215 protein-coding genes, 1 tRNA gene and 6 pseudogenes (2 of these 222 running past the window's edge) are annotated in these 224,662 nt (G+C 59.9%); 106 read left to right on the top strand and 116 right to left on the bottom strand.

The features are described 5' to 3' along the window. The 9 genes from thrS to AAIS01_RS02970 form a co-directional block, all read left to right on the top strand. Positions 1-453, top strand: partial view of a threonine--tRNA ligase gene (gene thrS, locus AAIS01_RS02930; protein ID WP_343467729.1) — the final stretch only. The gene continues 1,470 nt to the left of window position 1, outside the view; only the last 453 of its 1,923 coding nucleotides appear in the window; its start codon lies beyond the left edge, outside the window; its stop codon occupies positions 451-453. Beyond that, complete coding sequence (infC, locus tag AAIS01_RS02935) at positions 453-1,004, top strand: translation initiation factor IF-3 (protein WP_214913249.1); 552 nt, start codon at positions 453-455, stop codon at positions 1,002-1,004. Before thrS ends, infC begins: the two co-directional genes overlap by 1 nt. A gap of 60 nt (positions 1,005-1,064) precedes the next feature. Then, positions 1,065-1,259: a 50S ribosomal protein L35 gene (gene rpmI, locus AAIS01_RS02940; protein ID WP_002553160.1), complete on the top strand. Its 195-nt coding sequence runs from the start codon at positions 1,065-1,067 to the stop codon at positions 1,257-1,259. A gap of 30 nt (positions 1,260-1,289) precedes the next feature. Beyond that, the gene (gene rplT, locus AAIS01_RS02945) at positions 1,290-1,646 is read left to right on the top strand and encodes a 50S ribosomal protein L20 (RefSeq protein WP_002553161.1); all 357 of its coding nucleotides are present in this window, start codon (positions 1,290-1,292) and stop codon (positions 1,644-1,646) included. Between the two features lie 109 nt (positions 1,647-1,755). Beyond that, on the top strand, positions 1,756-2,772 hold the full coding sequence (gene pheS, locus AAIS01_RS02950) for a phenylalanine--tRNA ligase subunit alpha (RefSeq protein WP_047229332.1): 1,017 nt from the start codon (positions 1,756-1,758) through the stop codon (positions 2,770-2,772). 36 nt (positions 2,773-2,808) lie between these two features. Continuing rightward, positions 2,809-5,187: a phenylalanine--tRNA ligase subunit beta gene (gene pheT, locus AAIS01_RS02955; RefSeq protein WP_343467730.1), complete on the top strand. Its 2,379-nt coding sequence runs from the start codon at positions 2,809-2,811 to the stop codon at positions 5,185-5,187. A 3-nt stretch (positions 5,188-5,190) separates the two neighbouring features. Then, positions 5,191-5,493: an integration host factor subunit alpha gene (gene ihfA, locus AAIS01_RS02960; protein WP_002553164.1), complete on the top strand. Its 303-nt coding sequence runs from the start codon at positions 5,191-5,193 to the stop codon at positions 5,491-5,493. Next, on the top strand, positions 5,474-5,830 hold the full coding sequence (locus tag AAIS01_RS02965) for a MerR family transcriptional regulator (protein WP_003179985.1): 357 nt from the start codon (positions 5,474-5,476) through the stop codon (positions 5,828-5,830). The genes ihfA and AAIS01_RS02965 overlap by 20 nt, the downstream gene beginning before the upstream one ends. A gap of 89 nt (positions 5,831-5,919) precedes the next feature. Further along, positions 5,920-5,996, top strand: a tRNA-Pro gene (locus tag AAIS01_RS02970). 372 nt (positions 5,997-6,368) lie between these two features. Here the strand turns inward: AAIS01_RS02970 and AAIS01_RS02975 are convergent. Beyond that, the gene (locus tag AAIS01_RS02975) at positions 6,369-7,124 is read right to left on the bottom strand and encodes an alpha/beta fold hydrolase (RefSeq protein WP_431191898.1); all 756 of its coding nucleotides are present in this window, start codon (positions 7,122-7,124) and stop codon (positions 6,369-6,371) included. 879 nt (positions 7,125-8,003) lie between these two features. On the opposite strand from AAIS01_RS02975, the gene gorA (AAIS01_RS02980) reads away from it, so the two are divergent. Together gorA (AAIS01_RS02980) and AAIS01_RS02985 are read left to right on the top strand one after the other, a co-directional pair. Further along, entirely contained in the window at positions 8,004-9,365 is a 1,362-nt protein-coding gene (gorA, locus tag AAIS01_RS02980) for a glutathione-disulfide reductase (RefSeq protein WP_343467733.1), read from the top strand. 57 nt (positions 9,366-9,422) lie between these two features. Next, positions 9,423-10,925, top strand: a complete 1,503-nt coding sequence (locus tag AAIS01_RS02985) for an aldehyde dehydrogenase family protein (RefSeq protein WP_343467734.1) — start codon at positions 9,423-9,425, stop codon at positions 10,923-10,925. A 165-nt stretch (positions 10,926-11,090) separates the two neighbouring features. On the opposite strand, the gene AAIS01_RS02990 is transcribed toward AAIS01_RS02985, so the two are convergent. The 3 genes and pseudogenes from AAIS01_RS02990 to AAIS01_RS03000 all read right to left on the bottom strand — a co-directional run bounded on the left by AAIS01_RS02990 (position 11,091) and on the right by AAIS01_RS03000 (position 12,910). Beyond that, positions 11,091-11,483, bottom strand: coding sequence for a RidA family protein (locus tag AAIS01_RS02990; protein WP_343467735.1), 393 nt, complete (start codon positions 11,481-11,483; stop codon positions 11,091-11,093). A gap of 179 nt (positions 11,484-11,662) precedes the next feature. After that, positions 11,663-11,863 (bottom strand): annotated as a pseudogene (locus AAIS01_RS02995) (transposase); the annotation flags it as partial. A 147-nt stretch (positions 11,864-12,010) separates the two neighbouring features. Next, complete coding sequence (locus tag AAIS01_RS03000; RefSeq protein WP_343467736.1) at positions 12,011-12,910, bottom strand: LysR substrate-binding domain-containing protein; 900 nt, start codon at positions 12,908-12,910, stop codon at positions 12,011-12,013. Positions 12,911-13,196: 286 nt separating this feature from the next. Between AAIS01_RS03000 and AAIS01_RS03005 the strand changes: the two genes are divergently transcribed. From AAIS01_RS03005 to AAIS01_RS03060, 12 genes are all read left to right on the top strand, one after another. After that, positions 13,197-14,165 (top strand): isopenicillin N synthase family dioxygenase, encoded by a 969-nt coding sequence (locus AAIS01_RS03005; RefSeq protein WP_343467737.1) that lies wholly within the window; start codon positions 13,197-13,199, stop codon positions 14,163-14,165. A gap of 2 nt (positions 14,166-14,167) precedes the next feature. Further along, on the top strand, positions 14,168-14,713 hold the full coding sequence (locus AAIS01_RS03010) for a hypothetical protein (RefSeq protein ID WP_343467738.1): 546 nt from the start codon (positions 14,168-14,170) through the stop codon (positions 14,711-14,713). A 299-nt stretch (positions 14,714-15,012) separates the two neighbouring features. Next, positions 15,013-15,447, top strand: a complete 435-nt coding sequence (gene speD / locus AAIS01_RS03015) for an S-adenosylmethionine decarboxylase (RefSeq protein ID WP_343467739.1) — start codon at positions 15,013-15,015, stop codon at positions 15,445-15,447. After that, positions 15,438-16,511: a fatty acid desaturase family protein gene (locus AAIS01_RS03020; protein ID WP_343467740.1), complete on the top strand. Its 1,074-nt coding sequence runs from the start codon at positions 15,438-15,440 to the stop codon at positions 16,509-16,511. Before speD ends, AAIS01_RS03020 begins: the two co-directional genes overlap by 10 nt. Before the next feature lie 446 nt (positions 16,512-16,957). Beyond that, positions 16,958-17,995, top strand: coding sequence for a hypothetical protein (locus AAIS01_RS03025; RefSeq protein ID WP_343467741.1), 1,038 nt, complete (start codon positions 16,958-16,960; stop codon positions 17,993-17,995). Between the two features lie 333 nt (positions 17,996-18,328). Next, the gene (cynR, locus tag AAIS01_RS03030; RefSeq protein ID WP_343467742.1) at positions 18,329-19,213 is read left to right on the top strand and encodes a transcriptional regulator CynR; all 885 of its coding nucleotides are present in this window, start codon (positions 18,329-18,331) and stop codon (positions 19,211-19,213) included. A gap of 137 nt (positions 19,214-19,350) precedes the next feature. Continuing rightward, complete coding sequence (locus AAIS01_RS03035) at positions 19,351-19,980, top strand: glutathione S-transferase family protein (RefSeq protein ID WP_343467743.1); 630 nt, start codon at positions 19,351-19,353, stop codon at positions 19,978-19,980. Positions 19,981-20,177: 197 nt separating this feature from the next. Further along, a complete protein-coding gene (locus AAIS01_RS03040; RefSeq protein WP_343467744.1) occupies positions 20,178-21,098 on the top strand; it encodes a LysR family transcriptional regulator in 921 nt (306 codons plus the stop codon). After that, a complete protein-coding gene (locus AAIS01_RS03045; protein WP_343467745.1) occupies positions 21,098-22,009 on the top strand; it encodes a LysR family transcriptional regulator in 912 nt (303 codons plus the stop codon). Before AAIS01_RS03040 ends, AAIS01_RS03045 begins: the two co-directional genes overlap by 1 nt. Positions 22,010-22,378: 369 nt before the next feature. After that, positions 22,379-23,002: a DJ-1/PfpI family protein gene (locus AAIS01_RS03050; RefSeq protein WP_343467746.1), complete on the top strand. Its 624-nt coding sequence runs from the start codon at positions 22,379-22,381 to the stop codon at positions 23,000-23,002. 41 nt (positions 23,003-23,043) lie between these two features. Next, the gene (locus tag AAIS01_RS03055; protein ID WP_343467747.1) at positions 23,044-23,589 is read left to right on the top strand and encodes an isochorismatase family protein; all 546 of its coding nucleotides are present in this window, start codon (positions 23,044-23,046) and stop codon (positions 23,587-23,589) included. Positions 23,590-23,865: 276 nt separating this feature from the next. Then, the gene (locus AAIS01_RS03060) at positions 23,866-25,938 is read left to right on the top strand and encodes a 2Fe-2S iron-sulfur cluster-binding protein (RefSeq protein WP_343467748.1); all 2,073 of its coding nucleotides are present in this window, start codon (positions 23,866-23,868) and stop codon (positions 25,936-25,938) included. 21 nt (positions 25,939-25,959) lie between these two features. Here the strand turns inward: AAIS01_RS03060 and grxC are convergent, their stop codons facing one another. The 4 genes from grxC to cynS all read right to left on the bottom strand — a co-directional run bounded on the left by grxC (position 25,960) and on the right by cynS (position 27,766). After that, positions 25,960-26,223 carry a glutaredoxin 3 gene (gene grxC, locus AAIS01_RS03065; protein WP_343467750.1) on the bottom strand — a complete coding sequence of 88 codons (264 nt, stop codon included), beginning with the start codon at positions 26,221-26,223 and terminating at the stop codon, positions 25,960-25,962. A gap of 26 nt (positions 26,224-26,249) precedes the next feature. Then, the gene (locus tag AAIS01_RS03070; protein ID WP_343467751.1) at positions 26,250-26,912 is read right to left on the bottom strand and encodes a carbonic anhydrase; all 663 of its coding nucleotides are present in this window, start codon (positions 26,910-26,912) and stop codon (positions 26,250-26,252) included. 36 nt (positions 26,913-26,948) lie between these two features. Further along, positions 26,949-27,197 carry a DUF2790 domain-containing protein gene (locus AAIS01_RS03075; RefSeq protein WP_343467752.1) on the bottom strand — a complete coding sequence of 83 codons (249 nt, stop codon included), beginning with the start codon at positions 27,195-27,197 and terminating at the stop codon, positions 26,949-26,951. Between the two features lie 101 nt (positions 27,198-27,298). After that, complete coding sequence (cynS, locus tag AAIS01_RS03080; RefSeq protein WP_343467753.1) at positions 27,299-27,766, bottom strand: cyanase; 468 nt, start codon at positions 27,764-27,766, stop codon at positions 27,299-27,301. A gap of 149 nt (positions 27,767-27,915) precedes the next feature. On the opposite strand from cynS, the gene AAIS01_RS03085 reads away from it, so the two are divergent. Then, the gene (locus AAIS01_RS03085) at positions 27,916-28,455 is read left to right on the top strand and encodes a cupin domain-containing protein (RefSeq protein ID WP_343467754.1); all 540 of its coding nucleotides are present in this window, start codon (positions 27,916-27,918) and stop codon (positions 28,453-28,455) included. 57 nt (positions 28,456-28,512) lie between these two features. On the opposite strand, the gene AAIS01_RS03090 is transcribed toward AAIS01_RS03085, so the two are convergent. Further along, positions 28,513-29,433, bottom strand: coding sequence for a LysR family transcriptional regulator (locus tag AAIS01_RS03090; protein ID WP_343467755.1), 921 nt, complete (start codon positions 29,431-29,433; stop codon positions 28,513-28,515). Between the two features lie 274 nt (positions 29,434-29,707). Here AAIS01_RS03090 and AAIS01_RS03095 point away from each other — a divergent pair, with 274 nt between their 5' ends. Next, positions 29,708-30,619, top strand: a complete 912-nt coding sequence (locus AAIS01_RS03095; protein WP_343467756.1) for an SDR family NAD(P)-dependent oxidoreductase — start codon at positions 29,708-29,710, stop codon at positions 30,617-30,619. A 100-nt stretch (positions 30,620-30,719) separates the two neighbouring features. On the opposite strand, the gene AAIS01_RS03100 is transcribed toward AAIS01_RS03095, so the two are convergent. After that, positions 30,720-31,595, bottom strand: coding sequence for a LysR family transcriptional regulator (locus AAIS01_RS03100; protein WP_343467757.1), 876 nt, complete (start codon positions 31,593-31,595; stop codon positions 30,720-30,722). A gap of 118 nt (positions 31,596-31,713) precedes the next feature. On the opposite strand from AAIS01_RS03100, the gene AAIS01_RS03105 reads away from it, so the two are divergent. From AAIS01_RS03105 to AAIS01_RS03120, 4 genes are all read left to right on the top strand, one after another. Next, complete coding sequence (locus AAIS01_RS03105) at positions 31,714-33,597, top strand: alpha/beta fold hydrolase (protein WP_343467758.1); 1,884 nt, start codon at positions 31,714-31,716, stop codon at positions 33,595-33,597. A gap of 9 nt (positions 33,598-33,606) precedes the next feature. After that, complete coding sequence (locus AAIS01_RS03110; RefSeq protein ID WP_343467759.1) at positions 33,607-34,092, top strand: nuclear transport factor 2 family protein; 486 nt, start codon at positions 33,607-33,609, stop codon at positions 34,090-34,092. Between the two features lie 202 nt (positions 34,093-34,294). After that, positions 34,295-35,770 (top strand): MFS transporter, encoded by a 1,476-nt coding sequence (locus AAIS01_RS03115; RefSeq protein ID WP_343467760.1) that lies wholly within the window; start codon positions 34,295-34,297, stop codon positions 35,768-35,770. Positions 35,771-35,833: 63 nt separating this feature from the next. After that, the gene (locus AAIS01_RS03120) at positions 35,834-36,592 is read left to right on the top strand and encodes an SDR family NAD(P)-dependent oxidoreductase (RefSeq protein ID WP_343467761.1); all 759 of its coding nucleotides are present in this window, start codon (positions 35,834-35,836) and stop codon (positions 36,590-36,592) included. Positions 36,593-36,776: 184 nt separating this feature from the next. On the opposite strand, the gene AAIS01_RS03125 is transcribed toward AAIS01_RS03120, so the two are convergent. The 5 genes from AAIS01_RS03125 to AAIS01_RS03140 all read right to left on the bottom strand — a co-directional run bounded on the left by AAIS01_RS03125 (position 36,777) and on the right by AAIS01_RS03140 (position 41,372). After that, entirely contained in the window at positions 36,777-38,357 is a 1,581-nt protein-coding gene (locus AAIS01_RS03125) for a lactate dehydrogenase (protein WP_343467762.1), read from the bottom strand. A 210-nt stretch (positions 38,358-38,567) separates the two neighbouring features. Further along, positions 38,568-38,654 carry a small membrane protein YohP gene (locus AAIS01_RS25795; protein ID WP_442793071.1) on the bottom strand — a complete coding sequence of 29 codons (87 nt, stop codon included), beginning with the start codon at positions 38,652-38,654 and terminating at the stop codon, positions 38,568-38,570. A gap of 81 nt (positions 38,655-38,735) precedes the next feature. Next, entirely contained in the window at positions 38,736-38,999 is a 264-nt protein-coding gene (locus tag AAIS01_RS03130) for a hypothetical protein (protein WP_343467763.1), read from the bottom strand. A 288-nt stretch (positions 39,000-39,287) separates the two neighbouring features. Next, complete coding sequence (locus tag AAIS01_RS03135) at positions 39,288-39,971, bottom strand: response regulator (protein WP_343467764.1); 684 nt, start codon at positions 39,969-39,971, stop codon at positions 39,288-39,290. Between the two features lie 3 nt (positions 39,972-39,974). Continuing rightward, positions 39,975-41,372, bottom strand: a complete 1,398-nt coding sequence (locus tag AAIS01_RS03140) for an ATP-binding protein (RefSeq protein WP_343467765.1) — start codon at positions 41,370-41,372, stop codon at positions 39,975-39,977. Positions 41,373-41,484: 112 nt separating this feature from the next. On the opposite strand from AAIS01_RS03140, the gene AAIS01_RS03145 reads away from it, so the two are divergent. From AAIS01_RS03145 to AAIS01_RS03155, 3 genes are read left to right on the top strand one after another with little or no spacing between them, the layout of a single operon-like run. Further along, positions 41,485-42,678: an efflux RND transporter periplasmic adaptor subunit gene (locus tag AAIS01_RS03145; protein ID WP_343467766.1), complete on the top strand. Its 1,194-nt coding sequence runs from the start codon at positions 41,485-41,487 to the stop codon at positions 42,676-42,678. A gap of 2 nt (positions 42,679-42,680) precedes the next feature. Next, entirely contained in the window at positions 42,681-45,827 is a 3,147-nt protein-coding gene (locus AAIS01_RS03150) for an efflux RND transporter permease subunit (protein WP_343467767.1), read from the top strand. After that, complete coding sequence (locus tag AAIS01_RS03155; RefSeq protein WP_343467768.1) at positions 45,824-47,221, top strand: efflux transporter outer membrane subunit; 1,398 nt, start codon at positions 45,824-45,826, stop codon at positions 47,219-47,221. The genes AAIS01_RS03150 and AAIS01_RS03155 overlap by 4 nt, the downstream gene beginning before the upstream one ends. Before the next feature lie 52 nt (positions 47,222-47,273). On the opposite strand, the gene AAIS01_RS03160 is transcribed toward AAIS01_RS03155, so the two are convergent. Both AAIS01_RS03160 and AAIS01_RS03165 read right to left on the bottom strand, forming a co-directional pair. Then, positions 47,274-47,945, bottom strand: a complete 672-nt coding sequence (locus tag AAIS01_RS03160) for a class I SAM-dependent methyltransferase (protein WP_343467769.1) — start codon at positions 47,943-47,945, stop codon at positions 47,274-47,276. A 166-nt stretch (positions 47,946-48,111) separates the two neighbouring features. Beyond that, positions 48,112-48,252 (bottom strand): annotated as a pseudogene (locus AAIS01_RS03165) (helix-turn-helix domain-containing protein); the annotation flags it as partial. A gap of 1 nt (position 48,253) precedes the next feature. Between AAIS01_RS03165 and AAIS01_RS03170 the strand changes: the two are divergent. Continuing rightward, positions 48,254-48,418 (top strand): annotated as a pseudogene (locus AAIS01_RS03170) (glycine betaine ABC transporter substrate-binding protein); the annotation flags it as partial. A gap of 127 nt (positions 48,419-48,545) precedes the next feature. Here AAIS01_RS03170 and AAIS01_RS25620 read toward each other — a convergent pair. After that, positions 48,546-49,400: a methyl-accepting chemotaxis protein gene (locus AAIS01_RS25620; protein ID WP_371264120.1), complete on the bottom strand. Its 855-nt coding sequence runs from the start codon at positions 49,398-49,400 to the stop codon at positions 48,546-48,548. Positions 49,401-49,406: 6 nt separating this feature from the next. Then, positions 49,407-50,648 (bottom strand): annotated as a pseudogene (locus AAIS01_RS25625) (HAMP domain-containing protein); the annotation flags it as partial. 125 nt (positions 50,649-50,773) lie between these two features. On the opposite strand from AAIS01_RS25625, the gene AAIS01_RS03180 reads away from it, so the two are divergent. Next, positions 50,774-51,814 (top strand): GlxA family transcriptional regulator, encoded by a 1,041-nt coding sequence (locus AAIS01_RS03180; RefSeq protein WP_343467771.1) that lies wholly within the window; start codon positions 50,774-50,776, stop codon positions 51,812-51,814. 82 nt (positions 51,815-51,896) lie between these two features. Here AAIS01_RS03180 and AAIS01_RS03185 read toward each other — a convergent pair whose 3' ends face one another. Beyond that, positions 51,897-52,358, bottom strand: a complete 462-nt coding sequence (locus AAIS01_RS03185; RefSeq protein WP_343467772.1) for a hypothetical protein — start codon at positions 52,356-52,358, stop codon at positions 51,897-51,899. Between the two features lie 269 nt (positions 52,359-52,627). Continuing rightward, positions 52,628-53,350 (bottom strand): pirin family protein, encoded by a 723-nt coding sequence (locus AAIS01_RS03190; RefSeq protein WP_343467773.1) that lies wholly within the window; start codon positions 53,348-53,350, stop codon positions 52,628-52,630. A 211-nt stretch (positions 53,351-53,561) separates the two neighbouring features. Between AAIS01_RS03190 and AAIS01_RS03195 the strand changes: the two genes are divergently transcribed. Together AAIS01_RS03195 and AAIS01_RS03200 are read left to right on the top strand one after the other, a co-directional pair. Continuing rightward, positions 53,562-54,512, top strand: coding sequence for a GlxA family transcriptional regulator (locus AAIS01_RS03195; protein ID WP_092399232.1), 951 nt, complete (start codon positions 53,562-53,564; stop codon positions 54,510-54,512). Positions 54,513-54,695: 183 nt separating this feature from the next. Then, complete coding sequence (locus AAIS01_RS03200; protein WP_343467774.1) at positions 54,696-56,168, top strand: ATP-binding protein; 1,473 nt, start codon at positions 54,696-54,698, stop codon at positions 56,166-56,168. Here AAIS01_RS03200 and AAIS01_RS03205 read toward each other — a convergent pair. Beyond that, positions 56,115-58,925 (bottom strand): ATP-binding protein, encoded by a 2,811-nt coding sequence (locus tag AAIS01_RS03205; protein WP_343467775.1) that lies wholly within the window; start codon positions 58,923-58,925, stop codon positions 56,115-56,117. The genes AAIS01_RS03200 and AAIS01_RS03205 overlap by 54 nt on opposite strands. 380 nt (positions 58,926-59,305) lie before the next feature. On the opposite strand from AAIS01_RS03205, the gene AAIS01_RS03210 reads away from it, so the two are divergent. The 7 genes from AAIS01_RS03210 (at position 59,306) to AAIS01_RS03240 (ending at position 66,141) form a co-directional block, all read left to right on the top strand. Beyond that, the gene (locus AAIS01_RS03210) at positions 59,306-60,127 is read left to right on the top strand and encodes an alpha/beta fold hydrolase (protein WP_343467776.1); all 822 of its coding nucleotides are present in this window, start codon (positions 59,306-59,308) and stop codon (positions 60,125-60,127) included. 131 nt (positions 60,128-60,258) lie between these two features. Further along, positions 60,259-61,200 carry a LysR family transcriptional regulator gene (locus tag AAIS01_RS03215; protein ID WP_343467777.1) on the top strand — a complete coding sequence of 314 codons (942 nt, stop codon included), beginning with the start codon at positions 60,259-60,261 and terminating at the stop codon, positions 61,198-61,200. Further along, positions 61,197-61,610, top strand: coding sequence for a DoxX family protein (locus tag AAIS01_RS03220; RefSeq protein ID WP_343467778.1), 414 nt, complete (start codon positions 61,197-61,199; stop codon positions 61,608-61,610). The genes AAIS01_RS03215 and AAIS01_RS03220 overlap by 4 nt, the downstream gene beginning before the upstream one ends. Further along, entirely contained in the window at positions 61,603-62,229 is a 627-nt protein-coding gene (locus AAIS01_RS03225; RefSeq protein WP_343467779.1) for an antibiotic biosynthesis monooxygenase, read from the top strand. Before AAIS01_RS03220 ends, AAIS01_RS03225 begins: the two co-directional genes overlap by 8 nt. Positions 62,230-62,402: 173 nt before the next feature. Continuing rightward, positions 62,403-64,241 (top strand): amidohydrolase, encoded by a 1,839-nt coding sequence (locus AAIS01_RS03230; RefSeq protein WP_092399217.1) that lies wholly within the window; start codon positions 62,403-62,405, stop codon positions 64,239-64,241. Positions 64,242-64,383: 142 nt separating this feature from the next. Then, positions 64,384-65,013 (top strand): isochorismate family cysteine hydrolase YcaC, encoded by a 630-nt coding sequence (gene ycaC, locus AAIS01_RS03235; protein ID WP_014337664.1) that lies wholly within the window; start codon positions 64,384-64,386, stop codon positions 65,011-65,013. A gap of 249 nt (positions 65,014-65,262) precedes the next feature. Next, positions 65,263-66,141, top strand: a complete 879-nt coding sequence (locus tag AAIS01_RS03240) for a LysR family transcriptional regulator (protein WP_343467780.1) — start codon at positions 65,263-65,265, stop codon at positions 66,139-66,141. A 56-nt stretch (positions 66,142-66,197) separates the two neighbouring features. Here the strand turns inward: AAIS01_RS03240 and AAIS01_RS03245 are convergent, their stop codons facing one another. From AAIS01_RS03245 to AAIS01_RS03315, 15 genes are all read right to left on the bottom strand, one after another. Then, complete coding sequence (locus tag AAIS01_RS03245; RefSeq protein WP_343467781.1) at positions 66,198-66,674, bottom strand: PA2171 family ribosome-binding persister protein; 477 nt, start codon at positions 66,672-66,674, stop codon at positions 66,198-66,200. A 200-nt stretch (positions 66,675-66,874) separates the two neighbouring features. Continuing rightward, on the bottom strand, positions 66,875-67,978 hold the full coding sequence (locus AAIS01_RS03250) for an NAD(P)/FAD-dependent oxidoreductase (protein WP_343467782.1): 1,104 nt from the start codon (positions 67,976-67,978) through the stop codon (positions 66,875-66,877). Positions 67,979-68,109: 131 nt separating this feature from the next. Then, a complete protein-coding gene (nuoN, locus tag AAIS01_RS03255; RefSeq protein ID WP_343467784.1) occupies positions 68,110-69,573 on the bottom strand; it encodes an NADH-quinone oxidoreductase subunit NuoN in 1,464 nt (487 codons plus the stop codon). A 7-nt stretch (positions 69,574-69,580) separates the two neighbouring features. Then, a complete protein-coding gene (nuoM, locus tag AAIS01_RS03260; RefSeq protein ID WP_047227741.1) occupies positions 69,581-71,113 on the bottom strand; it encodes an NADH-quinone oxidoreductase subunit M in 1,533 nt (510 codons plus the stop codon). Between the two features lie 39 nt (positions 71,114-71,152). Next, positions 71,153-73,006: an NADH-quinone oxidoreductase subunit L gene (nuoL, locus tag AAIS01_RS03265; protein ID WP_343467785.1), complete on the bottom strand. Its 1,854-nt coding sequence runs from the start codon at positions 73,004-73,006 to the stop codon at positions 71,153-71,155. Beyond that, on the bottom strand, positions 73,003-73,311 hold the full coding sequence (nuoK, locus tag AAIS01_RS03270) for an NADH-quinone oxidoreductase subunit NuoK (protein WP_044463936.1): 309 nt from the start codon (positions 73,309-73,311) through the stop codon (positions 73,003-73,005). Before nuoK ends, nuoL begins: the two co-directional genes overlap by 4 nt. A gap of 4 nt (positions 73,312-73,315) precedes the next feature. Continuing rightward, positions 73,316-73,816 (bottom strand): NADH-quinone oxidoreductase subunit J, encoded by a 501-nt coding sequence (gene nuoJ, locus AAIS01_RS03275; RefSeq protein WP_214912772.1) that lies wholly within the window; start codon positions 73,814-73,816, stop codon positions 73,316-73,318. A gap of 9 nt (positions 73,817-73,825) precedes the next feature. Next, on the bottom strand, positions 73,826-74,374 hold the full coding sequence (gene nuoI / locus AAIS01_RS03280; protein WP_214912771.1) for an NADH-quinone oxidoreductase subunit NuoI: 549 nt from the start codon (positions 74,372-74,374) through the stop codon (positions 73,826-73,828). Positions 74,375-74,385: 11 nt separating this feature from the next. Then, positions 74,386-75,393 (bottom strand): NADH-quinone oxidoreductase subunit NuoH, encoded by a 1,008-nt coding sequence (gene nuoH, locus AAIS01_RS03285; RefSeq protein ID WP_214912770.1) that lies wholly within the window; start codon positions 75,391-75,393, stop codon positions 74,386-74,388. Then, positions 75,390-78,104, bottom strand: coding sequence for an NADH-quinone oxidoreductase subunit NuoG (gene nuoG / locus AAIS01_RS03290; RefSeq protein ID WP_343467787.1), 2,715 nt, complete (start codon positions 78,102-78,104; stop codon positions 75,390-75,392). The genes nuoH and nuoG overlap by 4 nt, the downstream gene beginning before the upstream one ends. Positions 78,105-78,246: 142 nt before the next feature. Next, complete coding sequence (gene nuoF, locus AAIS01_RS03295; protein ID WP_047227735.1) at positions 78,247-79,605, bottom strand: NADH-quinone oxidoreductase subunit NuoF; 1,359 nt, start codon at positions 79,603-79,605, stop codon at positions 78,247-78,249. Further along, positions 79,602-80,099 carry an NADH-quinone oxidoreductase subunit NuoE gene (gene nuoE / locus AAIS01_RS03300; protein WP_003203372.1) on the bottom strand — a complete coding sequence of 166 codons (498 nt, stop codon included), beginning with the start codon at positions 80,097-80,099 and terminating at the stop codon, positions 79,602-79,604. The genes nuoF and nuoE overlap by 4 nt, the downstream gene beginning before the upstream one ends. A gap of 2 nt (positions 80,100-80,101) precedes the next feature. Further along, positions 80,102-81,886, bottom strand: coding sequence for an NADH-quinone oxidoreductase subunit C/D (gene nuoC / locus AAIS01_RS03305; RefSeq protein WP_343467789.1), 1,785 nt, complete (start codon positions 81,884-81,886; stop codon positions 80,102-80,104). A gap of 72 nt (positions 81,887-81,958) precedes the next feature. Beyond that, positions 81,959-82,633, bottom strand: a complete 675-nt coding sequence (locus tag AAIS01_RS03310) for a NuoB/complex I 20 kDa subunit family protein (protein WP_003180065.1) — start codon at positions 82,631-82,633, stop codon at positions 81,959-81,961. Positions 82,634-82,643: 10 nt separating this feature from the next. Next, positions 82,644-83,057 (bottom strand): NADH-quinone oxidoreductase subunit A, encoded by a 414-nt coding sequence (locus AAIS01_RS03315; protein ID WP_030141323.1) that lies wholly within the window; start codon positions 83,055-83,057, stop codon positions 82,644-82,646. Positions 83,058-83,809: 752 nt separating this feature from the next. Here AAIS01_RS03315 and AAIS01_RS25630 point away from each other — a divergent pair. Both AAIS01_RS25630 and AAIS01_RS25635 read left to right on the top strand, forming a co-directional pair. Next, positions 83,810-84,694 (top strand): annotated as a pseudogene (locus AAIS01_RS25630) (methyl-accepting chemotaxis protein); the annotation flags it as partial. 198 nt (positions 84,695-84,892) lie between these two features. Next, positions 84,893-85,597: a methyl-accepting chemotaxis protein gene (locus AAIS01_RS25635; RefSeq protein WP_371264121.1), complete on the top strand. Its 705-nt coding sequence runs from the start codon at positions 84,893-84,895 to the stop codon at positions 85,595-85,597. A 120-nt stretch (positions 85,598-85,717) separates the two neighbouring features. Here the strand turns inward: AAIS01_RS25635 and aceA are convergent, their stop codons facing one another. From aceA to AAIS01_RS03365, 9 genes are all read right to left on the bottom strand, one after another. After that, a complete protein-coding gene (gene aceA, locus AAIS01_RS03325; protein WP_014337679.1) occupies positions 85,718-87,043 on the bottom strand; it encodes an isocitrate lyase in 1,326 nt (441 codons plus the stop codon). Positions 87,044-87,500: 457 nt separating this feature from the next. Beyond that, a complete protein-coding gene (locus AAIS01_RS03330) occupies positions 87,501-88,262 on the bottom strand; it encodes a secretin N-terminal domain-containing protein (protein ID WP_343467791.1) in 762 nt (253 codons plus the stop codon). Positions 88,263-88,567: 305 nt separating this feature from the next. Then, a complete protein-coding gene (locus tag AAIS01_RS03335; RefSeq protein ID WP_343467792.1) occupies positions 88,568-88,993 on the bottom strand; it encodes a GNAT family N-acetyltransferase in 426 nt (141 codons plus the stop codon). Next, positions 88,986-90,152: a ribosomal protein uL16 3-hydroxylase gene (locus tag AAIS01_RS03340; protein ID WP_047227729.1), complete on the bottom strand. Its 1,167-nt coding sequence runs from the start codon at positions 90,150-90,152 to the stop codon at positions 88,986-88,988. Before AAIS01_RS03340 ends, AAIS01_RS03335 begins: the two co-directional genes overlap by 8 nt. Positions 90,153-90,235: 83 nt before the next feature. Further along, positions 90,236-91,606: an adenylosuccinate lyase gene (gene purB / locus AAIS01_RS03345; protein ID WP_343467794.1), complete on the bottom strand. Its 1,371-nt coding sequence runs from the start codon at positions 91,604-91,606 to the stop codon at positions 90,236-90,238. A gap of 169 nt (positions 91,607-91,775) precedes the next feature. Continuing rightward, entirely contained in the window at positions 91,776-92,399 is a 624-nt protein-coding gene (hflD, locus tag AAIS01_RS03350; protein ID WP_047227727.1) for a high frequency lysogenization protein HflD, read from the bottom strand. Then, positions 92,396-93,520, bottom strand: coding sequence for a tRNA 2-thiouridine(34) synthase MnmA (mnmA, locus tag AAIS01_RS03355; protein ID WP_343467795.1), 1,125 nt, complete (start codon positions 93,518-93,520; stop codon positions 92,396-92,398). The genes hflD and mnmA overlap by 4 nt, the downstream gene beginning before the upstream one ends. 59 nt (positions 93,521-93,579) lie before the next feature. Beyond that, positions 93,580-94,026 carry an NUDIX hydrolase gene (locus AAIS01_RS03360; RefSeq protein WP_343467796.1) on the bottom strand — a complete coding sequence of 149 codons (447 nt, stop codon included), beginning with the start codon at positions 94,024-94,026 and terminating at the stop codon, positions 93,580-93,582. Between the two features lie 217 nt (positions 94,027-94,243). Continuing rightward, positions 94,244-96,469, bottom strand: a complete 2,226-nt coding sequence (locus tag AAIS01_RS03365) for an NADP-dependent isocitrate dehydrogenase (protein ID WP_343467797.1) — start codon at positions 96,467-96,469, stop codon at positions 94,244-94,246. A gap of 483 nt (positions 96,470-96,952) precedes the next feature. Between AAIS01_RS03365 and icd the strand changes: the two genes are divergently transcribed. Further along, positions 96,953-98,209, top strand: a complete 1,257-nt coding sequence (icd, locus tag AAIS01_RS03370; protein ID WP_256228949.1) for an NADP-dependent isocitrate dehydrogenase — start codon at positions 96,953-96,955, stop codon at positions 98,207-98,209. An 82-nt stretch (positions 98,210-98,291) separates the two neighbouring features. On the opposite strand, the gene cspD is transcribed toward icd, so the two are convergent. Next, positions 98,292-98,549, bottom strand: a complete 258-nt coding sequence (cspD, locus tag AAIS01_RS03375) for a cold shock domain-containing protein CspD (protein WP_343468023.1) — start codon at positions 98,547-98,549, stop codon at positions 98,292-98,294. 242 nt (positions 98,550-98,791) lie between these two features. Here cspD and clpS point away from each other — a divergent pair, with 242 nt between their 5' ends. Together clpS and clpA are read left to right on the top strand one after the other, a co-directional pair. After that, the gene (gene clpS, locus AAIS01_RS03380) at positions 98,792-99,154 is read left to right on the top strand and encodes an ATP-dependent Clp protease adapter ClpS (protein ID WP_015094394.1); all 363 of its coding nucleotides are present in this window, start codon (positions 98,792-98,794) and stop codon (positions 99,152-99,154) included. 29 nt (positions 99,155-99,183) lie between these two features. Then, entirely contained in the window at positions 99,184-101,454 is a 2,271-nt protein-coding gene (clpA, locus tag AAIS01_RS03385; RefSeq protein WP_047227721.1) for an ATP-dependent Clp protease ATP-binding subunit ClpA, read from the top strand. Between the two features lie 245 nt (positions 101,455-101,699). On the opposite strand, the gene infA is transcribed toward clpA, so the two are convergent. The 3 genes from infA to aat form a co-directional block, all read right to left on the bottom strand. Then, positions 101,700-101,918 (bottom strand): translation initiation factor IF-1, encoded by a 219-nt coding sequence (gene infA, locus AAIS01_RS03390; protein ID WP_002553999.1) that lies wholly within the window; start codon positions 101,916-101,918, stop codon positions 101,700-101,702. Positions 101,919-102,018: 100 nt separating this feature from the next. Beyond that, the gene (locus AAIS01_RS03395) at positions 102,019-102,726 is read right to left on the bottom strand and encodes an arginyltransferase (protein WP_214912756.1); all 708 of its coding nucleotides are present in this window, start codon (positions 102,724-102,726) and stop codon (positions 102,019-102,021) included. 57 nt (positions 102,727-102,783) lie between these two features. Continuing rightward, complete coding sequence (aat, locus tag AAIS01_RS03400) at positions 102,784-103,464, bottom strand: leucyl/phenylalanyl-tRNA--protein transferase (protein ID WP_343467799.1); 681 nt, start codon at positions 103,462-103,464, stop codon at positions 102,784-102,786. 628 nt (positions 103,465-104,092) lie between these two features. Between aat and AAIS01_RS03405 the strand changes: the two genes are divergently transcribed. The 6 genes from AAIS01_RS03405 (at position 104,093) to cysG (ending at position 111,768) form a co-directional block, all read left to right on the top strand. Continuing rightward, positions 104,093-106,498: a DNA translocase FtsK gene (locus tag AAIS01_RS03405; RefSeq protein ID WP_092399181.1), complete on the top strand. Its 2,406-nt coding sequence runs from the start codon at positions 104,093-104,095 to the stop codon at positions 106,496-106,498. A 58-nt stretch (positions 106,499-106,556) separates the two neighbouring features. Then, complete coding sequence (lolA, locus tag AAIS01_RS03410; protein ID WP_186657604.1) at positions 106,557-107,180, top strand: outer membrane lipoprotein periplasmic chaperone LolA; 624 nt, start codon at positions 106,557-106,559, stop codon at positions 107,178-107,180. A gap of 200 nt (positions 107,181-107,380) precedes the next feature. Continuing rightward, positions 107,381-108,706: a replication-associated recombination protein A gene (locus AAIS01_RS03415; protein WP_092399177.1), complete on the top strand. Its 1,326-nt coding sequence runs from the start codon at positions 107,381-107,383 to the stop codon at positions 108,704-108,706. Beyond that, on the top strand, positions 108,703-109,077 hold the full coding sequence (gene crcB, locus AAIS01_RS03420; RefSeq protein ID WP_047227715.1) for a fluoride efflux transporter CrcB: 375 nt from the start codon (positions 108,703-108,705) through the stop codon (positions 109,075-109,077). Before AAIS01_RS03415 ends, crcB begins: the two co-directional genes overlap by 4 nt. A gap of 15 nt (positions 109,078-109,092) precedes the next feature. Beyond that, positions 109,093-110,373 carry a serine--tRNA ligase gene (serS, locus tag AAIS01_RS03425; RefSeq protein ID WP_343467800.1) on the top strand — a complete coding sequence of 427 codons (1,281 nt, stop codon included), beginning with the start codon at positions 109,093-109,095 and terminating at the stop codon, positions 110,371-110,373. Next, positions 110,374-111,768, top strand: coding sequence for a siroheme synthase CysG (cysG, locus tag AAIS01_RS03430; RefSeq protein WP_343467801.1), 1,395 nt, complete (start codon positions 110,374-110,376; stop codon positions 111,766-111,768). Between the two features lie 138 nt (positions 111,769-111,906). Here cysG and AAIS01_RS03435 read toward each other — a convergent pair whose 3' ends face one another. From AAIS01_RS03435 to AAIS01_RS03470, 8 genes are all read right to left on the bottom strand, one after another. Further along, positions 111,907-112,911 carry a glutathione S-transferase family protein gene (locus AAIS01_RS03435; protein ID WP_343467802.1) on the bottom strand — a complete coding sequence of 335 codons (1,005 nt, stop codon included), beginning with the start codon at positions 112,909-112,911 and terminating at the stop codon, positions 111,907-111,909. An 88-nt stretch (positions 112,912-112,999) separates the two neighbouring features. Continuing rightward, a complete protein-coding gene (locus tag AAIS01_RS03440; RefSeq protein ID WP_343467803.1) occupies positions 113,000-114,001 on the bottom strand; it encodes a glycosyl transferase family protein in 1,002 nt (333 codons plus the stop codon). Then, the gene (locus AAIS01_RS03445) at positions 113,998-114,333 is read right to left on the bottom strand and encodes a TusE/DsrC/DsvC family sulfur relay protein (protein WP_092399167.1); all 336 of its coding nucleotides are present in this window, start codon (positions 114,331-114,333) and stop codon (positions 113,998-114,000) included. The genes AAIS01_RS03440 and AAIS01_RS03445 overlap by 4 nt, the downstream gene beginning before the upstream one ends. After that, on the bottom strand, positions 114,330-114,623 hold the full coding sequence (gene tusB / locus AAIS01_RS03450) for a sulfurtransferase complex subunit TusB (RefSeq protein ID WP_343467804.1): 294 nt from the start codon (positions 114,621-114,623) through the stop codon (positions 114,330-114,332). Before tusB ends, AAIS01_RS03445 begins: the two co-directional genes overlap by 4 nt. Continuing rightward, on the bottom strand, positions 114,623-114,985 hold the full coding sequence (gene tusC, locus AAIS01_RS03455; protein ID WP_343467805.1) for a sulfurtransferase complex subunit TusC: 363 nt from the start codon (positions 114,983-114,985) through the stop codon (positions 114,623-114,625). The genes tusB and tusC overlap by 1 nt, the downstream gene beginning before the upstream one ends. Then, complete coding sequence (gene tusD, locus AAIS01_RS03460) at positions 114,985-115,377, bottom strand: sulfurtransferase complex subunit TusD (RefSeq protein ID WP_092399360.1); 393 nt, start codon at positions 115,375-115,377, stop codon at positions 114,985-114,987. Before tusD ends, tusC begins: the two co-directional genes overlap by 1 nt. Before the next feature lie 273 nt (positions 115,378-115,650). Continuing rightward, entirely contained in the window at positions 115,651-115,980 is a 330-nt protein-coding gene (locus AAIS01_RS03465; RefSeq protein ID WP_343467806.1) for a DUF6388 family protein, read from the bottom strand. Between the two features lie 2 nt (positions 115,981-115,982). Beyond that, a complete protein-coding gene (locus tag AAIS01_RS03470) occupies positions 115,983-116,243 on the bottom strand; it encodes a hypothetical protein (RefSeq protein WP_092399159.1) in 261 nt (86 codons plus the stop codon). A 142-nt stretch (positions 116,244-116,385) separates the two neighbouring features. Between AAIS01_RS03470 and AAIS01_RS03475 the strand changes: the two genes are divergently transcribed. Further along, positions 116,386-116,736 carry a hypothetical protein gene (locus tag AAIS01_RS03475; RefSeq protein WP_343467807.1) on the top strand — a complete coding sequence of 117 codons (351 nt, stop codon included), beginning with the start codon at positions 116,386-116,388 and terminating at the stop codon, positions 116,734-116,736. Positions 116,737-116,920: 184 nt separating this feature from the next. On the opposite strand, the gene AAIS01_RS03480 is transcribed toward AAIS01_RS03475, so the two are convergent. Next, positions 116,921-117,355: a GNAT family N-acetyltransferase gene (locus AAIS01_RS03480; protein WP_343467808.1), complete on the bottom strand. Its 435-nt coding sequence runs from the start codon at positions 117,353-117,355 to the stop codon at positions 116,921-116,923. Between the two features lie 202 nt (positions 117,356-117,557). On the opposite strand from AAIS01_RS03480, the gene AAIS01_RS03485 reads away from it, so the two are divergent. The 3 genes from AAIS01_RS03485 to AAIS01_RS03495 are packed head-to-tail and all read left to right on the top strand — an operon-like array spanning position 117,558 to position 120,019. Beyond that, a complete protein-coding gene (locus AAIS01_RS03485; RefSeq protein ID WP_343467809.1) occupies positions 117,558-118,091 on the top strand; it encodes a cysteine hydrolase family protein in 534 nt (177 codons plus the stop codon). A gap of 37 nt (positions 118,092-118,128) precedes the next feature. Next, positions 118,129-119,355, top strand: coding sequence for an HTH domain-containing protein (locus AAIS01_RS03490; RefSeq protein ID WP_343467810.1), 1,227 nt, complete (start codon positions 118,129-118,131; stop codon positions 119,353-119,355). Positions 119,356-119,389: 34 nt separating this feature from the next. Beyond that, complete coding sequence (locus AAIS01_RS03495) at positions 119,390-120,019, top strand: Vgb family protein (RefSeq protein WP_343467811.1); 630 nt, start codon at positions 119,390-119,392, stop codon at positions 120,017-120,019. A gap of 136 nt (positions 120,020-120,155) precedes the next feature. Here the strand turns inward: AAIS01_RS03495 and AAIS01_RS03500 are convergent, their stop codons facing one another. Beyond that, on the bottom strand, positions 120,156-121,118 hold the full coding sequence (locus AAIS01_RS03500; RefSeq protein ID WP_343467812.1) for an EamA family transporter: 963 nt from the start codon (positions 121,116-121,118) through the stop codon (positions 120,156-120,158). Between the two features lie 259 nt (positions 121,119-121,377). On the opposite strand from AAIS01_RS03500, the gene AAIS01_RS03505 reads away from it, so the two are divergent. Beyond that, complete coding sequence (locus tag AAIS01_RS03505; protein ID WP_343467813.1) at positions 121,378-122,508, top strand: sensor histidine kinase; 1,131 nt, start codon at positions 121,378-121,380, stop codon at positions 122,506-122,508. A gap of 98 nt (positions 122,509-122,606) precedes the next feature. Next, positions 122,607-123,698 (top strand): SMP-30/gluconolactonase/LRE family protein, encoded by a 1,092-nt coding sequence (locus AAIS01_RS03510; RefSeq protein WP_343467814.1) that lies wholly within the window; start codon positions 122,607-122,609, stop codon positions 123,696-123,698. A gap of 179 nt (positions 123,699-123,877) precedes the next feature. Here AAIS01_RS03510 and AAIS01_RS03515 read toward each other — a convergent pair whose 3' ends face one another. The 4 genes from AAIS01_RS03515 to AAIS01_RS03530 all read right to left on the bottom strand — a co-directional run bounded on the left by AAIS01_RS03515 (position 123,878) and on the right by AAIS01_RS03530 (position 128,445). Continuing rightward, on the bottom strand, positions 123,878-124,258 hold the full coding sequence (locus AAIS01_RS03515; RefSeq protein WP_092399358.1) for a DUF1850 domain-containing protein: 381 nt from the start codon (positions 124,256-124,258) through the stop codon (positions 123,878-123,880). Beyond that, positions 124,255-126,282 (bottom strand): TRAP transporter permease, encoded by a 2,028-nt coding sequence (locus AAIS01_RS03520; protein ID WP_343467815.1) that lies wholly within the window; start codon positions 126,280-126,282, stop codon positions 124,255-124,257. The genes AAIS01_RS03515 and AAIS01_RS03520 overlap by 4 nt, the downstream gene beginning before the upstream one ends. 80 nt (positions 126,283-126,362) lie before the next feature. Continuing rightward, on the bottom strand, positions 126,363-127,313 hold the full coding sequence (locus AAIS01_RS03525; RefSeq protein ID WP_343467816.1) for a TAXI family TRAP transporter solute-binding subunit: 951 nt from the start codon (positions 127,311-127,313) through the stop codon (positions 126,363-126,365). A 112-nt stretch (positions 127,314-127,425) separates the two neighbouring features. Beyond that, entirely contained in the window at positions 127,426-128,445 is a 1,020-nt protein-coding gene (locus tag AAIS01_RS03530) for a LacI family DNA-binding transcriptional regulator (RefSeq protein ID WP_343467817.1), read from the bottom strand. A gap of 178 nt (positions 128,446-128,623) precedes the next feature. Between AAIS01_RS03530 and AAIS01_RS03535 the strand changes: the two genes are divergently transcribed. From AAIS01_RS03535 to AAIS01_RS03545, 3 genes are all read left to right on the top strand, one after another. After that, positions 128,624-129,790 (top strand): Gfo/Idh/MocA family protein, encoded by a 1,167-nt coding sequence (locus AAIS01_RS03535; RefSeq protein ID WP_343467818.1) that lies wholly within the window; start codon positions 128,624-128,626, stop codon positions 129,788-129,790. Then, positions 129,787-130,887: a sugar phosphate isomerase/epimerase family protein gene (locus AAIS01_RS03540; RefSeq protein WP_343467819.1), complete on the top strand. Its 1,101-nt coding sequence runs from the start codon at positions 129,787-129,789 to the stop codon at positions 130,885-130,887. The genes AAIS01_RS03535 and AAIS01_RS03540 overlap by 4 nt, the downstream gene beginning before the upstream one ends. Positions 130,888-131,092: 205 nt before the next feature. Continuing rightward, a complete protein-coding gene (locus tag AAIS01_RS03545; RefSeq protein WP_343467820.1) occupies positions 131,093-132,325 on the top strand; it encodes a nucleoside permease in 1,233 nt (410 codons plus the stop codon). A gap of 15 nt (positions 132,326-132,340) precedes the next feature. On the opposite strand, the gene AAIS01_RS03550 is transcribed toward AAIS01_RS03545, so the two are convergent. Further along, complete coding sequence (locus AAIS01_RS03550) at positions 132,341-132,997, bottom strand: polysaccharide lyase family 7 protein (RefSeq protein WP_092455171.1); 657 nt, start codon at positions 132,995-132,997, stop codon at positions 132,341-132,343. Positions 132,998-133,234: 237 nt separating this feature from the next. Between AAIS01_RS03550 and AAIS01_RS03555 the strand changes: the two genes are divergently transcribed. After that, positions 133,235-133,570 carry a lipoprotein gene (locus AAIS01_RS03555; RefSeq protein WP_047227691.1) on the top strand — a complete coding sequence of 112 codons (336 nt, stop codon included), beginning with the start codon at positions 133,235-133,237 and terminating at the stop codon, positions 133,568-133,570. A 69-nt stretch (positions 133,571-133,639) separates the two neighbouring features. On the opposite strand, the gene AAIS01_RS03560 is transcribed toward AAIS01_RS03555, so the two are convergent. The 3 genes from AAIS01_RS03560 to AAIS01_RS03570 all read right to left on the bottom strand — a co-directional run bounded on the left by AAIS01_RS03560 (position 133,640) and on the right by AAIS01_RS03570 (position 135,995). Next, on the bottom strand, positions 133,640-134,194 hold the full coding sequence (locus AAIS01_RS03560) for a thioesterase family protein (RefSeq protein ID WP_343467822.1): 555 nt from the start codon (positions 134,192-134,194) through the stop codon (positions 133,640-133,642). A 498-nt stretch (positions 134,195-134,692) separates the two neighbouring features. Beyond that, positions 134,693-135,073, bottom strand: a complete 381-nt coding sequence (locus AAIS01_RS03565) for a RidA family protein (RefSeq protein ID WP_343467823.1) — start codon at positions 135,071-135,073, stop codon at positions 134,693-134,695. Between the two features lie 139 nt (positions 135,074-135,212). Continuing rightward, on the bottom strand, positions 135,213-135,995 hold the full coding sequence (locus AAIS01_RS03570; RefSeq protein WP_343467825.1) for an MBL fold metallo-hydrolase: 783 nt from the start codon (positions 135,993-135,995) through the stop codon (positions 135,213-135,215). Between the two features lie 58 nt (positions 135,996-136,053). Between AAIS01_RS03570 and AAIS01_RS03575 the strand changes: the two genes are divergently transcribed. Beyond that, positions 136,054-137,058, top strand: a complete 1,005-nt coding sequence (locus AAIS01_RS03575) for a GlxA family transcriptional regulator (protein WP_343467826.1) — start codon at positions 136,054-136,056, stop codon at positions 137,056-137,058. A 14-nt stretch (positions 137,059-137,072) separates the two neighbouring features. Here AAIS01_RS03575 and kefC read toward each other — a convergent pair whose 3' ends face one another. The 4 genes from kefC to AAIS01_RS03595 all read right to left on the bottom strand — a co-directional run bounded on the left by kefC (position 137,073) and on the right by AAIS01_RS03595 (position 141,574). Then, complete coding sequence (gene kefC, locus AAIS01_RS03580) at positions 137,073-138,899, bottom strand: glutathione-regulated potassium-efflux system protein KefC (RefSeq protein ID WP_343467828.1); 1,827 nt, start codon at positions 138,897-138,899, stop codon at positions 137,073-137,075. A gap of 1 nt (position 138,900) precedes the next feature. Then, complete coding sequence (gene kefF, locus AAIS01_RS03585; protein ID WP_343467829.1) at positions 138,901-139,422, bottom strand: glutathione-regulated potassium-efflux system oxidoreductase KefF; 522 nt, start codon at positions 139,420-139,422, stop codon at positions 138,901-138,903. Positions 139,423-139,520: 98 nt separating this feature from the next. Further along, the gene (locus tag AAIS01_RS03590) at positions 139,521-140,867 is read right to left on the bottom strand and encodes a sensor histidine kinase (RefSeq protein ID WP_343467830.1); all 1,347 of its coding nucleotides are present in this window, start codon (positions 140,865-140,867) and stop codon (positions 139,521-139,523) included. Further along, positions 140,864-141,574, bottom strand: coding sequence for a response regulator (locus AAIS01_RS03595; RefSeq protein WP_343467831.1), 711 nt, complete (start codon positions 141,572-141,574; stop codon positions 140,864-140,866). Before AAIS01_RS03595 ends, AAIS01_RS03590 begins: the two co-directional genes overlap by 4 nt. Before the next feature lie 247 nt (positions 141,575-141,821). Between AAIS01_RS03595 and AAIS01_RS03600 the strand changes: the two genes are divergently transcribed. From AAIS01_RS03600 to AAIS01_RS03610, 3 genes are read left to right on the top strand one after another with little or no spacing between them, the layout of a single operon-like run. Continuing rightward, positions 141,822-142,610, top strand: coding sequence for an MlaA family lipoprotein (locus tag AAIS01_RS03600; protein ID WP_343467832.1), 789 nt, complete (start codon positions 141,822-141,824; stop codon positions 142,608-142,610). After that, positions 142,603-142,848: a hypothetical protein gene (locus tag AAIS01_RS03605; protein WP_343467833.1), complete on the top strand. Its 246-nt coding sequence runs from the start codon at positions 142,603-142,605 to the stop codon at positions 142,846-142,848. Before AAIS01_RS03600 ends, AAIS01_RS03605 begins: the two co-directional genes overlap by 8 nt. Positions 142,849-142,908: 60 nt before the next feature. Then, complete coding sequence (locus AAIS01_RS03610; protein ID WP_092399113.1) at positions 142,909-143,388, top strand: VOC family protein; 480 nt, start codon at positions 142,909-142,911, stop codon at positions 143,386-143,388. Between the two features lie 228 nt (positions 143,389-143,616). Here the strand turns inward: AAIS01_RS03610 and AAIS01_RS03615 are convergent, their stop codons facing one another. Beyond that, complete coding sequence (locus AAIS01_RS03615) at positions 143,617-144,021, bottom strand: RidA family protein (RefSeq protein WP_343467834.1); 405 nt, start codon at positions 144,019-144,021, stop codon at positions 143,617-143,619. Positions 144,022-144,152: 131 nt separating this feature from the next. On the opposite strand from AAIS01_RS03615, the gene AAIS01_RS03620 reads away from it, so the two are divergent. Both AAIS01_RS03620 and AAIS01_RS03625 read left to right on the top strand, forming a co-directional pair. Beyond that, positions 144,153-145,079 (top strand): LysR family transcriptional regulator, encoded by a 927-nt coding sequence (locus AAIS01_RS03620; protein WP_343467835.1) that lies wholly within the window; start codon positions 144,153-144,155, stop codon positions 145,077-145,079. A 33-nt stretch (positions 145,080-145,112) separates the two neighbouring features. After that, positions 145,113-145,505 (top strand): GFA family protein, encoded by a 393-nt coding sequence (locus AAIS01_RS03625; protein ID WP_343467836.1) that lies wholly within the window; start codon positions 145,113-145,115, stop codon positions 145,503-145,505. A gap of 15 nt (positions 145,506-145,520) precedes the next feature. Here the strand turns inward: AAIS01_RS03625 and AAIS01_RS03630 are convergent, their stop codons facing one another. The 3 genes from AAIS01_RS03630 to AAIS01_RS03640 all read right to left on the bottom strand — a co-directional run bounded on the left by AAIS01_RS03630 (position 145,521) and on the right by AAIS01_RS03640 (position 148,689). Further along, a complete protein-coding gene (locus AAIS01_RS03630; RefSeq protein ID WP_343467837.1) occupies positions 145,521-146,981 on the bottom strand; it encodes an aldehyde dehydrogenase family protein in 1,461 nt (486 codons plus the stop codon). 141 nt (positions 146,982-147,122) lie between these two features. Continuing rightward, complete coding sequence (locus tag AAIS01_RS03635) at positions 147,123-147,563, bottom strand: RidA family protein (RefSeq protein WP_343467838.1); 441 nt, start codon at positions 147,561-147,563, stop codon at positions 147,123-147,125. Beyond that, positions 147,553-148,689, bottom strand: a complete 1,137-nt coding sequence (locus tag AAIS01_RS03640; RefSeq protein WP_343467839.1) for a DSD1 family PLP-dependent enzyme — start codon at positions 148,687-148,689, stop codon at positions 147,553-147,555. Before AAIS01_RS03640 ends, AAIS01_RS03635 begins: the two co-directional genes overlap by 11 nt. A gap of 94 nt (positions 148,690-148,783) precedes the next feature. Between AAIS01_RS03640 and AAIS01_RS03645 the strand changes: the two genes are divergently transcribed. The 13 genes from AAIS01_RS03645 to AAIS01_RS03705 all read left to right on the top strand — a co-directional run bounded on the left by AAIS01_RS03645 (position 148,784) and on the right by AAIS01_RS03705 (position 164,379). Then, complete coding sequence (locus tag AAIS01_RS03645) at positions 148,784-149,668, top strand: LysR family transcriptional regulator (protein WP_343467840.1); 885 nt, start codon at positions 148,784-148,786, stop codon at positions 149,666-149,668. A 454-nt stretch (positions 149,669-150,122) separates the two neighbouring features. Then, complete coding sequence (locus AAIS01_RS03650) at positions 150,123-150,791, top strand: haloacid dehalogenase type II (RefSeq protein ID WP_076385419.1); 669 nt, start codon at positions 150,123-150,125, stop codon at positions 150,789-150,791. A 35-nt stretch (positions 150,792-150,826) separates the two neighbouring features. Continuing rightward, positions 150,827-152,101, top strand: coding sequence for an NAD(P)/FAD-dependent oxidoreductase (locus AAIS01_RS03655; protein ID WP_343467841.1), 1,275 nt, complete (start codon positions 150,827-150,829; stop codon positions 152,099-152,101). A gap of 86 nt (positions 152,102-152,187) precedes the next feature. Beyond that, complete coding sequence (locus AAIS01_RS03660) at positions 152,188-153,831, top strand: ABC transporter substrate-binding protein (RefSeq protein ID WP_343467842.1); 1,644 nt, start codon at positions 152,188-152,190, stop codon at positions 153,829-153,831. 45 nt (positions 153,832-153,876) lie between these two features. Next, the gene (locus tag AAIS01_RS03665) at positions 153,877-154,833 is read left to right on the top strand and encodes an ABC transporter permease (protein ID WP_214912715.1); all 957 of its coding nucleotides are present in this window, start codon (positions 153,877-153,879) and stop codon (positions 154,831-154,833) included. Further along, positions 154,830-155,705 carry an ABC transporter permease gene (locus AAIS01_RS03670; RefSeq protein ID WP_343467843.1) on the top strand — a complete coding sequence of 292 codons (876 nt, stop codon included), beginning with the start codon at positions 154,830-154,832 and terminating at the stop codon, positions 155,703-155,705. The genes AAIS01_RS03665 and AAIS01_RS03670 overlap by 4 nt, the downstream gene beginning before the upstream one ends. Before the next feature lies 1 nt (position 155,706). Continuing rightward, positions 155,707-157,551 carry an ABC transporter ATP-binding protein gene (locus tag AAIS01_RS03675; RefSeq protein WP_343467844.1) on the top strand — a complete coding sequence of 615 codons (1,845 nt, stop codon included), beginning with the start codon at positions 155,707-155,709 and terminating at the stop codon, positions 157,549-157,551. After that, positions 157,548-157,856, top strand: coding sequence for a (2Fe-2S)-binding protein (locus AAIS01_RS03680; protein WP_343467845.1), 309 nt, complete (start codon positions 157,548-157,550; stop codon positions 157,854-157,856). Before AAIS01_RS03675 ends, AAIS01_RS03680 begins: the two co-directional genes overlap by 4 nt. Then, a complete protein-coding gene (locus AAIS01_RS03685) occupies positions 157,838-159,229 on the top strand; it encodes an FAD/NAD(P)-dependent oxidoreductase (RefSeq protein ID WP_343467846.1) in 1,392 nt (463 codons plus the stop codon). Before AAIS01_RS03680 ends, AAIS01_RS03685 begins: the two co-directional genes overlap by 19 nt. Next, positions 159,226-160,380 carry an NAD(P)/FAD-dependent oxidoreductase gene (locus AAIS01_RS03690; RefSeq protein ID WP_214912711.1) on the top strand — a complete coding sequence of 385 codons (1,155 nt, stop codon included), beginning with the start codon at positions 159,226-159,228 and terminating at the stop codon, positions 160,378-160,380. Before AAIS01_RS03685 ends, AAIS01_RS03690 begins: the two co-directional genes overlap by 4 nt. Then, the gene (argE, locus tag AAIS01_RS03695; protein WP_343467847.1) at positions 160,377-161,534 is read left to right on the top strand and encodes an acetylornithine deacetylase; all 1,158 of its coding nucleotides are present in this window, start codon (positions 160,377-160,379) and stop codon (positions 161,532-161,534) included. The genes AAIS01_RS03690 and argE overlap by 4 nt, the downstream gene beginning before the upstream one ends. A gap of 267 nt (positions 161,535-161,801) precedes the next feature. Next, positions 161,802-163,259, top strand: coding sequence for an NAD-dependent succinate-semialdehyde dehydrogenase (locus tag AAIS01_RS03700; RefSeq protein ID WP_343467848.1), 1,458 nt, complete (start codon positions 161,802-161,804; stop codon positions 163,257-163,259). A 40-nt stretch (positions 163,260-163,299) separates the two neighbouring features. Beyond that, positions 163,300-164,379, top strand: a complete 1,080-nt coding sequence (locus AAIS01_RS03705; RefSeq protein ID WP_343467849.1) for a tartrate dehydrogenase — start codon at positions 163,300-163,302, stop codon at positions 164,377-164,379. A gap of 440 nt (positions 164,380-164,819) precedes the next feature. Here the strand turns inward: AAIS01_RS03705 and AAIS01_RS03710 are convergent, their stop codons facing one another. From AAIS01_RS03710 to AAIS01_RS03720, 3 genes are all read right to left on the bottom strand, one after another. After that, entirely contained in the window at positions 164,820-165,527 is a 708-nt protein-coding gene (locus AAIS01_RS03710) for a cupin domain-containing protein (protein WP_343467850.1), read from the bottom strand. A 34-nt stretch (positions 165,528-165,561) separates the two neighbouring features. Next, entirely contained in the window at positions 165,562-166,419 is an 858-nt protein-coding gene (locus tag AAIS01_RS03715) for a GNAT family N-acetyltransferase (protein ID WP_343467851.1), read from the bottom strand. A 215-nt stretch (positions 166,420-166,634) separates the two neighbouring features. Then, positions 166,635-167,561 (bottom strand): 2-hydroxyacid dehydrogenase, encoded by a 927-nt coding sequence (locus AAIS01_RS03720; protein WP_343467852.1) that lies wholly within the window; start codon positions 167,559-167,561, stop codon positions 166,635-166,637. A 287-nt stretch (positions 167,562-167,848) separates the two neighbouring features. Between AAIS01_RS03720 and gabT the strand changes: the two genes are divergently transcribed. From gabT to AAIS01_RS03735, 3 genes are all read left to right on the top strand, one after another. Then, positions 167,849-169,141 (top strand): 4-aminobutyrate--2-oxoglutarate transaminase, encoded by a 1,293-nt coding sequence (gabT, locus tag AAIS01_RS03725; RefSeq protein ID WP_343467853.1) that lies wholly within the window; start codon positions 167,849-167,851, stop codon positions 169,139-169,141. Positions 169,142-169,230: 89 nt separating this feature from the next. Beyond that, entirely contained in the window at positions 169,231-169,887 is a 657-nt protein-coding gene (locus AAIS01_RS03730) for an HAD family hydrolase (RefSeq protein ID WP_343467854.1), read from the top strand. 44 nt (positions 169,888-169,931) lie between these two features. Then, complete coding sequence (locus AAIS01_RS03735; protein ID WP_076385388.1) at positions 169,932-170,420, top strand: Lrp/AsnC family transcriptional regulator; 489 nt, start codon at positions 169,932-169,934, stop codon at positions 170,418-170,420. Positions 170,421-170,430: 10 nt separating this feature from the next. On the opposite strand, the gene AAIS01_RS03740 is transcribed toward AAIS01_RS03735, so the two are convergent. Both AAIS01_RS03740 and AAIS01_RS03745 read right to left on the bottom strand, forming a co-directional pair. Beyond that, positions 170,431-172,611, bottom strand: a complete 2,181-nt coding sequence (locus AAIS01_RS03740) for an ATP-binding protein (RefSeq protein ID WP_343467855.1) — start codon at positions 172,609-172,611, stop codon at positions 170,431-170,433. A 207-nt stretch (positions 172,612-172,818) separates the two neighbouring features. Then, complete coding sequence (locus AAIS01_RS03745; protein WP_343467856.1) at positions 172,819-173,772, bottom strand: alpha/beta fold hydrolase; 954 nt, start codon at positions 173,770-173,772, stop codon at positions 172,819-172,821. A 383-nt stretch (positions 173,773-174,155) separates the two neighbouring features. Here AAIS01_RS03745 and AAIS01_RS03750 point away from each other — a divergent pair, with 383 nt between their 5' ends. Beyond that, the gene (locus AAIS01_RS03750) at positions 174,156-174,863 is read left to right on the top strand and encodes a substrate-binding periplasmic protein (protein ID WP_431191899.1); all 708 of its coding nucleotides are present in this window, start codon (positions 174,156-174,158) and stop codon (positions 174,861-174,863) included. 7 nt (positions 174,864-174,870) lie between these two features. Here AAIS01_RS03750 and AAIS01_RS03755 read toward each other — a convergent pair. Further along, positions 174,871-175,014: pseudogene (locus AAIS01_RS03755) on the bottom strand (phytanoyl-CoA dioxygenase family protein); the annotation flags it as partial. A gap of 78 nt (positions 175,015-175,092) precedes the next feature. Here AAIS01_RS03755 and AAIS01_RS03760 point away from each other — a divergent pair. Next, on the top strand, positions 175,093-176,946 hold the full coding sequence (locus tag AAIS01_RS03760; RefSeq protein WP_343467858.1) for an ABC transporter ATP-binding protein: 1,854 nt from the start codon (positions 175,093-175,095) through the stop codon (positions 176,944-176,946). 95 nt (positions 176,947-177,041) lie between these two features. Next, positions 177,042-177,920 carry a serine hydrolase domain-containing protein gene (locus tag AAIS01_RS03765; RefSeq protein WP_343467859.1) on the top strand — a complete coding sequence of 293 codons (879 nt, stop codon included), beginning with the start codon at positions 177,042-177,044 and terminating at the stop codon, positions 177,918-177,920. Between the two features lie 41 nt (positions 177,921-177,961). Here AAIS01_RS03765 and AAIS01_RS03770 read toward each other — a convergent pair whose 3' ends face one another. Both AAIS01_RS03770 and AAIS01_RS03775 read right to left on the bottom strand, forming a co-directional pair. After that, the gene (locus AAIS01_RS03770) at positions 177,962-178,960 is read right to left on the bottom strand and encodes an NADP-dependent oxidoreductase (RefSeq protein ID WP_343467860.1); all 999 of its coding nucleotides are present in this window, start codon (positions 178,958-178,960) and stop codon (positions 177,962-177,964) included. A gap of 59 nt (positions 178,961-179,019) precedes the next feature. Continuing rightward, on the bottom strand, positions 179,020-179,808 hold the full coding sequence (locus AAIS01_RS03775) for an SDR family NAD(P)-dependent oxidoreductase (RefSeq protein WP_343467862.1): 789 nt from the start codon (positions 179,806-179,808) through the stop codon (positions 179,020-179,022). 261 nt (positions 179,809-180,069) lie between these two features. Here AAIS01_RS03775 and AAIS01_RS03780 point away from each other — a divergent pair, with 261 nt between their 5' ends. Further along, positions 180,070-180,645, top strand: coding sequence for a TetR/AcrR family transcriptional regulator (locus tag AAIS01_RS03780; RefSeq protein ID WP_343467864.1), 576 nt, complete (start codon positions 180,070-180,072; stop codon positions 180,643-180,645). Here the strand turns inward: AAIS01_RS03780 and AAIS01_RS03785 are convergent. After that, positions 180,632-181,354 (bottom strand): phytanoyl-CoA dioxygenase family protein, encoded by a 723-nt coding sequence (locus AAIS01_RS03785; RefSeq protein ID WP_343467865.1) that lies wholly within the window; start codon positions 181,352-181,354, stop codon positions 180,632-180,634. The two genes, AAIS01_RS03780 and AAIS01_RS03785, sit on opposite strands and share 14 nt — an antisense overlap. Positions 181,355-181,536: 182 nt before the next feature. Between AAIS01_RS03785 and AAIS01_RS03790 the strand changes: the two genes are divergently transcribed. Continuing rightward, positions 181,537-181,842: an NIPSNAP family protein gene (locus AAIS01_RS03790; protein ID WP_092399047.1), complete on the top strand. Its 306-nt coding sequence runs from the start codon at positions 181,537-181,539 to the stop codon at positions 181,840-181,842. Positions 181,843-181,918: 76 nt separating this feature from the next. Here the strand turns inward: AAIS01_RS03790 and AAIS01_RS03795 are convergent, their stop codons facing one another. From AAIS01_RS03795 to AAIS01_RS03850, 12 genes are all read right to left on the bottom strand, one after another. Next, a complete protein-coding gene (locus AAIS01_RS03795) occupies positions 181,919-182,428 on the bottom strand; it encodes an addiction module antidote protein (RefSeq protein WP_343467867.1) in 510 nt (169 codons plus the stop codon). A 1-nt stretch (position 182,429) separates the two neighbouring features. After that, entirely contained in the window at positions 182,430-182,744 is a 315-nt protein-coding gene (locus AAIS01_RS03800) for a type II toxin-antitoxin system RelE/ParE family toxin (RefSeq protein WP_343468024.1), read from the bottom strand. A 165-nt stretch (positions 182,745-182,909) separates the two neighbouring features. Continuing rightward, the gene (locus AAIS01_RS03805) at positions 182,910-183,182 is read right to left on the bottom strand and encodes a hypothetical protein (protein ID WP_214918737.1); all 273 of its coding nucleotides are present in this window, start codon (positions 183,180-183,182) and stop codon (positions 182,910-182,912) included. A gap of 932 nt (positions 183,183-184,114) precedes the next feature. Then, positions 184,115-185,188 (bottom strand): protein-glutamate methylesterase/protein-glutamine glutaminase, encoded by a 1,074-nt coding sequence (locus tag AAIS01_RS03810; RefSeq protein ID WP_343467868.1) that lies wholly within the window; start codon positions 185,186-185,188, stop codon positions 184,115-184,117. Positions 185,189-185,190: 2 nt separating this feature from the next. Beyond that, complete coding sequence (gene cheD, locus AAIS01_RS03815) at positions 185,191-185,688, bottom strand: chemoreceptor glutamine deamidase CheD (RefSeq protein WP_343467869.1); 498 nt, start codon at positions 185,686-185,688, stop codon at positions 185,191-185,193. Then, positions 185,685-186,521 carry a CheR family methyltransferase gene (locus tag AAIS01_RS03820; RefSeq protein ID WP_092399031.1) on the bottom strand — a complete coding sequence of 279 codons (837 nt, stop codon included), beginning with the start codon at positions 186,519-186,521 and terminating at the stop codon, positions 185,685-185,687. Before AAIS01_RS03820 ends, cheD begins: the two co-directional genes overlap by 4 nt. Then, on the bottom strand, positions 186,518-187,054 hold the full coding sequence (locus AAIS01_RS03825; RefSeq protein ID WP_092399029.1) for a chemotaxis protein CheW: 537 nt from the start codon (positions 187,052-187,054) through the stop codon (positions 186,518-186,520). Before AAIS01_RS03825 ends, AAIS01_RS03820 begins: the two co-directional genes overlap by 4 nt. Before the next feature lie 39 nt (positions 187,055-187,093). Further along, positions 187,094-188,752: a methyl-accepting chemotaxis protein gene (locus tag AAIS01_RS03830; protein WP_186657531.1), complete on the bottom strand. Its 1,659-nt coding sequence runs from the start codon at positions 188,750-188,752 to the stop codon at positions 187,094-187,096. A gap of 33 nt (positions 188,753-188,785) precedes the next feature. Then, positions 188,786-190,885: a chemotaxis protein CheA gene (locus AAIS01_RS03835; RefSeq protein ID WP_343467870.1), complete on the bottom strand. Its 2,100-nt coding sequence runs from the start codon at positions 190,883-190,885 to the stop codon at positions 188,786-188,788. 39 nt (positions 190,886-190,924) lie between these two features. Further along, positions 190,925-191,209 carry an STAS domain-containing protein gene (locus AAIS01_RS03840; RefSeq protein WP_214918712.1) on the bottom strand — a complete coding sequence of 95 codons (285 nt, stop codon included), beginning with the start codon at positions 191,207-191,209 and terminating at the stop codon, positions 190,925-190,927. A gap of 15 nt (positions 191,210-191,224) precedes the next feature. Beyond that, positions 191,225-191,593: a response regulator gene (locus AAIS01_RS03845; protein ID WP_047227658.1), complete on the bottom strand. Its 369-nt coding sequence runs from the start codon at positions 191,591-191,593 to the stop codon at positions 191,225-191,227. Positions 191,594-191,604: 11 nt separating this feature from the next. Further along, complete coding sequence (locus tag AAIS01_RS03850) at positions 191,605-192,822, bottom strand: methyl-accepting chemotaxis protein (protein WP_343467871.1); 1,218 nt, start codon at positions 192,820-192,822, stop codon at positions 191,605-191,607. Between the two features lie 388 nt (positions 192,823-193,210). Here AAIS01_RS03850 and AAIS01_RS03855 point away from each other — a divergent pair, with 388 nt between their 5' ends. Then, positions 193,211-194,557 (top strand): MATE family efflux transporter, encoded by a 1,347-nt coding sequence (locus AAIS01_RS03855; protein WP_186657523.1) that lies wholly within the window; start codon positions 193,211-193,213, stop codon positions 194,555-194,557. A 168-nt stretch (positions 194,558-194,725) separates the two neighbouring features. Continuing rightward, entirely contained in the window at positions 194,726-195,382 is a 657-nt protein-coding gene (locus AAIS01_RS03860) for an HAD-IA family hydrolase (protein ID WP_343467872.1), read from the top strand. Between the two features lie 131 nt (positions 195,383-195,513). Here AAIS01_RS03860 and ppnN read toward each other — a convergent pair whose 3' ends face one another. Continuing rightward, positions 195,514-196,887 carry a nucleotide 5'-monophosphate nucleosidase PpnN gene (gene ppnN, locus AAIS01_RS03865; protein ID WP_047227654.1) on the bottom strand — a complete coding sequence of 458 codons (1,374 nt, stop codon included), beginning with the start codon at positions 196,885-196,887 and terminating at the stop codon, positions 195,514-195,516. Positions 196,888-197,104: 217 nt separating this feature from the next. Between ppnN and AAIS01_RS03870 the strand changes: the two genes are divergently transcribed. Continuing rightward, positions 197,105-197,638: a DUF3087 family protein gene (locus AAIS01_RS03870; RefSeq protein ID WP_343467873.1), complete on the top strand. Its 534-nt coding sequence runs from the start codon at positions 197,105-197,107 to the stop codon at positions 197,636-197,638. Positions 197,639-197,684: 46 nt separating this feature from the next. Here the strand turns inward: AAIS01_RS03870 and AAIS01_RS03875 are convergent, their stop codons facing one another. The 5 genes from AAIS01_RS03875 to AAIS01_RS03895 all read right to left on the bottom strand — a co-directional run bounded on the left by AAIS01_RS03875 (position 197,685) and on the right by AAIS01_RS03895 (position 202,880). Continuing rightward, on the bottom strand, positions 197,685-198,722 hold the full coding sequence (locus AAIS01_RS03875; protein WP_343467874.1) for a DNA topoisomerase IB: 1,038 nt from the start codon (positions 198,720-198,722) through the stop codon (positions 197,685-197,687). A 221-nt stretch (positions 198,723-198,943) separates the two neighbouring features. After that, positions 198,944-200,023 (bottom strand): molybdenum ABC transporter ATP-binding protein, encoded by a 1,080-nt coding sequence (gene modC / locus AAIS01_RS03880; protein ID WP_343467876.1) that lies wholly within the window; start codon positions 200,021-200,023, stop codon positions 198,944-198,946. A 3-nt stretch (positions 200,024-200,026) separates the two neighbouring features. Beyond that, positions 200,027-200,707: a molybdate ABC transporter permease subunit gene (gene modB, locus AAIS01_RS03885; protein WP_343467878.1), complete on the bottom strand. Its 681-nt coding sequence runs from the start codon at positions 200,705-200,707 to the stop codon at positions 200,027-200,029. Beyond that, entirely contained in the window at positions 200,708-201,460 is a 753-nt protein-coding gene (modA, locus tag AAIS01_RS03890) for a molybdate ABC transporter substrate-binding protein (protein ID WP_343467879.1), read from the bottom strand. 346 nt (positions 201,461-201,806) lie between these two features. Beyond that, a complete protein-coding gene (locus tag AAIS01_RS03895; RefSeq protein WP_343467880.1) occupies positions 201,807-202,880 on the bottom strand; it encodes an NAD(P)H-dependent flavin oxidoreductase in 1,074 nt (357 codons plus the stop codon). 148 nt (positions 202,881-203,028) lie between these two features. Between AAIS01_RS03895 and AAIS01_RS03900 the strand changes: the two genes are divergently transcribed. Continuing rightward, entirely contained in the window at positions 203,029-203,517 is a 489-nt protein-coding gene (locus AAIS01_RS03900) for a GyrI-like domain-containing protein (protein WP_343467881.1), read from the top strand. Here AAIS01_RS03900 and ada read toward each other — a convergent pair. The 5 genes from ada to AAIS01_RS03925 all read right to left on the bottom strand — a co-directional run bounded on the left by ada (position 203,481) and on the right by AAIS01_RS03925 (position 206,771). Beyond that, entirely contained in the window at positions 203,481-204,554 is a 1,074-nt protein-coding gene (gene ada, locus AAIS01_RS03905; RefSeq protein ID WP_343467883.1) for a bifunctional DNA-binding transcriptional regulator/O6-methylguanine-DNA methyltransferase Ada, read from the bottom strand. The genes AAIS01_RS03900 and ada overlap by 37 nt on opposite strands. Before the next feature lie 88 nt (positions 204,555-204,642). After that, positions 204,643-205,323, bottom strand: a complete 681-nt coding sequence (gene alkB, locus AAIS01_RS03910) for a DNA oxidative demethylase AlkB (protein ID WP_343467884.1) — start codon at positions 205,321-205,323, stop codon at positions 204,643-204,645. After that, positions 205,310-206,038, bottom strand: coding sequence for a 2OG-Fe(II) oxygenase (locus AAIS01_RS03915; protein ID WP_343467885.1), 729 nt, complete (start codon positions 206,036-206,038; stop codon positions 205,310-205,312). Before AAIS01_RS03915 ends, alkB begins: the two co-directional genes overlap by 14 nt. Positions 206,039-206,270: 232 nt before the next feature. Continuing rightward, on the bottom strand, positions 206,271-206,441 hold the full coding sequence (locus tag AAIS01_RS03920; protein ID WP_343467886.1) for a hypothetical protein: 171 nt from the start codon (positions 206,439-206,441) through the stop codon (positions 206,271-206,273). Positions 206,442-206,468: 27 nt separating this feature from the next. Continuing rightward, on the bottom strand, positions 206,469-206,771 hold the full coding sequence (locus AAIS01_RS03925) for a DUF1883 domain-containing protein (protein WP_003182962.1): 303 nt from the start codon (positions 206,769-206,771) through the stop codon (positions 206,469-206,471). A gap of 199 nt (positions 206,772-206,970) precedes the next feature. Here AAIS01_RS03925 and AAIS01_RS03930 point away from each other — a divergent pair, with 199 nt between their 5' ends. Both AAIS01_RS03930 and AAIS01_RS03935 read left to right on the top strand, forming a co-directional pair. Further along, complete coding sequence (locus AAIS01_RS03930) at positions 206,971-207,321, top strand: hypothetical protein (protein ID WP_343467887.1); 351 nt, start codon at positions 206,971-206,973, stop codon at positions 207,319-207,321. Between the two features lie 109 nt (positions 207,322-207,430). Continuing rightward, entirely contained in the window at positions 207,431-207,661 is a 231-nt protein-coding gene (locus AAIS01_RS03935; RefSeq protein WP_343467888.1) for a hypothetical protein, read from the top strand. Positions 207,662-207,677: 16 nt separating this feature from the next. Here AAIS01_RS03935 and AAIS01_RS03940 read toward each other — a convergent pair whose 3' ends face one another. Continuing rightward, positions 207,678-207,959 (bottom strand): hypothetical protein, encoded by a 282-nt coding sequence (locus AAIS01_RS03940; protein ID WP_343467889.1) that lies wholly within the window; start codon positions 207,957-207,959, stop codon positions 207,678-207,680. Between the two features lie 115 nt (positions 207,960-208,074). Continuing rightward, a complete protein-coding gene (locus AAIS01_RS03945) occupies positions 208,075-208,290 on the bottom strand; it encodes a hypothetical protein (RefSeq protein ID WP_214918669.1) in 216 nt (71 codons plus the stop codon). 233 nt (positions 208,291-208,523) lie between these two features. Between AAIS01_RS03945 and galU the strand changes: the two genes are divergently transcribed. The 4 genes from galU (at position 208,524) to ahpF (ending at position 213,528) form a co-directional block, all read left to right on the top strand. Then, the gene (gene galU / locus AAIS01_RS03950) at positions 208,524-209,363 is read left to right on the top strand and encodes a UTP--glucose-1-phosphate uridylyltransferase GalU (RefSeq protein ID WP_047227638.1); all 840 of its coding nucleotides are present in this window, start codon (positions 208,524-208,526) and stop codon (positions 209,361-209,363) included. A 254-nt stretch (positions 209,364-209,617) separates the two neighbouring features. Beyond that, positions 209,618-210,973 carry a glutathione-disulfide reductase gene (gene gorA, locus AAIS01_RS03955; protein ID WP_343467890.1) on the top strand — a complete coding sequence of 452 codons (1,356 nt, stop codon included), beginning with the start codon at positions 209,618-209,620 and terminating at the stop codon, positions 210,971-210,973. Between the two features lie 304 nt (positions 210,974-211,277). After that, positions 211,278-211,841: an alkyl hydroperoxide reductase subunit C gene (gene ahpC / locus AAIS01_RS03960; protein ID WP_047227636.1), complete on the top strand. Its 564-nt coding sequence runs from the start codon at positions 211,278-211,280 to the stop codon at positions 211,839-211,841. Positions 211,842-211,965: 124 nt separating this feature from the next. Continuing rightward, positions 211,966-213,528: an alkyl hydroperoxide reductase subunit F gene (gene ahpF, locus AAIS01_RS03965; RefSeq protein WP_343467891.1), complete on the top strand. Its 1,563-nt coding sequence runs from the start codon at positions 211,966-211,968 to the stop codon at positions 213,526-213,528. 202 nt (positions 213,529-213,730) lie between these two features. On the opposite strand, the gene gloA is transcribed toward ahpF, so the two are convergent. Then, complete coding sequence (gene gloA, locus AAIS01_RS03970; RefSeq protein WP_343467892.1) at positions 213,731-214,252, bottom strand: lactoylglutathione lyase; 522 nt, start codon at positions 214,250-214,252, stop codon at positions 213,731-213,733. A 191-nt stretch (positions 214,253-214,443) separates the two neighbouring features. Here gloA and AAIS01_RS03975 point away from each other — a divergent pair, with 191 nt between their 5' ends. After that, entirely contained in the window at positions 214,444-214,980 is a 537-nt protein-coding gene (locus tag AAIS01_RS03975) for a DUF4946 domain-containing protein (RefSeq protein WP_343467893.1), read from the top strand. A gap of 86 nt (positions 214,981-215,066) precedes the next feature. On the opposite strand, the gene AAIS01_RS03980 is transcribed toward AAIS01_RS03975, so the two are convergent. From AAIS01_RS03980 to AAIS01_RS03990, 3 genes are all read right to left on the bottom strand, one after another. Continuing rightward, positions 215,067-215,432: a histone-like nucleoid-structuring protein, MvaT/MvaU family gene (locus AAIS01_RS03980; protein ID WP_214918658.1), complete on the bottom strand. Its 366-nt coding sequence runs from the start codon at positions 215,430-215,432 to the stop codon at positions 215,067-215,069. Positions 215,433-215,618: 186 nt separating this feature from the next. Further along, the gene (locus AAIS01_RS03985; protein WP_343467895.1) at positions 215,619-217,196 is read right to left on the bottom strand and encodes an EAL domain-containing protein; all 1,578 of its coding nucleotides are present in this window, start codon (positions 217,194-217,196) and stop codon (positions 215,619-215,621) included. Between the two features lie 57 nt (positions 217,197-217,253). Further along, positions 217,254-218,120 (bottom strand): LysR family transcriptional regulator, encoded by an 867-nt coding sequence (locus AAIS01_RS03990; protein WP_343467896.1) that lies wholly within the window; start codon positions 218,118-218,120, stop codon positions 217,254-217,256. Between the two features lie 239 nt (positions 218,121-218,359). Between AAIS01_RS03990 and AAIS01_RS03995 the strand changes: the two genes are divergently transcribed. Both AAIS01_RS03995 and hppD read left to right on the top strand, forming a co-directional pair. Continuing rightward, positions 218,360-219,304 carry a DMT family transporter gene (locus tag AAIS01_RS03995; protein ID WP_343467897.1) on the top strand — a complete coding sequence of 315 codons (945 nt, stop codon included), beginning with the start codon at positions 218,360-218,362 and terminating at the stop codon, positions 219,302-219,304. 249 nt (positions 219,305-219,553) lie between these two features. After that, entirely contained in the window at positions 219,554-220,630 is a 1,077-nt protein-coding gene (hppD, locus tag AAIS01_RS04000) for a 4-hydroxyphenylpyruvate dioxygenase (protein WP_343467898.1), read from the top strand. Positions 220,631-220,805: 175 nt separating this feature from the next. On the opposite strand, the gene rarD is transcribed toward hppD, so the two are convergent. Together rarD and AAIS01_RS04010 are read right to left on the bottom strand one after the other, a co-directional pair. Further along, positions 220,806-221,690: an EamA family transporter RarD gene (gene rarD, locus AAIS01_RS04005; RefSeq protein WP_343467899.1), complete on the bottom strand. Its 885-nt coding sequence runs from the start codon at positions 221,688-221,690 to the stop codon at positions 220,806-220,808. Positions 221,691-221,852: 162 nt separating this feature from the next. After that, entirely contained in the window at positions 221,853-222,866 is a 1,014-nt protein-coding gene (locus AAIS01_RS04010; RefSeq protein WP_343467900.1) for an aldo/keto reductase, read from the bottom strand. Positions 222,867-223,024: 158 nt separating this feature from the next. Here AAIS01_RS04010 and AAIS01_RS04015 point away from each other — a divergent pair, with 158 nt between their 5' ends. Continuing rightward, positions 223,025-224,161, top strand: a complete 1,137-nt coding sequence (locus AAIS01_RS04015; protein ID WP_343467901.1) for a glycerate kinase — start codon at positions 223,025-223,027, stop codon at positions 224,159-224,161. A 145-nt stretch (positions 224,162-224,306) separates the two neighbouring features. Further along, positions 224,307-224,662, top strand: the start of a protein-coding gene (locus AAIS01_RS04020) for a pyridoxal phosphate-dependent aminotransferase (RefSeq protein ID WP_343467902.1). 829 nt of this gene lie beyond the right edge of the window; 356 of the gene's 1,185 nt are visible here — the first part of the coding sequence; the start codon lies at positions 224,307-224,309; the stop codon falls past the right edge of the window.

Consider the following 224,662-nt stretch of genomic DNA (forward strand, 5'->3'; position numbering starts at 1 on the left):
CGTCTGGGCGCCGAATACGTGTCCGAAGACAACAGCCGCAAGCACCCGGTCATGCTTCACCGCGCGATTCTCGGTTCCTTCGAGCGTTTCGTCGGGATTCTGATCGAGCACTACGAGGGTGCGTTCCCTGCGTGGCTGGCGCCGACCCAGGCAGTGATCATGAATATCACTGATAAACAGGCAGATTTTGCCGCTGAAGTCGAAAAAACTCTCAATCAAAGCGGATTTCGTGCCAAGTCCGACTTGAGAAATGAAAAGATCGGCTTTAAAATCCGCGAGCATACTTTGCTCAAGGTTCCCTTTCTCTTGGTTATCGGAGATCGGGAGGTCGAGATGCAGACTGTCGCTGTGCGTACTCGTGAAGGTGCTGACCTGGGCTCGATGCCCGTCGCCGAATTCGCTGAGTTCCTCGCGCAAGCGGTTTCCCGGCGTGGTCGCCCAGATTTGGAGTAATTATTATTAAGCGTGAAATGAGACAAGATAAACGAGCTGCACCGAAAGCCCCGATCAACGAGAATATCTCGGCACGCGAGGTTCGGTTAATTGGTGCTGAAGGTGAACAGCTTGGGATTGTGTCAATCGAAGACGCGCTTCTTAAGGCTGAAGAGGCCAAACTGGATCTGGTGGAAATTTCTGCCGATGCAGTACCCCCTGTTTGCAAATTGATGGACTACGGCAAGTCGATCTTCGAAAAGAAGAAGCAGATTGCCGCAGCGAAGAAAAACCAGAAGCAGATTCAGGTAAAAGAAATCAAGTTTCGTCCAGGGACGGAGGAAGGGGATTACCAGGTAAAACTGCGCAACCTGGTACGTTTCCTGAGTGACGGGGACAGGGCCAAGGTATCCTTGCGATTCCGCGGCCGTGAGATGGCCCACCAGGAGCTGGGGATGGAACTCCTCAAGCGGGTTGAACAAGACCTGCTCGAGTACGGTTCGGTCGAACAGCATCCTAAGATGGAAGGACGCCAGCTGATCATGGTCATCGCCCCGAAAAAGAAGAAGTAATCAACAGGGCACGGCAGGCCTTGCGATTATGTTTATCAACTGAATGCGGAGTATCCGAACATGCCAAAGATGAAAACTAAAAGTGGTGCTGCTAAGCGGTTTCTGAAAACTGCTAACGGTATCAAGCACAAGCACGCTTTCAAGAGCCACATCCTGACCAAAATGTCGACCAAGCGTAAGCGTCAACTGCGCGGTAGCAGCTTGCTGCATCCGTCTGACGTGGCAAAAGTCGAGCGCATGCTGCGCCTTCGTTAATTTTTGGATCAAGAATAGAGGAAGTAACTCATGGCTCGTGTAAAGCGTGGCGTCATTGCCCGTAAGCGTCACAAAAAAATTCTGAAACTTGCTAAAGGCTACTACGGCGCGCGTTCCCGCGTATTCCGTGTTGCCAAGCAAGCGGTAATCAAGGCAGGCCAATACGCCTACCGTGACCGTCGTCAGAAAAAACGTCAGTTCCGCGCTCTGTGGATCGCTCGTATCAACGCTGGTGCTCGTGTTAACGGTCTGTCCTACAGCCGTTTCATCGCCGGCCTGAAAAAAGCGTCCATCGAGATCGACCGTAAGGTTCTGGCTGATCTGGCAGTGAACGAAAAAGCGGCGTTTGCTGCGATTGTCGAGAAAGCTAAAGCCACCTTGGCTTAAGTACCCCCGACAGTCACCCGGTCCCACCTCTGTGGGGCCAGGTGTTAAACGTCATAAATAGGGGAAGAGCCTTCAAGCTCTTCCCCTATTTTGTATCTGGAGTCTGTACATGGAAAACCTGGATGCGCTGGTCTCTCAAGCACTAGAGGCTGTGCAAAGCGCTGAAGATATCAATGCCCTGGAGCAAATCCGGGTTCACTACCTTGGCAAGAAGGGCGAGTTGACTCAGGTGATGAAGACCCTGGGGAACCTGCCGGCCGAAGAGCGTCCGCAGGTCGGTGCGCTGATCAACGTTGCCAAGGAGCGTGTTACAGAGGTCCTTAATGCGCGCAAGGCGTTGTTCGAGGAAGCGGATCTGGCAGCCAAGCTTGCCGCCGAGTCCATCGACGTGACCCTGCCTGGCCGCGGCCAGACTTCCGGTGGTCTGCATCCGGTTACCCGGACCCTGGAACGTATCGAGCAGTTCTTCACCCACATCGGCTACGGCATTGCCGAAGGTCCTGAGGTCGAAGACGACTATCACAACTTCGAGGCGCTCAACATCCCAGGCCATCACCCGGCCCGGTCGATGCATGACACCTTCTATTTCAATGCGAACATGCTGTTGCGCACCCATACCTCGCCGGTACAGGTCCGCACCATGGAATCGCAGCAGCCGCCGATCCGCATCGTCTGCCCAGGCCGTGTGTACCGTAGCGACTCCGATATCACCCACTCGCCGATGTTCCACCAGGTCGAAGGCCTGCTGGTTGATCGCGACATCAATTTCGCCGACCTGAAAGGCACGATCGAAGAGTTCCTGCGGGTGTTCTTCGAGAAAGAACTGGCGGTGCGTTTCCGTCCCTCGTACTTCCCGTTCACCGAGCCATCCGCTGAAGTCGACATGGAATGCGTGATGTGCAGCGGTAAAGGCTGCCGCGTCTGCAAACAGACCGGTTGGCTGGAGGTCATGGGCTGCGGCATGGTTCATCCGAACGTGCTGCGTATGTCCGGCATCGATCCGGAAGAGTTCTCCGGCTTTGCTTTCGGCATGGGCGTCGAACGCCTGGCCATGCTGCGTTACGGTGTGAATGACTTGCGCCTGTTCTTCGACAACGACTTGCGGTTCCTTGCGCAATTTCGCTAGGCCGCAGACCCGTAACGAATCTATTAGGAGAGCAGGATGAAATTCAGTGAACAATGGCTGCGCGGCTGGGTAAGCCCGCAGGTAAGCCGGGACGAGCTGGTTGCTCGTCTGTCGATGGCCGGTCTTGAGGTCGATAGCGTAACGCCGGCCGCCGGTGCATTCAGCGGTGTCGTGGTGGGCGAGGTGCTGAGCACCGAGCAGCATCCGGACGCTGACAAGCTGCGGGTGTGCCAGGTCAGCAATGGCGCGGAAACCTTCCAGGTGGTCTGTGGTGCGCCAAACGTGCGCCCAGGCCTGAAGATTCCGTTCGCCATGATCGGTGCCGAACTGCCGGGCGACTTCAAGATCAAGAAAGCCAAGCTGCGTGGCGTCGAGTCCAACGGCATGTTGTGCTCCCAGGCTGAACTGCAGATTGGCGAAGGCAACGATGGCCTGATGGAGCTTCCGGCCGATGCGCCGGTGGGCCAGGACATTCGTGAATACCTGAGCCTGGACGATGCGAGCATCGAGGTCGACCTGACGCCGAACCGTGGCGACTGTCTGTCCCTGGCCGGTTTGGCCCGTGAAGTCGGTGCGTTGTATGCTGCCCCGGTGGCACGCCCAGCGGTTGCGACCGTGGCGGCGGTGCATGATGAAGTGCGCTCGGTTGAAGTCCTGGCGCCTGCAGCATGCCCGCGTTACCTGGGTCGCGTCATCCGTAATGTCGACTTGTCCAAGCCGACGCCGCTGTGGATGGTCGAGCGCCTGAGTCGCGCCGACGTGCGTAGCATCGATGCCGCAGTCGACATCACCAACTATGTGATGCTGGAGCTGGGTCAGCCACTGCACGCCTTCGACCTTGCCGAAATCAACGGCGGAATCCGCGTGCGCATGGCCGAAGAGGGCGAGAAGCTGGTCCTGCTCGACGGCCAGGAAGTGACCCTTCGCAGCGATACGCTGGTGATCGCCGACCACTCCCGTGCCCTGGCGATTGCCGGCGTAATGGGGGGCGAGCACAGCGGTGTCTCCACCACGACCCGTGATGTGTTCCTTGAAAGCGCTTTCTTCGACCAAATCGCCGTGGCGGGCAAGGCCCGTTCCTATGGCCTGCACACCGATGCCTCGCACCGTTACGAGCGCGGTGTGGACTGGCAACTGGCCCGTGAAGCCATGGAGCGCGCCACTGGCCTGCTGCTGGAGATCACTGGCGGCGAAGCTGGCCCGATCATCGAAACCGTCAGCGAACAGCACCTGCCCAAGATCGCACCGGTCACCCTGCGTGCCCAACGCATCACGCAGATGCTTGGCATGGAAATGGACCCGGCCGAAGTCGAGCGTCTGCTCAGCGCCCTCGGCCTGAACATCAGCGCCAACGGGGCAGGGCAGTGGCGTGTCGAAGTACCAAGCCATCGCTTCGATATCAGCCTGGAAGTCGATCTGATCGAAGAGCTGGCCCGTTTGTACGGCTACAACCGTTTGCCGGTTCGCTACCCGCAGGCACGCCTGGCCCCGCAGGCCAAGGCCGAAGCCCGTAGCGACCTGCCGGAGTTGCGCCGTCTGCTGGTGGCTCGCGGGTATCAGGAAGCGATCACCTACAGCTTCATCGATCCGCGTCAGTTCGAACTGTTCAACCCGGGTGTCGAGCCGCTGTTGCTGGCCAACCCCATCTCCAACGACATGGCCGCCATGCGCTCGTCCCTGTGGCCGGGCCTGATCAAGTCGCTCCAGCACAACCTGAATCGCCAGCAGGATCGCGTGCGTCTGTTCGAGAGCGGTCTGCGCTTTGTCGGCCAGTTGGAAGGTTTGAAGCAAGAGCCGATGCTGGCCGGTGTCGTCTGCGGCAGTCGTTTGCCGGAAGGCTGGGCACAAGGTCGCGATGTCGTCGACTTCTTCGACGTCAAGGCTGATGTGGAAGCGGTACTGGGCTTCGCCGGTGCGCTCGACGCGTTCACTTTCGTGCCGGGCAAGCATCCGGCGCTGCACCCAGGACAGACCGCACGCATTGAGCGTGACGGGCGTGAAGTCGGCTATGTCGGTGCCATTCACCCTGAATTGTCGAAAACCCTGGGCCTTGATCGTCCCGTCTTTGTTTTCGAGCTGGTTCTGGCTGAAGTTGCACTGGGGAAAATGCCGAAATTCCAGGAGTTATCGCGCTTTCCTGAAGTGCGGCGTGACCTGGCGTTGCTGGCCGATCGCGACGTTGCATCCAGCGCTGTGCTGGACGTAATCCGTGAAAATGCAGGCGAATGGCTCACGGACCTCAGGCTATTTGACGTGTATCAGGGTAAAGGCATTGATCCGCATAGAAAAAGCCTTGCAGTCGGCTTGACCTGGCAGCATCCATCGCGCACTCTTAATGACGATGAGGTGAATACCGCAACGCAGAATATCCTCACCTCGCTCGAAAACAGGTTGAACGCCACGTTAAGGAAGTGACGTATGGGGGCTCTGACGAAAGCTGAGATGGCGGAACGTCTGTATGAGGAGCTGGGCCTGAATAAACGGGAGGCCAAAGAATTGGTCGAACTGTTTTTCGAAGAAATCAGGCACGCTCTGGAAGACAACGAACAGGTCAAATTGTCCGGTTTCGGCAATTTTGACCTGCGGGACAAACGCCAGCGGCCTGGCCGCAATCCGAAAACGGGTGAAGAAATCCCGATCACGGCTCGCCGTGTGGTCACCTTTCGTCCAGGGCAGAAGTTGAAGGCCCGAGTTGAGGCTTATGCTGGAACCAAGTCATAACGACGAGCTACCCGTTATCCCGGGCAAACGCTACTTCACCATTGGTGAAGTCAGCGAGCTGTGTGCGGTAAAACCACACGTGCTGCGCTATTGGGAGCAGGAGTTTCCTCAACTCAACCCGGTCAAGCGCCGCGGAAACCGCCGGTATTATCAGCGCCAAGACGTGCTGATGATCCGCCAGATCCGCGCGCTGCTGTACGACCAGGGGTTCACCATCGGCGGAGCGCGCTTGCGCCTCTCCGGGGATGAGGCCAAAGACGATACAACCCAGTACAAACAGATGATCCGCCAGATGATCGCCGAGCTTGAAGATGTGCTGGTGGTGCTCAAGAAATAAATTTCTGCTTTAAATACTTCCAGTTTTCAAAAGCTTGCGATATATTCCTGAGCGTTCCGTTGAGAGACGGAACAAGATTCACGCCTAGTCGGGGCGTAGCGCAGTCCGGTAGCGCACTAGCATGGGGTGCTAGGGGTCGAGTGTTCGAATCACTCCGTCCCGACCATATTTTTCAATGACTTAGCCCAATCTGCAAAGGTTGGGCTTTTTCATGTGCATGACATTTGCGTGACTCCTCGATTTTTCACGCCTGTTTCCTCTTCAGAATTGTCAGCACCGGTCCCCGCGAGTCGGTTGTTGATACCCTATTGGCTCGTGCGCCGGCCCCGAGGCAAAGATCTCCACATAAAGAACGCCTGGCAGTTACTTCGAATATTTTGTGAAGATGAAGTCAGCCTGAGGAGGCAATGAATAACACTCCTACGTCGGCTTCGCTATTCTGTCTATTGCGGCGTCTCGGGCTTTAAGTGAGCATCCGTTACACGACCGGATGCTCGTTCAACGATGAAGCGGCTCATCATAAAGCCGCCACGTGTTGTCATTTAGCGTTTGCTGCTTTTTCAATCAGGCTGGCAACGACTTTCGGGTTGGACACCATCACAGCGTGCGACGCGCCCTTAACTACGACGGTCTGCTTGGAGTGTGCTCGTTCAGCCATAAAGGCCTGGGCTTGTGCTGGGATGTTCTTATCAGCGTCGCCGTAGACAAACCAGGATGGAATAGTTTTCCAAGCCGGTTCTGTGGATGCTTCATTGAGTGCCGCAACCGTAACGGGACGTTGAGTGGCAGCCATCAATTTTGCGTCTGCATTGGAAACGTCGGCTGCAAACTGGTCGTGGAATTTATCTTGTTGGATATACAGATCCTTACCGCCGTCAGCCAAGGCTACTGGAGGGGCGAGGGTAGGGCCCAGCGTGCCACCGGGGAAACGTCCAGATAACTCTGCGGTGGATTCACCTGCTTCGGGTGCAATGGCGGCGACATACACCAGTGCTTTGACGTTGGCATTGCCGTAAGCCGCTTCGCTGATGACCGGACCACCATAGGAATGCCCAACCAGCACGACCGGCGTTTTGATGCTGGCGAGCACGTCGGCGACGGACTGCGCGTCACCTTTGAGTGAGCGCAGCGAGTTCGAGGCTGCGATCACTGGGTAGCCATCTTTTTCCAGAATTTTGACGACGCCATTCCAACTGCTCGAATCGGCGAAAGCGCCGTGCACGAGTACCACCGTCGGTTTGACCGGCGCAGCCATCGCTGCGGTGGCTGTCATCATCGCCGCTGCGAGAGCCATACCTGAGAATAACTTGTTCATCTAGTGTTCCTGTGTGGGAAGAAAGTTGACGCAATTCCACCAATTTGTGCCGGGTACAGAACTAGTCCTCCCTTTCGGGTGGGCGCGTAGTAAGTCTGTGCGACGATTAAGAGCCTTCTATGAAGACAAACAATCGTCATCAGGTTGATGCCTCTGCGGTCGGTTGCAAATCGATGCACTGCGTGGCCATGCTCTGCCCTAAACAAACTCGGGAGAACGACCAAAAAAGACAATCTACTGTTCCGGGTTTTGAAATGGCCGCGATTCTGCGGTGAGCTGGCAGGAGGGAAGATCCGAGTTTGATCTTCATTTGAACAGGTGCCGATGCTCGTTAGCCAGCGTGAAAAGAACTCTCAAGGCGATCAGAGACAAATTGGCGTATCACCCACGATTTCGGCCACGTTGAAACGGTAACGCTCCTCCGCGAGTTCCGACCAGCCCAGCAACATTGTTTCATCCTGCACAATTAAGCCATGACATCCCTGTCCGTTCTCTAAACCCCATTTGTTGGTGAAACTGTTCCCAGAAGCGATCAACCACTGGAGTTGTCGCAGCGTTCTCCATTGCTGGGAGATTCCAATGTTTGGCACTGCTCAATCCTGCCCTGGCGGCTCCTATCCGGATACTTCAATCGTGCTTAATCGTGAGTACGAAGCGGGCTTTTTGCTTCCCCAGTTCATGGGGGCCTTGGCGAGTGAGACCAGCGGATTAGGCATGACTGATATGTGCCAACCGCAATCGGGCGAAAGTTTTTTTTCGAGGCTTTGTGCCTCACTGATGCATTCGCTGAAGCTCCGGTCGTTATTCCTCAAATGAAATTGTCAGCCGGGTGCTGTGCATTCCTTACAGAGAACTGAAATGAGCTACGACTTCGATCTATTTGTCATTGGTGCCGGCTCGGGTGGAGTGCGTGCTGCACGGTTTGCAGCAGGTTTTGGCGCAAAAGTAGCGGTTGCCGAAAGTCGATACTTAGGCGGCACGTGTGTGAATGTCGGCTGCGTTCCGAAAAAGTTGTTGGTGTACGGTGCCCATTTTGCTGACGACTTCGAACAGGCCGAAAGCTTCGGCTGGACAGCGGGCAAAGCGAGTTTCGACTGGCCATCGCTTATTGCGAACAAGAACCGTGAGATCGATCGTCTCAATGGCATCTACCGTAAGCTTTTGATTAACAGCGGCGTCACGTTGCTTGAAGGCCATGCGCGATTAGCAGATGCGAACCATGTCGATATAAACGGCGAGCGTTTCAGCGCTGAGCGGATTTTGATTGCGACGGGCGGGTGGCCGCAGATTCCGGAGATTCCGGGACATGAGTATGTGATTACTTCGAATGAAGCGTTCTTCCTGGAAGCGCTGCCCAAGCGAATCCTGGTGGTCGGAGGTGGTTACATTGCCGTGGAATTCGCTGGCATTTTCAACGGCCTAGGCGCCGATACTCGGCTGCTGTATCGAGGCGATTTGTTTTTGCGAGGATTCGATCAATCAGTACGTATTCATTTGGCCGAGGAGCTGACTAAGCGCGGTCTGCGATTAGATTTCAACACTGACATTGTCCAAATTGATAAGCAGGCCGATGGGAGCTTGCTCGCGACGCTAAAGGATGGAACGCAACTGGAAACTGACAGCATCTTCTACGCCACTGGTCGTAGGCCAATGCTCGATAACCTTGGGTTGGAAAATACGCGCGTAGAATTCAACGAGGCTGGCTACATTGACGTGAATGAGTACTTCGAAACTCGCGAACCGTCCATTTTGGCTTTGGGTGATGTCATTGGCGGTGTCCAGTTGACACCCGTTGCGACAGCAGAGGGCATGGCAGTTGCCCGTCGGTTGTTCAAACCTGAGCAGTATCGACCGGTCGACTATCGCCATATTCCAACTGCTGTGTTCAGCCAGCCAAATATTGGTACGGTAGGACTCACCGAGCAGCAAGCGATTGAGCAAGGCCACAAAGTGGTGGTGTTCGAGAGCCGGTTCCGAGCCCTGAAATTGACTCTCACCGAGTCGCCAGAACAGACGCTGATGAAGCTGGTAGTGGATGCAGAATCCGATCGAGTGTTGGGTTGCCACATGGTCGGTCCGGACGCGGGGGATATCATTCAAGGCTTGGCGATTGCGCTTAAGGCGGGTGCCACCAAACGACTTTTTGATGACACTATTGGCGTTCATCCAACCTCCGCAGAAGAGTTCGTTACCCTCCGTACAGCGGTGAGTAGCAGGTGACGGAGGATGGCGATTCATATACATTTTGCGGCCTCCTCTTGATGGTAAACCTGCTCCATGTCTCTCGCGCTCGAACAACTAGTCGCTGGTACACAGATCCCTTACGCTGGTAGTCGTGTCACCGTCGTCAGCCCCGAACTGGCCGCGCGTTTCCAGCCCGGGGACCATCTGCTGGTAGAGCAAGTCAGTGGCGAACTGTTGCTGATCCCTGTGGCTGATCAGCAAGCAGCTTGCGCTGCGATCGAGCAAGCGCACATGGCATTTACTGCGATGGCAGGTACGTCGGATCAAGCGATAACGACGTTTTTCGATCTTTTCGCGCTACGCCTTGAAGACCCTGATTGCTGGTCATTGATCAAGGCAGCAAACCTTGCTGACATTGAACGAGCAAAAGCTCGTGGCCGTTCCACTACACGCTTGCTTGCGGACGAGCGCATGCGGTTGGATATGATCGCGGGGCTGCGAGCCTGGCGCGATGCACCTGCGTCACGGGGAAGGGTGATCAGTTGTGTGGAGCATGATGGCTGGAAGGTAGAACAAGTCGTCTCCCCGCTCGGGATCGTCGCATTCGTCTTCGAAGGCCGCCCTAATGTCTTCGCTGATGCTGCAGGCGTGCTACGCACTGGCAACACAGCAGTACTTCGCATCGGGAGCGATGCCTTAGGTACCGCAAGAGCAATTGTTACACATGCACTGAACCCAGCATTAAAGGATTCGGGCTTACCCGCGGGTGCGGTGTCGCTGGTTGATAGCATCAATCACGCTGCCGGTTGGGCGATGTTCGCCGACCGGCGCTTGTCACTTGCCGTAGCCCGAGGTTCGGGTTATGCCGTCAGTCAGTTGGGCAGCATTGCCCAACAAGCGGGCACAGCCGTTAGCCTGCATGGTACCGGCGGAGCTTGGCTAATTGCCGATCGACATGCCGACGCCAAGCGTTTTGCCGCCGTGGTGCGCAACTCCCTGGACCGCAAGGTTTGCAATACCTTGAATGTCTGTCTGATTCACCGTGATCGCGCAGCCGAGCTGGTGCCGCTGTTTCTTGCCGCACTGCGGCAGGCTGGTGCAGCCCGTGGCCAAAGTTGCAAATTGCACATCGTTGAAGGAAGTGAGTCTTTTGTTCCATTGGACTGGCAAGCCGCTACCGTCGCGGTCTACCGCGCCGAAGGCTACCAAGATGAAGCGCAGGTGGAGTCGCTGCCGGAAGATCAGTTGGGCCGTGAGTGGGAGTGGGAGGAGACTCCAGAGGTCAGTCTGAAGATCATCGATGATATTGATGCCGCGGTGGGGCTGTTCAATCAATACAGTCCGAAATTTACAGTGTCTCTGATCAGTGAAGACGATCAAGCGCAAGAGCGATTCTTCAATGCAGTCAATGCGCCGTTTGTAGGCAATGGGGTTACTCGCTGGGTCGACGGTCAGTACGCGCTCAATAAGCCGGAGCTAGGTCTTTCAAATTGGGAGAACGGGCGCCTTTTTGCCCGTAGTGCCATCCTCTCGGGAGATGGAGTATTTACTATCCGCAGTCGTATGACGCAGATCGATTTAACGGTTAAACGATAGGGTTGAGCAGGAACATAAAGCGCACCCTGATCTGATCAGGATGCGCTTTTTTCATTTTTGCTTGATCAGGAATTTTCGAGTGAGATTCGTGACATCTTCCAGCCGGGTGTCCATAACAAAATGTCCAGCTACCCCTTGCGCCAGTTCAGGTGCCTATCAGAAACGTTATCGCTCTACCGCGACGCATTTGATCTCCACGAGAAGGCCGGGTCGAGCCAGTTCATCGACACCTATGCATGTCCATGCACAAGTGCTCCTGGGAAAGACTGCATCCTTCACGCGTCTAAAAACTGGCATGTGGCGGTGCATGTCAACGTGGTAAGTTGTCATTTCGACGACATCTTCAAATTCGCAGCCACCGGCTTCCAAGACGAGCCGGAGATTGTTCCATGCTGCCAAAAACTGCTGCTCGGGGTCTTCGATAACTGATAATTCCGGCGTCCGGCCTACCTGACCAGCGCAGTAAAGAGTTTTTCCTACCTTTACCGCTGGTGCATAACCAGCATGCTCGCAGAGCAACCTCATGCCATCTGGAACAATGATCTGACGATCAGTCATGGTGGTGGAGCCCAAAATATAAACGGATACGAAAGCTAACCCAGGTGCCAGAGCGGCGTCCACTCGGGGCACTTTTCTCGATAGGTAATATTTATTCCATCGACCGTCACTTGGCGGGACTGCATTTTTGGCGTTTCCGCTTGGGCGTGTCCGAAGGCTAAAAATATCGGCAGTACTCAGTTCTGCATCAAGTGCACGCGCAGCATCGCCATCAGTTGATAGGTCGGGCGACCGCCTTCGCCCTTTGGATAGTACGGCTCGATCAAGGCAATCAAACCCTTCCAGGGCACCACCTGATCCATCTCGATCAGGAACAATTCCTTGCGGGTCTGTTTGCGCTTGCCGGCGTACTCGGCGTCGGCGAAGGTCATCTGTTTCATTATCGAAAGGTGCGGCGACTGGTGTCCGGAAATTTTGCCAAATCAGGAAGTCTTTTTCAGAGTTTCCTTCTCGAGCACATCTCGCAATATTCGGAGGTGCGAATACTTGGTGTGAGCGCACTGTGAACCTCTTGCACACCGATCCAATTAACCGCCTTGTCTGAAATCCCCAGTCGCTGCGACTATCCAATCTAAAAAATCTTTGACCGGCGACAGGCGTTCTCGTCCAGGAACGCATACAGCTGAATATCGTGCGCCTGGTATTTTGATTTCAGGACGATAGGGAATCAGTAAACCGTTTTCTACGTAGTCTGCCACTAAAACGGTGCTTGCGAGCGCCAAGCCATGCCCGGATATAGCAGCCTGAAGGGCAAAGTGTTCATCATTGTATTTTCTATAAATCGCTTTTGCGAGCCAGTCTTCATGCTTGGCAGCAGAGCACCACAATGCCCAATCTATCGAGGCCGGGGAGGGAGTTCCCCATCTGATATCTATAAGTTTGAGAGAAGAACCTACGTCTTCCAGTTTCCAATGGGTCTGGGTAAATACGCCAAATTCTTCAACCATAAGCGATTTGCTAAACAGTTCTGGATAGTCTTTAAAGCCGCAGCGGATTGCCATATCCATAGTTGAATCCCGAAGTAAGTCGACAACTTCATTGCTGGCCTCAACACTTACGTGAATTTCGGGGTGCTTATTATAGAAGTCTCCAAGCCGAGGAATCAACCATAGTGCCGCGAAGGCAGGTGTAGTTGAAACTCGGAGGGCTTGTGAGTCGGAAGGAGGCTTCAATGAAGCAATACTACGACTCATGTCTAAAAACGACAGATGTACATTGGAGTAAAGTCTTTCACCACTGGCGGTGAGCTTCACACCCTGGGTTGTTCTATCAAACAGCAGATCGCCAAGAAAGCCCTCAAGGGTTTTGATTTGGTGAGAGACCGCCGCAGGTGTAACAAATAATTCTTCAGAGGCAGCTTTGAAACCACCGAGTCTAGCCGCTGATTCAAACGCTCGGAGAGCTGTCAGTGGTAGTTTTGCGAACATTGTAGATTCCTCCCCTCGTCAAAAAAATTAAGTCTGACTTACTTTATATTATTTGCTTTCGTTTTGATAGATCCGAAAAATCAACTCATCAACCGGTTGGCTTTCGAGCAGCTTATTGTTCGGTCAATCGGATCAGTGTCGCTGCCCCTTTCGCTTGGGCGAAACGCTGGCACGGCCATGATAAGAAACATGGCAAAAACATATTAAACGTGGTCGGGCTAATGCGGCTTGCTGGCGGATCAGGCTCATCAATGTATGGATCTCTAAAGAAATCAATGAGGCTTCTATGTCAGATAATATTCCGATCATCGACCTGAATGGATTGCGGCCTGGTAATCCGATACCCGTACGCTTGGTCAAAGATGTTGACGAGGCCCTCAGAGAAATTGGATTTTTTACTGTGATAAATCACGGTGTCGACTATGAACTGGTTTCAAATATGTTTTTGCAGATGAAATCTTTTTTTGATCTTTCTCCGGGCTCGAAGGAAAGGATAGAAATTCATAAGTCGCCATATATGCGCGGCTACTTCAGCGAGGGTGCTGATAAGTCAGACGGCGTCTTAGGCGATATCAAAGAAGGATTTGATATGGCGTCGGACTTGGCTCTTGATGATCCGTATGTAGTGGCAAAGCTACCCTTTTATGGGCCAAATGTTTGGCCAGTAGAACTGCCCGAATTTAAAAGCGTGATGACGGAATATCATGCCAAGATGCTGATGTTAGGAAAAAGCTTGTTGAGGGTATTCGCCTTGGCGCTAAATATGCCGATCGATTACTTTGATGATAAGTTTATAAAGCCCATGGCTCAGCTTAGGATATTACGCTATCCATCCATCTCTTATATGGAGGGTGGGGCTATTGGGGCCGGTGAGCATACCGACTTTGGTTGGATTACGATGATAGCTCAAAGCGATACGGGAGGGCTGGAAGTACAAAAATCCAATGGTTCCTGGATGTCGGTCAAGCCTATCCCAAATTCCTTTGTCGTTAATGTTGGCGATTTGATGTCGCTTTGGACAAATGAACGCTATAAGGCGACGATGCACAGAGTGATAAATACTACCGGAAAAATAAGGCACTCGGCGGCATTTTTCATGGATCCTGACTTTACCGCCTCTGTTGAGTGTTTACCAAGCTGTTGCTCAAAAGAGAGTCCTGCAAAATACGAAGCTATTGTGGCTGGCGAATACATGGATCGACGGTTTCTCGAAACAACCACCTTTCGCACGCTCGAAACAGCAGAGGAGTATTGAAAATGATCGATAAAAACTATATTGCATTCTATCTGTCTGCAGCAGTAGCGATCCTAGGCACTGTGGGATACCACATGCTAATGAAAAAACTTCCCTCCACCATCAATCCTTTGGTTTCCATCGTCGGTATCTATGTGGCCATCGTGATCCTCTCCACTTTAATGCTGCCCTTTTTTATGGGGGGAGGTACGTTGCTCGCTAGCTTGAAGCAAATGAGCTGGATTCAAGTTGGAATAGCGTTCTGCATCTTGCTGATGGAGATCGGATTCTTAATGATGTATCGAAGCGGGTGGGATCTGAGCACAGGTAACGTGGTAACCGGAGCCATAATTAACATCGCTCTTGGGTTCATCGGTGTGATTTTCCTAAAAGAAGGGCTGTCATATTTAAATATAGCTGGCGTATCTCTGTGCATTATTGGAGTTATGCTCATTGGATACAAAGCAGACTCAGGTGAAAAGTCGAGCGTAGGAGTTGATTCCTCCGCCCATATAAATCCTGCTCAAGTCGTAACGACCCAACCGAGAATCACCCACCAGCAGCCTTAGCTGGGACTTCGAGTCAACACAACGATTCTCTTTATCTTATTTGATGTCGAATTTCTTTGAGGCTGTTACGGCAGCCATGAACAAGGTTTATTAATACCAGGTAGGGCGATGCTACTATCGCGTCGCCATTAAACTCAGAATCAAATAATTCCGTTTTGGCGGATGCCGTGCTGTCGCAATCGTGTTACTTGCAAAGTTCTCAGATATTATCTTGTGCATCGACAGCGATTAAGTCGAACAGGCGCTTGAGGGCAAGAAAGATTTACGCACAAACTAACTATAAAGCAAGGAGGCGCTGCATGATCATACCGAAGGGAAATCCTGAGGGCAATAATTTTGGTGAGCACTTGATGATTGACGGTTATCAAGCTGATTACGACCGACTAAATGATAAAGAGAATGTCAGAAATAGCATCGAACTGCTTCCAGGCCTTCTAGGTATGAAGAAGCTTTCGACTACTGAGGTCTACTATGCAGTGGGCAATAATTTGAAAGATCCCGGAGGGTGGACCGGATTTGTAGTAATCGAAGAGAGTCATATTAGTGTGCATACCTTTCCAGGTATAGGGTTTGTAAGTATTGATGCATATACCTGTAAGAATGGTCTCAATACCGACGCTATAGTCAAATGGTTTGGAGAGCATTTTGGTATCGGAGTTTTTGAACTTAACCTAGTTCAGCGCGGCAAACGATTCTCTGAGTTTTGCTCTCAGCAGGTGTTGACATGTCGATAGTATATGCAAATTTATATCAGAGAGCCATCAAGGATACAGATGTAAAGAAACAGCTTATAGCAGTCGCTAAAGTTAGGAGGCTTCTGCCAGCCCTAGTGATTCCGACTGCCATTTTGACTTTTACTTTGGCGGGGGGGGCTCTGGCCTTAAGCGCGGGCGCGCTAACCCTGTTAGTTTCTATATGTCTTATTGCTATCGCCAAAATTTGGGCTTGGTATCTTAGTCATGATTGTGCTCACAATAGCGTATTTAGATCGAAAAGAATAAATACCTTCCTAGGAGAATGCCTATCTGCACTAAATGGGCTTTCTTATTTCTCTTTTGAGGAATATAGGAAAGATCACAATCGCCATCATTCCGAAAAGATAGATCTGGCCGGTTTCGATAGCGGGCGGTTCTTCAAGCGCAATCCAAGACTCTTCGAAGTCGTTGTTTTGTCTGAAAAGCTGTATTTGCCGTCCTGTTATTATGTAATAAAAGTGTCCAACGTATACGGTGCTATAGCAGGCGGTGGCCGGCGCAGCGCTGGTCGCGCAATCGCTAGCAGTTTTTTTTACGGAGCTATATTTACATTTTTCGTTTGGATTTCAACTAAACTTATTTTTGCATGGCTAGCCTCGTCTATTGTGCGAATACATGTTGTACGATTTGTGGACTGCTTTCAGCATTCTTACCAGCAAGTGGATCCTAATACTGATGGGTTAGGCAATGATAAGCTTTACGAGATCCAGAATACATTTTCTGTTCCGGTTGCGAGAAAGCTACCCTTCCTGAATTTATTTATTTTAAATTTTGGGTATCATACTGCACACCATTGTTTCCCTACTTGTCCGTGGTATATGCTGCCGACCCTCGAGAAGCTAATAGTTGAAAAACTAAAGCTTCAGGGGGAGGTCGTCAGCTTGCGCGAAAGGAACTATACTTTTGTGCAGTTCCTTGCAGCTTATCATCATAACCATTTATTGAGAATAGTTAGCGAAGATGAAGGACAGCCGTACGACCCTGACGGTCGATTTAGCATTAAAAATTTTACTGGGGCTTATACGGACAAGCTTCTAGGTTAATAGAGATTTTTCGATCTCGGCCTTGCGCAGCACGCATTTTTTATGATGCTCACTGTTGCACTATTGGACGCTTGGTTTCTTGGACTCCAAGGGCGCAATCTTGTTGAAGAAAACATTCCAATGTATATGTAGTCGATAAATAGCTACAGATGCCTTGGTTCGTTTTTCTTCAACTTCAACACTGGCGGTTGGTTAAATTTGATTCGAATCAGTAAAGATTTGATGCTGGCTTACCAAAACGGGGAGCGTACCTCCGCAAGGCAAGCACGCCAGGTACCATTATAGGCTAATTGATTCGCTAGCCTGTTCGATGTTTCGCTACCCAGTAGATGCAGAGAGGCCAATCGAAATTTTCGGGCCACCAGCACTCTGTCCAAACTCAGCTATTCTTGTCCATATCTACGAGGCTGTCAGCAAAAAAACATATGATGATAAGGGGCTGTTTCATGCAAAGAACTATGGCTTTATCAATTTTGTGCTCTGTTTTATACGGATGTTCAAATGTTTTAAGTACGCAAACGGCAGGGGAGGAGAATTCCGGATTCACTTATATACCACTTGATCCATTCCCGGTTGTTACAATTCCTGGTGATAGCTGTCGAAAAACATCTTCGAGTGAAATAGCTGCCGACTCTGGATATATTTCATCGGCGCTAATTCCGCAAGGCTTAGATACTCCTGCTTATGAAGATATACTATCTTCTTTGCCCGACAATGCAGTGCGCATGGTGGTTGAAAATATAACACTTAAAGGAGCCATAAGTTATGGTGCAGGAAAAATAGGGGGGAGCCAAGAAAGATATAGAATCACGGCTGACTATATATCGGCAGACACAATAAATATGCCTGTATGGATTACTAGGCAGGTGATGTATTCAATTACAACGCCCAACTCTCAAGAGCCTACTGGAACAAGATCAGTGCCTCTAACCCTTGCAGAGACTGCCCAAGAGACATTTTCAACTACAATAGATAATAAGACTCTTAATTTCAAAAGGCGGAGTGAGAAATTTATTGTAAAGCGATCGGAGGTCGGTAAGGAGCCACCCTTCGATTACTATGCTTACAATATCCCTGTATACGTCGGCATAGGTATCAGGATCATATCTAACGTTGAGGTAACGGGTAAGTCTGCGAACATCTCAGGCATCGGAGCTATTGGTCTTGAGTCTCAAGCAAATAATCTCAAAGGGAGTCTGGTAGTACAAACTTTAGGGGTGAATGGGAAGGCTGTCTCTAGCGCACTTCCAATGCAAAGTGAATTAAATGCCACTACAGCTCAGAACGCGCTGATAGCAACGGCTTCAATTAAAACCTTGTTGTACTCTGATGACACTCACGTTTATCCGCGCGTAGTAGGTTTATATCTGCCGTTTCCTAGTAACAAGGCGCTTGTGAATGCCATAATTTCTGAGCTTTCATCTAGCCAGGTGGAATGGAAAAGGCCTTGCAAATGGATTAGTAGTAAGAAAAATGTGTTATAGACCAGCGCTGTAATTTTTCAGTTGTCTCCTCACCCTATTTAGACGCTGCCATTTCGGAGTGTGAGCCAGGTGTCGAATCTTGAGACGACTGCATGGGCAAGCCTATCGGTCGCGGCAGGAATTGCAGTCACCTGTCACTTCCCACGTACAGATCCGTACCGTGCGGAACTACTGCATACGGCTCGTGGCGCCTTCGCGTCAGCGGTATTTGCCGGAAAAGCCCTATGCATGTTGGCAGGCTGTGTTGAGAATAATCAGCTTATAGCGGCTCAGCCAACCGCTGCGCAGAGTCCGATATACACTGCAATATGAGCCCAACCTTTCGGTGATCCGATGCTCCTAAGACATTTGCGGTATCTGTTGGCGGTAGCTGACCACGGTGGCTTTACCCGAGCCGCAGAAGTCCTTCATGTGTCCCAGCCGACGCTTTCCCAGCAGATACGACAGTTGGAAGATTCGCTTGGCGTTAGCCTTTTTGATCGATCATCTCGGACTGTCAGACCCACAGATGCGGGCCTGGCCTACATTGAATGCGCCCGTCGCGTTCTGGTGGAACTGGCTGCGGGTAAGCGGGCATTGCACGATGTGAAAGACCTGTCCCGAGGCACGTTAAGGCTCGCCATGGCCCCAACCTTCATGGCGTACGTCTTAGGTCCATTAGTGCGTGATTACATCTCCCAATTCCCCAACATTCGCTTGGAGATTTTCGAGCTGTCGATGGGCGACATCGAAACGGGATTGGTCGATGACTCGTTGGATATAGCTGTTGCATTTGACCAAGTGAGAAACGCCGATATCGAATCAATCCCGGTCTTCGTCGAGACACTCGGTCTGATGGTTGGGCGCGCTCACCCACTCTATGACTGCCAGGATGCACTTACGACGGGCCAGTTAGCTCAGCTGGATTTTGCTTTGCTGACCCCTGACTTCGCTACGCGCATTTGTATCGATGAGTACTTCAGCAAGGCGAAAATCACGCCAAAGGTGACGATTCAGGTCAACTCCGTAAACACGTTGCTTGAAGTCATCCGAAACACGGCGGTCGCTACCATTCTTCCTGAACCCATAGCCACGCAGGATCGCGCTCTGCACAAGCTGGCCTTGCTCGACAAGGCGCCTCAACGTGGCGTGTCGATTCTAAGGCGAAAAAATAACTACCACAGTGCAGCATCGGTCGCGTTCATGAATTTGATGCTGGGATCCGCGGTAATGGACTGAGAATAGAGCGCAGACCATTACGCCCAGTGAAATGCTGGATTGTAAATAATGGTCATTCCTCTGCCTTGGTAGGGAAGAGCAAGATGACTCCATCGACACGATCACCGGGTCGAATCCAAAAACAACCGGAGTACGTCATGTCTCAACAACCCATCAAGCTTTATCGCCACCCATTGTCTGGCCACGCGCATCGTGTCGAATTGATGCTCTCACTGCTCGGCCAGCCAACAGAGTTGATATTTGTGGATCTGATGAAGGGCGCGCACAAAATGCCCGAATTCCTCGCGCTCAACAGCTTCGGCCAAGTACCGGTGATCGATGATAACGGCACCGTTCTAGCTGACTCGAACGCCATTCTGGTCTATCTCGCAGCTAAATACGGCAACGGCGAGTGGCTGCCCAGTGATCCCGTCGCGCAAGCAAAAGTACAACGCTGGCTGTCAGTTGCCGCCGGGCAGATCAACTCAGGCCCCGCCACCGCTCGACTGATCACTGTGTTCGGTGCCGGTTACAATGCAGAGGATGCGATCAGCAAGTCCCACACCCTGCTGACGGTAATGGAGCAAGAGTTGGGTAAAAGTAAATTCCTGGCTGGCGACAAACCGACCGTTGCAGATGTCGCAGCCTACACCTACGTCTCCCACGCCCCAGAAGGTAATGTTGCGCTGACTGACTATCCTAACGTTCGTGCCTGGTTGAGCAGTATTGAGGCATTGCCAAATTTCGTAGGTATGCAGCGTACTGCCAAGGGCTTGCAGCAAGCTTGATCCAACCGTCGGAGCTACCCGGGGAAAACTCCGGGTAGGCTTCGCTAATGCAACTACGATCTCTTCGATTTTTTGCCTGTCGCACCAGGCATCTGGCTAAGGTCTGTACCAGTCGCTCTAGGCGACATTGTTTGCATTGATGTCTGCTCGCTCTCGCGATCAGATCTTGCTGTCCCTACATCACGGCAGAGTCGCCAATGGATCGCTTTCAGGAAATGCAGATATTCATAACGGTGGCCGAAGAAGAAGGTTTTGCGGCCGCCGCCCGTCGTTTGAATATTTCTCCCCCCAGCGTTACCCGTGCCATTGCTGCTATGGAGGAACGCATCGGCACTCAGTTGCTCTCACGCACAACTCGTAGCTTGCACTTGACTGAGGCTGGGCAACGGTACCTGGATGATTGCCGGCGAATACTCGGTGAGGTCAATGAAGCGGAGGAAGCTGCTGCCGGCAGCTACTCAATTCCATGTGGGCATCTGACGGTGACAGCTCCCGTGCTTTTCGGTGAGTTGTACATTGCGCCTTTGTTGGCTGAGTACTTGGATCAATTCCCTTCTGTACATCTCAATGCGTTACTGGTTGACCGCGTGACGAGCATGGTTGATGAAGGTATCGATGTGGCGATCCGTATTGGCCATTTGCACGAGAATAATCAGCACGGTATCCACGTTGGCGAGGTGCGCCAGGTAATCTGTGGCGCCCCCAAGTATTTCGAGGCGTTCGGCAGACCCCGCCACCCCGGCGAATTAGGTTCTGCCAAAATCGTAATGTCTTCCGCCAGCCATTTGTTAAGCGATTGGCAATTTGAAAATGACGGCAATGCATTGAGCTTTCGTTTCGACCCGCAGTTGATCGTGACAGCCAATCAAGCTGCTATCAATATTGCCTGCTTAGGCTGGGGAGTGACACGGGTGTTGTCTTACCAAGTGGCTAGTCAGGTAGCTGCTGGTGAACTGGAAGTGGTACTCCAGGATTTTGAACCGCCCGCATTGCCCATCCAGGTCGTTTACCTTAAAAGCAATCGCGTACCAGCGAAGGTACGTACATTTGTGGATTTCCTCACAGAACGTTTGGGAGCTGATGCCGCGCTTAGACCCACTGTGAAAAGTACGATTTGATGGACCGCTTTCATGAAATGCTCATGTTCGAAGCGCTATCGGAGCGTCCAAGCCTGGCGGCGGCTGCGCGCCGCCTGAATGTATCAGGCCCGACGGTAGTTCGCGCGGTTGCCAGGTTGGAGGCGCGTTTAGGAGTACCGTTACTGCAACGAAGTACTCGTGGAGTGTTGTTGACCGAGGCCGGTGCGGCATTCATGGCCGATTGCTCCCGCATACTCAAAGAAATCGAAGATGCAGAAGCGTCCGCTAAAGGCTTTCATGTTCAGGCCCAGGGCAATCTGACCGTTTTGCTTCCACTTCTTTTCAGCCGCTATGTGATGACGCCTTTGTTAGCGAATTACATGGAGGTCTATCCCGAAGTGAAAGTATTTGCTCATTACCATGACCGTTTTCCGAACATGAACGAGGAAGGTCTTGACGTGGCAGTGCTGGTTGGACACTTGCCGAGTTCATCGCTGATCGCGAGGCCTGTTGGCAACGTTCGTACGATCGTTTGTGGCAGTCCCGCATATCTCGAATCACACGGTGTGCCTACCGAGCCGGAAGACCTCAAAAGTCATCGATTGATTGGCATACAAGCCTATAAAGAGAAAATCAGTTGGGATTTTTCCAGACACGGTATCCATAGCACCGTGAAGGCCCGATCACGCCTCAGTTGCACCACTGCGCAGGCAGCTCTTGATGCAGCAGCGCACGGCGCGGGGCTGACGCGCTGCCTGAGTTATCCCGCCCACGATTATTTGAACGGTGGTCGATTACGCAGGGTCCTCCAACCCTTCGAATTGCCAGCGCTTCCAGTGCATGTCGTTTATCGGGAAGGGCGTAGAGCTTCAATGAGAGTGCGCAGTTTTGTCGACCATATTGTCGAGGGGCTGCGCGACCATCCGGCAATGTTGCCGGATGGTCGTTGAGAATTCGGCGGCCCAGTCTGAGGTCGCCGGCTGGCTTCATATGCCGTTCGCTGCCTTTTCGATCAGGCTGGCGGGTTGGACACCATCAACAGCCGATTTGACCGGCGCAGACATCGCTGCGGTGGCTGTAATCATCGCGGCCGCTAAGGTCAGGCCTGCAAATTTAAACCGTTAGGTGTGTTCCGAATGTGTCCCGGTATCGAGTGCTATGCACGGAAACGTTTCTGACGCAGCGTTTGCTACAAACCGAAGGTCCTCCAGCATTTCAGCGGGCGAAACATTGGATTGCGTTTTGTGTTCGTTCTCATCAAAGCGATTAAGGCGGAGTATGCGTTTTGAGCACTAACGCCGGACCCGCGGAGCTACCTGATGAAACGAGTACTCATGCTGTTAGCCAATGGTGTCGAACCAATGGAAATGGCGGCTTTCACCGACGTGCTCGGCTGGGCTGATTTGCTCGGTGATTTTCCTCTTGAATTAGTGAATGCAGGCCTTCGCAGAAAAATTATTACTACGTTTGGGCTCACGCTTAATCCCAATTTCCTACTAAGCGATTTGGACGTCAGTAGCTTTGATGCTCTGGCATTGCCGGGTGGTTTCGAGCCGTCAGGATTCTACGAGGAAGCTCTTAGTGAGCCTTTTCTTGAAACCATTCGCCAATTTGTTGATGCCGGCAAACCTGTCGCCAGTGTTTGTGTGGCGTCGGTGTGCTTGGGGGCGGCGGGCGTGCTACGTGGTAAGAAAGCGACGACGTATCACCAGGAGGGCGGAAAACGGAAAAACCAGTTAGTGCAATCCGGTGCTCTCTTCCTAGATCGACCTGTCGTAGTTCACGACAACATTATTACTTCCAGCGGTCCAGGCACCGCCACTGAAGTTGCGTTCTTGCTGTTGGAAAAACTAACCAGTATAGAAAACGCGACTTATATCCGCCAAAAAATGCGCTTCGCCACACCTGGTCGGGATTGGTACGAGACGCCGCAGGTAACGTAGCCCTCTCTAATATTATTTATCGACTTTCTAAAGGTAATGGTATGACTGACACAGCACTCATCGTCGTTGATATTCAGAACGACTATTTCTCCGGTGGAAAATGGGAACTCAATGCCGTTGACGCGGCGGCAGATAATGCTGCGCGCGTCCTCGCATCGGCCCGTGTTCGAGGCGACACAGTCATCCACATTCGGCACGAAACGCCTGCTGCCGATGCTCCTTTTTTTGTGCCTGGCTCCGTTGGTGCGCAACTGCATGAGAAGGTGCGCAATCAAGGTGACGAATGGGTAATCGTCAAACACTTTATGAACCCATATCGCGAGACACAACTGCGCGAGGTGCTGGAGAAGCAGGGCGTTAAAAAAGTCGTTGTTGTCGGGAATATGAGTCACATGTGCATCGATGCCGTAACTCGCTCCTCTGACGATTTCGGATATGCCACAACCGTCATCCACGACGCGTGCGCGACTCATGATCTGGAGTTTAATGAGGTAAAAGTTCCATCAGCTCTGGTGCACGCAGCCTTCATGGCGGCCTTGCAATTCGGATACGCCAAAGTGCAGAGCGCAGATGAATATCTCTCCTGATTTTCCCCTCGACGTGTTCAGGGGTTAGCCCGATGTCAAAGCCATCCGATGCATTGGACTATTACTATTGGCCGACGCCGTCGCTGCGACTGAAATGAATGATGTACAGGCGTGCGGGACGCCAATGTGTCTCGCAGATACGTGTAACGCTCCGGCCTGCAAGGCGCGGTGTTGATGGTATCGGTGGGTGCGCAGGGAACACCTCGCCGATGAAGCATCGATGGACGCCAGGGAAGTGAGTGAATTGCACCTGTTTACGAATACGTAGAGGTGATCATGAATAATACGGATGGGCCAGGGTCTTCACCTTGGCACGCTGGTGAGCGGCAGTTGCAAGAAAGTGTCGGCGTGGCGCAGCAGATGGAGCACTTTGGGCGAAAGGTTGTTCGCGACTACATGCCGGATCAGCATCGTTCGTTCTACAGCCAACTGCCTTATCTGGTGGTGGGTGCGGTCGACCAAAACGGCATCCCTTGGGCGACGTTGATCGAGGGCCCTCCAGGGTTTGTTCACTCTCCCGACCCACGTAGCTTGCAGCTTGACCGTCTCCCCGCGGACGGCGACCCAGTCAAACCTGCCTTGGGTATGGGCGCCGCAGTCGGGCTGCTTGGCATCGATTTGAAGACCCGAAGGCGCAATCGTATGAACGGCAATATCAACACCGTCTCATCTAACGGTGTTGCCGTTTCTGTTGTGCACGCTTTTGGCAACTGTCCTCAGTACATCCAATTGCGAAGTGTCGAGCCGGTCAGCGTGGGGCGCTCCTCATCCGATGTTGTAGCGCAACGCCTGCACGAATTGGACGAGGCGGCCAAAGAGATGATCCGCAAGGCCGACACGTTCTTCCTCGCCAGCTACGTCGACCTCGAAGGAGACTCATCCAAGCGCTCGGTTGACGTTTCGCACCGCGGAGGTAATCCAGGTTTTGTCAGGGTAGAAGGCAACGTGCTGACGATCCCCGATTTCGCAGGCAATCTGCATTTCAATACATTGGGCAACCTGTTGCTCAACCCTAAAGCCGGTTTGGTTTTTGTCGATTTCTCGTCAGGTGATGTGCTCCAAGTAGCGGGGCGCACGGAGCTTATTCTTGAGGGGCCGGAGATCGCTGCATTCCAAGGGGCCGAAAGACTCTGGACGTTGACGGTGGAGCATGTCGTCCTACGGCGAGCCGTGTTGGCGCTGCGCTGGGTATTCGAAAGTTTTTCACCGAACAGTTTGATGACCGGCAGTTGGGAAAAAGCGGAAGGCCGCTTACGGGCCGATGCGCTGCGCGACCAATGGCGGCATCTGCGCGTCACCCGAATCGTCGAAGAGAGCAGCACCATCAGCTCTTTTTATCTGGAGCCTGATGATGGCGCGGGGTTGCCGCGTTTCGAGGCGGGCCAGCATTTACCGGTACGGTTTAGCCTGGTTGAAGGGCAGCCTCCCCTGGTCAGAACTTACAGCGTGTCGAGCGCACCTTCTGACAACTTCTTTCGGATCAGCGTCAAGCGCGATGGGTTGATTTCGTCGTACTTGCACGACCAGATTCGGTTGGGGGATCTGATCGAAGCCCGTGCCCCTCAGGGACGATTTACAGTGAAGGCGGATGAGCATCGGCCATTGGTTCTATTGGCCGCTGGTGTCGGGGTCACGCCGCTGCTGTCGATGCTACGTGAAGTGATCTACGAAGGAGAGCGAATTCGTCGCACTCGGCCGACCTGGTTTATTCAGAGCGCGCGTAATCTGGCGGAGCTGGCATTTCGGGACGAGCTGTTTGAGCTGGCGACACGTGCGAAAGACAAGATTCGCGCATTGCGACTTTTGAGTCAGCCGGAGCAGCACGCTCGCGAGGGCGAAGACTTCGAATTGGCTGGACGCGTGGATGTCGCTTTACTCAAGGCGCTATTGCCGCTGGATGATTATGACTTTTACTTGTGCGGACCCGGCGCGTTCACCCAGGCACTCTACGATGGGCTACGTGAACTCCGCATCGGCGATGATCGCATTCACGCTGAAACGTTCGGACCTTCGACTCTGGTTCGGTTACGCGATCAGTTGACCCCGGCGGTAGAACAAGTTCCGGTAGCCAATAGTCCGGTAAAAGTATTGTTCGCGACTTCTGCGAAAGAGGCGCGGTGGGAGCCAGGCAACGGCAGCTTGTTGGAGTTGGCTGAAAGTCGTGGTCTGAATCCGGACTTCAGTTGCCGCGGCGGGTCGTGTGGGACTTGTCGTACCAAATTGATTAGTGGCGAGGTGCATTATTTGAATTTGCCCGCTGAAATGCCAGCGCAAGGAGAAGTCTTGATTTGCTGCGCAGTGCCAGCGCAAAGCAAGGAGGGCGACGCCCCCCTGGTTTTGGATCTGTGACATGAATGCCTTCTCTATCGCTCATCCCGCGAGACGCGGGTTGAGCGCTTGAGCCAAATCGCCTTCACGGGCGAGTTGAGCGAGGTCGTCAAATCCACCTACATGCCAGTCGCCGATAAAAATTTGCGGAACTGTGCGACGGCCACTGCGATTTATCATTTCGACCTTCTGATCAACTGACTGCACATCGATTTCGGTATAAGAAATACCTTTAGCGTTAAGCAACTGCTTAGCACCACGGCAGTAAGGGCAGGTGCTGGTTGTGTACATAATGATTTCAGGCATGAAGAATCCTCCTCGTTTAGGCAATTTTAGGCGACGGCTTTTTTTACACGAGCGTGTACAGCGCAGGTATCAGGGTGCAGTGCCAACGATTTGAAGCTGCGATTATCAGAGTCCAGAGCGTCAACAGATCCGGTTTCGATGTCGTAGACCCATCCATGCAAATTCAACAAGCCTTTTTCCTGAGCAATGCGCACGCTTGGGTGAGTCTGGATGTTCGCCAATTGAGCGATGACATTTTCCCGAACCATTGAGCTTACTTTTGCCGCGTCGTGGGTGTGAGCGCGAGACTCGTTGATGACTTTTGCGGACTCTGCATGTTGCAGCCAACCGGCGACGGCAGGAAGGTGATCCATGCATTTGCACTTGGCGACAGTCGTCATTGCACCGCAATCCGAATGGCCGCAGATCACGATATCGGTCACCCCGAGCACCGCCACTGCGTATTCGACCGTCGCCGAAACACCGCCGGGGTGGGGGCTATACGACGGCACGATATTCCCTGCGTTTCGGATTACGAACAGCTCACCAGGTTCTTGCTGCGTCAACAGTTCTGGTACGACGCGGCTATCGGAACACGTGATGAACAACGTGCCTGGATGCTGCGTGGTGGCCAGCTGTTTGAATAGGTCCGTCCGTTGCGGAAATGCTTCTTTCTGAAACTTTAGCAAACCTTCAATGAGCGCTTTCATGGGAGTGCCTTTAGCAAGTAGTTAAGTTGGGTTACTTCAGTTAGTGCAGCCGCGACCTATCACGCTGTATTCAAGGACGCGAGTTTCACCGTGCGAATCTTTGTACTGCATTTGCACGGGCACTGGACCGCAGACGTCTGCTGCTTCAGTGATGTTGATGACCTTGGCAATATCCAAGTGCATGCCATAGACATACGGAGTGGCTTCTGGCGCAGCCGAAGCTTCCTGTGCATAGGCCGACAACGAAGCTGTCAGGGACAGGGCGAGAAACAGAAATTTTTTCATGACGAATCCTCCATTTAGATTGGGTGAGTCGGTGAAGTGGGTAAGTTTGTTGAAGCAGGCCCGCTACGCGTGCGGGCCGAATTACATTTCCAGGCGCCTTCTTAGAAGGGACGCAACGGCAGGAACTTCCCGTCGAGGGTGATCACTGCCCGGTGGCCACCTTCAGGGTCTTCAACTTTTTTCATATCGAGCTTGAAGTTGATCGCGCTGATGATGCCGTCGCCGAACTGTTCGTGGACCAAGGCCTTCAAAGTCGTACCGTAGATCTGGATCATTTCGTAGAACCGGTAGATGGTAGGATCCGTAGGGACGCCCGAAAGGCTGCCACGCAGTGGGATGATTTGCAGGCGCGCTACCGAGTCGGCGTCTAAGTCCAGTTTTTTACCGATCACTTTCGCGGCAGTTTCTGGAAGTGGGTGCTGGCCGAGAAGGGCTGCGGTCACGTAGGCCAGACCGAGGCCGGTGCCTTCTGCCATGTCTTCGAAAGACAGGTTTTTGCGGGCTTTGGCGTCTAGAATACTAGCGGTCAGTTCGAGGCTGGTGTCGTTGTAAGCGTGGGACTGTTGCATGGTGTTGCTCCTATCGGATACTTGAGTAAACGTTGTTGGATGAGTGTTGCTGGGTGTGGCGCCATGTTCTGCCGTTTGCTCGATAGCGTCCAAGACCGATAAACAATGCTTCGCATAAGCCCTACCTATAGGTTTAAATCGGAGTGCTCATGAACGTTGAAAACTCGGAAGCCATACAGCTGATTCCTGGCGGTTACTGGGTTTGGATTGATGTGAATGAGGCCAGCGTCGGTGGAGCAGGTACTGCTATGCGCTTCGAGTTGCCCGTGCATGCTCACAACCTGCCGTTGATGCATAGTCACGAAACAAAGCTTGTAGTGGCGCTAAGAGGGGAGCTGGATATTCGTATTGGTCGACAAAGAATTGCATTGCTGCACGAGGGCGATGCCATACAACTTGAGCCGGGAATTGCGCACCGCATCCATCAAGTCGGATCAAACCCGAGTATCGTTGGTGCAGTACTCTGGCCTGGCGCAGTTGAAGGCGCTTTCCGAGAAGTTGCCGCGTTGGCCGAGCGAGGTACCTATCAACGTAGCGAGATGATTCGAATCCTCTCCCGCTACGGCGTGATTTGGGCTGAACAACCCCTTACAAGTAGTCATCAAACAGTTGCTGTCCGACCTTTTTCCGATTTCCTGCGCGAAATGCCTAGCCCGCTGTCTCGCGCGCTTGAGCACAGATGGAAATGAAAGAATGGAAGGCGAAGCACGTCTCTGCGACCGTAGAAGCTTGGCTGAACAAATAAATCAGGGCCCTGCGGGGGCCTTCGAATTCTCCGACAGAATCTCACGGACGACGTTGACGAAAGCCCTGAGTCCCGCTGGCATATGGCGATTCGCAGGATAGTAAAGGCGTAGCCCCGGGTATGAAGGGGTCCAGTCCTCCAGTACGCGGATGAGGCTTCCGGACGCAATATGGGCAGAAGCGGCGAAATCATTGGTCCAGGCTATGCCGGCGCCTTGCAAAGCAGCCTCTAACATCAAGTGGTGGCTGTCGAGCGTCAACGACCCGCTGACGTCCACCGATTGCTCTTCACCGCGTTTCTCGAATTCCCATTTGTAGATCGAACCACTTGGGAAGCGCACGCGTATGCAGTTGTGTGCGAGCAGGTCTGCCGGAACCTTTGGTTTTTTGCATTTCGCGAAGTACTGAGGGGAAGCCACCACCGCAAAACGGAGCGGGGGAGTGATCGCAATGGCGATCATGTCCTGCGGAACGCTTTCCGCCAACCGTATGCCGGCGTCGAATCCACCAGCAACGATGTCAACCAGACTTCTATCGGTAACGATGTCTACCCGCATGTCTGGATAACGCCTTAGGTACTCCAGTACCACTGGCGTCAGCACCATTTGCGCAGCACCTTCGGAGGTGTTCAGGCGTAGGGTTCCCGCCGGTGTATCGCGGAATTCGCTTACCGCCTCCATTGCCGCGGAAATATCACGCAGAGCGGGCTGCACACGAACCAGAAATTGCTCCCCGGCTTCAGACAGAGAAACGCTTCGCGTGGTTCTGTGGAACAACCTCACGCCAAGGCGTTTCTCCAGTGCTGCGATAGCATGACTGAGTGCTGATGGCGACATTCCCAGTTCCACGGCCGCACGACGAAAGTTGCGATGAGTAGAAACTGCGACGACGGCGTTAAGTTCGAGGAGCCCGGATTTCTGCATTGTGCTAATTCCTGCATCAGTTCATCCGATATTAGCCTGATTGTTCGCGACAGTGCTGAGGCTTATCTTGGTCCACAGCAACTTTACGCGGATCGGGCCTCATAACGGGAACGGGGGCATTCCGAGCATTCAGGAATTTGTTCGGGTTCAGCACGATCCGTTCGGTACTCGGCGCCGTTGCCGCTTGGAATTGAAGGCAACGTCATCCGCCGGTGATCCGTTGATCCCGCAAGTCAGTTCGACTCTCGGCCATTAAACATGCGAGGAATAATTCATGACGCGTATCACTACACCGTTCGGGTTTCACTCTACCGCACAAGAGGTCATTGAAGGGGTCGACCTCACCGGTAAACGGGCGATCGTAACGGGCGGAGCCTCTGGTATCGGCATTGAGACAGCGCGCGCATTGATCAATGCCGGCGCCAACGTAACACTAGCAGTACGGCGTCCGGAAGCGGCAGAACCGGTAGCCGCCGAACTGCGCTCCGAAGGCAAGGGCTCCGTTGATATCCGCTCAATCGATCTGGCGGATCTATCTTCTGTGAAGTCGTTTGCTAAGTCATGGTCAGAGCCTCTTGATATCTTGGTCAATAACGCAGGGATCATGGCCGTTCCTCAGCGGGAACTGACATCGCAGGGCTGGGAGATGCAGTTTGCAACCAATTTTCTCGGCCATTTTGCGCTCGTGCTTGGTTTGCAGGACGCCCTGATCAGAGCCGAAGGTGCCCGAGTTGTGTCGCTGAGTTCAAACGCTAATCTGTTGGGGCCTGTGGTTTTCGATGACATCAATTTCGACTTCCGCACATACGATGCTTTCGCGTCATATGCCCAGGCCAAGTCGGCATGCGCGCTCATTGCCGTAGAGATCACCCGCCGCTGGACGGGGCGAGGTATTTTCGCTAACGCGTTGAACCCTGGGGCAATCGCAACCAACCTTCAGAAGCACACCGGCGGGCTTAAGACCCCAATTGAACGTCAGAAGAACGTGCAACAGGGTGCCGCGACATCTGTATTACTGGCGGCGTCGCCACTGCTGGAAGGCATGGGTGGTCGTTATTTCGAGGACTGCAATGAAGCGCTGGTGGTCACCCAGCGGCCTGCCGATTACACAGGCGTGGCACCATACGCTGTTGACCCAGATAACGCGCAGCGGTTGTGGGAAGTTGCCACGCGGATGATTGGGTGAGGTTATGCCAAAGTAACGTAAGCGTCCGCCCAACACACCTTGTGGTTAGCATGCGGAATGCCTCATCGCGGTAAGCGTCGGGTGAAGACTTTACGCCCTGCTACGCTTTTGCAACCATGAACTCTGGCGTACCGATCATTTCGCCAGCGAGGTCCGCAAGGGCGCGGAGCCTGTCCATCTGTCTCATGTCGTGGTGATAGCCCATCCAGATATCGCGTCCTGGTGGTTCACTGCCGACGTCTATCAATCTCAGGGCGGTCAACTGATCGCCAAGCGCGCGTGGCAAGACCGCTACACCCAATCCGCGCCCGCACATCTGCGCCTGAACGGTTCGGCTGCTGCTGGTGAGCACGGTTTTGGCGCGGGGAAACATCTGTTGTAGCCAAAGCACGTCGGGGTAGTGAGCTTGCGCCGTGCTCATGAGAATCAACCCGAGGCCTTCTCCGTTGTGAGTGGGTGAGAAAGGCAAGTCTGCGGCGACGTAGAGCCCATAGCTAAGTGTCGTCAGTCGACGTTGAACGATGTCCGGTTCGGTGAACGGCACGATGCGAAAGGCGATATCCGCATCGCGGCGAGTCAGATCAAACAGGCGATGTCCGGCGATCACCTCTGGAACGATCAAGGGGTACCTGCGCGACATTTCGCTGAGTACAGGCGCGAGTACATAGCAGGCGAACCAGTCCGCTGATGAAATTCGCAACAGTCCCTCAGGTTGATCGCTGTCACCCGCCAGGTGCCGCTCAATGGAAAGAGCGCTTCGCTCCATTTCCTCGGCCAGCCCCAGAATTTTTTCACCGCTGTCCGTCAATACAAGACCTTGCCCGGTGCGGCGGAAAAAAACCTGCCCGCTGTGCAGTTCAAGGACGTGAAGCCGCCGCCCTACGGTGGGGTGGCTAACGCCAAGTTGCTTCGCGGCAGCGCCCAGCGAGCCGGTGCGGACAATCGCCAGAAAGACGCGCAAGTCGTTCCAGTCCATGGCTTTCCCCCCCCACAAAAATGAACGGCGAAGATGCAGCAATGGCAGTCCCGTTGCAACCCCGTCCCCCCACACAATTGAGCCATCAATGTTTGCACGGCAAGCAAGAGGGCTTCACATGAATATCGGGTTTGTAGGTGTCGGGAGCATGGGGCAAGCCATGATTGCGGTGCTCGTTCAGGCGGGCCATCGGGTGAGGGCATGGAATCGCCGTGCCGAGGCGCTCAGGGGATTAAGTGAAGTCGACGTGCTTGCGTCTGCGACGACTGCATTTCAACAGCCGGTGGTCATCAGCATGCTCGCCGATGACACGGCGGTGCGCGAGGTATTGCTGGAGTCAACGGCATTGAAAACGGCTTGTGACGGCTGCATCCATATCGTCATGTCGACACTGTCGCCAGCGTTGATGGCGCAACTGCAGAAAGAACATGACGAGGCGGGCCTGGTGCTCATTGCCGCGCCAGTTTTCGGCATACCTGCTGTCGCCGCCAAGGGGGAACTGAACATTCTGGCGGCCGGACCTGAAGCAGCCATCGAACGTGTTCAGCCACTGTTTGATGTGCTTGGCATAAAGACCTGGCGCCTGGGCGACCAGCCCGTGCAGGCCTGCATCGCAAAAATCGCCGGCAATATGATGACTACCCAAGCCATTCAATCATTGGCTGAAGCGAGTTCGCTCACTGAGCAATATGGGTTGAGCCCGTCGGCATTCATTGAGGTCGTCACCCAGACCCTGTTCGCTTGCCCCAGTTACCGGCGCTATGGGCAAAACATAGTGAACAGTCGCTACGAGCCAGGCTTCAAGCTGTCCCTTGGCTTGAAGGACGTGAATCTGGCGTTGCAGGCCGCGGAGGGCAGGGGACTGCGCCTCCCCGCCGCGCACGTGGTGCGTTCGAGAATGGAAGCGGCCGTCGCGAACGGACTGGGTAATCAGGATTGGTCTGTGTTTGCGACCATGACCCAAGGAGTTCGAGCTGATGCGCTGAGTACAGAGCCATGGCACATGAACCCTCCCACGAGTTCCCGCCGGGGGAATTTCTGGATCACTGGCGAGCGGGTTGTTCAACACGGCAAGCAATTCCAGAAAGGTCCGATGTACGTGGAATGGGAATCGCCGGAGGTGATCACTCAACCCTATCCCGTGGTGCTCATACATGGCGGTACGTTGCAGGCCACTGAATGGTTCGATACACCGGACGGCCGACCCGGTTGGGCCCAGCGTTTCGTGGAGTCCGGTCACGTGGTGTTTTGCGTCGACAGGCCTGGCCATGGGCGCTCCCCTTATCACCCGGATATTTTAGGACCGATGGGGCCAGCGTTTTCCTATGAGCGCGCGCAGGAGGTCTATTTTCCGGAGGGTGGAAATGAGACCCAATGGCCATTTAAGGCGGATGACGATGCGGCTTTCGATGCCTTCATCGCAGGATATGGCCCTATGCCCGCCGATCTGGCGGCGTCCCAGGCGATGGACGCCGATCGATTGGCTCAGTTGTTGGACCGAATTGGCAAGGCAATCATCGTCACCCATTCAGCCTCCGGCCCTGATGGCTGGTTATTGGCAGATCGCAGGCCTGGGCTTATTGCAGCCATAGTGGCGGTGGAACCGATGGGCCCAGTGTTCGGCGATACGCCCGGTATCGGCGCGCTGGACTGGGGACTGACAGCGGCCTCAATGACATTCGATCCTCCACGCGCATCGGCGCAGGAGGTGCAAGCCGCCGATCCCTCCACGCTACAGATCCCCGCACTCAAGGGATTACCTGTCGCGCTGCTGACGGGAGAGACCTCGAAATTCGCCACCTACGCAACCAGCATTGTGCCTTTCCTGCGAACCGCCGGAGCCTGCGTTGATCATCTGGATCTCCCGGCCTTCGGCATTCACGGCAATGGCCATGGCTTGATCTATGAGCGCAATTCGGATGAGGCGTTCGGGGTGGTTTCACGCTGGTTGAACCCGTCGTTCCCACAGGTTCATCAGACCCAATCGGATTCTGACAAATAGGACAAAGCGATGAATATCAAAGCACTGGCCGCACGGCTGAACCATTTGGAAAGTCGCGTGGCGATCGAAGCGCTTATCTCCACGTATGCGAACGCGTTCGACCGTATGAATACCGATCTTTTGCAGCAGATCTGGCATGAGGATTCGACGCTGGATCTGCCCGGATTCGGCAGCGCGCGGAGTCGGAGTGAAATCCTCACCATGGCTGAACAAAGCTGGCGGCAGATGCCGCATATGCATCACTGGATGGCCAACCCTTTGCTCCAGATCGAGGGTGACAGCGCTGTTGGGACAGTCGCCGCCAACTGCTTGTTTCACGACATCGAGAAAGGTCCGGTGCAAGTCAGTGGCCTCTATTACGACAGGTTCGAGCGTCGTGACGATCTGTGGAGGTTCGTGTCCCGGCGCTTCGAGTTGCATTACCTGACGCCTCTCAAAGACTGGGCTCCCATTGCTGGAAGCGAGCATTTCAAGTCGGCTTTTGCCCCTGACTGAAGACGCTGCACAACGGGTGGCGGCCTTACAAAAATGCACGAGGAATGTGCATCCCTGACAGTGCCGCCGTCGCTCTTTGACTCCGACAATAGACCCTCAACGACGGCAACGAACCCAGAAGCTTGCCGTTTCATCTGTCAGGCAGCGCACCTGAGTGAATATGAAATCAGCCTGCGCTAGTCGTGTCTTTCTGGAGTTCCCAATGACATCCAAACTGGATTGCGCCCCAGCAGCCGAATCGCGCCGATGGTTTGCTTTCGCTGTTCTTCTCGTCGGCGCCTTTCTCCCGCCGCTGGATTTCTTCATCGTCAATGTGGCGTTGCCGTCAATTCGTAGTGGCCTGGCGATCACACCGGCGCAGGTCGAATGGGTCATTTCAGGCTATGCCGCCAGTTACGCCGTCTTCCTTATCACGGGGGGGCGGTTGGGTGACCTGTTTGGCCGTCGCCGAGTGTTCTTTGCAGGCATAGCCGGCTTCGGCGTTGCCTCCTTGATGTGTGGCCTTGCCAACTCGCCGACGGTGTTGATCTTCGGACGTGTGTTGCAAGGTTTGAGCGCTGCGGCAATGGCACCGCAGGGGCTGGCGTCCATTCATTCCCTGTTTCCGGAGCATGAACGTTCGCGTGCGTTAGCGGTGTATGGCGCAACGATTGGCTTCGCGGCGGTTGTCGCCCAGGCACTTGGAGGCTTGCTGATATCGATGAATGTTTGGGGCCTGCAATGGCGTGCAGTTTTCTTGATAAATCTACCCATCGTCATCGCTGTGTTTGTTGGCGGGATACGGTTGCTTCCCGATAGCCGGAGCCAGACTCCGGTGCCGCTGGATCGCATTGGCGTACTGCTGTGTGCGCTGACGGTTGGGCTGCTGGTGGTCCCGTTGGTTGAAGGCAGGGAAGCAGGTTGGCCATGGTGGCTTTGTCTGTTGCTGCTCGGCTCGCCGATAGTCGCAGCGGCCTTTTGGCGCTACGAGATCGCGCTGGAGCGTCGAGGCGGGACACCCTTGGTCAGTCCGCAACTCAGTCGAGCACCCGGCTTGGTTGCCGGACTGACGGGCGTACTGTTCTTCTACGTAATATCGGCATTCTTCCTGACGTTTTCGATTTATCTACAGGACGCGCTGGGTGCAACACCCTTGACCTCGGGAATGATGTTCGTCCCGTTCGGCGCGGGCTTTCTGATTGGCCCTTTGACAACCCCCTTTGCCATCCGCTTGTTCGGCCGTTTTGTACCCGCCATGGGAATGATGCTCGAGGTACTGGGATGCCTGATCCTGAGCGCAGCGGTCGCAACCGCGCCGACAGGAGAGAGCCCTCAACTGGTGCTTGTGATCCTGGCCGTGGGGTTACTCGGGTTTGGCCAGGGCTGGGCGCTGCCAACACTTATTCGAACCGTGATAGATCGTGCACCACCCGGCGGATCGGGAATGATCTCCGGTGTAGTCAATTCGGCATTGCAGATCAGCGCCGCGCTTGGGGTGGCGGTCCTCGGTGGCGTGTTTTACGCACTGGCCGCCCCTGCGCAAAGCCCTTCCTCGCTTGCCACCGGATTCATTGCCACCCTGCTGGGCATCGCTGCTTGCCTGGTCGTTTCAGCGTTGCTGTCCGTTTATGCCTCGATACCGCGTTTGCCACAAGCGACTGCTCCTTTCGGCGTTTCGATCAGCCCAAACCGTGACTGACCCCAGCGCCGAGCAGTGGCCAACTGTTCAACTCACCATAAATGCATACTTAGGAGTCAAAACATGACGGGTAAATTTCTCAATCAAGTAGCGGTCGTCACGGGCGGCTCGACTGGAATCGGCTATGCGATTGCCCAAGCTCTGTTAGCCGAGGGGGCTAAACGCGTCTATATCACCGGACGCTCGGCGGCGACGTTGGACGCTGCGGTTGCCGCACTGGGCGAGAATGCCGTGGCAGTGGTGTCCGATGTCGCTCAGCAGGCCGATCTCGATTCGCTCAAGGCATTGGTCGAAAGACGGGACGGTCAACTCGACGCGGTGTTTGCCAATGCCGGTATCTGCGAAAAAAATCCCGTGGGCGAAACGACTGAAGCCGCTTACTACAACATGTTCGATATTAATGTTAAGGGCGTTTTTTTCACTGTTCAGACGCTGTTGCCGTTGATGAAGGATGGCTCGTCAATTGTTCTGACCGCCTCCATTTGCTCCAGCAACGGGATGGAAGGTCTGAGTCTTTACAATGCGTCAAAGGCTGCGGTGCGTTCATTTGCACGGACTTGGGCCAATGAACTCAAAGGCCGAAAAATTCGCGCGAACGTGCTCAGCCCTGGCTTTACCAGAACGCCATTGATGGACAACGGACTGAAGATGGATGAGAGCCAGATCGAAGCACTCAGAAATCACGTCGGACAAATCGTGCCGCTGGGCTACATGGCCCAACCGGAACAAATAGCGTCGTCGGCACTTTTCCTTGCATCCGCCGACGCCAGCTATGTCAATGGCGTAGAACTGATGGTCGACGGTGGCCTCTCACAAATCTAAGGCAATCCCAATGAAATGGCCGACCATTGATGAAGTCCGAGGCTTTACCTTTGCCTGAGGACTATGAGTGGGATGACCTGGCTTGCGATGAAGTTAGCGTTGCCATGAGTTTTCTCGAAACGTGGTATCACGCAGCTTCTCGATGGCCTTGAAGCGTCTGCCGGTCAAGTAGGCAGCACTGTGTTCAACGCATCAGCGCCGAAGGGTTGTCCTGCAGCATCACCGAACGGTGGAGGGTATCGAGCGCTTCCTTCAGTAAGGATTGCTCCTGCGCATCCTTGGATTTCCTGCTTTCCTTGGCGGCGTACTCCAGTAATACCAAGTGATTGCGGTTGGCTGACGCCTGCTTCGGCACCACGGTCTCTTCAATCAGTTCGCCCATGACGTACTTCTGTGTCCGTGTGTCCTGGCTGGCGTGTTGCGTGACGGAGGCTTTGGTCAGTCGGCCATCCTTGTAGGCGAGGCTGGCCGAGCTGCTGGCCTTGTCATTCACTTGTACGTAGAGATAGTTCTGCGATTCGTTATCTTTGCCTAGCGCAGGTGCTTTCCCGCCCTTCAGGCTTTTGTGATAACTGGCCGACAGACTCGATTGCTGGACTTGATCGATCTTGCGGTCACGCATGATGGAGCCTGCGACGACCGTCTTCTGCGAGAGGGTATAGGCAAAGCTATCGAGTTCAGACAGGTGCATCGGGTTGGACGACTTGTTCGTCTGAGTGATGGATGCCTCGAAGTCTGCCATTCCGGTCAATAGGCCTTTGTCCGTCGCATTACGGGTCAATCGCTCAGGTAGGGTCGTGCCCTGTGGGTAGTGGCTGTTCATGGCGCTGAACGCATCCTTGAACATCTCCATCAGCGCCGCCTTGGCGTTGCCACGCTCCTGCACCCGGTCAAGCTGGGCGAGGTAGCTGTTCAGTGCGTTGGCCTGTTGCTTGGCATCGCCCAGGATTGCGCCGTTCTTCAGGTCCACGGTCAGGTTCAGTTTGCCATCCGGACCGCTCATTTGCGTGGTGCGGTGTTGGTTGTCGGCGCTAAAGGCGAGGGTCAGATCCTCACCGTCCACTCCCTTCAGCTTGGCGTTCAGGTCAATGGATGCCAAGACGCTGGAGTCAAACTGCGTCAGCTTGCCCAGATTGAGCTTGGGTGGCTCGGCGGTCAACCCGTCGACAGCCGCCTGAAAGGCACTGCTCAGAGCGCCAATCGCCTTGAGTTCATCCTCGCTCAGCGGGCCACCCTCCACGGTAGCCTGGACGCCAAGACCATCGTCCTGGCTAGTCAGGCTAAAGGTGACCGTTTTGCCGCTGGCGGTCTTGATGCTGAGACTGATCAGGTTGTCGGCTTTATTGTGCAGCAGCGTCTGTTCGGATGTTATCTCGGCGACGTTGTAAGCCCCGTCTGTGGTGGTATGAACCACTGACTGGGAAATGCTCGAGCCATTCTTGGCGAACTGCTCTATCAAGGCCGCACCCAGGCGGTCAAAACGGTTGGCTATCGACAGCGATCTGGGGTGGGTTCCCATGATGTGAGTGACAGCGTCCTGAGCTTCCTTTTCCCAAACACGAACAACTTCCTGGCCAGGCAGTTGCCCGAAACGGGAATAGGTTTGTGATTCGACACCGACCACCGGGTTGCCCAGGCTGACGATGGCCGATGGTCGAGCCGGGAAGGCATCAGCGCTGTCTATCGCTGTGGCAGGCAATGCCGCGACAGCGGAGCGAGTCGTCTGGAGAGCAATGGCGGAGGTGATCGAGGAAAGGGTAGTCATGACAGTCCGTGTCAACAGAGCAGAGTGACGCTCAATGTAGTGAATACACCACCCGATTGAAAGCGGGGCGGCTGAAATAAATGGCAAAGAGCTATTATGCATTTGCCCGTTAGCGAATACCCGGAACGGCTCAGCCCAACCTGAAAAGATTGGGCTTTTTTCACACCTTGAGAAACGGTGTTCCCAAGCCTGTGGTCGACACTGTCGCCGTCAGAAGACCAGCTTGAACAGGGCGATGACCACGATCAGGCCGATTATGAAGATGATACCTACGGTGCCGCCAAGAAATTTCAACATAGTATTGCTCTCATCAGATGGGCTTAATTTTCTAGACCACCCTCGACAACGCTCGTTTCGTTGAATTTCACTCAGCGGTGATCAATGAACCGCCCAAGACCTTGGAACAGGCACCTGATCAAACTTTGAAACGGTCTTGATCCAGTAGCGCCGATAGTCCGTCTGGTCCGGGGCCAAGGGTTTGTGGGTTGACCAGGGATGCTCTGCCTTCAGGCTCGCGCGGTAAGCTTCCCATTCTTTCTGCTCGGCCACTTCCCTGGCTTTGGTCCTGTCATCGAACCAACCCAGGACGTAGGCTTCGCCCTGATCCATGCCGTGTGCTATCAGCAGATAAATCTCTGTCATTACCTGGTCCGCCGTTCAATCCTGAAACCCAGTCACTGGGGTCTTACACGGGATATCGGCAGCTGTTTTGTGTTGTTGAGGTTTATTGATGAGCGGCGTGTTTCGCGGGGCGGATCGGGTCGGCGGTTATGGGGCGTCCAGCATCTATGGCGCGCAACCGCCATCGCGAGCAGGCTCGCTCCCACAGTTTTTGTGTCGTGGCCAGATGCTGTGAACACCCGTACCCCCTGTGGGAGCGAGCCTGCTCGCGATGACGTCGGTACAGCCAACATCCCTGCAAACTGACCCTCAGGGGTCGGCAAGCTGAAACCGATAACCCACTCCATACAACGATTCGATCGGCTGTTCACCTGGGCATGCCTGTTCGAGTTTGCGTCGCAGATTACGGATGTGGCTGTCGACGGTGCGATCGGTGACCACCCGATGATCGGAGTAGATCCTGTCCAGCAACTGATCACGGGAAAATACCCGCCCCGGAGCGCGGGCGAGGGTGCTGAGCAGACGTAGCTCCAGGGGCGTCAGGTCCAGCGCATTGCCGTCGAGGGACGCCAGGTACTGTTCTTCGTCAATCAGCAGGCGCGGCGGCGCAGCGGTTAGAAGTTGCGGGCTGCGCCGCAGGATGGCCTTGACCCTGGCCACCACTTCGCGGGGGCTGAAGGGTTTGCAGATGTAGTCATCGGCCCCCAGGTCCAGCCCGAGCAAACGGTCCACCTCCTCGACGCGGGCGGTGATCATGATGATCGGCACGGCACTGAAACTGCGCAGTTCCTTGCACACTTGCAAACCGTCGCGCCCTGGCAGCATCAGATCAAGCAGGATCAGTCGTGGCTCGTTGGCACGTACCACCTGCACCACCTCAAGGCCATTGTCCAGGCACTGGGTCGCATAGCCGGCGGCGATCAGGTAGTCGCGCATCAACGCGGCCAGTTTGGGTTCGTCTTCGACGATGAGGATCGGGCTGTCGCTGACCATGGTTCAGGCGTTCCGTGGCAGACGCAGGGTCAGCCAAAGACCGCCCAGGGGCGAGTGTTCGGCACTGAGGCTGCCGCCGTGGGCCAGGGCGATGCTGTGACAGATGGCCAGCCCCAGGCCGGCGCCACCACTGGCGCGATTGCGTGAAGTTTCGCCGCGGTAGAACCGCTCGAACAGCCGTGGCAACTGATCGACGTCGACCCCCGGGCCGGAATCCAGGAAGTCGACGCGCACGGCATCGCCATCGTCGGCAGCTCGAATGCGCAGCACACCGCCTTCATCGGTGTATCTCACGGCATTTTCCAGCAGGTTGCCGAACAACTGCTGCAGACGCTTGGGGTCGGCCTCCAAACGCAACGGCGTGGTCGGCAGCTCCAACTCCAGGCGCAAAAGTCGGGCATTACAGCGTTCCTGGAACATGGCCGTGCAACCGTCCAGTAGCTCGTTGAGATCGCATTCGCTCTTGCGGTATGTCAACGCGCCCACATCGGCCAGGGACAGTTCATACAAATCATCCACCAGTTTGCTAAGCATGCCGACTTCACCTTGCAGCGATTTCATCGAAGACTGATCAAGTGTGCGCACGCCGTCCTCGATGGCTTCCAGTTCCCCGCGCAGTACCGACAGGGGGGTTCGCAGCTCATGGGAGACGTCGGCCATGAACTCCCGACGCATTTTTTCATTGCGCTCCAGGGTATACGCCAACTGATTGAAGTCCCGGGCCAACTGACCGACTTCGTCATTGGAAGACACCGAGACTCGGTTGCTGTATTCACCGGCGGCCACGCGCTTGACCGGTTCAAGCAGGGTGCGGGCGATCCACCAGGCGATCAGCATCGCCAACAGCAAAGAGAACACCCCCACGGCCAGACTGGTGCGTATCAGGTACTGACGGAAGCGTTCGCCCCCGGCTTCGGTCACGTTCTGAAATGGCGTCACCGCCAGCCAACCAACGGTTTTGCCAGCGACCGTGACCGGGCGCATCAAGGCGTCGTCGGCAATTGCCGAGTAGCCCATGACCCATTGCTTTTGCACGTCCAGCAGGGCGATGCGAAACACTGCACCGGTCAGGTCAGACATGGGCATGGGGGGCCGTTGCGGGTCGCTGTCGTTTTCCCCGGGTTCGGGGCGCAGCAGTTCGAACCAGCGATCCGGCTGGTTGCGCAAAAATTCCCAATCGCCCTCGCGCTCGTAGGCGTTGGCCAGACGCGGCAGCACTGGCGACATACGCAACAGGGCCTGCTCGTTGAGGTAGTCGAGAAAACCCTTGCCGAAGCTCCAGCCGTTGGCCACCCCCATGCTCAGGATGACGAACAGTACGCTGGCCAGTACTGCGATAAACAGTTTGGTGGAGATGCTCAGTTTCATGGGCTCGGGCAGGTCGGTGAAGGGCCTGTCCATTTAGGCCCTGGTGCGAAGAAGATTCAAGGGCGGCGGGCAATCTTCAATTTTCCTGCACATTTGCCTCGCAGTATGGCGCCTGGCTTGAACCAACCGTCTTGCAGAGGCATTTATGTCGACCAAATTATTCGCCAAATCCCTGGTGACCAGCCTCGTGCTGGTGTTCCTGATCGTTCTGTTCCTGTTAGGCGGTTGCTCCGGCGAATCGGCACCGGTAGTCGAACCGCCCAAGGTGTCGGTGCTGACTGTGCAGCCGAAAAGCCAGGCGCTGACCACGGAACTGGCCGGCCGCACCCAGGCGTTCATGGTCGCCGAGATCCGTCCGCAGGTGGGCGGTATCGTCCAGCGGCGACTGTTTGTCGAAGGGGCCGAGGTCAAGGCCGGACAAGCGCTGTACCAACTGGATGCTTCCTCTTACAAGGCCGCATTGGCGGAGGCACAGGCCAATCTCGCCAAGGCCCGTGCCACCTTGAAGTCAGCCCAGGCCACGGCCAAGCGTAACGCTCAGTTGGCGAAGATCGACGCCATCAGCCAGCAAGACAACGAGGACGCTCAGGCCAGCCTGCTGACCGCCGAAGCCGAGCGGCAAGTGGCCCAGGCCGGGGTGGAGACGGCGCGCATCAACCTGGCGTACACCCGCATCAGTTCTCCCGTCAGCGGGCGCATCGAAACCTCGACGGTTACGCCGGGCGCGTTGGTGGTTGCCAATCAGGAGAGCGCATTGACCACGGTGCAGCAACTGGACCCGATCTACGTTGACGTCACCCAATCGACCACCGAGCTGCTGCGCCTCAAGCGCGACCTGGCCAGCGGTGTGCTGCAAAGCAATGGCGAAGGCGAGGCGCGAATCAGCCTCAAGCTCGATGACGGCAGCACCTATGCCCATGAAGGTCGCTTGAAGTTCAGCGGCGTGAGTGTGAACGAAGGCACTGGGACAGTGACGTTACGGGCGCAAATTGCTAATCCGGACCGGCTGTTGCTGCCGGGCATGTACGTGCGTGCGGTGCTGGAGCAGGCTCGCGACGATCAGGCGATTTTGATTCCGCAACAGGCAGTAACCCGCAGCGCCAGTGGGGTGACCACGGTCTTGCTGGTGGTCAATGGCAAGGTCGAGCAGCGCGTCTTGACCATCGACCGCGCCGTGGGCAACCAGTGGTGGGTCAAGACCGGCCTGAATGCCGGTGACCAGTTGATTGTCGAGGGCGGGCAGAAAGTCCGGGTCGGTGAAGCCGTCGTGGCGCAGAACCCTGGCACGCGCAGTCGCACGCTGAAATCGGCACCCGTCGCCATTGCGCAGGAGGGCTGAGCATGGCGCGTTTTTTCATCGGCCGGCCGATTTTTGCCTGGGTCATTGCCATCGTCATCATGCTCGCCGGCGCTTTGTCCATCAGTCAGTTGCCCCTTGAGCAGTACCCGGACATCGCACCACCGACAGTGCGTATCTCCGCCACCTACACCGGCGCCTCGGCCAAGACCGTGGAAGACTCGGTGACCCAGGTCATCGAGCAGCAGATGAAAGGCCTGGATAACCTGACCTACATGTCGGCCTCCAGCAGCTCGGACGGCAGCACCAGCATCAGCCTGACGTTTACCGCCGGCACGAACCCGGACGTGGCGCAGATGCAAGTGCAGAACAAACTGCAACAGGCCGAGTCGAGGCTGCCGCAGTCGGTGCAAAGCGAAGGTCTGACCGTGACCAAAGGCGGCTCGGATTTCCTGATGATTGTCGCTCTGGCCTCCGACGACCCGAGCGTGACCGGCACCCAGATAGGCGATTACATTTCCAGCACCTTGCTCGATTCCATCAGCCGTATTGACGGTGTCGGCGATGTGCAGACATTGGGCTCGGGTTATGCCATGCGCATCTGGCTGGATCCTGCCCTGTTGCAAAAATACGCGCTGATGCCGTCGGACATCAGCGCTGCCCTGGAGGCGCAGAACACTGAAGTCTCCGCCGGTCAGCTCGGCGCTTTGCCAGCGGTGAAGGGCCAGCAGTTGAATGCCACGATCAGCGCCCGCAGCAAGCTGCAAACCGTCGAGCAGTTTCGCAATGTCGTGGTCAAGTCCACCAGCGATGGTGCCGTGGTACTGCTCGGGGATGTAGCACGGGTTGAATTGGGCAGTGAAAGCTACGACGTGAATTCGGCCCTGAACGGTAAACCCGCTGCCGCCATGGGCGTACAACTGGCCGCTGGGGCCAATGCCCTGACCGTGGGGGAAGCGGTGAAGGCCAAGCTCAAGGAGCTGGAACCGTTCTACCCCGCGCCAATGCAACTCAAGAACGTGATTGCTTACGACACGACGCCCTTTGTCAGCCTGTCCATCGAAGAGGTGGTCAAGTCCTTGGGCGAGGCCATCGTCCTGGTGGTGCTGATCATGTTCCTCTTCTTGCAGAACCTGAGGGCCACACTGATCCCGGCGATCACCGTGCCGGTGGTGCTGCTGGGTACGTTCGGTGTGCTGGCGCTGTTCGGCTATTCAATCAACACCCTGACCATGTTCGCCATGGTCCTGGCCATCGGCCTGTTGGTGGACGATGCGATTGTGGTGGTAGAGAACGTCGAGCGGGTAATGGCGGAGCGCGGGCTGTCGGCCCTGGACGCCACGCGAGAGTCGATGGATGAAATCACCAGCGCCCTGGTCGGCATCACCCTGGTCCTCAGTGCGGTATTCATTCCCATGGCGTTTTTCGGCGGTTCCACCGGGATCATCTACCGGCAGTTTTCGGTCACCATTGTCTCGGCCATGGTGCTCTCGGTGCTGGTGGCGATGACCTTGACGCCGGCGTTGTGCGCGACGCTGCTCAAGCCGTCCGCTGGCCAGGGGCATGGTGCTCAAGGCGGATTCTTCGGCTGGTTCAACCGCACGTTCGAGCGCGCTGCCGAGGCCTATAAAGGCCGGGTGGGCGCTATTTTGCAGCGTGGCCGCGTCAGTTGGCTGGTGTATGGGCTGGTGGTGCTGGTGATGGCGGTCGGTTATCTGAGCTTGCCCACGTCATTCCTGCCTGATGAAGACCAGGGCATTCTCATGGCTCAGGTGCAATTGCCGGTGGGCGCCACGGACAGCCGCACCCAGGCGGTGGTCAAGCAATTCGAAAGCTACCTGCTCGAACAACCGGAAGTCGAAGCGCTGATCAGCATTTCCGGCCTGGGCATGAACGGCAACAGCCAGAACAGCGCCCGCGCGTTTATCCGGCTCAAGGACTGGAGCGAGCGCACTGGGGCAGGGCAGGATGCCGCGTCCATCGCCCAGCGCGCGACCATGGCGCTGTCGAGCATTGGTGATGCCAATGTGTTCGTCATGCAACCGCCCGCCGTGCGAGGCCTGGGACAGACGTCCGGCTTCGACCTGCAACTCAAGGACCTCGGTGGCCTGGGGCATGACGCTCTGGTCGCCGCGCGGGAGCAATTCATAGAGCTGGCGAACAAAGACGCGCGTTTGCTGGGCGTGCGCAGCAACGGCCTGGACGACACCCCGCAGCTCAAGGTCAGCATCGATGATCGCAAGGCCGGGGCCTTGAGCCTGAGCACCAGTGACATCAACACCACCTTGTCCACGGCGTTGGGGGGCACCTACGTCAATGACTTCCTCAATCAGGGCCGGGTGAAGAAGGTCTACGTCCAGGGCGAGGCTGCATCGCGGATGCAGGCGGCCGACCTGGAACATTGGTTCGTGCGCAACAGCAACGACGAGATGGTGCCTTTTTCCTCATTCGCCAACAGTTCGTGGAGCTACGGCTCACCGTTGTTGGAGCGCTACAACGGCAACGCTTCGCTGGAAGTGGTTGGCGACCCGGCGCCAGGGGTCAGTACCGGGGATGCGATGGATGCGGTGGAAGCGATCGTCAAACAGTTGCCCGAAGGCATCGGTTACGAGTGGACCGGGCAGTCCTATCAGTTGCGCCTGTCCGGTTCGCAGGCACCCCTGCTATACGCGATATCGGTGCTGTTCGTATTTCTCTGCCTCGCTGCGCTCTATGAGAGTTGGTCGGTGCCTTTCTCAGTGATGCTGGTGGTGCCGTTGGGGGTGGTGGGCGCGGTGCTGGCCACCCGCGTCAGTGGCTTGAGCAACGACGTGTACTTCCAGGTAGGGCTATTGACCACCGTGGGGTTGGCGGCCAAGAACGCGATTCTGATTGTCGAGTTCGCCAAGCACCTGCAAGAGCAGGGCAACAGCTTGCGAGAGGCGACACTGATCGCCGTGCGCCAACGCCTGCGGCCGATTCTCATGACGTCCCTGGCCTTCATGTTCGGCGTATTGCCCCTGGCCCTGAGCAGCGGTGCAGGTTCCGCCGGGCGCCAGGCAATCGGTACCGGCGTGCTGGGCGGCATGTTCACCGCCACGGTGCTGGGGATCTTCTTCGTCCCCTTGTTCTTCGTGCAGATTCGCCGACGTTTTTCCCGCGTGTCCACGGTTTCGAGTTCGGTTCCAACCACCCAGGCAGGTGACGCATGATCAAGTTCCGCTGGCCATTGCTGGCCTTACTCACACTGCTCGGTAACTGCATCAATCTGGCACCGCAGTACGAACGCCCCGAGGCACCGGTCTCCGAGCTATGGTTGCCCACCGTCGGTACGCCCAAGGGGGAGGTGGCCGCCGAGATCCAATGGCAACACTTTTTCACCGACAGCCGTCTGGCGCGCTTGCAAGCGCTGGCCCTGACCAACAACCGCGACCTGCGCCTGGCCGCCTTGAATGTCGAAAAGGCCCAGGCCCAATACCGTATCCAGCGCGCCGAGTCTTTGCCGTCGATCAATGCCAGCGTCAGTGGCACCCACAGTCGTACGCCTGGCTCGTTGTCCAACAGCGGCTCGGCGACCACCAGCCATGACTACAGCGCGCAACTGGGGCTGAGCAGCTATGAGCTGGACGTATTCGGACGCATGCAAAACCTTCAGGACGAGGCTCTGGAAGACTATCTGGCCCTGACCGAAACCCGGCGCAGCACGCAGATCAGCCTGGTGGCCGAAGTGGCCACGGCCTGGTTGACCCTGGCGGCGGACAACGAGCGTTTGCAATTGGCCCAAGAGACCTTGCGCAGCCAGCAGGCGACCTATGAGTTGACCCGTCGCAGCCACGCACTGGGCGGCTCCTCCGGTTTGTCCGTGGCCCAGGCGCAAACCACCGTGGAGTCAGCCCGGGCTGACGCGGCGGCGTATGAAAGCCAGATCCTCCAGGATCGCAATGCCCTGCGCCTGCTGGTGGGCAGTGATGTTCCCGAGGAACTGCTGCCCGGTGCGAACCTGGAGTCGGCGGCGGCGCTGGTGCAAGTGCCGGCCGAGCTGCCGTCCAGCCTGTTGCAACGGCGCCCGGATGTATTGGCCGCCGAACACACCCTCAAGTCGGCCAATATCGACATCGGCGCGGCCCGCGCGGCGTTCTTTCCAAGCATCAGTCTGACGGCCAGTGCCGGTTCCTCAAGCTCGGCGTTGTCCGGCCTGTTCAAGTCCGGCAGTGGCGCCTGGTCGTTTGCTCCGAGCGTCAGCCTGCCGATCTTCGATGGCGGCAGTAATCGCGCGACACTGGACGCGGCCAAGGTCGAGCGCGAAATACAGGTACAGACTTATCAGCAAACAGTGCAAAGCGCCTTCAAGGAAGTGGCCGATGCGTTGGCAGAACGCAGCACGCTGGATCGCCGTCTCGCCGCGCAGCAAGCGTTGACTGATGCCAGTCGCACGAGCTTCGAGCTTTCCGACGCCTTATACCGAGGTGGCTCGCAAAGCTACCTCGAAGCCCTGGACGCCCAGCGCTCACTGTACAGCGCCCAGCAAGACCTGATCACCCTGCGCCTGGCCGAACAGAGCAATCGCGTGACGTTGTACAAGGTGATGGGGGGTGGCTGGAACTGAGCCGACGTTCAGAGGCATTAAGCGCCCCTGAAGAGCATGTTCGCCGTGGCGTTCAACCTTGCGGCTCGGCCACCATTAGCAACGACTGCGGCGCCGAGCCTTGTGGGTGCTGCGGCTCCTGCAGACCGGCCAGTCGATAGCCGGCCATATCCAGTGCTTTGAGCCAACTGGACAAGGTGCGAAAGTACCAGGGCATGGGCTGCCATTGCCCCTGGAAGCCGGCGAAGGTTTCTTCTCGCCAACCGTCCTGATAGTTGCCCGCTGCTGCGGCCCACGGATGCAGTGTCTGGATCACTAGCGTGCCGCCGGGGGCGAGCAGGGCGTTCATGGCGGTGAGCAGCGGGACGATGTCCTGGTGCAGCAGGGCGAAGTTGGCGCAGATCAGGTCGTAATTGCGGCCGATGTCCACCGTGGCCTGCGCCAGCGCCTCGTAGCTTGCCAGATGCACCGGCGAAGAGCCTGCGGCCCGCGCGGCCTCGACCAGTGTTGCACCGCCGTCCACGCCGACCGCTTCGATGCCCCGTTCGGCCAAGGCCCGTAACAACCAGCCCTCGCCGCAACCCAGATCGAGCACACGCTTGGGTTGACGGCTCAGTACCGCCAACAGGACGGCTTGGTCGGTGACGTTGATGCGGCTCTCGAGGGTGCCGGTGCGGATCGCTTCGATCCAGGATTGGGCGTTGTGCTGCCAGCTCTGGATGAGGCTGGATTCGGAGGCGGACATGTCGATCTCCTGCGTTGTCCAGCCGAACCTGGGTTGATATTAGGTCAGGATGTCGGGAACGGCCTGTTACCCTATTTTGCTCTGGACCAACGGTCAACTTTGGTGCCCTGGTTGGCAGCGGTTTCATTCTCCTTTCTTTTGGAGGCTTTTGAGCGCAGAAGCTTACTCAGGCCGCCGTCGATTTCATCCGGCTGTCGCTCGCGGTTTCCCGGAACAGTCGAGGCGACATGCCGAACGTCGACTTGAAGTGCCGGCTGAAGTGGGAACTGCTGCCATAGCCCCAAGCGTAGGCGATCTCTGTGAGCGAGTTCGCTCACTCCAATATTCCTCAAGCTGACCTTGAGCGATTGATGGCAGCGGCGCGGGACAGTTCGGCAGATAAGGTGGTCGCCGAGTACTACGCTGCCAACAAACCGCGCTTTGAGGCTATGTTTGGCGGGCAAACCGCATCGGTGACAACGGGGCAGCAATGACTCGGTGACACCGCAAGTGTGGGAGCGAGCGTGCTCGCGATAGCGTCAGCACATTCAACATCAATGCAAGCTGACCCATCGCGAGCACGTCGCTCCCACATTTGGGGGGCTGTCTCAGGCTCTACAACTAGAACTTGAACCGTCCTACCAACCCTTTGAGCTGCCCGGATATATCCGTCAAGCGGCCCGAGCCCGTTTGTGCCGAGTGGGCATATTCTTCTACCAGTTGTGCATCGGTATGGATTTGCGAGATATGCCGGTTGATGTCTTCGGCCACCTGGTGCTGTTCCTCGGCCGCCGTGGCGATCTGGGTGTTCTGGTCGCGAATCGAGTCCACCGAGATACGGATCTTGTCGAAGCTGTCGCGGGCCTGCTGAATGCGTTCAACGCTGGTTTTGGAGCCCTGCAGACTGCCCTGCATCTGCAGGGTGACTTCCTGGGTCCGGCGCGCGAGGTTGCCCAGCAGGCTGTCGATCTCGCCGGTGGAGTCGGCGGTACGCCGGGCCAGGGCGCGCACCTCGTCCGCGACCACGGCAAATCCGCGACCCTGATCGCCGGCACGCGCCGCTTCGATGGCCGCGTTGAGGGCCAGCAGGTTGGTCTGTTCGGCAATGGAGCGAATGGTGTCGAGGATGGTGTTGATGTTCTTGCTGTCCTGCTCCAGCGCCTGCATGGTCTGGGTCGACTTTTGCAGGTCCTCGCTCAGTTTCAGCACGCTGCCCGTGGCTTCGCCGATGTGCTGTTGACCATCGTGCACGTCGCGATAGCCCGCGTCCGCGCTGGAGGCGGCCTGGCTGCAGGAGCGGGCGACCTCGTTGGCGGTGGCGACCATTTCGTTGAACGCGGTACTCACCAGTTCAACGGCCTGACGTTGACGTCCGGCAGCTTCGTTCATGTTTTGCGCCACTTCGCTGGTATCGGCGGCGGCGCTTTGCAGGTCGGAGGAGGCGCTGCCGATGCGCTGCACCAGTTGGGCGATCATGCCTAGGAACTGGTTGAACCAACTGGCCAGGGTGGCGGTTTCGTCCTTGCCTTGCACCGAGAGCTTGCGGGTGAGGTCGCCTTCACCTTCGGCGATTTCCTGCAGGCCATTGGCAACACCGCGGATCGGTCGCACGATCACGCTGGCGAAACTGGCGCCGACGATGGCGAACACCACTGCCAGCGCGGCGGCGATGATGGCGATCAACCAGGTCAGGCTCGAGGCTTGGGCCATGACTTCGTCGCGTTTGATCAGGCCGATGAAACGCCAGCCCAGGCCTTTGGAGCTGACGACGTTGGCCATGTAGGGCACGCCCTCGATCTCGATCTGCGTCACGCCATCAGCGCTTTTGGCCAGTGCGGCATAGTTGGGGCCAAGCTCTGCCATGGGCTTGAAGTTGTGCTTGGCGTCGCTGGGGTCGACCAGCACGTTGCCATTGGCTTCGACCAGCATCAGGTAACCGCTGTCGCCCAGCTTGATGTTCTTGACCAGTTCGGTCAGTTGCTTGAGTGACACGTCCAGGCCCACCACACCCACCAGCTTGCCGGCGGCGTCGGAGACCGTGTGGACGATGCCGATCAGCGATACATCGTCCGGGGCCCAGTAATAGGCGTCTGTACGCACTGTGGTGCCCGGTGACGCGATGGCGGCCTTGTACCAGGGACGAACGCGGGGGTCGTAGTTGGAAATTTTGGGATCGTCAGGCCAACTGGCGTAACCACCGTCGGCCAGCCCCAGAGAAAGATAGGCGGTGGTCGGATGGCTTTGGGCGAATCGGTCGAATATGTCCAGCAGCTGCTTGTTGTTCTCAGGCAGCGGAATTTGTGCGGCATCGGCACCGGAATAATTTTTCAGATCCTTGGCCGCGACAATCCGCGGATCCTTGGCGAAGAACTCGACGTTCTGGCTGATGCCATCGAAGAACTGCTTCATGCCGTTGTCGATCTGACGGATTTCACGGCCGCTGCTGTCCAGGAAGTTGCTTTGTGCGGCGTTGCGCAGGTTCAGCACGACAAGCACCGCCACCAGGATAACCGGCAGGCAGGCGATGGCCGCGAACGCCCAGGTCAGCTTCTGTTTGATATTCATGACTTCTCCCGCGGATTTATAGGTGTTGAAACGGCGGAAACAGGAAACAGTAGCGGTGCGCGTTGCGAGTTTCTGGAACGGGGGAAGCGCCCATGCATACCTACACGATATCGACCAACGTCGAATGGACTTGAGGCCGCTGGCTATCAGGGAGGTCATCGGCCTGGGATCTCGCGAGTCGATTGCAGCCGGCGTGGTTAATCTGGAAGATGTGCCAATTGCGCTGCCGCTTAAAGCGCGAGCGTGATGCAAGCCCTGATGCCTTCATGTATTGACGAGGCCCTATGCCAAGCGCATTCGAGAGCGTACTTAAAAACAAAAACATGGCTTACCGACCGCTCGGATCCCCTGGTGCTGACCAAGGTCCGGTTCGTGTCGCGTTCGTATTGATGGACAATTTCTCGATGATGTCCTTTACCGGCGCGGTGGATGCGCTGGTGACGGCCAACCTGATGAGCGACAGGCCGCTGTATGAGGTGCTGACGGTTGGGGCATCGGGGAGTCAGGTGACCAGTGACCTGGGGATCGTCATCTCTGCCGATATCGAGTTGGCGCAGTTGCCGGAGAATCAGGACGTCCTGATCGTCGCCGGTGGCTTTCGCGTGAAATTGCAGGGCGTGCCGCTGCTGCGACGCAAGTTGCGCGCCAACGCCACGTCCGGGGCAATCCTGGGCGGGTTGTGGAATGGCGTTTTTTTTATCGCCGATGCCAATTTGCTCGATGGTTTCGAGTGCGCGGTTCACCCGGAAAGTCGCGCCATGATGGCGGAGGTTTTTCCCCATGTGAAAGTTTCCAGCCGCGCCTATGTCGTTGACCGACAGCGGGTCAGCTGCGCAGGTGCCAACAGCTCGCTGCGTATGATGCTTCAGTTGATCCGCCAGACGGGAGGCGAGGCGCTGGTGGGGGCGATCGAAGAGATCCTGCGCTGTGATGAATCGGGCGACGCGTCGGATCTGCCGCCGGTCTTCGTCGAAACCGATCCGACACTGCCAGAAAGTCTCAAGCTGGCATTGGAGCTGATGTGGCAAAACATCGAGGAGCCGTTGACCATCGATGAGCTGGCGGCCTGCGTGAAGATTTCCAAGCGGCAGTTGGAGCGACGCTTCTGCAGTTTCCTCGGCGCAACCCCGACGCGTTATTACCTGGAACTGCGCCTGACCCGCGCGCGCCAACTTATCCAGCAGACCAATCGATCCGTCACCGAAATCGCCGTGGCGACCGGCTTTGTCAGCTCGCCGCACTTTCAGCGTCGTTTTCGGGATTTTTTCGGCGTTCCGCCTGGCAGTTATCGCTCGTCTTTCGAGCGAAAACAGGCGTTGCGCTGAGGTCGCGCAGTTCACACGGGCCCGCGCTAACGTAGGGCGTTCGCGCAGGTTGCAGGGAGCACGGCAGACCGATGACGTGGAATCAGGTTTTATCGTCTGGCAGTTCTTCGGCAGGCAGCTTGTCAGTTTGCGAGGCAGCCTGCGAGGCAGTCATGGTTGTGCCCTTACACAGCACTTTGCCAACCTCATCGGCTATCGAGCCTTCAACGATACGACCTTCCATCTGGTCGAACTGAGCTTTTTCCAGGCTATCGAGGCTGTTGTACATCCCCATGTGGCGAACATTGCGGGAGTCGCAATCGATGTCCAACTTTGTATAGTTGGTGAAGTAAGTGCCCGATCTTTGCAATGTGGCCTGGATGGATGAACCGGTTTCTATGAACGAGACGATGGTGTATTCAGCATCTGAATCATCGTATTGGTAGGCAATGGTCTGGACGTCCGCAGTGGCACCGCACGCAATGGATAGTGCAACGATGGAAATAACCGTTCTCATACTTTCTTCCATGAAATAAGCAGAAGCCAAGGGGATGTTAATGGCCAAGTGAGATCATTTTGCTTGGCTTGTAACATTCAGTCAATATCACAGAGTGATGGCATCGCCCACCATTGGTCTGAAAAAGCAATGGGCCGGGAACTTCTCCAGGCTTTTTTCCCGCAAACGCTAAGAGCGCATGGAAGAAAGGCCGGCGAACCTTGGATCCCATGCGCGCGCTTAGAACAGCAAAGCTGAATTGCGGCAGATTGCCCGAGTTTTTTTAGACGCTTTTCGCGCCGATCTCTCAAGCGTTATAGCCGCGACAATACAATCGGTCAGGGCATTTGCGGCAGTTCCTGTGGGCGCAGGTCAAACACCAGGACCTCGGCATCCTGACCGTTGCTTAATGTCAGCACCTGTTCCTCGCGCACCCGCACGCCATCCCCTTCCTGTAAGGGCACCCCATTGAGCTCGACGCTGCCACGGGCCACATGCACGTAGGCATAACGATCAGGTGCCAATGTCAGGGTGGCGTTTTCCTTGCCGTCGAACAGCCCGGCATAGACCCGCGCGTCCTGGCGCACCTGGAGCGAGCCGTTGGCGCCGTCAGGGGAAATGATCAATTGCAAGCGACCCCGTTTCTGTTCGGCGCTGAAGTGCTCCTGTTGATAGCGCGGTGTGGCGCCACTGACGTTGGGCACGATCCAGATTTGCAGGAAGTGCACCAACTCCTCGGCGCTGTGGTTGAACTCGCTATGGGCCACGCCGCTGCCGGCGCTCATCAGTTGGACATCACCGGGGCGAATGACTGAGCCGGTACCCAAGGTGTCCTTATGCTCCAGAGCGCCTTCAAGTACATAGGAAAAAATCTCCATGTCCCGATGCGGATGCTGGCCGAAACCCTTGGCCGCTGCGACCCGGTCGTCGTTGATGACCAGCAGGTCGGAGAAGCCTTGCTCATTGACGTTGCGGTAGCTGGCAAAGGAAAAGGTATGGAACGAGGTCAGCCAGCCGTGGCGGGCGATGCCGCGGTCTGAAGCTTTGCGAAGGGTCAGCATGGTAGCTCTCCTGATGGGTATGGGCGGCGGCGGTGGGCGTTCGCCAGGTTCAGAAGAAGGTTAATGGTTATTGAGTGGTTCAATAAGCAGGTAAAAAACGAAAGACTGTCCGTTATGAGTGGACAATAGAGGCTGCTACCAGCAGGCGTCTGGCTTCGACATAATGTGGGTTTGTGGCGCTAAGGCCTTTGAATATTTTGGCGTATTTTCGATGAAAACCGTTGCAATGGTGTTGTTTCCGGATTTTTTATTGCTCGACATGGCCGGGCCTCTTGAAGTGTTTTCCATCGCCAATCGTTACCTTGAACCCGATCTTCGTTATCAATTGCTGACCCTGGGAACCGAACGCGGTGCGTTGCGAGCGTCCAACGGCGTGGCGGTCCAGGCCGATATCCACATCGACCAGGCCTGGGCGGCCTACGACGTGTTGCTGGTGCCGGGTGGGCCGGGCGCCTATAACGACCAGCATCCGGGATTGCACACCTGGTTGCGCGCGGCAGCGCCGCGGGCCACGCGCTACGGGTCCATTTGCACCGGCGTATTTGTGCTAGGAGAGGCGGGGCTGCTTGACGGCTATCGCGTCACCACCCATTGGCACTACACCGAACGCCTGATCCAGCGTTTCCCCAAGGCACGGGTGGAGACCGACAAAATTTTCCTGCAGGATCGACGCTTGATCACCTCCGGCGGTGTGACCGCCGGCATCGATCTGGCGCTGTCCATCGTCGCTCAGGACCATGGTCGCAAAGTCGCGCTGGATGTGGCCAAAGTGTTGCTGGTGGTGATGAAACGCCAGGGCGGGCAGGCGCAGTTCAGCCCGCTGGTGGCGGCGGTGGCGGCTCAAGAGTCTGCCATTACCCGGGTGCAGCATCATGTGATGGAGCACCTGGAGGAGCCTTTTACCATCGAACGCATGGCCGCGATCGCCGCCATGAGTTCGCGCCATTTCGCCAGGATGTTCGTTCGCGAAGTGAAGATGACGCCCATGGAGTTCCTGCAAGGCGCGCGCATCGACCGGGCCCGCCAGTTACTGGAATCCACGGATTTGCCCCTCAAGACCGTGGCGTTTCGCAGCGGCTTCGGCAGCGTGCGGCACATGCGTCTGCTGTTCAGTGAGAAGCTCGGCTTGACCCCGGTGCAGTATCGACAGCAGTTCAGTTGAGCCGTCGATGTCCGTCCAGGGCACCGCAATGTCCGTGATGCGCCCTGTGCCAGCATTGTCCTCTGAACGGTGGCTGCCAAGATAACGGCGAACCCTCTGGAAAGGATGCGCAGGAGCCAGGGCAGACGCGTTCGGCTCGCCGCAGTGTCATGCCCGCGATGGTTATCCGGCGCTGGATTGCCCATGAACAGTTTCGTCAAACCCGACACCGAGCCAGCGGTGTGCTTCGGCCCGTTTATCTTTAACCGACAGCAGCGACTGGTCACTCGTGGCGGCGAGTCCCTGGCATTGGGTGGCCGCGCCGTGGACATTCTTCAAGTATTGCTGGAGAACGCCGGCCACTTCGTCAGCAAGCAAGCACTTATCGCCCGCGTCTGGCCTGACAGCGTGGTGGAAGACATCAACCTGCGGGTGCACATCGCGGCGCTGCGGCGGGCTTTTGGTGACTCGGCGGACGGTTTTCGCTACATCCTCAATCATCCCCGGCAAGGCTATTGCTTTGCCGCGCCCGTGGCAGCCTGCGTCGAGCAGCCGGTCGAGCGGCACAACCTGCCTGCGCGCCTGAGCCCGGTGATCGGTCGCGACAAAGTGCTGGGGCGGTTGCTCAGAGAAATACCCCGTCAGCGCCTGACCACCGTGACCGGCCCGGGTGGGGTCGGTAAGTCCACCGTGGTGTTGCGGGTGGCCGAACTGTTGCTGGAACACTTTGACGACGGTGCCTGGTTTGTGGACTTGTCCGCCCTCAGCGAGCCGTCGCAGGTGGCGGCACAGATAACCCGCACCCTGGGTCTGGGACACGGAACCTTGAGCCAGCAACTGAAATCGCGGCGGATGTTGCTGGTGCTCGATGGCGGCGATCATCTGCTCGACGCCTGCCGGGATCTGGCCCAGAGGGTGGGCGCATCGGCCCCGCAGGTCTGGCTGTTGTTCAGCAGTCGCGAGCCCCTGAATCTGCCCGATGAGAGTGTCGTACAACTGCCGGGGCTGACAGTGGCCTCGTCCTGTGAGCCGGCCCACCAGATATTGGCGTGTCCGGCGGTGCAGTTGTTGATCGATCAGGTCGTGGCCCGGCAGCAGGCTTTCAAACCCAATGACCGCGAGCTGGTGGCGATGGCCCAGATCTGCCAACGCCTGGACGGGTTGCCGCTGGCGCTGGAACTGGCGGCGGCCCAGGTGGGTGTGTTGGGCGTGGCGGGGGTCTTGGAACAGTTGGATTGTGGGCTGTCACGCTTGAACCAGGGGCGCCGTACGGCTGTGGCGCGCCATCGAAGCCTGGAGGCCATGCTGGACTGGAGCTTCGAGCGCTTGAGTGACGATGAGCAAGCCGTGTTCCAGCGCCTGGCCGTGTTCGATGGGCCGTTTACGCTCAAGGCGGCGCTGGCCGTCATCAGTTGTGCCGAGTTGGAGGCCGGGCAATTGCCTGGTCTGCTGTCACGGCTGGCGAACCAATCGCTGGTCATGGTCGAGCAGTGCGTGGACGGGGCTCGGTTCCACTTGCTTCACACCACTCGCGCCTATGCCCTGGAAAAATTGCGGCGCAGTGGTCAGTGGGCTGTTTTCAACCGGCGCCACGCACTGCAAGAAGCTTGGGAGGTCCGTCGTTCAAGGCCCCAGCCGTCGGGCCAGTTTTTGCAGGAGCGCGCCAGCTTGCTGTAGGTCGGGGGTGTCGAAGCCTTCGCTGAAACGTCGATAGACCGGCCTGAGCAGATCCTGGGCGGCATGGTCCATACCCCGGCGTTGCCACAGCCGGGCCAGGGACATGGCGCTGCGCAATTCCCAGGCCAAGGCATTTTGCCGCCGGGCCACCGCCAGGGCGCTCAGCAGTTGCTCTTCGGCGCAGCGCTCAAGGGCGGGGTCGTTCTGCGCCAGCAAGGCTTCGGCCTCGGCCCGCAGGATCTCCGCCGTACACCAGCCTGCCGCACCGTTGCGGGCGCGCTCGACCTGTGCCTGGCTGACGCAATCGATGCGCAGGGTGACGACGATGTCCTGGATCAGTCCGGCGTTGGTCGAACTTGCTTCCTGGGTTTCGTCATCGAAAGCGCGGGCATAGTGGCTGGCCCAGTCATGGAACAGCATGACCGAATGTTTTTTCGCCTGGTGCTTCAACAGTTCGAGCCTTTCCCGGGCGCGTGAATGATCGCCGTTGTAGTGCGCTATCACACAACCGCTCAGCGCCAAGGTGTAGCAGATCGAGATGCCGTGGTTGATCTGCAAGGCAATCTGCAGCGCAAGGTCGGCGGTGCGCCGGGCTTTCTCGGCAAAGCCTTGCAGCCAGAGAATGCGCGCCAGAACGGTCAGTGCCGCCACGCTTTGATCGTATTGCACGCCGAAGCCGTGGGAGAAACGGCTGAGGTGGCCGCTCTGGGCCAGGCGCTGGATCACTTGCTCGGCATCACGCCGGGCGGCCGTCTGGTCACCCGTGAAATGTTGCGCCAGGACTCGCAGGCGTTGGGTACTCAAGGACAGAGTCGGGTCGCCATGCACGCCCAATCGGTCGAAATCCAGGCTTTGTTCCTGCGCCTGCTGGTAGTTGCCGCCGCTGAGGTTAACGGTCATGAGCCCGGACACGGCGCGCAGCTCGCCGGCCAGGTCCTGGCATTGTTGCGCCAGACGCCGGGCCGTGATGAAGGCGTCGACAGTGGCCGGCGTACCGCCTTGGGTATGGTAATTGAAACTGGCATGGGCCAGTTCCAGGGCGAGGGTCAACCGCGGGCAAGGCGCCGGACTTTGGCGCAATAACGCCCGCGCCTTGCTCACGTACAGCCCGTGCTCCCTAAGCAGCGACAACTCCTGCCAGAGGGGCAGGGTGCGGGCGGTCAGGCGGATCGCCACTGTGTGCGAGCCCTGCGGGCTCAACCCCCGGTCGAGCGCGGCGCGGATGTCGTCACGGTAGGTGGCGTAGCGGGCGATCCACTGCCGCGCGGGGGTCGTTTCCCAGTCTTTTTCGGCCTGCTCCATGAGCGTCAGGCAGCGTTCAGCATGACGCTGGTGGCTGGCAGCCAGCTCCCCGGCTTCAGCCAGTTTTTCCAGGGCATAGCTGCGAGTGGTATCCAGCAGGCGATAACGCACCTCTTCATCGCCGACCTCGACGTTGAGCAACGATTTGGCGACCAATTGGCTGATCGACATCAGCACCTGGTCCGGCGCGATATATTGCCCCACGATCACCGCCGCGGCCGACGCCAGGTTGAAGCTGCCCATGAACACCGCCAGCCGTCGCAGGCAGGTTTGCTCGCAGGCGGTGAGCAGCGCAAAACTCCAGTCCAGCGTGGCACGCAGGGTTTGCTGGCGCGGTGCGGCGGCATGGGTGTCGTTGTGGAGCAGGGCGACGCTGTCTTGCAGTTGCCGGTGAAGTTCCTCCAGTCCGAACACACCGATCTGTCCGGCGGCCAGTTCGATGGCCAGGGGAATTCCGTCCAGCCGCCGGCAGATGTCGACCACCAACGGTATGTCCTGGTCCGTCAGCTCGAAGCTGTCATGACTGGCCATTGCCCGTTCGGCGAACAGTTGCAGCGCCGGGAACTCCAGGGCCGGATAACCCTCGATGAGCATCTCCCAAGGTGGGAACGCCAGGGAATCCAGATGCTGCACATGTTCACCTTCGGCCCGCAGGCTTTCGCGGCTGGTGGCCAGGATATGCAAGTGGGGCGCCCCGCGCAGCAGGGTTTCACTGAGCTGGGCGATGGCATCGATCAGGTGCTCGCAATTATCGATCACCAGCAGCAGGTGTTGTTCCTTGAGTCGCCGGGTGATGGTGTCCAGCGGGTCGCCTTCATGCAGTGGCAGGTCCAGCAACGCACACAGGTTCGGGGCGATCATGCACGGGTCGTTGAGCGACGCCAGGTCCAACAGGTAGGCGCCATCGCGGTAGTGACCGATCAGCCGCTCAGCGACACGTAAGGCGACGGTGGTCTTACCGATCCCGCCGGTCCCCACCAGGGTGATGAAGCGTTTTCGCGGCAGCTGGGCCACCAGGTTTTCCACCAGACCCTGGCGTCCGATCAGCCGGGTGCGGCGTGGCGGCAGGTTGTGGGCCAGGGAAGGGTGAGGGATGCTCGCCAGTTGCTCCACCGGCTCCAGGGACACCGGTGCGACGAAACTGTAACCGCGCTGCGCCACAGTGATGATGTAGCGCTGCCCGTGCTGGCCGTCTCCCAGGGCCTTGCGCAGCGCCGCCACGTGCACCCGCAGGTTGGTGTCTTCCACCACGCTCTTGGGCCAGACACGGGCCATCAGTTCCTGCTTGCTCACCACGTGCCCGGCGTGTTCGAGCAACACCAGCAGAATCTCCACCGCCCGCCGCCCCAGGCGCAAAGGCTGCCCTGCCTCCAGCACCAGCCGCTGACGAGGATGGACGCGGTAAGGGCCGAAATGCACCGTCTGTTCGACAGGCAGGTTGAGGTACTGGCTCATGTTGCTCTCAATGTTCTGGTCCCGGTGCATCGACTTTTCCCGAGCATATTCCTCAGGTTTTGTTTCAAGCGCAACGGTGAAGAGCCTTCTCACTGGCAAACACACAGCCCTCTGGTTGCTTGAACCTTGTGGTGAGGGGATTTATCCCCGCTGGGTCGCGAAGCGGCCCCAGAAGCCCAATCCCCCATGAATCTGACACACCCAGGTGTCAGTCTCGGGACTGCTTTGCAGTCCAGCGGGGATAAATCCCCTCGCCACAAAAAGCAGTCTTCATCGCGGCTTAACACGCCGGTTCCAAAAAAATTAACAACGTTTAACTCACACCCATGCCCCCTCTGACCGGACCATTGAGCCATCCACTCATCTCAAGGAATCACGTCATGAGCACCTTCATCACCCGCGACGGCACCGAGATTTACTACAAGGATTGGGGCAGTGGTCAACCGGTGGTCTTCAGCCATGGCTGGCCGTTGAACTCGGACAGTTGGGAGGCGCAGATGATGTTCCTGGCGTCCAACGGTTACCGCGTGATCGCCCATGACCGCCGCGGGCACGGGCGCTCCAGCCAGCCTTGGGACGGCAACGACATGGACACCTACGCCGATGACCTGGCCGAGCTGATCGAGCGGCTGGACCTCAAGGATGCGGTGCTGCTGGGCTTCTCCACCGGCGGTGGCGAAGTCGCCCGCTACATGGGTCGTCATGGTGCCGCCCGCGTCGCCAAACTCGGGCTGATTTCGGCGGTGACCCCGTTAATGCTCAAGACCCCGGCCAACCCGGGTGGCTTGCCCGTACAGGTGTTCGACGGTTTCCGCCAGGCCTCCCTGGTTGACCGTTCTCAGCTATACAAAGAAGTGGCCAGTTCGTTCTTCGGTGCCAACCGGCCGGGCGCGAAGGTCTCCCAGGGCATGATCGACTGGTTCTGGATGCAGGGCATGCTCGCCGGGCACAAGAACACCTACGACTGCATCAAGGCGTTCTCGGAGACGGATCTGTCCGAAGACCTGCGCCATATCGATGTGCCGACCTTGGTGGTCCATGGCGATGATGATCAGGTGGTCCCGATCGAAACCGCGGGCATCGCCGCCGCCAAGTTGCTCAAGAACTCGCAGTTGCTGATCTACCCCGGCGCGCCGCATGGCCTGACCGATACCCACAAGGACCGCCTGAATGCGGACCTGCTGGCGTTCATCCAGGGTTGATCAAGTACTAACCTGTGGGAGCGGGCTTGCCCGCGAATGCGGTGGCACATTCGACATAAGTGTTCACTGACCCACCGCTTTCGCGAGCAAGCCCGCTTCCACAGGATTGGCATTCAACAGGAACAACACCCATGAACCGCAATGACTTGCGCCGCCTCGACATGAACCTGCTGGTGATCTTCGAGGCGCTGATGTTCGAGAAGAATCTGACCCGTGTCGCCGAAAAACTGTTCATGGGCCAGCCGGCGGTGAGCGCGGCGCTGGGACGCTTGCGGGACCTGTTTGACGATCCGCTGCTGATCCGCAACGGTCGCGGCATGGAGCCGACGCCGCGGGCCCTGGCGATCCTGCGGGAACTGCAACCGGCGATGGATACGATCTCGGGCGCGGTCAGCCGAGCCAAGGCTTTCGATCCCTCTACCAGTTGCGACGTGTTCCGCATCGGCTTGTCCGATGATGCCGAGTTCGGCTTGTTCCCACCCTTGCTCAGTCAATTGCGCGAAGAGGCCCCCGGCATCATCGTGGTGGTGCGCCGGGCCAATTTTCTGCTGATGTCGTCGCTGCTGGCCAGCGGCGAAATCAGCGTCGGCGTGAGTTACACCACCGACCTGCCGGCCAATGCCAAGCGCAAGAAACTGCGCGACATTCCCTGCAAGGTCTTGCGCGGCGACCAGCGCCCTGGGCCGCTGACCCTGGACGAATACTGCGCGCGGCCCCATGCCATGGTTTCGTTTTCGGGCGACCTGAGCGGCAACATTGACCTGGACCTGGCCCGCATCGGTCGAACGCGCAAAGTGGTGTTGGCGGTGCCGCAGTTCAGCGGTCTGCGAGCCTTGCTGGCAGGCACCGAACTGATCGCCACCGTGCCTGACTACGCCGCCTGTGCGCTGGTGGAAGGTTGCGCGCTGCGCGCGGAGGATCCGCCGTTCCAGATCAATGCCGCCGAGTTGTCGATGGTTTGGAGCGGTGTGCATGACAACGATCCGGCCGAGCGCTGGCTGCGCTCGCGCATTGCCACCCATATGTCTCAACCGTTGCCGGCCGCCGCCAACCCGGAGGGAGTTCACCGATGAACATCGTGGATGAACGTTCCCTGCAGGATCTGGGTTTGCTGTTCCTGCGCCTGAGCGGTGGGCTGTTTTTACTGTGGGTCCACGGGCTGCCCAAGCTGTTGCATTACAGCGTTGAGCTGACCCGTATCGAGGACCCGTTTCACCTGGGCGCCGCGCCAACCCTGATGCTGGCGATTTTCGCCGAAGTGTTTTGCCCCCTGTTGATCATGGCCGGGGTCCTCGTGCGTCTGGCGTGCGTGCCCATCCTGTTTCTGCTGGCCGTCGCGCTGGTGGTGGTACACCCGCAGTGGACCCTGGAAGAAGGGCAGTTCGGCTGGTTGCTGCTGATTGTATTTACCAGCGTGTTGATTGCCGGGCCTGGACGGCTGGCGATGAACACGCGTTTTGTTGGAGTGCTACGTCATGTCTGAACCTCAAACCGTTGATTCCACCCGCGACCCTGCAAAACCTGGCTTTGATGAAATTGTCACCCTGGTGATCAAGCACCGGATCAAGTCCGGCCAGGACGCGGCTTATGAGGCCTGGTTGCGCCGCACCGTGCGGGTGGCCGCTCAGTGGCCTGGGCACCTGGGTGTGGATGTGGTGCGGGGCAAGCTGGGCGGGTTGTCGCTGTTTACCTGCGTGCTGCGTTTCTGCTCCACCGAGGCGATGCAACGCTGGCTGGATTCGCCCCAGCGCCGCGAGTTGGTGGAAGAAGCCGCGCCGCTGCTGGCCGATGGCGACCAGACCGAAGTCGCCCCCCACAAGGAGTTCTGGTTCGCGCCGTTGGCGGATGCCTCCATCCCCCCGCCACGCTGGAAACAGGCGGTGGTGACGCTGTTGGTCATCCTGCCCCACACCTTGCTGGTGCCGCTGATCTGGGGACCTTTGCTGCAACTGCACGCATTTCTTTCCAACTACGTAGTCGCCACGTTTCTGATCACCCTGACCATCGTGCTGTCGGTGGTGTACGTGTGCATGCCGCTGGCGACCCGCCTGTTCGCGCCGTGGCTGGAAGCCTCCCAAACCCACGAACACCTGGAGCCCTAAGCAGCGCCGAGCTGTTGTGACAAACATTGTTGTGGCGAGGGAGCTTGCTCCCGCTGGGCTGCTAAGCGGCCCAAAAAGAGCGGCCGCTGCGCGCCCGAGCGGGAGCAAGCTCCCTCGCCACGGACTGTATTTACTCTTGATGTGTTCGCACATCCATTGCCAAAGGACATCCGATGAACGCCGATCTGATTCTATTCAATGGCCAGTTCCATACCGTTGACCGTGAGAAGCCCCGCGCCAGTGCGGTCGCCATCAGCCAGGGGCGCTTCGTCGCGGTAGGGACCGACGCCGAGGCCATGGCCCTGCGCGGCAGCGGCACCCAAGTCATCGACCTCAAGGGCCGTACCGTCATCCCCGGGCTCAATGACTCGCACTTGCACCTGATCCGTGGTGGCCTGAACTACAACCTGGAACTGCGCTGGGAAGGCGTGCCGTCCCTGGCCGATGCCCTGCGCATGCTCAAGGACCAGGCCGACCGCACGCCAACGCCACAGTGGGTGCGGGTGGTGGGTGGCTGGAACGAATTCCAGTTTGCCGAAAAACGCATGCCGACCCTGGAAGAACTCAACCAGGCCGCTCCCGATACGCCAGTGTTCGTCTTGCATCTGTATGACCGTGCCTTGCTCAACCGCGCAGCCTTGCGAGTGGCCGGCTACACCCGCGACACGCCCAACCCGCCGGGCGGCGAGATCGTGCGCGACAGTAAGGGCGAACCCACCGGCATGCTGGTGGCGCGGCCCAACGCAATGATCCTTTACTCGACCTTGGCCAAGGGGCCGAAGCTGCCTTTGGAGTACCAGGTCAACTCCACGCGCCAATTCATGCGTGAACTCAATCGCCTGGGCCTGACCAGCGCCATCGATGCCGGCGGCGGCTTCCAGAATTACCCGGATGATTACGCGGTGATCGAGCAGTTGGCGCGCGAGCAGCAGTTGACGGTGCGCATCGCCTACAACCTGTTCACCCAGAAGCCCAAGGAAGAACTCACCGACTTCAAGAACTGGACCGGCAGCGTCAAGCTGCACCAGGGCGATGACTTCCTGCGGCACAACGGCGCGGGTGAGATGTTGGTGTTTTCGGCGGCGGATTTTGAAGATTTCCTCGAACCGCGCCCGGACCTGCCAGCGGGCATGGAACAAGACTTGGAACCGGTGGTTCGGCACCTGGTGGAGCAGCGCTGGCCGTTCCGCCTGCATGCCACCTACGACGAGTCCATCAGCCGCATGCTCGACGTATTCGAGAAGGTCAACCGCGACATTCCGTTCAACGGCCTGCCGTGGTTCTTCGACCATGCCGAGACCATCACGCCGAAGAACATTGAGCGGGTTCGGGCGCTGGGTGGCGGCATTGCGATCCAGGACCGCATGGCCTTCCAAGGTGAGTATTTCGTCGACCGCTACGGTGCCAAGGCCGCTGAAGCCACGCCGCCGATCAAGCGCATGCTGGCCGAAGGCGTGCCGGTGGGTGCCGGCACCGACGCCACCCGGGTGTCGAGCTACAACCCCTGGACTTCGTTGTACTGGATGGTCAGCGGCCGCACCGTCGGCGGTTTGGCACTGCACGAAGAGGGGCTGCCGCGCCTGACCGCGCTGGAACTGTTCACCCATGGCAGCGCCTGGTTCTCCTCGGAGCAGGGCAAGAAAGGCCAGATCAAGGTGGGACAACTGGCGGACCTGGCGGCGCTGAGTGCGGATTTCTTCAGCGTCGAGGAAGAGGCCATCAAGTGGATCGAGTCCGTGCTGACGGTGGTCGACGGCAAGGTGGTGTACGCCGCCGGCGACTTCGAAAAACTCGGCCCCGCCAGTGTGCCGGTGCTCCCGGACTGGTCGCCGGTGGTCAAGGTGCCTGGTCACTGGCGCCCGACTTCACCGTTGCAGGCGCAGGTCCACCAGTGCAGCGGTCCGTGCACGGTGCACGCCCATAGCCATGAACGGGCGCGGCTGTCGAACGTTCCGGTCAGCGATTTTCAGGGTTTCTGGGGCGCATTTGGCTGCTCCTGCTTTGCCTTCTGACTGACAAACATATTCCCCCTGTGGGAGCGGGCTTGCTCGCGAATGCGTCGGTACCTTCGACAGCATCGCAAGCTGATCCACCGCTTCGCGAGCAAGCCCGCTCCTACAGGTTTCATAGCATCCAACCCAAAGGAGTCATCCCATGAGCAACGTTCCCGCTTACAACCGCCTGAACAAGGACGACGCGGTCGTTCTGCTGGTCGATCACCAGACCGGCCTGATTTCCCTGGTCCAGGACTTTTCGCCCAACGAGTTCAAGAACAACGTGCTGGCCTTGGCTGACCTGGCGAAGTTTTTCGAACTGCCTACCATCCTGACCACCAGCTTCGAACAGGGCCCTAACGGCCCGATCGTGCCGGAGCTCAAGGAAATGTTCCCGGACGCGCCGTACATCCCGCGCCCGGGCCAGATCAATGCCTGGGACAATGAAGACTTCGTCAAGGCGATCAAGGCCACCGGCCGCAAGCAACTGATCATTGCTGGCGTGGTCACCGACGTCTGCGTGGCATTCCCGACGCTGTCGGCGTTGGCCGAAGGTTTCGACGTGTTTGTCGTCACCGACGCGTCGGGTACGTTCAACGAAACCGTGCAACAGGCGGCTTGGGTGCGCATGACTGCAGCCGGCGCGCAGATGATGAACTGGTTCTCGGTGGCCTGTGAGCTGCACCGTGACTGGCGCAACGACATCGAGGGCTTGGGCAATCTGCTGTCCCAGCGGATTCCGAACTACCGCAACCTGATGAACAGCTATTCGGCACTGACTGCCAAGTAAGCGCCGTGGCTGCTGCTGGATGACGCCCGCCTTGTGCGGGCGTTTTTGCGCCCGGCATCCACTTTTCGGCAAGCTGAGTCGCCGTCATCGCGAGCAGGCTCGCTCCCACATTTATCCAGGGTGACTACAGATTCCTGTGGGAGCAAAGCTTGCTCGCGATGACGGCGGCACCTTCACCCTCTATGCAACCTGTCTCCCCCTATCCACAATACCCACCAGAACATCCTGACTGTCCACCCTGGAATGACAATGAACCCCTTCGAAGAAATGCGCATTTTTGCCCAGGTCATGGAGTCGGGCAGTTTCACCGCGGCGGCGGAAAAGCTCGGGCTGTCCAAGCAGTTCGTCAGCCGCAAGCTCATGGAGCTGGAACAGCGTCTGGGCGTGCGTTTGCTCAATCGCTCGACACGCCGGCTGGATGTGACCCCGCTGGGCCAGCGCTATTACGAAGCAGCGCTGCGCCTGCTCAGTGAAGTCGAACAGGTGGAGCAGGGCATCAGCGGCCAGACCAGCGAGCCGCGCGGCACCATTCGTCTCAGCGCACCGCTGTCGTTCGCGGTCGCGCACCTGGGCAGCCTGTTACCGCTGTTCTTGCAGCGCCATCGGGAGGTGAGTGTCGAGGTGGATTTGAGTGACCGCTCGGTTGACCTGCTGGGGGAAGGCTACGACATCGCGCTGCGCATTGGTGTGCTGGAGGATTCGACGTTGATCGCCCGGCGCATCGCGACCATCGAGCGGGTGTACTGCGCCAGCCCCGCCTATCTGGCGCAACGCGGCACACCCGAACGACCGGAAGACCTGCGCAATCACGATTGCCTGCCCTACGGGCATAGCCGTCAGGTGCAATGGCGGTTCGGTGGAGGCAGCAAACCGCTGACCCTGGAGGTCGCGGGGCGTATGCGCGCCAATAACGGCGATTTGCTCAGGGATGCGGCTGTCGCCGGCATGGGCATCACGTACCTGCCGACATTCATTGTTGGTGATGCATTGAAGGACGGTCGATTGATCAAGGTGCTCGAAGGCTTCGAGACAGAGGCGTTGGCGCTGTCGGCGGTCTATCCGCAACATCGGCAAAGTTCACGCCCTGTGCAGGCGTTGGTGGAGTTCTTGCGTGAACAGATGCAGTGAGCTGCCCGGCTGCGTTCAACCGTGGTAAACGGCTGAACGCATCAAGCAATGCCTGATCAGGCGGCCAGGCTGGAACCACTCATTTCTTTCTTGTACTGCGCCTTCATGGCCTCCATCTGCTCGCCCAACGACTCCAGCGTCGCTTTACCCAGCAGTTTTTTGGCTTGAGGGAACATCTCGGTTTCTTCTTCTTCGATATGGTGCTCCAGCAACTCTTTGACCACTTTCACCCGGCCGGCAAATTCTGGCGTGGACGGGTCAGTGTTCTTCAGGTCCGGCAGCACCAGCGAGTCGACCGTGCGGTGCTCTTCCTTGGCCTCGTAGTACATCTCGGCCTGCTCCTTGCCGCCAGCCTGCTTGTAGGCCGGATAGAGAATTTCTTCTTCGAGTCGGGTATGAATGGAAATTTCCATTTCCAGTTTCGCCAACAGGTCGGTGCGTTTCTTGATGCCGCGGCTGGTTGATTCGCTCAGCTGGGCAAGGATGGCCTTGACGCGTTCATGGTCGGCTTTCAACAGGTCGATGGCGTTCATAAGTAGCTCCTGGCAATTCACGGATGCGGGCCGGCTTCAAGCGCTGCGCCGCGTTCCAGGGAAATTGCATCAGCCGTGCCAGCCAAGGTTTTTTGCAAAGTCTTTTACAAACAACAGGTTATATAAGTCTGTATTTAGCTCGTCGTGCAGCCTGCATGAGGGCAGGAAAAAATGCATTGCACTTTGCGCTGCCCCAACCGCTAAACCATCAGTTGCCGCACCCGCCCGGCAAGCGCCAGGCATGAAGTCAGCCCGGGCGATTCGATCCCGAACAGATTGATCAGCCCCGGGACCTGATGCTCGGCGGGGCCGCTGATGAGGAAGTCGCGGGCGGGCTCGTCGGGGCCGGAAATTTTCGGACGGATGCCGCTATAACCCGGTTGCAGGCTTTGGTCCGGCAAGTCAGGCCAGTAATTGCGAATCGCCGGGTAAAAGGCCTCGGCCCGGGCCGGGTCCACACGGTAGTCCTCGCGCTCGATCCACTCGGTGTCCGGACCGAACCGGGCCTGGCCCGCCAAATCCAGGGTCATGTGGATGCCAAGGCCGGCAGCTTCCGGAGCGGGGTAGATCAGATGCCGGAAAGGCGCGCGTCCGGTCAGGCTGAAGTAGTTGCCCTTGCACAAATAATCGCGGGGCACCGAGTGCGGCGCCAGGCCTTCGATACCGCGGGCGAGGGCGGGCGCCTGGAGGCCGGCCGCATTGATCAGGCGACGGCAGGACAGACTCATCTGCGCCGTACCACCCAATTGCAGCATGAAACCACCGGTGAGGGTCCGCGCCCTCAGCAAGGGCGTGTGGAATACGATGTCGGCACCGGCCGCTTCGGCATCCCCCTGCAACGCCAGCATCAGCGCATGGGCGTCGACGATACCGGTGGAAGGCGAATACAGCGCGGCGACACACGCCAGGGCCGGTTCCAGCGCTTGGGCCTGCTGCTGATCGAGCAGACGCAGGTCGTCGACACCGTTCTTCAATCCTCGCTCAAGCAAGGCCTTGAGCCCCTCCACCTGAACCTGATCCTTGGCAACGATCAATTTGCCAAGCCTTTGGGTCGCGACCCCGTGACTGTCGCAATACGCGTACAACCGCTGGCGACCCTCGACGCACAGTTGCGCCTTGAGGCTCCCCGGAGGGTAATAAATGCCGGCATGGATGACTTCGGAATTGCGCGAGCTGGTGCCCATGCCGATGGCTTCGCCGGCTTCGATCAACAGCACTTCGTGACCGGCCTGGGCCAGTTCCCGAGCCACGGCGAGCCCGACCACGCCAGCGCCCACCACCACGCAATCGATGTCCATGCCCAAACCCTTTCCCCTTGCAGTCGTCTATGCTCAAGCGCCTCAGGATAGCCCGGCGCAGGCGACTTCTACAGCCCAAAAAAAATGCCCGTATCTGGCGATACGGGCATTTTTTGATGACTACACCGTTCGGGCGATCAGCCCGTCAGGCCAGCCTGCTGGACCAACGTCAGCAATGGCTGCGGGTACACACCGAGGAAGAACGCCAGTACGGCGATGGCCAGCAGCATCACGCCGCCTGCCTTCTGTTCCCAGTGCAGCTCGGCATCGTGGCGACGCAGGTTCGGTTCCATCAGGTACAGGGTGACCATGACGCGCAGGTAGTAGAACACGCCGATAGCACTGCCCAGCACCAGGGACCCGACCAGCCACCATTGGTGCGCCTCGACGCCGGTGGCGATGATGTAGAACTTGCCGATGAAGCCGGCGGTCAGCGGGATGCCGGCCAGGGACAGCATCATCACGGTCAGCACGGCGGTCAGGTACGGACGGCGCCAGAACAGGCCGCGGTATTCGTACAGGGCGTCGGCGTCGCGGCCATTGTATGGCGAGGACATCAGGGTGATCACGCCGAAGGCGCCGAGGCTGGTGATCACGTAGGTGACCAGGTACACGCCGATGGCTTCCACCGCCAGACCCTTGCTGGCGATCAGGGCGATCAACAGGTAACCGAAGTGGGCGATGGACGAGTAACCCAGCAGACGCTTGAGGTTGCTCTGGGTCAGCGCCAACAGGTTACCGAACAGGATCGACGCGATGGCGATGACGGTCAGCACGTCGCTCATCACACCGCTGCTGGCCACTGGCGAGATCTGGAACAACCGCACCATCACGGCGAACACCGCGACTTTCGACGCGGTGGCCAGGAACGCCGCCACCGGCGCCGGGGCGCCTTCGTAGACGTCCGGGGTCCAGAGGTGGAAAGGCACCAGCGACAGCTTGAACGCCAGGCCGATCAGCATCATGCCCAGGCCCAGTTGCGCGATCGGGCTCGGCAGGCCGGTGGTCGCCAGGGCCTGACCGATGCCGACGAAACTCAAGGTGCCGGCTTCGGCGTAGAGCAAGGCCATGCCGAACAACAGGAACGCGGAACCGGCGGCCGACAGCACCATGTACTTGATGCCGGCTTCCAGGGAACGCTTGTTGAAGAAGGCATAGGCCACCAGACCGTAGACCGGCACCGACAGCAGCTCCAGGCCGATGAACAGGCTGGCCAGGTGCTGTGCGCTGACCAGGACCAGGCCACCGGCGGCGGCCATCAGGATCAGCAGATACAGTTCTTCACGGTTGCCCGGGTAACCCGTACCGCCATCGCCGAGGTAGGCGTGGGCGAGGGTGACGCAGGCGAGGGTGGCGACCAGGATCAGCGCCATGTACAGGCAGGCGAAGCTGTCGATCTGCACCAGTGGCGTGACCGCCAGCGGCGCGACTTTCAGGGCCGGCAGAATCGACAGCAGGGCCAGGTTCAGCCCCGCCACCGACAGCAGGAAGGTCTGTGAGTGATTGCGGCGCCAGGCGATCGCCAGCATCACCACGATGATCGTGGCGCTGGTGATCAACAGCGGCGCAAGCGCGATAAAGTGTTGAATCGTGAATTCCATAGCGCTCTTACCGGGCCGAAGCGAGTTGAGAGAAGGCGGTGCCGAGCCACTGCTGCACGCCATGCATCGTGGCGGCAGAGGTGTCGAGGAACGGTTGCGGGTAGACGCCGAGGTAAACCAGCAGCACCGCAAGGCCGAGCACCATGATCAGTTCGCGACCGTCCATGCCGCGCAGCACTTCATCCGACTTGGTCGGGCCGAAGTAGGCGCGGTGGATCATGATCAGCGAGTAGACCGAACCGAACACCAGGCCAGACGTAGCGATGGCGGTGATCCATGGAGCGCTGACGAACGAGCCGATCAGGATCAGGAACTCGCCGACAAAGTTACCGGTGCCCGGCAGGCCCAGGGACGCCGCCGCGAAGAACAGGCTGATGGCCGGCAGGTACGCGATGCGCGACCAGATGCCGCCCATTTCACGCATGTCCCGAGTGTGCAGACGCTCGTACAACTGGCCGCTGAGGATAAACAGTGCCGCCGCCGACAGGCCGTGGGCCAGCATCTGGATCACCGCGCCTTGCAGGGCCAACTGGCTGCCGGAGTAGATCCCGATCAGCACAAAGCCCATGTGCGAAACGCTGGAGAAGGCGATCAGGCGCTTGATGTCGGTCTGGGCGAACGCCAGGAACGCACCGTAGAAAATCCCGATCAGACCCAGGGTCATGGCAATCGGCGCAAACTCGGCCGAGGCGTTGGGGAACAGCGGCAGGGCGAAGCGCAGCAGGCCGTAGGCGGCGGTCTTGAGCAGGATACCGGCCAGGTCCACGGAACCGGCGGTCGGTGCCTGGGCGTGCGCATCCGGCAGCCAGGAGTGGAATGGCACTACCGGCAGCTTCACCGCGAAGGCGATGAAGAAGCCCAGCATCAGCACGTACTCGGTGGTGCGCGACATCTGCACTTTCAACAGGTCGGCGTAGTTGAAGGTAATCACGCCGGTGTTGTTGAAGTTGACCAGCACCAGACCGAGGATCGCCACCAACATGATCAGGCCGGAAGCCTGGGTGAAGATGAAGAACTTGGTCGCCGCGTAGATCCGGGTTTTCTTGCCGTCCGAAGAACTGTGACCCCAGAGCGCGATGAGGAAGTACATCGGCACCAGCATCATTTCCCAGAAGAAGAAGAACATGAACAGGTCCAGCGCCAGGAACACGCCGACGACACCGCCCAGGATCCACATCAGGTTCAGGTGGAAGAAACCGACGTGACGCTGGATCTCTTTCCAGGAGCACAGGACCGAGAGGATACCCAGCAGGCCGGTCAGCAGGATCATCAGCAGCGACAGGCCGTCGAGGGCCAGGTGCACGCTGATACCGAAGCGTTCGATCCAGATGTGCTTGAACTCAAGCGCCCAGGTCGGATCGGCGCCAGGGGCCGGAGCAAATGAATAGTCGCCGGTCGCCCAGAGCCAGAGGCCGAGTGCGAGTTCCAGGGACATGGTCAGCAGCGCAATCCAGCGCGGGAGGGTGGAGCTTGAACGCTCCGCCATCCAGCACAGCAGGCCGCCGATGAAGGGGATCAGGATTAGCCAGGGCAGAATCATGACGGGCTCGTTTCCTTTCGCAAGTTCGCAAGGTTCATATCAGACCGCTACCAGCACGATGGCGCCGATAACCAGCACGGCGCCAGCCGCCATGGAAGCCGCATACCAACGCAGTTGACCGGTCTCGGTACGGCTCAGGGCCGTGTGGCCGCCCTTGGCCATACGCGGGATCAGGCCAATGGTCTGGTCGAGCGGGTCTTTGCGCAGAATGTGGCTGATCGCAAGGTATGGCTTGACGAACAGTTTGTCGTAGATCCAGTCGAAGCCCCAGGCAGCGAACCACCAGGCCGAAAGGAACCGCCCGATGCCGCTGTTGGCGATCGCCGTGACGAAGCGACGTTTGCCCAGGAACAGCAGGGCGGCCAGCAGGATACCGGCCAGGGCTATGGCGCCCGAAGCGATTTCCAGGCTGTGCTTGGCGTCGCCGCCGGCATGGCCGACGCTTTGCGGCAGTACATCGGCCAGCGGTGGCGTGATCATGGCGCCGACGAAGGTCGACAGCACGATCAGCACCGACAGTGGCAGCCAGTGGGCAATGCCGTGGCCAGCGTGGGCTTCGGTCTTGGCTTCACCGTGGAACGCGATGAAGATCAGGCGGAAGGTGTACAGCGAGGTCATGAATGCACCCACCAGGCCTGCGTAGAGCAGACCCTGGTTACCGCTGGCGAACGCTTCCCAGAGGATCTCGTCCTTGGAGTAGAAACCGGCGGTGACCAGTGGCAGGGCCGCCAGGGCCGCGCCGCCGACGATGAAGCTGGCGTAGGCCAGCGGCAGTTTCTTCCACAGGCCACCCATCTTGAAGATGTTCTGCTCGTGGTGGCAGGCAACGATCACCGCACCGGAAGCAAGGAACAGCAGCGCCTTGAAGAAGGCGTGGGTCATCAGGTGGAAGATCGCGCCTTCCCAGGCGCCGACGCCCAGGGCCAGGAACATGTAGCCGATCTGGCTCATGGTGGAGTAGGCGAGGATCCGCTTGATGTCGGTCTGGACCAGGGCGGCGAAACCGGCCAGCACCAGGGTCACACCGCCGACGATACCCACCAGGTGCAGGATATCCGGCGCCAGGGCGAACAAGCCGTGGGTACGGGCGATCAGGTAGACACCGGCGGTCACCATGGTTGCGGCGTGGATCAATGCCGAAACCGGGGTAGGGCCAGCCATCGCGTCCGCGAGCCAGGTCTGCAGCGGCAGTTGTGCGGATTTACCGACAGCGCCGCCCAGCAGCATCAGGGTCGCCAGGACCATCCAGAAGTCGCCAGCCTGGAACTTCTGCGGCGCCAGGACCAGCAGTTCCTGGATGTTCAGCGTGCCCAGTTGCTGGAACAGGATGAACAGGCCGATGGCCATGAACACGTCGCCGATCCGGGTCACGATGAACGCCTTGAGCGCCGCGTTACCGTTGTTGCGGTTGCTGTAGTAGAAACCGATCAACAGGTACGAGCACAGGCCCACGCCTTCCCAGCCGAAGTACAGGAACAACAGGTTATCGCCGAGCACCAGGAACAGCATGCTGGCGATGAACAGGTTGGTGTAGGCGAAGAAGCGCGAGTAACCGGCTTCACCGCGCATGTACCAGGAGGCGAACAGGTGGATCAGGAAACCCACGCCCACCACCACGCCCAGCATGGTCACCGACAGGCCATCCAGGTACAGGGCGAAGTTCGGCGTGAAGCCTTCCACCGCCATCCACTGCCACAGCACCTGCACGTACGCGCCACTTTCCGGCGGGGCGACGTTGAACTGCCAGATCACGTAGGCCGTGACGATGGCAGACAGGCCGATGGACCCCACGCCAACCAGCGCCGAAAGGTTTTCCGACCAGCGTCCACGAGAGAACGACAGCAGCAGGAAACCGATGAGGGGAAATACGAAAGTCAGAAAGAGTAGGTTCATCCGCGCATCTCGCTGGCAGCGTCGATATCGAGAGTGTGGAAGCGGCGATACAGCTGCAACAGAATCGCCAGGCCGATACTGGCCTCGGCGGCTGCCAGGCTGATCACCAGGATGAACATGACTTGTCCATCCGGCTGCGCCCAGCGAGCGCCCGCGACGATGAAGGCCAGGGCGGAGGCATTCATCATGACCTCCAGGCTCATCAGCACGAACAGAATGTTACGGCGGACCATCAGGCCGACCAGACCGAGGCAGAACAGGATGCCGGCAACCGCCAGACCATGCTCGAGAGGGATAGCAGGCATGTGATTACTCCTTCGCCTCGTTACGGCCCAAATGGAACGCCGTGACGGCTGCGGCAAGCAGCAGCATCGAGGCGAGTTCGACCACCAGCAGGTACGGGCCGAACAGGCTGATGCCCACGGCCTTGGCGTCTACGGTGGTGTGGCCGATGGCCTGGCCGCTCTGGTGAGCGAACAGCACATACAGCAGTTCACCCAGCAGCAGCGCGGCGAGAATCACCGGCCCGGCCCAGATGCCCGGCTTGAGCCAGGAACGTTCCTGCTGCACCGCGGCAGGGCCCAGGTTCAGCATCATCACCACAAACACGAACAGCACCATGATGGCGCCGGCGTAGGCGATCACTTCCAGCGCACCGGCGAACGGTGCGCCGAGGGCGAAGAACGTCATGGCCACGGCGATCAGCGAAATGATCAGGTAGAGCAGGGCGTGCACGGGGTTGGTGTTGGTGACCACTCGAAGCGTGGAGACCACCGCGATACCCGATGCGAAATAGAAAGCGAATTCCATCTTTCTTCCTTAAGGCAGCAAGCTCTTCACGTTGATCGGTTCGGCTTCATTTTGCGCGGCGCCTTTTGGCTTACCGGCAATGGCCATACCTGCAACACGATAGAAGTTGTAATCAGGGTTTTTACCGGGACCGGAAATCAGCAGATCTTCTTTCTCGTACACCAGGTCCTGACGTTTGAACTCGGCCATTTCGAAATCCGGCGTGAGCTGGATCGCGGTGGTCGGGCACGCTTCCTCGCAGAGGCCGCAGAAAATGCAGCGCGAGAAGTTGATGCGGAAGAAGTCCGGGTACCAGCGACCGTCTTCGGTTTCGGCTTTCTGCAGCGAGATGCAACCCACCGGGCACGCCACAGCGCACAGGTTACAAGCCACGCAGCGTTCTTCGCCGTCGGGGTCGCGGGTGAGCACGATGCGGCCACGATAGCGGGGCGCCAGATAGACCTCTTCTTCAGGGTATTGCAGGGTGTCGCGCTTGCGAAAGCCATGGCCGAAGATCATGACCAGGCTTCGCAGTTGGGTACCGGTACCCTTAACGATGTCGCCAATATATTTGAACATGGGTCAAATCCTCACTGAACCGCGGCCGCGGGCGCGTTCATCAAAACGATCGCAGCGGTCACCAGCATGTTGATCAGGGTCAGCGGCAGGCAGAATTTCCAGCTGAAGTCCATCACCTGGTCGTAACGCGGGCGCGGGATCGAGGCGCGCAGCAGGACGAACAGCATGATGAAGAACGCGGTCTTCAGGGCGAACCAGACGAAGGACAGTTGCGGCAGGATGCCGAACGGACCGTGCCAGCCACCGAAGAACAACGTCACCAGCAGCGCCGAGATCAGAATGATGCCGATGTACTCACCGACGAAGAACATGCCCCATTTCATGCCGGCATATTCAATGTGGTAACCGTCGGCCAGTTCCTGTTCCGCTTCCGGCTGGTCGAACGGGTGACGGTGAGTCACGGCCACGCCGGCCACGAAGAAGGTACAGAAGCCGAAGAACTGCGGAATGATGAACCACAGGTTCTGGGCCTGGTACTCGACGATGTCGCGCATGTTGAACGAGCCGGCCTGGATGACGATGCCCATGAGCGCCAGGCCCATGAACACTTCGTAGGACACGGTCTGGGCCGAGGCCCGCAGGGCGCCCAACAGGGCGAACTTGTTGTTGCTCGACCAACCGGCGAACAGCACTGCGTACACCGACAGACCGGCCATGGCGAAGAAGAACAGCAGGCCGATGTTCAGGTCCGCCACGCCCCAGGTCGGGGTGATCGGGATGATCGCGAAGGCGATCAGCAAGGCGCTCATGGCCACCACCGGTGCCAGGGTGAAGATCACCTTGTCGGCAAACGGCGGTGTCCAGTCTTCCTTGAAGAACATCTTGATCATGTCAGCGGCGATCTGGAACATGCCGAACGGGCCGACGCGGTTCGGACCGTAACGGTCCTGCCACCAGCCCAGCAGGCGACGTTCGACGAAACTCAGCAGTGCTCCGCAGACCACCACGGCCAGCAGGATCACGATGGCCTTGAGAACCGTCAGGATCACGTCGATCACTTCAGGGGTAAACCAGCTCATTGCGCTGCCTCCTGCAGACCGTCGACGGTTTTGCCGAATATCGCCGGTGGAATACCCGCCAGGCCGGCCGGCAGTGCCACCAGGCCGGCACCCAGTTCTTCATTGATGCGCAGCGGTAGACGCAAGGTCTGGCCCGCGACGCTCAGGCTCAGCAGGGCACCGTCGTTGACGCCCAGGCGATCGGCTTCGGACTTGGCCAGCGACACGTAGGCGGCCGGGATGCGTTCCTGAACCGGTGCGGCTTTGGACGAGTTCTCTTCACTGCCGAACAGGTGATGGAACGGCACGACCTGCCAGGTGCCCGGTGCCGGGTTGAAGGCGCGCGGCACGCTGGCGAACCAGCTCAGGCCATCGCCCTGGCTTTCGATCAGGCGAGTGCCCGGGTCACCGGCACGCAGGTGACCGCCGACTTCGTCCTGGAACTTGTTCCAGGCTTGCGGCGAGTTCCAGCCCGGCGACCAGGCGAACGGCACTTGCGAGCGCGGTTCGGCGGAGCCCGAGTAACCTTCCATGGAGAACGAGAACGCAGTGTCGTTGTCCTGGGAGGTCCGTGGTTCGTGGACGCTGATGTCGGCGCGCATCGCGGTGCGACCGGAGTAGCGCAGCGGTTCGCGGGCCAGCTTCAGGCCCTTGATGCGGAACGCGGCCGATGGCGCGGCATCGACGATGCGAGCCAGTTGCGGGCTGCTCGAAGCGACGGCGGCGGTGACATGGTCCAGTTGCGTCCAGTCGATCGGCTGGTTCAGCAGGGTGGCGCGCAGGGCATGCAGCCAGCGCCAACCTTCATGGACCAGGATGCTGGCGTCCAGGTAAGTTGGGTCGAACACCTGGAAGAAGCGCTGGGCGCGACCTTCCTGGCTGACCAGCGTACCGTCACCTTCGGCAAAGCTCGCCGCCGGCAGCACCAGATGGGCGCGGTCGGTGGTGGCGGTTTTCTGATGGTCAGCGACGATCAGCACTTTCGCGGCACTCAGGGCGGCGTCGACCCGGGCTTTGTCAGTGCGGGTGTACAGGTCGTTTTCCAGCACCACGATGGCGTCGGCGCTGCCGTCGATCACCGCTTGCAGCGCTGCGTCCAGCGATTCGCCGCCGAGCATGGCCAGGCCGAGGCTGTTGGCTTCCGGCACGATCAGGCTGATGGAACCGTCCTTCTCGCGCAGCTTCAGGGCCTTGGCGATGTTGGCGGCGGCCTCGATCAGCGCCTTGGAACCCAACGACGTGCCGGCGATGATCAGTGGGCGCTTGGCCGCCAGCAGGGCGTCGGCGATGCGTTGGGTCAGGGCGGCCGCTTCGCTGTCCAGACCTTCGACGGCCGGGGCACTGGCGTCCAGGGCGTGGGCCACGGCAAAACCGATGCGCGCCAGGTCGTCGGGCGCTGCGTGGACGCATTCTTCGGCGACGTCGTCGAGCTTGGTTTCAGCCAGGCTGGCAATGAACAGCGGGTTCAGCGCGTGCTGACCGATGTTCTTCACGGCCGCGTCGAGCCATGGCTGCACGCGCATGGCGTCGGCCATGTCTTCGGCCTTGCCCTTGACCGACTGGCGCAGGGCCAGGGCCATGCGCGCGGCCGTCTGGGTCAGGTCTTCGCCAAGGACGAACACGGCGTCGTGGTCTTCGATGTCACGCATCGTCGGCACGGGCAGCGGGCTGTCCTTGAGCACTTGCAGCACCAGGCGGATGCGTTCCAGCTCGCCTGCTTCGATGCCGCTGTAGAAGTGCTCGGCGCCGACCAGTTCACGCAGCGCGTAGTTGCTTTCCAGGCTGGCCCGTGGCGAACCGATGCCGACGATGTTGCGACCGCGCAGCAGGTCGGCGGCTTTATCCAGTGCTTCGTCGAGGCTCAGCTTGGCGCCGCCCGCCAGCAGTGGCTGACGCGGGCGGTCGGTGCGGTTGACGTAGCCGTAGCCGAAGCGGCCACGGTCGCACAGGAAGTACTGGTTGACCGAACCGTTGAAGCGGTTTTCGATACGACGCAGTTCGCCGTAGCGCTCGCCCGGGGAGATGTTGCAACCGCTGGAGCAACCATGGCAGATGCTCGGCGAGAACTGCATGTCCCACTTGCGGTTGTAGCGCTCGGAGTGAGTCTTGTCGGTGAACACACCGGTCGGGCAGACCTCGGTGAGGTTGCCGGAGAACTCGCTTTCCAGGGTGCCGTCTTCAACGCGACCGAAGTACACGTTGTCGTGGGCGCCGAACACGCCCAGGTCGGTGCCGCCGGCGTAGTCCTTGTAGAAGCGCACGCAGCGGTAGCAGGCGATGCAGCGGTTCATCTCGTGGGAGATGAATGGGCCCAGTTGCTGGTTCTGGTGGGTGCGCTTGGTGAAGCGATAACGGCGCTCGTTGTGGCCGGTCATCACCGTCATGTCTTGCAGGTGGCAGTGACCGCCTTCCTCACAGACCGGGCAGTCGTGGGGGTGGTTGGTCATCAGCCATTCGACGACGCTGGCGCGAAACACTTTCGCTTCTTCGTCGTCGATGGAGATCCAACTGCCGTCGGTGGCGGGGGTCATGCAGGACATGACGATCCGACCACGCTTGTCGTTTTCGTCGGTGTACTGCTTGACCGCGCATTGGCGACAGGCGCCTACGCTGCCAAGGGCGGGGTGCCAGCAGAAATAAGGGATGTCGAGGCCCAGGGACAGACATGCCTGTAACAGGTTGTCTGCGCCGTCGACTTCGAGCTCTTTGCCGTCTACGTGGATAGTGGCCATGGTTCAAAGTTCTTCGTTGGCCCGGTGTCAGCGGGCGTGGCTAATGGAATCTTGTTATTCGTCCGAATCCAAACAGCCTTGGTGAAAAGGCGTCATCGAACGAAAGGCGAAGGGCACGGACCCTTCGCCTTTTTAAGCGTCGTTACGCGCCGACCATGGTCGGCGTGACCACCTGATTGAGATCACCGGCGCGCGTTGGCGCGATGCCGGCCTCGAATTCAGAGCGGAAATATTTGATCGCGCTGCCCAACGGCTCCACGGCACCCGGTGCATGAGCACAGAAGGTCTTGCCCGGGCCGAGGAAACCCACCAGACCCAGCAAGGTCTCGATGTCGCCGGCCTGGCCTTCGCCGTTTTCAATGGCCCGCAGCAGCTTGACGCTCCAGGGCAGGCCATCGCGGCAAGGGGTGCAGAAACCGCACGACTCACGGGAGAAAAACTCTTCCATGTTGCGCAGCAGGGACACCATGTTGACGCTGTCGTCCACCGCCATGGCCAGGCCGGTGCCCATACGGGTACCCACCTTGGCGATGCCGCCGGCGTACATTTGTGCGTCCAGGTGTTCGGGCAACAGGAAGCCGGTGCCGGCGCCGCCGGGCTGCCAGCACTTGAGCTTGTAACCGTCGCGCATGCCGCCGGCGTAGTCTTCGAACAACTCGCGGCCGGTGACGCCGAATGGCAGTTCCCACAGACCCGGGTTCTTGACCTTGCCGGAGAAGCCCATGAGTTTGGTACCCATGTCTTCGCTGCCGTCGCGGGCCAGGGATTTGTACCAGTCCACGCCGTCGGCAATGATCGCCGGCACGTTGCACAGGGTCTCGACGTTGTTCACGCAGGTCGGCTTACCCCATACGCCGACGGCGGCAGGGAAGGGCGGCTTGGAGCGCGGGTTGGCGCGGCGGCCTTCCAGGGAGTTGATCAGCGCGGTTTCTTCACCGCAGATGTAGCGCCCGGCACCGGTGTGGACGAACAGCTCGAAATCAAAGCCCGAGCCCAGGATGTTCTTGCCCAACAGGCCTGCGGCCTTGGCTTCTTCCACGGCACGGTTCAGGTGCTTGGCGGCGGTGGTGTATTCGCCGCGCAGGAAGATGTAGCCACGGTAGGTTTTCAGCGCACGGGCACTGATCAGCATGCCTTCGATCAGCAGATGGGGCAGTTGCTCCATCAGCATGCGGTCTTTCCAGGTGTTGGGTTCCATTTCATCCGCGTTGCACAGCAGGTAGCGGATGTTGATGGATTCGTCCTTGGGCATCAGGCCCCACTTCACGCCCGTGGGGAAGCCCGCGCCACCACGACCCTTGAGGCCGGAGTCTTTGACGGTCTGGACGATGTCGTCCTGGGCCATTTCGCTGAATGCCTTGCGCGCGGCGGCGTAGCCATTCTTGGCCTGGTATTCGTCCAGCCATACCGCTTCGCCGTCGTCACGCAGACGCCAGGTCAGGGGGTGGGTTTCGGCCGAACGCTGGATGCGGTTGGCGGGCCCGAAGGAAGTCAGGGTCATACGTAGCCCTCCAGCAGTTTGGCGACGCCGTCAGGCTGGACGTCACCGAAGGTGTCGTCGTCGATCATCAGCGCCGGTGCCTTGTCGCAGTTGCCCAGGCAGCACACCGGCAGCAGCGTGAAGCGACCGTCGGCGGTGGTCTGGCCCAGGCCGATGCCCAGCTTGTTCTGGATTTCGCCGACCACGGACTCGTGGCCGCCGATGTAGCAGACCATGCTGTCGCAGACGCGAATGATGTGGCGGCCCACCGGCTGGCGGAAGATCTGGCTGTAGAAAGTCGCGACACCTTCGACGTCGCTGGCCGGGATGCCAAGGATCTCGCCGATGGCGTAGAGCGCGCCATCAGGCACCCAGCCACGTTCCTTCTGGACGATCTTCAGGGCTTCGATCGACGCCGCGCGCGGGTCTTCGTAGTGATGCAGCTCGTGCTCGATGGCCGAGCGCTCGGTTTCGCTGAGGGCGAAACGGTCTGTCTGGATAAGCGTGCTATTCATGCTTAGCGGTCCACGTCGGCCATAACGAAATCGATACTACCCAGGTACGCGATCAAGTCCGCGACCATGCTGCCTTTGATCACTGAGGGGATCTGCTGCAGGTGCGGGTAGCTTGGGGTGCGAATCCGGGTGCGGTAGCTCATGGTGCCGCCGTCGCTCGTCAGGTAATAACTGTTGATGCCCTTGGTCGCTTCGATCATCTGGAAGGACTCGTTGGCCGGCATGACCGGGCCCCACGAAACCTGCAGGAAGTGCGTGATCAGGGTCTCGATGTGTTGCAGCGTGCGCTCTTTGGGCGGCGGCGTGGTCAGCGGGTGATCCGCCTTGTACGGGCCTTCCGGCATGTTGCGCATGCACTGGTCGATGATCTTGATGCTCTGGCGCATCTCCTCGACACGAACCATGCAACGGTCATAGGCGTCACCATTGACTGCCAGCGGTACTTCGAACTCGAAGTTTTCGTAGCCGGAGTACGGGCGCGCCTTGCGCAGGTCGAAATCGCAACCGGTGGAACGCAGGCCCGCACCGGTGACACCCCATTCCAGGGCCTCTTTGGTGTTGTAGGCGGCGACCCCGATGGTACGGCCCTTGAGGATGCTGTTCTGCAAGGCGGCCTTGGTGTATTCGTCCAGGCGCTTGGGCATCCATTCGACGAAATCCTTGACCAGCTTTTCCCAGCCCCGCGGCAGGTCGTGGGCAACGCCACCGATGCGGTACCAGGCCGGGTGCAGGCGGAAACCGGTGATGGCTTCGATCACCGTGTACGCCTTCTGGCGGTCGGTGAAGGTGAAGAACACCGGGGTCATGGCGCCCACGTCCTGGATGTAGGTGCCCAGGAACAGCAGGTGACTGGTGATCCGGAAGAACTCGGCCATCATGATGCGGATGACGTCGACCTTTTCCGGCACCTTGATCCCGGCCAGTTTCTCGACCGAAAGCACGTACGGCAGGTTGTTCATCACCCCGCCGAGGTAATCGATGCGGTCGGTGTAGGGAATGTAGCTGTGCCAGGACTGGCGCTCGCCCATCTTCTCGGCGCCACGGTGGTGGTAGCCGATGTCCGGGACGCAGTCGACGATCTCTTCGCCGTCCAGCTGCAGGATGATGCGGAAAGCACCGTGGGCCGAAGGGTGGTTCGGGCCCAGGTTGAGGAACATGTAGTCTTCGTTCGTCCCGGAGCGTTTCATGCCCCAGTCTTCCGGCTTGAAGCGCGCGGCTTCTTCCTCGAGCTGTTGCTTGGCCAGGGACAGGCTGAACGGGTCGAACTCGGTGGCGCGGGCCGGGAAGTCCTTGCGCAGCGGGTGACCTTCCCAGGTGGGCGGCATCATGATGCGGGTCAGGTGCGGGTGGCCAGGGAAATCGATCCCGAACATGTCCCACACTTCACGTTCGTACCAGTTGGCGTTCGGCCAGATACCGGTCACGGTCGGCACGCTGAGGTCGCTCTCGGACAAGGCGACCTTGATCATCACGTCACTATTACGCTCGATCGACATCAGGTGATAGAACACGGTGAAATCGACGCCGTCGGGCAGCCCTTGACGCTTGGTGCGCAGACGCTCGTCCACGCCATGCAGGTCATAGAGCATGACGTACGGCTTGGGCAGGTTGCGCAGGAAGGTCAGGACTTCGACGAGTTTGGCGCGGGCAACCCAAAGCACCGGCATGCCGGTGCGGGTCGGCTGGGCGGTGAACGCCTCGGGGCCAAAACGGTTGTTCAGTTCGACGACCACATCCTGGTCGTCTGCCTTGTAAGGCGGGATGTACAGAGCACTGCCTGTAGTCATGGTTATTTATCGCTTTCGGTCAACGTAAAGAATGAAGCCAGGTTCTCGTTTCTTATGCAGAGCAGAGCTGGATCAGACTTCGTCGGGGCTGCGCAGGTTGGTGACTGCGATACGCTGTTCGCGGCGCTGTTCCTTTTGCGATGGCATCTCGGCGCGATAGACGCCTTGATCGCCAACGACCCAGGACAGTGGGCGACGCTCCTGGCCAATCGACTCCTGCAACAGCATCAAGCCTTGCAGGAACGCTTCAGGGCGAGGCGGGCAGCCAGGCACGTAGACGTCCACGGGCAGGAACTTGTCCACCCCTTGAACGACGGAGTAGATGTCGTACATGCCACCGGAGTTGGCGCACGAACCCATGGAGATAACCCACTTCGGTTCGAGCATTTGCTCGTAGAGACGCTGGATGATCGGCGCCATCTTGATGAAGCAGGTCCCGGCAATAACCATGAAATCCGCCTGGCGCGGCGATGCCCGGATCACCTCGGCGCCAAAGCGCGCGATGTCGTGGGGCGCCGTGAAGGCGGTGGTCATTTCCACGTAGCAGCACGAAAGGCCGAAGTTGTACGGCCACAGGGAGTTCTTGCGACCCCAGTTGACCGTGCTGTTGAGCACGTCTTCGAGCTTGCCCATGAAGATGTTTTTGTGAACTTGATCCTCTAACGGATCAGCGACGGTTTCCCGCTCGCCAATCGGATACTGCTCGTTAGGAGCATCGGGGTCGATCCTGGTGAGATTGTATTGCATTGCCAAAGCCTCATTGTTTCAGCTTCGCTTGCCGCTTGCGCCGAGCTTCCGGAGCCCAATCAAGTGCCCCCACTCGGTAAAGGTAGACAAGACCTGCCAACAGAATTGCTATGAAAACGAGCGCTTCGACGAATCCGGTCCAGCCGCTTTCGCGGACGGACACAGACCATGCAAAGAGAAAGAGGGCTTCGATATCGAAGATCACGAAGAGCATCGCGACCAGATAGAATTTGGCTGAGAGCCGCAAGCGGGCGCCACCGGTAGGCAGCATGCCGGACTCGAACGGTTCATTTTTGCTGCGGCCCCAGGCTTTTGACCCGAGCAGGCTCGACACGCCGAGCATGAAGGCACACAGGCCGACAACGCCCAGAAGGAAAATGGCAAAGCCCCAGTTGTGGGCCATGAGTCCTGTCGCTTCGGGCATGCTGGAAATCCTTAACAGAGAGCAAAGGTCTCTGAGCTTGAAAAGAAATAACGCAGTGACGATATGTCGCAGCAATCAATCGCGGTGATTTTATGGCTAAACACCGGGCAAGTAAAATTCCTGTAGCGAAATTATTTATTGGAATAAGGACATAGCGCACCTCCAGGACCCTGCAGCCCCAGCGGGCCGGGGATTGGGCGGTTATTCACCAATTATATTTGGTGCGGAATGTAACAATGATAATGACTTCCAAATGATAATTATTATTATCTGAGCCAGTCTTTTCTACAGGGCACTTAGTAGGGTGTCCGAGAGGCTGTCTTACATCGTCGCTACTGCAATTGTCAGCGTCGGACGTTTTACTCCTTTTCAGACTACCCACTACTGCCTTCGATCAATTTTTCTAGCGCTGCATCGAAGTGGTGCGCCAAGCAAAACCGTTTGCCAGCAAAAATCGGCCCGAGCAGGGGCCTAAAGCCTTGAAGGCTTGATATCAAATGGCTATCTTTACGGTTCATTCATCTAATCATCTATACCAATGCTGGTTAGAAAACCGTCCCTTCTTAGATGGCTGCGTCAGTTTTCATCGTTCGCGGCTGATTACCAAAAGGAATGTCATGAACTCTTGGATCGCGAACATGAGCGTTATGCTCAAGCTGGCTCTGGGCTTTGCCGTTGTGCTGTTTCTGACCGCCATCCTCGCCGCCACCGGCTGGGTCAGTTTGGGCAAAATGATCGAGCGCACGGATCGAATGACCAGCATTACTGAACTCGGCAACCGTCTTGATCACTTGCGTAGGGCTCGCTTGCAATATCAGTTGGACAAAGGCGATGAGCAAAAGGGTGAATTGATCCAGACGTCGCTCGAACAGTTTGTTGCCCAGCAAAAAAGCCTTGCAAGCGAGTTGAGAAAACCTGAAAACCTGGAAAAACTGGCGCTGATCGAGCAGGCCAGCACCCAGTATCAAGTGGCACTGAATACGATGCGCGAGGCTTATCGCAATGACGCCGCCATGCGCAAGGAGATGGGCGTCAATGCAGTCAAAGGCGCCGCGCTGATTGCCAAGGTCATCAGTGAGGTAGAAGCAATGCCTGCCTCGGATGAGCGCCGTTTTGACCTTTATAAGCTCATCCTCAAGGCTAAAGAGGATGTGGCGCTGGTGCGTTATGAAGTGCGTGGTTATACCGGCAACCCCAACAGCACCACCGAACAAGCCGCCACCCGCCAGCTCGAAAATGCGTTCAAGACCATCGAAGCGCTCAACAGCGCGTTCGGCCCGACCTATGCCGACACCATCAAGCAGTTGGAAACCGCACTGATTGCTTATCGTCGTTCGGTGCAGAACTTCACGACCAGTAATCAGGCCATGGGCAAGGCTGTGCAGGCCACCCTTGATTTGGGTGAAACCATCACCCGGCTGTCTGACGAAATGTATGCCAGCCAACTGGTCTCCCGTGACGAAGACAGCGCCCAGTCCCGTATCTTGCAGTTGAGCTGTACTGCCTTGGCGATGCTGTTGGGAATTTTTGCCGCCCTGATCATCACCCGCCAGATTACACGGCCGTTGCAAGAGACATTGGCTGTGGTCGATCGCATTGCGGCAGGCGACCTCACGCAACACATGATAGTGACTCGTCGTGATGAGCTGGGTGTCTTGCAGCAAGGTATTCAGCGCATGGGCACCACGTTGCGTGACCTGATCGGTGGCATCCGCGATGGCGTCACCCAAATCGCCAGCGCCGCCGAAGAATTATCGGCCGTCACCGAGCAGACCAGTGCCGGGGTCAATAGCCAGAAGACCGAGACCGATCAGGTGGCGACCGCCATGCACGAAATGTCGGTTACCGTGCATGAGGTCGCGCGTAATGCCGAACAAGCATGCGCAGCCGCATCAGAGGCCGATGCACAGGCCCGTATTGGCGACCAGGTTGTTGCGCAAGCCATCGTTCAGATCGAGCGCTTGGCCAGCGAAGTCGGGCGCTCAGTCGACGCCATGGATGAGTTGGAACAGGAAAGCGCGCGTATTGGCAAGATCATGGACGTGATCAGGGCGGTGGCTGAGCAGACCAACTTGCTGGCCCTCAACGCCGCCATTGAGGCCGCTCGCGCGGGTGACGCCGGGCGCGGTTTTGCCGTGGTCGCCGACGAAGTGCGTGGGCTGGCCCAGCGTACCCAGCATTCCACCGAAGAGATTGAGAGCCTGGTGGCGGGCTTGCAGGACGGCACGCGCCAGGTGTCGAGTATCATGCGAAACAGCCGCGAACTGACCGACAGCAGCGTGGAATTGGCCGGCAAGGCCGGCATCTCCCTGGGCAACATCACTCAGGCCGTTTCTGGTATCCAGGCCATGAACCAGCAGATTGCTGCTGCTGCGGTGCAACAAAGCTCCGTGGCCGAGGAAATCAGCCGCAGTGTTCTGAGCGTGCGCGATGTATCCGAACAGACCGCCTCAGCCAGCGAAGAAACCGCGGCCTCAAGCATCGAACTGGCGCGGCTGGGTAACCAGTTGCAGCAGTTGGTCAGCCACTTCAAAGTGTAAAAAACGCAAGAAAAACGCAGGCAAAAAAAAGCCCCGAACCAGTCGGGGCTGTAGAACGTCGGCTTTGCGGTTAGCTTTTATTCGGTCCGCAAGGGCCGTTGACTCAAGGCAAGCCGAGGATCAGTGGAACTGCTCTTCTTCGGTGGAGCCGGTCAGCGCGGTGACCGAGGAGGTGCCGCCCTGGATCACGGTGGTCATGTCGTCGAAGTAGCCGGTGCCCACTTCCTGCTGGTGAGCCACGAAGGTGTAGCCCTTGGCGGCGTCAGCGAACTCCTGCTCTTGCAGCTTCACGTAGGCGGTCATGTCGTTGCGGGCGTAGTCGTGCGCCAGGTTGAACATGCTGTGCCACATGTTGTGAATGCCGGCCAGGGTGATGAACTGGTGCTTGTAGCCCATGGCGGACAGTTCGCGCTGGAACTTGGCGATGGTCGCGTCGTCCAGGTTTTTCTTCCAGTTGAAGGAAGGCGAGCAGTTGTACGACAGCAGTTGGTCCGGGTATTCCTTCTTGATCGCTTCGGCGAAGCGACGCGCCTCGTCCAGGTCCGGCTTGGCGGTTTCGCACCAGATCAGGTCGGCGTACGGCGCGTAGGCCAGGCCACGGGCGATCGCCTGGTCAAGACCGGCGCGAACCTTGTAGAAACCTTCCTGGGTGCGGGTACCGGTCACGAACGGCTGGTCGTACGGGTCGCAGTCGGAAGTCAGCAGGTCAGCGGCGTTGGCGTCGGTACGGGCCAGGATGATGGTCGGTACGCCGGCGACGTCGGCGGCCAGGCGGGCAGCAGTCAGTTTCTGCACGGCTTCCTGGGTCGGCACCAATACTTTGCCGCCCATGTGGCCGCATTTCTTCACCGAAGCCAGTTGGTCTTCGAAGTGAACGCCGGCGGCGCCTGCTTCGATCATGCTCTTCATCAGCTCGTAGGCGTTCAGTACGCCGCCGAAACCGGCTTCAGCGTCGGCCACGATTGGCGCGAAGTAGTCGATGTATCCTTCGTCGCCCGGGTTCTTGCCGGCTTTCCACTGGATCTGGTCGGCACGACGGAACGAGTTGTTGATGCGCTTGACCACGGTGGGAACCGAATCCACTGGGTACAGCGACTGGTCCGGGTACATCGACTCGGCGGAGTTGTTGTCCGCAGCCACTTGCCAGCCCGACAGGTAGATCGCCTGGATACCGGCCTTGACTTGCTGTACAGCCTGGCCGCCGGTCAAGGCGCCCATGCAGTTGACGAAATCTTTCTCGGGACGGAAGGCTGGCTTGGCGCCCTGGGTGACCAGGTTCCACAGTTTCTCGGCGCCCATTTTCGCAAAAGTGTGCTCAGGTTGAACCGAGCCACGCAGACGGACGACGTCAGCAGCGGAGTAATTGCGCTTCACGCCTTTCCAGCGCGGGTTTTCAGCCCAATCTTTTTCAAGGGCTGCAATTTGCTGTTCGCGTGTCAGTGCCATGGAGATAAACCTCGTCGCATAGGTCTGGGGTGGAAAATTCCTGCTCCTGCCGACCAGGGGTTGGACGGTCAAGTCGGTTCAAGCGGGGAGGCGACGGGATGAACGATGGGCTCGAGGGGAAAGTGAGCAGGTAGAGGCGAACTGCGGGCGCATTCGGGCGTCGTGGGCCTTTATACGAACTCAGAGTGATGCCGGGTTACCTAGTTACGCTTCCGTCCCTCGGGACAACTTCGTTCCAGTCGCAACCTCGTCAAACACACCTTGTGGGCGGTACAGACACGAATCGGCTCGCAGGGTAGTTGCAAGCGTCGACCCGAAGGCCCTTGCCAGGGCCCCTGATTAGCGGGAGCGAGGCCATCATGCCTTCGGTTTTTTGGCTCGTCAAACGTTTTGTAGTGCTTTTTTTGTGGCACTACATCTTTGGTCTAATACGACTCATCAGTCAGTTTTTGGTGCTTCAGTTCAGGGTGTCCACCTTGACCCGCAGAATCATGTCGTCCCGGCCTTGGGTCGAGTAACTGCGGCTCAGCCCCTGTTTATCGGCCTGAGTCTGGCGATTGACACCGGCCAGGGTGATCCATTCACCCAGGCGGCCGCTGACCGTTGTGTCGGTACTTTGAACGTTCACTACATCGGGACGCTCCTGGCTCATGCGGTCACGGTTGGTACTGATGTTCAGATGAACGGTCTCGCCGGTGACGCTGGCGGTGACATAAAAACCCTGGGTGACGTTGCGGTATTCGGTCTGGCTTTGCAGGCGGCCATAGTTGTCGGTTTGGCTGCTGGTAAACGGCACACTCTGACCGACCTGAATCAGCGCCGGCTGGCCTTCACTGGCCTGGACCTGCTGCACACCGCCTTCGCGGCTGGCGGTGCTGCGGTTGATGATGCGGGTCTGGCTGGGCGCGGCGCCGTTGATCGAATAGCCCTGGTCGCCCTGCAGGTTGTTTTCGTTGGTGTCGACCGTGATCAGCAGACGCTTGGGGGCGGTGTCCAGTTGGGCGAGAAATGCCTTGAGCTCCTCGATTTTCCCAGGCTCGGCGTTGACGATCAGTTGGTTGCCATAGGCGCTGACCTGGCCGTCCTTGCCGATGAAATTCTGCGCCACCGGCAACAGGTCGGCGCTGGTCCGGTAATTCAGCGGGACGATTTCAGTAGCGGCCATCACCGACAGGCTGCAGCCGAGCAGCAGGGTGGCGAGCAGGGTGCGTAGGGGCATGTCCATTTCTCCGCGAGACAAAGGCTTGATATTGCCAGTTTGTCGGCCTGGGGTGGGGCAAGTTGAATGATAGACAGCAAAACGCCCCGGCATCGGTGGATGGCGGGGCGTTTTGAGGCGTTGCATGATGCTCTTGTGGCGAGGGGATTTATCCCCGCTGCGGTCCACCCTGCAGGAGCTGACGAGTGCAACGAGGCTGCGATCTTTCCGTTGCCAATTGAGTTTGAAGCAAAAGAGCAAAATAAAAAGATCGCAGGCTTCGCCAGCTCCTACACCTGGCGGGATCGAACTCCCGCGCCACGGTGTCAGGCCGAGTGCCGCACCATGTCCACATGAGGAATCCCGGCTTCCAGGAACTCCTCGCTGACCACGGCGAAGCCCAGCCGCTCATAGAACGGCGTGGCATGCACCTGGGCGCTGAGCATCTGCTGTTTGAGTCCGCGGTTCTCGGCCTCGGCGATCAGTGCGTGCATCAACGCATCACCCACCTTCAGGCCGCGCCAGTCCTTGAGCACCGAGACACGGCCAATATGGCCGTCGGCCAACAGGCGGGCGGTGCCGATGGGGAAGTCGCCTTCGTACGCCAGAAAATGCACCGCACCCTGGTCGTCGGCGTCCCACTCCAACTCGGGCGGGACGGATTGTTCGGCAATGAACACCGTCTCACGAATGCGCCGGATCTCGGCGTTATCCTTTTGCCAGTCTGCGACACGAACGTGAATTTTATTCATCAGCGAACCCCAAGCTGCCTTGCTTGACCAGTTCGCAGATCAGGCCGCGACCGTCTTCATCGGCCAGCCACGGGCCGAGGTTTTCGCTGTGCAGTGCGTCGGCGGCGCAGATCATTTTCAGCAGGTCGCGCAGCTTGCCCGGCAGATAACGGCTCTGGCCGCTGGCAAACAACAACAGGTCGTCATCGACTTCCGACCAGGCCAGGCGGGCGCTTGGGTTGCGGATGATCACGGCGCCCTGTTCCAGGCCAGCCAGCAGGTCGTCTTCTTCCAGTTCCGGGCCTACCACCAGTTCCGGGTAGCGCGGCTCGGTCATGAACTGGCCGAACCAGGTCAGCAGCAGGCGCTCGTCGCTCATGTGTTCGGCCAGCAGGCCCTTGAGGCGATCGAGGGCGTCGTGCTGGATCTGGTGCGGGTCGGCCACCGGGCGCGCATCGGCGTCGGTGTAGCGCTCTTCGTCCGGCAGGAACTGGCTGAGGAAGTCGGTGAAGTGGGTCAGCACTTCGGCGGCGCTCGGCGCCCGGAAGCCTACCGAGTAGGTCATGCAGTCATCCACGGCCACGCCGCAGTGGGCCAGGCGCGGCGGCAGGTAAAGCATGTCGCCCGGTTCCAGGGTCCACTCGTCGGTGGCCTCGAAGTCGGCGAGGATGCGCAGGTCGGCGTGTTGCAGCAGCGGGCTCTCGGAGTCGCACATTTGGCCGATTTTCCAGTTGCGCTGGCCATGGCCCTGCAGCAGGAACACATCGTAGTTGTCGAAATGCGGGCCGACGCTGCCACCGGGAGCGGCGAAGCTGATCATCACATCGTCGATGCGCCAGCTCGGCAGGAAGCGGAAGTTCTCCAGCAGCTCGCTGACTTCGGGGACGAATTGATCGACCGCCTGCACCAGCAGGGTCCACTCGCGCTCCGGCAGTTTGCTGAATTCGTCTTCGGCAAACGGGCCGCGACGCAACTCCCAGGGGCGTTCGCCGTGCTCGATGACCAGGCGCGATTCGACTTCTTCTTCCAGGGCCAAGCCGGCCAGTTCGTCGGCATCGATCGGGCTTTGGAAGTCTGGAATCGCCTGGCGGATCAGCAGCGGTTTTTTCTGCCAGTAGTCGCGCAGGAACTCCCGTGCCGTGATGCCGCCCAAGAGTTGCAGAGGAATATCAGGATTCATGTGTAACCTATTGAAAAAATATACTTTTCAGACGCGAATAAAAACGCCCGGCGCGGCCGGGCGTCTCAGGGCAAAACGGTGGATCAGATGCGCTTGGCTTGTGCCGCTGCGTTGCCGATGTAGTTGGCCGGCGTGAGCTTCTTCAGCTCGGCGCGGGCCTCGGCAGGCATGTCCAGGCCATCAATGAAAGTCTGCAACGCTTCAGGACTGATGCCCTTGCCACGGGTCAGTTCTTTGAGCTTTTCATACGGGTTTTCGATATTGTAGCGACGCATCACGGTCTGGATCGGCTCGGCCAAGACTTCCCAGCAGGCGTCCAGGTCGGCAGCGATCTTCTGCTCGTTCAGTTCCAGCTTGCTGATGCCCTTGAGGCTGGCTTCATAGGCAATGACGCTGTGGGCAAAACCGACGCCCAGATTGCGCAGTACGGTGGAGTCGGTCAGGTCGCGCTGCCAGCGGGAAATCGGCAGCTTGCTCGCCAGGTGCTGGAACAGCGCGTTGGCGATGCCCAGGTTGCCTTCGGAGTTTTCGAAGTCGATCGGGTTGACCTTGTGCGGCATGGTCGATGAACCGATTTCGCCGGCGATGGTGCGCTGCTTGAAATAACCCAGGGAGATGTAGCCCCAGATGTCACGGTCGAAGTCGATCAGGATGGTGTTGAAGCGCGCGATCGCATCGAACAGCTCGGCGATATAGTCGTGCGGCTCGATCTGGGTGGTGTACGGGTTGAAGCTCAGGCCCAGCTCGTCTTCGATGAAGGCGCGGGCGTTGGCTTCCCAGTCGATGTCCGGGTAGGCCGACAGGTGTGCGTTGTAGTTGCCCACGGCGCCGTTGATCTTGCCCAGCAGTGGCACGGCGGCGACCTGGGCGATCTGGCGCTCCAGACGGTACACCACGTTGGCCAGCTCTTTGCCCAGGGTGGTCGGCGAGGCCGGCTGACCGTGGGTGCGCGACAGCATCGGTACGTCGGCGAAGCGAATTGCCAGCTCGCGGATGGCCTGGGCGATCTGGCGCATCAGCGGCAGCATCACGTCATCACGGCCTTCGCGCAGCATCAGGGCGTGGGACAGGTTGTTGATGTCCTCGCTGGTGCAGGCAAAGTGGATGAATTCGCTGACGTTGGCCAGCTCCGGCAGCTTGGCCGCCTGCTCCTTGAGCAGGTATTCGATGGCTTTGACGTCGTGGTTGGTGGTGCGCTCGATCTCTTTGACGCGCTCGGCGTGCTCCAGCACAAAATTTTCAGCCAGGGCGTTGAGCACCGCGTTGGCTTCGGCAGAAAACGCCGGGACTTCGCCGATGGCAGGGTGAGCGGCAAGGCGCTGGAGCCAGCGCACTTCAACCAGGACGCGGGCACGGATCAGGCCGTACTCGCTGAAAATCGGGCGCAGGGCCTGGGTTTTGCCGGCGTAGCGGCCGTCAACAGGGGAAACCGCAGTGAGCGAAGAAAGCTGCATGGGGTGTTCTCGGACAGTCGGGCAACGAAATGGGGCGCGTATCATACATGAAAACATTCGTCGGTCCGTCGCCAACTGACCGGCGTATTACGCGTAACGATATAAAGCGTTTAATACCTGTGGCGAGGCAGCAAGCTCCCTCGCCACAAAAAAAACGGGCTGAGGCGACTTATTCGTTGCGCATCAACGGGTAAAGCTCTTTCAGCAATTTGCGTCGGCTGATCACCAGTTGCCAGCGATGACCACCCAACTGCCGCCACAGCCGCGCCGAGCGAATTCCGGCCAGCAACAGGGCGCGGATCTTCGAGGCATTGCTCGGTTGTTGCAGGTTGCGCATGTCGCCGTGTACCTGGATGCGCTGGCGCAAGGTGCTCAGGGTGTCCTGGTACAGCGCACCGCAAGCGGCGATGACGTTTTCGTGGGCGGGACCGAAGTGTTCAACCTGGGACTGAATCTGCGGCAGGCGATTGCCGATGGTGTCCAGCAGGTCGTCGCGCTTGGCCAATTGACGTTCGAGGCCCAGCATCGATAGGGCGTAGCGCAGCGGCTCGCGTTGCAAGGTACTGGGGTCGCGCTCCAGGGCTCCGATCAGTGCGCGATAACCCTCGCGCAGGTTCAGGTCGTCGCCGCCATAGACTTCAAGCGTGTCCTTGGGATCACGAATCAGCAGGCTGCCGAGCATGCAGCTCAGGCCCGCTTCGGTGGCCTGGCCGGTCTTGGCGATCCGGTCCACCAGCACGGCGGCGAGAAATACGCCGCCCAATGCCGTCAGTTGCTCCTGGGTCGGGCTCATGCCTTGCCGCTCCAGGGCTCTGCAACTTCGATCACGCCGCCGCCCAGACAGATTTCCCCGTCGTAGAACACCACGGACTGGCCGGGTGTGACGGCGCGTTGCGGGTCATCGAATGTGGCGCGATAGCCCGTGGCGGTTTTTTCCAGCATGCAGGGTTGATCACTCTGGCGGTAGCGAACCTTGGCCGTCAGGCGGCGCGGCTGGCTGAGGTCGATCGGGTTGACCCAATAGATGTCGGAGGCGAGCAGGGCGCGGGAGAACAACCATGGGTGGTCGTTGCCCTGGCCGACGATCAGCTCGTTGTGCTCCAGGTCCTTGACCAGCACGTACCACGGCTCTTCACCGGCGTCCTTGAGCCCGCCGATGCCCAGGCCCTGGCGCTGGCCGATGGTGTGGTACATCAGGCCGTGGTGGCGGCCGATGACTTCGCCTTCGGTGGTCTTGATTTCGCCTGGCTGGGCCGGCAGGTACTGCTTGAGGAAATCGCTGAAACGCCTTTCACCGATAAAGCAGATGCCGGTGGAATCTTTCTTCTTGGCGGTGGCCAGGGCGTGTTTTTCGGCGATCGCGCGCACTTGCGGCTTTTCCAGCTCGCCCACCGGGAACAGGGTCTTGGCGATCTGCTCGCCGCCGACGGCGTGCAGGAAGTAGCTCTGGTCCTTGTTCGGGTCCAGGCCCTTGAGCAGCTCGGTGCGGCCGTCGACGTCGCGGCGGCGCACATAGTGACCGGTAGCGATCAGGTCAGCGCCGAGCATCATCGCGTAGTCGAGGAACGCCTTGAACTTGATTTCGCGGTTGCAGAGGATGTCCGGGTTCGGCGTGCGACCGGCCTTGTATTCGGCCAGGAAGTGCTCGAACACGTTGTCCCAGTACTCGGCGGCGAAGTTGGCGGTGTGCAGCTTGATGCCGATCTTGTCGCACACGGCTTGGGCATCCGCCAGGTCGTCCATGGCGGTGCAGTATTCGGTTCCGTCGTCTTCTTCCCAGTTCTTCATGAACAGGCCTTCCACCTCATAACCCTGCTCGATCAGCAGAAGGGCGGAAACGGAAGAGTCCACGCCGCCGGACATGCCGACAATGACGCGCTTGTGGGTGGTGTCAGAAGGGGCTGGATCACGCATAGCAGTTCGATGAGTGTCTTGAAAAAGGACGCGATTCTATCAGGCCCGGACGCGCAAGGCTAAAGAGAAGGTCGGATCAGCGTCAGACTATGGCAATGGCCGGCCAGAAAGTCGTCGATGCAGCGGATGATCAGCTCGCTGCGCCAGTGCTCACGCTGTTCGAGCAATTCGTTGCGGGTCAGCCACTTGGCGCCCAGGATGCCATCGTCCAGTGGATAGTCCGGGCGGTGGTTCAGGGCCTTGGCGGCGAAACAGACCCGTTGGTAGGTCACGCCATTGCTGGGAGCGGTGTACAAATAAATGCCCACCACACTGGTGGGCTCGACGTCCCAGCCGGTTTCTTCCAGGGTTTCGCGCACGGCGGCTTCGATCAGCGTTTCGTTCGGGTCCAGGTGACCGGCGGGCTGGTTGAGTACCGCCCGTCCGCCCTTGGATTCTTCCACCATCAGGAAACGGCCGTTGTCTTCGACGATGGTGGCGACGGTGATGTGGGGTTTCCAGTCCATGGGGGGCTCCTCTAGTTCTCAAATTGGAATGCAGACCACTGTGGGAGCGAGCTTGCTCGCGATAGCGGTGGGTCAGTCAGTATCAATGTTGAATGTTATATCGCTATCGCGAGCAAGCTCGCTCCCACAGGGAATATATTGTCAGGGGGAGATGTGTTGAGGACAGAAACACAAACCCCGGCACCAGGGCCGGGGTTTGTGGTGTTCCCTTACAACCTTACACCAGCGCAGCAATCGCTGCGTTGAAGGTGTTGCTTGGGCGCATGGCCTTGCTGGTCAGCTCCGGGTTGGCGAAGTAGTAACCGCCGATGTCCACCGGTTTGCCTTGGACGGCATTGAGCTCGGCAACGATTGTTTCTTCGTTGTCGGTCAGTGTCTTGGCCAGGGTCGCGAACTGAGCCTTAAGGGCTGCGTCGTCGTTTTGAGCGGCCAGTGCCTGGGCCCAGAACAGGGTCAGGTAGAAGTGGCTGCCGCGGTTGTCGATGCCGCCGACTTTGCGCGAAGGCGACTTGTTGCGGTCCAGGAACTCGCCAGTGGCCTGGTCCAGGGTCTTGGCCAGCACCAGGGCTTTAGGGTTGTTGTAGGTCACGCCCAGGTGTTCAAGGGACGCGGCCAGGGCCAGGAACTCGCCCAGGGAATCCCAGCGCAGGAAGTTTTCTTCCAGCAACTGCTGAACGTGCTTGGGTGCCGAGCCGCCGGCGCCGGTTTCGAACAGGCCACCGCCGTTCATCAGCGGCACGATCGACAGCATCTTGGCACTGGTGCCCAGTTCCATGATCGGGAACAGGTCGGTCAGGTAGTCGCGCAACACGTTGCCGGTCACCGAAATGGTGTCCTTGCCTTCGCGGGTGCGGGCCAGGGTGAACTTCATCGCGTCGACCGGCGACATGATGCGGATGTCCAGGCCGGCGGTGTCGTAGTCCTTCAGGTAAGCCTGGACTTTTTCGATCACCACGCCGTCGTGGGCGCGCATCGGGTCCAGCCAGAAAATCGCCGGAGTGGCGCTGGCGCGGGCACGATTGACGGCCAGCTTGACCCAGTCCTGGATTGGCGCGTCCTTGGTCTGGCACATGCGGAAGATATCGCCCGCTTCGACGTTCTGCTCCAGCAGGGTGCGGCCGGTGTTGTCCGAAACACGGACCACGCCGTCGGCCTTGATCTGGAAGGTCTTGTCGTGGGAGCCGTACTCTTCGGCTTTCTTGGCCATCAGGCCGACGTTCGGCACGCTGCCCATGGTGGTCGGATCGAAAGCGCCGTGTTGCTTGCAGTCTTCGATCACCGCCTGGTAGATGGTGGCGTAGCAGCGATCCGGGATCACGGCCTTGGTGTCGTGCAACTGGCCGTCGGTGCCCCACATCTTGCCGGAGTCACGGATCATGGCCGGCATCGAGGCGTCGACGATGACGTCGCTCGGCACGTGCAGGTTGGTGATGCCTTTATCGGAGTTGACCATCGCCAGCGATGGGCGCGCCGCGTAGACCGCCTGGATGTCGGCTTCGATCTGCGCCTGCTGCTCGGCCGGCAAGGCCTTGATGCGGGCGTACAGGTCGCCGATGCCGTTGTTCAGGTTGAAACCGATCTGCTCCAGCACTTGTGCGTGCTTGGCCAGGGCGTCTTTGTAGAACTCAGCGACGATCTGACCGAACATGATCGGGTCGGAGACCTTCATCATGGTGGCCTTGAGGTGAACCGACAGCAGCACGCCTTTTTGCTTGGCGTCTTCGATTTCAGCGGCGATGAAGTCGCGCAGGGCGTTCTTGCTCATCACGGCGCAGTCGAGGATCTCACCGGCTTGTACGGTGGTTTTTTCCTTCAGGACAGTGGCAGTGCCGTCCTGAGCGATCAGCTCGATTTTCACGCTGCCGGCGGTGTCGATCAGGGCGGCTTTTTCGCTGCCGTAGAAATCACCGGTGCTCATGTGGGCCACGTGAGACTTGGAGTCGGCTGCCCAGGCGCCCATCTTGTGCGGGTGCTTGCGCGCGTAGTTCTTGACCGACAGCGGAGCGCGGCGGTCGGAGTTGCCTTCACGCAGGACCGGGTTCACGGCGCTGCCCTTGACCTTGTCGTAACGGGCGCGTGCGTCTTTCTCGGCGTCGCTGGTCACGGTTTCCGGGTAGTCCGGCAGTGCATAGCCCTGGGCCTGCAATTCCTTGATCGCGGCCTGCAGTTGCGGCACCGAGGCGCTGATGTTCGGCAGCTTGATGATGTTGGCTTCAGGCGTCACGGCCAGGTCGCCCAATTCGGCGAGGTGGTCGGCGACGGCTTTGTCACCCAGTTGCTCGGGGAAGCTGGCCAGGATGCGCCCTGCAAGGGAGATATCGCGGGTTTCCACGGCGATGTCGGCCGAGGCGGTAAAGGCTTCGACGATCGGCAGCAGCGAATAGGTGGCGAGGGCGGGAGCTTCGTCGGTGAAGGTGTAGATGATCTTCGAGCGGGTGGGCATATTCGGATTAACTCTCTTCTTTGCTAAAGCATGCGCAGAAACTCGAGGGGCGCCGGGTAAGCGCGTTCGTTCAAAAGTCATCCGTGAGCCGAATGTCGAGGTTTCTTCGCGGTGATGTTGGGTGCATCAGTCGAGCGTCAAGCGGTTGGGCCGCGGTAACGGTCCGGCTTTTAAACTGGCGGAAAGTCCTGTGATAGAGCACTCAGCCAGCGTGACCCTGTGGTCAGCGGCGGCATTATACATAGGTAGCTGGCAATCTGCCGATGGTTCATAGACTTCCGTACACGTCCATTGGTCTAAACGTCGCAGTACCCAAGGAGCGGACTATGCTCATGTTTGGCGCTTTTCCCTTGGTTTTCAGGGTTGTACACCGCTAACTGCAGGTCATTCCCCCGGATGAGCCTAACGTAGGGTTTGCGCGCCGATTCAACTGGGGTACGCTCGAACGCAGCCAGATGTTCAATCCAAGCAATGGAGTTCAGCATGGGGTATCAAAAGATTCAGGTTCCAGCCGTCGGTGACAAAATCACCGTCAATGCAGACCATTCTCTTAATGTTCCCGACAACCCGATCATCCCCTTCATTGAAGGCGACGGCATTGGCGTCGATATCAGTCCGGTCATGATCAAGGTGGTGGACGCTGCGGTTCAGAAGGCCTACGGCGGCAAGCGCAAGATTTCCTGGATGGAAGTCTACGCCGGTGAGAAAGCAACCCAGGTTTACGACCAGGACACCTGGCTGCCCCAGGAAACCCTGGACGCGGTCAAAGACTACGTGGTTTCCATCAAGGGTCCGCTGACCACACCGGTCGGTGGTGGTATTCGCTCGCTGAACGTAGCCCTGCGCCAGCAGCTCGATTTGTATGTCTGCCTGCGTCCGGTGCGCTGGTTCGAAGGTGTGCCAAGCCCGGTCAAGAAGCCTGGCGACGTGGACATGACGATCTTCCGTGAGAACTCCGAAGACATCTATGCCGGCATCGAGTGGAAAGCCGGTTCGGCCGAAGCCACCAAGGTCATCAAGTTCCTGAAAGAAGAAATGGGTGTGACCAAGATCCGTTTCGACGAGAACTGCGGCATCGGCGTCAAGCCGGTTTCCAAGCAGGGCACCCAGCGTCTGGCCCGCAAGGCCTTGCAATATGTAGTGGACAACGATCGCGATTCGCTGACCATCGTGCATAAAGGCAACATCATGAAGTTCACCGAAGGTGCCTTCAAGGAGTGGGCCTACGAAGTGGCAGCCGAGGAGTTCGGCGCGACGCTGCTCGACGGCGGCCCGTGGATGCAGTTCAAGAACCCGAAAACCGGCAAGAACGTCATCGTCAAGGACGCCATCGCCGATGCCATGCTCCAGCAAATCCTGCTGCGCCCGGCCGAATATGACGTGATCGCGACCCTGAACCTCAACGGTGACTACCTCTCCGACGCCTTGGCGGCGGAAGTGGGGGGTATTGGCATTGCACCTGGCGCCAACCTGTCCGACACCGTGGCGATGTTCGAAGCCACCCACGGCACCGCACCCAAGTATGCCGGCAAGGACCAGGTCAATCCGGGCTCGCTGATCCTGTCGGCGGAAATGATGCTGCGGCACATGGGGTGGACCGAAGCGGCCGACCTGATCATCAAGGGCACCAACGGCGCGATTTCGGCCAAGACCGTGACCTATGATTTCGAACGCTTGATGGAGGGCGCCAAGCTGATGTCTTCCTCCGGCTTCGGCGACGCAATGATCTCGCACATGTAAGCGGATCGACAGCCAGCAAAAAAATGCCCGGCTCGAGTGATCGAGTCGGGCATTTTGGGTGTCGGGGGGAGGCTTGTGCCGATCAATGGGCTTCAGTGGTCATGACATTGACAGGGGTGGCGCAAGGGGTATCTTCAACGGTGTCGGGCGCAATATTGACCGCGTGCAGGCCCTTGGGGCCCTGGATAACTTCGAAAGTGACGCGTTGTCCGGCTCTCAGGGTTTTATAGCCATCCATCTGAATCGCCGAGTAATGGGCGAAAAGGTCTTCATCCCTGCCGTTGGCAATAATGAAACCGTAGCCCTTGGCGTTATTGAACCATTTGACTTTGCCACTCATCTTGACGACCGACATAGGCCATATCCCTCTGCAACACACTCCGTCAGTGGAGTATCATCCAGTCCATCCGCAGTCTAATCTTGGAAAACAGGATCGATTCCACGGACCTTTTTAACCCACGATGGGCTCTATTGGTTGTAACACCGTTTTCCCGATAGTCAAGGTGGCCCGGCGAACGTGGTTGAAATCGTCTGCAAGCGCCCCCATCACTGTATTTGCCAACTAAACGAACCTTTCTTTCCATGCATGCAATCAGCCAGATTCGACTAACATTCAATCAGGATCGCCCGGATCTACATGACGACGATTCCGCAGGCATTGCTGTTCAGGAAGCAAAGCCTGCATTACAGGCGCCACCGATGTACAAGGTGGTTTTGTTCAACGATGACTACACACCGATGGATTTCGTCGTCGAAGTGCTCGAGGTGTTTTTTAACCTGAATCGCGAGCTGGCGACCAAGGTCATGCTGGCCGTCCATACAGAGGGACGGGCAGTATGTGGAGTGTTTACCCGCGACATCGCCGAGACGAAGGCCATGCAGGTCAACCAGTACGCCCGGGAAAGCCAGCATCCGCTACTCTGTGAAATCGAGAAGGACGGTTAACGCCGACCACTTGGGTATGAGGTGAAGCTATGTTAAACCGCGAGCTCGAAGTCACCCTCAATCTTGCCTTCAAGGAGGCTCGTTCGAAGCGTCATGAATTCATGACCGTCGAGCACCTGCTGCTGGCCCTATTGGATAACGAGGCTGCCGCCACCGTTTTGCGTGCCTGCGGCGCAAACCTCGATAAACTCAAGCATGATTTGCAGGAGTTCATCGACTCCACCACGCCATTGATCCCCGTTCATGACGAGGATCGCGAAACCCAGCCAACCCTGGGCTTCCAGCGTGTCCTGCAGCGTGCTGTCTTTCATGTACAGAGCTCGGGTAAGCGTGAAGTGACCGGCGCCAACGTGCTGGTTGCCATCTTCAGCGAACAGGAAAGCCAGGCGGTTTTCCTGCTCAAGCAGCAGAGTGTTGCGCGCATCGATGTCGTCAACTACATCGCCCACGGCATTTCCAAGGTGCCTGGGCACGGCGATCATTCCGAAGGTGAGCAGGATATGCAGGACGACGAGGGCGGTGAGTCTTCTTCTTCAGGCAATCCGCTGGACGCCTATGCCAGCAATCTGAATGAGCTGGCGCGCCAGGGACGAATCGATCCACTGGTCGGACGCGAGGCGGAAGTCGAGCGTGTCGCCCAGATCCTGGCCCGGCGCCGCAAGAACAACCCGTTGCTGGTGGGCGAAGCGGGCGTGGGCAAGACCGCGATCGCCGAAGGCCTGGCCAAACGCATCGTCGACAACCAGGTGCCGGACCTGCTCGCCAACAGTGTGGTGTATTCCCTCGATCTGGGGGCCTTGCTGGCGGGTACCAAGTACCGCGGTGATTTCGAGAAGCGCTTCAAGGCCTTGCTGGGCGAGCTGAAAAAGCGCCCGCAGGCGATCCTGTTCATCGACGAAATCCACACCATCATTGGTGCCGGTGCCGCGTCCGGTGGCGTCATGGATGCCTCGAACCTGCTCAAGCCGCTGCTGTCTTCGGGGGATATCCGCTGCATCGGTTCGACCACGTTCCAGGAATTCCGCGGGATTTTCGAGAAGGATCGGGCCCTGGCCCGGCGTTTCCAGAAAGTCGATGTGTCGGAGCCTTCGGTGGAAGACACCATCGGTATCCTGCGTGGGCTGAAGGGGCGTTTCGAGCTGCATCACAATATCGAATACAGTGATGAGGCGTTGCGCGCCGCCGCTGAACTGGCCTCGCGCTACATCAATGACCGGCACATGCCGGACAAGGCCATTGATGTGATCGACGAGGCGGGTGCCTATCAGCGCCTTCAACCCGTGGAGAAGCGCGTCAAGCGCATCGAAGTGCCACAGGTTGAGGACATCGTCGCGAAAATCGCGCGGATTCCGCCCAAGCACGTCACCAGTTCCGACAAGGAACTGCTGCGTAACCTGGAGCGCGACCTGAAGCTGACGGTGTTCGGTCAGGATGCGGCCATCGATTCGCTGTCTACCGCCATCAAGTTGTCCCGTGCCGGTCTCAAGTCGCCGGACAAACCGGTGGGTTCTTTCCTGTTCGCAGGTCCCACCGGTGTCGGCAAGACCGAGGCCGCACGGCAATTGGCCAAGGCGATGGGGATCGAGCTGGTTCGCTTCGACATGTCCGAGTATATGGAGCGTCACACCGTATCGCGTCTGATTGGTGCGCCTCCGGGTTATGTCGGTTTCGACCAGGGCGGTCTGCTGACCGAGGCCATCACCAAGCAGCCGCATTGCGTGCTCTTGCTCGATGAAATCGAGAAGGCGCATCCGGAAGTCTTCAACCTGCTGCTGCAGGTCATGGATCACGGTACGCTGACCGACAACAACGGGCGCAAGGCGGATTTCCGCAATGTGATCATCATCATGACCACTAACGCTGGTGCCGAAACCGCAGCTCGCGCTTCGATCGGTTTCACCCATCAGGACCATTCGTCCGATGCGATGGAAGTGATCAAGAAGAGCTTCACGCCTGAATTCCGCAACCGCCTGGACACCATTATCCAGTTTGGTCGCCTCAGTCATGAGGTCATCAAGAGTGTGGTGGACAAGTTCCTTACCGAACTTCAGGCGCAGCTCGAAGACAAGCGTGTGCTGCTGGAAGTCACCGATGCGGCTCGCAGTTGGCTGGCGGCCGGCGGTTACGATGTGACGATGGGTGCGCGGCCGATGGCTCGCCTGATCCAGGACAAGATCAAGCGTCCACTGGCGGAGGAGATCCTCTTTGGCGAACTGGCCGAACATGGCGGTGTGGTCCACATCGACATCAAGGACGGCGAGCTGACCTTCGACTTCGAAACCACGGCTGAAATGGCCTGATCGTTAGCTGCAATAAAGCAAAAGGCGCCGGAAGGCGCCTTTTTGCTGGCTTCAGAAATACGCCGATCTCCTGTGGGAGCGGGCTTGCTCGCGAATGCGGTTGTACATTCAACATCTATGCAAACTGACCCACTGCCTTCGCGAGCAAGCCCGCTCCCACAGGGATTCGTGTGTTTCTGGAGGGTGAGACAACTCCCAAACAAACAAAAACGCCCGGCATCAGCCGGGCGTTTTGTATTGACTTGTTAGCGAGCGCGGTAAGTGATGCGCCCTTTGCTCAAGTCATAGGGCGTCAGCTCGACGCGCACTTTGTCACCGGTAAGAATACGAATGTAGTTCTTGCGCATCTTGCCGGAGATGTGCGCGGTTACGACGTGCCCATTTTCCAACTCCACACGAAACATGGTGTTGGGCAGGGTGTCGACGACAGTGCCTTCCATTTCGAAGCTGTCTTCTTTCGACATGCAGTAAAGCCCTCGGTATCCAGTGAATGGCCCGGTGCAACTGCGCCAGGCAAAAGCGGCGTGCATTGTGCCCGAAAAAGGGGGTTTAAGCCAAGGGGTTCTAACTGAGGACGACCCATCTCTGGTTAATCAGCAATTCGATGGGGCGATATTGGGTCTTGTAATTCATTTTTTTGCAGTTTTTGATCCAGTAGCCCAGGTACACCGCTTCCAGCCCCAGTCGCCGGGCTTCGTTGATCTGCCAGAGAATGGCAAAGCGCCCCAGGCTGCGTCGTTCTTCATCGGGCTCATAGAAGGTGTACACCGCCGACAGCCCATTGGGCAGCAAGTCTGTGACAGCGATGGCCATCAGTCGCCCTTCGAGGCGGAACTCATAGAAGCGGGAAAAGGGTAGGTCGCGTACCAGGAAGGTCGAAAACTGATCGCGACTGGGCGGGTACATGTCGCCGTCGGCGTGGCGCTGCTCGATGTAGCGCTGGTAGAGATCGAAATACTCTTCGCTGAACTGCGGCTTGGCTGGCCGGACCTGAAGATCGGCGTTGCGCTTGAAAATACGCTTCTGCTGACGATTGGGTACAAACTGGGCCACAGGAATGCGCGCCGGAACGCACGCATTGCAATGTTGGCAATGGGGCCGGTAGAGATGATCGCCGCTGCGACGAAAGCCCATCTCCGACAGGTCTGCGTAGACATGCACGTCCATGGGCTGGCTAGGGTCGAGGAACAGCGTCGTGGCCTGCTCCTCGGGCAGGTAACTGCAAGAGTGGGGTTGAGTGGCATAAAACTTCAAGCGCGCCAACTCGGTCATGATCAACCCTCGGGAGTAAGCTTTGGATTAAGTGTAAGCCAGGAGCGCCATTGTCGCTCAGCAAACCCAGGTTGCGTGATTGGGCAGGTCCAGATGCGCCTTGAGGTAGCCGGCAAACTCAGCCCTTGGGATCGACCGGGCGCCCAGGCTGTGCAGATGTTCGGTCGGCATTTGGCAATCGATCAGCACGAAACCGGCCTCTTTGAGATGTTGGACCAGGGTGGCGAAGCCGAATTTCGAGGCGTTGTCGGCCCGACTGAACATGGACTCGCCAAAAAACAGCTGCCCCATGGCCAGGCCATACAGTCCGCCCACCAATTTGCCCTGGTCCCATACCTCCACTGAATGGGCGAAGCCGCGTCGATGCAGTTCCAGATAGGCGGTTTGCATGGCTGCGGTGATCCAGGTGCCGTCGGCATAGTCCCGGGGCGCGGCGCAGGCCGTGATGACCGCGGCAAAGTCCTTGTCGAACGTCACGGCATAGCGTTGCTTGCGCAGCAGCTTGCTCAGGCTGCGGGATACGTGCAGTTCGTCGGGAAACAGTACGGTGCGTGGATCCGGTGACCACCACAGGATGGGTTGGCCTTCGGAGAACCAGGGGAAGCAGCCGTGGCGATAGGCCTGGATCAGCCGGTCGGCGGACAGATCGCCGCCGGCGGCCAGCAAGCCATTGGGGTCGCTCAGGGCCTTGGCCAGTGGCGGAAAATCGAACGTGTTGCGTTGTAGCCAAGTCAGCATGGTCATCCGGGCGTGCAGAAGGGGAGGGCGGGTCTGGCGTACACAGACAGACAAGAGTGCGCTTAGAGGTTAACCGTCAAGCGGGCAGAATGTCATCGAGATACTTCATGTCTGTTCAGCATGGCTTATGCCAATGAACACGCGGGCCAGAGGCAAATAAGAAGCCGCTGTCGCCGATGCGCCTGAGGAGCGCGTTTGCAACTTGGTGGTGTGAGTGGGGTCGTAGACGATTGACATGTTTGAGCGCCCGGTATGCCGTTGTCGGGCGTGGAGCCTGAAAACAGGGATGAATGCTTCACTTCACTCATAAAAAACACCTCATAAGCCTTTGTCACGAAAGAGAATGCATGCTCCAATTGACGCCAGCACCGCTGCTTTTTGGCTATGCTGTAGGCAAACGTGCGGGGCAATGCCTTGGGGCGGACAAACCCGTACAATGCTTGAGTTTTGAACGCAGGAGAGGCAAAAGATCAAAATCTTCGGCAACACCTGCGGTTTTCTGGATGCACGTCTCAGTGGTAAAAGTAGTACCGGTTGTGCACATTCACTTTTTTGCCTGCTCGTGATGAGCAGTTTTTTATAGTCATTCAACAGATGGACGCGCCTTTGGCGCAGGAAAAGAAGCGTTTTGAAGAAATCCACCGCAGCACCTAAAACAGTCGTTCCGCTCTGGCGCCAGCAATTGCACTACCGGCTCAAGGAAGGTGCATTGATCGCCATTGGCGCCTTGTGCCTGTTCCTGATGATGGCCTTGCTGACCTATGGCAAGGACGATCCGGGCTGGAGCCACAACAGCAAGATCGACGATGTGCAGAATTTCGGCGGTCCGGCCGGTTCCTACAGCGCCGACATCCTGTTCATGGTGCTGGGCTATTTCGCCTACATCTTTCCGCTGTTGCTGGCGATCAAGGCCTATCAGATTTTCCGTCAGCGCCACGAGCCCTGGCAGTGGAGTGGCTGGCTGTTTTCCTGGCGGCTGATCGGCTTGGTGTTCCTGGTGCTGTCGGGCGCCGCGCTGGCCCATATCCATTTCCACGCACCCACCGGCCTGCCAGCCGGAGCGGGCGGCGCGCTGGGGGAAAGTCTTGGCGAACTGGCCAAAAATGCCCTGAACATCCAGGGCAGTACGCTGTTGTTCATCGCCCTGTTCCTGTTTGGCCTGACGGTGTTCACCGATTTGTCATGGTTCAAGGTGATGGACGTCACCGGCAAGATCACTCTGGACCTGATCGAGCTGATTCAGGGGGCCATGAATCGTTGGTGGGCGGCGCGCACCGAGCGCAAGCAACTGGTGGCGCAACTGCGCGAGGTCGACGACCGCGTCCACGATGTGGTGGCCCCCACCGTCACGGACAAGCGCGAGCAGGCCAAGGTCAAGGAGCGCTTGATCGAACGTGAGCAGGCCCTGAGCAAGCACATGTCCGAGCGTGAGAAACAGGTGCCGCCGGTCATCACCATGGCGCCGGCCAAGGCGCCGGAGCAGAGCAAGCGCGTGCAGAAAGAGAAGCAGGCGCCGCTGTTTGTCGACAGTGCGGTGGAAGGTACCTTGCCGCCGATCTCGATCCTGGACCCGGCCGAAAAGAAACAGCTCAACTATTCCCCCGAATCCCTGGCGGCCGTCGGTCACCTGCTGGAAATCAAGCTCAAGGAGTTCGGCGTCGAGGTTTCGGTGGATTCGATCCACCCGGGTCCCGTGATTACCCGTTACGAAATCCAACCGGCCGCCGGCGTGAAGGTCAGCCGTATCGCCAACCTGGCCAAGGACCTGGCGCGTTCTCTGGCCGTGACCAGCGTGCGCGTAGTGGAAGTGATTCCGGGCAAGACCACCGTGGGCATCGAGATTCCCAACGAAGACCGGCAGATCGTGCGCTTCTCCGAAGTGCTCTCCACCCCTGAATACGACAACCACAAGTCGCCGGTTACCCTGGCCCTGGGCCACGACATTGGCGGCAAGCCGGTCATCACCGACCTGGCGAAAATGCCGCACCTGCTGGTGGCCGGTACCACCGGTTCCGGTAAGTCGGTGGGTGTGAACGCGATGATCCTGTCGATCCTGTTCAAGTCAGGTCCCGAAGACGCCAAGCTGATCATGATCGACCCGAAAATGCTCGAGCTGTCGATCTATGAGGGCATTCCGCACCTGCTGTGCCCGGTGGTGACCGACATGAAAGACGCCGCCAATGCCCTGCGCTGGAGCGTCGCCGAGATGGAGCGCCGCTACAAGCTGATGGCGAAGATGGGCGTGCGCAACCTCTCGGGCTTCAATGCCAAGGTCAAGGAAGCCGAGGAGGCCGGTACGCCGCTGGCCGACCCGCTGTATCACCGCGAAAACATCCACGACGAAGCGCCGCTGCTGCACAAGCTGCCGACCATCGTGGTGGTGGTGGACGAATTCGCCGACATGATGATGATCGTCGGCAAGAAGGTCGAAGAATTGATCGCCCGGATCGCCCAGAAGGCCCGTGCCGCTGGTATCCACCTGATTCTCGCGACGCAGCGGCCGTCGGTGGACGTGATCACCGGCCTGATCAAGGCCAACATTCCGACCCGCATGGCGTTTCAGGTGTCGAGCAAGATCGACTCGCGGACCATCATCGACCAGGGTGGCGCCGAGCAGTTGCTGGGCCACGGTGACATGCTCTACATGCCGCCGGGCACCAGCCTGCCGATTCGTGTGCACGGTGCGTTCGTGTCCGACGATGAAGTGCATCGGGTCGTGGAAGCCTGGAAGCTGCGGGGCGCCCCTGAATACAACGACGACATCCTCAACGGTGTCGAGGAGGCCGGCAGCGGCTTTGAGGGCAGCAGCGGTGGTGGCGATGACGATGCCGAAACCGATGCGCTCTATGACGAGGCGGTGCAGTTCGTCCTGGAAAGCCGCCGGGCCTCGATTTCCGCCGTTCAGCGCAAGCTCAAGATCGGCTACAACCGTGCCGCACGCATGATCGAGGCCATGGAAATGGCCGGGGTCGTCACGGCGATGAACACCAACGGTTCGCGCGAAGTACTGGCGCCGGGCCCGATGCGCGATTAATGACCTGAGCGGCCTGGCGACACGCCGCTCAACCTCCCACGACTTCATGAGGACTCCCATGCGCCTGATTCGCATGTTGCTGTTGCCCGTACTGGCCCTGACTACCTTGTCGGCCCACGCCGATGAAAAGGACGTGGCCCGCTTGACCCAGTTGCTGGAACGGTCCCAGACCCTGACCGCACGCTTCTCCCAACTGACCCTCGACGGCAGTGGTACCCAGTTGCAGGAGACCGCGGGTGAGATGGCCTTGCAGCGTCCGGGCCTGTTCTACTGGCACACCGATGCGCCGGCTGAACAACTGATGGTGTCCGATGGCAAGAAAGTTTCGCTGTGGGACCCGGACCTGGAACAGGTCACCATCAAGACTCTGGACCAGCGCTTGACCCAGACCCCGGCGTTGCTGCTCTCCGGCGATGTTTCCAAGATCAGCCAGAGTTTCGACATCAGTTCCAAAGAGGCTGGTGGCGTGATTGACTTCACCCTCAAGCCCAAGACCAAGGACAGCCTGTTTGACAGCCTGCGCCTGTCATTTCGCAATGGCCTGGTCAACGACATGCAACTGATCGACAGTGTCGGCCAGCGCACCAATATCCTGTTCACCGGGGTCAAGGCCAACGAGCCGATCGCCGCGTCCAAGTTCAAGTTCGACATCCCCAAGGGTGCGGATGTAATCCAGGAATAAACACAAAGCCCCTGTGGGAAACGGCCTGTGGGAGCAAGGCTTGTGGGAGCAAGGCTTGCCCGCGATTGCATCGCCTCGGTCTACCAGACGCACCGAGGTGTCTGTATCGCGGGCAAGCCTTGCTCCCACAGATGCTCCCACGGATCTGCTCCGGCAGAGAGGATCGGCACCAGGACCCAGTGGAGGTTGTGTAAGTAGTGATGGACCTGTTTCGAAGCGCCCCGATTGCCCAGCCATTGGCCGCCCGCCTGCGCGCGACCAACCTGGATGAGTACGTCGGCCAGGAGCATGTGCTCGCTCGCGGCAAGCCTCTGCGCGAAGCGCTGGAGCAGGGCGCGCTGCATTCGATGATCTTTTGGGGGCCGCCGGGCGTGGGCAAGACCACCCTGGCGCGGCTGCTGGCAGAAGTTTCGGACGCCCATTTCGAAACGGTTTCGGCGGTGCTGGCCGGGGTCAAGGAAATCCGCCAGGCGGTGGAAGTTGCCAAGCAGCAGGCCGGGCAGTACGGCAAGCGCACTATCCTGTTTGTTGATGAAGTGCACCGTTTCAACAAGTCGCAGCAGGACGCGTTCCTGCCCTACGTCGAAGACGGAACGCTGATCTTCATTGGCGCGACCACCGAAAACCCTTCATTCGAACTCAATAACGCCCTACTGTCTCGGGCGCGGGTCTATGTGCTCAAGAGCCTCGACGAGGCGGCGATGCGCAAGCTGGTGCACCGGGCGCTGACCGAGGAGCGCGGCCTGGGCAAACGCCAGCTGAGCCTCAGCGACGAAGGCTTCCAGATCCTGTTTTCTGCCGCCGACGGCGATGGCCGGCGCTTGCTCAACCTGTTGGAAAACGCCTCGGACCTGGCCGAAGACAACAGCGAGATCGGCGTTGAACTGCTGCAAAGCCTCTTGGGCGATACCCGTCGACGCTTCGACAAGGGCGGCGAAGCGTTCTACGACCAGATTTCGGCACTGCACAAATCCATACGTGGCTCCAACCCCGACGCGGCGTTGTACTGGTTCGCCAGAATGATCGACGGTGGCTGCGATCCGTTGTACCTGGCCCGCCGAGTGGTGCGCATGGCCAGCGAAGACATTGGCAATGCCGACCCCCGCGCCCTGAGCCTGTGCCTGGCGGCCTGGGATGTGCAGGAGCGCCTCGGCAGCCCGGAAGGCGAACTCGCCGTGGCCCAGGCCATCACGTACCTGGCTTGCGCGCCAAAGAGCAATGCGGTGTACATGGGCTTCAAGGCCGCGATGCGCAGCGCCACCGAGCACGGTTCCCTGGAAGTGCCGCTGCACCTGCGCAACGCGCCGACCAAACTGATGAAGCAATTGGGCTACGGCGATGAATACCGTTACGCTCACGACGAACCGGACGCCTATGCCGCCGGCGAAGACTATTTTCCCGAAGAACTCGAACCCCAGTCGTTCTATCAGCCGGTGCCCCGTGGCCTTGAACTGAAGATCGGCGAAAAACTCAATCACCTGGCACAACTGGACCGTCTGAGTCCACGGCAACGGAGAAAACCTTGATCCCCTTGATCCTTGCAGTCTCCGCCGGTGGCGTTGCCGGCACGTTGTTGCGTTTTGCGACTGGCAATTGGGTCAACGCAAATTGGCCACGGCACTTCTATACCGCCACGCTGGCCGTTAATATCGTGGGCTGTCTGCTGATCGGCGTTCTATACGGTCTGTTTTTGATTCGCCCCGAGGTGCCCATCGAGGTGCGCGCGGGGCTGTTGGTCGGCTTTCTTGGCGGCCTGACGACTTTTTCATCCTTTTCACTGGATACGGTGCGCCTGCTGGAAAGCGGGCAGGTGCCGCTGGCCCTGGGCTATGCGGCCATCAGCGTATTCGGCGGGCTGCTCGCCACCTGGGCCGGCCTGTCCCTGACCAAACTTTGATAACGAGAGACCGACATGCTCGATTCCAAACTGTTACGTAGCAACCTTCAGGACGTAGCGGACCGCCTGGCATCCCGTGGCTTCGCCCTGGACGTCGCGCGCATCGAAGCGCTGGAAGAACAGCGCAAGACTGTCCAGACCCGCACCGAAGCCCTGCAGGCTGAACGTAACGCGCGCTCCAAATCCATCGGTCAGGCCAAGCAGCGCGGTGAAGACATCGCGCCGCTGATGGCCGATGTCGAGCGCATGGCGGGTGAGTTGAGTGCCGGCAAGGTCGAGCTGGACGCGATCCAGACTGAACTGGACTCGATCCTGCTGGGTATCCCCAACCTGCCGCATGAATCGGTCCCGGTCGGTGAAGACGAAGACGGCAACGTCGAAGTGCGCCGTTGGGGCACACCGACAACCTTCGATTTTCAGGTTCAGGATCACGTGGCCCTGGGCGAGAAGTTCGGCTGGTTGGACTTTGAAACCGCCGCCAAGCTGTCGGGCGCTCGCTTTGCTTTGTTGCGTGGGCCAATTGCCCGTCTGCATCGCGCCCTGGCGCAGTTCATGATCAACCTGCACGTCACCGAGCACGGCTACGAAGAAGCCTACACGCCTTATCTGGTTCAGGCGCCAGCCTTGCAGGGCACTGGCCAACTGCCGAAGTTCGAGGAAGATCTGTTCAAGATCAGCCGCGAAGGCGAGGCCGACCTGTACCTGATCCCGACCGCCGAAGTGTCGCTGACCAACATCGTGGCCGGCGAGATCGTCGACGCCAAGCAACTGCCGATCAAGTTCGTCGCCCACACGCCGTGCTTTCGCAGTGAAGCCGGGGCGTCGGGCCGTGATACCCGCGGCATGATCCGCCAGCACCAGTTCGACAAGGTCGAGATGGTCCAGATTGTCGAACCGTCGAAATCCATGGAAGCGCTGGAAAGCCTGACTGCCAACGCCGAGAAGGTCCTGCAATTGCTGGAACTGCCGTATCGCACCCTGGCGCTGTGCACCGGCGACATGGGCTTCAGTGCGGTGAAGACTTACGACCTGGAAGTCTGGATTCCGAGCCAGGACAAATACCGCGAAATTTCCTCGTGCTCCAACTGTGGCGACTTCCAGGCCCGCCGCATGCAGGCGCGTTTCCGCAACCCGGAAACCGGCAAGCCGGAGCTGGTCCACACGCTCAACGGCTCCGGCCTGGCCGTGGGCCGCACCCTGGTGGCGGTACTGGAAAACTACCAGCAGGCCGACGGTTCGATCCGGGTGCCCGAGGTGTTGAAGCCCTACATGGGCGGCATTGAGGTCATCGGTTAAATGGACTATTTGCCACTGTTTCACAACCTGCGCGGCAGCCGTGTGCTGGTGGTCGGCGGCGGCGAGATTGCCTTGCGCAAGTCTCGCCTGCTGGCCGATGCCGGCGCGCTGTTGCGGGTGGTCGCGCCCGAGATCGAGCCGCAATTGCGGGAATTGGTCAGTGGCAGCGGTGGCGAATGTGTCCTGCGTGGTTACCTCGAAACAGACCTGGACAGTTGCGGCCTGATCATTGCCGCCACCGACGACGAACCGCTCAATGCCCGGGTTTCGGCCGACGCCCACAAGCGTTGCGTGCCGGTCAACGTGGTGGACGCACCGGCCCTGTGTAGCGTGATCTTCCCGGCGATTGTCGACCGCTCGCCGCTGGTGATCGCGGTGTCCAGTGGCGGCGATGCGCCGGTGCTGGCGCGGTTGATCCGGGCCAAGCTGGAAACCTGGATTCCTTCGACCTATGGGCAACTGGCTGGGCTGGCGGCGCGTTTTCGCAGCCAGGTCAAAGGGCTGTTCCCGGATGTGCAGCAACGCCGGGCGTTCTGGGAAGAGGTGTTCCAGGGGCCTATCGCTGACCGGCAGTTGGCCGGGCAGGGCGCCGAGGCCGAGCGCCTGTTGCGTGAAAAGATTGCAGGTCAGCCGCCGAATGCACCGGGTGAGGTCTATCTGGTGGGCGCAGGCCCTGGGGATCCAGACCTGCTGACCTTCCGCGCCTTGCGGCTGATGCAGCAGGCGGACGTGGTGCTTTATGACCGTCTGGTGGCGCCGGCGATCCTTGAGCTGTGTCGGCGCGACGCCGAGCGTATCTACGTCGGCAAGCGCCGCTCAGAGCACGCCGTGCCTCAGGACCAGATCAACCAGCAATTGGTCGACCTGGCTCGGCAAGGCAAACGTGTGGTGCGGTTGAAGGGCGGTGACCCGTTCATCTTCGGGCGGGGCGGTGAAGAAATCGAAGAGCTGGCGGCCCATGGCATCCCGTTCCAGGTGGTCCCGGGTATCACCGCCGCCAGCGGCTGTGCCGCCTACGCGGGGATCCCGCTGACCCATCGCGATTATGCCCAGTCGGTACGTTTTATCACCGGCCATCTGAAGGACGGCACCAGCGACCTGCCGTGGGCGGATTTGGTGTCGCCGGCGCAGACGTTGGTGTTCTACATGGGGTTGGTGGGGCTGCCGATCATCTGCGATGAGTTGATCAAGCACGGTCGCGCGGCGGACACACCGGCGGCGCTGATCCAGCAAGGCACCACCTCCAACCAGCGGGTGTTCACCGGCACCCTGGCGGATTTGCCGCAGTTGGTGGCCGAGCATGAGGTCCATGCGCCGACGCTGGTGATCGTTGGGGAAGTGGTGCAACTGCGCGAAAAACTGGCGTGGTTTGAAGGGGCTCAGGGGCAGGTCTAGAGACCGCATCGCTCCAATCGCGAGCAGGCTCGCTCCCACAGTGGTTCGTGTACAGCCGCAGATGCATGGTTGAACAACGATCACATGTGGGAGCGAGCCTGCTCGCGATTGGCCTTCAGAAGCAACAAAGATCCTGGATCAGTCCTCAACCCCACGCCAAATCCCTTTCCCACTCAACCGCTCCCGATCATGGGCAACCTTGAAATCCTGCTCCGGCCCCTTGGGCACGATCCCATTGGGATTGATGGTCTTGTGGCTGCCGTAGTAATGACGCTGGATGTGGGCGAAGTCCACGGTCTCGGCAATTCCCGGCCACTGATACAACTCCCGCAACCAGTTCGACAGGTTCGGATAATCCGCAATGCGCCGCAGGTTGCATTTGAAGTGACCGAAATACACCGCGTCAAAACGGATGATGGTGGTGAACAAGCGGATATCGGCTTCGGTCAGGTATTCACCGGTCAGGTAGCGGCGGGTTTGCAGCAATCCCTCCAAGCGGTCCAGTTCAGCGAATACATCATCGAACGCTTCTTCGTAGGCCGCCTGAGTGGTGGCGAACCCGGCGCGGTACACACCATTGTTCACGGCCGGGTAGATGCGTTCGTTCAGCGCATCGATATCGTTGCGCAGGTGCTCGGGGTAGAGGTCCAGGTCATTCCCGGTCAAGCCGTCGAAGGCGCTGTTGAACATGCGGATGATTTCCGCTGATTCGTTGTTGACGATGCGCTGTTGCCGTTTGTCCCACAGCACGGGCACGGTGACGCGACCGGTGTAGTCCGGCGTATCGGCGGTGTAGCGCTGGTGCAGGAAATCCAGGTGATCGAGTTTGTCGCCAGTGGAGCCATGGCGCTTGTCGAAGGTCCAGCCGTTTTCCAGCATCAGGTAGCTGACCACCGAGACATCGATCAGGTCTTGCAGGCCTTTGAGCTGGCGATAGATCAGCGTCCGGTGGGCCCAGGGGCAGGCCAGGGACACATACAAATGATAGCGCCCGGGCTCGGCGGCGAACCCACTGTCGCCCGTGGGACCGGCGCTGCCATCGGCGGTGATCCAATGGCGGCGTTGCGCCTGTTCACGCTGGAAGGTGCCGTCCTTGCTTTCATACCACTGGTCCTGCCAGCGACCTTCGACTAACAAACCCATCTCGATCTCCTCTGCCAATAAACATTGGAGAGGAGTCTATTCCCATAGGTTCGAACAAAAAGCGCAAAGGTTGGGCGTTGATGATCGGTTAAATCGATCGATCCCGCGCCGCCCAGTATTGGCGGGCTTGCTCTAAAGCTTCTTCCCGAGCCAAGCCCAGGCCGCGCAGGGCCAGGGCCATGGTGGCGATCAGCGCCAATTGCGGGTAGCTGTCTTCAACGTCGCCTCGCCAGATGGCCTTGAGGTGCTCAGGGTCGAGGCTTTGCGGTTTGACGTGGCGCTGTTCGGCCAGTCGCGGCCATTCCTCATCCCAGCTCACCCCACCGCAAGTGCCATACAGGTGGCTGTCGGCGTCCGGGTTGATCTCGATCTCGCCACCGTCGCCCTTGATCACGATGGCGGTGTCTCCCAGCAAACCGCTGGCATCGCGGTGGACCGCCTGGTAGCCCGGATGGAAAATGCTTTGCAGCCCGCAACGGGCGCCCAGGGGGTTGAGGATCCGCGCCAGGGAATGGATCGGTGAACGCAAGCCCAGGGTGTTGCGCAGGTCGATCATCCGTTGCATTTGCGGAGCCCAGTCCACCAGTGGCATGAAGGCCAGGCCACCATTGTCCAGCGCTGCGCCAACCTGCTGCCAGTCGCGGCACAGGGGGATGTTCAGCAAGCCAAGCAGTTGCTCGGTGTACAGCCGGCCCGCCGTATGCGCGCCACCGCCGTGCATGAAAATCCGCACACCGTTCTGCCCGAGGCATTTGGCCGCCAGCAGGTACCACGGTAAATGACGTTTCTTGCCGGCGTAGGTCGGCCAATCCAGATCCACCGCCAACGCCGGGGTCTCGAGGCGCTCACGCAAGGCTTGGGTGAAACCGGCCATTTCTTCGGCGCTTTCTTCCTTGTGCCGCAATAGCATCAGGAAGGCGCCGAGTTGGGTGTCCTCCACTTGCTCGTCCAGCACCATGCCCATGGCTTGTCGAGCCTCTTCGCGGGTCAGGTCACGGGCGCCGCGCTTGCCTTTGCCGAGGATGCGCACGAATTGGGCGAACGGATGTTCGGCCGGGGTCTCAAGGGTCAGCGATGGGAAGTCGGTCATAAGCAGTTCGTCGGTTTGGGCAGGCCCGCCAGCTTGGCGGCAAGTTTGGCGGGAGTGCCTTTGAACAGTCGGTTCAGGTGCAGGCTGTTGCCCTTGTCGGCGCCCAGTTTCAGCGCCGTGTACTTGATCAGCGGCCGGGTCGCGGGGGAGAGCTGGAATTCGTCGTAGAAGCCGCGCAGCAGTTCGAGGACTTCCCAGTGTTCGGCGCTCAACTGGATGTCTTCGGCGGCGGCCAGGGCCGTGGCGACTTCGGCCGACCAGTCATTGAGATCGGCCAGGTAGCCGTCCTTGTCCAGCGCAATGGCGCGTTGGCCCACGTTCAGCACGTTCATAACCAGGTGTTGACCTTGTCATGGTGGATCGACAGCGCGACGAACGCCGGGTAATCGATGGCTTCGGCCCATTGCGGAATGTCCAGGGCCCGGGCTTGGGCGTCTTCGCTGAGCACGAAGAGCTTCAGGCCTTTGCGTTGCAGTTCTGCAAACGGCACCGTGGCGGCTCGCAAGGCGTATGTCGCGTCGCCGCACAGCAGCAGCGCGTCCTGCTCGCCCAGTACCCGCAGGCAACTGGCGAAGCGGCTATCGCCGAAGGGGGAATGAGACAACACATGCAAAGTCGACATCAGAGGGTGATCACCTGGTCATAACGATCAATGAGCGCGGCGATCTGCGGCGCGCTGAGTATGTTCAGCTCGTCCAGCGCCAGGGCAGCGGTTGCGACGCCACGTTCGGCGGCACTGTCGGCGCAGACGTACAGGTCTTCGACGCCAAACATGGGCAACGCCTGCAAGTTTGCGCTCAGGTCCTTTTGCTGGAGCGCCTTGGCGTTTTGGCCGCTGACGAGCTGCAAGACGCCGTCATCGAGAAACAGCAGGCCGATGGGCAGGTCGAACGCGCCCCCGGCCAGTACGATGTCCAGGGCTTCCCGGGCGCTGGGGCCCGACCAAGGAGCCTGGCGGCTGATGAGCAATAAGGATTTGGCCATTACGCGCCTCCAAAACAGATCAAGCGGTCGGCGTCCTGGATCGCGTCGTGCAACTGGCCCAGGCCGGACAAGGCCCATGGCGCGCCGACGCTGACCGCTGAACGCTGGTAGCGTTGGGCCTCTTCATTGTTCAGCACACCACGGCGCAACGCCGCGGCGATGCAGACCACGCCGTCGAGCTGGTTGTCGCTGACAAAGGCGCGCCACTGTTGGGGCAGATCCTGTTCATCCTGGGGCGTTACGAGGCTGTCGGCCGCGTTATAGACACCATCCTGATAGAAAAACAGCCGCACGATTTCATGCCCACCGGCCAGCGCGGCCTGGGCAAACAACAGGGCGCGGCGCGAGGAGGGTGCATGGGCGGCGGAAAACAACGCGATGGCAAACTTCATGACAGACCCGATCAGCAAAACTGCGGCCATGATAAAGCTTTATGGGCGGGGGGGCGATTGTCAGGGGACTCAACACAAAGGGGCATGCTTTGGATACTTTGTGGCGAGGGGATTCATCTTGTGGCGAGGGGATTTATCCCCGTTGAGCTGCGAAGCAGTTCCTTGACCCGCCAACGCGGTGTATCAGACAGGCCACGGTGGCGAAAGAGGGGGCGCTTCGCAGCCCAGCGGGGATAAATCCCCTCGCCACAGGTGGTATTCAATCCATTCGAGCTACTGCTTGAGCCCATTCAACTCGCAATACTCCGCCCACTCCATCCCCGCCATCTGTGCCACTTCCTTGTGGACTTCCATGCGCTGGTTTTCGTAGTCCTGGGGCGAAGCGGCGGTCAGTTGCAGGGTCAGCTCCCAAGCGAACAGGCCCTGGCGCTCGGCTTCGGCTTCGAACGCTTCATGCAAGCGCTCGGCGCGATACTGCGCAGCGGTCTCGCCCTTGGCCTGGGCCAGCAGCGGGTTGAGGTTGTCCAGTTCGACGCGCAGCTCGGGGCGTTCATCGAGAAATTTTTCCAGCGCTCGTTCATGTTGCTGTTCGGTTGCCGCCATGGTCACTCCTTGGGTGCCGGGGGTTGTTTCTTGCTGGCCTTGGCCGCAGCGGCCAGGCATTCGAGGGCGAACTGTTCGGTGTAGGTCATCTGTATCGGCGTAGTTTCGCCCTTGACCGTACGTTCGCCGTCGAGGATGTAGCGAATCCGCTTGTCGGTGACACCGATTCGCTTGGCGATCCAGGCCGGGGTCTGGCCGATCTGGCTGATCAGTTTGTCAGCGTATTCGGTGGTCGGTTTGTAGAACTCGGCATTGGGTGTCATGGGCTGTTCCGCACGGGCTGGTGGCAATGGCGCGACAGGTTGCGCGAATCATCGCCCGGTGTCGCGTATAAATTTCAGTAAAGCAGCATGCAGGCCCAGGTCGCAGTGCTACAGTCGGTTTTTTTCCTGATGAGTGAACGCAATGCGAATGCTGATGGTGGCCGTGGCCGCAACGTTGCTGGTCGGCTGCGCGGGTTCGGCGATGAACCAGGCCCGTACTCAAGCGCCCTACAAGACACTGACCTCCGACAAGCCGGAACAGGTCGTGGCCCAATGCGTGCAGTTTTCCTGGCAGGACGAAGCGGTATTTGGCGTGGATGCCGGTGCCTACCTGCAACCGGCTCAGAAGGGGGGCACGACGGTGTACACCCGCGCGGCTGAATCGTTTGTCGATGTGCAAGGCAGCGCCACGGGTACCGCGTTGAGCTATTACGCCCAGCAGGACGATTTTGTGGCCAAGCGCCGGTTGGCGGCGTTGGCGACTTGTCTGTAGGCGACTTGCACTGCTATCGCGAGCAGGCTCGCTCCCACAGGTTTTTGTGTCGTTTGCAGATACTGTGAACACCCGCAACCCCATGTGGGAGCGAGCCTGCTCGCGATGAGGCCGGCACAGCCCACATCACCGCAAGCTGACCCACCGCTCTCGCGAGCAAGCCCGCTCCCACAGGGTCCGTATTTCAATCAGGCTGGTCCAGGCGCTTCTGGAAGAAGAAGTGCTGGTGGCCCGGCGGGTAATCGTCGATCTGGCCGATTTCCGTGAAACCGTGTCTTTTGTAGAACTCCGGCGCCTGGAAGTCGAAGGTGTCCAGCCACATGCCCACGCAGTTTTTCGTCCGGGCAAAGTCTTCGGCCATCTGCATCAAGGTCGACCCCGTACCCTGGCCACGGGCCTGTTCCGGCACCACCAGCAACTCGATATAAAACCAGCGAAAGAACACTCGACCGTAGAGCCCGCCGACGATTTCGTCGCTGTGTTCGTCGCGTACCAGCCAGGCGACCAGCTCAGGCACCGTGCCGCCGGTCTTGGCCGTGTTGTAGGCGCGCAACGGGACGAGGATCGCCTCGCGGTCTGCTGCGGTGGGGGTGTCCGTACGTTCGATTCGTAGCGTCATCGGCAATGTCCTTGTGCGGTGAGGGATGAGCCGCACGAGCCTATCCCAAACCTGGCTTTTGCGTCACCCAAGCGACGGTGAACAGGCGTACCACGCAAACCGGGCCATACTGCCTAGTGTTTTTGAAGTGATCCGCGACATGGAATGATCGGTAGGTGGTTAATCTATTGTCGGGATCCAACACGTTTTGAAGAGGAACGTCATGAACACCGCATTGCTGATCATCGATGTCCAGAGCGCGCTGTGCAGCGGCGAAGAAGAGTGCTTCGACAGCCCCCGCCTGCTCCGGACAATCAACGACCTCAGCGCCAGGGCCAGGGCCGTCGGCTTGCCGGTGATCCTGATCCAGCATGAAGAGCTGGAGGGGTCGCTGACTTATGGTTCCAGCGCCTGGCAACTGGCCGACGGTCTGTTGACTGCACCGGATGACCTGCGAGTACGCAAGACCACGCCGGACGCCTTCTACCAGACCGATCTGCTGTCGCTGCTGCAAGCCCGGATGATTGATCGCGTGGTGATCTGCGGGTTGCAAACCGACTATTGCGTCAACGCCACCGTACGCCAGGCCCATGCCCTGGGGTACGACGTGGTGCTGGCCGCCGACGCTCATTCCACTGTGGACAACGGCAGCATGGCGGCCGAGCAGATCATTGCCAACCACAACAATCGGCTGGGGCGCCTGAGCAGTGCGGTGTCGCGGATCGATGTGCTACCGGCGGGGAACATCCGTCTCTGACCGCGACACCCCAACCTGTGGCGAGGGCAACCGGACGATGGCAGCGGATGCGTTGATCAGCGCTGCAGCACGAGCACTGGCGGCGGGGGATCCGGTGGCCGCGCTCAATCGCGTTTCCCTGCGTGACGATGCGCCGGCCTTGGCGCTTCGCGGCATTGCCATGGCCCAGTTGGGCGAGCTGGAGCGGGCCAGGGCGCTGATGCGGCGGGCGGCTCGGGCCTTCGGGCCCCGGGAGGCCGTGGCACAGGCGCGGTGCGTGGTGGCCGAAGGGGAGATCGCCCTGGCGTCCCGTGATCTGGCCTGGCCGGTGAGGCGCCTGGAGGCTGCGCGGGCGGTGCTTGAACGCCATGGCGACCGGACGAACGTCGCCCACGCACGCTCAATCGAAATCCGTCGCTTGCTGTTGTTAGGCGATCTCGACGAGGCCGAGTGCAGGCTGGTTGACCTTGATCCGAGCTGTCTGCCTGCGCCGTCCAGAGCCGCTTGCGAACTGGTGGTGGCGGGCATTGCCATGCGACGGTTACGAACGAAAACCGCACGGGCCGCGCTCGAACGTGCCGGCCAGGCCGCGCGGCAAGCGGGCATCGGCGCGCTGACTGCCGAAGTCGAAAGCGCCTGGCGCGTCCTGCAGACGCCGGCAGCCCGTCTGATTGCGGGGGGCCAGGAGCGATTGCTGGTCCTTGAGGATGTTGAAGCACTCCTGTCCAGCGACGCGTTGGTGGTGGACGCATGTCGCAATGGGGTAAACAGGGCGAGCCAGTGGATCTCCCTTGCCAGGCGCCCGGTGTTGTTCGCCCTCGCCAGACAATTGGCTCAAGCCTGGCCGGCCGAGGTGTCCAGGGAAACGCTCGTTGCCCAGGCCTTTGGCTTGAAACTGACGGATGATTCCCATCGCGCCCGACTGCGGGTCGAAATCGGGCGGCTGCGCGCGGTGCTTCGTCCGTTGGCCGAGGTGACAGCGACCCAGCGGGGGTTTGTGCTGGTGCCGCGCAAGGGCGGCGAAGTGGTGGTGCTGGCGCGTCCTGTGGAGGAGCCCCACGCCGCAGTGCTGGCGTTGCTCGCCGATGGCGGGTCATGGTCCAGTTCCGCCCTGGCGCTGGCTCTGGATGTCAGCCAGCGCACCGTGCAACGGGCCCTCGACACGCTGGCCGCGGCGGGCCAGGTGCAGTCGGTCGGGCGTGGGCGGGCCTGTCGCTGGATGGCGCCGCCGATGCCCGGATTCACGACGGTATTGTTACTCACCGCGCTGCTGCCCAATGGTTAGGATGCAGTCACACCCCAACGATGAGGCTTGCAAGATGAAACGTTCAGATGCCCAGATCCTGCGTGAATACGGCCCTTTTCCGGGCGTCGATTGCGTACACGGCGTCAGTCATGACGGTGAGCTCGTCTGGTTTGCTTCCGGCGACCAGTTGCACGCACTCGATCCCGCCAGCGGCCAGATGTTGCGTTCGCTGGACGTCCCGGCCAACGCTGGAACGGCTTTTGACGGTGAGCACCTGTTCCAGATCGCGGGAGACACCATTCGCAAGATTGACCCGCGCACCGGTCAGGTACTGGCGACCATTGCGGCGCCCAATAGCGGGGATGACTCAGGGTTGGCCTGGGCCGAAGGATCCCTCTGGGTCGGCCAGTACAAGGCGCGCAAAATCCTCCAGATCGATCCCGACAGCGGCAAGATCCTGCGCACCCTCGAATCCAACCGCTTCGTCACGGGCGTGACCTGGGTCGACGGCGAACTCTGGCACGGCACTTGGGAAAACGATGAAAGCGATTTGCGGCGCATCGACCCTCAAACCGCCGAAGTGCTGGAAAGCGTGACGATGCCGACGGGGATTGGCGTGTCGGGGCTTGAGTCAGACGGCGCCGACCGGTTCTTTTGCGGCGGTGGCAACAGCGCGAAGGTGAGGGCGGTTCGCCGACCGTAGGAGCTGCCGAAGGCTGCGATCTTTTGATCTTGATCTTTCGCTTGGGACTCAATTGTCTGGGGCAAGATCGCAGCCTCGTTGCACTCGACAGCTCCTACACGGAGTGGGCGCCTCGCCACAACGGGGTTCGGTCAGTTCATGGCTGTTCAGGCACAGGCGCCTTGATGCGCTCGACCTTGCGATAGGTCAGCAACACGATGCCGGTGACCACAATCGCGCCGCCCATCACTTGGCCCGGGTTGAGCATCTGGTCCAGCACCAGCCAGCCGATCAGCAGGGTCGCCAGCGGTTCGATGTTCATCACCGGGGCGTTGCGTGGCATGTCCAGGCGAGGCACGGAGATGAACAGCACGATAAACCCGGTGCCATAGAGCACCACCAGGGTCGCCAGGGCGAACCAGCCGGTGCTGCTGGCCGGCAGGTCGAAGCCGCCGGGAAGGGCGCCGGTCAGCCCGGCGAGGTTGACGCTGCTGAACACGATGAAAATGGTCAGCAGGCTGCGCACCGAACCGCGTACTTGGGACAATTTGTGGTCGGTGATCCACAGCGCGCAGGCAAAGACACAGGCGGCACTGAAGGCCAGGCCAACACCCAGTAACCATTGTGGGCCGACGCTCTCCTGCGATGACAGCCGGGCGGGTACTTCCAACACGAACACCAAGCCCACCAGGATCATGCCCATCAACGTGGCAGTACGTGCAGTGGGACGTGGCCCGCCCAGTGCCCAGGTCAGCAACGCCAGCAGGATCGGAAAAACATTGCCCACCAACAGCGCCAGGGCCACCGGGACCCGCGCCACGGCGGAATACAGGCACAGACTCTGGGCGGCAATCAACAACCCCAGAGCCAGTTGCCAGCGCCAGACGCCTTGCGGCAGGCGCAGGTTCTGGCGTTGCCAGAGCACCATGGCGGCCAGCACCAGCAGGGTGCCGCCCGAGCGCAGCAGGATCGCCAACAAGACCCCGGCACCGTCATCAAATGCCGCGCGGGCGGCAACATGGTTGCCGGCGAAGGCACATCCCATGCACAGCAGAACCAGTACGGCGAGGTGTCGCGGTAACGGAGTGGGGGTGTCAGGTGCAGCCGTGGAGCGGGTCATGGCAGGGCGTCTCAGAGGCAGGCCGCCGAAGCAAGACGCTTCGGATCGGCTATCGTAGTTATAGGTTGTCGTACAACTTGACTTGGTTTTTTACCCCATAGGCATGCAAGACACAAGCTTCGCATCCGAAAGCCATCTACCGATTCACAGCGATCCCTCGCAGGTCCGCCGCACATTGTTCGTCGGTTTGCTGTACAACAACTTGATCGTTGGGTTGTTTCCACACCGCCCTTGATCTACCCCTTCCGCGGAGCGACCCATGCGCCTGGCTGATTTCATTCTCGACAATATCGAGCCGATTCTTCAGGCGTGGGAAGACTTCGCCAAAACCATCACACCGGCCTCCCATGGCATGGATTCGCTGGCCCTGCGCGATCACGCCGAGCAAATGCTGCGCACCATTGCCGCTGACCTGCGCACGTCGCAGACGGTCAAGGAACAGATCGCCAAGTCCCAGGGCGACGCGCCAGCGGCAGAGGCTGAAACCGCAGCCGAAACCCATGCGGTCATTCGCCAGTCCTCGGGGTTTACGGTGGAGCAGATGGTTTCGGAGTACCGTGCGCTGCGCACCAGCGTGCTGTTGCTCTGGATGCCGCAGACCCAGTTGGATCAGGAGCAGGTCATGACCGATCTGATTCGTTTCAACGAAGCGGTGGATCAGGCCCTGGCGGAATCGGTGGTCAGTTATTCGGGCGCTGTCGATGCGAGTCGCAATATCTTTCTTGGGATTCTGGGGCATGACCTGCGCAGCCCCTTGGGCGCGATCCTGCTCAGTTCCGAAGTGCTGCTGCGGGCAGGTGACTTGCCCGCCAAAGCCACCAAGATAACTTCGCGCATCTACACCAGCGTCAAACGGGCCAACAAGATTGTCGGCGATCTGCTGGACTTTACCCGTACCCAGTTGGGCTCGGGCATTCCGGTGCAGCGCTTTAATGGTGATCTGGTGGCGGCCTGTGAAGGCATGGTGGAAGAGGCGCGGGCTTATCACCCGGAAAGCAGAATCATCTTTGAAACCACCGGTGCCCTGGAAGGCCTGTTTGATCAGGCGCGCATGGAGCAGGTGTTCGCCAACCTCATCGGCAACGCCGTCCAGCATGGCAGCGAAGGGGCGCCGATTACCGTTTCATTGAGCACCGAAGAGGACACTGCGGTGATCGCCATCAACAACCAGGGCAAGCCGATCGAGAAAGACGCCATTGCCAGCATCTTCAACCCGATGGTCCGGCAATTGCGCAACGGCGACATGCAGTATGGCTCTACGGCTGGGCTTGGGCTGGGCCTGCACATCGCCTCAGCCATCGTATCCGCCCATAAGGGCACCATTGAGGTTCATTCCAAGGCAATATCGGGCACCACCTTCACCGTACGGATCCCGCTCCACGCGCACTGAATTTTTTCTTTGCGCTGGGTAGGTGGCGTACTTGTACGATGTCCTATCACGGAGTAAAACTGTCGTCGCCGTCCAATAATAATTAACGGAGACGCACGATGGATGCTTCGCAACCTGCAACGACCGCCCACCAGGGCCGTCGGGTGTTCCTGAAAAAATCCTTGGTGGTTTCAGCCGCCGCGGCCACTTTGGGCAACCTGCCCAGCCTGACCCAGGCAGAGCCCTTGAGCCAGCGTTACCCTGACCCGCTGATCAAGATCCTCGACCCCAGCTTCATGGACCTGCGGCTGTTCAACGCCAGTGTTGAAAAGCTCGCCACTGGCCTGCGCTGGGCGGAAGGGCCGGTGTGGGTGGGCGACGGTCGTTACTTGCTGGTCAGTGACATTCCCAATAACCGCATCATGCGCTGGGATGAAGTCACCGACAGCCTGTCGGTTTACCGCGAGAACTCCAACTTTTCCAACGGCCTGTGCCGTGATCGCCAAGGCCGCTTGCTGGTCTGCGAAGGCTCCACCACGTCGACTGAAGGCCGGCGCGTCACTCGCACCGAGCACAACGGCACCCTCACCGTGCTGGCGGACAGTTTCGAGGGCAAGCCTTTCAACTCGCCCAACGACATCGTGTGCAAACGTGACGGTTCTGTCTGGTTCACCGATCCACCGTTCCAGACCGGCAACAACTACGAAGGGCACAAAGTCGCACCTGCCCAGCCCCACGCGGTGTACCGCATTGACGGTGATACCGGCAAGGTCACCCGGGTGATCGACGACATGGCTGGGCCCAACGGCCTGTGCTTTTCTCCAGACGAGAAGATCCTCTACGTGGTCGAAGGCCGGGCCAAGCCGAACCGTCTGGTGTGGGCGATCACGGTCAAGGACGATGGCACCCTGGGCGAGCGGCGCAAGCACATCGAAGGCTTGGATTACGCGGCCATCGATGGACTTAAATGCGACGAGAGTGGCAACCTCTGGTGCGGTTGGGGCGGTAATGGCGATCCCAAGGCCGACCTGGAAAAGCTCGACGGTGTGCGAGTGTTCAACCCCGAGGGCAAGGCTATCGGACACATCTCCCTGCCGGAGCGCTGCCCTAACGTCTGCTTTGGCGGACGAGAGGGTAATCGCCTGTTCATGGCCGGCAGCCACTCGTTGTATGCACTGTTCGTGAACACCCGTGGGGCGACGTTTGCCTGAGTGACTGACCCTCTCGCCCTGCGGTTCCTTGTGGCGAGAGAATCAGGTGTGGGAGCAAGGCTTGCCCGCGATGAAGGCAACGTGGTCTCTGGAGAAACGAGTCGCCTGTATTGCGGGCAAGCCTTGCTCCCACAATAAATCCCCTCGCCACAGCGTTCTGTTTGGACCAGGGGACCTGGTTATCCGCAACTCCACAACTCCACCGTCGGCTGGCTTGCCTTGGGCGGTCCGAGCCAATGGCTCATCGGCTGGCAAGCCCCGTCGAAGCACAACTGGTAATCACCCGCCTCGGGTGTTCGCCCCAGTTTCAACGGTTGCAGGGGCGGCAACCGGCGCTGATAGTGCCAACTGCCGTTTTTCAACCGGGCACCGTCCGGAACTTCCATGCCGGCGCCGTTGCCCCTGACCCTGGCTTCGCCCAGAACCAGGCCTTGTTCAGTCACACGGTAATCTTCCTCCCACCGGATTTTCTCGATGGTGTGATTCCACGCCAGGGTGAAATCAGTGACAGGAAGCTGGGCCCAGACCGCACCGGCCAGGCCCAGGCACAAACCGATCACGCCAAGGCCCGTCCAGTGCGCCGCGAGCGCCATACGTGTTGAAAGATCAGCAGGGCCCCCAACAGGAAGCCGATCTCATCGGTCAGCGGCAGCGCCACGACCAACAAAGCCCCGGCGGCAAAACACATCAGGCGTTCCCAGATCGGCATTTTCTGTTGCAGGTAGCCGGTGGACGCCATTCCCCAGAGCCCGACCGCCAGCATCGTCTTGATCAGCATGTAAGCGGTCATCCATAGGCTGTCGCCCTGGAGCATCAGCGCCGGGTTGTAGACGGCCATGAATGGAATGACGAAGCCGGCCAGGGCGATGCGCACCGCCCAGAAGCTGATTTTCAGCCCCGTTTCCCTGGCGATGGGCGCAGCGGCGAAGCAGGCCAGCGCGACCGGAGGCGTCAGGTCGGCGAGGATGCCGAAATAGAACACGAACATGTGCGACACGATCAGCGGCACGCCCAGTTCCAGCAAGGCGGGCGCGGCGATCGAACTGGTGATGATGTAATTGGGAATAGTCGGGATGCCCATGCCCAGCACCAGGCAAGTGATCATGGTCAGGATCAGCGACAGCAGCAGGTTGTCTTTGCCGATGGCCAGGATGTAGCCGGCGAAGGTCGACGCCACACCGGTCAACGACACCACGCCGATAATGATCCCCACCAGGGCGCAGGCAATCCCCACCGGCACCGCATGCCGCGCGCCGTCCACCAGTGCATGCAGGCAAACCGTCAGGGTTTCCCGCGCGCCCTTGATGAACCAGCAGATCGCCACCAACACCGCGATCACCGCAAATATGACGCCGATGCCTAACTGGAAAAAGCCCACGCACAGGATGCCCAGCGCGATCCAGAACGCGCAGCGCATTGCAAAACTCGACACCCGCAAAATAATCGCCGAGCCGAGAATCACGATGGCGGTGAGCGCCAGCCCGACCATGCCGGAAAACAGCGGCGTGCGACCGGAGAACAGCAGGTAGATCAGCACGGCGAGGGGGATCAGCAGATACCAGTTTTCTTTGACGGCGCCCAGCGCGCTGGGGCATTGGTCTTTGGGCAAGCCCTTGAGGTTGGAGCGCTTGGCCTCCAGGTGAACCATCCAGAACACCGAGCCGAAGTACAGGCACGCGGGAATCAGCGCCGCTTTGGCGATCTCAACGAATGGCACGTTGATGGTCTCGGCCATGATGAACGCCACGGCGCCCATGATCGGCGGCATCAATTGACTGCCCATACTGGAGGTGGCTTCCACGCCGCCGGCAAACGCGGCCTTATAGCCGAAGCGCTTCATCAGCGGGATGGTGAACTGCCCGGTGGTCACCACGTTGGCGATGCCCGAGCCGGTAATGGTACCCATCAAGGCAGAGGAGGCCACGGCCACTTTGGCCGGGCCGCCGAGCTTGTGGCCGAACAGGCCCATGGCGAAGTCGGTGAACAGCTTGATCATTCCGGCCTTTTCAAGAAAGGAACCGAACAGAATGAATAGGAAAATGTAGGTGGCCGATACGTAGGTGGGCGTGCCGTACAGGCCCTCGGTGCCAAAGGACAATTGATTGACGATCTGATCGAAGCCGTAGCCGCGATGGGCCAGCTCGCCCGGCAAGTATTCACCGAACAGCCCATAGGCCAGGAACAACCCGCAGATCAGCGGCAGGGCAATCCCCATCACTCGCCGCGCTGCTTCGAATACCAGCACGATCAAAACGATCCCGACGATGAGGTCCGTGGACGTCAAGTCACCGGAGCGCTGGATCAGGTCAGACTCGAAGACCCATTGGTACGCGGCCGTGGCGATGCCAGCCAGGGACAGCACCCACGCCAGGGGTTGCCAGGGGCGGCTTGCGCCATAGGCGGGATAACTGAGGAACACCACCCACAACAGGAAACCCACGTGCACGGCACGCAGCACCTGGCTGGAAATGGGGGAGAAGGCGGCGGTGATGATCTGGAATACAGAAAACAGCAGGGCCACGTAGAACAGCGTCTTGGGCCAGTCTCGTGGGTCGGAGGGAAGACCGTGCTGAATTTCACTCATTAACTGAAAGCCTCTTGTCTACATCGAAGGTGCGAACCAGGAGGGTGCAACGGCGATCATCGCCGTTGCACCGGGTCGGTCTACAGCGCGCCGACTTCCTTGTAGTAGCGCTCGGCACCGGGATGCAGAGGAATGGGCAAGTTCTTCGCGGCATTTTCCAGCTTGATGTCCTTGGCCGCCGAATGGGCGTTGCCCAGGCGGGTGAGGTTATCGAACATCAGCTTGGTCATCTGATAGGCCATCTCGTCCGAGACGTCTGCGCGGGTGACCAGGATGTTGGTGATGGCCACGGTCGGCACGGCTTCGGCCTGACCGTCGTAGGTATTGGCCGGGATATTTGCGCTCTGGTAGGCCGGGTTGCCGATCTTCGCCACCACGTCTGCCGGGATCGACACATAGTTGAGCGCCATGGTCGAGGCCAGGTCACGAATGGCCGCCATCCCAAGCCCGGAGGACTGGAGCGTGGCATCCAGTTGACGGTTCTTGATCAGGTCCACCGATTCGGCGAACGGCAGGTACTGGACCTTCATGTCGCTGTAGCTCAGCCCTGCGGCCTTGAGGATGGCTCGCGCATTGAGCTCGGTACCGGATTTGGCCGCCCCCACGGAGATGGATTTGCCCTTGAGGTCGGCCAGGGTCTTGATGCCCGATTCCTGGCTGGCAACGATCTGGATGTAGTTGGGGTAGGCGCCGGCGATGGCTCGCAGTTTGGTCAGAGGGGCTTTGAAACCGGCATCTTCCACGCCGTTCTTGGCGTCCGCCACCGAGTCGCCCAGCGCCAGTGCCAGCTCACCGCGACCGGCCTGCAGCAGGTTGAGGTTTTCCACCGAGGCCTTGGTGGCCTGTACTGAGGTCTTGGAACCTTCGATCCCGTTGCTATAAATCTGCGACAGGCCGACCCCGATTGGGTAATAAACCCCGCTGGTGCCCCCCGTCAGGATGTTGATGTACGCCGGGGCTGCCTGGGCTGTGGTCGTGACCACCAGGGCTGCCGCGGCGGCCAGAAGGGTGAAGCGCTTGTTGACTCGCATGGGAAACTCTCCGTCTTGTTATGGCTTTATGCAGAGTAGTGCCACTGTAGTCGAAACGGGCCCGCAGGTGGCGAGTCAATAGCGCATCAAAAGGTGATGGGTGTCGTTTTTTTTAAGCCTCTTCGCTAAACGCCGGGCCTGGCGCGGCGGTGCTGGCGCGCACGGTCAGCTCGAACGGCAGCACGACATGCCGTTCGGCAATCGGTTTTTTCTCGATCAGGGCGATCAGCATCTGCACCGCTCGCTGGCCGAAGGTTTCGGCAGGTTGGGCCAGGGTGGTCAGCGGAGGATCGCAATACGCGGCGAAAGGAATGTCATCAAAACCCACCAGTGAAATGTCCTCGGGCACCCGCAAGCCCATTTGCTTGATGCGCTTGAGCGCGCCAATGGCCATCTCGTCGTTTTCACAAAACAGCGCGCTGGGCCGCTCGGCCAAGGCCAGCATGGCGCCGGCCCCCTCGTAGCCGGCCTTCAGCGTGAAGTCACCGTGACAGATCAGGCTTGGGTCGGCGGTGATACCGGCCTGGCACAAGGCATCCTGATAACCGGCCACACGATCCAGGGTCAGGGGACTGCTTCGGGGCCCTTTGATAATGCCGATGCGCCGGTGGCCGAGGCCGATCAAGTGTTCGGTCATGGCCTGGGCGGCGGCCCGGTTGTCGAGGCTGATGGTCGGGTAGGGCGCGTCCTTGACCACCTCGCAGGCGTTGACCAGCGGCAACGATTCGGCGCCTGCGGGAAGCGATTCGAACGGGTTGCTCGCCCGGAACTGGATCACCCCGTCGGCCTGGTGCGCGTAGACGAGGGCGGCAAATTCGCGCTCGATTTCGACCTGGCCCTGGGTGTCGCACAACAACAATCGATAGCCGGCCGCCTGCGCAGCCTGCTGGGCCCCGCTGATGACCCGGGCGAAAAAGGTGTTGGCGATGGTCGGGACCAGTATCACCAGGTTGCCGGTTCGCCGGGAGCGAAACTGCACGGCCATCAGGTTGGGCCGATAACCGGCCTGTTCCACCGCCGCATTAACCTTGTCCCGAGTCTGGGGCAGCACCCGTTCGGGAGATTTCAGCGTTCGGGAAACCGTGGCCACCGAAACACCGGCCAGCCGCGCCACTTCACGGATATTGGACAAAATCACCTCGATTCGGCGCCAGGAATGCCGGCACGGTTGGGGAGCTTACCGCAGGTTGCGCGTCGCACAAATGCTCATGCATGTGCCAACGGGTTTGACATGCCGCAAAACTGAGCCTAGATTTCCGCCATGATGTAACCGGTTACATTATCATCAGTCCCAGCCTAAGAGAGTCGCGATGAATCCTGTAGCAGCCAAAATAAGAATGGGCTTTGTCGGCGGTGGAGAGGGCGCTTTCATTGGCCAGGCCCACCGTCAGGCCGCGGGTCTGGACGGTGGTTTTGACTTGGTATGCGGTGCGTTCAGCCGTGATGCGCACAACAATCAGCAGACCGGCGCGGCCCTGGGCCTGGCTGCAAACCGTTGCTACAACGATTGGCAAGGCATGCTCGACAGCGAAGCGGCGCTGCCGGCGGACCTGCGCATGGAATTGCTGGTCATCGTCACCCCCAATCATCTGCACGCCCCCATCGCCAGCCAGGCGCTGAAGGCGGGGTTTCATGTGTTCAGTGAAAAGCCTGCCGCGTTGAATCTGGGTGAACTGCTGGCCCTCAAGCAAGTGCTTGAAAGCAGCGACCGGCTCTACGGCCTGGCTCACACCTACCTGGGTTATCCGATGGTCTGGCAGGCCCGGGAGATGGTGCGCACCGGCGTGATCGGCACGGTGCGCAAAGTGCTGGTCGAGTACCCCCAGGGCTGGCTCAGTCAGGACGTCGCCGGGCAAGGCAACAAACAGGCCGGCTGGCGTGACGATCCTGAGCAGTCAGGGTTGGGTGGTTGCATTGGCGACATCGGCACCCATGCGTTTTCCCTGGCGGAATTCGTCGCTGACCAACCCATCGAACAGATATGCGCGGCGCTGGGCACCCACATCCCGGGCCGGCAACTGGACGACGACGCGGCGATGCTGTTGCGCATGGCCGGTGGCGCCAGCGGCGTGCTGATTGCCAGTCAGGTCTGCGCGGGTGAAGAGAACCCGCTGAAAATCCGCCTGTATGGCGACAAGGGTGGCTTGGAATGGCGCCAGGAAGAACCGGCCAGCCTGATCCATCGTCCCATCGACCAACCCCTGCGAGTCTTGCGTTCCGGCGTGGGTCAGCCCTGGCTGTGCGAGGCCGCCCGCCAGCGGATGCGTCTGCCCGCCGGCCATCCCGAAGGTTATCTGGAAGCCATGGCCAACCTCTATGGTGACTTGGCCCGCGCCATACGGGCCAAGGCACCAGGGCCTGACGCCCCCGGCGTACCCGGCATCGAAACCGGTCTGCGCGGCATGGCCTTTATCGAAGCGGCCATCGCCAACCATCGTGGCGATGCCAAGTGGACCGCACTGGCCTGCACACAATGAATCTGGAGAACCGCGTCGTGAATCCCATTGCCGAAACACCGACAGGCCTGCGTGGCCCAGGTATTTTCCTGGCGCAGTTCATGTCCGCCGAAGCGCCATTCGACACCCTGGCGAACATCGCCCAATGGGCGGCCTCGCAAGGTTATAAAGCCATTCAACTGCCGACCTCGGGCACGCAATACATCGACCTGGCCCGCGCCGCCGAGAGCCAGGAATACTGCGACGAACTCAAGGCCATTTGCGCCCAGGCCGGTGTCCAGATCAGCGAGTTGTCGACGCACCTGCAAGGCCAGTTGGTGGCGGTGCATCCGGCGTTCGACGCGCTGTTCGATGACTTCGCCCCGGCCCATCTGCGCGGCCAGCCCCAGGCACGAACCGAATGGGCGATCGAGCAATTGAAACTCGCCGCCCGCGCCAGCCAGCGCCTGGGCCTCACCGCCCATGCGACGTTTTCCGGTGCGTTGCTATGGCCGTACCTGTACCCGTGGCCGCAACGTCCCTCTGGCCTGGTGGAGCAAGGGTTCGCCGAACTGGCCCGACGCTGGCGGCCCATTCTGGATTGCTTCGACGCAGCCGGCGTGGACCTGTGCTACGAAATCCATCCGGGCGAAGACCTGCACGACGGCGCCTCGTTCGAACGCTTTTTGCAAGCCGTCGATCATCATCCTCGGGCGGCGATCCTCTACGACCCCAGCCATTTGCTCCTGCAACAGATGGACTACCTGGGTTTCATCGACCGCTACCACGAACGCATCCGCATGTTCCACGTCAAGGACGCCGAGTTCCGGCCCGACGCCCGTTCCGGTGTGTACGGCGGTTATCAGGGCTGGGTCGATCGTCCCGGGCGGTTCCGTTCGCTGGGCGATGGCCAGATCGATTTCAAATCGATCTTCAGCAAACTGACCCAATACGATTTCAGCGGCTGGGCGGTGTTGGAATGGGAGTGTTGCCTGAAGGACGCGCAACAGGGCGCCGCAGAAGGCGCGGCGTTCATCCGCCAGCACATGATCAGCAAGACCCGAAAGGCGTTTGACGATTTTGCCGGGGTAACGGCCGATGAGGATTCCAACCGGCGGCTGTTGGGCCTGCTGAGGTGAGCCTGTATCAGGCCCAGTACAGCACCCTCTGGCGAAGGGACTTACTGTGGGAGCAAGGCTTGCCCGCGATGAAGTTAACGCGGTCCCTGGGGAAATGAGGCGCCTGTATTGCGGGCAAGCCTTGCTCCCACAATGAATCCTGTAGCCACAAAGGCTGTGTTCGGCTTTGTTTTTTCACAAGAACAACAATAAAACGGTGACAGTCATGACCATGATGAATGCACGCTTGAGCGTGATGATGTTTCTGCAGTTCTTTATCTGGGGCGGTTGGTTCGTCACCCTGGGGACCTTTCTGTCCAGCACCCTGGGCGCCAGCGGTGGGCAGATCGGCATGGCGTTTTCCACCCAGTCCTGGGGAGCGATCATTGCCCCCTTCGTGATCGGCCTGATCGCTGATCGCTACTTCAACGCCGAACGCATTCTGGCGGTGCTGCATCTGTTGGGCGCGGTGTTGTTGTATCAGCTGTATTCAGCGGCGGATTTCAGCGTGTTTTACCCGTACGTGCTGGCCTACATGGTGATCTACATGCCGACCCTGGCCTTGGTCAATTCCGTGGCGTTCCGCCAGATGCGCGACCCGGCGCTGGAGTTCTCCCGCATCCGGGTGTGGGGCACGATCGGCTGGATCGTCGCGGGCGTGGTGATCAGCTTTGTGTTTGCCTGGGACTCGCGCGAAGCGATCTCGGCAGGTGGCTTGCGCAATACCTTCCTGATGGCGGGCATCGCCTCGCTGGTCTTGGGACTCTACAGCTTCACGTTGCCGGCCACCGCACCGCTCAAGGCGCAAGCGAGCACAGGTGGCGTCAAACAACTGCTGGGCCTGGATGCCCTGGGCCTGTTGAAGGATCGCAGCTACCTGGTGTTCTTCATCGCCTCGATCCTGATCTGCATCCCTCTGGCGTTCTATTACCAGAACGCCAACCCGTTCCTGGCCGAAACCGGCATGAGCAACCCCACGGCGAAAATGGCCATCGGGCAAGTCTCCGAAGTGCTGTTCATGTTGCTGTTGCCGCTGTTCATCCAGCGCTTTGGCATCAAGTTGGCGCTGCTGGTCGGCATGCTGGCTTGGGCGCTGCGTTACGTGCTGTTCGCCTACGGCAATAACGGCGACCTGGCGTTCATGCTCTTCACCGGCATTGCCCTGCACGGCATCTGCTATGACTTCTTTTTTGTCTCGGGGCAGATCTACACCGATGCCAAGGCGCCGGAGCGTTTTCGCAGCTCAGCCCAGGGGCTGATTACGTTGGCGACTTATGGCGTTGGCATGCTGATCGGCTTCTGGGTAGCGGGGCAGGTGACCGATCACTATGCCGTGGACGGCGGCCATGAGTGGAAAAACATCTGGCTGTTCCCGGCCGGTTTTGCGCTGCTGGTGTTCGTCTGTTTCCTGTTTACCTTCAACGGCCGGCAGGCGGCCGTGGCCGCTTCAAAGGCCTGAGGTGCTGGACGTCAGTCATTTATGGCTGACGTCCAGTTTGGTGTAGGTCACTTTCCCGCCTTCGCTGGAAGAGCCGACGTTATCCAGCGTGTAGACGCCGGCCTTGAAGTAGAAGTTGTAGGGATGCCAGGAGCGGTCCAGCTTCACCTGCTTGCCAACGTTGTTGATCAGCACCGTGAGCTTGCCTTGCTTGTCCATTTGCAGGGAGTAGCTGAAGGTTTTGTTCAGCGCCACTTTCGGCACGGTATAGATCACCGGGCTCTTCTTGTCCTTGGGTTTTACCCGATATTCCACATCAATGTTGCCGGTGCCCTTGGCGTAGCGATACACCAGTTTCAACAGCGGCGTAGGGGCATCCTTGGCGTGGATCTGCGCCACGACTACACGGCCCTGGGAAGGAACCTGGTTCACCGCCAAGGTGCCTTTGAGGGTATTGACGCCGCTGTTGTAACGCCAGTTGCGCAACTTGCCGTCTTTGGTGGTTTCGCGCAATTCGGAGCGCGGGTAGTCACTTTTACCCGTATGGGAGCCGTTCACCGGCGCCCAGAAGATAATCCGCTCGCCTGAGCGGTTGAAGTACTTGTTCTGCAGCGTGGGCATGGCCTTGGTCGCCACGACCTGCGCCGGGGTCTGCACGGGCAGGGTGATGTTCCAGACAGTCAGATCAATCATGGTCAATGCTCCAACGGAATCGGCCATCACGCATCAGCCGCAATGGGCAGGATTACCTTCCGTGGCACAGTGTCCATGGTATCGACGAGCGCCCGTTTCGCTGCAGAGGCAACTGACGAATGGCTCTGCGTCGAGCCTTACGGAGGGATGAATGGAGTGATGTCAATTTGATGCTGATCGGTTAGAGTACGCGCCGCCCGAGAGATGGATCCCGGGCGTTTTCTCATGGAGTATTCAATGAACCACCTCAGCAAAATTGTCGCCTGCGCACTGGTTGGCCTGGCCCTGGCGGGTTGCACCGGCACCCCGATGAAAACCAAACAGTACGACAGCAGCCAATACACCGTGGTCGGCCACAGTGAAGCGAAGGCTACCGGTCTGCTGCTGTTCGGCATGATCCCGATCCGCCAGAACAACCGTTTCGTGCGCGCTCAGAATGCCGCGATCCTGGCCAAGGGCGGCGACGCCATGATCAACACCCAAGTACAGGAAGACTGGTTCTGGGCCTGGGTCCTGACCGGTTACACCACCAAGGTGTCCGGTGATGTGGTCAAGCTGAAAACCGTTCAGTAAGACTCACGCTGTTGTGGGGGAGGGATGTGCAGTGCCGGCTGGCGCGGATCGATGTCAGTCATGACCCGTTCAGCCAACCGTACGCCCACTTTCCTCCTCCCGAAGCGTAAGGCTCATGCCATCGCAACTTTGCGACCAGGCGCTGAGCCATTCGGGCATGGCCGGTGACTGTTCGGCCAGCCCCAATGCGCGAATAAACTCTCTTGGTGCAATCGTGCCCTGGGCCGAGCGGAACAGACCGCGCATCATCACCACGCCCACCACACGTCCCTGGCTCAGGAAACGGTGTTCCATGAAGGTCCACTTCTCGTCCCAGCCCAGCAAGCGAGTGTGCACCTCGAACGCCTCGAACAGCTTCAGCTCCCGGCGAAACTTGCCCCAAACATCCCCCACGATCGGCACTGCCCGGTTGCGCAAAGCCACTTTGTAGGCGCCGCTGCGCAACACGTAATCCATTCGCCCAACGTCGGCCAGGGTGAAATAACGTCCGTTGGTGACGTGGCGGTTGAGGTCCAGGTCCAACGGCCACACCCGCATGCGCACCACGGTGGTATCCAAGGGGCCGGTCGGCTTGCGCCAGGGGCGACGAAACAGCATGAGCAACAGTCGGAACCAGAGATTCATAAATACGCCCGCAAGGGTGGAAAACGCCGCACTTTAGACAGCCGCCGAGGCTTGGGCTAGGTGCGCAAATGACTGTTTTCGTGGAAATCGCGCATTTGGGACATGTCCGGCGGGTTTGAACTCATCAAGCACCTGTGGCGAGGGAGCAAGCTCTCACGGAACAAACTACAACCTGCTGACTTTTAATCTGCCAAACACAACTCGGCAATGTGATCTCAGTCAGGCGAGTGCGCCTCCTTTGTGGCGAGGGGATTTATCCCCGTTGGCTGCGCAGCAGCCCCCAAACCAGGCAACTCGGTGCGCCAGGAAGATTGCGTTAACTGCTCTAGGGCCGCTACGCAGCCCAACGGGGATAAATCCCCTCGCCACAGGAGCCAGTTCCCCGCGCGACAACGCGGCGTCGCAGACGCGGCGGCCACTCCCTCGCCACAAGGGGCACTTTGGATTGACCTTAGGGGGGCCTCAAATGCCGCGCTGAGTGTTCAACAAGCCGCTACCTCAGCCTTTGGCCGCCATCGCCGTCACTTCCACCCGCATCCCTTCAACCGCCAGCGACGCCACGCCCACTGCGGCGCGTACCGGCCAGGGTTTGGCGAAGAAACGCTGGTACACCTCGTTGAAGGCCGCGCGGTCGGCCATGTCGGTGAGGTAAATGGTCAGGTGCAAGACCCGGTCCATGGAACTGCCGGCGCCTTCCAGGGCCGTCTTGAGTGCCTGCAATGTGCATTCGCTTTGCAAGGTGATGTCACCCAGTTCCAGGCTGCCGTCAGGGCGAGTGGGGATCTGGGTGGAAACCAGCAGGCCGCCGAAGCCGGTGACGTCGGAAGAGATGGAGTCTGCGTCCGGATCGGGGATGAACGTGATGTCTTGGTTTGCCATGAAAGCCTCTTGTTCAGGAAAGGGTAATGGGGCGGTCGCGACGCAAGCGGCCAGTTTACCGTCCATCGTCGAGCCTTTCGTGATTTCCTTTCTCTGCTCATGTACGCCTGCGTCCGATGAGCGAGTTGGACGGGTTCTTTTAGGCAGGCTGGAACACCAACGTCTCGCCATCTTCCGGTACCCGTATCCGACCTTCGAGGCCTGCCATCGCGGCGGCGTCGCGCAGTGCTTTGCGCGTCGTCGGGCAGTGGCTGATCGCTTCGAGGTGATTGGCAACCACGGTTCCGCGAGACAAGCGGGCGAACGCCAGGGTTTCCTCGATGCCCATGATGATGTCGCCGCCTAAATCGAACCGCGCCCCGCCTGCCGGCACCACGCTGACCTGCGGTTGATGGTGCAAGACAAACTCGCGCACGGCGGGGCTGAGCAGGGTGTCGCCGGTGAGGTAGACGCTGGGTTCGCCAGGCAGCTCGATCAGGTAACCGACGCCGTGCTCCATCAGCTTGCCCACCAGGCCCTGCCCATGGGTGCACCTGACTGTACGGATCGTGCCGCCCAAGAACGCGCCGGGCTGTTGGTGTTCCTTGGCAAGCGGCTGGGCATTCAAGCCCCGCTTGGCGAGATAGGGGGCGTCATGGGGTGTGCAGATCACCGGGATCTGTTTTTCCCTCAACCACCGCTTGGCCGCTCGGTCCAGATGATCGAAATGACCTTTCTGGCAGTGCGTGATCAGGCAGTGAGTCACGGTCTCCAGGTTGCCCGCCGTAGAGGCTGGCAGTTCCACCAGTGGATTGCGCTGGGTGGCGCCGAACAACCGAAGCGGCGGCAGCGCACCTTTGCCGGCCAGCATCGGATCGACGAGCACACGGTACGGGCCTGATTCAAGGATGATCGTGGCGTTACGGATCTGCTGAATTTTCATGGGAGCGTTCCTTTATTGGGCGAGCGCTTCATGGTGTCGATCGGCGGTGATGGGCATAATGGCCGAATCTGACATCATTGATTCATTTCAAGCCATGCCTCAAAAACTTCGTGTCGGTCTACTCTTGTTTCCCGGTTGCATGCCTGCCGGCCTGTTTGCGTTCGCCGATCTGCTGCATGCGGCCAACCGCAGAAGCGGTCGGGTGTTGTTCGAGGCGACTTATGTCGCCCTGCAAGCAGGCCCGGTAACCTGTGCACATGGCATAAGCCTGCAAGCGCAGGCGGCCCTGGGCCGTTGCGAACTCGACGCCGTCCTGGTCCCCGGTTTCTGGGCCGAATCGGCCGAGCAGGTGAACGCGGTACTTGCCGGGCAGACCCTGCTGTTGAAAGCCCTGTCGAAACGTCCCCGACACCTTCAGCTCTGGGCTTACTGCACAGGCGTTTGCCTGCTGGCCGCCTGCAGGCAATTGGACGGGCAGGGCGCGACGGTAACGTGGTGGCTGGCTCAGGCGATGCAGGCGCAGTATCAAAAAGTCCGTTGGCAAAGCGATCAGAACTGCGTGTTCAATGAGCGAACCGCCACTGCTTCGGGGGTGAATGGTTATTTGCCCATCGCGGAAAAATTGATCGAACAGAGCGTCAGCCGTGATGTGCTGCGCGACATTACGCGGCTCATGGTGCTTGCGCGCCCAGCGGTTTCTCACGCGGCGTTCCAAGGGATCGCCCTGGTCCAGCAGCCCGATGGGTTGCTGCGTCGGTTGCATGGGCTGATCGAACAAATGCCAGCGGAACACATCACGGTCAAGGCGCTGGCGGGGCGGCTCGCCATGTCCGAGCGCACGCTCGCGCGCAAGGTCGGCAGCGAAACGGGCCAGACCGTCGCAGCGTACGCCCGGTGCATCAAGCTGAACCAGGTCAGCGAACGCCTGACGCTGACATCATTACCCCTCGCCAGCATCGGCGCCGAACTGGGTTTCAGCAGCAGTTCCAACCTGCAACGGATGTTCAAGGCGCTGACTGGGCTGACGCCGGTGGAGTACCGGCGCCAGTTCGGGCGAGTGTGACGCCGGGGGATGGATCAGCTGCGTGCCTCATCCGTCTCGTTTCGATGATGGTCAGGCCAACTGTCGACGGGGCGCGCACGGTCTTCGTTGAACATTTCGGTGAGCAACGCGTTGGCGCGCTGGTAGGCGTCGTGCCTGAACTTGAGGTCGTCTTCCGGCTGGGCGACGATTTCCTCCAGCATCTGCAGATTCAAACGACGGAATTGATCCGCGCGCTCGCGCGCTTCGTAAGCCCCGACACCCATCTGCACCAGCGCATTTCGGCCCAATGCCAACGCGCTTTCGAAGGTTTCCCGCTCGGCGGTCTCTACGCCCATCTGCCGCAGGGTGATCAGGTGCCCCATGTCCCGCGCACGGACGATCAGTTTCAACGCGGGAAAGTGCTCCTGGGCCAGTCGGGTCAGCGTCAGGTTGTCCTGCTGGTCGTCAATCGCATTGATCAGCACCACCGCCTGGCCGGCGCCGGCCGCGTGGAGCAGATCGAGGCGCGTGGCGTCGCCGTAGAACACTTTTACGCCGAATTTGCGCAGCGTCTCGATGTTGTCGGGGTCATGGTCCAGCACCACCACCTCGACGCCGCAGGACATCAAGAGACGCCCGGCGATCTGTCCGAAGCGGCCGAACCCGGCGATGATCACCCGAGGGTTCTGCTGATCGACGAGGTCGGATTCCTGGCGGTTTTTCTTGGTGGCGGACTCTATTCGATCCAGCAGCAGGATCAGCAACGGCGTCAGGCACATGGACAGGGCCACCGCCAGCGTCAGGCTCTTGCCCCACTGGTCGGTCAGAATGCCAGCCAGCGTGGCGGCGCCGAACACCACGAAGGCGAACTCGCTGCCCTGGCCCAACAACACCGCCTGCCATGAGCGTTGGCCGGCAGGGACGCTCAGCAAACGGCTGACGGTCCTGATCACCAACAATTTGATCAGAATGAAACCCAGGGTCAGGGTCATGACCTTCAGCGGAGCATTGATCAGCGTGCCGAAATCGATCGACATGCCGACACCGATAAAAAACAACCCCAGCAGCAAGCCTTTGAACGGTTCGATGTCGCTTTCCAGGGCATGGCGGTATTCAGAACTGGCCAGCAGCACCCCGGCGAGGAACGCGCCCATGGCCATCGACAAGCCGGCCTCTTCCAGCAGAAAACCGAAGCCGAACACCAGAAACAGCGCCACGGCGCTGAAGATCTCACGCAGACCCGACCGCGCGGCGAAGCGCAACAGAGGGCGCGTCACGTAGCGCCCCAACAGCACGACGACACTGATGGCTACGACGATCTTGATGATCGAAAGCACCAGGGCGGTGCCGGACGGCGTGTCGCCGTGGGCCGCCAACAACGGAATCATGGCAACCAGGGGAATGGCCGCGATGTCCTGGAACAGCAGAACGGCAAAGCTGCTGCGTCCGACGGCGGTCGACGTCAGGTTACGCTCGTTCATCGCTTGCATGGTGATGGCGGTGGAGGACAGGCTCAGGGTCAGGCCGACCAGCAGCGCGGCCGTCCAATTCAGCCCCAGGGCCGCGCAGAACACCGCGATTGCCCCGCCACAGGCGAGCATCTGCAAGGCGCCGCCACCGAACACCATCCTGCGCAGCGCCCAGAGCCGCTTGGGATCGAGCTCGAGCCCGATGACGAACAGCATCAGCACGACGCCGATTTCGGCGAATTCCAGAATCGCCTTTACGTCAGTAACGAGCTTGAGTCCCCACGGGCCGATCACGCACCCGGCCAGCAGATAACCCAACACCGGGCCCAGGCCCAACCTGACGGCAATCGGCACGATCAACACCGCCGAACCCAGGTAGATAAGCAGTTCAATCAGGCTGTGAGTCTCCATATCAATCTTCCTTCCAGGAGGCCAGGCGTGCGCTGTAGTGTTCGATTTGTGCGTCCAGGGTCTCCGACGCGCCGGCATACGCGCCGTGTACCACGACCGGCTCCAGCCAGCGCATGTGGCAGTAGAGGGCCGTTGCGTGGAGGGGCTGGGCCAGTACCTGGAAGCCCGGGTAGACGCCGATCTGGAAATGATCATGGTTGCCACCCGTGGAGACGGCCCACAGCAGGGGCTTGTCTTTGAGAACTGTGGCGCCTCTGCCATAGGCCCAGCCATGGGTGAACACTTTATCGATCCACAACTTCAGCAGCGGCGGCATGCTGTACCAATACAGCGGATGTTGGAGAACGAGCAGTTGGCTCTGTTCGATGGCGCGCTGTTCGGCCTCGACGTCAATGTCGAAGTCCGGATAAAGATCGTAGAGAGAGCGAATGACCACGTCCGGATTGCTGGATGCCCGCTGGAGCATTTGCTGGTTGACCCGTGATTGGTCAGGGTAGGGGTGGGCGTAAATGATCAGAATCATCAGGGCAATTCCGGTAGGCCGGTCCTGGTCAAAAGGCCGGATATCCTACCGAGGAAGGCGCGTGTTGTTTAGAACATTGTTTGCCGGCGTGTCCAGGGTCAATTGAGCGGCAGCGAGACCTTGACCTCCAGGCCGCCACCGCGCCGATTCCTGAGGGTCAGCGTCCCGCCATGCTCCAGCACCGTCGCCCGCGCCGCCGACAGCCCTAGCCCGACACCGCCGGTGTTTCTGTTGCGCGAGCCTTCGATGCGAAAGAACGGCGCGAAGACTTGCTCGTGGAACTGCGGGGCGATACCTGGCCCACGGTCGTGGACGCGAATCTCGACGCGGTCTATGAACGCCTTGAGCTGAACACCCGGCTCGCTGCCATATTTGCTCGCGTTGTCGATCAGGTTGACCAGCGCGCGCTTGATCCCGATGGGCCGGCCCACGTAAACGAACCGATGAGCGCCCTCGAATGAAACCTCGGTGCCGGCATCCTTGAAGTCGTCGACGACGGTGTGCAGCAGTTCGGCCAGGTCGAACGCGGTGGCGTGTTCGAGCCGAGCTTCGTCGCGGAAGAATTCCAGCGCGCAATTGACCATCGCCTGCATTTCATCCACGTCCCTGAACAGTCTCGACTGCTGCTCGGCATCCTCAATGAATTCCCCGCGCAGGCGCATCCGGGTCAAAGGGGCGCGCAGGTCGTGGGAGATGGCGGCGAGCATTTGTGTGCGGTCCTGGACGAAGTGCTGGAGCTGGGCCTGCATGGCATTGAACGCGAGTATCGCCTGACGGATTTCGTGAGGGCCGACCACCGGGATGGGCGGCGCCTTGAAGTCCACGCCAAAGCGCCTGGCGCCCTCGGCGAAGCGTTCCAGCGGGGTCGCCAGGTGCCGCGTGGCAATCAGGCCGACGATGAACGTCGATAAAAGTATCAGCCCGATAATGATCAGGTTGCGCATCCATTCCTTCATGCCCCAACTGCGAGAGGGGACGGAAAACTCCACCCAGGAATGGTCGGCCAGTTGGATGAGGACCGCGTAGCGTCTGTCTGGCGCATCGGCCGGCCAATCGCCGGGTTCGTAGGCCTCTACCCTGGCCTCGGGCCGGCCCAGTTGCTTGCGCAGGAACGCCGAGCCCTCACTGAACTGCGGGTCGTCGATCACCGGCAATCGCGCGTCTTCCCGGCGGGGTAACCAGTGCGCGGCGAACCCCTGGTCGCTGGCCGCCCTGGCGATATCGGACCGTTGTCCGGGCGCCACCGAGTCGATGATGCGCGTGATGGCGGCGGCCTTATCCATCAGGCCGGTTTCCATCAGGGGAGGGCGTGCCCAGGTCCCAGCCAGCAGGCCGAACAGCTCGTTCAGGGCCAGTAACGTCAGCATGGCGAGCATGGTGGTCAGGGCAATCCAGCGGGCTACCGTATCGCGTGGTCGATGGAACGCTGAGTGCCGGGGCTTCATCGCTTCACCACATGGGGGCTGAAGAGGTAGCCGCTGTTGCGAATGGTGCGGATCATCGAGGGGCCAGTGATATCGCTCTCCAGCTTGCGGCGCAACCGGCTGACCTGGACGTCGATGCTGCGATCGAACGCGTCGTAGGTTTCACCGCGGGCCAGGTCCAGCAGTTGCTGGCGAGTGAGAACCCGGCGCGGGTGTTCGGCAAAGACCAGCAGCAACTCAAACTCGCCGGTGGACAGCGGGATCATGACTTTGTCCGGTGAGCGCAACTCGCGGCGGGTGACGTCCAGTTGCCAGTTTTCGAACTCCAGAATCAGCCGCGAGGTGCTGTTCAACGTGCCCTTGGCTTCGCCGGTGCGCCTGAGCACAGCGCGCACCCTGGCCAGCAACTCGCGCGCATCGAACGGCTTGGTCAGGTAATCATCGGCCCCCAGCTCAAGACCGACGACCCGATCACTCAGCTCACCCATGGCCGTGAGCATGATGATGCCAACTGTATGCTCGGCCCGCAGTCGCTGGCAGAGCACCAGTCCACTGTCCCCTGGCAACATGACATCGAGGATGATCAGGTCCGGCAACCGACGCGCCACCGCCTGCCACAGCGCGGCACCGTCGGCGGCCACTTCGACGCTATAGCCATGTTGTTCGAGGAATTTGCGCAAGAGGGCGAGGACTTCGAGGTCGTCGTCCACCAGTAATAGATGGCTCACAGTGGGCACGCTGGGCAATGAATACAGAAGGGGATACTAGGGTCAATCCGGGGCCTGCGTCATATATTTCAACTCGGTAACAAAGTTGCCGACGGGCAATGTTGTGGAAATCTTCAGGCAAAGAATCAGGGGCAGGATCGCCCCATGTCAGTCAGTTAAAAACAGCCCTCTCAACAAGGATAGGTGCATGGCTGTGTTCCCCCTAACTGACCGGTATCGCCCCCATTCCTCGCCGAGATAGCCTTGTATGCCGATCACCAAGCCCGCTCCGCTGTTTGTCCGTTGCACTGTTGTCGTAGGACTCGTGGCATTCGCCAGCGGCTGCACCAGCACGCCTGCTGCAACCCCTGGCAGTTGTGAACCTGCGAGCTACACCGTTCATGATCCGGCAGAACCCGTCAACCGGGGCATCTTCGCCTTCAACCGGACCGTCGATGACTATGCGCTGGCCCCCGTTGCCCGCGGCTATCGCAAGCTGCCAGAGGTCATGCAGACGGGCGTCCATAACTTCGTGGCGAACTTCGGTGAGCCCAAGGTCTTCATCAACGATCTGCTGCAAGGCAACGCCCAACGCTCGGTCAACACCCTGGGACGCTTCGTCATCAACACCACGGCCGGCATCGTCGGGCTGATCGATGTGTCCGGTAAGCTCGGCATCGAGCGCCACAAGGCCGATTTCGGCCAGACATTCGGCGTCTGGAACCTCGCCCCCGGACCGATCCTCGAACTGCCGCTGCTGGGAACGTCCAGTTTGAGGGACGCCACCGGCAGACTGCTGAGTTCTGCGGTCGATCCGTTCGGCAGCAACAGCGACACGGTCGATACGCTAGGTACGATCGACACCGTAGGCGGCATCGTCGATGGTCGTGCCGAGGCGCTCCCGCTGACCGACAAATTGCGCACTCAACCGGATTACTACGTGGCGCTTCGTGACGCGGCCGCGCAACGGCGCGCCGATTTTGTCGCCCAGGGCAAGTTGGGCGCGGTGGCGGGGGACGACGCCCGTTGCCAAGAGGGAGAGACCGCTGATGAATAACCCAGTACTGGTTCTGCACCGGCGAGTGAAAACCCTCGACCGAGGTATCCTGCATTGCCGGGAGATCGAACTGCATTTGACGGAGGATGGCCGACATCTACTGCTCAGCCGCTACCTGGAGTTGTACAGCCAGGACCAGGCCGGCGCGTGCGACATCCAGAATTACCGGGTGCCGCTGGCGAGCATGATTCGCTGGATGGTCAGTCATGGGGAGCGGGTCAATCCACTGGTCCGCTAGCCTTGTGCCGACGTAGGGACTGCTAGACTTTATCGTCCAGTTATCTCTCGGAGAGATCGGATGAACAACAAAAACACGATTTGTCTCTGGTACGACGGTGCTGCGCTGGAGGCTGCGCAGTTCTACGCCGCGACGTTCCCGGACAGTGCGGTGCAGGCCGTTCATCACGCCCCCGGTGACTACCCGATGGGCAAGCAGGGCGATGTGCTGACGGTCGAGTTCACCGTGATGGGCATTCCCTGCCTGGGGCTCAACGGAGGCCCGGCGTTCCAGCACAACGAAGCCTTTTCATTCCAGGTCGCAACCGATGACCAGGCCGAAACGGATCGCTTGTGGGACGCGATTATCGGCAATGGTGGCCAGGCCAGTGCCTGCGGCTGGTGCAAGGACAAGTGGGGCCTGTCCTGGCAGATCACCCCGCGCGTGTTGACCGCCGCGATAGCCAATCCCGATCAGGCAGCGGCCAAGCGCGCGTTTGAAGCCATGATGGAAATGACAAAGATCGACATCGCGGCCATCGAAGCCGCGTTAAAAGGTTAACCAGCGGTCACCGCCGATTCCCTGTGGGAGCGGGCTTGCTCGCGATAGCGGTGGGCCGGCTTGGATTGAAATTGAATGTGCCGCCGTCTTCGCGAGCAAGCCCGCTCCCACAGGAATTTGCAGTGGACCCGGTATCCGAGGCCACCCGGACCCCATGTGGGAGCGAGCTTGCTCGCGAAGACGGCGGCACATTCAACAGGGCTGCAACCTGACCCACCGCCAGTCAGCTCATCCCTCGGCGGTTTCAGGCAACCTGGCAATCACCTTGATCTCGAACTGAAAACCATACAACCACGTCACCCCCACCGCCGTGAGCGTCGGATGCGGTGCGCTGCCCCAGAACTCGGGCACCACTTTCCAGATCGTTTCGAATGTCGATTCTGGATCGACGATGAAGACCGTGACATCGACCACATCATCAAAAGTGCAATCGGCGGCAGCCAGAATCGCCTTCAGGTTGTTGAACGCCAGCCGAACCTGGTCCTCCAGTTCGGGTTCTGGCGAGCCGTCTTCGGTGCTGCCGACTTGCCCCGATACGAATAAAAAGCCATTGGAGCGAATCGCCGGCGAATAGCGATTACGCTCATACAGTGCCTGGCGTCCGGCTGGGAAAACCACATCACGCTGTGCCATAAGTGTCTCCGTCAAAGGGTTGGATTCAATCTTGAAACCACTCTAGGGGCTTGTGCCCGGACGATAAACGAGCAACCTTGGCGATCACTGTTTGTAGAATCCAAACAATCTGACGGACACATGGGGCAGCAATGGATCGTTTCGACGCGATGCAGGCATTCGTTCGAGTGGTGGAGGCGGGCAGCTTCACCAAGGCGGCCGACACCCTGCACATGAGCAAAACCACCGTGACCCAACTGGTGCAGCAACTGGAGGCACGGTTGCGCGTCAAGTTGCTCAACCGCACCACGCGCAAGGTCAACGTCACCGCTGACGGCGCCGCTTATTACGAGCGGGTGATTCGCCTGCTGGCCGACATGGACGATGCCGAGACCAGCGTCTCCGGTGCCCAGGCGCTGCCCCGCGGGCGCCTGCGGGTGGACGTGCCGAGCCCGCTGGCTGCAATGATCCTGGTGCCGGCCTTGCCGACCTTCTATGAGCGATATCCGGACATTCAGATCGACATGGGCGTCAGTGATCGCATCGTCGACATGCTTGATGAAAACGTCGATTGCGTGGTGCGCGGCGGTGAGTTGCGGGATCAGTCGCTGGTCGCCCGACGGGTCGGCGATCTCGCCCTGGGCGTCTTCGCCGCCCCAAGCTACCTGGCACGCTTTGGCGTGCCCGCGCATCCTCGAGAACTGGAGGATTCGCACCATCGCACCGTGGGTTTTCTGTGGGCGCGCACCGGCAAATCCCTGCCCTACGCGATGCGCCGTGACGCTGAGCTGCTTCACGTCAAAGGGCGCTACGCGCTGGCCATTGACGACGGCAACGCCTACCTCGCGGCGGGTTTGGCGGGGTTGGGCGTGCTCTGGCTGCCCGAGTACATGTCCCGACCCCACCAGGCGCGAGGTGATTTGGTGGCGCTGTTCGAAGACTGGCACCTCGAGCCGATGCCGCTTTACCTGGCCTATCCGCCGAACCGGCACATCAGCGCCAAGTTGCGGGTGTTCATCGATTGGGTCGTGGCGTTGATGGCGCAGCATGCGCCGGTTATTGCTCGATCCGGGTTGTGAAGCCCGACCGCATGACTGCAGAGGAGACACACCATGGACCCATTCACCGGCGGTTGCCTGTGCGGCAACGTTCGCATCCAAGCCTCGGGGCGCCCATACCGGGTCGGCCTTTGCCACTGCCTCGACTGCCGCAAGCATCACGGGGCGCTCTTCTACGCCTCTGCGGTGTTCCCCCAGGATGCCGTGACCATCGAGGGTGAAACCCGAGACTACGCCGGGCGCTTCTTCTGCCCGCGCTGCGGCTCGTCGGTGTTCGCCCGTACCGGCGACGAGATTGAAGTGAACCTGGGAACGCTGGATGCCCCGGATCAACTGATGCCCACCTACGAAAGCTGGACCGTGCGCCGTGAATCCTGGTTGCCGGCGTTTCCGTTCACCAGGCACTACCTGCATGATCGTGAGGGCACGGGGCGCCTCGAGGAGTAGGCGCGCTAGCGGGTCTTAGTCGAAGCCCACAATCGCCTTGATCTCCAGGTACTCCTCGAACCCATGGAGACCATACTCACGGCCATTGCCGGAGCGCTTGTAGCCACCGAACGGCGCCATCGGATTCCACGCCGGATAGTTCAACAGCACTTGCCCTGCGCGGATGCGCGACGCAACGCTGCGCGCCTGTTCAAGGTCCTGACCCTGAACATGCGCGCCCAGCCCATAGACGGTGTCGTTGGCGATGGCGACCGCTTCATCCACCGTGTCATAGGGAATGATGCACAGCACCGGGCCGAAGATTTCTTCCTGGGCGATGCGCATCGCGCTGTCCACCTCGGAGAACACCGTCGGGCGTGTGTAGAAGCCTTTTTCAAAGCCTTGCACGCGGCCTGGCCCACCACACAGCAGTTTTGCGCCTTCGTTCAAGCCCACTTCGATCATGGCCTGCACGCGCTTGAACTGGGCTTGATTGGCGATGGGACCGAGGATGGTCTCTTCCGATTGCGGATCACCGACGATGATTGCATTGGCGGTGGCGGCCGCCAGGGCTTCGACCTGGGCCAATCGGTTCCTTGGCACGATCATTCGGGTCGGTGCGCTGCACGACTGGCCGACATTGCGAAACGCCGACATCACCCCCGGTGGTACGGCTTTGTCGAAGTCGGCGTCTGGCAGCAGCACGTTCGGTGACTTGCCGCCCAACTCCTGGGTCACGCGTTTCACCGTCGGGGCGGCCGCCTGGGCCACCAGCGCGCCTGCACGGTTCGAGCCGGTGATGGAGATCATGTCGATATCGGGATGCGCCGCCATCGCCGCACCGACCTCGGCACCGCTGCCGTTCACCAGGTTGAAGACCCCGGGAGGCAGGCCAGCGTCATGCACCAGTTGCGCGAAGAGCAGGGCGCTCAGGGGCGACAGTTCGCTGGGTTTGAGAACGACCGTGCAACCTGCCGCAATGGCCGGAGCGACTTTTGCGGTGATCTGATACAGCGGCCAGTTCCACGGCGTAATGAGCCCGCAGACGCCGATGGGTTCCCGGGTAATGGCTGTGCCACCTTCGACCTTCTGGAAACAATAGTTGGACAGCACATCACGGGCCACTCGCACATGTTCGGCCGCCAGTGGCACTTGCATTGCCCGGGCAAAACCGATGGCCGCGCCCATTTCCAGAGAGAGCGCCTGGGCCAGCGCCTCCTTTCGTTCAAGAATCAGTTCATGGATTCTGCCGATCACCAGTGCGCGCGAGGCTGGCGACGTCGAGGACCAGCCGGGAAAGGCCGCACGCGCCGCCGCGACCGCCCGATCAACATCCTCGCACGACCCTTGGCCAACGTGGGCGACCACCTCTTCGGTGGCCGGGTTGATCACCGGCAACGTGGCCGCGTGTGCCGGGGACGACCAGCCACCATTGATATAAAGCTGTCGGGTTGTGTGCGGGTCGAGGGTGTAGCTGTTCGAAGATCGGGTTGTCATCCAACGGGCTCCCATAGAGCGTTTATGGCATGGCCTGCAGCAGATCGTTATGCCGTGTCTGCTCAATAAACTAACAAAGCGGCCCTGATGACATGTGCCGTTCTCGACCTTGGCAAAGGAGAATCTGCTGTATCTGGCGCGCTAACTTGGCAAAAACGTAGCGGTACCCATTGCCGGTTGCCCATTGCCCGTTGCCGACACGCGAGCCAGCGCTTCGACTTCAATCAGGTAGCCATGATGCAGCGCCGGGACGGGCACCACGGCGCGTGCGGGGCGGTGCTCGCCCAGATAGCGGGCATAGATGCGGTCGAAGGCCGGCCAGTGTTCGATGCCGGCGACATAGACCGTCACCTTCACCAGATCCCTTGGTCCCCGGCCAGCGGCATCGAGAATCGCCAGCAGGTTTTCCAGGGCGATGGCGGCCTGGACCTCGAAGGGCTGGTCGGCGCTGTGGCTGCCATCGGTGCGCACCGGCAGTTGCCCGGACACGTACAGGATGCCCTGGTACGACAGCGCCTGGGCGTAATGCCCACCCGGCGCTGCGGCGTGAGTGGTATGGATAAAGCCGATCTCACCAGCCATGCAGACGACTCCAGTTGTGCACTTGGCCCGTGGCTTCACAGGCGAGGTAATGAGGAAACTGTGCGCCAGTGGCACAAGCATGGTTGGGCAGGATGCGCAGGCGGCTGCCGATGGGAAACCGCGCGGTGATATCCACGTGCTCGGTGTTCGTCAGGGTGATGATGCCGTGCTCCTGATTGGCGCTGGTGAGCAGCGCGCCGTCGATCCAGTCGCCGGTTTCGCTACACACCTGTCCATAGCCGAAGTCCCGTGACTGGCGCTGCGTACCCCGGTCACGACTCATGGCCATCCAGCCGGCATCGGTGATGATCCAGCCTTTTTCCTGTTGATGACCGATGACGGTGGTCAGCACGCTCAGCGCCAGTTCGCCTGCCTGGCAGACGCCGACGTTGTGCATCACCAGGTCGAAGAATACATAGACGCCTGCGCGAACTTCGGTGACGCCTTCCAGGTTCTGTGCCGACAGCGCCGTGGGCGTGGAGCCGATGCTCACCTCAGGGCAGGCCAGCCCGGCTTCGCGAATGCGTTGGGCCGCGCGGACGCAGAGGTTGCGCTCCTGTTCGGCCAAGGCTTGCAGCGCGTCGGGCGTATCGAGTTCGTAGCTGGAGCCGGCGTGGGTCATCACGCCGCAAAGCTGCATGCCGCCTTCATCCAGTAGCCGGGCGATGCCCACAAGTGAATCGTCCTCGACCCGCACGCCGGATCGATGGCCGTCGCAATCGATCTCGATCCAGACCTCGAACCGCTCATCGTGTTGCTGGCCGAAATCGACGATGGCCTGGGCCGCCGTCAGGCTGTCCGTGAGGATGCTCAAGCGACAGCCTTGGCGCCTGAGCGTCAGGGCCTGGGCCAGTTTGCCGGGCGCCACGGCCACGGCGTAGAAAATGTCCTGGATGCCGGCCGCGAAACAATGTTGCGCCTCCTTCAAGGTCGACACAGTGACGCCGCTGGCGCCCGCGGCGATCTGCGCCTGGATCACGGGCAGGCATTTACTGGTCTTGATGTGGGGCCGTAAACGCACACCCAAGGTGTCCATGCGTTGCTGCATGCGCTGGATGTTGCGCTGCATGCGCGGTATATCGATGAGCGCGATAGGGGTATCAAGGAGGGGAATTGAGGCGGTCATGAGCAGCACTCGGTGGATAGGGACAGGGCGACTCTACTCAGCCTTCGTGAAGTCGTGGTTCAATGCTGCGTCATCAATCATTAAGTTGAACTGAATGATCAGCATCGAAGACCTGCGCATGGCCGTAACGCTGGCGCGCTCCGAGTCGTTGAGCGCAGCGGCCAGGGCCCTCAATGTCTCGCCACCTGCGTTGTCCATGCGCTTGCGCAAACTGGAGACATTGCTCGGCCTGACCCTGGCCAACCGCGATGCCCGGCGCTTGAGCCTCACCGCCGATGGCGAGCGCTTCTCCCGCCAGAGTGCGCTGTTGCTGGAGCAACTGGAGGCGCTTCCCGAGTCGTTCAAACAGCCGGACAATCAACTGGCCGGTACCCTCAGGCTGGCGGCGCCGTTCGGCTATGGACGGCAACGCATCGCGCCGTTGCTGGCGCGTTTTGCCAGGTTGCACCCACAGTTGTGCCTGCACCTGGATCTACGGGAAACGCCCTGGCCCGATCGTCACGACAGTGATGCGGTGATTCACATCGGCAACCTCAGTGACAGCCAGTGGGTTGCCCGGCCCCTGAGCCACAATGCTCGCTGGTTATGCGCCAGCCCCGCCTACCTGGAGCGGCACGGCACGCCGTCTTCACCGGAGCAACTGGCCGAGCACCGCTGTATTTGCATTCGCGAAAACGATGAGGACGTCACGCTGTGGCATCTGCGCAATGAGCAGGAACGCAAGACCCTGCGCATCGAGCCAGCCTTGCTGAGCAACGACGGCAGTGTGGCCCGACGCTGGGCCGAAGAGGGGTTGGGCCTGGTGTTGCGCTCGCAATGGGATGTCAGCAGAGCCATCGCCGATGGCAACCTGGTCCGGGTGCTCGCCGATTGGCAATTCGACAGCGCACCGATCAACCTGCTGGTGCCGTCGCGCAAAGTTCGCAGCGCACGGGTGCAGGCGTTGGTGAGTTTTCTTGAGGCTGAGTTGAAAGCCTGAACAATAAGGTTACTTACAGACCAGCCGCCATCGCGAGCAGGCTCGCTCCCACAGGGGAACTGGGGTGGTCGGTGATTTCCGGGCCAGCATAAATCCTTGTGGGAGCGAGCCTGCTCGCGATGGCGGCGGCCCCTTTCAAGATAAAGGCTGGAACGGCCCGCCGCAGGCGTAGATTCTGCCGCAAAGCGGCCTTCACCGCGTCGCCAGACGCACCATAACTGTCCGCAAACCCACAGAAATACGGGTACAACGCCCGCCTCTGGAGCATCCCGCAAAGTCTGCTGAGCGAACCCTGCAAAACGGTGGTTTGTACCAAGCGGCCGGTATTTTTAACCGTTTATCCACGGTCTCATGGTGTTGTAATAAAAACGTGATGCAGCGTTGTACCGATGCTTCACGAACGGCATCAATGTTTGCCTCGTCATGCCTTCAACAACAACTCAGGACCGCACTCATGAGCTTTCTTCGACCCAAGTACATCACCTTCGACTGCTACGGCACGTTGACCAACTTCCAGATGGGCACCATGACTCGCGAACTGTTCGCTGATCGTGTCGATGCCGGGCAGATGGACCAGTTCGTCAAGGATTTCTCCGCTTATCGTCTGGATCAGGTGATGGGCGAGTGGCGGCCCTATGATGAAATCATCAAGACGTCCCTGATGCGGGTCTGCAAGCGCTGGGGGGTCGAATATCGGGGCGAAGGCCAGCTCTATTACGACGCCGTGCCAACCTGGGGCCCTCACGCCGATGTACCGGCGGGTCTGTCGAAAATCGCCGACAAGATTCCCCTGGTGATTTTCTCCAACGCGATGGACGAACAGATCATGTCCAACGTCGACAAGCTCGGCGCACCTTTTCATAAAGTCTTCACTGCCCAGCAGGCCCAGGCCTACAAGCCGCGGCTGGCCGCTTTCGAATTCATGCTCGATAACCTTGGCTGCGGGCCGGAGGATGTGTTGCATGTCTCGTCCAGCTTCCGCTACGACCTGATGTCGGCCCACGACATGAAGATCAAGAACAAGGCCTTCGTGGCTCGCGGTCATGAGCAACCGGCGAACGCTGTGTATGGCTACCACCAAATCCCGGACATCGGCGGTTTGGCCGGTCTGGTCGGGCTCTGAGTTGAGCGCACTCTTCAAGGTGAAAGGGGTTAGACATGGGCAGTGAGTCTTACTGGCTCGATACCGCACCGGCCTTCACGGGTGCCCAGCTCGGCGGATTGCCCGGGCGGGTCGACGTGGCCATTGTCGGGGGCGGTTTCACCGGCCTGGCGGCGGCCCGGGCCCTGGCCTTGAAGGGGGCCAGCGTGGCGGTGCTGGAAGCGGGCAGGGTGATTGGCGAAGCGTCGGGGCGCAATGGCGGTCAATGCAACACCGGCGTTGCCCAGGACTACGCGTCACTTAGCGCCAGCCTCGGCGCCGATAAAGCGCGGGCTTACTACCAGGCCTATGAAAATGCCGTACAGAGTGTGGTTTCGCTGGTGGAGCAGGAAGCAATTGCCTGCGACCTCACTCGCCACGGCAAGCTCAAACTGGCCGCCAAGGCGTTGCACTACGAGGGATTGGCGCGCACCTGTGAGTTGATCCGCAAGGAAGTCGACGCCGACGTCGAGTTGCTGTCTGCCCAAGAGACTCGGGCGGAGGTCAATTCGGCCCAGTTCCACGGTGGCCTGCTGCAGCGCAACGGCGTGCAGATGCATGTCGGGCGCTTCGGTGTCGGCCTGGCCGAGGCGGCCGCGCGTCACGGGGCGCTGGTGTTCCAGGGCGTAGCGGTGAAGGACTGGAAGGCCAGCGCCGGTGGCTATCAGGTCAACACCAGCAAAGGCGCGCTGCAGGCCTCGCAGATCCTGCTGGCTACCGGCACGTGTCAGCAAGGTGGATTGGGCTGGTACCGGCGGCGAATCGTACCGGTGGGCAGCTTCGTTATCGCCACCGAGGTGCTACCCCAGGAGCTGATTGACAGCTTGCTGCCGGCACGCCGCTCCTACGTCACCAGCCGCATGATCGGTAACTACTTTCGCCTGACGCCGGACAACCGGCTGTTGTTTGGCGGTCGGGCGCGGTTTGCCATGTCCGACAGCGTTTCCGACGCCAAGAGCGGCAAGGTGCTGCAAGCGGCGATGGTGCAGATGTTCCCGCAGTTGGCCCACGTCCGGATCGACTATTGCTGGGGCGGGCTGGTGGACATGACGTCCGATCGTTTACCCCGCGCCGGCCAGCATGGAGGGGTGTATCACTCCATGGGCTACAGCGGTCACGGCGTGCAGATGTCGGTGCACATGGGGCAGGTCATGGCCCAGGTCATGGCCGGCCAGGTCGAGGCCAACCCTTGGCGCGAACTCGATTGGCCGGCCATTCCCGGGCATTTCGGCAAGCCCTGGTTCCTGCCGCTGGTAGGCGCGTATTACCGCCTGCAGGACTACCTGCACTGAGTTTCATGGCGTTGTTTGGCGTTTCAACCACGTTGCGTTAATCGTGCGCAATCGAGCCCTATCATTTTCCGAAAGGTAGAACTGACATGACTGACAACAAAAATGGCATTGAAGACCAGTTGATCACCGGTACAGAAAGCCTGCGTGTTTTCGAAGGGCTCAATCGCGGCATGTCACGCCGCAATGCATTGCAGATGCTGGGGTTGGCAGGTGTGGCCGCAGCGGGTGCCGGCAGCCTGTTCGGTGCCGCTGGCAAGTTGTTTGCCGAAGAGGCGGCCAGCCCTGGCAAAGGCAAACCGGGCGGACGTATCCGCGTCGCCGGTATCTCCAGTTCCACCGCCGACACCCTGGACCCGGCCAAAGGCTCATCGTCCACGGACTACGTGCGTCACTACATGTTCTACAACGGGCTGACGCGTTTCGACAGTCACATGGTGCCGCAACTCGAACTGGCCGAGCGTATCGACACCACTGACGCGACACTCTGGGTGATCACCCTGCGCAAGGAAGTGACTTTCCATAACGGCAAGGGGCTGACCGCCGCCGACGTGGTGTTCTCCCTGTTGCGGCACAAGGACCCGCTCACCGGCTCCAAAGTTCTGCCGCTGGCAGAGCAGTTTGCCGAGGTCAAGGCCAATGGCAGCCATGAAGTACAAATACGCCTGAGCGGCCCGAACGCCGAACTGCCATCGATCCTGGCGATTTCCCATCTGCTGATCGTGCCCGAGGGCACCAGCGACTTTAGCCAGGGCATCGGCACCGGTCCGTTCAAGGTCAAGGAGTTCAAACCAGGGGTGCGTTCCATTGGCGCGCGCAACACCAATTACTGGAAACCGGGTTTGCCGTATCTGGACGAAATCGAGTTCATCGGCATCGGCGACGAGCCGTCACGGGTCAACGCGCTGTTGTCTGGCGACGTGCAGATCATCAACGAGGTCAACCCGCGCTCGACGACTCGGATCAAGAACAGCAGCACCCATCGGGTCGTGGATTCGCCGTCGGGCAACTACACCGACCTGATCATTCGTCAGGACCAGATGCCCGGCCAAAGCCCTGAGTTCACCCAGGCCATGAAATTGCTGTTGGACCGCGAGCAGGTCAAGTCGGCGATTTTTCGCGGCTTCGCCAGGGTCGGCAACGATCATCCGATCGCGCCGGGCGCACGTTTTTACAACGCCGATCTGCCGCAACGCACCTACGACCCGGAAAAAGCACGTTTTCTGCTGAAGAAGGCGGGTATGGAAAATATCACCATGCCAGTGATGTGTTCGCCGGCCGCCACCGGTTCGGTGGACGTCGCCGTGCTGCTGCAGCAATCGGCCAAGGAGGCCGGGCTCAAGCTCAACGTCAACCGCTTGCCCAGCGATGGCTACTGGTCCAATCACTGGGCCAAGCACCCGCTGAGCTTTGGCAACATCAACCCGCGGCCCAATGCCGACATGTTGTTTTCGCAGTTCTTCCAGTCCACCGCACCGTGGAACGAGTCGGCCTGGAAGAACCCGCAGTTCGACCAGCTGTTGGTCCAGGCTCGGGGCGAAACCGACGAGACCAAGCGCGGCAAGATGTACGCCGACATGCAGACCCTGGTGCATGACCACTGCGGTATCGGCATCCCGGTGTTCATCAGCAACATCGATGGCGTCGACCAGCGCGTTAAAGGCTACGGCACCAACCCGCTGGGCGGATTCATGGGCTACATGTTCTCCGAGCAAGTCTGGCTGGACGCTTGATGAGCGCCGGGTATCGGCTGGGTGGCATGGCACGAGGGTAGGGCGATGAATAGCAACACACTATGGTTGATTGGCCGGCGCGTGGGCGCCGCGATCGTGACCTTGTTAATCGTCTCGATGGTGGTGTTCGCCATCACGGCGGTGTTGCCGGGAGACGCGGCGCAACAGTCCCTTGGACAGTTCGCCACGCCGGAGCAAGTGGCAGCGCTGCGGATAAAAATGGGTCTGGATCAACCCGGTGTGCTGCGCTACCTGCACTGGTTGACGAGTTTGCTCAGCGGCGACATGGGTGTGTCGGTCTCCAATGCCGTGTCGGTCAGCGAGCTGATGGCCGGACGCGTGCCCAGCACCTTGATGCTGGCGGCCGCCACGGCGCTGGTGTCGGTGCCGGTGGCACTGATCCTGGGCATTGGTTCGGCGATGGGGCGTGGTGGTCGCGTCGACAGCTTCATCAGCTTTTTTACCTTGATGATGGTGGCGGTACCGGAGTTTCTCGTCGCCACCCTGGCAGTGTTGATTTTCGCGGTGAACCTGGGCTGGCTCTCGGCGTTGTCCTATTCCAGCGAGATCACCTCGCCGTGGCAATTCATGCGCACCTACGCCTTGCCGGTCATGACCCTGTGTTGCGTGATCATCGCGCAAATGGCGCGCATGACCCGGGCGGCGGTGATCGATCAACTCGACAGCCCCTACGTGGAGATGGCCCGTCTCAAAGGTGTGAGCCCGGTGCGGGTGGTCCTGCGTCATGCGTTGCCCAACGCCATCGGGCCTATCGCCAATGCCATCGCCTTGAGTCTGTCCTACCTGTTGGGCGGGGTGGTGATCGTCGAGACAATTTTCAACTATCCCGGCATTGCCAGCCTGATGGTCGATGCCGTGACCAACCGTGATATGGCGTTGGTCCAGGCCTGCACCATGTTGTTTTGTACCGCGTACCTGACGTTGGTGTTGATTGCTGACCTGTGCGCGATCCTTTCCAACCCGAGGCTGAGAAATCAATGAACAATCTCATTGGGAAACCCCCGACCGCGGCGGTCGCTCTGGCGTTGGGCAAAGACGCTCATGCCACGTCCTGGCTTGGACTGGTGGGCGCCGCGATGTGTGTCTTCTGGTTGCTGGTGGCGATCTTCGGTCCGTGGCTGGCACCGCACCCGGTGGGGGAAGTGGTCTCTGACAATGTTTTCGACAGCCTCAGCATCGCTTATCCGTTAGGCACCGATTACCTGGGTCGCGACATGCTCAGTCGGGTTCTGGTGGGCGCACAGTTCACCGTGGGCCTGGCGCTGGTGGCTGCGGTCCTGGCCAGTGGGCTGGGGACCAGTTGCGCACTGCTGTCGGTGGTATCACCCAAGTGGCTGGATGAGCTGATCAGTCGCCTGATGGACGCTTTCATTTCGATCCCGAGCAAGATGCTGGCGTTGATCATGGTCTCGGCATTTGGCTCGTCGGTGACTTTGCTGGTGTGTACGGCGGTGCTGAGCTACTCGCCGGGCGCGTTCCGGATCGCCCGCAGCATGGCGGTGAACATCGAGGCGCTGGAGTACGTGCAAGTGGCCCGCACCCGTGGCGAACGACGACTGTACATCGCCTGCGTGGAGATCCTGCCCAACATGCTCAACCCGGTGCTGGCGGACCTGGGCTTGCGTTTCGGCTTCATTGTGCTGCTGCTCAGCGGCATGAGTTTCCTGGGCCTGGGTGTGCAACCGCCGGATGCCGACCTGGGCTCGCTAGTGCGCGAAAACATCGGCGGCCTCAATCAGGGAGCGCCGGCCATTGTGATTCCGGCCCTGGCCATCGGCACTCTGACCATTGGCGTCAATCTGTTCATCGACCGCCTGTCTTCGCGACGCAGCCGACGTACGGGAGGGCATTGAAATGAGTGAATTGATTCGAGTCGAGGACCTGCGCGTGGTCGCGTGTGGCGAACGCGGTGAGGTGGAGATCGTCAAGGGCGTGAGTTTCTCCCTGGAGAAAGGTGAAGTGCTGGCGCTGATCGGCGAATCCGGTTCCGGCAAGACCACCATCGCCCTGGCGCTGCTCGGTTATGCCCGGCGTGGTTGTCGCCTGGCAGGCGGCGTGGTGCAGATTGGCGAACATGACATGCTGGCGTTGCGCGAAAGCGAGCTGCAAGGTCTGCGCGGCAATCGTGTGTCGTATATCGCCCAAAGCGCCGCCGCGGCGTTCAACCCGGCGAAAAAACTCATCGACCAGGTGGTGGAAGGGGCATTGATTCATGGGCTGGGCAGCCGCTCGGTGCTGGAAGCCAAAGCCATCGAACTGTTCCGTGACCTGGCGTTGCCCGATCCCGAGCGCATCGGCCAGCGCTATCCCCATCAAGTCTCCGGCGGCCAACTGCAACGGGTGATGGCAGCCATGGCGCTGATCAGCGATCCGCTGCTGGTGGTGCTCGATGAGCCAACCACGGCCCTTGACGTGACCACCCAGATCGACGTGCTGCGCGCCTTCAAGCGTGTTGTGCGCGAGCGGGGCGCGACGGCGGTTTATGTGTCTCACGACCTGGCGGTCGTCGCGCAGATGGCCGATCAGATCGTGGTGCTTAATGGCGGGCAGATCTTCGAGCAGAGCGCCACCGCGCCGCTGCTCAAAGGTCCGGCTCACGCCTACACCCGCAGCCTGCTGGCGGCGGCGCGGCCGGATACGACGATCCGTCCGCCCTGCGGTGTGGCCGGCGATGCGCCGCTGCTGACCATTGAGGGTTTGACCGCCGGCTACGGCAACAAGAATCAACAGGGCATGCCGTCGATCCGGGTGCTGGAAGACATCGACCTGACCGTGCGCCGGGGCCAGGCCATCGGCGTGATCGGCGAATCGGGTTCGGGCAAATCTACCCTGGCCCGGGTGGTGGCGGGGCTGTTGAGCCCGGCACTGGGCGGGCTGACGTTTGATGGTCAACCCTTGGGTGGCAGCCTGTCCGAGCGCACTGACGAGCAATTCCGGCGCATCCAGATGGTCTTCCAGAACGCCGACACTGCACTCAACCCCATGCACAGCGTTGGCAACATTCTGAGCCGGCCATTGAAAATGTATTTCGGCCTCAAGGGCGCGGCGCTACGTGAACGTATCGGTGAGTTGCTGGACCTGGTGCGTTTGCCACGGGAGCTGGCCGAACGCCGCCCGAGCGAACTCTCCGGCGGGCAAAAACAGCGAGTCAACCTGGCCCGGGCGTTGGCGGCCAAGCCGGACCTGATCCTCTGCGATGAGGTGACCTCGGCGCTGGACACTGTTGTCGGCGCGGCAATCCTCGAGCTGCTGCGCGACCTACGCCAGCAATTGGGGGTTTCCTATCTGTTCATCAGCCACGACATCTCCACGGTGCGGGCGCTGTGCGACGACATTGTGGTGATGTACAGCGGCTACAAGGTGCAAGAGGGCACCCGGCAATCGTTTGCCCAGCCACCCTTCCATCCCTACACCGACCTGCTGATCCATTCGGTTCCCGAGTTGCGTCAGGGCTGGCTGGAAAGCTGCGGCACCACCACCTGCGGCACGCTCCCGCCCTTGGGCGCCCAGGCCCCTGTAGCGGGGCTGTGCACCTTCCTCAATCGTTGCCCGGTGCGGGTCGATGGCCTGTGCAACCACACCGCGCCACCCCGGCGAATCATCGACGGTGGCAGTGAAGTGCTCTGCCATCACGACAGCGCCGAACTGCTCAAGAACCAACAGGATGCCAACAGCATGACCATGGGAGCCTACGCATGAACGCGCGTTTCGTGAGGTTGGCCGAGCAGGGCCGGCCCATCGTCCATTTGAAAGTCGATGGCGAACCTATCGAAGCCTTGCAGGGGGACACCCTGATGGTCGCGTTGCTGACCCGGGGCCCGGTGTTGCGCCAGTCGGAATTCGATCCGGGCAGCCGGGCCGGTTTCTGCCTGATGGGTGCCTGCCAGGATTGCTGGGTCTGGACCCGCAGCGGCGAACGTCTGCGCGCCTGTTCCAGCGAAGTGCGCGAAGGGCTGGACATCATCACCAAGCAACCGGAGGCAATATGGCCACTGCGCGGCTGAGCAATCATCGAGTCGTCATTGTCGGCGCCGGACCGGCCGGCATCCGTTGCGCCCAGACCTTGGTCGCGGCGGGCTTCAAGCCGGTCCTGATCGACGAAAACCGTCGCGACGGCGGACAGATCTACCGACGCCAACCTGAAGGTTTCACCCGTAACTACGCCACGCTCTACGGCACCGAGGCGGACAAAGCGCGGGATTTGCACGAAAGTTTCGACCGTTTGCGCCCACAGATTGACTATCGCCCGGACACCCTGGTGTGGAACCTCATGCCCGGGCAACTGTGCTGCGTCAGCCAGGGCCTGCACTCGACGGTGGATTACGACGCATTGATCCTTTGCACCGGCGCCACCGACCGCTTGATGCCGATCGAGGGCTGGCAGTTGGGCGGCACGTACAGCCTTGGCGGGGCGCAGATTGCCTTGAAGGCCCAGGCAGTGTCCATCGGCCATCGCGTGGTGTTCATGGGCAGCGGACCGCTGCTGTATCTGGTCGCCAGCCAATACCTCAAGGCCGGTGCCAACGTGGCAGCGGTGCTGGACACCGCGCCGCTGGGGCTGCGCATCAAAGCTTTGCCCAAGCTTATGGCGCGGCCCGGATTGCTGTTCACGGGCATGAAACTGTTGGCTCAGTTGTATCGAGCGAAAATCCCTGTGCACCTGGGTATCTCTCCATTGCAAGTGCTGGGTGAGGCGGTCGGCGGCGTCAGTGGTGTGCGGGTACGCACGGCGGCCGGTGAAACCTTGACGGTGGATTGCGACGCGGTGGCGCTGGGTTATCACTTGCGCCCGGAAACTCAATTGGCTGATCTGGCGGGCTGTGCTCTGCGTTTTGACGAGGCATCAGGCCAATGGTGGCTGGACACGGACGAAGAGGGCCGGACCTCGGTCAGCGGCGTTTATGCCGCCGGAGATGGGGCGAAGATCCGTGGCGCTGATGCCGCCGAACACGCCGGGCGCCTGGTCGCCTTGGCGTTGTTGAGCGATTTGCAGCAACCGGTGGACGCCACGCAGGTTACCGCGCAGCGTCAGGCGCTCAAGGTCATGGATCAATTTCGCCTCGGTCTGGCCCAGGCGTTTCCCTGGCCCGCCGTCCAAGCCGAGGCCTTGCCCGACGAGGCGATCGTCTGCCGCTGCGAGATGATCAGCGCCGGCGAGTTGCGCCGTACGGTCAGTGAAAAGGGCGCCTGTGAAGTCAACCGGGCCAAAGCTTTCAGCCGGGTCGGCATGGGCCGCTGCCAAGGGCGTTATTGCTCTCAGGCCGGGGCCGAAGTCATTGCCGCAGCCGCCGGTGTCCACGTCCAGGAAGTGGGGCGGCAGCGCGGCCAGGCGCCGGTCAAACCCCTTTCGATGCTCACCCGGGAGGTGACGCCATGACGCTCAATAAAGCTGATGTGGTCATCGTCGGCGGTGGTTTGATGGGCTCGGCCGCAGCGTTTTTCCTGCGCCAGCGAGGCCAGTCGGTGATCCTGCTGGAGCGTGACCAGATCGGTCAGTACGCCAGTGGCGTGAACTTCGGCAACGTGCGGCGCCAGGGGCGATTTCTCGGCCAACTGGAGCTGGCAAACCGTTCCTGGGCGCTGTGGAAGCGCCTGCCGGAACTGATCGACGACGACCTGGAGTTCATCGCCAGCGGGCACATGCGCGTGTGTTATCGCGAGGATGAAATCGCCGAACTTGAGGCTTACGCGGCGGCGCCCGAAGCTCAACAGTTGGACTTGAAGATCTACCGAGGTAGCGAACTGCATGCGCGCTTCCCGTTCCTGGGCAAGGACGTCAAAGGCGGCTCCTACGCCCCTCATGATGGTCACGCCAACCCGCGTCTGGCGGCCCCGGCGTTTGCCAGGGCGGCGCGGCGACTCGGCGCACGCATCGAGGAGCGGACTGAAGTGGCCGAAGTGCAGAAGGTCAATGGTGATTTCAGTGTCACAACCACCGATGGCCGTCAGTTCAGCGCCGCTCAGTTGCTGATTACCGCAGGTGCCTGGGGCCAGAAACTCTCGGCGCAATTCGGTGAGCCGGTGCCGCTGGAGACTAACGGCCCACAGATGGCTGTCACCGAACCGGTGCCTTATGCCTTACCGACGGTGATCGGCGTGTACACCAAAATCCCCGAGGAAGTGATCTACTTCCGGCAGATCCCGAGGGGCAACATCGTCATCGGTGGCGGCTATCGCAGTAAACCGGACATGCTCAATCGCCGGGCTTATGTCGAGCCGCGCAGCACTCTCAATCAGCTCGACCAGATGCGTCGCTTGCTGCCGGGCGTGGGTAATCTGAACATCATTCGCGTGTGGAGCGGCATCGAAGGTTATCTGCCCGACTCCCTGCCGGTGATGGGCCCCAGCGGCAACGTGGACGGCTTGTACTATGCGTTCGGTTTCTGCGGCCACGGCTTTCAGCTCGGGCCTGGGGTTGGCGACGTCATGGCCGAGCTGATCAGCACCGGCAGTACCAGCACCTCGATCGAACCGTTCTCCATTCGCCGGTTCGCCGCCACGGCCGAGCAACGGAGCAAAGCCTCATGAAACCTCGCGTGCTAGCCATTTTTGAACGCCTGCTGGGGTTTGAAACGGTCTCTTCAGAGTCGAACATGGCCCTGATCGAGTACGTGCGCGAGCTACTGCTGAGCAAGGGCATCGAGTCGCTGATCGTCAAGGATGAAAGCGGCAAGAAGGCCAACCTCTTCGCCAGTACCGGCCCACAGGTGTTGCCGGGGATTCTGCTGTCCGGGCATACCGACGTGGTGCCGGCGGCGGGGCAGGCCTGGACCGTCCCGGCGTTCCAGGCGACGGTGCGCGACGGGCGGGTGTACGGTCGCGGCAGTTGTGACATGAAGGGGTTCATTGCCTTGGCCATCGACGCCATGCTCGACGCCGCCGACCACCCCTTGAACCGACCGCTGCAGCTGGCGCTCTCCCACGATGAGGAGATCGGCTGCGTGGGCGTACGCCGCTTGCTCGACGTGCTGCACCTGGCACCGGTAAGGCCGTTTTTGTGCGTGATCGGCGAGCCGACCAACATGCAGTTCGTGCTCGGGCACAAGGGCAAAGGCTCTTATCGCACTTACTGCCGAGGCCTGGAGGCGCACTCGTCCCTGGCGCCGCGTTCGGTCAATGCGATTCATGTGGCCTGCGATTTCATCGCCGCGTTGCGCCAGAGCCAGCAGCAGTTGCAAGAGCACGGCGCCCGGGACGCCGATTACGACGTGCCCTACAGCACCGTGCACGTCGGCCAGATTGTCGGTGGCAAGGCGCTGAACATTGTGCCGAACCTGTGCACCCTGGATTTCGAAGTGCGCAACCTGCCGGCCGATGACCCCGATCAGTTCCTGGAGCAACTGCGCGAGCAGGCTGAAGTGATCGTGCGCGAGGCGAAAAAACTCTCCAGCGTGGCGGACATCGAGATCGAAACCCTGAACGTCTATCCGGGCCTCGATACTCATCCGAGCGTTGAGGCGGTGCGCTTTCTGAAGAACTTCGCCGCAGCGGACACCGGCACCGCCAAGGTTTCCTTCGGCACCGAGGGGGGGCTGTTCAAGCAGCGCCTGGATGTGCCGGTGGTGGTCTGCGGCCCGGGCTCCATCGAGCAGGCGCACAAGCCCGACGAGTTCATTGAAATCAGCCAGATGCAAGCGGGACAGCGGTTTTTGGAAGGGTTGTTGGGATCCTTGAAAATCTAAGCCATACACAGAGCAAAATGTGGGAGTACTCCTGTGGGAGCAAAGCTTGCTCGCGATGAACGATGACATGGTCTTGATCAGTGTCAGATCCACCGCAATCGCGAGCAAGCTTTGCTCCCACAGGTTTCGGTGTTTAGCCTGGGGCTTCGGTAGAGCCTGCCGTCCCACCTCGAAACTTCAGCATCCAACACTGCCCAAACCCCGCTTTCAGCATCCTCATCCGCGGCATCTCCCTAGACTGGAAATACCTCGGAACAGGACGCGATCATGCTCAAGAATCAATTGAAAGACCCCAGCCTTTTAGCAGAACTCGCCTACGTCGACGGGCAGTGGGTCGGTGCCGATGACGCCGCCACGCTCGACGTCATCGACCCGGCCACGGGGGGCGTGCTCGCTCGGGTGCCGGCCATGCAGGGGGTGGAAACCCGGCGCGCCATCGACGCCGCCGAGCGCGCCTGGCCGGCCTGGCGTGCGCGCCCGGCGGCGGAACGCGCGGTGCTGCTGGAGCGTTGGTATCAGGCCATGATCGACAACCTGGACGATCTGGCGCTGATCATGACGTTTGAGCAGGGCAAGCCGCTGAACGAAGCCAAAGGCGAAATCCGCTACGGCGCCGGCTTCGCCAAATGGTTTGCCGAAGAAGCCCGCCGGGTCTATGGCGAAACCATCCCGGCGCCCAGCGGCGATCGGCGCCTGATCACCCTCAAGCAGCCAGTGGGCGTCTGCGCGGCGATCACCCCATGGAACTTTCCCAACGCGATGATCACCCGCAAGTGCGCCCCGGCGTTGGCGGCGGGTTGCCCGGTGATCGTGAAACCCTCGGACCTGACACCCTTGTCGGCCCTGGCCCTGGCGGTGCTGGCCGAGCGGGTCGGGATTCCGGCGGGGGTGTTCAACGTCGTGACGGGCCTGCCGGCGGGCATCGGCGAAGAACTGACCGGCAACCCTACGGTGCGCAAGATTTCCTTCACCGGGTCCACGGCGGTTGGTCGACTGCTGATGCGCCAGAGCGCCGAACACATCAAACGCCTGAGCCTGGAACTGGGTGGCAATGCGCCGTTCATTGTGTTTGACGACGCGGACCTGGAACAGGCCGTGGCCGGGATCATGCTCAGCAAGTTCCGTAATGCCGGCCAGACCTGCGTGTGTGCCAATCGCATACTGGTGCAGGACGGCATTTACGAGCGTTTCGCTGAACGTCTGGTGGAGGAGGTGGGCAAGCTCAAGGTCGGCAATGGTCTGGAGGCCGACGTCATGATCGGTCCCCTGATCAACAGGGCGGCGGTGAGCAAGGTGGCCCGGCATATCGATGATGCCTTGAGTCAAGGCGCGCGTTTGCTGTGTGGCGGCATCCCCGCCGGTGACAGCCAGTTCGTCCAGCCCACGGTTCTGGGGGAGGCCCACGCCGGCATGTTGCTGGCCAACGAAGAAACCTTTGGCCCGGTTGCGCCGCTGATGCGCTTTACTACCGAAGAAGAGGCCTTGGCCCTTGCCAACGCCACGCCATATGGCCTGGGCGCGTACTACTTCACCCAGGACCTGCGTCGTTCATGGCGGTTTGGCGAGGCGCTGGAGTTCGGCATGGTGGGCCTTAACACCGGGATCATTTCCATGGAGGTCGCGCCATTTGGTGGCATCAAGCAGTCGGGCCTGGGCCGTGAAGGCAGCAAATACGGCCTGGATGAATACCTTGAAGTCAAGGCCTTCCACATCGGTGGGCTGTGATGCGTCCATTGTTTGAACACCTACCAGGGAGCCACGATTGATGAGCAAACCATTTCGAATCGCTGCCATCGCCGGTGATGGCATCGGCAAGGAAGTCCTGCCTGAGGGGCTTCGTGTCCTGGAGCAGGCCGCGAAAAAGTGGCAGTTGTCGTTGAGCATCGAAGTGCTCGATTGGGCTCACTGTGACTACTACCTGGAGCACGGGCAAATGATGCCCGCCGACTGGTTCGAGCAGCTCAAGGGCTTCGATGCGATCTACTTCGGCGCTGTTGGCTGGCCGGACAAGGTGCCGGACCACATTTCCCTCTGGGGCTCGCTGCTCAAGTTCCGCCGCGACTTCGACCAGTACGTGAACATTCGCCCGGTGCGGCTGTTCCCGGGCGTGCCGTGCGCCTTGGCCGGGCGAGAAGCAGGGGATATCGATTTCGTGGTGATCCGTGAGAACACCGAAGGCGAATACTCCTCCGTGGGCGGCAAGATGTTTGAAGGGACCGAGCATGAGTTCGTGCTCCAAGAGTCGGTGTTCACCCGGCGCGGCGTCGATCGGATTCTCAAGTTCGCCTTCGATCTGGCCCAGACCCGACCGCGCAAGCGCCTGACGGCGGCGACCAAGTCCAACGGGATCTCCATCAGCATGCCGTATTGGGACGAGCGCACGGCGTTGATGGCCGAGCAGTACCCGGATGTGCAATGGGACAAACAGCACATCGACATTCTGTGTGCGCGTTTCGTTCTGCAGCCGGACCGTTTTGATGTGGTGGTGGCGTCAAACCTGTTCGGCGACATCCTCTCCGACCTCGGCCCGGCTTGCGCCGGCACCATCGGCATCGCGCCGTCGGCCAACCTCGATCCGCAGCGGCGCTTCCCGTCGTTGTTCGAACCGGTGCATGGCTCGGCGCCGGATATTTATGGACAGAACATCGCCAACCCGATTGCGATGATCTGGTCAGGGGCGTTGATGCTCGATTTCCTGGGCAATGGTGATGAACGTTATCGCGCCGCCCATGACGGGATTCTCAAGGCCATTGAACAAGTGATAGCCCAAGGGCCGATCACCCCCGACCTGGGCGGACAAGGCTCGACTCAGGACGTTGGCACAGCCATCGCCGCCGCGCTTTGACGCTTTACTAATCTGTGACACCTTTTTGCCCGCTCACACTGCGGGCTTTTTTTTTGGGGTTTGATCGCAAAATTCAAATTCACCGAACATCCCTTTGTGGGATGGTTGCAGGATGCACATCCACCGCCAATCCCCTGTGGGAGCGGGCTTGCTCGCGAAAGCGTGGTGTCAGTTTGCGGTGATGTTGAATGTGCCGCCGTCATCGCGAGCAAGCTCGCTCCCACATTTTTTCTGGGGTGGCTGCAGGATTGGCAATCACCGCAGATCCCTTGTGGGAGCGAGCTTGCTCGCGAAAGCGGGGTGTCAGTTTGGGTGATGTTGAATGTGCCGCCGTTATCGCGAGCAGGCTCGCTCCCACAGTTTTTTCGGGGTGGTTGCAGGATATGCACATTCACCGCAGACCCCCTGTGGGAGCGAGCTTGCTCGCGATGGCGGTGGTGCTATTTGACGACGTAGATCTTGCGTACGTAGACGTGACTCGTCCAGGCGCACGGCGCATTCTGCGGCACGAACACCGTGTCGCCGGTATTGACCGCCAGGTCGGTGCCGTCGGCTGTCTGCAGGGTGACGCTGCCTTCAATCAGGTGCATCAACTCATGCAACTTGTGGGGCCTGGCTTGGCGAGTGTAAGGCGTTGAGTCCCAGACGCCGATGCGCAGGTTGGTCGCTTCTTCGACAAACAGATTGTGCGAGCGACATTGCGGTGGCGGGCTGAGCAGTATGGCTTGATCGGGAGCCGCCGAAGGTGAGAGCAACGTGTGAGCCGGGAGTGCTGTCAACCCGGGCTCGCTGGCATTCACGCGCTGGGTATCGGCACAGAAGGCCCATAAAGATTCAGCTTGCGCGTCGATCTCAAGCGCTGTACCACGGGCGATCACCGCGCTTTCACCGGCGCTGAGGCGCAGCGTTTGTGCCTGGCTGCGCAGTTCAACGCCTCCGGCATGCACCACGATCATTTCGCTGAACGGGTACTGGTCGCTGCTGAACCGACCGCTGGCCCGGACGACACCAGCGGCGATGCCATCCGCCCCGGCATAAGCGATGAGCCGGTCGAACGGATCATTGGCCCCCAACGAGCCTGGGGTGAACGAGGTTGAGGCGGGGCTGCCGTCGGCATGGGCCAACAGCACTGCAGTGGGTTCGAGCATGAACAGGATTCTCCAAAATAAGCGATGGGATTTGTCAGCCAACGGCCTGGGTCACCAGCACAAACTGCCGCACCGCGCCGCTCGCTTGCGGTGGCGTGCCGCGAGCCATTTGGGCGACGGTGTCGACTTGCTTGAGGCCCGCGTCTTCGAGCCAGGGGCCCAGCCCGGTGTCGGAGGGAATGTCGATCCGAACGAATGCATCCGGCACCCGTGCCAGCAACAGGGCGATCAGGTGCCGGGCCTGTTCAGGGTTCTGCGCGATGACCGGACCGATGCAACGGCCACGACCGAAGGGGCGCAGCAGGGCGAAAGCGCACAACTGACCGTCCCGCTCAATACCCACTGCCTGCTCAACGACATCGAACAGATCGGTGAGCACGACCCCACGGTCCAGGCCACTTCCGGCATTGGCCAGTGTGATCATTTCGGCATGATCGGCTTCGGTCAGCGCGCGGCAGCGTTCGTTGTTGGCCAACCCCTGCGGTACAGGCGGTAAAGCCAGGCCCTGATGTTGCTGGATATGCCCAAAGTCCACGAATCCTTGACTGGCATACAGCGGGGCACCTGCCAGTGTTGCATTGAGGATGGCGGTGCGCGATCCGCACGCTTCAATGGCCAGCTCCATCAGTTTGCGACCGATCCCCTGGCCCTGGTATTCGTGATCGACGATCACCAGGCCGATGGTGGCGTAACTTCCCTGGGCGCAGGTGAATGCAGTGCCGATCAGGCGGCCCTGATCCTCAACGACAAAACCTTGGGCCACGCGCTGCAGCATCGCCCAGTCCTCCAGGCGATGGGGCCATTTCAGTTGCACGGATAAGGTGTGTGCCGAGGGAACATCGGCAGCGGTCATGGCACGATAGACGTAGTCAGGGCGTTTCGAATGGGACATGGCAGATCACCATTGAGAGAGGGGGGAATCAGTCGGATTTATCCGCGGATAATGTTTGTATCTCACCTGCAAGCAAGCCTGACAAGGGGCGCCAAACGATTCGGCAGGTTCCTTCTGCAACAACGCTTGCGGCCACATTTCTTGCTCAAATCAGCGGCCGGGCCGGCAGTAAATACCGGAGGTTTTTTTGCGCGACGCACCTTGCCATGCACGGGTCAGTAGCTTCGCTCACGGTCCACCAGACCCCGCATCGATTCGCCGCGTTGATGGCGGCGAATATTGTCCAACAACATGCCGAACGCACTCTCGGGTTGAGTCATCGCTGCGATATGGGGCGTCAGCATTATTTGCCGATGGTTCCAGAACGGATGATCCGGCGCGGCCGGTTCCTGTTCCAGCACGTCGAGCACCGCCGCGCTCAGCTGGCCGCTGGCAAGGGCTTCAAGCAAATGCGCTTCTACCAGATGCCCACCGCGGCCCATGTTGACCAGGGCCGCGCCGTGGGGCAGATGCTGGAACAGCTGGCGGTTGAGAATGCCCTTGGTCTGCTCGGTCAGCGGCAGGACACACAGCACAATGTCGCATTGGCTGAGGAAGGCCGGCAGTTGCCCGGTTCCGGCAAAGCACTGCACTCCATCAATGTGATGTTCGCTGCGCGCCCAGCCTGACAAGGCGAAACCAAAGGGCTTCAAGGTGTTGAGTATGTGACGGGCCTGCAACCCCAGGCCCATGACCCCGACCCGGCGCTGCTGCGCAGGCACCAACCGGTGTGCTTGCCAGCACCGCTCGGCCTGTTGCTGGCGATAGCGCAACATGTCGCGGTGCAAGCTGAGCACGGCGAAAGTGGCGTATTCACACATACCCTGGCTGATGCCCGGGTCGAGCAAGCGCACCACCGGCAGCGTTGGCGGCAAGCGGCCCAGATCCAGTTGATCGACGCCAGCCGACAAGGCGAAGAGAACCTCCAGATTCGGCAATACGTGCTCGATCTCGTCCGGTGCCTGCCAGGCCGCCAGGTAGCGAATATCCCGCGGATCGCCGATGTCCGGCCAGGCACGCCATTCGATATCCGGCGCGTGTTCGGCGAACAGGCGCTTCCATTGTTCACCGCGCACCGGGTCGGCTTTGTAGAGCAGGGCCATGAGGTCGTTTCTCGCATGAAATAAGGAAGTCACAAGCATGCCTTAATGGCAAAGCAGGATCTGTCGAAAGGGCCCGCCTGGGAACATCAGGCTGCGTTGTATGGCGTACAAGTCGGCAGATTCCATGGGGCATGAGGCCCTTGGAGGATTCTGCTGTTTGCCGGGGTGTAAACAGTCGATCCGAATTTCTCAACGAGCAAGTTCGGCTTAGACAATCGTGTCGAACGCTTAACCTGTGGACACACCGCAGCCGCTTCCTGGTTGTGAGGCTCACGATGGGAAATGCCATGAACAGTAAAGTCGAAGAAACCCCCAGTCTGCTCCGTCAGCGTGACCAGTATGTGCCGCGAGGCCTGGTCACCGCACATCCACTGGTGATTGATCGGGCTCAGGGTTCGGAACTGTGGGACGTGGACGGCAAGCGCTACCTGGACTTCGTCGGCGGCATCGGGGTCCTGAATATCGGCCACAATCACCCCAAGGTGGTCGCGGCGGTGCAAGCCCAACTGCAGAAAGTGACTCATGCCTGTTTCCAGGTCGTGGCCTACCAACCTTATCTGGACCTGGCCAAGCGCCTGTGCGAAATGATCGGGGGTGAGCACGCCTATAAAGCGGCGTTCTTCACCTCAGGCGCCGAAGCGGTAGAAAACTCGGTGAAGATCGCCCGAGCCTACACCCAGCGCTCGGCGGTGATCGCCTTTCGCGGCGGTTTTCATGGCCGCACGTTGCTAGGCACCACGCTCACCGGCATGAGCCAGCCTTATAAACAGAATTTCGGGCCGTTCGCACCGGAGGTGTTTCACACGCCTTATCCGAATGCCTACCGGGGTGTCAGCAGCGAAATGGCGCTCCAGGCGCTGGACGAACTGTTGGCCACTCAAGTGGCGCCTGAGCGGGTCGCGGCGATCATCATCGAACCGGTGCAAGGCGACGGCGGTTTCCTCTCGGCCCCCGTCGAGTTCCTTCAGGGCCTGCGCGCGCTGACGGAAAAACATGGCATTGTGCTGATTCTCGATGAGATCCAGACCGGGTTTGGTCGCACCGGTAAATGGTTCGGCTTCCAGCATGCCGGCATCCAGCCAGACCTGGTCACGGTCGCCAAAAGCCTCGCCGGCGGTTTGCCGCTGTCGGGTGTGGTCGGCAAGGCTGAAATCATGGATGCGCCACTGCCCGGTGGACTGGGCGGCACCTATGGCGGTAACGCGCTGTCGTGCGCGGCGGCGCTGGCGGTGATCGACGCCTACGAGCAGGAACACCTGTTGGCCCGTGGCGAGGCCCTGGGCGAGCGGCTGCGTCAGGGGTTGTTGCGCCTGCAAGCCCGTTACCCGCGCATTGGCGACGTGCGTGGCAGCGGCTTCATGCTGGCGATCGAACTGATCAAGGATGACGTTGCACGTACCCCGGATGCCGACCTCAACCAGCGCTTGATCGACGAAGCCCGGGCCGGTGGATTGCTGGTCATCAAGTGCGGGGTGTACCGCAACGTATTGCGCTTCCTTGCCCCTCTGGTGACCAGCGAGGCGCAGGTCGATGAAGCCTTGCAGATTCTCGATGCTGCGCTGGCACGGGTCATGGGCTGAAGGCCTGGTGTTCATGGCGTTTGCCAGGGCAAGCGCCCATGCAAATCAAAGGAGCGTGGATCGATGGGACATCAGCGGAGGTTTTACCCATGAGGTTGACTGAGTATCGGGCATTGTTGATCGACTGCGACGAGGTGCTGGTGGATCGGGACTCCGCCATCTGGACGGCGCTGCAGCCGCTGCTGGAAAACCACGGTGAATCGCCAGAAAAAACCCAGGTGCTGGCCGAGTTTGACGAGGTGCTGCAAGCGCTGTATCCACGTTTTGGCGAGCTGGGCTTCAGCGGTTTACTGTGTTTCGCCCACCGCCAACTGGCCGAACGCTGGAAACTCAAGGTCAGTTGGGAGGAGGGCATGAGCTTCGCCCGCTCGGCCGCCGCCTGGACGCTGTTCGAGGATGCGCCGGGGGCGATGCTCTACCTGCGCAAGTTCTATCGGCTGTTGGTGCTGGGCGACCGCGATGCAGAAGACCGGGGCGCGTTGTGCGAGCGCCTGGGCATCGAGCCGGAAGATTTTATTTCACTGGCCAGTGACCCCTTGCACGATCCCGCTTGGCTCAAGGCCAACGACCTCGATGCGCAGGCTATTCTTCAGGTGACCCGTCCGGGCGCCCGCCCAGCCAAGGTCGGGGCGGTTTGCCTGATTTGTCGCAACCCCGACAACCCACCCAAGCCATGCGCAGGCCAGCATTGCATCAACAGCATGGCCGATCTGGTGGCTCAGCATCAGCTGTCTTTACGGTGCTGATTTTGTTAGAAGATTGTCTTACAAATGGCAGGCAGAGGTAGGCGATGGAAGGTGTAGCGAAACTGGACCGGATCGACATCAGCATTCTGGTAGAGCTTCAAAAAGACGGCCGCATGACCAACGTCAGCCTGGCCGATGCCGTGGGGCTTTCCGCCAGCCCATGCCTGCAACGGGTCAAACGGCTGGAATCGTTGGGTTACATCTCCAGCTACAAGGCCCACTTGAACCTGGCCAAGATTACCGACTCGGTGACGGTCTTCACCGAAATCACCTTGAGCGACCATAAGCGCGAAGACTTCGCCAAATTCGAATCCAACATCCGCCTGGTGGATGAAGTGCTCGAATGTCACCTGATCAGCGGCGGCTACGACTATCTCGTGCGCTTCATGACCCGCAGCATCCAGGATTACCAGGATGTGATGGAAAGCCTGCTGGACAAGAACATCGGCATCTCCAAGTACTTCAGCTACATCGTCATCAAGTCGCCTGTGCGCAAGGACGAGATTCCGTTGCGCAAGCTGCTGCGGCATTGATTGAAACGTTTTACCCTGATTCAGCGCTGTCATCACTGGCGTGAATCAGCGAAGCCACCTGCTGCCCCAGCTCGGTCAAGCTGAAAGGCTTGGTCAGGATGCGGGTCGTTGCATCGACCGAAACCAGGCTTTTGCCTTCGGCGAACCCAGTGATGAACATCACTTTGAGCGAGGGATATCGGCTCTTCATTGCATCCGCCAGAGCGACACCGTTCATGGTTCCGGGTAGGCCGATGTCTGTGAGCAACAGGTCGAGATGCGCCATTTTCTCGGCCTGTTTCAGGGCAGAGGTGCTGTCCAGGGCCTCGATGACGCGATAGCCGGTTTCGCTCAGGAACTCTGAAACCGTCTGGCGAATAGCCGCTTCGTCGTCGACCAGCAGAATTGTTTCGTTGCCGCCTGGTTGCAGTCGCGCAGCCTCGTGTGGCTCGGCGTCCTCCGGCCGCGCGGGGGACTGGCTGACCACCGGGAAATACATCGTCACGGTCGTTCCCACGCCGACGCCGCTCTGAATCTTCACCTGCCCGCCGGATTGCTGGGCAAACCCGTAAATCATCGACAGGCCCAGACCGGACCCTTCGCCAATGCGCTTGGTGGTGAAAAACGGATCGAACACGCGCGGCAGGATGTCGGCGCTGATCCCGGTGCCTGAATCCGCCACCGATATCGCCACGTATGCTCCGGCGGGCAGCATTTTTTCGCTGCAAGATTGCGCGTCGATAGCGCAGCGTTGTACGTCCAGCTTCAAGGTCCCGCCACCGGGCATCGCATCCCGAGCGTTGATCGCCAGGTTGAGCAGCGCGTTCTCCAGCCCATTCGGGTCGCATTTGATCGGGTCGTGCCCCCTGAAAGAACATTCGACATGAATGCTCGGCCCCACGGAACGCCGGATGATTTCTTCGAGGCCGGCCACCACCTCCCGAGGTTCGAGCACTTCCGGTTGCAGCGATTGCTGCCGGGAAAATGCCAGCAGGCGCTGGGTCAAGGCGGCTGCACGGGTTGCCGAAGTCAGGGCGACCGAGTTGTACCGGGACAGCTCGTCATAACGTTGATTGTCGATGTGTCGTTGCATCAACTCCAGGCTGCCGGTGATGCCCGTCAGAAGGTTGTTGAAGTCGTGGGCGATGCCCCCGGTCAGTTGGCCGACAGCTTCCATTTTCTGGCTTTGGCGCAGTTTGGACTCGGCCAGCGCGCGCTCCTGTTGTTCGGCTTCAAGCTGCCTTGTTCGGACAGCGATGCGTTCTTCGAGCAGCTCGTTCCAGTCCCTCAGCGCCGCCTCCAGTTGCACCCGCTCGTGAATGTCTTCGACGGTGCCATACCACTGTTCGCAGCGGCCTTCAGGGTCCAGGCTGCAAAATGCACGGATTCTGAACCATCGATATTCCCCCGTGGACTTGCGCAACTGGATCTGCGCGTCGAAGGGTTGCAAACTGGCCAGCGACTGTTTCCATAGCTTGGCAAATGATAGTCGGTCATCGGGATGCACTGCGTTCAACCACTGGCGTCCCAGTGTCTGCGCCGGCGACCTTGCGGTGTATTCATACCAGCGTGGATCCAGGGAGGTCAGCGCGCCATGGCTGTCGGCTGTCCAGGGCCAGAGCGGATTGAGCTGCGCCGCAATTCGGTAGTGCCTTTCGCTTTCACGCAACTTTTCTTCGCTCAGGCGCATGGCTTGCATGGTTTGCGAGCGCCTCAATGCGGCACCGAGGAGGTTGCTGTAACCGCGCAGAAAGTCGATATCGCTCTGGCTAAACGGCCTGGGGCTGCGACTGTCGACTTCGAATATTCCGAATGGCCGTGTTTCGCTGGCTCCGTATACCAGTACATTGACGAACGCCTGAACGCCGTTGCGCTTCTGGAAATCGTGATAGTGAAAGCGTGTTTCTGTTGAGGCATCCGTGGAAATGACGGCGTTGCCGGTGTCCAGGGAATAGCGTTCCGGGGTTCCTGCCAGGGCCTGCACCCGCACTTTCCCCACCACGCCGGGTGCCCACCCCACACCGTTACGCACGAGGAAAGTGATACCGTCGTCTTCCAGCAACATGAATTTCGCCAGATGGGTTTCCAGGGCCTCACCCACCAGGCGACACGCCTCATCCAGAATGTGCTCCAGGTCGTCTGAAACCAGGGCCAGCTCGCCGAACTCGGCAAGTACCTTGCGTTGACGTAATAAAGTGTCTTCGATTGCCATGTGGGGTCACCCTGAGTACGTCTTGAATATCCGAGGGTGGGAGGACGGCTAGGTTCACATGAATTGATGAGCGTGCCGGCCACAGAGCGTTGACGTGACAGGTGTATAACGCAAAAGCCCTTCCTGAGAAGGGCTTTGCAAGGCGGATGCAGTCTCTGTGACGCGCCCTGAACAACGGGGGGCGCGGGCAGTGCATGTGTCCCGGTTCTATTCCTGAAGGAACGTCAGCAGGTCCTGATTCAGCCGGTCCTTGTGTGTATCGGTCAGGCCATGCGGCGCGCCGGGATAGACGATCAGGCGCGCGCCCTTGATCAGCGCCGCCGAGGCTCTGCCTGAAGCATCGATAGGCACGATCTGGTCGTCATCGCCATGGATCACCAGCGTCGGCACGTCGAACTTCTTCAAGTCGCCACGGAAGTCGGTCGCCGAGAAGGCCGCGATCGACTCATAGGTGTTCTTGCTGCCCGCCTGCATGCCCTGGACCCAGAACGACTGGATCAGCCCTCGGGACGGCTTGGCACCCTCGCGGTTGAAGCCGAAGAAGGGGCCGGAAGCGATGTCCAGGTAAAGCTGCGAGCGGTTCTCCAGGGATGCCTTGCGCAGCCCGTCGAACACCTCGATGGGCAAGCCGCCGGGGTTGGTCGGGGTCTTGAGCATCAGCGGTGGGACGGAGGAAACCAGCACAGCCTTTTTCACCCGGCCGGTTCCATGGCGACCGATATAGCGAGCCACTTCGCCGCCACCGGTGGAGAACCCCACCAACGTCACCTCTTTGAGGTCCAACGCTTCAATCACCGCCGCCAGATCGTCGGCGTAGTGATCCATGTCGTTGCCTTCCCACGGCTGGCTGGAGCGGCCATGACCGCGACGGTCGTGGGCAACCACGCGGTAGCCTTTGGAGGCAAGAAACATCATCTGCGCTTCCCAACTGTCGGCGTTCAGCGGCCAGCCGTGGCTGAAGGTGACCACCTGGCCATCGCGGGGGCCCCAATCCTTGTAGTACAGCTGCACGCCGTCCCGAGTAGTGATGTAGCTGGCGGACTGGATCACGCTGCCGACGGCGGACGCGCTAGCGCCGGCCTGGGCGGGCGATGCAGCCTCGGCGCTGAGGGTGGTCAGTGCCAGTGTCGCGATGGCCAGGGTGCGATTGAGTGTGTTCATCGGTTCTCTCTCCATAAGGGGCGGATTGTGATCTGCTGCGATCGTCATCGATCGCGTTGGTGGGCAGATTAGAGAGAGAGGTCGACAACGAGAACGGCGATGGTATCGATAGCAACTATGGGAATAACAGATACGTGAATCCCTTCGTCCCGGCTCGTGCGGCTAAACCATTGTGGCGTTCAGCCGAAAGAAGGGAGTGGCCTCAGAAAAATCAGGGGCCCGAGGTTGCCATCGGCAGGAGTGTTGGACCGCACCAGCCGTCAGATGCGGGTTTGCGTCTATGCTTATCTTGTCACTTTCCACCAGGCCAACCGTGAACACCGAACGGCCTATCAGGAGAATACGTGAGACTTTCGACTCCGGCTGCGGCGCTGCTTTGTCTAATGCTCGGCACAGGGGTCAAGGCCGGAGAGTACCAGATCGTTACCGAAGAGTGGGCACCCTACAATTACCAGGAGAACAATCAGCTCACCGGCATGACCACGGAGATCGTGCGGGCCATCATGGCGCTGACCGGGGATGACTTTGAGGTGCATCTGCAGCCCAGCATGCGCGCCACCCAGGTATTGAGGACCCGCAGCAAGACCATCATGTTCTCCCTGTTTCGCACGGCGGAGCGCGAGCCGTTGTACAAGTGGGTCGGGCCGATCGTGGAAGAGTCCATTTACGCGTATCAACTGGCCAGTGCGCCGCCGGTGAACTCCCTGGAACAACTGCTGCATGCCCCGCAGATCACCACCCGTCATGCCGGCCTGGTGCCCCAGATGCTGCAGTCGCTGGGTTTCAATAACGTGGACAAAAGTGCAACCGGGAGTAAGTTGCTCTACCGCATGCTGCTCGCCGGGCGCACCGGCATCATCGTCGGCGACACCGATGCCGGGGTGGCTTACTACAGCCGCCAGTTGAACATCGCGCCGGGCACGCTGCGCAAAATTCCCATTGAGCTCTATCGCTCGTCGCTGTACATCGCCTTTAGCCCTGACTCTGAAGATGAGGTGGTGGCTGCGTGGGCCAAGGCTTTGGAGCAGTTGCGCCGCTCTGGCGAGGTGGAGCGGATTCAGCGGCGGTATGAGAGGGGTGTTGGGCAGTGAAAGCACGATCGTTGCCCCACGGCACCGGCCATTGGTCTGATGGCCTTACACCTGCATCGAACACGACACGCAGGTCCTCCAGCCACTCGGCCGGGATCGCGCGGCGGAGCAGGGCATAGCCGTCTCGAGGGAGTTGCTGGCGCTCAATTATGGTTTGCTCAACGTCCAAACCCCTCAAAGCCACCTTTAAATGCCAGAATCTCTCCACTGGATCGTTTTGGAGATCACCATGCTTCGTGCTTTTGAACAACGGCTCGACCCTTTTCCGCCCGACGAGGTCCCCCCACCACCTGACGGTCTGGCGCGGTTCCTGTGGGCCTGCACGCGGGGCGCCCGCGGTTACATCCTCGCCCTCGCGCTGCTCAGTGCCGCTGTGTCGATTTACGAAGCCTGGCTGTTTTCCTTTCTCGGGCAGGTCGTAGACTTGCTCTCGGTTTGGCAAGCCGGCGGCGATGCGGCCAGGCAGGAGAGCCGGGTGCTGTGGGGCATCGGCGCGGTGCTGGTGACCAGCATCGGGCTGGTCGCGTTGCGCACGATGGTGCAGCACCAAATATTGGCGATCAACCTGCCGTTGCGGTTGCGCTGGGATTTTCATCGGCTGATGCTGCGACAAAGCCTTTCGTTCTTCTCCGATGAGTTTTCCGGCCGGGTCACCACCAAGGTGATGCAGACCGCGCTGTCCGTGCGCGAAGTGTTATTCACCCTCATTGAGGTCGCTCCCGGGATCGGGGTGTACTTCATCGCGATCATCGCGCTGGCCGGCGGCTTTGACCTCAAGCTGATGCTGCCTTTCATCGCCTGGGTGGTGTTGTTCGGGCTTGCCATGCGCTACTTCGTGCCCCGCCTTGAGAAAGTCGGGCAGGAACAGGCCAATGCGCGCTCGTCCATGACCGGGCGCATCTCAGATGCCTACACCAACATCACCACGGTGAAGCTGTTCTCCCACACCAAACGTGAAGCACACTTCGCGCGCGCGGCCATGGAGGATTTCAAGCAAACCGGCTTTCGCCAGATGCGCCTGGTCAGCCAGTTCGAGATCGTCAATCAGGCATTGGTGGTCGGGTTGATCATGGGGGCAGGCGGTTATGCCCTGTGGCTATGGCACCAAGGCGAAGTCGGCCCAGGTGCGGTGGCGGCGATTATCGCCATGGCGTTGCGCATCAATGGCATGTCGCACTGGATCATGTGGCAAATGACTTCGCTGTTCGAGAGCATCGGCACCGTACAGGATGGCATGGCGACCTTGACCCGCGGCCCCAAAGTGCAGGATGCGCCGCACGCTGGCGCGCTGGTCACCACTGGCGGTGCGGTGACCTTCGACAAGGTGAGCTTCAATTACAACGGCGAACGCCAAGTGCTCGATGGCCTGAGCCTGAGCATTCGCCCGGGCGAAAAGATCGGGCTGGTGGGCCGCTCCGGCGCCGGGAAATCCACGCTGATCAACCTGCTGCTGCGTTTTTACGACGTGGACGAGGGTGAGATTCGCATCGACGGGCAGAACATCGCGCACGTCACCCAGGACAGTCTGCGCAGCGCCATCGGCATGGTCACTCAGGACACTTCGCTGCTGCACCGCTCCATTCGCGACAACATCGCCTATGGTCGTCCCGATGCGACCGACGCGCAAATCCGTAGCGCGGCCGCCAGTGCCCAAGCCGATGGGTTCATCAGTCAACTGAGCGACAAGCAAGGCCATAGCGGCTACGACACGCTGGTGGGCGAGCGGGGTATCAAGCTTTCGGGTGGCCAGCGTCAACGCATCGCCATTGCCCGAGTGATGCTCAAAAATGCCCCGATCCTGCTACTGGACGAAGCCACCAGCGCGCTGGACTCAGAGGTCGAAGTCGCCATCCAGGAAAGCCTCGATAAAATGATGAAGGGCAAGACCGTGATCGCCATTGCCCATCGGCTGTCTACGATTGCCGCGATGGACAGGCTCATCGTGATGGATGACGGACGCATCATCGAACAAGGCACCCACGCCGAACTGCTCGGGAAGAATGGGACCTATGCGCGGCTATGGCATCACCAGAGTGGCGGATTTCTGGGGGAGGATCAGGGCGTGGCAGAGGCGGTGGAGTAGGCATGAGGGGGGACGCTGTGGAGCGGTCACTTGTCGATCCGGCCATGGCGATATCTTGTCCAGCTGTCGATCCGTCCAACACTTCAGGGTAGCCAATGCTCAGTTCACTCATCTCAAATGGTCAGCCACCAACGCCCGACCGATCGGAACGGATGGTCCCCTGGTGGAGTTTTACGAAAACAGTCCTGGCGGCGACGGCTCTATCGTTGGTGCGTGACCGACTGATTGGATTGGACGATCCCATTGCGGATCAGCCTTTCACGCTACGTCAGCTGCTGCGGCATGAGGCAGGTCTCGCTGATTATGGCGAGCTTGCGGAGTATCACGCCGCCGTCGTGAACAGTGAGCCTGCCTGGTCGGCAGATGAAATGATGCAACGCCTTGACGGTGCTCGGCTTCGATACACCCCCGGCACCGCTTGGCGCTACTCGAATGTGGGCTACTTGCTCATCGGCCGGCTCATTGAACAGCTCACTGAGCTGACACTCGATGAAGCAGTGAGTCAACGCGCACTAACCCCTCTGGGCCTGGCGAACGTTCGCTTTGCTAAAACGCGAGCGGACTTACAGGCGACCCATCCGGGAAACACCTCAAATTATGACCCCGCCTGGGTCTATCATGGCTTGCTGATCGGCCCGATTTCGCAAGCAGCGCTATTGCTGGATCGACTCCTTTGCGGGGACCTTCTCTCCAAGGATTTGCTCCAGGAAATGCAGGCAACACGAGCATTGGGCGGCCCGATTCCCGGACGCCCATGGCTCACCCCGGGCTATGGCCTGGGTGTGATGCAGGGCTCGATTGACGGCGGATATTCCCTCTGCGGACACACAGGCGGTGGGCCTGGCAGTGTCATTGCTGTTTACCGAATCTGCGACGGCGACGCATCGGTATGTTGCGCCGCTTTTGAGAGGGGGGGCAGTGAAGGTGCGGTCGAAACTTTTGTTGTTGGACAGATGCTGCAAGTTTTGCGGTAGGGGGCGGCCGCAAGCCATCTACTGACCTCTTTGTCGTGCGCCTATTTGATTGTTATGGTGACTTTGCCTTTTGATCTGCCCTGCTCGACGTACCGCAACGCCTCTGCGGTTGATGCAAAAGGGAAGGAGCGATCGATGACCGGTTTGATGACGCCAGCCTCGATAAGCGAGGTGATTTTCTGCAGTTGTACCCCGTTGGCACGCATGAACAAAAAGGCATAGCTCACCCCATGTCTGCGGGCTTTTCTGCGAATACCGCTGCTCAGCAGACGCATGATTTGCCGCAGCCCCCAGGACAGGCCTTGCTCTTGGGCAAATTGCGCGGTCGGCGGCCCCGAAAGGGAAATGAGCTGTCCGCCAGGCTTGAGCACCTTGATCGATTTCTCCAGTACATCGGCGCCGAGGCTGTTCAACACCACGTCGAAATCGCGCAACTCCTTTGCAAAATCCTGCTGTTTGTAATCGATGACCACATCCGCCCCGAGTGCTTTCACCCATTCGACATTCGCCGTGCTGGTGGTGGTCGCAACGAAGGCGCCGAGGTGTTTGGCGAGTTGGATGGCAAGCGTACCGACGCCACCGGATCCGGCATGAATCAACACCTTCTGGCCTTTTTTCAGCTGGGCGGTCTCAACCAGCGCCTGCCAGGCCGTCAACCCCGCCAAGGGGATGGCGGCCGCTTCGGCCATGTCGAGATTCGAGGGTTTGAGCGCGAGCGCGTTTTCGTTCACGGCGATCAGTTCGGCAAACGTCCCGATCCGTGCCTCTGGAGGACGAGCATAGACTTCGTCTCCTGGCTTGAACCGCTTCACCGCCGATCCCGCGCGCACGACCACTCCAGTCAGGTCATTGCCCAACACCAATGGAAAGGTATAGGGCAGGATCAGTTTGAATTCCCCCGTTCTGATCTTCGAGTCCAGCGGGTTCACGCTCGTTGCATGCACCTGGACCAGAACGTCATGCACACCGACCGCGGGGTCGGGCACTTCGCCAATCATTCCGTTTTGCTTGCCGTAGCGGTCGATAAAAAATGCCTTCATGTTGCGGCTGCTCTTGTCGGTGGAATGAGAGTGGGGCGAGGCCGACCTGTCGACAGGGATCAGCCTTGCGTCAGATAGCGCTGCGCCACGGCGGACTGCCTGATCTGCGACAAAAGACCCTGACGCGCGGTCTGCAGGGCATCCCAACGCTCGCCCTCATGCAGCGGTGGAATGGTCACCGGTTCGCGACGGTCGAAGCCCACCAGGGCGGCATCGACCAGATCATCCACTTCCATGATTTCGCTCAAGGTGTTGATGTCGATACCGGCGCGATCCCAAATCTCCGTGCGGGTGGCCGCGGGCAGTACGGCTTGTACATAGACACCCTGAGGCGACAGTTCCAGGCTCAGGCCTTGGGACAGGAACAGCACGAACGCCTTGGTCGCACCGTAGACCGTCATGCCGAACTCAGGCGCCAGACCCACCACCGAGCCGATGTTGATGATCGCGCCTTCACCTGCCTTGACCAGGCGTGGCGCGATGGCGCTGGCGAGCCGCACCAGCGCGGTGATGTTGAGGGCCACCAGTTGTGCAACGCTGTCGGTGCTTTGCTCGATGAAGGCGCCGGACTGTGCCGCGCCGGCATTGTTGACGAGGATGCCGATGCGCGCATCGTCCCGCAGGCGGGCTTCTAGGGTGTGCAGGTCGCTGAGTTGAGTCAGGTCGGCCTGAAGCACTTCAACGGCGACGTTGTGCTCGCCACGCAACTTCGCGGCGAGCGTTTCCAGGCGCAAGTGATCGCGGGCGACCAACACCAGATCGTGTCCGCGTTGAGCGAAACGCTTGGCGTAAACCGCGCCAATGCCGGTGGAAGCGCCAGTGATGAGAACGGTAGGGCGAGTCGTCATGATGTCAGCTCTTTATCAGGAACATGGATTGGGATTGATGCACGAGAAAAAATCAGGCTCGATCAGCCAGTGCCTGGGCCAAGGTATAGGCGGTAAACAGATTCAGGTCGCTCATGGGGTTGTTCCGTGTCCGTTGGTAACTGGTCAGGTCGTTGGAGATTATGATGATGATCGAAATCTAAGCTGTCAACGGTTTTGATTATGATCAACATCAATGTATGATCAGTCGATGAATTTCCAGCGGTAACGAGGTATCGAAACATGCGAGTGACCAAGGCCCAGGCCCAGGCAAATCGGGAGCACATCGTCGAAACAGCCTCAGTGGTATTTCGCGAGCGCGGTTTTGACGGGGTCGGCGTGGCCGACCTGATGGCCGCCGCCGGTTTCACCCATGGCGGTTTCTACAAACATTTCGGTTCGAAGGCTGACCTGATGGCCGAAGCCTCGGCGAAGAGTCTTGAGCAGTCACTGGCCAGCGTCGACGCATTGAGCGTGAAGGACTTCATTGATGTGTATGTGTCACGGGACCATCGCGACGGGCGCGCCACGGGTTGCACCATGGCAGCGTTGTGCGGTGACGCGGCACGTCAGTCGGACGATTTGAAGGCGGCATTCGCTGAAGGCATCGAGCGCATGTTGCAAACACTCGGCGAAAAATACCCGACCGGGCCGGATGCGGCGCCGGGTGAGGCGAGGGTGAAAATGATCGACCTGCTGGCGCGCGCCGTCGGCGCGATCATGCTATCGCGCGCCTGTCCTGACGACTCGGCGCTGGCCGATGAGATTCTGGCGGTGTGCCACGCGCAAATGAGTGCATCTTTGTCTAGTCGATCGTAGATTTTGTCGTTGGACGACAGGCGCGAATGCCCGCTTTCCCGAAGTCAAAATCCAAAGGCTCGAACCGCTCACTGGTGTCCATACGAATATTACGCAGGCCCACGGTTTCGAAGTGTGAAGCGTATAACTGCTCCGAAAAATAACTGATCAAAATCGAACGACGGTGCGAGCCCACCGAGTTCAGACTGCCCGCATGCACCAAGTCCACATCGAACACCAGGATGTCACCAGCGCAACCTGAAAGCTGTACGGAGCGTGATTCATCGTTGAAGTCGAATGGCGGTTCCCCCAGCGCGGTTCGATGGCTGCCAGGCACGATACGCGTCGCGCCGTTCTCGGCGCCATAATTGTCGAAAAAAGCCAGGGCCATGGCAATGTCGCCTGGCCGTTGGGCCGACAAGTCGCGGTGCAGCGGTTGATGGCCGCCACCGACAAGCGGTTCGCGCCCCTCCACCTGCGACAGAAAGAATCGCTCCCCGATCAACTCCCCCGCGACCGCCAGCACCCGGGGCAGACGACACACAGCCTGAACCTTCGCATCATCGTCCAACAGCGAATGACGCCAGTCCATGCCTCGCGGCACGGGCCACTGGTCCGACGGCGTCACACCTGTATCGAACACGACACGTAGGTCTTCTAGCCATTCGGTTGGGATCGCTTGACGGAGCAGAGCGTAACCATCTCGATGGAGTTGAACGCGGTCAGTCATGGTTTTCTCGACTTCCTTGTGCACACGTTTGCAAGGCTAGTATTCAAAGCAAAGTTGGACCACCCGACACGGCCAGAAGCGGTCGATCCCAAAGGACGGCTTTCGACCCAAAGCCGCTATCGACGACTCAGCTTCTGGCATGTGTAGAATAACGATTCCCCCATTTTCAAAGGAATGATCCAGTGATCACTTGCCATGTCAGGTATGTAATCGATCCCTACCAGATCCCGGCTTTCGAAAGCTATTCTCGCCATTGGATTCGTGTGGTGAACCGTATGGGAGGGAGCCACCATGGCTACTTTCTACCAGCCGAAGGCGCCAACAATATCGCTTATTGTCTATTCAGCTTTTCCAGCCTGGCAGATTATGAGCAGTACCGTAGGGAGGCCGGAGTAGATCCTGAGTGCGTTCAATTGGTGACGCAGGCTACCGAGCAAAAAATTATCCTGAGCTACGAGCGCAGTTTCCTTCGTCCCATTCTTGATTGAAATGACTGTTTTCGGCCGCGCTCGGGCGCGCCAAAGAGGCGGCTTTATTTTCTTGTATTGCCAGTACTGGGCACGTTTAGGTGTGTTCCGGTACGGCAGGCTTGGCCGCGGCTGATTTTCTCGCAGCAGGTTTTGCGCTTGGTTCAACCGCTGCTACGGTTGGTTTTTTCGCAGCGGATTTCACGGTAGGTTTAGCCGCAGCTATTGGTGGTTTGCCAGCCCTTGGAGCAGTAGCTTTGGAGGCCATCGCTTGTGTTGTAATCGGTTGTACGGTGAGCTCTACACCGATCGCGGTCATCAGTTTCCTGATAGTTTCAAACCGCGTTTTTGCACCAGATTTCAGTACCTTATAAAGACTTTCACGATTAACCCCGGCATCTTTGGCGACTTTATTGACACCTTTAGCTTTTGCGACTTCGGCCAAAGCATGAATAAGGCTCTCCGTATCATCGGCTTTCATACTTTCTGCCAAGTAAGCTGCTATAGCTTCCGGGGTGTCGAGAAAACGCGAAGCCTCATAACGAGTTCTACCGGTAGTGTTGAGACTAAGAACCGGCATATCCTCAGGGTTAAATTTATCGTTCATGTCATTTACCTCTCAGGGTATCAAGGATCATTTTGGCTCTCCTAATACCTCGTTTTTGATCTGTTTTATCGCTTCCGCTGAGTATCAAGTACTCTGAGATCCCCGTGCGCACAAAATAAATTCTGTACCCCGGCCCAATAAAAACACGCATTTCGCTGACCCCATCGCCAACCGGTTCGCAATCACCAAAGTTGCCATCTCCGGCGCGATCCAGACGGGCCAGGATGGCCGCTTTCCCTTGCGTATCCTTCACACTGTCAAGCCAATCCTCAAAATCGGGCGTCTGGTGGATCTCGTATATTTTCTTATCGATCATAGTCCCATTTGTAGCCATATGGCTACTCCTGATGGATGCGAGGTTGAGTGCAGGTCGAGGTGCCTTTCATCGGTCATGGAGCTGATCGTGTCGCCCTGGCTGGCAGTAGCCACTCGCATGATCCGGTTATGCGAAAACGGGCGTTTTTAAGCGCCCGTCGTTCCATCAGCTTTCCACCTGCGCCTGAAGCCGCCGACCAATCACCTCCAGCAAATCACACCCATCGCGCAACGGAATCACCAAAAGCTGTGCGAAGTCCGAAAGCACCACTGTGTCACTGGCAATCTCGGAGCGGAACGCGATGTTTTCCAATACTTGAGTCACCACACGGATGCGGTAATCAGCGGTTGCGTGCAGGACGTCCAGCGGGGCTTGAGTGTCAATGAGGAGGGCAGCGGGGGTGCAGTCGATGCCGGTGATGGGGATGTATCTTTCCATGTTTAAAACTCCGATCTGATGAGGTTTTTAACCACTCAATCGTCCCCAAACAATTGGGTGGCAGTTGTACGCAGGTTGGCGAACCGGGATCGAAAACCGGCAGACCCGAAGGCCTCCCACGCACAACTGCCGTAACGGGCAGCCGTGCAAGTGTGCCAAAGCCTTCGCAAAAAACGCAGTACTTTCGCACTCGATCCTCAGGTCGCCAAACCTGATCGCCATTGAGCGATGGGCATCACTATAGGTTTTGTCGGATTGGGCGGGGAAGGTGATGGGTTCCGAAAGCCTCGTAGGAGTTGCGATCGTTTTTTGCCGGAGGGATCTGACATGGTCAGCCCGGTTGATTCAAAACCATCGACAGACTGAGGGGCTAGCTTCAGGTCTGCTTCGCAGCCCAGCGGGAGCAAGCTCCCTCGCCACAGGTTGCGTTATGCCAGCGATTTACCTCATTGAGTCTTACCGGCTTGCGTCGTTCCTGCGGCCAGGCCCAGGTTGGTGCATTGAGCGAGTCCTGTGCTGGCCGGGGACGCTTTCGTCTGATCCGTATTTTTCGGCGTCAGGTGCCTCTGTAATGAACGCCATTCCCGCCCCAGAATAAACACGCGGCTCGCCTCACACGGGCCATGTACTGCAAACTTTTCTATCAGGTGTGCTCATGGCGAAGATGGCGATTTTTTTGGGTGGGTTCCTGGCGTTGACGCTTTTGATTGGCGTGCTGGCAACGATTTCTCCGGTGTAGACGCGAGTGGGCTTTTGTGGCGAGGGAGCTTGCTCCCGCTGGAGCCGTAGGAGCTGTCGAGTGCAACGAGGCTGCGATCTTTCCCCAGACACTTGAGTCCCAATCGAAAGATCAAAAGATCGCAGGCTTCGCCAGCTCCTACAGAGCCCAGCGGGAGCAAGCTCCCTCGCCACGGGGTTGTGGCACATCAGGCCTACCGATGCAAAATCACCTGCGCAATCTCCTGCAACCCCATCACCCGCTGTGCGGCGTTGAGTTTGATCGCTTCCTTGGGCATGCCGAAAACCACGCAGCTGGCTTCGTCCTGGGCCACGGTGCTGCTGCCGGCGTCGAGCATCTCTTTCAGGCCGCGGGCGCCGTCGTCGCCCATGCCGGTCATGATGATGCCGGTGGCATTGCGGCCGGCGAATTTGGCCACTGAGCGAAACAGCACGTCCACCGATGGGCGATGGCGGTTGACCAGGGGGCCGTCCACCACTTGTACGTGATAGAACGCGCCGCTGCGGGTCACCATCATGTGTTTGCCGCCGGGGGCGATCAGGGCCAGGCCCGGGTGGATGCGGTCGTTGTTGCGCGCTTCGCGCACTTCGATCTGGCACAGGCTGTTGAGCCTTGCGGCAAACGAAGCGGTGAATTTTTCCGGCATGTGCTGGACGATGACGATGCCCGGGCACACCCGTGGCAGAGCGGTCAGCACCGCTTCCAGGGCCTGGGTGCCGCCAGTGGAGGTGCCGAGCGCCACGATGCGCTCGGTGGTCTGGGCCATGGCATGGCCGTTGGCGGCCGGCAGCATGGCGTCGGCGGTGAGTTTGGTGGCGGGCGTCAGTGGTACCGGGGCAGGGCGCTTGCCCAGGTTTTTGACGTTGACCTGGGCGGCGGCGCGGATGGCCGAGATCAGCTCCGGAGCCGATTCCAGCAGGAAATTTTTCAGGCCGGTGGTCGGCTTGGTGATGATTTCCACCGCGCCAGCGGCCATGGCCTGCAAGGTGGTTTCGGCGCCTCTGGGCGTCAGGGACGAGCAGATCACCACCGGCGTGGGCCGCTGGCTCATGATTTTCTTTAGAAACGTGATGCCGTCCATGCGCGGCATTTCCACGTCCAGCACGATCACGTCGGGCCACTCTTTGGCCAGTTTGTCCATGGCGAAAATCGGATCGGACGCTGCGCCCATCACATGAATGTCCGGCGTGTCGCTGAGGATCGCCAGCAACACCTGGCGAACCACCGCAGAGTCGTCCACCAGCAGTACATTTATCTTTTTTGACATGGTTAATGCCGGGTCCTTATCGGTTGATGCCTGACCCACACGTCGCCGCTGCCCAGGTCAAAGATGATGCTTCGGTAACCGGTGCTGCCCATGTCCTGGGCGATCAGGTCCAGGCGGTAGAGGGCGGCCATTTCCAGCGCTGCGTTGACGTTCATGCGCGCCACATCGCCGAACGGCACTTGGCGTTGCAGCTCCGGGAACATTTCGCCACCGCCGAACAGCTTGAGCTGGTAGTCCTCGGGTTCGGTGCAATGGGCTTTGGCCTGGCGCACGAACAGTTCGATGGCTTCGTCGGCGTACAGGCCGTTCAGTGCCGTGGAGCAGCGCGCCCGGCTGGGCAACATGTAATGGCACATGCCGCCGATCTTGCGTTCGGGGTGCCAGAGGGTAACGGCCACACAAGAGCCGAGAATGGTGCGCAGGCGAGTCGGGCTGGTGGCGAAACGAAACTCGCCGGGCGCCAGATACACCTCGGGCATTTGCTTCAGCGCGGCGCTCATGGCTTGCGATAAATCGAAGGTGCCACCAGTTTCAACGCATCGGATACACCGTTGAGGCTCTCGGAGTGGCTTACGATGAAATACCCGCCGGACTTGAGCCGCGGGAGCAACCTGGCGACCACTTTGCTTTTGGTGGGTTGGTCGAAATAGATCATGACGTTGCGCAGGAAAATCACGTCGAACTCCCCCAGTTCCGGCAGGGTGTCGTTGAGGTTGACCTGGATGAAGTTGACCCGGCTGCGCAACGTCCGATCAATGAGGAAGGTTCCTTGCTGGCGGCCGGTGCCCTTGAGGCAGTATTTCACCAGCAGCGATTGGGGCAGGTTACGGGCGCGCTCCATCGGGTAATGCCCGGAGCGGGCCTTGGCCAGCACCTGGCAGCTGATGTCCGAGCCAATGATTTCCCAAGGGGTGGTGCCCAGGTCTTCGGCCAGGGTCATGGCCAGGCTGTAGGGTTCTTCCCCTGATGAACTGGCCGCGCTCCACAGGCGAAAGGTCTTGCCCGGCGTCGCATGAGGCAACACATGCTGGCGCAGGAAATCAAAGTGCTTGGGCTCACGGAAAAAGTAGGTTTCGTTGGTGGTGAGCAGGTCCAGCGCCACCTGCAATTCCTCGGTGCGCTGGCCGTTCATGATCAGCTTGAAATATTCCCCGTAGCTGCCCAGCTCATAGTGTTTGAGACGCTTGAACAAACGCCCGGCCACCAGGGCCTTCTTGGCCGGGGACAGGTTGATGCCCGCGGCCTGGTACAGCCAGGACTGAAACTGACTGAACTCCCGATCATTGAGCGTCAGTGAGTTCACAGTGCGTTCCGTGCAGGTATCTGTGTTCATTGCGTTTCAACTTCCAGGGCGGTTGGACTGGCCTGGGCCAACTGCGACATTTCATCAATGGACAGCACCCGATCCACCTCCAGTACGATCACGAACTTGCCGTCGACCTTGGCCATGCCACTGATGAAGTCGGCGCGAATCTTCGCCCCGAAACTCGGTGGCGGTTCGATCTGCGAAGCCGGGATCTCCAGCACCGCCGACACGGTGTCCACCAGCAGGCCGATGTCCTGAGCGTGACCATCCTCGGTGCTGGCCTCGATGATCACCACGCACGAACGCCGGGTGATTGCCGAGTTCTGTCGGCCGAATCGGGCCGACAGGTCCACCACCGGCACGACCGCGCCGCGCAGGTTGATCACCCCGCGCACAAAAGCCGGCATCATCGGCACCACCGTCAGGTTGCCGTATTCGATGATTTCCTTGATGCACAGGATGCCGATGGCAAACATCTCCGTGCCGAGCATAAACGTCAGGTATTGCGCGTCTTCTTCAACCGCGATGGCGGCTTGGCGTGTGGTCGCGATGGCACCCATGCCTTTTTCTCCTTTAAGCGAGCCTGTGGAAACGCACCGTCAAAACCGGGTGAATTCGGATTCGTCGGGTGCGCTGGCCATGTTGTAGGCAAACGCCTTGGGCATCACCGTCGCGGGAGCACGCACTGCCTTGCGACTGGACGGGCCGGGGGTGTTGTCCACTTTCAGTGGCTGGCTGGCCGATTTGGCCGGCGCGTCCAGGGTGAAGAAACTCATGGCCTGTTGCAGTTGTTCGGCCTGGCTGCTCATCTCTTCTGCGGTGGCGGCCAATTCTTCGCTGCTGGAAGCGTTCTGCTGGGTCACCTGGTTGAGCTGGGTCATGGCCGTGTTGATCTGCGCCACCCCGGCGGCCTGCTCTTCGGAAGCGGCGCTGATTTCCTGCACCAGGTCCGAGGTCTTGTTGATGGACGGGACCATTTCGTTGAGCAGGTGCCCGGCCTTCTCGGCCATGTCGACGCTGCTGGACGACAGCTCGCCGATCTCCTGGGCCGCCACCTGGCTGCGTTCCGCCAGTTTGCGCACCTCGGCGGCGACCACGGCGAAACCTTTGCCGTGCTCACCGGCGCGGGCCGCTTCGATTGCCGCGTTGAGCGCCAGCAGGTTGGTCTGGTAGGCGATGTCATCGATGATGCTGATGCGTTGGGCGATTTTCTTCATCGCCACCACGGTCTGCTGCACCGACTCACCACCGTCGGTGGCTTCTTTGGCGGCCTTGCTGGCCATGCCGTCGGTGACCTTGGCGTTTTCGGTGTTCTGGTTGATGCTGGCGCTCATCTGCTCGATGGAGGCGCTGGTTTCTTCGACGCTGGCGGCCTGCTCGCTGGTGGCCTGGCTCATGGATTGCGCGGTGGCGCTGACTTCTTCGGAAGCGCTGGCCAGGTTGTCGGCGGCGTTGCGCACTTCACCGATGATATGGGACAGCTTGCCCACCATGTTCTGCATGGCGTTGAGGACCATGCCGGTTTCGTCTTTGGAGCCGCTTTGGATTTTCGCGTTCAGGTTGCCTTCGGCCAATTGCTCGGCGACCGAAACGGCCTGCTTCAAGGGGCGAGAGATGATCCGGGAAATGAACAGCGCCAAGCCCAGGCCCACCAGCAGGGCGGCAATCAGTACGGCAATGATCGACAGGCGCGCGTTCTCATACAGCTCAGTGCCGTGAGCGCTGGCCACATCGGCCCCGCTGGCATTGAGCTCGACCAGTTTCTGCAGGTCGGCGGTCACCAGATCGAAATGACGTTTGGATTCGCCCTTGAGCAACGTCTGGGCTTCGGTGGTCAGGTTTTGCCGGGACAGCGCGAACAGGTCTTTGCTGACGGCCAGGTAAGCGACCCAGTCGCTGCGAGCGGTGTCGAAAAGCTGGCGATCCTCTGCGCTGGAGAGCAGCTTTTCATAGGTTGCCAGGCGTGTTTCGAAGCCCTGTCTGGCTTCCTCGGCTTCTTGTTCAATCGCCGTGCGCTCCTGCTCGGAGTCGGCCGTAATCTGGCGATTTTCCTTAAGGCGATAATTCGCCGCGTAGAAACGCATCCCTGAGGCGGCGCGCATCGAAGCCATCCAGTTTTCGCGGATATCGATGGTGGTGCCGTTGACCTCGTTGAGTTGGATGATCGAGAACACCCCCATGACGGCGGTCAACGCGAGCACCACCAGAAATGAGGTGATCAGTTTGGTGGCGATTCTAAGATCGTAGAACCATTTCATTGGGAAGTACCTCTCCATGGAATTGCTAAAGCGTCAGCGAACAGTGGCTTGTTGTAATGGGGGTGTGGTGTAGCGGTTGTCGGTTTGGGCGATCTGGGTCAGTAGCGCCGGCACGTCGAGAATCAACGCCACCGCGCCGCTGCCCAGAATGGTCGAGCCGCTGATGCCGCGTAGCGCGCCGAACAACTTGCCCAAAGGTTTGATCACGGTCTGGAATTCACCGAGCAGGTCATCCACCACCAGCCCGGCCTTGAGTTCGGCGTAGCGCACCACCACCACGTTCTGCCGACGCGAGGCCGGGCCTTCGTGGTTGAAGTGATCGCGCAGGTACACCAGCGGCAGCACTTCACCGCGCAGGTCAAGGTAGCCTTGTTCGCGGCTGCAAACCCCATCGTCCTCGCTCAACTCGATGCATTCCTGAACCATGTCCAGGGGGATGACGTACGTGGACAGGCCGATGCCCACCAGAAAACCATTGATGATCGCCAGCGTCAGCGGCAGGCGGATGCGCACCACGGTGCCCTGGCCCGGTTGGCTGTCCAGATCGACGGTGCCGCGCAGCAGGGTAATGTTGCGCTTGACCACGTCCATGCCGACGCCACGCCCGGAAAGGTTGGTGACGGCCTGGGCGGTGGAGAAGCCGGGTTCGAAGATCAGGTTGTAGATTTCCTGGTCGCTGGGGCTGGCGCCGGGGGTGACCAGGCCGCGTTCCTGGGCTTTTTCCAGAATCCGGTCACGGTTCAGGCCGGCGCCGTCGTCGGCGATTTCCAGCACGATGCTGCCCGAGTCGTGATAGGCATTGAGGTGCAGATGACCCTTGGCCGGTTTACCGGCCGCCAGCCGCGCCTCGGCGGTTTCGATGCCGTGGTCCATGGCGTTGCGCAACAGGTGCATTAGCGGGTCGCCGATTTTTTCCACCACGGTTTTATCCAGCTCGGTTTCCGCACCGCTGATGATCAGGTCGATGTCCTTGCCCAGTTCCTGGCTGACATCGCGCACCACCCGGCGAAACCGATTGAAGGTTTCCCCGATGGGGATCATGCGCAGACGCAAGGCGCCGTCGAGAATTTCTTCCACCAGCCCGGACACCGTTGAAGTCGATTCCTGCAACGAGTCGTCGTTGCAGTGGCGGGCCAGGAGGCTGGCGCCGGCGCTGGCGATGACCAGTTCGCCCACCAGGTTGATCAACTCGTCGAGCTTGTCGGCGTTGACCCGCACATAGGCGCCGTCCTTGGCTTTGCCGTCGCTGGTCGCCGGTTGCTTGTCGGGCGTGACCTGAGCGGGCATGCGCGCAGCCGAACGCTGGTCCGGCATCAGTTGGCCGGTGGTGACCATTGCCGTGTTGGGGTCATCCTGCTCTTGGAAGGTTGCAACCAGCCCGGTGTTCATCGGCGGCGCAGGGTCATCAATGGCGACGATCTGGATCTGGCAATCCTCGCGCACGAAATCGAAAACTTCGTTGATCGCCCCATGGCCGGCAGCCGAACTGAATTCAATGTCGAACCCCAGGTAGCAGGACTCGGCGTCCCAGGTTTCGGCCGAGGGCATTGTGTCGGTCAGTGTGGTGATATGGATGATTTCGCCCAGGGTTTGCAGGTAACGCAGGAATGACAGCGGGTCCATGCCGTTGCGGAACACCTCCGGGCCAAAACGCAGGGCGATGTGCCAGAGGCGCGTTTCGGCGGACGGTAGTGTGTCGCTTGCTTCGGCGGGCTTCGGGGCTTCGGCAGGCGAGGGCGCCTGATATTCCTGAAGGATCTGGCACAGCTCCATTTCCCGGGCCAGGGCCGGTGGCGCCAGCGTCGCACCCTGGTTGGCCACCACGTTGATCAGTTCCAGCATGTGATCACTGGACTTGAGCAACACGGCGATCAGGCCGGCGTCCACTTCGACGCTGCCGTTGCGCAACCGATCGAGCACGTCTTCGACGATGTGGGTGAAACTGACGATGGGTTCCAGGCCGAACAACCCGGCCGAGCCCTTGATCGTATGGGCCGCCCGGAAGATCGCGCCGATGGCATCATCGTCACCCGGGTCGCTTTCCAGTTGCAGCAGGGACTCTTCCATTGCCTGCAACTGTTCCCGTGCCTCGACGATGAACGTTTGTTGTGCCTGATCCAGATTGATGCTCACGCTCATATCCTTTGTCGTGTCCCACGTGTTGCGGGGCCGCTAGGCAACCAGGTTGCACAGGGCGAGTGTTTCGATAACGGCTTTGCTCTGGCCTGTTATCTGAAGCCGGGTACCGGCCTTGGGGGCCTCACGCTGGACCATCAGCAGCAGCTGAAGGCCGGCGCCGTCCATTTCCGTGATCTGCGACAGATCCAGCGCCATGCGCGGCGTCGCTCCCAGGTGTGGCAGCCACTGCGCGGCGAGGTCGGCGACGGTGTAGATCGTCAGTTCGCCGTCGATCTGCACCTGCGCGGTGTCATCCTGTGTTTCGTACAGCAACGGCATTTCACTCTCCGCGAATCAAGGAAGAATCAGCTTGGACACCGCCGCCAACATCTGCGCCGGCTGGAAGGGCTTGACCACCCAGGCCTTGGCGCCTGCCGCCTGGCCCTCGAGTTTTTTCGACTCCTGGGATTCGGTGGTGAGCATGATGATTGGCGTGAACTTGTAGCTGGCCAGCTTCTTGACCTCCTTGACGAAGGTGATGCCGTCCATGTTCGGCATGTTCACGTCACTGATGATCAGGTGCACCTTCTGGCCGTTGAGCTTGCCCAGTGCATCCTTGCCATCGCTGGCCTCGATTACGTCGTAGCCGGCACTTTTCAGCGCGATGCCGACAACCTGCCGAACGCTCGCGGAGTCGTCGACAACCAATACACTTTTAGCCATGAACGGCTCTCCTAGAAGAAGGTTATTTCCTGTGAATTCTGTTGCGCGCCCGATTCGCCATGATGGTTGCGGCGTTGTTCTTCGGTGGCGTAAGTGGTTTCCATGCGCGCCAGCCATTGGCGGGCATCGATGGAAACGGCCTGGTCGGGCGACTGACTGGCCTGCTGCATATGCACATGCAGGTCCTCGATGTTGTCGCGCACGTGGCTGAGGATCTGGCTGACCCGATCCTGGAATTGCAGGTTGACCAGCACTTCGGTGAGCTCGTCGCGAATACCGAAGCTTTCCTGTTGCAACATGTCGGCCGATTCGGCCAACCGCCCGGTGACGCTCTTGAAGCGTTCCAGCACGCGCTGGATGCTGTCCTCGGAGACGGTGACCGACTGGCTGTCCTGATCCGCGCCGCTGGAGGCGGCCTGGACCAATTGAGTGATGGCGTTATTGATGATGTCGACCTTGGCCGACATCTGCTGGCCGGTCTCGCTGGATTTGCTCGACAGACTGCGCACGGCGTCGGCCACCACCGCAAAACCGCGCCCGGCTTCGCCCGCACGGGCGGCTTCGATGGCGGCGTTGAGGGCCAGCAGGTTGGTTTGCGCGGCAATGGCCGCGACATCGGCGGCCATGGTCCGCAGCTCGCCGGTGTAGGCGGTGAGGTTACGCACCTGGGCCAGGGTTTCATCGCGGCTGGCCTGGGTGGCTTTCAGGGAGTCGATGACCTGGACCAGCTCACCTTCGCTTTGGGCCAGTACCTGTACGGCGCCGCCACTGCTTTTGCCGGCCAGCTCACCGGCGGCCAGTTGCGAGGCTTGCACGGTGTCTTCCAGGCGTGAAGAAATACCGGTGAAGCGACTGGTCAGCGAGACAATCGCGGTTTCGGTCTGCTGCCGGGAGCTTTCCACCTGCTTGGCCCAGATCGGCATGGCACCGAGGATGACTTCGTTGAGTTGCGCGCCGGCCTTATGGCTCAGGTGGTCGGAGGCGTGCAGCGAGTGATGGGCAATGGCGGCGGCGACGGCTCTGTCGATCTGCTGGTGCTGGGCGCGGGCAGCCCACACGCCGACCCCGGCGCCAATGGCCAGGAGCACGGCGCACAACCCCAGGTTTTGTGTACTTGGACCGTTGAGAACCAGCAGGCCGACGCTCGCGATCAGGGCCACAAACAAGCTGGACCAAAGAATGCGCGGCGGAGTTTGGGATTGGGAATGACCGTGTGAATACGACGTCATGGTTCGGTCCTTGAACAGTGTTGCTAACAGGTTATTTGCGAATAACTGGTTATCTGCGACCCCACCCCGGACTTTAAGACCGGTCGTCCGATTCAGGCATGGCCGAGGGCGTTGACCTGTCCAGTGAGTGGCACTGTGCTACTTCAGGTTAGACGCAGTCCCTGAAATGTCGAGGCGCACTGACGAACAGATGAGTCGCGCACAACCCCCTCTATGTAGAGGGACTCTGTGGGAGCAAGGCTTGCCCGCGAAGCAGGCGACTCGGTTCCAGATCGAGCGCATGACCTTCATCGCGGGCAAGCCTTGCTCCCACAGATATTCTCGCCACAGGTTTGGATTGAGCTAAATTACTTCCCACCGGATTTTGAACCTGCCATCACGAGCCCTCATGCCCACCCAGCCTCTCTGGAAAATCTACCTGCTGTTCCTGGCCCCCATGGTCCTGTCCAATTTCCTGCAATCCATGTCCGGCACGCTCAATAGCATCTACATCGGCCAGATGCTCGGCACCCAGGCATTGGCGGCAGTGTCGGGCATGTTTCCCATCCTGTTTTTCTTTATCGCGCTGGTGATTGGCCTGGGCGCGGGAGCGGGGGTATTGATCGGGCAGGCCTACGGCGCCAGGGAAACCGGCACGGTGAAGGCGATTGCCGGCACCACGTTGCTGCTGGCGGCGATCATCGGGCTAGTGGCGGCGGTGCTCGGCAGTGTGTTCGCGCGCCAGGCGCTGCAGGGGCTAGGGACTCCGGCCGATGTGCTGGAGGACGCGGTGTCCTATGCCCGGGTGATGATGTGGATCCTGCCGATATTGCTCGTGTTCGTGGTGTTTACCCAGTTGTTGCGCGGGGTGAGCGATACGCTGTCGCCCATGCTGGCGCTGCTGGTGTCCACCGGTGTCGGGCTATTGCTGACACCGGCGCTGATTCGCGGTTGGCTGGGGCTGCCGCAAATGGGCATCCAGAGCGCGGCGCTGGCGGGGCTAGTGGGTACGGCAGCGGCCATGGTCATGCTGGCGTGGCGCCTGAACCGTCGCGAGCATGCGCTGGCGCCGGACCGGGCGTTATTCGCGGCGATGCGCCTGGACATGGACATCCTCGGCAAGGTGTTGCGCATCGGCCTGCCCACGGGGTTGCAGATGGTGGTGATCTCGCTGTCGGAGCTGGTGATCCTGGCGCTGGTCAATGGCCACGGATCCCAGGCCACGGCCGCCTACGGCGCGGTGACGCAGATCGTCAATTACGTGCAGTTCCCGGCGCTGTCGATTGCCATCACCGCCTCGATCCTCGGCGCCCAGGCCATCGGCGCCGGGCGTCTGGAGCGCCTGGGGCCGATCCTGCGTACGGGGCTGTTGATCAACGTCTGGCTCACCGGTGGACTGGTGGTCTCGGGGTATCTGTTGTCTCACTGGCTGCTGGGGCTGTTCATCACCGACCCGGCGGCGCGAATCCAGGCTGAGCACCTGCTGCACATCATGCTCTGGAGCCTGCTGGTCTTCGGCTTCCAGGCCGTGATCGGCGGCATCATGCGCGCCAGCGGCACGGTGCTGATGCCCGTGGCGATTTCGATCTTCTGCATCGTCGGCGTTCAGCTGCCAGTGGCCTACCTGCTGGACGCGCACTTCGGTCTGCAAGGGGTATGGATGGCGTTTCCGGTGGCTTACTTGAGCATGCTGGTGTTGCAGACGCTGTACTACAAGATGGTCTGGCAGCATCAGCGGATTGAGCGGTTGGTGTAGAGCGCAGCAGGTGATTTTGTGGGAGCGGGCTTGCTCGCGAAGGCGGTGGATCAGTCAATATTGATGTTGAATGAAACACCGCCTTCGCGAGCAAGCCCGCTCCCACAAGGGTTCTGTGCCTGGCGATGTTACAGTGACCCTCATCCCCCTTCATCACCGAGGATCCCGATGTCAGACCACCGTTCCTACCGCGCCTTCCTCTTCGACATGGACGGCACGCTGCTCAATTCCATCGTCGCTGCCGAGCGGATCTGGACGCGCTGGGCCCTTCGTCACGGCGTGGAGGTGGCGAGCTTTCTGCCGACCATCCACGGCGTGCGCGCCATCGACACCATTGCCCGCCAGCACCTGCCAGGGGTAGATGCCCTGGCCGAGGCCGAGCAGATTACCCGCGAGGAAATCGAAGACGTGGAAGGTGTGGTGCCCGTGCCCGGTGCTGCGGCATTTCTGAACAGCCTGCCGCCCCTGCAATGGGCCATCGTCACCTCGGCGCCCATGGCGCTAGCCTTGCGCCGTATGGAAGCGGCCGGCATTCCTCGTCCGGCGGTGATGGTCACCGCCGAGGATGTCAGCGACGGCAAACCCAACCCTACCTGTTATCGACTGGCTGCTGAGCGTCTGCAAGTCGCACCACAGGAATGCCTGGTGTTCGAGGATGCCGAAGCGGGCATCAAGGCCGGCGAAGCGGCTGGGGCGGATGTGCGGGTGGTGACGGCGACGCATACGCATCCGGTGGCCACCCCCCATCCGCTGATCAAGGATTACCGTGAGCTTGGCGTTGAGGTGGATGAGGCCGGACGGATGCGGCTGAACCCGACGCTGTGACCGCAGCAGAACCCCTGTGGGAGCGGGCTTGCTCGCGAAGGCGTCGGCGCATCCGGCATTGATGTAGCCTGACACACCGCCTTCGCGAGCAAGCCCGCTCCCACAGGGGGGGTGACAACCTTCAGAGTCGGTCAGGTCACCACGCGGTAGCACGGTTCATACGCGGCGCCGCCCGGCAGTTTCATGCGGTGCTGGGCGACGAAGGCCTGGAGCAGCCGGTCGAGGGGTTCCATGATGGCGGCGTCGCCGTGGATCTCGTAAGGGCCGTGTTCTTCGATCAGGCGGATGCCCTTGTCCTTGACGTTACCGGCCACGATCCCCGAGAACGCTCGGCGCAAGTTGGCGGCCAGTTCGTGGGCGGGCAGGTCACGCCTCAGGCCCAGGCTGGCCATGTTGGCGTGGGTCGGGTCGAACGGACGCTGGAAGCCTTCGTCGATTTTCAGCAACCAGTTGAAGTGGAAGGCGTCGTTGCGTTCGCGGCGGAACTGTTTGACCGCTTTGAGCCCTTGGGTCATCTGCCGCGCCACTTCGGCCGGATCGTCGATGATGATCTGGTAATGCTTCTGTGCAGCCTCGCCCAGGGTCGCACCGACAAAGGCATGCAGTTGATCAAGGTACGGCGCGGCGCTCTTGGGCCCGGTAAGAACGACCGGGAAGGGCAGGTCCTGGTTGGCCGGGTGCATGAGAATGCCCAGCAGGTAGAGGAACTCTTCCGCCGTACCGGCGCCGCCCGGGAAGATGATGATGCCGTGACCCACACGCACGAAAGCTTCCAGGCGCTTCTCGATGTCCGGCAGGATCACCAGCTCATTGACGATCGGGTTCGGCGCTTCGGCGGCGATGATGCCAGGCTCCGTCAGGCCCAGGTAACGGCCGCCGTGGATGCGCTGTTTGGCGTGGGCGATGGTGGCGCCTTTCATCGGGCCTTTCATCACGCCCGGGCCGCAGCCGGTGCAGATGTCCAGGCTGCGCAGGCCCAGTTCGTGGCCGACTTTCTTGGTGTATTTGTATTCTTCGGTGTTGATCGAGTGGCCGCCCCAGCACACAACGATTTTTGGCTCCACCCCAGGGCGCAATGTGCGGGCGTTGCGCAGCAGGTGGAAGACGTAGTCGCTGATGCCTTGGGAGGAACTGAGGTCGATGCGCTGGCTGTCCAGTTCGTTCTCGGTGTAGACGATGTCGCGCAGGGCGCTGAACAGCATCTCGCGGGTGCTGGCGATCATTTCGCCATCGACGAAGGCGTCGGCCGGGGCGTTCAGCAGTTCCAGGCGTACGCCCCGGTCTTGCTGGTGAATACGGATCTCGAAGTCCTTGTAGGCTTCCAGGATGGTCTTGGCGTTATCGACATGGGCGCCGGTGTTGAGAATGGCCAGGGCGCACTGGCGGAAGAGGGTATAGATACTGCCGGAACCGGCTTCACTCAGTTGCTGGACTTCGCGCTGGGACAAAGTCTCCAGGCTGCCCTTCGGGCTGACCGAGGCGTTGATTACATGTCTTTGATTCATTCAGCTTTCCTTGAAAACGATGCCGTACTCACAACGACGGCATCTTGAAAAAAACGTCCACACAGAAAGATCGCACGATCCTTGCGGTATCGCCATGGACTTTGATCCGGATCCTTCGGGTCGGTTGCAACACAAAATGAGCCCCAGCATAGCTAAATCCACCGGGCAGGCGATAATGCGGGACTTTTTTTACGCCGCACAAGGAAATTGCACCGCGATGTTCGAGCTCAAGCCGTGGGACGCCGAAGTCTACCGACGCCAGACCCGACGCAGTACCCTCATCGTCGCCGTGACGTTCCTGGCACTGGCGATGCTGTTGTCCAGCCTTTCGGTGATGCTGTTCGGCACGCCCGGGGGGGATAATTTCCGCTTCAATCTCGGCGGGGTGATTGCCGCGGTACTGGTGATGGTCGCCTTGATGCGCCTGTATTTCTGGTCGCAGCCGTGGATGGCCGCGGCGGTGTACGGCTGGCAGCTCAAGCGCAGCTTGATGAGCATCACCAATGTGATGCACCAGGTGAAGGCCGGGGTGCAGGCCCAGGATCCCGCGGCCATGAAACTGTTGCGTTTCTATCACCTGGGGCTGACCCAGATGCATCAGCTCGATGCCAATTCCAGCGCCCAGGGCTCAGTCACCCGGGAGGCCGACGAGCACCTTGCGGCAATGCAGGCGCTCAACCTTGAGGCTGAACAGCCATGCCTGGACCCTGCCTGGATCGAGGCGGTGAAAAGGGCTTACAGCCAGCGCTGATCGATATCGCAGAAGCCAACCTGCCCCGGTTGGCGTTCGCGCGGGGTCAGCAGGCTTGGGCAGCTTGGGCCATGCGTTGCAGAAACATCGCCAGTGCGGCTTCCTCTTCGCTGAGGCCTTTGCGGACCCGAGGGTTGGGCAGCTCCTTCAAAGAGCCCAGCAGGAAACCCTCCACCACGGCGGGATGGATGTAGCATTTACGACAGACGGACGGTGTATTGCCCAGTTGCCGGGCGACCTGCCTGACCATTTCGGCGAGGTGTTTTTTTGCCTCAGTCTCGGTTTCCCAGCACAGCAGTCGCAGCCCCGCCAACGCCGCCGCGCTGCCGGCCCAGGTGCGGTAGTCCTTGGCGGTGAAGTCCGCGCCGGTGAGGCGCTTGAGGTAGGCGTTGATGTCGGACGAGCTGATGGAGTGGCGTTCGCCGTTGTCGTCCAGGTACTGGAACAGGTTCTGCCCGGGTATTTCCTGGCAGCGCTTGATGATCCGCGCCAGACGCCGGTCTTTCACGGTGATCTGGTGTTCGACGCCGCTCTTGCCACGGAACTGGAAGGCAATGGCGCTGCCGTTGACCTCGACGTGCTTGCTGCGCAGGGTGGTCAGGCCGTAGGAGCGGTTGTCCCGCGCATACTGGGGGTTGCCGACCCGGATCAGGGTGACGTCCAGCAACGTGATCACCGTGGCCATGACCTTGTCGCGGCTGAATCCGGGCGTGGCCAGGATCTGTTCTAGGCGTTTGCGCAAGCGCGGCAGGGTACGGCCGAACTCCAGCATTCGGGAGTATTTGTCGGCATCGCGCACTTCGCGCCAACGTGGGTGGTAGCGGTATTGCTTGCGCCCGCGGGCGTCCCGGCCGGTGGCCTGGAGATGACCGCGCGGGTCGGTGCAGATCCATACGTCGGTATAGGCCGGCGGCACGGCCAGGGCGTTGAGGCGCTGGATTTCAGCCGCATCGGTGATCCGCTGGCCCTGGGGATCGAAATAGCAGAACTTGCCCCGCACCTTCCTGCGAGTAATGCCGGGGGCGGTGTCATCGACATAATGCAGATCGGCCGGCAGCGCATCCGGCGGCAGGGTGTCGGGCATGAAAAAGGTCCTTGGCCACGAATCCAGTGGTCTATGAAAACATTGACCGCAGGCCGTTGCGGTCGTGCCAAGTTTCTGAGGTCGAGGTCTGAGGTAGATCACCGAACCTGTGGGAGCGGGCTTGCTCGCGAAGGCGTCGGCACATCCAACATGGACGGTGCCTGGCCCACCGCCTTCGCGAGCCAGCCCGCTCCCACAAGGGATTTGTGTGGGGCGATGCCCTACGCCAACACCGCCACCGCCTTGATCTGTGCCCACAGCATCTGCCCAGGATGAAGCTTGAGCTGATCGCGGGAGTAACGGGTGATGCGCGCCAACAGCGGTGTACCGGCAGCCTCCAGCCGTATCAGCACATGGGCGGCGTTGTCGGCGGCCAGTTCGCTGACCACGGTAACAGGCAAACGGTTGAGGATGCTGGTCTGGGCATCGTTCGTCAGGCTGAGGCTGACATCACGGGCCTGGACCTTGAAGCGCAGCGGCTGGCCGATGGCCAGGGGCGTGTGGGCGACACGCACATTCAAGAGGCTGTCGGGCAGGGTCAGGGACAGCAATTGATAGGCGGCGTCATAACCGCTGACCTTGCCCTGGACCACCACGCCCGCGTCATCGCCCAACGCCAGCGGCAGGTCGAGTCGCGCCAGTGTTTCGCCGATCGGCCCGCTGGCCAGTACACGACCGGCGTCCAGCAGCACGATGTGGTCGGCCAGCCGCGCCACTTCGTCCTGCGAATGGCTGACGTACAGCACTGGGATGTCCAACTCGTCGTGCAGGCGTTGCAGGTAGGGCAGGATTTCGTTCTTGCGCCGAGTATCCAGGGCGGCCAGCGGCTCGTCCATCAGCAGCAGTCGTGGGCTGGTCAGCAGGGCCCGGGCGATGCCGACCCGCTGGCGTTCGCCGCCGGACAGGTTGTGTGGCTGTCGATCCAGCAAGTGACCGATGCCCAGCAGCTCGGTGGCCTGGTCCATGTCCACCCGTCGTTGCGCCGGCGCGATGCGCTTGAGGCCGAACGCCAGGTTGGCCTGCACGGACAGATGCGCGAACAGGCTCGCCTCCTGGAACACGTACCCCAGCGCCCGTTGATGGGGCGGCACGAACACGCTGCGCTCGCTGTCCTGCCAGACTTCGCCATTGACCTGGATGAAACCCCGGGGCGGCCTTTCCAGCCCGGCGATGCAGCGCAGGCAGGTGGTCTTGCCGGAACCGGACTGGCCGTACAGCGCGGTCACGCCACGGCCCGGCAGTTGCACATCCAGGTCCAGGGAGAAGTCTCCATGGTCGAGCTGAAAACGCGCTTGAATCATCGATCAGCTCCATCCGGCCCGGGTTCGGCGGCTGGAATACAGCGCCAGCAGCACCAGAAATGAGAACACCAGCATTGCCGCCGCCAGCCAGTGAGCCTGGGCGTATTCCAGGGCTTCGACATGGTCGTAAATCTGCACTGACACCACCCGGGTTTTTTCGGGGATATTGCCGCCGATCATCAGCACCACGCCGAATTCGCCGACGGTGTGGGCGAAGCCGAGGATTGCCGCAGTGATAAAACCGGGGCGGGCCAAGGGCAGGATGACACTCAAAAACGTATCCCAGGGACCCGCCCGCAAAGTGGCCGCCACTTCCAGGGGGCGACGGCCGATGGCGGAGAATGCGTTCTGCAATGGCTGCACCACAAACGGCATGGAATAGATCACCGAGCCGATCACCAGCCCGGTGAAACTGAAGGTGAGGGTGCCCAGCCCGACGGCCTGGGTGAATTGGCCGATCCAGCCGTTGGGGCCCAGGGCGAGCAACAGGTAAAAGCCGATCACCGTGGGCGGCAGCACCAACGGCAGGGCCACCACCGCGCCCACCGGCCCGCGCAGCCAGGACTGGGTTCGTGACAGCCACAGGGCGATAGGCGTGCCGATGAGCAGCAGGATCACCGTGGTCAGCGACGCCAGTTTCAGGGTCAGCCAGATGGCGGCGTAGTCGGCACTGGTCAGTGGCATTTAGCGTTGATAACCGTAGGCTTGGATGATGGCGGTGGCTTTCGGCCCTTTGAGGTAATCCATGAACGCCGAGGCGGCGGCGTTGTTTCGACCTTTGTTGAGAATCACCGCGTCCTGTTTGATCGGGGCATGCAGTTGGGCGGGGACGATCCATGCCGAACCGCTGGCCAGCTTGCCGTCCTTGTACACCTGGGACAAGGCCACGAAGCCGAGTTCTACGTTGCCGGTAGAAACGAACTGATAGGCCTGGGTGATGTTCTGGCCCTCGACGAGCTTGCCTTTGACCTGCCCGGTCAGCCCCAGCTTATCCAGCACCTGGGTCGCGGCCAGACCGTAGGGCGCGGTTTTCGGGTTGGCGATGGCCAGGTGCTGGAAGCCGTCGCCCTTGAGCACCTGGCCCTGGCTGTCGACATAACCGCCCTTGGCCGACCACAGCGCCAGCGTGCCGACAGCGTAGGTGAAGCGCGAACCCTTGACGGTGTCGCCTTCGCTTTCGAGCCTGGCCGGGGTGGTGTCGTCGGCGGCGAGGAAGACTTCGAACGGTGCGCCGTTCTTGATCTGCGTGTAGAACTGCCCGGTCGCGCCATAGGCCGCCACCAGCGTGTGGCCGGTGTCTTTCGCGAAACCGGCGGCGATGGCCTGGAGGGGGGCGGTGAAATTGGAGGCCACGGCCACCTGCACTTCATCGGCCTGGACGCTGCTCATGGAAAACAGCGTGGCCAGCAACAGCGGGGCGAAGCGAGTGAAGTGCATGAGGGCTCCGTAAGGTGGGGTTCGCTATATACGGAAATATATAGCGAATGGCTGGCAAACGGAACGCATGTTTTTGCAGGGGGCAGTGGCGGCGATGTTGAGTGTGCCGCCGCCATCGCGAGCAAGCTCGCTCCCACATGGATCTGTGGCGAACACAACATCTGGGCACACCACTGGACCTGTGGGAGCGGGCTTGCTCGCGAAGACGGCGGTACATTCAACATTTCTATTGGCTGACCCACCGCTTTCGCGAGCAAGCCCGCTCCCACAGGGGTTCTGGTGTGGCAGCAAGATGCGTGTTCGCCACAGATCCATGTGGGAGCGAGCTTGCTCGCGATAGCGACCGTCAGGACCGCCCACGGCCGTTCAGTTGGACCAGTGCCTCTTCGGCCAACCGCCGGGTCAGCTCGGCAGTCGACAATTCCCGGCCCAGGGGGAATGCCTGGCCGGCCCAGAGATTGCTGAAGTCTGCTTCGTTCTTGGCGCGCAGTGGCATCAACGCACCGCCCGCCAGGGGGAATGCCGGCGCCATCGGGCTCATTGGCCCGATCTCGCGCATCACCCGGTTGACGATGCCCCGGGCCGGGCGGCCGGTGAACAGGTTGGTGACAGCGGTTTGACTTTCCTTGGCCGTGCGCAGCGCCCGGTGATGGGACGGGCTGATCTTGGCCTCGGGCGTGAACAGATAGGCGCTGCCCAGTTGCACCGCCGATGCGCCCAGCGCAAACGCCGCGACGATGCCCCGCGCATCGCCAATACCGCCCGCAGCGATCACCGGCACGCTCACCGCATCCACCACCTGGGGCAGCAAGGCAAACAGGCCGACCTGGGTGTTGAGGTCGTCACTGAGGAACATCCCGCGATGGCCGCCGGCTTCATAACCCATGGCGATGATTGCGTCGCAACCGTGCTGTTCCAGCCAGAGGGCTTCCTCGACGGTGGTGGCTGAGGACAGGACTTTGGCACCGGTGGCTTTCACCCGGTCCAGCAGGGATTTTTCCGGCAGGCCGAAGTGAAAGCTGACCACTTCAGGCCGCATCTGCTCCAGCACCCGACAGGCGGCATCATCGAACGGCGTGCGATTGGACACTGGCGTCGGCGCGTCGAAGTCGGCGCCCAGCTCTTCGTAGTAGGGTTTGAGGTGTTGCTTCCAGGCCACGATGCGCTGTTCGTCGAACACGGGTGGCTGGTGACAGAAAAAATTCACGTTGAACGGCTTGTCGGTCTGTTCGCTGATCGTCGTCAGCGCCTGACGCAATTGCTCGACATCCAGCATCGCCGCCGGCATCGAACCCAATCCGCCGGCATTGCAGGCGGCGATCACCATGGCCGGCCCCGTCACTCCGGCCATCGGCCCTTGGATAATGGGCAGCTCGATGCCAAGCAGGTCAAGAATGCGAGTGTCTGGCCACTGGCTCATGTACGGGTCTCCGACGGCAGAAGGAAAGAGGGTTTTTAGCAGGTGTGGCCCAGGCGGGGCCAGTCGAGTTTTTCAATCGGATGCGGCAACTTGATCCCGACCGCGAGCGGGTTACCATGCGGGCTTCATTTCTCAAGGAGCCTGACCCATGGACGTCAAACTCAAGGCAGTCGAACCCTTCACCGTGGCCGGCCTGCAGGTACACACGCGCAACGCTGACGAACAGCAGCCCGACACGGCACGGATCGGCCCGATGTGGCAGCAGTTCTTCACCGAAGGGCTGTTCGACAAGATTCCCGCCAGACAGTCGGAGTCGTTTGTCTACGGGGTCTATTCCCGCTATGAGTCCGACGCCACCGGGTACTTTGATGTGACGGCCGGGGTACAGGTGGATGCGACCAGCGCAGGCTACGCCGCCGTGGACATCGAGGGCGGGGATTACCTGGTGTTTTCGGCCAAGGGGCCGATGCCCGACTGCGTGATCCAGACCTGGGGCCTGATCTGGGCATATTTCGCGGATAACCCGCAAACCCTGCGCCGCTTCACCACCGATTTCGAGGTCTACAGCGGCCCCGACTCGGTGGCGATCTACATCGGCGTTCAGTCCGCGGACGAGCGTTCCAGCGCCAGCAACTGACGCTTGCGCTCCACGCCCCAGCGATAGCCCGACAGGTTGCCGTCGCTGCGCACCACCCGGTGGCAGGGGATCGCCACCGCCAGACTGTTAGCCCCGCAGGCCTGGGCCACGGCGCGCACGGCTTTAGGCATGCCGATGCGCTGGGCGATCTCGGCGTAGCTGGCGGTGCTGCCCGGCGGAATATCCCGCAGGGCTTGCCAGACCCGTTCCTGGAACGCCGTGCCTTGCAGGTCCAGCGGCAGGTCCAGGCCCAGGGCCGGTGCCTCGATAAAGCCCACCACTTGGGCGATCAACTGCTCGAAGTCGCGGTCGGCTCCGATCAGGTTGGCGCGGCGGAATTTGTCTTGCAGGTCCCGCACCAGTGCGTCCGGATCATCCCCCAGCAGGATCGCGCACACCCCGCGTTCGCTTTGCGCCACCAGAATCGCCCCCAGGGAGCATTGGCCGACGGCGAAACGGATGTCGGTGTTCTGCCCGGCGGCGCGGTAATCGGCGGGTTTCATGCCCAGCACGTTGTCGGCGGCTTCATAAAAGCGACTGTTGGAATTGAAACCGGCGTCGTACAGCGCTTGGGTGATCGATCCACCATTGCTCAAGCGTTCGCGCACCTTGCGCGAGCGGTGGGCGGCGGCATAGCCCTTGGGCGTCAGACCGGTGACGGCCTTGAACACCCGGTGAAAATGAAAGGGACTCAAGCCTGCGCTTTGCGCCAGTTCATGGAGCCCAGGCAGTTCTTCGGCGGCCTCGATCTGCCGGCAGGCGGCCGCGACCCGGGCCGCTTGTTGGGCGGCGATCTGGGTCTGGTCCCTGGCCACGCGCTTGCTGGGACGATAACCCGCCGCCTGGGCCTGTTCCGGCGTGTCGAAAAATTCCACGTTACGCGGGTTGGGCAGGCGCGACAGGCTGCTGGGGTGGCAATAGATGCCGGTGGTTTTCACGCCATAGACGAATTGCCCGTCGGCGCGCGGATCCCGGGCAAGCACGGCGGCCCAGCGAGGATCCTGTTCAGCGGTGAGGGTGTTCGAAGTGCTGTTCATGGTCGTTATGTCCATTGGCCCGTTTTGGCTAAGGTAGCGAGCCTGTGAGAGGGCAACACTCCGGGTCTTGCGGTTGAATTCTGCGCCTTCACCCGGCGGTGCGAAACGTCAGGTTGATGCGCTGGGCGCCCAGCGTCGGATGCTGGCCTTGCTTGAGCGGCAGCACGCCGTGGTAACGCATCCGGTCCACGCCGCCCCAGACCACGATGTCGCCATGGAACAACGGGACGCGCAGGCTCTTGTCGCTGCGCTCGAAGCCGCCGAATTGAAACACTGCCGGCAAGCCCAGGGACATCGAGACGATAGGGGCGGTGAGTTGGCGTTCGTTCTTGTCTTGATGCAAAGACATCCGTGCGCCGGGCACGTAGCGGTTGATCAGGCAGGAATCCGGCTCGAAGTGCTCGAACTGCGCCTGTCGGGCAGCGGCCTGGGCCAGTTCGCGGAACACCGCTGGCATGTCGGGCCAGGGCAGGCCGGTCTGTGGGTCGTGGGCCGTGTAGCGATAGCCACTGCGGTCGGTGGTCCAGCCCAACGCCCCGCAACTGCTCAGGGCCACCGACATGGTAAAGCCACCGGGCGTGACCATCTGCCGGAACGGCGCGGCCAGCAACACCGCTTCCAGGGCCGGCAGCAAACGGTCGAGCCAGGGCAGGGCGAACCCGCGCAACACAAACGATTGCTCACCGATCTGTTCGGTCAGGCCGGGTGTCGTCGGCGTCTCGTCGGCGAACAGGTCCAGGGTGATCGGGGTGTCGTTATTGCGCATCATGAAAAATGATTCCAAGTGTATGCCGGCTACCGCTGTGCACGCGGCTGACGCCATGGCGCATGTTCACTCGATAATAACCGCGAACGCCTTTGACCGGCCGTTGATGCACGGCAAATACCAGGGCATCGCCCTGTTTCAGATCGATGACCTGCGGCCGCGATTGCATGCGCGGACGCTGCTCGGTCAGCACGAACTCACCACCGCTGAAATCCCGCCCCGGTTCCGACAACAGGATCGCCACCTGCAGCGGGAACACCTGCTCGCCGTACAGGTCCTGGTGCAGGCAGTTGTAATCCTGGGGGCCGTATTGCAGCAACAACGGCGTAGGACGCCGTTGCCCGGCGGCGTGACAGCGCTGAATAAAGTCGGCGTGCAGGTCGGGGTAGCGCACTTCAAGGCCCATGCATTCATTCCAGCGGTTCGCCAGCGGCACCAGCCTCGAATACAACGCCTCACGCAGTTGCTGGACGATATCGGGCAATGGATAGCGAAAATACTGATACTCGCCGCGTCCGAATCCATGGCGGGCCATGATCACCTTCGAGCGGAAAAGGTCGGGTTCGGCGTATAGGCCACTGAGTGTCTGGCATTGCGAGGCTGGCAGCAGATTACGAATGATTACGCTGCCGTCCTGGTCGAGGTTTTGTTCAAGGGAGAGCCAATCAAGGCCGTCTATGTGTTGTGTCAGCGAGGGGGCTTGCAGGATAGCGGACATGCGCACAAACCTTAGTGGGAAAGGTTGGCCAGTCTGGGGAGTATCCTGGTTGTTGACACTCCGGAGCTTGCGATCAATGTCTGCCGAAGGGCTGGCGGTGATCCGTGCTAGCCGGGCACAGCCCTGTGGCGAGGGAGCTTGCTCCCGCTCGGTTGCGCAGCGACCGCCCCAGGGGCCTGCTGCGCAGTCCAGCGGGAGCAAGCTCCCTCGCCACCGAGATCCAACGAAATTTTTACAGTGCTTTGCTGACGCTGACGTCGCTGATCGCATCATCGGTCTGGTCATGCATCGCCCGCAGCGCCGCCATGGCTTCGTCCACTGTACCGGTTTGCAGTTGCGCGAATTCGAAGCGGCGTTCGCCGTTGAGCTTGTACTTGATGACGTATTTGGTTGTCTGGGCCACGGTTTTGCCTGTCTTGAAGGGCGATGCTCAGCTCAGTTTCGAGCTGGACCGCCGGATGATTTTGATTTTGTGGGTCAGGGTCGGCTTGCGCGTGACGCTGATGGCACGGCGGTTGACGGTGTCGATGGTGATGTTCCAGAAACCGGTACTCGGTGCGGTGATCCTGGCCGGGAACGTGTCGAACGCGCCGCCGTGATAAGTGTGCCGGCCGCCGTTCTTGAAGCTGCGGAAGTTGGCGTCGTTCATCAAGCGGATGTTGCACATTTGCGAGCATTCGATGACGACGATATCGTCTTCGTTGAGGTGCTCGCGCTGGTGAATGAATTTCATGGGCGCCTCCAAAAGGGCTTTTTCTACCAAATCAAAACGATAGCAAGGTCAATGCCGCGCAGTTTATCAGCACCGGGTGCTAATATCCGGCCTGCGCCCCACGCTTTGTTCATTTATCGCAGGATGCGCAAAAAAACACACAGGGCGCTGGAGAAAACCAGCATTTGCACTGTCGGAGGATCTTTATCGGAGGAATCATATGAAGCGCAGCGTGTGGGTGTTGGCATTGGCCATAAGTGGATGTGCATCGGTATCGGACATCAACCAGACGCCGCCCACCATGAATGTCATCTCCGGAAAGAAGCCTCAGGAATACGCCAAGTGCGTCGCCGACGAACTGGCCAGCACCCGTGGTCCGTTGCAAATGGAACCGCACAAGAATGGCGTCCGTTTGATCGTCCCTGGAAAATTGTCGACGCTGCCGGCGGCGGTGTTCGACATTGACGAGCGCTCCAGCGGCAGCAGCATCAAGCTGCACGAGAGCTTGTCCAACGTGCCTGTGCGCCCGGGTGATGTGCAGGACGCGGCCAACGCCTGTATTTCCGGTTGAGCCAGCGCTCGGCCTGACGAGCAGGCCGGGCATCGGATAAACTGCTGCCTTCGACAAAAAATGCCGCCACGGCCGACGTTGGCGGCATTGTCATTTATGGAGCCAGTCGATGAAGCGCGAGCAGGTGCGTGAGCGCCATGCAGAAGGTCTTATCTGCGCCACCCATGTGATTCAGAACCCGGCGAACTCGGGGGAGTGGATCGTCTTTTTCAAGAAAAGCGCAGGACGCAGTTTTTTTCTGGTGGATGACCAGGACGAAGTGGAGTCCTTCAGTCGTCTCGACGACCTGATCGAGATCATCCGCGGCCTGGGGATCAAGTTCGCCGAGATCCACATCTGAGTGTCAGGACACTCGTTTACTTGCACACCACCAGGACGCTGCGACTGGTGAAGTTGCCGACATCGACGCCCAGGGTCTTTTCGCTTTCCTTGGCTTGCGGCGTGCCATCGGTGCCCACAATGCGGTAGCCGGTGCCGGCACAGGAGGCGTCAGCCTTTTCATAACAGGTGGCCCAGGAGTTCGCTTCGCCCGAGCAATCGATGGTCAGGCCTTGTTCGCCGCTGTTCAGGTAGGTTTTTTCGGCTGTGGCACAGCCCGTCAGGGCCAGGACTGCAAACAGCGCCAGAAATTTTTTCATGGAATCGTCATCGAGAAGGAAGGGGCTGGCGCGAGATTATAGCTAATGGCCATTTCGGTACAGATAAACAAAGCCTCGTTCCATGTCCGGCGACATTTACTTGAGGCTTGTCCCGTTACTTTTTGCGACGGGGGCTGCGCGCGGGGGCCGTTTCACGCTCTTTTGCCGCCGGAGCAGAGCGCTCGTCCTGAAACACGGCGGCCACTTCAACTGCCATCGCTTTGCTGGGCAAGGGGCCGGCGACCTGTTCACCGTGGTAGTTGATAATCCACCACTGACCGTCTTTGTCCTGGCTGACCGAATAACCGTTTGCGTTTTTTGTTGCCGACATCTAGCTGCCTCATTGGCGGGATCAAGAGCGCCATGATACGTCAAATGCTCGCAAACAGCGCCCATGAGCGTACAGTGAGACCGCCTGGCTATCGCAATGAAAGCCGATTGAACTATCCGCCATTTTTTATTTCTCTATGATGGCACCGGTTGGCCAGCCCGGGCATTGTAAGGTGCCTGCGGCCTGATTAGACTGCGCCGAAACTCGTACACACCGCCTTTTCAAGGACTTATATGATCAAGAAATGCTTGTTCCCAGCAGCCGGTTACGGTACTCGCTTCCTGCCAGCGACTAAAGCCATGCCCAAAGAGATGCTGCCGGTGGTGAACAAGCCACTGATCCAGTACGGCGTCGAAGAGGCCCTGGCTGCCGGCCTGACGGAAATCTCCATCGTCACCGGCCGTGGCAAGCGCGCCCTGGAAGATCATTTCGACATCAGCTACGAGTTGGAAAACCAGATCAAGGGCACCGATAAAGAGAAATACCTGGTCGGCATCCGCAAGCTGCTGGACGAATGTTCGTTCTCCTACACCCGTCAGACCGAAATGAAAGGCCTGGGGCACGCGATTCTGACCGGTCGCCCGCTGATCGGTGACGAACCCTTCGCCGTGGTCCTGGCGGATGACCTGTGCGTCAACCTCGAAGGCGACGGCGTGTTGACCCAGATGGTCAAGTTGTACAAGCAGTTCCGCTGCTCCATCGTGGCGATCCAGGAAGTCGATCCGCAGGAAACCAACAAGTACGGCGTGATCGCCGGCGAAATGATCCGCGACGACATCTACCGGGTCCACAGCATGGTTGAAAAACCAAAGCCTGAAGATGCGCCGTCGAACCTGGCGATCATCGGCCGCTACATCCTGACCCCGGACATCTTCGACCTGATCGAACAGACCGAGCCCGGCAAGGGCGGTGAAATCCAGATCACCGACGCCCTGATGAAGCAGGCCCAGAACGGCTGCGTCATGGCCTACAAATTCAAAGGCAAGCGTTTCGACTGCGGTGGCGCCGAAGGCTACATCGACGCAACCAACTTCTGCTTCGAGAATTTCTACAAGACCGGCAAGGCATACTGATCGCCCACGCCGCCCCTTGAAAAACGCCCCGACTGGTTCGGGGCGTTTTTTTGTCTGGAAAATGCTCTCACATCAACGAAACCCCTGTGGGAGCGGGCTTGCTCGCGAAGAGGGCGGTACAGCCAACATCAATGTCGCTTGACGCACCGCTTTCGCGAGCAAGCCCGCTCCCACAGGGATTGCGCTTAAAGTGAGCATTGCTGCCTCGCGTGAAAACAGCAGGTATGCTGATGGCCTGCCGAAGGAGATAGAAGATGGCCTACGATTTTGACTTGTATGTGATTGGTGCCGGTTCCGGCGGTGTTCGGGCTGCGCGGTTTGCGGCCGGTTTCGGGGCCAAGGTGGCCGTGGCGGAGAGCCGCTACCTGGGCGGTACCTGCGTGAACGTGGGGTGTGTGCCGAAGAAACTGCTGGTCTACGGTGCGCATTATGCCGAGGACCTCGAGCAAGCGTCGGCCTATGGCTGGACGACGGGAGAAGCGAGTTTCGACTGGGCCACGCTGATCGACAACAAGGATCGGGAAATCAATCGCCTCAACGGGATATACCGTAACCTGCTGGTCAACAGCGGTGTGGTGTTGCACGAGGGGCACGCCAGGCTCACCGGGCCCCATGAGGTCGAGATCAACGGCCAGCGCTACACCGCCGAACACATTATGATCGCCACCGGTGGCTGGCCGGTGATACCGGACATCCCGGGCCGTGAGTACGCCATCAGCTCCAACGAGGCGTTCTTTCTCAAAGAGCTGCCCAAGCGCGTCATCGTCGTCGGCGGTGGCTACATTGCCGTGGAGTTCGCCGGGATTTTCCATGGCATGGGCGCGCAGACGTCGTTGCTGTACCGCGGTGAGTTGTTCCTGCGCGGCTTTGATGGCGCGGTACGCAAGCATCTGGCCGAAGAACTGAGCCGTCGTGGCCTGGATCTGCAATTCAACGCGGACATCAAACGCATCGAAAAACTGGACGACGGCAGCCTGGAGGTGGAGCTCAAGGATGGTCGCATACTGGCCACCGATTGCGTGTTCTACGCCACCGGCCGACGGCCGATGCTCGACAATCTCGGCCTTGAACACACGGCTGTCACACTGGACGAGAAGGGCTTCGTCAAGGTCAACGAAAAGTACGAGACCGCCGAGCCATCGATCCTGGCCATTGGCGATGTCATCGGTCGCGTACAACTCACTCCCGTTGCCCTGGCTGAAGGCATGGCAGTGGCGCGTCGCCTGTTCAAGCCCGAGCAATATCGCCTGGTGGATTACCGGATGATCCCCACGGCAGTGTTCAGCTTGCCGAATATTGGCACGGTGGGCCTGACCGAAGAGCAGGCCAGGGAGGAGGGGCATGACGTTCAGGTTTTCGAAAGCCGCTTCCGCCCGATGAAACTGACCCTCACCGACTGCCAGGAGCGCACGCTGATGAAGCTGGTGGTGGATGCCCGCACGGACAAAGTGCTGGGTTGCCACATGGTCGGGCCGGATGCCGGGGAAATTGTCCAGGGGCTTGCCATCGCGCTCAAGGCGGGCGCCACCAAGCGCGATTTTGACGAGACCATCGGCGTACACCCGACTGCCGCCGAGGAATTCGTCACGATGCGAACCCCAACCGCCTGACACTGCAGGCGCTATGCAGAAGCTATGTAGGAGCCCGTGAGACCTGCGTGTAGGAGCTGACGAGTGCAACGAGGCTGCGATCTTTCCCCAGCCCATTGAGTCCCAAGCGAACCCCAACAGCTCCAACGCAAGATCAAGATCAAAAGATCGCAGGCTTCGCCAGCTCCTACAGATTTTTTCTATCTATATAGATTCCTGATAGGCAAAACCAATCATTCACATGAGGTTTGCCAATGAGCCTGCCGGGGGATGAGTGGTTAAGATTCACGCCATCAACTTTTCAACCCCTGACGGAGAGTCATAGATGCCTATCATCAACAGCCAAGTTAAACCGTTCAACGCTACCGCTTTCAAAAACGGCGAGTTCGTCCAGGTTTCGGATGCCGACCTGAAAGGCAAGTGGTCCGTGGTGTTCTTCTACCCGGCCGACTTCACCTTCGTTTGCCCAACCGAGCTGGAAGACCTGGCCGACAACTACGCTGAATTCAAGAAGCTGGGTGTCGAAATCTACAGCGTCTCCACCGACACTCACTTTGCTCACGCTGCCTGGCACAACACCTCGCCAGCCATTGGCAAGATCCAGTACACCATGATCGGTGACCCGACCCACGTCATCTCCCGCAACTTCGACGTGCTGATCGAAGAAGTTGGCCTGGCTGACCGCGGTACTTTCGTGATCAACCCTGAAGGTCAGATCAAGATCGTTGAAATCAACGACGGTGGTGTAGGCCGTGACGCTTCCGAGCTGCTGCGCAAGGTCAAGGCTGCTCAGTACGTTGCCGCTCACCCGGGCGAAGTCTGCCCAGCCAAGTGGAAAGAAGGCGAGGCCACTCTGGCGCCGTCCCTGGACCTGGTCGGCAAGATCTAAGTCTGTGCGTCATCCGAGGGCGATCCGCTCTTAACCAAGCAAGCCGCTTCGCCCCAAAAAACGCCCGGGCGAGATTCGCTCGGGCGTTGTTTTTTCTGAAATTCAAAAAATGGAAATCGCCCGTATGTTGGACGCCAATCTTAAAGCTCAGTTGAAGTCATACCTGGAACGGGTCACCCAGCCGATCGAGATCGTCGCCTCCCTCGACGACGGTGCGAAATCCCAGGAAATGCTCGCGTTACTCAAAGACGTTGCCAGTCTTTGTGACCAGATTACCTTGCTCGACAACGGCACCGATGCGCGTAAGCCATCGTTTTCGTTGAATCGCCCGGGCGCCGATATCAGCCTGCGTTTTGCCGGTATCCCCATGGGCCACGAATTCACTTCGCTGGTGCTGGCCTTGCTGCAAGTTGGCGGACACCCTTCGAAGGCCAGTGTCGAGGTTATCGAACAGATCCGCTCCCTTAAGGGCGAGTTCAACTTCGAGACATACTTCTCGCTGTCCTGCCAGAACTGCCCGGACGTGGTCCAGGCGCTGAACCTGATGGCGGTGCTGAACCCGAACATCCGCCACGTCGCCATCGACGGCGCGCTGTTCCAGGCCGAGGTCGACGAGCGCCAGATCATGGCTGTGCCAAGTGTTTACCTCAACGGTGTGAACTTCGGCCAGGGCCGCATGGGCCTGGAAGAAATTCTTGCCAAGATCGACACCAGCGGTATCGAGCGCCAGGCTGAAAAGATCAGCGCCAAGGATGCGTTCGATGTGCTGGTGGTGGGCGGTGGCCCAGCCGGCGCTTCAGCGGCTATCTATGCAGCCCGTAAAGGCATCCGCACCGGTGTCGCGGCCGAGCGTTTCGGCGGTCAGGTGCTCGACACCATGGCCATCGAAAACTTCATCTCGGTGCAGGAAACCGAAGGGCCGAAACTGGCCGTCGCCCTGGAAGAGCACGTCAAGCAGTACGACGTGGACATCATGAACCTGCAACGCGCCGATGCATTGGTGCCAGGCAAGGATGGCGCGCTGCACGAAATCAAATTCGCCAGCGGTGCGAGCCTCAAGGCCAAGACCGTGATCCTGGCGACCGGTGCCCGCTGGCGCGAAATGAACGTGCCGGGCGAGCAGCAATACCGCAACAAGGGCGTGGCGTACTGCCCGCACTGTGACGGCCCGCTGTTCAAAGGCAAGCGTGTGGCGGTGATTGGCGGTGGTAACTCCGGTGTAGAAGCGGCCATTGACCTGGCCGGTATCGTCGCCCACGTCACGTTGTTGGAGTTCGATGTGCAACTACGTGCCGACGCGGTGTTGCAGCGCAAACTGCACAGCTTGCCGAACGTGACCGTGATCACCAACGCCCAGACCACCGAAGTGACGGGCGATGGTCAGAAGGTCAACGGTTTGCGCTACAAAGACCGCCCAAGCGGTGAAGTGCGGGACGTGGCGCTGGAAGGGATCTTCGTGCAGATCGGCCTGTTGCCCAACACCGATTGGCTCAAAGGCACCGTCGAGCTGTCGCCACGTGGCGAGATTATTGTCGATGCCCGCGGTGAAACCTCGATCCCGGGTGTGTTCGCCGCCGGTGACGTGACGACTGTTCCGTACAAGCAGATCGTGATCGCCGTAGGCGAGGGGGCCAAGGCTTCGCTGAGCGCCTTCGACCACCTGATCCGCACCTCCGCGCCGGCATAAATAGAGAGCCGACAGCAGGAAAAACAAAACCCCATGGGCCAGTGCTCATGGGGTTTTGTTTTTTGGATTACGCATTACCTTGTGGGAGCGAGCTTGCTCGCGATTGCGATCTGTCTGGTACATCTATGTTGAATGTGCTGCCGCTATCGCGAGCTGGCTCGCTCCCACAGGATTTTTGTTGGCCACAACCCTACGATGGGGCTTACAGCGGCGCGGGCTGAATGATTTCGACCCAGTAGCCATCCGGGTCCTTGATGAACGCCAGGCTTTTCATGCGACCGTCGCTCAGGCGTTTCTGGAAGTCGCAGCCCAGCGCTTCGAAGCGCTCGCAAGCGGCCACGACGTCCGGGACCGAGATGCAGATGTGGCCGAACCCGCGCGGGTCAGTGTTGCCGTTGTGGTAGGCGAACGCCGGGTCGCTTTCGGTGCCGTGGTTGTGGGTCAGCTCCAGAATGCCGGGGATGGATTTCATCCATTCGGTACGCTGTGCAGCGTCGGCCGGAATCTGGCTTTTGTCCACCAAGGCAAGGAAGTACAGGCTGAATTCGGCTTCCGGGAAGTCGCGCTTTTCCACCAGGGAAAAACCCAACACTCGGGTGTAGAAATCCAGGGATTTGGTGATGTCCTTGACCCGCAGCATGGTGTGGTTGAAGACAAATTTGGCCGTGGCGGTATCGGGTTGGGCGGTGACGCCAGGGACAGTGTTGAGTTCGTGCAGGCTCATGGGCCCTCCGGAAAGTAAGTGGGGCAAACGGCATCGCAATGTTGCTGCGACGGTCCTGGGCTTGCGCTAAACGGCTTCCTTGCAGGTGCCCCCATGATACGCAAGGGGCGCGGCCTCGCCAAACGCCTCTGGCTATTGCTTGCCTGGGCGGCGAGCTTCAGACTTTACGCATCGTCCTTGAGTGCAATGCAATGATTCGACTGTTCCTTTCGCTGTTTGTCTTGCTGCTGGTCGCGACGGCGGGTGTCGCTGCTCAGGCGGCCGAACCGCAGGTCGCCTGGCCCCCAGGCTGGGTCATTGAACCGTTGCCCGTTGATGCAGGCACCTCGTCGGCAGTGCCGGGGACGACCCGGCAACGGGCGACAAAGAGTGATTCTGCGGGCACGGCGGTGATGGTCATGGAACTGACCACCACGCCCATCGAGCCGGGTCATCAAGTCAACTTGCAAGGCGTGTTACTGGAAATGCGCAAGTCAATTCAGAAGGACTTTTATCAGAGCGGTTATCAAAGTGTGTGTAATAAAATTCATGCTTCGATGTTGGGCGACGTTGCCGCACTGGAGACCACTTGCACCATCACGCAAAATGGCCGGCACGTGTTATCTCAAACACTCGTCGCTGCACTAAAGGAGGGCAGGGCGAATGTGCTGTCGTACGCGGGACAAGCTCAGGAGTTTGTAGCAAACCAGGATGAAATACAGTCGGTACGAAATAGCCTGAAACTATAGACCCCTCGGCATTAGAATCATTTAGTCCAGAAATTTTTCCCATAAAAAACCCTGAGCAGGCTCAGGGTTTTTTATTCAACCCGTTTTCAGCTGCGCAACCAGGTGTCTACGGTTTTTGCCCCGTACTGTTCTTTCCAGGCTTTCAGGCCTCGATGGTTGCCGCCTTTGGTTTCGATCAGTTCACCGGTGTGCGGGTTCTGGTACACCTTGACCACTCGCGCACGGCGGGTTTTGACAGGCTTGGTCGAGGGCAGGCCCCCCTTGGCCGGGTTCGGGTCGAGAATCGCGATGACGTCGCGCAGGCTCTTGCCGTAGGTTTTCATCAGTCCCTGGAGCTTCTCTTCGAATTCGATTTCTTTCTTGAGCCCGGCATCATTTTTCAGCTTTTCCAGCTGTTTGAGTCGCTCTTGAAGGTCCTGTTCTGCTTTACGAAATTCAGCGAGTCTGGACAATATCGTTACTCCAATCAGAATATTTGGCAGATACCAACCGCAAACAAAGCTATAAGCCAAGTGCCTTGAAGCGACTCGGTGATAATCACGCTCCTGTTATCGGGTACCGCTGAAAAAATTGTAGTAGTGAATCGGAAAGGTGTAAATCGTAACTTTTTCGTCATGTAACAATAGCCAAGTCTTTTATCATTTTGACTGTGCCCCAAGAAGCGCTGCCGGGCGATGGTTTTCAAGGGCGGTCACGGTCGTAACGAAGTCTGGCGCACTCAGGGGGCGACCAAATAGATAACCCTGTAGAAAGTTCACTCCGTGGGCGGCCAGATAGTCGCTTTGTTCAACCGTTTCGACCCCTTCGGCAACAATGCCCAGGTCCAGCTTGCCCGACAGCTCGATGATGCTGTCAAGGATGTGGCGCGACAGGGCATCGACGCCGATCATCGCCACAAAGCTCTGGTCGATTTTCAGGAAGTCCACGTTGAACTGGCGCAAGTAGCCCAGGCTGGAATGACCCGTGCCGAAGTCGTCGATTGCGATCTTGACCCCCAGTTCGCGCAGTTGCCGGAACAGTTGGTGAGTGGTGGACGTCGGTTCGATCAGCTCGCGCTCGGTCAGTTCCAGCACTAAGGTAATGGCCCCCGGTGGGAACGCCTTCAGAAACTCGCGGCAATCGTGCACCAGTTCCAGATCCTGACAGTGGCGAGCGGTGATGTTGATGCCGACGTGAAAGGGACTTTCCAGCCGCGGGACCAAGGGCGCCAGCAAGCGCATCGTTTGTTGCATCAATGTCCGGGTCATCGGCACGATCAAGCCGCTGTGTTCAGCAAAGGGAATGAACAGGTCCGGCCGCACCAGGCCTTCCTTGGGATGGTTCCAGCGCATCAGCACCTCGACCCCGGCCCAGTGTTTGCTGTCGCCATGCACGACCGGTTGCAGATACGGCACGAATTCCCCGGCCTCAAGCGCACGTTGCAGCTCATGGCTGGGGGACGAGGCGCGCTTCTGCAGCCAGTGCCCGAGCGTTCCGGCGATGACACCGAAGAAGATCAGCAGGCTGAACAGCGGCGGATATTCACGGGTCATGTAGCGCCAGATTTCACCCTCATCGAAGCCGGCTTCAACATTGAAGGCATAGCGCGCTGAGGCCAGGTTGCTGCGGGCGACCGGCAGCGCGGGCAGGGGCGTTTGTCGGACCTTCCCGTCCGGCGTCAGCCAGTTTGGCCCGACTTGCAGCATCAACCGGGTTTCGCCGCCGATCAGACGCAAGACATTGGCCAGGTGATACCCGTCCAGCGTTGCCAATGCCCCTTGTTGCCCTTCATTGAGCCGGTAAATCAGCAGCGCGGTGTCGGGGGTGATCGGGTTGCCGTTCATGAGCCACAACGTGCCCTGATGGTAGGCGTTCGGATCAACCGTCTCTTCGAAAGCGCCAAACAGCGAACTGCAATAGAGGATGTTGTCCCACACCAGATTGGTCGAACGGACGAATGGGCGACGCGTCACCTGTTCGCGCAAGGCCAGTTGCACCGCTTCGCAGGGCTGACCGGCCAGAGGCAATAGTTCACGGGCCGCCAACGCGGTGTTGTCGAGCATCAGCTCAATCTGCCCGACCAACTCTTCGCTGGTCTGTTGGCTCTGTTGCTCCAGTGTCCGTTCGGCCTGCAGGTACAGAATGCCCAGCCCTGACAGTATCGGCAGCACGCCGCAGAGCAGCGTGATCAGGTTGCGACGGGGCCGCTTGCGCAAACGACTGGCGGTCAATGGCATCTGCATAACCTGTGGGGCTGGAGGGACCTGTCCGATAGTGTATCGGGTTGCGGGTGATCAGACTGACTGCTTCGCCAGTTCGATAAACGCCAGCGTAGCGGGCGAGGCCTGGCGGCTGTCCAGTACCGCTAGACCTACCTGACGCGGGACCTGCGGCGACAGCGGCCGCGTGACGAAACGCGGGTTGTCGCCGCCCGGCAGTGAACCTTCGGACACCAGGGTCACGGCCTCGCCGCGACTGACGACATCCAGGGTGCTGAGCAGCTGCGAACACCGATAGCGCACATTCGGTGTAAGCCGGGCCGCGTTGAACAGGCGCGAAACCAGTTCAGAAGAGCCGGCCTCGGTGAGCACGAACGGGTCGTTGCACAGGTCCTTGAGGCTCAGGCTGGCTTGGGCGGCGAGGGGATGAGCGCTGGGCAGCACGGCGACCATCTGGTCTTGCATCAGCGCGAAGGTGTCGAAACGGTCCTCGGGCAGCACCACGAAACCGACGTCGATCCGCCGTTCATCCAGCCACTGGATGACTTGCCGGTCCGGTCCTTCGTCGATATGCACTTCGATTCCCGGGTGCACAGCCCGGTACCGTTGCAGGATGGCGGGCAACAACTTCATCGACGAAGTCGGACCGAACGAGCCGATGCGCAGGGTGCCTCGGCGCATGCCCCGCGCATCGGCGGCTTCCTGGCGCAGGGTGTTGGCCAGCCCGAGCATGGCCCGGGCCCGCAGCAGCAGTTGCCGGCCAATGTCGCTGGGTTCGATGAGACTCTGATGACGCCTGAACAACGCCACGCCCAACTCCTGCTCCAGGGATTTGATGGCGTGGGACACCGCTGACTGGCTGATGCCCAACCGCGTCGCCGCAGCGGTGAAACCGCGCAGCTCGGCGACCAAGGAGAAGATTTCGAGTTGGGTGAGGGTCATGAGGGAATGCTCATTTTACGATGATCAGGTATGAGCTTGATGATGAGGCATCTGCTTCGAATCACAAAGTCATACAGAACCTGTGGCGAGGGGATTTATCCCCGCTGGGCTGCGTAGCGGCCCCAAACCTGACGACTCGGTGTGTCAGGGAGTTCGAGGGGCCGCTTCGCGCCCCAGCGGGGATAAATCCCCTCGCCACAGGTTTTGTGAGTGACTTCACATACAGGTTTCGGTGAACCATGAAAACCCTCGAACAAACCGTCCCAACCCCGTCGGACCTGCCGGTCTACTTGAAGCTCGCCATGGTCACCATGATCTGGGGCGGCACCTTCGTCGCCGGCAGGATCCTTTCCGATGCCCTGGCACCGCTGCTCGCCGCCAGCCTGCGGTTTCTGCTGGCCAGTCTCGCGCTGTTGCTGTTCCTCGGCCTGGCCGGGATTCCGTTGGCCAGGCCCAGCCTGAAACAAGGGCTGCAACTGGCGGCGCTGGGGTTCTTCGGGATCTTTTTCTACAACCTGTGTTTCTTCTACGGTTTGCAGTACATCAATGCGTCGCGGGCGTCGTTGATCGTGGCCTTGAATCCGGCGGTGATCGGGCTGGCGTCCTGGTGGCTGTTCAAGGAGCGGCTGAGCCGGGCGAAAGTCGCAGGCATCGTGCTGTGTATCGGCGGGGCGGGGTTGGTGATCGTCAGTCGCGATCCCTTTTTGCTGCAGCGTGCAGGGCAGGCCTGGCTGGGCGATCTGCTGATTTTCGGTTGCGTGCTGGGCTGGGGCATCTATTCCTTGTTTTCCAAAAACCTGAATGAAAGCCTTGGACCCTTGCAAACCGTGACCTGGTCGATTCTGCTGGGGACCTTGATGTTGTGGCTAGCTTGCGCGGTCGCAGGCGAAGTTCGCGTTGAAGCGTTGCGCGGGTTGGACGTCGGGCAATGGTTGAGCCTGCTGTACCTCGGTGTGCTGGGATCGGCGTTGGCCTATATCGCCTGGTATGACGGCATCCGTCGGATTGGCGCGACCCGTTCTGGCGTGTTCATCGCACTCAACCCGTTGACCGCAGTGTTGTTCGGGGCGTTGCTGTTGGACGAGCGGCTCACCGTCTTGATGGGTGCAGGGGCGGGGCTGATCCTGACCGGGATTTTCCTGTGCAACAAAGCCCTTGCGCGCTCGCCGCAAAAGACGATTTGATACCGAAGGCGGACAAATAGGGTTACGCTGTGTAGAATCGATTTACGCATACAAGAATAAACGTCTTCTGGCAGCAGAAGCCTCGCCCGCAAGAGCCTTGGGTCGACAATGAAGATATTCGGGTTTCAACTGATCTACGGCGATTTTCTCGCCCGCACCGTTCGCGGCATTTCCTGCGCGCCACCGCGTGCCCTCAGCATGGCCGGCAACTAACGCTCCGTTAATTGATAAGCATGATGAGGCGCCAACATGGCAGATCTATACGAAAATCCGATGGGCCTGATGGGCTTTGAATTCATCGAATTCGCATCCCCGACCCCCAACACCCTGGAGCCGATCTTCGAGATCATGGGCTTCACCAAAGTGGCCAGCCACCGCTCCAAGGATGTGCACCTGTATCGCCAGGGCGCGATCAACCTGATCCTCAACAACGAACCCCACAGTGTGGCCTCGTACTTCGCTGCCGAGCACGGTCCATCGGTGTGCGGCATGGCTTTCCGCGTCAAGGATTCGCAACAGGCCTACAAACGTGCCCTGGAACTCGGCGCCCAGCCGATTCACATCGAAACCGGCCCGATGGAGCTGAACCTGCCGGCAATCAAAGGCATCGGCGGCGCGCCGCTGTACCTGATCGACCGTTTTGGCGAAGGCAGCTCGATCTATGACATCGATTTCGTGTTTATCGAGGGTGTTGACCGTAACCCAGTGGGCGCGGGGCTGAAAATCATCGACCACCTGACCCACAACGTGTATCGCGGGCGCATGGCCTATTGGGCGGGTTTCTACGAGAAGCTGTTCAATTTCCGTGAGATTCGTTACTTCGACATCAAGGGCGAATACACCGGCCTGACCTCCAAGGCCATGACCGCCCCGGACGGCATGATCCGCATCCCGCTGAACGAGGAATCGTCCAAGGGCGCCGGGCAGATCGAAGAGTTCCTGATGCAGTTCAACGGTGAAGGTATCCAACACGTGGCCTTCCTGACCGACGACCTGATCAAGACCTGGGACCAGCTCAAAAGCATCGGCATGCGCTTCATGACCGCGCCGCCGGATACCTACTACGAAATGCTCGAAGGCCGCCTGCCGAACCACGGCGAGCCGGTGGATGAACTGCAAGCGCGGGGCATTTTGCTGGACGGCGCTTCCGAACAGGGCGACAAGCGTCTGTTGTTGCAGATTTTCTCGGAAACCCTGATGGGACCGGTGTTCTTCGAATTCATCCAGCGCAAGGGCGACGATGGCTTTGGCGAGGGCAACTTCAAGGCGTTGTTCGAGTCCATCGAGCGGGACCAGGTGCGTCGCGGTGTGCTGGCTACTGAGTAATACCTGAGCGCAAAAAAACCCGCCTGGCAGTGATGCCCGGCGGGCTTTTTATTGCGGATGCAAAACCCCTGTGGGAGCGAGCTTGCTCGCGAAGGCGTCGTGTCAGGCGCCACTGATATTGACTGATACAGCGCTTTCGCGAGCAAGCCCGCTCCCACAGGGGGCTGGATAAGCCTTAAGCCCGGCGGCGCTGGCGCATCAGGTGTTTGAACCCTTCGAATACCAGCACCGCCACGGCCATCCAGATGGGAATGTAGGTCAGCCATTCACTGGCCTGGATGCTCTCTCCCAGCAGCAGCGCAACGCCCAGCAGCAATACCGGTTCGACATAGCTCAACAGCCCGAACAGGCTGAATGGCAGCAACCGGCTGGCAATGATGTAGGCCACCAGTGCCGAGGCGCTGATGACCCCGAGCACCGGGATCAGCAGCGACAGCCACGGGTACTGGTCGAAAACAGCGAAACCCTGCTCCCCGCTTTGCACGAACCAGAGCGCCAGCGGCAGCATCAGGGTCATGTCCAGCCATAACCCGCCCAGGTTGTCGGTCCCCAGGCGTTTGCGCAGAATGAAATAGATCGGGTAACCCAGCACTACCAGCAAGGTCGCCCAGGAAAAACCGCCCACCTGGTACAACTCGTTGACCACGCCGAGGGTGGCGAAGAACACGGCGATTTTCTGCAGGTAGGACAGGCGTTCGCCATAGACGAGGCGCCCGGTCAGAACCATCGACAGCGGCAACAAAAAATACCCCAGCGACACGTCCAGGCTGTAGCCGTTGAGGGGTGCCCACATGAACAGCCACAACTGCGCCCCCATCAACGCCGAAGACGCCATGGCACCGATCAACAGCCGCGGCGCGGCAAGCAGACGCCGGCCGAGCGCCGTCACCAGGTTCCACTCCTTGGCCACCAGCATGAACACCGTCATGCAGGGCATCGTCAGCAGCATGCGCCAACCGAAGATTTCCACGCCGGTCAGTGGCGAGAGCAGGGAGGTGTAGTAATACATCACGGCGAACAGCACAGAGGCCGAGACCGATAGAGCGATGCCTTTGGACACTGAGGCCTCTTGTTAGCGGGGTTGGGACATGAAGGGGATGAAGCATTCCCCGTGGCGAGGGAGCTTGCTCCCGCTCGGCTGCGAAGCGGCCGCCATTGAGGTCCGCTACGCGGCCCAGCGGGAGCAAGCTCCCTCGCCACGGGGGTTAGTGTAATGACCGGTTTATGACGTGCGCGCCACACGCCCCGGCACGAAATGCCCCACGTCATTGAACCCGGGCGTCGAGGCATGCCCCGGTGTCACCAGCGAATCGATGAAGGCTTCATCTTCGGCGGTGATCGTCACCGACTGCGCCTTGGTGTAGCCATCCCATTGCTCCTCGGTGCGCGGCCCGACGATGGCCGAGGTGACAGCGCGGTTGTTCAGCACCCAGGCAATGGCGAACTCGACCATGCCCACGCCGCGCTCCTGGGTGTATTGCTGGATCTGTTGGGCGATGCGCAGGGATTCGACCCGCCATTCGGTTTCCAGGATGCGTTTGTCCTGGCGACCGGCGCGACTGTTGGCGTCCGGGGCCACGTCCGGCGCGTACTTGCCACTGAGCACCCCGCGGGCGAGGGGGCTGAAAGGCACCACACCGAGGCCATAGTTCTGTGCGGCGGTGATCTGCTCGGTTTCGGCCTGGCGATTGACGATGTTATACAGCGGTTGGCTGATCACCGGTCGGTCGATGCCCAGGCGGTCGGCGATCCGGATCACCTCGGCGATGCGCCAGCCACGGTAGTTCGACAGGCCCCAGTAGCGGACCTTGCCCTGGCGAATCAAATCACCGATGGCCGACACCGTGACCTCCAGCGGGGTGTTGTGGTCTTCGCGGTGCAGGTAATAGATGTCCAGGTAATCGGTGCCCAGGCGTGTCAGGCTGGCTTCGATGCCATTGAAGATGTGCTTGCGGTTCAGGCCGCTGCGGTTGGGGACGCCATCCGGCGGGCCGAAGCCGACCTTGGTGGCCAGCACCCATTCATGACGGTGACGGGCAATCGCCTCGCCGACGATCTCTTCGGAACGACCGTTGGTGTAGACGTCTGCGGTGTCGATGAAATTGATACCCTGGTCCCAGGCCTTGTCGATGATCCGCAGCGAATCCTCGGTGCTGGTCTGTTCGCCGAACATCATCGTGCCCAGGGTCAACGTCGAGACGTGCAACCCGGAATGGCCTAGCGTGCGGTAGCTCATGACAAGGTCCTTTTATCGATGGGAAAGGCCCAATCAAACCCCAGATAAGGCGTGCGGAGCAAACAGATTTATCAAACACCAAAAATCACCTGTGGGAGCGAGCTTGCTCGCGATGAGCCGTGAGCCTCAACACAGTCCCCACCCAACCGGAGAATAATATGAAAATAGTCATCGCCCCCGACTCGTTCAAGGACAGCCTGAGCGCCCAGGGCGTGGCGGATGCTGTCGCCCAAGGCTTGGCCCAGGTCTGGCCGGATGCACAGTTGATCAAGTGCCCGATGGCCGATGGCGGGGAGGGTACGGTGGAGACGGTGTTGGCCGCCTGTAACGGCGAGTGGCGCCGCAGTCGGGTCAGAGGCCCTCTGGGCGCCATCGTCGAGGCGCGTTGGGGCTGGTTGCCCGACAGCCGCACCGCGATCATCGAAATGGCCGAGGCCAGCGGCTTGCAGTTGGTGCCGCCTGGGCAGCGCGATGCCTGTTCCAGCAGCACCTACGGCACCGGCGAGCTGATTCGTGCCGCCCTGGACGAAGGCGCCGGACGGGTGATCCTGGCAATCGGCGGCAGTGCCACCAATGACGGCGGTGCAGGGGCGATGCAAGCCTTGGGCGTGGCGCTGTTGGATGAAAACGGGCAGCCCCTTGCGCCCGGTGGCCTCGCCCTGGCGAAACTGGCGCGTATCGACTTGAGCGAGATGGACCCGCGCCTGAAGCAGGTCAGTTTCGAGATCGCGGCCGATGTCGATAACCCGTTGTGCGGCCCTCACGGTGCTTCAGCGATTTTTGGCCCGCAGAAAGGGGCATCCCCTGTGCAGGTCCAGCAACTGGACCAGGCTCTGGGGCATTTCGCTGAACACTGTGCCCAGGTGCTGAACAAAGATGTCCGCGACGAACCGGGCAGCGGCGCCGCCGGGGGGCTGGGGTTCGCTGCCAAGGCGTTCCTGGGCGCACAGTTTCGCACCGGCGTGGACGTCGTCGCCGGGTTGACCGGGCTGGCCGAGGCGATCAACGGTGCTGACCTGGTGATCACTGGCGAGGGGCGTTTCGACGCCCAGACCCTGCGCGGCAAAACACCCTTTGGCGTGGCCCGCCTGGCTCGCCAGCAGGGCGTACCCGTGGTGGTCATCGCCGGCACGCTGGGGCAGGATTATCAGGCGCTGTATGAGCACGGCATCGACGCCGCGTTTGCTCTGGTCAGTGGTCCGATGACCCTGCAAGAGGCCTGCGCCGATGCGCCACGCCTGTTGAGCGAACGGGCCCGGGACATTGCGCGGCTGTGGCGAGTGGCGGCCCGATAGACCTGTGGGAGCAAGGCTTGCCCGCGATACAAGCGCTGCGGTCCTCCAGGAATCGAGTCGCCAGCGTCGCGAGCAAGCTTTGCTCCCACGGAGTTGAATTTGAGATAGGGTTGAGGCTGGACTTCGCGCAAAACAGGAGTGGTACATGCGCTTTTCAGACTTGACCCGTCGCATCACCGGCGACGGCGCCGCCGCGTGGCAGATCCATGATCGGGCGCTGGCCATGCGTGAGCAGGGCAGGGATGTATTGCTGTTATCAGTGGGCGATCCGGATTTCGACACGCCACGCGCCATCGTCGATGCTGCGGTGACCAGCCTGCGGGCCGGAGAAACCCATTATTCAGACGTCCGTGGCTTGCCCAGCTTGCGCGCCAGTATTGCCCGGCGTCATCGCCAGCGTTCTGGCCAGCCGGTAGGCGCCGAGCATGTCACCGTGCTGCCGGGGGCGCAGTGTGGGGTCTATGCGGTCGCGCAATGTCTGCTTAACCCCGGTGATGAAGT

Source organism: Pseudomonas halotolerans, from assembly GCF_039581215.1.
GTDB classification, from domain to species: domain Bacteria; phylum Pseudomonadota; class Gammaproteobacteria; order Pseudomonadales; family Pseudomonadaceae; genus Aquipseudomonas; species Aquipseudomonas tehranensis.

Excerpts from the sequence above, each read along its gene's own strand:
- rpmI (WP_002553160.1), top strand. The coding sequence starts at position 1,065 with ATGCCAAAGATGAAAACTAAAAGTGGTGCTGCTAAGCGGTTTCTGAAA.
- rplT (WP_002553161.1), top strand. The coding sequence starts at position 1,290 with ATGGCTCGTGTAAAGCGTGGCGTCATTGCCCGTAAGCGTCACAAAAAA.
- pheS (WP_047229332.1), top strand. The coding sequence starts at position 1,756 with ATGGAAAACCTGGATGCGCTGGTCTCTCAAGCACTAGAGGCTGTGCAA.
- pheT (WP_343467730.1), top strand. The coding sequence starts at position 2,809 with ATGAAATTCAGTGAACAATGGCTGCGCGGCTGGGTAAGCCCGCAGGTA.
- ihfA (WP_002553164.1), top strand. The coding sequence starts at position 5,191 with ATGGGGGCTCTGACGAAAGCTGAGATGGCGGAACGTCTGTATGAGGAG.
- AAIS01_RS02965 (WP_003179985.1), top strand. The coding sequence starts at position 5,474 with ATGCTGGAACCAAGTCATAACGACGAGCTACCCGTTATCCCGGGCAAA.
- AAIS01_RS02975 (WP_431191898.1), bottom strand. The coding sequence starts at position 7,124 with ATGGCTCTCGCAGCGGCGATGATGACAGCCACCGCAGCGATGGCTGCG.
- gorA (WP_343467733.1), top strand. The coding sequence starts at position 8,004 with ATGAGCTACGACTTCGATCTATTTGTCATTGGTGCCGGCTCGGGTGGA.
- AAIS01_RS02985 (WP_343467734.1), top strand. The coding sequence starts at position 9,423 with ATGTCTCTCGCGCTCGAACAACTAGTCGCTGGTACACAGATCCCTTAC.
- AAIS01_RS02990 (WP_343467735.1), bottom strand. The coding sequence starts at position 11,483 with ATGACTGATCGTCAGATCATTGTTCCAGATGGCATGAGGTTGCTCTGC.
- AAIS01_RS03000 (WP_343467736.1), bottom strand. The coding sequence starts at position 12,910 with ATGTTCGCAAAACTACCACTGACAGCTCTCCGAGCGTTTGAATCAGCG.
- AAIS01_RS03005 (WP_343467737.1), top strand. The coding sequence starts at position 13,197 with ATGTCAGATAATATTCCGATCATCGACCTGAATGGATTGCGGCCTGGT.
- AAIS01_RS03010 (WP_343467738.1), top strand. The coding sequence starts at position 14,168 with ATGATCGATAAAAACTATATTGCATTCTATCTGTCTGCAGCAGTAGCG.
- speD (WP_343467739.1), top strand. The coding sequence starts at position 15,013 with ATGATCATACCGAAGGGAAATCCTGAGGGCAATAATTTTGGTGAGCAC.
- AAIS01_RS03020 (WP_343467740.1), top strand. The coding sequence starts at position 15,438 with ATGTCGATAGTATATGCAAATTTATATCAGAGAGCCATCAAGGATACA.
- AAIS01_RS03025 (WP_343467741.1), top strand. The coding sequence starts at position 16,958 with ATGCAAAGAACTATGGCTTTATCAATTTTGTGCTCTGTTTTATACGGA.
- cynR (WP_343467742.1), top strand. The coding sequence starts at position 18,329 with ATGCTCCTAAGACATTTGCGGTATCTGTTGGCGGTAGCTGACCACGGT.
- AAIS01_RS03035 (WP_343467743.1), top strand. The coding sequence starts at position 19,351 with ATGTCTCAACAACCCATCAAGCTTTATCGCCACCCATTGTCTGGCCAC.
- AAIS01_RS03040 (WP_343467744.1), top strand. The coding sequence starts at position 20,178 with ATGGATCGCTTTCAGGAAATGCAGATATTCATAACGGTGGCCGAAGAA.
- AAIS01_RS03045 (WP_343467745.1), top strand. The coding sequence starts at position 21,098 with ATGGACCGCTTTCATGAAATGCTCATGTTCGAAGCGCTATCGGAGCGT.
- AAIS01_RS03050 (WP_343467746.1), top strand. The coding sequence starts at position 22,379 with ATGAAACGAGTACTCATGCTGTTAGCCAATGGTGTCGAACCAATGGAA.
- AAIS01_RS03055 (WP_343467747.1), top strand. The coding sequence starts at position 23,044 with ATGACTGACACAGCACTCATCGTCGTTGATATTCAGAACGACTATTTC.
- AAIS01_RS03060 (WP_343467748.1), top strand. The coding sequence starts at position 23,866 with ATGAATAATACGGATGGGCCAGGGTCTTCACCTTGGCACGCTGGTGAG.
- grxC (WP_343467750.1), bottom strand. The coding sequence starts at position 26,223 with ATGCCTGAAATCATTATGTACACAACCAGCACCTGCCCTTACTGCCGT.
- AAIS01_RS03070 (WP_343467751.1), bottom strand. The coding sequence starts at position 26,912 with ATGAAAGCGCTCATTGAAGGTTTGCTAAAGTTTCAGAAAGAAGCATTT.
- AAIS01_RS03075 (WP_343467752.1), bottom strand. The coding sequence starts at position 27,197 with ATGAAAAAATTTCTGTTTCTCGCCCTGTCCCTGACAGCTTCGTTGTCG.
- cynS (WP_343467753.1), bottom strand. The coding sequence starts at position 27,766 with ATGCAACAGTCCCACGCTTACAACGACACCAGCCTCGAACTGACCGCT.
- AAIS01_RS03085 (WP_343467754.1), top strand. The coding sequence starts at position 27,916 with ATGAACGTTGAAAACTCGGAAGCCATACAGCTGATTCCTGGCGGTTAC.
- AAIS01_RS03090 (WP_343467755.1), bottom strand. The coding sequence starts at position 29,433 with ATGCAGAAATCCGGGCTCCTCGAACTTAACGCCGTCGTCGCAGTTTCT.
- AAIS01_RS03095 (WP_343467756.1), top strand. The coding sequence starts at position 29,708 with ATGACGCGTATCACTACACCGTTCGGGTTTCACTCTACCGCACAAGAG.
- AAIS01_RS03100 (WP_343467757.1), bottom strand. The coding sequence starts at position 31,595 with ATGGACTGGAACGACTTGCGCGTCTTTCTGGCGATTGTCCGCACCGGC.
- AAIS01_RS03105 (WP_343467758.1), top strand. The coding sequence starts at position 31,714 with ATGAATATCGGGTTTGTAGGTGTCGGGAGCATGGGGCAAGCCATGATT.
- AAIS01_RS03110 (WP_343467759.1), top strand. The coding sequence starts at position 33,607 with ATGAATATCAAAGCACTGGCCGCACGGCTGAACCATTTGGAAAGTCGC.
- AAIS01_RS03115 (WP_343467760.1), top strand. The coding sequence starts at position 34,295 with ATGACATCCAAACTGGATTGCGCCCCAGCAGCCGAATCGCGCCGATGG.
- AAIS01_RS03120 (WP_343467761.1), top strand. The coding sequence starts at position 35,834 with ATGACGGGTAAATTTCTCAATCAAGTAGCGGTCGTCACGGGCGGCTCG.
- AAIS01_RS03125 (WP_343467762.1), bottom strand. The coding sequence starts at position 38,357 with ATGACTACCCTTTCCTCGATCACCTCCGCCATTGCTCTCCAGACGACT.
- AAIS01_RS25795 (WP_442793071.1), bottom strand. The coding sequence starts at position 38,654 with ATGTTGAAATTTCTTGGCGGCACCGTAGGTATCATCTTCATAATCGGC.
- AAIS01_RS03130 (WP_343467763.1), bottom strand. The coding sequence starts at position 38,999 with ATGACAGAGATTTATCTGCTGATAGCACACGGCATGGATCAGGGCGAA.
- AAIS01_RS03135 (WP_343467764.1), bottom strand. The coding sequence starts at position 39,971 with ATGGTCAGCGACAGCCCGATCCTCATCGTCGAAGACGAACCCAAACTG.
- AAIS01_RS03140 (WP_343467765.1), bottom strand. The coding sequence starts at position 41,372 with ATGGACAGGCCCTTCACCGACCTGCCCGAGCCCATGAAACTGAGCATC.
- AAIS01_RS03145 (WP_343467766.1), top strand. The coding sequence starts at position 41,485 with ATGTCGACCAAATTATTCGCCAAATCCCTGGTGACCAGCCTCGTGCTG.
- AAIS01_RS03150 (WP_343467767.1), top strand. The coding sequence starts at position 42,681 with ATGGCGCGTTTTTTCATCGGCCGGCCGATTTTTGCCTGGGTCATTGCC.
- AAIS01_RS03155 (WP_343467768.1), top strand. The coding sequence starts at position 45,824 with ATGATCAAGTTCCGCTGGCCATTGCTGGCCTTACTCACACTGCTCGGT.
- AAIS01_RS03160 (WP_343467769.1), bottom strand. The coding sequence starts at position 47,945 with ATGTCCGCCTCCGAATCCAGCCTCATCCAGAGCTGGCAGCACAACGCC.
- AAIS01_RS25620 (WP_371264120.1), bottom strand. The coding sequence starts at position 49,400 with ATGATCGCCCAACTGGTGCAGCGCATCGGCAGCGCCTCCTCCGACCTG.
- AAIS01_RS03180 (WP_343467771.1), top strand. The coding sequence starts at position 50,774 with ATGCCAAGCGCATTCGAGAGCGTACTTAAAAACAAAAACATGGCTTAC.
- AAIS01_RS03190 (WP_343467773.1), bottom strand. The coding sequence starts at position 53,350 with ATGCTGACCCTTCGCAAAGCTTCAGACCGCGGCATCGCCCGCCACGGC.
- AAIS01_RS03195 (WP_092399232.1), top strand. The coding sequence starts at position 53,562 with ATGAAAACCGTTGCAATGGTGTTGTTTCCGGATTTTTTATTGCTCGAC.
- AAIS01_RS03200 (WP_343467774.1), top strand. The coding sequence starts at position 54,696 with ATGAACAGTTTCGTCAAACCCGACACCGAGCCAGCGGTGTGCTTCGGC.
- AAIS01_RS03205 (WP_343467775.1), bottom strand. The coding sequence starts at position 58,925 with ATGAGCCAGTACCTCAACCTGCCTGTCGAACAGACGGTGCATTTCGGC.
- AAIS01_RS03210 (WP_343467776.1), top strand. The coding sequence starts at position 59,306 with ATGAGCACCTTCATCACCCGCGACGGCACCGAGATTTACTACAAGGAT.
- AAIS01_RS03215 (WP_343467777.1), top strand. The coding sequence starts at position 60,259 with ATGAACCGCAATGACTTGCGCCGCCTCGACATGAACCTGCTGGTGATC.
- AAIS01_RS03220 (WP_343467778.1), top strand. The coding sequence starts at position 61,197 with ATGAACATCGTGGATGAACGTTCCCTGCAGGATCTGGGTTTGCTGTTC.
- AAIS01_RS03225 (WP_343467779.1), top strand. The coding sequence starts at position 61,603 with ATGTCTGAACCTCAAACCGTTGATTCCACCCGCGACCCTGCAAAACCT.
- AAIS01_RS03230 (WP_092399217.1), top strand. The coding sequence starts at position 62,403 with ATGAACGCCGATCTGATTCTATTCAATGGCCAGTTCCATACCGTTGAC.
- ycaC (WP_014337664.1), top strand. The coding sequence starts at position 64,384 with ATGAGCAACGTTCCCGCTTACAACCGCCTGAACAAGGACGACGCGGTC.
- AAIS01_RS03240 (WP_343467780.1), top strand. The coding sequence starts at position 65,263 with ATGAACCCCTTCGAAGAAATGCGCATTTTTGCCCAGGTCATGGAGTCG.
- AAIS01_RS03245 (WP_343467781.1), bottom strand. The coding sequence starts at position 66,674 with ATGAACGCCATCGACCTGTTGAAAGCCGACCATGAACGCGTCAAGGCC.
- nuoN (WP_343467784.1), bottom strand. The coding sequence starts at position 69,573 with ATGGAATTCACGATTCAACACTTTATCGCGCTTGCGCCGCTGTTGATC.
- nuoM (WP_047227741.1), bottom strand. The coding sequence starts at position 71,113 with ATGATTCTGCCCTGGCTAATCCTGATCCCCTTCATCGGCGGCCTGCTG.
- nuoL (WP_343467785.1), bottom strand. The coding sequence starts at position 73,006 with ATGAACCTACTCTTTCTGACTTTCGTATTTCCCCTCATCGGTTTCCTG.
- nuoK (WP_044463936.1), bottom strand. The coding sequence starts at position 73,311 with ATGCCTGCTATCCCTCTCGAGCATGGTCTGGCGGTTGCCGGCATCCTG.
- nuoJ (WP_214912772.1), bottom strand. The coding sequence starts at position 73,816 with ATGGAATTCGCTTTCTATTTCGCATCGGGTATCGCGGTGGTCTCCACG.
- nuoI (WP_214912771.1), bottom strand. The coding sequence starts at position 74,374 with ATGTTCAAATATATTGGCGACATCGTTAAGGGTACCGGTACCCAACTG.
- nuoH (WP_214912770.1), bottom strand. The coding sequence starts at position 75,393 with ATGAGCTGGTTTACCCCTGAAGTGATCGACGTGATCCTGACGGTTCTC.
- nuoG (WP_343467787.1), bottom strand. The coding sequence starts at position 78,104 with ATGGCCACTATCCACGTAGACGGCAAAGAGCTCGAAGTCGACGGCGCA.
- nuoF (WP_047227735.1), bottom strand. The coding sequence starts at position 79,605 with ATGACCCTGACTTCCTTCGGGCCCGCCAACCGCATCCAGCGTTCGGCC.
- nuoE (WP_003203372.1), bottom strand. The coding sequence starts at position 80,099 with ATGAATAGCACGCTTATCCAGACAGACCGTTTCGCCCTCAGCGAAACC.
- nuoC (WP_343467789.1), bottom strand. The coding sequence starts at position 81,886 with ATGACTACAGGCAGTGCTCTGTACATCCCGCCTTACAAGGCAGACGAC.
- AAIS01_RS03310 (WP_003180065.1), bottom strand. The coding sequence starts at position 82,633 with ATGCAATACAATCTCACCAGGATCGACCCCGATGCTCCTAACGAGCAG.
- AAIS01_RS03315 (WP_030141323.1), bottom strand. The coding sequence starts at position 83,057 with ATGCCCGAAGCGACAGGACTCATGGCCCACAACTGGGGCTTTGCCATT.
- AAIS01_RS25635 (WP_371264121.1), top strand. The coding sequence starts at position 84,893 with ATGTCGGTTACCGTGCATGAGGTCGCGCGTAATGCCGAACAAGCATGC.
- aceA (WP_014337679.1), bottom strand. The coding sequence starts at position 87,043 with ATGGCACTGACACGCGAACAGCAAATTGCAGCCCTTGAAAAAGATTGG.
- AAIS01_RS03330 (WP_343467791.1), bottom strand. The coding sequence starts at position 88,262 with ATGCCCCTACGCACCCTGCTCGCCACCCTGCTGCTCGGCTGCAGCCTG.
- AAIS01_RS03335 (WP_343467792.1), bottom strand. The coding sequence starts at position 88,993 with ATGAATAAAATTCACGTTCGTGTCGCAGACTGGCAAAAGGATAACGCC.
- AAIS01_RS03340 (WP_047227729.1), bottom strand. The coding sequence starts at position 90,152 with ATGAATCCTGATATTCCTCTGCAACTCTTGGGCGGCATCACGGCACGG.
- purB (WP_343467794.1), bottom strand. The coding sequence starts at position 91,606 with ATGCAGCTTTCTTCGCTCACTGCGGTTTCCCCTGTTGACGGCCGCTAC.
- hflD (WP_047227727.1), bottom strand. The coding sequence starts at position 92,399 with ATGAGCCCGACCCAGGAGCAACTGACGGCATTGGGCGGCGTATTTCTC.
- mnmA (WP_343467795.1), bottom strand. The coding sequence starts at position 93,520 with ATGCGTGATCCAGCCCCTTCTGACACCACCCACAAGCGCGTCATTGTC.
- AAIS01_RS03360 (WP_343467796.1), bottom strand. The coding sequence starts at position 94,026 with ATGGACTGGAAACCCCACATCACCGTCGCCACCATCGTCGAAGACAAC.
- AAIS01_RS03365 (WP_343467797.1), bottom strand. The coding sequence starts at position 96,469 with ATGCCCACCCGCTCGAAGATCATCTACACCTTCACCGACGAAGCTCCC.
- icd (WP_256228949.1), top strand. The coding sequence starts at position 96,953 with ATGGGGTATCAAAAGATTCAGGTTCCAGCCGTCGGTGACAAAATCACC.
- cspD (WP_343468023.1), bottom strand. The coding sequence starts at position 98,549 with ATGAGTGGCAAAGTCAAATGGTTCAATAACGCCAAGGGCTACGGTTTC.
- clpS (WP_015094394.1), top strand. The coding sequence starts at position 98,792 with ATGCATGCAATCAGCCAGATTCGACTAACATTCAATCAGGATCGCCCG.
- clpA (WP_047227721.1), top strand. The coding sequence starts at position 99,184 with ATGTTAAACCGCGAGCTCGAAGTCACCCTCAATCTTGCCTTCAAGGAG.
- infA (WP_002553999.1), bottom strand. The coding sequence starts at position 101,918 with ATGTCGAAAGAAGACAGCTTCGAAATGGAAGGCACTGTCGTCGACACC.
- AAIS01_RS03395 (WP_214912756.1), bottom strand. The coding sequence starts at position 102,726 with ATGACCGAGTTGGCGCGCTTGAAGTTTTATGCCACTCAACCCCACTCT.
- aat (WP_343467799.1), bottom strand. The coding sequence starts at position 103,464 with ATGCTGACTTGGCTACAACGCAACACGTTCGATTTTCCGCCACTGGCC.
- lolA (WP_186657604.1), top strand. The coding sequence starts at position 106,557 with ATGCGCCTGATTCGCATGTTGCTGTTGCCCGTACTGGCCCTGACTACC.
- AAIS01_RS03415 (WP_092399177.1), top strand. The coding sequence starts at position 107,381 with ATGGACCTGTTTCGAAGCGCCCCGATTGCCCAGCCATTGGCCGCCCGC.
- serS (WP_343467800.1), top strand. The coding sequence starts at position 109,093 with ATGCTCGATTCCAAACTGTTACGTAGCAACCTTCAGGACGTAGCGGAC.
- cysG (WP_343467801.1), top strand. The coding sequence starts at position 110,374 with ATGGACTATTTGCCACTGTTTCACAACCTGCGCGGCAGCCGTGTGCTG.
- AAIS01_RS03435 (WP_343467802.1), bottom strand. The coding sequence starts at position 112,911 with ATGGGTTTGTTAGTCGAAGGTCGCTGGCAGGACCAGTGGTATGAAAGC.
- AAIS01_RS03440 (WP_343467803.1), bottom strand. The coding sequence starts at position 114,001 with ATGACCGACTTCCCATCGCTGACCCTTGAGACCCCGGCCGAACATCCG.
- AAIS01_RS03445 (WP_092399167.1), bottom strand. The coding sequence starts at position 114,333 with ATGAACGTGCTGAACGTGGGCCAACGCGCCATTGCGCTGGACAAGGAC.
- tusB (WP_343467804.1), bottom strand. The coding sequence starts at position 114,623 with ATGTCGACTTTGCATGTGTTGTCTCATTCCCCCTTCGGCGATAGCCGC.
- tusC (WP_343467805.1), bottom strand. The coding sequence starts at position 114,985 with ATGGCCAAATCCTTATTGCTCATCAGCCGCCAGGCTCCTTGGTCGGGC.
- tusD (WP_092399360.1), bottom strand. The coding sequence starts at position 115,377 with ATGAAGTTTGCCATCGCGTTGTTTTCCGCCGCCCATGCACCCTCCTCG.
- AAIS01_RS03465 (WP_343467806.1), bottom strand. The coding sequence starts at position 115,980 with ATGGCGGCAACCGAACAGCAACATGAACGAGCGCTGGAAAAATTTCTC.
- AAIS01_RS03470 (WP_092399159.1), bottom strand. The coding sequence starts at position 116,243 with ATGACACCCAATGCCGAGTTCTACAAACCGACCACCGAATACGCTGAC.
- AAIS01_RS03475 (WP_343467807.1), top strand. The coding sequence starts at position 116,386 with ATGCGAATGCTGATGGTGGCCGTGGCCGCAACGTTGCTGGTCGGCTGC.
- AAIS01_RS03480 (WP_343467808.1), bottom strand. The coding sequence starts at position 117,355 with ATGACGCTACGAATCGAACGTACGGACACCCCCACCGCAGCAGACCGC.
- AAIS01_RS03485 (WP_343467809.1), top strand. The coding sequence starts at position 117,558 with ATGAACACCGCATTGCTGATCATCGATGTCCAGAGCGCGCTGTGCAGC.
- AAIS01_RS03490 (WP_343467810.1), top strand. The coding sequence starts at position 118,129 with ATGGCAGCGGATGCGTTGATCAGCGCTGCAGCACGAGCACTGGCGGCG.
- AAIS01_RS03495 (WP_343467811.1), top strand. The coding sequence starts at position 119,390 with ATGAAACGTTCAGATGCCCAGATCCTGCGTGAATACGGCCCTTTTCCG.
- AAIS01_RS03500 (WP_343467812.1), bottom strand. The coding sequence starts at position 121,118 with ATGACCCGCTCCACGGCTGCACCTGACACCCCCACTCCGTTACCGCGA.
- AAIS01_RS03505 (WP_343467813.1), top strand. The coding sequence starts at position 121,378 with ATGCGCCTGGCTGATTTCATTCTCGACAATATCGAGCCGATTCTTCAG.
- AAIS01_RS03510 (WP_343467814.1), top strand. The coding sequence starts at position 122,607 with ATGGATGCTTCGCAACCTGCAACGACCGCCCACCAGGGCCGTCGGGTG.
- AAIS01_RS03520 (WP_343467815.1), bottom strand. The coding sequence starts at position 126,282 with ATGAGTGAAATTCAGCACGGTCTTCCCTCCGACCCACGAGACTGGCCC.
- AAIS01_RS03525 (WP_343467816.1), bottom strand. The coding sequence starts at position 127,313 with ATGCGAGTCAACAAGCGCTTCACCCTTCTGGCCGCCGCGGCAGCCCTG.
- AAIS01_RS03535 (WP_343467818.1), top strand. The coding sequence starts at position 128,624 with ATGAATCCTGTAGCAGCCAAAATAAGAATGGGCTTTGTCGGCGGTGGA.
- AAIS01_RS03540 (WP_343467819.1), top strand. The coding sequence starts at position 129,787 with ATGAATCTGGAGAACCGCGTCGTGAATCCCATTGCCGAAACACCGACA.
- AAIS01_RS03545 (WP_343467820.1), top strand. The coding sequence starts at position 131,093 with ATGACCATGATGAATGCACGCTTGAGCGTGATGATGTTTCTGCAGTTC.
- AAIS01_RS03550 (WP_092455171.1), bottom strand. The coding sequence starts at position 132,997 with ATGATTGATCTGACTGTCTGGAACATCACCCTGCCCGTGCAGACCCCG.
- AAIS01_RS03555 (WP_047227691.1), top strand. The coding sequence starts at position 133,235 with ATGAACCACCTCAGCAAAATTGTCGCCTGCGCACTGGTTGGCCTGGCC.
- AAIS01_RS03560 (WP_343467822.1), bottom strand. The coding sequence starts at position 134,194 with ATGAATCTCTGGTTCCGACTGTTGCTCATGCTGTTTCGTCGCCCCTGG.
- AAIS01_RS03565 (WP_343467823.1), bottom strand. The coding sequence starts at position 135,073 with ATGGCAAACCAAGACATCACGTTCATCCCCGATCCGGACGCAGACTCC.
- AAIS01_RS03570 (WP_343467825.1), bottom strand. The coding sequence starts at position 135,995 with ATGAAAATTCAGCAGATCCGTAACGCCACGATCATCCTTGAATCAGGC.
- AAIS01_RS03575 (WP_343467826.1), top strand. The coding sequence starts at position 136,054 with ATGGCCGAATCTGACATCATTGATTCATTTCAAGCCATGCCTCAAAAA.
- kefC (WP_343467828.1), bottom strand. The coding sequence starts at position 138,899 with ATGGAGACTCACAGCCTGATTGAACTGCTTATCTACCTGGGTTCGGCG.
- kefF (WP_343467829.1), bottom strand. The coding sequence starts at position 139,422 with ATGATTCTGATCATTTACGCCCACCCCTACCCTGACCAATCACGGGTC.
- AAIS01_RS03590 (WP_343467830.1), bottom strand. The coding sequence starts at position 140,867 with ATGAAGCCCCGGCACTCAGCGTTCCATCGACCACGCGATACGGTAGCC.
- AAIS01_RS03600 (WP_343467832.1), top strand. The coding sequence starts at position 141,822 with ATGCCGATCACCAAGCCCGCTCCGCTGTTTGTCCGTTGCACTGTTGTC.
- AAIS01_RS03605 (WP_343467833.1), top strand. The coding sequence starts at position 142,603 with ATGAATAACCCAGTACTGGTTCTGCACCGGCGAGTGAAAACCCTCGAC.
- AAIS01_RS03610 (WP_092399113.1), top strand. The coding sequence starts at position 142,909 with ATGAACAACAAAAACACGATTTGTCTCTGGTACGACGGTGCTGCGCTG.
- AAIS01_RS03615 (WP_343467834.1), bottom strand. The coding sequence starts at position 144,021 with ATGGCACAGCGTGATGTGGTTTTCCCAGCCGGACGCCAGGCACTGTAT.
- AAIS01_RS03620 (WP_343467835.1), top strand. The coding sequence starts at position 144,153 with ATGGATCGTTTCGACGCGATGCAGGCATTCGTTCGAGTGGTGGAGGCG.
- AAIS01_RS03625 (WP_343467836.1), top strand. The coding sequence starts at position 145,113 with ATGGACCCATTCACCGGCGGTTGCCTGTGCGGCAACGTTCGCATCCAA.
- AAIS01_RS03630 (WP_343467837.1), bottom strand. The coding sequence starts at position 146,981 with ATGACAACCCGATCTTCGAACAGCTACACCCTCGACCCGCACACAACC.
- AAIS01_RS03635 (WP_343467838.1), bottom strand. The coding sequence starts at position 147,563 with ATGGCTGGTGAGATCGGCTTTATCCATACCACTCACGCCGCAGCGCCG.
- AAIS01_RS03640 (WP_343467839.1), bottom strand. The coding sequence starts at position 148,689 with ATGACCGCCTCAATTCCCCTCCTTGATACCCCTATCGCGCTCATCGAT.
- AAIS01_RS03645 (WP_343467840.1), top strand. The coding sequence starts at position 148,784 with ATGATCAGCATCGAAGACCTGCGCATGGCCGTAACGCTGGCGCGCTCC.
- AAIS01_RS03650 (WP_076385419.1), top strand. The coding sequence starts at position 150,123 with ATGAGCTTTCTTCGACCCAAGTACATCACCTTCGACTGCTACGGCACG.
- AAIS01_RS03655 (WP_343467841.1), top strand. The coding sequence starts at position 150,827 with ATGGGCAGTGAGTCTTACTGGCTCGATACCGCACCGGCCTTCACGGGT.
- AAIS01_RS03660 (WP_343467842.1), top strand. The coding sequence starts at position 152,188 with ATGACTGACAACAAAAATGGCATTGAAGACCAGTTGATCACCGGTACA.
- AAIS01_RS03665 (WP_214912715.1), top strand. The coding sequence starts at position 153,877 with ATGAATAGCAACACACTATGGTTGATTGGCCGGCGCGTGGGCGCCGCG.
- AAIS01_RS03670 (WP_343467843.1), top strand. The coding sequence starts at position 154,830 with ATGAACAATCTCATTGGGAAACCCCCGACCGCGGCGGTCGCTCTGGCG.
- AAIS01_RS03675 (WP_343467844.1), top strand. The coding sequence starts at position 155,707 with ATGAGTGAATTGATTCGAGTCGAGGACCTGCGCGTGGTCGCGTGTGGC.
- AAIS01_RS03680 (WP_343467845.1), top strand. The coding sequence starts at position 157,548 with ATGAACGCGCGTTTCGTGAGGTTGGCCGAGCAGGGCCGGCCCATCGTC.
- AAIS01_RS03685 (WP_343467846.1), top strand. The coding sequence starts at position 157,838 with ATGGCCACTGCGCGGCTGAGCAATCATCGAGTCGTCATTGTCGGCGCC.
- AAIS01_RS03690 (WP_214912711.1), top strand. The coding sequence starts at position 159,226 with ATGACGCTCAATAAAGCTGATGTGGTCATCGTCGGCGGTGGTTTGATG.
- argE (WP_343467847.1), top strand. The coding sequence starts at position 160,377 with ATGAAACCTCGCGTGCTAGCCATTTTTGAACGCCTGCTGGGGTTTGAA.
- AAIS01_RS03700 (WP_343467848.1), top strand. The coding sequence starts at position 161,802 with ATGCTCAAGAATCAATTGAAAGACCCCAGCCTTTTAGCAGAACTCGCC.
- AAIS01_RS03705 (WP_343467849.1), top strand. The coding sequence starts at position 163,300 with ATGAGCAAACCATTTCGAATCGCTGCCATCGCCGGTGATGGCATCGGC.
- AAIS01_RS03710 (WP_343467850.1), bottom strand. The coding sequence starts at position 165,527 with ATGCTCGAACCCACTGCAGTGCTGTTGGCCCATGCCGACGGCAGCCCC.
- AAIS01_RS03715 (WP_343467851.1), bottom strand. The coding sequence starts at position 166,419 with ATGTCCCATTCGAAACGCCCTGACTACGTCTATCGTGCCATGACCGCT.
- AAIS01_RS03720 (WP_343467852.1), bottom strand. The coding sequence starts at position 167,561 with ATGGCCCTGCTCTACAAAGCCGACCCGGTGCGCGGTGAACAATGGAAG.
- gabT (WP_343467853.1), top strand. The coding sequence starts at position 167,849 with ATGAACAGTAAAGTCGAAGAAACCCCCAGTCTGCTCCGTCAGCGTGAC.
- AAIS01_RS03730 (WP_343467854.1), top strand. The coding sequence starts at position 169,231 with ATGAGGTTGACTGAGTATCGGGCATTGTTGATCGACTGCGACGAGGTG.
- AAIS01_RS03735 (WP_076385388.1), top strand. The coding sequence starts at position 169,932 with ATGGAAGGTGTAGCGAAACTGGACCGGATCGACATCAGCATTCTGGTA.
- AAIS01_RS03740 (WP_343467855.1), bottom strand. The coding sequence starts at position 172,611 with ATGGCAATCGAAGACACTTTATTACGTCAACGCAAGGTACTTGCCGAG.
- AAIS01_RS03745 (WP_343467856.1), bottom strand. The coding sequence starts at position 173,772 with ATGAACACACTCAATCGCACCCTGGCCATCGCGACACTGGCACTGACC.
- AAIS01_RS03750 (WP_431191899.1), top strand. The coding sequence starts at position 174,156 with ATGCTCGGCACAGGGGTCAAGGCCGGAGAGTACCAGATCGTTACCGAA.
- AAIS01_RS03760 (WP_343467858.1), top strand. The coding sequence starts at position 175,093 with ATGCTTCGTGCTTTTGAACAACGGCTCGACCCTTTTCCGCCCGACGAG.
- AAIS01_RS03765 (WP_343467859.1), top strand. The coding sequence starts at position 177,042 with ATGCTCAGTTCACTCATCTCAAATGGTCAGCCACCAACGCCCGACCGA.
- AAIS01_RS03770 (WP_343467860.1), bottom strand. The coding sequence starts at position 178,960 with ATGAAGGCATTTTTTATCGACCGCTACGGCAAGCAAAACGGAATGATT.
- AAIS01_RS03775 (WP_343467862.1), bottom strand. The coding sequence starts at position 179,808 with ATGACGACTCGCCCTACCGTTCTCATCACTGGCGCTTCCACCGGCATT.
- AAIS01_RS03780 (WP_343467864.1), top strand. The coding sequence starts at position 180,070 with ATGCGAGTGACCAAGGCCCAGGCCCAGGCAAATCGGGAGCACATCGTC.
- AAIS01_RS03785 (WP_343467865.1), bottom strand. The coding sequence starts at position 181,354 with ATGACTGACCGCGTTCAACTCCATCGAGATGGTTACGCTCTGCTCCGT.
- AAIS01_RS03795 (WP_343467867.1), bottom strand. The coding sequence starts at position 182,428 with ATGAACGATAAATTTAACCCTGAGGATATGCCGGTTCTTAGTCTCAAC.
- AAIS01_RS03800 (WP_343468024.1), bottom strand. The coding sequence starts at position 182,744 with ATGATCGATAAGAAAATATACGAGATCCACCAGACGCCCGATTTTGAG.
- AAIS01_RS03805 (WP_214918737.1), bottom strand. The coding sequence starts at position 183,182 with ATGGAAAGATACATCCCCATCACCGGCATCGACTGCACCCCCGCTGCC.
- AAIS01_RS03810 (WP_343467868.1), bottom strand. The coding sequence starts at position 185,188 with ATGTCAAAAAAGATAAATGTACTGCTGGTGGACGACTCTGCGGTGGTT.
- cheD (WP_343467869.1), bottom strand. The coding sequence starts at position 185,688 with ATGAGCGCCGCGCTGAAGCAAATGCCCGAGGTGTATCTGGCGCCCGGC.
- AAIS01_RS03820 (WP_092399031.1), bottom strand. The coding sequence starts at position 186,521 with ATGAACACAGATACCTGCACGGAACGCACTGTGAACTCACTGACGCTC.
- AAIS01_RS03825 (WP_092399029.1), bottom strand. The coding sequence starts at position 187,054 with ATGGGTGCCATCGCGACCACACGCCAAGCCGCCATCGCGGTTGAAGAA.
- AAIS01_RS03830 (WP_186657531.1), bottom strand. The coding sequence starts at position 188,752 with ATGAAATGGTTCTACGATCTTAGAATCGCCACCAAACTGATCACCTCA.
- AAIS01_RS03840 (WP_214918712.1), bottom strand. The coding sequence starts at position 191,209 with ATGCCGTTGCTGTACGAAACACAGGATGACACCGCGCAGGTGCAGATC.
- AAIS01_RS03845 (WP_047227658.1), bottom strand. The coding sequence starts at position 191,593 with ATGGCTAAAAGTGTATTGGTTGTCGACGACTCCGCGAGCGTTCGGCAG.
- AAIS01_RS03850 (WP_343467871.1), bottom strand. The coding sequence starts at position 192,822 with ATGACGTCGTATTCACACGGTCATTCCCAATCCCAAACTCCGCCGCGC.
- AAIS01_RS03855 (WP_186657523.1), top strand. The coding sequence starts at position 193,211 with ATGCCCACCCAGCCTCTCTGGAAAATCTACCTGCTGTTCCTGGCCCCC.
- AAIS01_RS03860 (WP_343467872.1), top strand. The coding sequence starts at position 194,726 with ATGTCAGACCACCGTTCCTACCGCGCCTTCCTCTTCGACATGGACGGC.
- ppnN (WP_047227654.1), bottom strand. The coding sequence starts at position 196,887 with ATGAATCAAAGACATGTAATCAACGCCTCGGTCAGCCCGAAGGGCAGC.
- AAIS01_RS03870 (WP_343467873.1), top strand. The coding sequence starts at position 197,105 with ATGTTCGAGCTCAAGCCGTGGGACGCCGAAGTCTACCGACGCCAGACC.
- AAIS01_RS03875 (WP_343467874.1), bottom strand. The coding sequence starts at position 198,722 with ATGCCCGACACCCTGCCGCCGGATGCGCTGCCGGCCGATCTGCATTAT.
- modC (WP_343467876.1), bottom strand. The coding sequence starts at position 200,023 with ATGATTCAAGCGCGTTTTCAGCTCGACCATGGAGACTTCTCCCTGGAC.
- modB (WP_343467878.1), bottom strand. The coding sequence starts at position 200,707 with ATGCCACTGACCAGTGCCGACTACGCCGCCATCTGGCTGACCCTGAAA.
- modA (WP_343467879.1), bottom strand. The coding sequence starts at position 201,460 with ATGCACTTCACTCGCTTCGCCCCGCTGTTGCTGGCCACGCTGTTTTCC.
- AAIS01_RS03895 (WP_343467880.1), bottom strand. The coding sequence starts at position 202,880 with ATGAGCCAGTGGCCAGACACTCGCATTCTTGACCTGCTTGGCATCGAG.
- AAIS01_RS03900 (WP_343467881.1), top strand. The coding sequence starts at position 203,029 with ATGGACGTCAAACTCAAGGCAGTCGAACCCTTCACCGTGGCCGGCCTG.
- ada (WP_343467883.1), bottom strand. The coding sequence starts at position 204,554 with ATGAACAGCACTTCGAACACCCTCACCGCTGAACAGGATCCTCGCTGG.
- alkB (WP_343467884.1), bottom strand. The coding sequence starts at position 205,323 with ATGATGCGCAATAACGACACCCCGATCACCCTGGACCTGTTCGCCGAC.
- AAIS01_RS03915 (WP_343467885.1), bottom strand. The coding sequence starts at position 206,038 with ATGTCCGCTATCCTGCAAGCCCCCTCGCTGACACAACACATAGACGGC.
- AAIS01_RS03925 (WP_003182962.1), bottom strand. The coding sequence starts at position 206,771 with ATGAAATTCATTCACCAGCGCGAGCACCTCAACGAAGACGATATCGTC.
- AAIS01_RS03930 (WP_343467887.1), top strand. The coding sequence starts at position 206,971 with ATGAAGCGCAGCGTGTGGGTGTTGGCATTGGCCATAAGTGGATGTGCA.
- AAIS01_RS03935 (WP_343467888.1), top strand. The coding sequence starts at position 207,431 with ATGAAGCGCGAGCAGGTGCGTGAGCGCCATGCAGAAGGTCTTATCTGC.
- AAIS01_RS03940 (WP_343467889.1), bottom strand. The coding sequence starts at position 207,959 with ATGAAAAAATTTCTGGCGCTGTTTGCAGTCCTGGCCCTGACGGGCTGT.
- AAIS01_RS03945 (WP_214918669.1), bottom strand. The coding sequence starts at position 208,290 with ATGTCGGCAACAAAAAACGCAAACGGTTATTCGGTCAGCCAGGACAAA.
- galU (WP_047227638.1), top strand. The coding sequence starts at position 208,524 with ATGATCAAGAAATGCTTGTTCCCAGCAGCCGGTTACGGTACTCGCTTC.
- gorA (WP_343467890.1), top strand. The coding sequence starts at position 209,618 with ATGGCCTACGATTTTGACTTGTATGTGATTGGTGCCGGTTCCGGCGGT.
- ahpC (WP_047227636.1), top strand. The coding sequence starts at position 211,278 with ATGCCTATCATCAACAGCCAAGTTAAACCGTTCAACGCTACCGCTTTC.
- ahpF (WP_343467891.1), top strand. The coding sequence starts at position 211,966 with ATGTTGGACGCCAATCTTAAAGCTCAGTTGAAGTCATACCTGGAACGG.
- gloA (WP_343467892.1), bottom strand. The coding sequence starts at position 214,252 with ATGAGCCTGCACGAACTCAACACTGTCCCTGGCGTCACCGCCCAACCC.
- AAIS01_RS03975 (WP_343467893.1), top strand. The coding sequence starts at position 214,444 with ATGATTCGACTGTTCCTTTCGCTGTTTGTCTTGCTGCTGGTCGCGACG.
- AAIS01_RS03985 (WP_343467895.1), bottom strand. The coding sequence starts at position 217,196 with ATGCCATTGACCGCCAGTCGTTTGCGCAAGCGGCCCCGTCGCAACCTG.
- AAIS01_RS03990 (WP_343467896.1), bottom strand. The coding sequence starts at position 218,120 with ATGACCCTCACCCAACTCGAAATCTTCTCCTTGGTCGCCGAGCTGCGC.
- AAIS01_RS03995 (WP_343467897.1), top strand. The coding sequence starts at position 218,360 with ATGAAAACCCTCGAACAAACCGTCCCAACCCCGTCGGACCTGCCGGTC.
- hppD (WP_343467898.1), top strand. The coding sequence starts at position 219,554 with ATGGCAGATCTATACGAAAATCCGATGGGCCTGATGGGCTTTGAATTC.
- AAIS01_RS04010 (WP_343467900.1), bottom strand. The coding sequence starts at position 222,866 with ATGAGCTACCGCACGCTAGGCCATTCCGGGTTGCACGTCTCGACGTTG.
- AAIS01_RS04015 (WP_343467901.1), top strand. The coding sequence starts at position 223,025 with ATGAAAATAGTCATCGCCCCCGACTCGTTCAAGGACAGCCTGAGCGCC.